Origin of the sequence: Nonomuraea monospora, from assembly GCF_039531895.1 — a bacterium.
Lineage (GTDB): Bacteria > Actinomycetota > Actinomycetes > Streptosporangiales > Streptosporangiaceae > Nonomuraea > Nonomuraea monospora.
Map to the genome: position 1 here is coordinate 78,754 of NZ_BAAAQX010000018.1, position 168,835 is coordinate 247,588.

The window sequence follows — 168,835 nt, forward strand, 5'->3', positions numbered from 1 at the left end:
GGCAGCAAGGCGGCGCACCTGCGCCAGCACATGAGCGACGAGCGGCTGCGGGCCCGCGCGTACACGCGGGACCACGGCGAGGACCCGGCCGACATCAGGTCGTGGACGTGGCCGCACCCCTCTTGAACACCGGTTAGCCGCGCGGTACGGCGGGGACCCAGAACTCCACCGTCGTGCCCGCGCCGGGCGGCCCGTCGATGGTCCACCAGCCGCCGGCCGCCTCCGCCCGCTCCCGCATCTCGGCCAGCCCGTAGTGCATCGCCTCGCCGTCCTTGGCGGCCAGGCCCGTGCCGTCGTCGCGGACGCGGACGTGCACGCCCCGGTCGAGCGAGGCCAGCTCCACGACGACCCGGCTCGCCCCGGCGTGCTTGCGGACGTTGGTCAGCGCCTCCTGGCAGATGCGGTAGACGGTCACCGCCGCCTCATAGGGCGGCTCGGCGTCGAGGCGGCCGTTCAGCTCGAAGGCCAGGCCCTCGCCCGGCATCAGCTCCCGCAGGTAGTCGTTGAGCCCGGCCATCAGCCCGTCGGTCGGCGGGTGCAGCTCGAAGGCCAGTTCGCGCAGGCGGCGCACGGCGCCGTCCACGACGCCGCCGAGCGCCCGCACCATGCCGGCGTGCTCCTCGGGCAGCTCCTGGCCCCACAGGCGCAGCCGCATCCCGACGGTGACCATCGACTGGATGGTGTCGTCGTGCACGTCGGAGGCGATGCGCCGGCGCTCCCGCTCCTGCGCCTGGACGAGGCGGGCCAGCAGCATGCCGCGCTCGTCGAGGGCTCTGGCCATGCTGCGCCGCTCGGTCAGGTCGCAGGTCACCTTGCCGTATCCGCGCAGGCCGCCGCTCTCGTCGTACAGGGCGGTGAGGGTCACGCTGGCCCAGAAGCGGGTGCCGTCCTTGCGCACCCGCCAGCCCTCCTCCTCCCACCGGCCGTCGGCGGCGGCCGCCCGCAGGCCGGCGGCGGGGGTGCCCTGCTCGATCGCCTCGGGCGGGTAGAAAACCGAGAAGTGGGTGCCGATGATCTCGTCGGCGGTGTATCCCTTGATGCGTTCGGCCCCGAGGTTCCAGCTCACGATCACGCCGCGGGGATCGAGCATGAAGATGGCGTAGTCGCGAATGCTCTGGACGAGCAGCCGCATATCGTCCCGCGAGGGATCGTGCTCGGGCATACCGCAGCCTTGCACGACATGAGCGCAGAGCCAAACCCGATCAACGCAGAGCCACCGTCGCGGGCCCTCTCACGCTTCGGACGGCCGCACCTGAATCGGGGCGAGCCGGGCGGCCAGCTCGCACCACACCACCTTGCCGTCCTGGCCGGGCGAGATGCCCCATCCGGTGGACAGCAGCCGGACGACGTGCAGCCCCCAGCCGTTCAGCGGCCCCGGCTCACGGGTCTCGGGCAGCGCGACACCGGTGTCGCCCACCTCGATCCGCACCTGCGACACGCTCGCCCTGACGCGTAACGCCGGCGAGCCGTCACCGTGGACGAGCGCGTTCGTCACCAACTCGGACACGACGAGCAGGACGTCCTCGTGACGCCCCTGGTAGTCGCACTCCTTCAGGACCGTTCCCGCCAGGCGGCGTGCCACCGTGATGCTGCCCATCTCCTCCGGCAACTTGGTGTCCACCTGGTAACGCTCGGCCTCCTCACCTTCCACGCATCTACTCTCGGGGAGCCGCGTGGCTGGTCACGAGACGCAAGCGCCTCAGGACACCTGATGCAGTTGTGGGACCCGGACTAGTACAAATGCGTCAATCCAACAAGCCGTCGCGGCGGGCGAGGGCCACCGCTTCCAGCTTCGAGCGGGCGCCCAGCTTCTCCAGCACGTGCTGGACGTGGTTGCGCGCCGTGTTCCTGGCCACGCCGAGCCGGTCGCTGATCTCGTACGTGCTGGCGCCCTCGGCCAGGAGCAGCAGCGTCTCGCGCTCGCGGGCGGTCAGTGCGGAGCCCACGTGACCAGCGCGGCCGGTCAGCCGGTCGAGCACGCCGGGCAGCAGGCCCGGCGCGAACACCACCCCGCCGGCGGCCACCTCCCGGACCGCCGACTCCAGCTCGCCCAGCCGCGACGACTTGACCACCAGCCCCGCTCCACCGGCCGCCACCACCCTGGCGGCCACGGACGCGGTCGCCTCGCCGGTCAGCACCAGCACCCGCGCCCTCGGCGCCACTGCCGCCAGCCGGCCGATCGCGGCCACGCCGTCGCCGTCGGGGAGCCTGCGGTCGAGCACGACGACGTCGGGCTGGCACCTGCCGGTGTCGGCCAGGGCTCCGGCGATGCTGCCGGACTGCGCGACCACCTCGATGTCGGGCGCCCTGCCCAGCGCCAGGCCGATGGCCTCCGCCACCATGGCGTGATCTTCCACGAGAACCAGCCGGATCGGAGCGGCGGTCGGCATGGTGCGTAGTCCCTGGGGGTCGCTGAGTCGGTGGCGGGTGCCTGTGCTGCCTCGCCGTGGTCCGGGCACCTAGAGCAGTCTTGCACGTGCGGCGCGTCTGCCGCAGGTCGCTGTCACACGCGCGGTGCTGGTGGGACCTCCTGCGCAAAAATGACCCGAAAGTGACGCAAACCCCAACGAGTCCCCTCGCTACGCTCAATTGACCCATAACTAACCGGCCCATGACGTTGGTAGGGTTGTCCGGAAATGTGCGGATCTGGACGGGTGGGTTAGGTGGAGGTCGAACAAACAGCACTGCCGGGAATCGGGCTACGACACGATTTCACCACCCGAAAAGGACAACGGGTTGGCGTCGTGTCCCACCGCACCGGCCGCCGGGACCTGGTCATCTACGACAAGGAAGACCCGGACGCCGTCTGCCAGACGGTCAAGCTCAACGACGAGGAGGCCGACGCCCTGGCCGAGCTGCTGGGCGCGCCACGGATCGTCGCCCGGCTCAACCAGCTACACCAGCAGGTGGAAGGCCTGGTCAGCGTGCAGCTCCCGATCCCGGACGGCTCCCCCTACGCGGGCCGCCCGATGGGGGACGCGCGCGTGCGGACGCGTACCAGCGCCTCCATCGTCGCGGTGGTGCGCGGCGGGCAGGTCTTCGCCAGCCCCGGGCCGGAGTTCCCCTTCGCCGCCGGTGACGTCGTGGTCGTCGTGGGCAGCGAGGAGAGCACCGCAGAGGTCGCCGACATCCTGGCGAACGGGTAGCCGCGGGTGCACCATACCGCGATCGTCTTCCTTGAGTTCGGTGCTGTCCTCCTCGGCCTGGGGATCCTGGGCGCGCTGGCGTTGCGCGCGGGCATCTCGCCCATCCCGCTCTACCTGATAGCCGGTCTCGCCTTCGGCGTCGGCGGCGTGCTGCCGCTGGCCACGAGCACGGACTTCCTCGAGATCGGCTCCGAGCTGGGCGTGGTCCTGCTGCTGCTCACGCTCGGCCTCGAATACAACGCGGACGAGCTGGTCACGAGCCTGACGGGCAACGCCCGCGCCGGCATCGTGGACCTCGTGCTCAACGCCGCCCCCGGCGCCATCTGCGCGCTCCTGCTCGGCTGGGGGCCCGTCGCGGCCGTGGCGATGGCCGGCGTCACCTACGCCACCTCCTCGGGCATCACCGCCAAGGTGCTGTCCGACCTGGGGTGGCTCGGTAACCGTGAGACGCCCACGGTGCTGTCGCTGCTGGTGTTCGAGGACCTGACGATGGCCGTCTACCTGCCGGTCCTCACCACTCTGCTGGCCGGGCTCAGCTTCGTGCAGGGCGCGATCTCCGTGGGCATCGCGCTGCTCACGGTGAGCGTGGTGCTGGTCGTGGCGCTGCGGTTCGGACGCCTCATCGAGGCGTTCGTCTCCAGCCCCAACTCCGAGGTGCTGCTGCTCAAGGTGGTCGGGCTCGCGCTGCTGGTCGCCGGCCTCGCGCAGCAGCTCCAGGTGTCGGCGGCGGTGGGCGCGTTCCTGGTGGGCATCGCACTGTCGGGCCAGCTCGCCGAGGACGCGCACGCGCTGCTGGCGCCGCTGCGCGACCTGTTCGCGGCCGTCTTCTTCGTCTTCTTCGGCCTGCAGACCGACCCGAAGGCGATCCTGCCGGTGGCCGGCCTCGCCGCGCTGCTCGCCCTGGTCAGCATGGTCACCAAGCTGCTGACCGGCATGTACGCGGCCAGACGCGCGGGCATCGCCAAAGCCGGCCAGGCGCGAGCCGGCATCGCGCTCATCCCGCGCGGCGAGTTCAACATCGTCATCGCCGGCCTGGCCGTCGGCGCGGGCGTGCACCCCGACCTGGGCGCGCTGGCCGCCGCGTACGTGCTCATCCTGGCCGCGTTCGGCCCCCTGGCGGCCAAGCTGGTGCAGCCGTTCATCACCGCCATCGCCAAGCGCGCCTGAGCGTGATCCGCTAGTTTGTTCGCATGGCAGAGCGCAGGCACGGCGCCCCGGCGCCGCCCACCGAGACGACGATCAGGTCCGCCGACTGGGACGGCCGCGAGATCTCCGGCGAGATCCATCACAGGGTGCTGTTCCAGGACGTGGACATGACCGAGCTGGTCGACCACGGCTCGTCGTTCGAGGAGTGCCAGTTCAGGAACGTGCGGTTCAACGTGTCCACGCACACCGACGCGCGCTTCCTGAACTGCGTGTTCTCGCGCTGCTCGCTCTTCGACGCGACGTTCGAGAGCTGCAAGCTGACGGGCAGCGTGTTCGAGGGCTGCACGTTCGGGCTGCTCAAGGTGGAGGGTGGCGACTGGTCCTACGTCGGGCTGGCCGGCGCCGACCTGCGCGGCAGCGCCTTTCGCGGCGTACGGCTGCGCGAGGCCGACCTCTCCGGGGTCCGGCTGGAGGGGGCCGAGCTGCGGCGGGCCGATCTTTCCGGGGCGTGGCTGCGCGAGGCCGATCTGACCCGGTGTGACCTGCGCGGCAGCGATCTGAGCACGCTGGATCCGCGTGAGGTGACGCTCGCGGGGGCGATCATCGACCCGTTCCAGGCGACGGTGGTGGCGGGCGCGCTGGGCTTCGACGTACGGGACTGACGACCGCGGCGGTGCGTGCCGTGCAGGAGGATGTCCGTGTGCCGAACGCCGAACTCACCGCCGCCGAACAGGCCGTGGCCACCGCCATCCGCCGCGGCCAGGACGTGGACCTGCGCTCGGGCGACCCCGCCCACGACTCCCCGGCCAACGCCGCCGCCTGGGGCGCCGGACGCGCCGTCCGGGCGGAGGTGCTGGCGGAGCTGCTGCTCGGCGAGTACACCGGCCCGGCGGACAAACCGGCCCTGCGCCTGTCGGGGGCGCGCGTCACCGGCCTGTTACACCTGGCGTTCAGCGAGGTGGACCTGCCGGTCACCTTCCGCGACTGCGTCTTCGACGAGACCCCCGACCTGTACCAGGCCCGCACCCGATTCCTCAGCTTCGCCGGCTGCGCCCTGCCCGGCCTGATCGCCTCCAACCTCCAGGTCGAGGGCGACCTGCGGCTGACCGGCTGCCACGTCACCGGCGAGCTGCGCCTGCGCAGCGCCCGCATCAGCAGCAACTTCTCGCTGAACGGCGCCCACCTGGAGCCCGCCGCCGGCGCAGCGCTCAACGCCGAGCACCTCGACGTCGGCAGCAACCTGCTGGCCCGCGACGGGTTCCGCTGCGACGGCGAGATGATCCTCACCGCCGCCAGGATCGGCGCGGCGGTCAACCTCGAAGGCGCCCGGCTCAGCGCCCCCGGCGGGCTGGCGCTCGGCGGCTCGAACCTGGTCGTCCAGGTGGGCCTGTTCGCGCGGGCGATGACCGTCGAGGGCGAGGTGTCGTTCCGCTTCGCCCGCGTCTGCGGCCCGCTCACCCTGCGCGGCTCCGTGCTGCGCAACCCGGGCGGGCTCGCCCTGCACGGCGGCGGCCTGAACGCCGAGGCCGGCCTGCACCTGTCACGCGTCGAGACCGAGGGCACCGTCTGGCTGGAGGGCGCCGCCGTCGGCCGCGCGCTCACCCTGGACGGCGCGCGCCTGCGCGCCCCCGGCGGCGTGGCCCTGCGCGGCGACCGCCTGACATTGGACGGCGCGCTGCTGGCCCGCGAGGGGATGTCGGCCGAGGGCGAGATCAGCCTGACCGACGCCTCCATCTCCGGCCCCGCCCACTTCAAGGGCGCCACGCTGGTCAACCCGGGCGGCGCCGCCCTGTCGGCGAACGGCATCACGGTCGGCAAGGTGCTCAACCTCTGCGAGGGCTTCTCGGCCCAGGGCCGGATCCGGCTCACGTACGCGCAGATCGGCAGCCGCCTGTGCTTCGACGACGCCACCCTGGAGGCGCCCGGCGGCAAGGCACTCACCTGCCGCCGCCTGGAGGTGCGCGAGCTGGCCATGCGCACGGCCGAGCCGGTGCGGGGCGCGGTGGACCTGCGGCACGCCAGGATCGGCGTGCTCCAGGACGACGCCGCCGTGTGGCCGGACGAGCTGTGCATGGACGGGCTGTCGTACGAGGTGCTGGAGCCCATGCTGCCCGCCGCCGAACGGCTCGCCTGGCTGCGCCGCGACCCAGAAGGGTACCTGCCGAACGCCTACGAGCAGCTCGCCGCCATGTACCGGCGGCTCGGCAGCGAGGCCGACGCCCGCGCCACCCTCCTCGCCGGGCAACAACAACGCCGCGGCACCCTGCCCGGATACGCCCGCTTCTGGGGCCACCTCCAGGACGCCACCGTCGGCTACGGCTTCCGCCCGCTGCGGGCGGCGGCCTGGCTGGTGGCGCTCCTGGCGGTGGGCACCGTGGTGTTCCAGCTCGTCCAGCCGCCGGCGCTGAAACGCGGGGAGGCGCCGGATTTCAACGCGTTCATGTACAGCCTCGACCTGCTGCTGCCGATCATCGACTTCGGGCAGGAGAAGGCGTTCAACCCGGGTGGGGGGACGCAGTGGCTGGCGTACGGGCTGATCGCGGCGGGCTGGGTGCTGGCCACGACGATCGCCGCAGGGCTCACCCGGACGCTGCGCCGTGCCTGAGCGGCATCGCTCAGAGCAGGAGGTTGACGACGATCGTCAGGACCACCGACAGGACCACCGACACGAGAATCATCACCAGGCAGCCCATCCAGCCGCCCAGCGGTCTGACCTCCCAGTTTCCCCGCCTCATGCCGGTCCGCTACCCCGCCGCACGCCCTTCAAGCAGGGCGGTCAGGCGCTGACGGCGCGCAGGGCGCCCGGGTGGCGGCCGGTGAGGCGGTCGAGGGCGGTGGCCGTGGCGGCGTCGGCGGGCAGGTAGACGAGGATCCGCTGGTCGTCAGTCAGCAGGTCGAGCGGTTCGCGGGCCAGCCGCAGCTCACCGGCCCCCGGGTGCGCCATCCGCTGGACGGGCGCCAGGCGCGGCGGCCCCGCCGTGCGGGCCATGCGCTCGGTGAACGCCTCGCCCGCCGCGAACGACAGCATGTCGATCAGCTCGCCCGCCCACGAGTCGTCGGGCCCCGCCTCGTACTTCAGGGCGGCGGCCTGTTCGTCGGCCACCTTGTCCCAGTCGGGGAAGGCGATCCTGGCCCGCACGTCGGTGAAGACGTACCGGGTCAGGTTGGGCGGGTCGTCGTCGAGCAGGCCGATGGGGGCGAAGAGGCGCTCGAAGCCGGTGGTGCGGGCGATCACCTCGCCGAGCCGGTTGAGCAGCGCGGCGGGCGCGGGCTCCAGGCGTTCCAGCAGGGCGCGCACGCTGGGCCGGACGGCGCGGGCGGGCGCCTGGGAGGCGGCAGGGCAGAGCGCGATGCCGCCGCTGGTGACCTTGGCGAGGTGGCGCAGGTGCATGCGTTCGTCGGGGGTCATGCGCAGGGCGTCGGCCAGCGACACGAGCACCTGCACGGACGGGTTGCGGTCGCGGCCCTGCTCCAGCCTGGTCAGGTACTCGACGCTCACCCCCGCCACCGTGGCCAGCTCCGACCTGCGCAGCCCCGGCGTGCGGCGCCGGCCGCCCGGGGGCAGGCCGACGTCGGCGGGCTTGAGTGCCTCGCGGCGCAGGCGCAGGTAGGCGCCCAGCTCGTTCTCGCTCACGGCTCCGATTTTACGGATCCCGCTCCCGCTTAGCGTGGCCCTCCCGGGGCCAGTCTGGGCGCGGTCTCCCTGCGGGCACGGCGGTTCGGCAGGCTGGGGCCCATGACGAAGATGAAGTTGGCGGTGATCTCGGGCAGCGTCCGCGAGGGGCGTTACGGCCCGGGGATCGCCCGATGGTTCACCGGGCAGGCGTCCACGCACGGGCTGTTCGACCTGGACGTGATCGACCCGGCCGACACGGCCCTGCCCGCGGCGCTGCCGCTCGCGCCCGACCTGCTCATGGACGTGTCGGGCCGTTCGGAGGAGATGCGGCTGCTGGCCGGGCGGCTGGCGGCGGCGGACGCGTTCGCGGTGGTGACGCCCGAGTACAACCACAGCTACCCCGCCGCGCTCAAGCACCTCATCGACTGGCACCTGACGCAGTGGCAGGCCAAGCCCGTGGCGCTGATCTCGTACGGCGGGCAGGGCGGCGGGATCCGCGCGGCCGAGCACCTGCGGCAGGTGTTCAACGAGCTGCACGCCGTGACGATCCGCAACTGGATCAGCTTCGACCAGCACTGGACCCGCTTCGAGCCCGACGGCACGCTGACGCGCGACGCCGAGGGCGCGCAGGCCGCGGCCAAGGCACTGCTCGACCAGCTCGGCTGGTGGAGCACCGCGCTGCGGCAGGCCAGGCTCGCCGTCCCCTACCAGGCGGCCTGACGATGCGGTACAGGCTGCTGGGCCGCACCGGGCTGCGGGTGTCGGAGCTGTTCCTGGGCGCGATGACCTACCGCGAGGTCTCGCCCGAGGTGCGGCAGATCTTCGACCTGTACGAGGAGTCCGGCGGCAACGTCGTGGACACGGCCTCCATGTACGGCGAGAGCGAGAACGTGGTCGGCGAGCTGCTGGAAGGCCGCCGCGACCGTTTCGTGCTGGCCACCAAGTACACGCCGACCCGCGACCGCACCGACCTCAACGCCGCCGGCAACCACCGCAAGAACCTCGTCCTGTCGCTGGAGCAGAGCCTGCGGCGGCTGCGCACCGACTACCTCGACCTGCTCTGGGTGCACGTGTGGGACCGGCACACCCCGATCGAGGAGACGATGCGGGCGCTGGACGACGTGGTCCGCTCGGGGAAAGTGCTCTACGTGGGCATCTCCGACGCGCCCGCGTGGGTGGTGAGCCGGGCGAACACGCTGGCGGAGTGGCGGGGGTGGACGCCGTTCGCGGGGCTGCAGGTGCCGTACAGCCTGCTGCGGCGCGACATCGAGCGCGAGCTGCTGCCGATGGCCCAGGGGCTGGGCATCAGCGTGGCGGCGTGGGGAGTGCTGGCGCACGGCGTGCTGTCCGGCCGGTACGCCGAGCCGGGCGCGGCGGCCTCGCGCGTGTCCCCCGAGTCGATCAGCGAGCGGGACCGGGCCGGGGTGCGGGCCGTGCTGGAGGTGGCGGGCGAGCTGGGCGTCACGGCCTCGCAGGTCGCGATCGCGTGGGCGGTGCGGCGCGGGGTGCATCCCCTTCTCGGGACGAGCAGCGCCGCGCAGCTCAAGGACAACCTGGGGGCTTCGGACACGGCGCGGGTTCTGCCCGAGGAGGCGATGCGGCGGCTGGAGGCGGCGGTGCAGTTCGACCTGGGGTTCCCCGGGGATTTCGTCGGGGAGGTGGATCGCAGCCCGGACATCTACGGCGACGCGCTCCCCCGCCTGGACGGCCGCTGAGCGCAACCCGACTCAGCAGAGCGCCATGGCCGTCTGCCACAGCCCCGGCAGTGCCGCGAGGACCCGGTCCCCGCGGCGCCGCCGGGCGGCGAACGTGTCCGCCCCCAGGTCGGCCAGCAGCTCGTGGAACTCCTCCGCGTACTCCGCGGGCAGCCCGGCCGCCGCCCGCTTGGCCAGGCACCGCGCGTACGTGGCCGCCAGCCAGAAGACCGCCTCCCTGTGCAGGCCCCGCTCGATGAGCTCCATGTTCCCGTCGATGGCGGCGGGCCGGGCGGCGGCGGAGATGTCGGAGTCGAACCGGTAGCCGGGCACCCGCACGGAGGCGGTCGCGTCGAACGCCTTGGCCAGCGCCGCCAGGTGCCGCCGCACCTGCCCGGGGCCGAAGTCGGCGCAGCCGAGCAGGCCGAGCAGGCTCTCGTGGAAGTCGAGCCGCCCGTGCTCGGCGAGCAGCTCGCGGACGGCGGCGTACCGGCGGCGGACGGTGGGGTTGCGCAGCCCGGCCACGAGCAGGACGTGCGCGGTCACCCCGGTGCCGAACAGCCAGGCGGTGACCTGTTCGGGCAGCGGCGCGGACCCGTCCATGCCGTTGATCCAGCCGCGCACCCGGTCCATGGCGTTGGTGCAGCGGGCCAGGATCCAGGGCCGTTCGGCGAAGTCGCGGGAGACGATCCGCTGGAGCTCGGTCAGCCGCCCGGACGGGTCGGCCAGCACGCAGGGCAGGTGGAAGCTGCCCGCCAGGTGGTAGTCGCTGAGGATCTCGTGCGGGGAGCCGAGGGGCGCCGTGGAGGACACCTCCAACAGCACCCCCTTATACGGAAATTTCCCGATGTGGGCTATGTGGGTGGACGGTTCCGCGACCACCATGACGTCCACGTCGGAGGTCGGCGCCAGCTCCTCCCCGGGGTCGGCCCACAGCGCCGACCCCGTCAGGAACGCCCCGCCGAACCCGGGCAGCCCCGCGCCCTCTTCCCGCACCCACTCCTGCGCGACCCGTCTGGCCTGCTCAATCCGCATGCACGTCCTCCCGATCGGGCCTCCGGCGCGAGCTCCTGATCAGCACGAACGCGCCCAGCACCACCAGCACCGCCAGCCCGCCCCAGATCCAGCCGGGAACCCCGGCCGAGGCGGCGGCGGGCCGCTCTCCGGCGACCGCCGGGGGCCGGGCCGCCTCCGTGCCGGAGGCCGCTCCCGCGGGCGAAGCGGATGCCGTAGCTGATCCTTTCACGCTGAAGGGGATTTCACCCTCAATGGGATGCCCGTCAGAAGAGACGACACGCCACGCGATGACGTACGAACCGGGCGCGAGCGGCTGCGGCACCTCGGTGGACACCACCGCCCCGGCCAGCCGCGGCTTGCCCAGCGCGACCTCCTTCCCGGCGGCGTCGTGCAGCACGACGAACGGGAACTTGACGCTCGCGCTGTACTCCAGCTCGATCTCCTCGACCGACGTGACCTCGGCGTCCTTGGCGGGCGAGCTGCGCTTGAGCGTGTCGTGGGCGTAGGCGGGCGAAACGGGCAGGGCGAACAGCAGGACGCACGCGAGTGCGGTCATGAGGGCCTTGCGAAATGCCATGACAGGTCTCCGAAATGATCTTCCGGACGACCGCGCCCGTGGCGCCGGACGTCCGGACACAGGCAAGGGCAGGAAAAGGGAAGCGCGGCGTTCAGACCGCGGGTGGCCCTCGCCTGCTGATCGTGCCGGAGACCGTCCGGCCAGGACGCACGAGTACGCCGGGAGCCGAAGGCCGCCACCTGGGCGACGGCGCCCCCACGCCGTCCGCGACGGGGGCGGTGACGAGCAGCCGCACGACCGGGCGCGGCGTCCCGTACAGGCGGATCATCAGCCACAGCGCGCTCTCGCCGCGATGCAGCCACCACGCCGTCAGCCCCGCCACCACGAGGTGGACCAGCACCATGCCGGGCGCGGGATGCCCGTGCCCGGCGTGGTGCTGGTCGAACGCGGTGCCGGGCGCGAGCCGTTCGAAGAGCTGGTGCAGGACGAGCTGGGTGCCGGCGGTCGCGGCGAGCACGGCCGCGGGCCCGCGCTCGCGTCCGTCGATCAGGTACGCCAGCCCGAGCGCGGCCAGCACCCCGGCCAGGTAGACCTCGAACGGCACCGCACCGCCGCCGGCCAGCACGTGCCCGCCCGCCGACACGGCGCCGCAGACCGTCGCGAACACCACGGCCCGCGACAGCCTCAGCACCGCGGACGCCACCGGGGGCGGCGAGGAAGGCGGTGGGGCGGACACAGCCGACATCTTTTCACAGGGTCGCCGGCCCGCCGAGGTTCGAACCGCGCGTGTGAGGGCAGCGGACTTCGATGGACATCGCCACGAGCGCCGGCCAGGACCTGGAACGCACGGTCCGCCGGGAGCTGATGGACGCGGGCTTCACTGTAGAGCCTTCATTGATGTCCGCCGATGGCGGGCTCGGAGTATGGCACGATCCCACGCGCGGGGTCGTCATCACCTGGGGCACCTCAGCGGACCAGCTCGTCCGGCACGCGACCATCCGCTCCGCGGTCCTGCTCGCGCTGCGGACGGTCCTGATCGAGGCGGGTCACCAGGTCAGGGAGGACTTCAACGGCCTGGAGCTCGTCGTCACGGAGTGACCCGGCGCAGCGGCTCGCCGACCTCGTGCAGGTGGCGCAGCGCCTGCCCCCACGACTCCAGCAGCCCGCACTCGACGTATTCGACGCCGAGCGAGGCGCAGTAGTCGCGCACGATGGGCTGCGCCCTGCGCAGGTTCGCGGTGGGCATGCTGGGGAACAGGTGGTGCTCGATCTGGAAGTTCAGACCGCCGAGTGCGGTGTTGACCAGCCGGCCGCCGCGCACGTTGCGTGAGGTCAGCACCTGCTTGCGGAGGAAGTCCAGCTCGTCCTCGGCGGTGAGCACCGGCATGCCCTTGTGGTTGGGCGCGAACGTGCAGCCGAGGTAGACGCCGTAGCAGGCCTGGTGCACGGCCAGGAAGAGCAGCGCCTTGGGCAGCGGCAGCACCAGCAGCAGCGCTCCGAGGTAGGCCAGCACGTGGGCGGCCAGGAGGGCGCCCTCGGTCCCCCGGTTCTTCAGCGACTTCCTGCGCAGCGCGCGGAAGCTCGACACCTTCAGGTTCACGCCTTCGAGGGTGAGCAGGGGGAAGAACAGGAACGCCTGCCACCGTCCGACGAACCGGGGCAGCCCCCGGCTGGCCTCGGCCTGCCGCCGCGACCAGATGAGCACGTCGGGCGCCACGTCCGGGTCGTGCTCCTCGTGGTTGGGGTTGGCGTGGTGGCGGGTGTGCTTGTCCATCCACCAGCCGTAGCTGAGCCCGACGGCCAGGTTGCCGACGATCAGCCCGGCGATCCTGCTGACCCGCCTGGAGCGGGAGATCTGCCCGTGCGCCAAGTCGTGGGCGAGCAGCGTGACCTGGGCGAAGGCCACCGCGAGCAGCGCCGCTACGCCGAGCTGCCACCAGGAGTCGCCGAGCGCGGCGAACGCCGCCCAGGTGCCCGCGAACAGGGCGGCCACCAGGCCGATCCGCATCGCGTAGTAGCCGGGCCGCTTGTCTAGCAGCCCGGCCTCGGCGATGCGCCGCGAGAGCCGCGCGAAGTCGCTCCCCCGCTGTGCAGGGGCCGGGCGGGAGGTCTCTGCCACAGTCACGTTCTCGTCTCCGATGCCGAGGAGGGATGATCTCTCCCCAGCATCGCGAGTGGAGGCGTCCGGCGGACCCCGGCTGTCACCCGGTTTTCCGGTAGTGCACGCCCTACCGTTGGGCGTCCCCGCCGCCTGGGATCGGGCCGGCCCATCGCACTCAGCGTGGCACTGGACGACGACTCTCACCTGGTGGGGAATGGCGGGCGGCGGGGGCGCCGGCTCAGGCGAACTGCAGCTCGGGCAGCGGCTCCGGCGCGGCCGCCTCGCCGTGGACGTGCAGGTCCGGGCGGAAGGCCGCCAGGTACGCCGCACGGTCGCGGAAGGTCGCGGCCAGCGCGTCGCCGTAGTCGATGAGCTGGCGGTGCGCGTGCCTGCGCGGCTCGTACCTGGCGTGCAGCAGCCGGTCGAGCAGCTCGGGGTCGTGCCCCGCCGCGCTGATGACGTCCGCGAGGATCTCGGCGTCGTGCAGCGTGTAGCTCATGCCCATGCCGGTCATCGGGTGGCAGGCGAACGCGGCCGAGCCGAGCAGCGCGGCGTTGCCCTTGTGGTACGCCTCCACCCGCAGCGACGAGACCTTGATGCGCTGCCAGGTGGCGGGCTGCAGCGAGTTGAACGCGTCCGAGCTGTCGGTCACGAACTTCTTCAGCTCGTCGATCAGTGCGGGGATGCCGTCCTGGAAGATCTCCTTGTCGTCCTCGGGTGGCAAGCCGACGAACACGCGGGCCTGGTCCCTGTTGATCGGATAGAGGTAGGTGAGCCAGCCCTCGGAGCTGAAGTACAGCCGGTTGAGCTGGGCGACGCTGGCGCTCAGCGGCACGGTCGCCACCCGCATGAGCAGCCGCTCGTACGGCATCGTGAACTGCTCGATGCCCAGCGCCTGCCGCACGGCGGACTTGGTGCCGTCGGCGCCGATCACCACGCCGGCCCGCAGCCTCCGGCCGTCGCACAGGACGAGCTCCTCGATGCGGTCCTCGCCTACCGCGATGTCGCCGATGCTGGCGTCGAACCAGAACTCGACGCCCTGCATCGCGCATGAGGTGTAGATCAGCTCGACCAGTTCCCTGTAGGGACGGATGAGGAAGCCGCCGTCGGGGAAGCGGCACTCCTGGATGGGGTCGCCATCGTGGTAGTAGCGGATGATGTCGCGTCGCAGGCCATGGCGTTCGACGAGGCCGGCCAGCCCGTGCCGGGCCAGCACACGCAGGCCGGGGGGCTTGAGGAAGTCGGCGCCCGCGCTCGGGACGGAGGGTCCCTGCTCGATGACGACGACGTTCAGGCCGCGGCGACCCAGCAGCAAGGCCAGGAAGCAGCCGCCGAGCCCGGCGCCGACGATGGCTACGTCGCACGATGTGGTTGCCATGACGAGAGCCCTTTCGAATGGTTGAACTAGTGCGTATGCCCGCGGGTACCCGCGAGGGGGCCGGGTTCGGCCGTCCGCGGCCGCGGGACAGGGTCCAGGTGGGGGTCTGCGGAGGGTGTGCGGGTCTCGACTGGCAGCAGCGCGTCGGCCTCCGCCGCAACGGTGGCGAGGGTCATGCGCAGCTCTAGCAGCAGCCTGCGGGGCACCTTGATCATGACGTCGCCCGGATCTGGCCGCAGCCGGGTGATCTTGGTCAGGGCCAGTGCTCCGATCAGCACAGAGATGGCCACGCACAGGGCGAGCGCGCCGGCCAGGCCCGCGAAGGGGCCTGTCATGAACGGGTGGTCGATCACGACGGACACCACCGCGACGCCGACGGCGCCGCCGACCATGCGCGCCATGGTGGCCGCGCCCACGGCGGAGGCGTACTGGTGCGGGCGGGCGGCCAGGGTGGTGGCGACGGAGGTGCCGGGCGCGAGCGCGCCGACCCCCATGCCCACCACGACACTGGCGACCAGGCCCCACACGGTGGGGCCCGCCTGCGTCAGCACGAGCACGCAGGCGCCGCCGCACAGCAGCGAGCCGGCGTAGATGAGGCCGTACGCGCCGACCCGCTTGAGGAGCTTTCCGGCCAGGAAGCTCGTCACGACCACGGCCACCGACGTGGGGGTCAGCCACATCGCCACTTCGAGCATGGGGTAGCCGAGGTGCAGCAGGTACAGCGGCTGCACGGTGAGCAGCCCGTACGACAGGGCGCCGAAGCCCCAGGTGGCCAGCCAGCCCCAGACGAACCGGGGCCGCCGCCACAGGGCCAGGTCGATCGCCGGCAGGCGGTGGTGCCTGGCCTGCGCGAACGCGCCGCCGAGCAGGGCCAGCGCGGCCAGCGCCAGCCACACCACGTCCATCCCCCAGGCCATCGCCTTGGAGATGGCCAGGACCACGACGGCGATCCCGGCGGCCAGCAGCCAGGCGCCGAGCACGTCCGGCACGCCCTTGGCGGTGGTGCGCCGCCCGGAGGGCAGCGCCACGCACGCGATGAGCAGCAGGACGCCGATGACGACGTCGGGGACGAACAGCGCCCGCCAGCCGACGGTGGCGGCCAGCCAGCCGCCGCCCGCCTGCATGAGGAGGCAGCCCAGCCCGGAGGCGGAGCTCCACAGTGCGATCGCGCCGCGGCGCTGCGACTCCGGCAGCTCGCCGAGCAGCAGCCCGAGGCTGGCCGGGATCATCGCCGCCGCTCCCGCGCCCTGGACGGCCCGTGCGGCCAGCACGTACGACCAGGGCTCCACGGTGACGGTGGCGATCCCGCCCAGCACGAACACGACGAGCCCGACCGCCAGCACGCGCCGGCGGCCGAACAGGTCGGCCCAGCGGCCGGCGGTGGCCAGCAGGGCCGCGATCGGGATGAACGCCGCGCTGGTCAGCCACACCAGGTCGCCCAGCGGCATGCCGGCGCCGGCGGGCGTGTAGCGCAGCACTCCCACTGCCAGGGTGGTGGCCGTGGTGTCGGCCATCACCGTCAACATGACACCCGCACCGACCAGGCGCAGCATCACACCGTGACGCCGGTCCGCGCCGGTCGAGCCCGTCCCCCTGACGGCCGCTGGTGACGAACGCACGTGTCCTCCTATGGATGGCCTGCCGCCTCGCACGCTCCGGCGGTGCGAGGGGCGCAGCTGACGTGTCTCGACGATGGGTCAGGCGCCGTACCGGCCGGGCGAGATCATCCCGTCCGGGTCGAGCGCCGTCTTGAGCCTGTGCAGCATGCCGAGGCCGGCGGTGCTGGTCTCCGACCAGACGTCGGCGGCGGCGTGATCGATGTCGGATCGGTAGATGGCGCAGCCGTGGCCACGCAGCAGGCAGCTCCCGTCGTTGCGGAGCTGGTGCGCGCGGTACGGGGCGTCGGGCGCGCCGCGTTCGAAGAAGATCTGGATGACGCCGTTGGCGACGTGCTCGCTGACGAGGTTCCACTCCACCATGAGGGCGGTGGTGTGGCGGTCCACGGCGGTCTGCAGCGCGGCCAGGATCTGGTCGGTCCTGCGGGCGTGCATGGGCATCAGCGGCAGCAGCGCCAGGAAGCCCATCGCGCCCTCGTCGATCCGGTCGCACGACGTCACGCCGAGCGCGTTGTGCACGCCGCGGCAGGTGGGGATGCCCTGCGACATGAGCGCGCGGGGGTAGAGCGGGTCGTCGGCGGCGACCTCGGCGGCGTCCACCACGCGCAGCGCCTCCGCGCCCTCCACCTCGATGAGCGCCTTGCGCAGCAGCTCCTCTGCCAGCTCCACCGTGGCGTCGCTGCCCATGAGCGGCCCGAGGATGGTGAACAGGCCAGGGTCCACGCCGGCGGGCAGCATCCAGTCGCCGCCGCTGGGCACCAGCGACAGCTCGCGGACGCGCAGCAGCCCGTCGGCCGGGTTGCCGCGGCGCAGAAAGCCGGTGACCGCGCCGAGCGCCACCCCGGCCTGGTCGCGGTTCATCCTGCCGTGCACGAGCCCGATGGTCTCCGGACGCGGCACCAGCGACACGGCCATGGCGGTGACGATGCCCAGGTTGTGCTGTACGAACGTCTGCGTCAGGTCGGGCCCGGCAACGCGGCCGTGGTAGCGCCCGGCGGGGTCCAGCCCGCCGGTGGTCACCACGCTTCCGTCCGCCAGCACGGCCTCCAGCCCGGCCACGTCGTGCACGCGGGAGCGGACACAGCCGTCGCCGCGGTCGAGGGCGTTGCCGATGACCGAGGTGTCGGCGCACGAGGCGGTCACGTTCAGCATCCACGGGGTGTCCCGCAGCACCGCGGCGAGCTGCCGCTGGGTGACCCCGGGCTCGATGACCGCGTAGCCGGCCTCCAGGTCGAGGCCGCGGATGCGGTTCATGCCGCCGAGGTCCACGACCACGTTGTCGTCGGTGACCGGAACGGCCGAGCCCATGCCCCAGTTGCGGCCCGTGCTGATCGGGTAGAGGCGGCGCCGGCCGGCCATGGCCTGCCGTACGAGTGCGCGTACCTCGTCCAGGCTGCGGGGCGTCTCGACGCCCGCGACGGTGCGTGGCTGGTGGCCCCCGACGTCACGCGACCTCGACTCCAGCCGCGATAGTCCCTGCATGACTCTCCTCAAGGGGTGAGATTCGCTCTTCCGGCTCCCTGCGTCGGAGCCGCTGTGGGGGCACACGTCAGACGGTGTGCTGGAGCAGGTCGTCGATCGACCCGATGGCCTGGTTGGACAGCTCTCTGATGCCGAGCAGGCGCTGCTCGACGTACACGTCCTCGTCGGGCGGCGTCTGGGGGAAGTCGAGCGTGCCGCGGGGCGCGGTCTGCGCGGGCACGTCGTGCAGGCTGTAGGGGTGGCGCCGGACATGGTCGGCGTGCTCGCGCCGGGATCGGGCGGGCAGGTGCGGGGGGGTTCGCATGACGGGAGCTCTCCTACCGGACTCGAATGGGGTTTTCCGGGCGACCGCTCGCCGTTGAGCGGGTGGTGGGTCAGCGCGCGCCCTCCTCGGTCTCCTCGAAGCCGGGGTAGCCGGCCCGTGGAGCGACGGCCGCGGGGATGTACCGGGGCACGCCGTGGTTGATGACGCTCGCGGCGATGCGGCGCTCCGCCAGCCCCATGTGGGGACGGCCTGCACCGGTCGAGCCCGGCCGGGCGCCGACCGAGCCTCTGATCATGGAGCTGGCGTGCACCCAGCGGCGCGACTCCGCCAGCACCTCACGCTGTGCGCGGCCGAGGTCCGCGTGGGCCGCGTAGTGCTCGCAGACGGCCCGCGCCAGCACCCGCGCCATGACCAGGTGCTCCTGGCATGCCGCGGCGACCTTCGCCTCCAGGCCTGTGACCTGGGCGAGAAGGAGTTGCAGGTGCGGCAGGGCCGAGCTGCGCTCGAACCCGTCGAGCTCCGCCAGCCGCTCGGGCCAGCGCAGCCGCCGCTCGATGGCGGCGCACACGGCGCTCACCAGCGTGGCGGCGGGTTCCTCGTCCGGTGCGCGGCCGTCGAGCTGCACGGCGCGCTGCGCGGTCGGCTCGAAGTCGGTGAGCCTGCGCAGCCCGCTCTGCAGCAGGCGGACGCGGTTGTGCAGGCACGCCGCGCTCCAGCCGAGCACCAGGAGGCGGTCGGCGTCGGCCTCGCAGTGCCAGCCGGCCAGCGCCACCTCGCGGGCCATGCGGTGGTGCAGCACCCATGACTCCTGCTCGTCCACCGGCACCGGCGTGTCGATCCATACCTGTAGCCCGCCGGGGGGCAGCTCGGCGACCCCGACGTCCAGTCCCTCGGGCGCGACCCTGACGCAGATCCGCCGTACGACGCGTAGCTGGGCGACGGTTTCCGGCGCCATGGGCACGGGGCCTGGCAGCACGCGCTCCTGGGCCACCTTCGCCCGTGGCTCGATGCTCATCTGGGCCACCTCCTGACCCGCGGTCTCTCGACCTACGTAAATTGACACTTAATAGTGCCGTCCCGATCGTCGTTAGACCGGCGTTTCCTGTCAACTGTCACTTAACGGATCCAGCATGGGTAGATCGGGCCGCGACGGGGAACATGCGTTAACCCGCGACTTCCCGCAGGTGAATACGGGGTTACGGGGCGTGCATGATCTAGGCTCCGAACGGTGCTGCAGATCGTGGACGACAGCCGGGGAGCGAGCCAGTGCGGGTGCCCAGAGCCGTGGTCGCGGCCATGTCGGTGGCCGCCGGGCTGCCCGCGTACCCCGGTCCGGCGCAGGCCGGAGGCGGTTACTGCGTGCTACCTGATCACCCCATTCAGTCCGGCCCTTACCTCGTCGCCACTGCTTCCTTCCTAGACTGGATTCATCCGAATCCGCCGCCCGCCGACCCGGAGCCCGAAGGCTCCGAACGGCTGGAGTTCGCCGGGTTCCCGAACGTGTCGGCCCTCGACGTGACCGGCCGCCGCGGCCGTCCCGAGACCAAGGTGATCGCCACCTTCACCACGAACGTGGACAAGGTCGTCACCCTCACCAGCTCCGCCGCCGTCTCCGCGGACGGCGGGCGCACCTTCGGCCCCGCCGAGCAGACGCCGCTGCGGGAGTCGCCGATCGAGCTGCACGACGGCCGGTTCTTCGCCACGGAGTACTACCTGGCCAGGACGGGCCCGCACACGGCGCGGCTGGGCGTGCTGACCTCGTCCGCGCTGAACGACGGCGAGAGCTGGGTGCGCTCGGAGGCCGTGCTGACCACGCCAGGCGACCTGCTGCCCGGCGGGGCCGCGCACGGGGCGCCGATCCAGCTCGCCGACGGGACGATCCTGATCACGGCGTACGCCCGCTACAACCCCACCGGCGCGTACCAGGCGGAGCTGTACGCCAGCCGCGACGGCGGGCGCACCTTCGAGCGGCGCGGCGTCATCGCCGCGCCCGAGCCCGGCTTCGCCTACAACGAGGCGGCGATCGAGCAGGCGATGGACGGCAGCCTGGTGGCGGTGCTGCGGCACGACGGCGGCAGGCACTCCATGCTGCACCAGACCCGCTCCACCGACGGCGGGCGCACCTGGGAGCCGGCGCGCGGCCTGAGCCTGGCCGGCTTCGACTGCGCGGTGCGCGGGGTCGCGCCCCGGCTGCTGCTGATGCCCGGCGGGGTGCTGATCCTGAGCGCCGGGCGGCCGGACAACTGGCTCGCGGTCTCGCCCGACGGCCTCGGCCACGAGTGGCGGGAGACGCGGGTCACCTACCACAACCGCGACGGCATCGTGGACACGCGCGGCTCCTCCGGCTACACGGGGCTGGCCGCCGTCGGGCCGCACCGGTTCATCCAGGTGTTCGACAACTGCAAGCTGGCGGGCGTGCGGCCGGACGGGCTGCTCGACGAGACGGCCTGCCCCGCGCACGGGCGCTTCGAGTACGGCGGCCGGTACGCGGTCAAGCGCCTGCTGTTCGACGTCGCCACCCCCGGCACCCGGCTGGACCTGGCCGCGCTGCGCCACCGCGGCGCGCTGCGCGTCTCCACCGACATGCGCTGGACGAGCCGGCGCCGCCCCAGGACACGGCCAGGCGGCGCCCTCGACGGCAGCACGGGCTACTGGTCGAGCGCCGTCGCCCGGGGCCGCGGCACCTACGTGCTGCACCTGGACCGGCCGTACGCGCTGGCCAGGATCGGCCTGAGCCTGCGGCCCGGGCACCCGGCGAGCGCCCGCGTCTACGTGTCGAGGAACGGCCGCTCCTGGGGCGAGCCGGTCGTCACGATCAAGGACAGGATCGACCACGCGTTGCGTTACGACGAGATCGGCAGGACCGCCCGGCACGTCAAGATCGTGACGGAGCCGTCGGCGGGCTGCGACCGGGAAATCGGCCGCAAGTGCGCGGTGCTGAACGAGGTCGAGCTCTATTCGTGAATGGCCGCGCGGCCGAAACCCTGAGGTTTTCCGCCAGTGCGAAAACGGAGAAAGTCCGCGGGGGCGCTCGACGGCGCCCCCGCGCGACTTCTCGCGAACCCTTACCGCTTGGGCGGCCTGTCGCCCCGGCGGCCGAAGGGCATGTCGCCCTCGTCCCTGGTCACACCTTCCTCGTCGATCTCCAGGCGCTCCTTGCGGACCTGGCCCTCGACGGTCTCCTCGTGCTGGACGTCCTGCTTGCGAACGTGGATGCGCTCCACCGGCTTGGTCTCCTTGCCGACGACCGCGCGCTCCTCGTGCAGGATCATCTGCCGGTCCTCGGCCTGGATCTCGCCGGCCGTCTCGCCGTCGCGGATCGGCTCGCGCTCGATCACGACCTCCTCGTGCGAGAGCGGGACCTTCTGCTGGACGTTCTCCGTCTCGACGTACTTGTGCAGGCGTACGCGGCCTGTCTCCCTGGTCTCCTTGCCGATGTGGAGCTGTTCCTCCGACCGGGTCATCTCGATGTCACGGTCGTCCGTGAGGCCGCCACGCATGCCGGCGCGTTCGCCCGGCATGTCGAGGCGCTCCCCCGTGAGACCTGCACGGTCTCCCGCCCGCTCCCCGGCCAGGCCGCCGCGTTCCCGCTCGCCGGTGACGGGGCCGCGGGTGCGGGCCTCGCCGGTGCGCTGACGCGGGATGTCGGTCGGCTGCATGCCGTAGTAGCGGTAGAGGTCGGCCTCCTCGTTCAGGGACAGGCGGTCGTCCACGTCGATGTTGGGCGCGCCCTTGATCATCTCCTTGTCGAAGGGGACCCTGATCTCGTCGCCCGAGCGGCGGGAGTTGGCCAGCGGCACGAAGGTCTGCTTCATCCCGAAGAACCCCGTGCGGACGGTGACCCACTCCGGCTCGCCCGAGTGATCGTTGAGGTAGATCTGGCCCACCTTCCCGACCGATTGTCCGTCCGACCCCACCACATGGCAGTCGAGTAGGTTACGGATCTCTGTTTGCATAGCCACGACGATCCCCCCGATGTGTTCGTCCTGGTTCAAAAGGGACAAATACCCTAAATCGCCACATATCCACACATGGGTGGGGCACGATTCGGCCTATTTCACGAAAACGGCCGCTTGCGCGGACGGCGGGATCAACTCTCCTGGGCCTTCTCCAGCGCGTCCAGATGGTGCTGCAGCGACTGCTGCGCCGTCTGCGCCAGCGCCTTCACCGTCTGGTTGGCGCCCTTGGAGACCTCCGTCTTGGTGGCGGCCAGCGTCTCCCGGTGCGCCTTGATCATGCCGGACAGGAAGTCCTCGTCGAAGTCCTGCCCCGAGCTGTCCCGCAGCCGCTTGACCTCCGCCCGCTGCGCCTTGGACGGTGACGTCGGCAGCTCGACGCCGAGCTGCGTGGCCGCCTGGGTGACCTTGGAGCCCAGCGCGGTGTGGTCGTCGACGAGCAGCTTGCCGACGGCCTTGACCTGCTTGGTCGTGCCCTTGCCCATGGCCAGCCGGCCCGCCTGCACCTCCGACAGGTTGCCCTGGTGGATGGCCCGCATCCACTCCTTGTCCTGCTCGGACGGCTGCGTGTCGGTACGTGCGGGCAAGGCCGCGGTGTTGGGCGCCACGTCGGCGGCACACCCGGTGAACAGGGCCAGCGTCACGGCGGCCAGCGGAAGGGACAGACAGGTGCGCATGAGGATTCCTATGACATAGTGATACGTCTCCGATACAGAGAGTAACCGTCGCGGAGCCGCCGACCTCGGCATTCGCCCTGGTCGGGCGCGTCAGGAGCCGGCTGCTCGCACGGGGCCGCGGTAGCCGGGCGGCGGGCCGTCGCCCTCGTAGGCGTTCAGCCGCCCGTCCGTCAGGAACGTCCGCGCGAGCTGCAGGTAGGCGTCGGTGCGGCCGGGCGGGGTGCCGTCGCCGGCGTAGGCGAGGCGGGCGCTGGGAAGGGCGCGGCGGAACGCGGTGGCGTCCGACCAGGGCTCGGCGTCGCAGGCGCCCTTGACGATCAGCACGGGCACGTCCACCCGCGCCAGGCTGTCGCGCAGCGAGGCGGGCGCGGCGCGCCCGGCCAGCGCGACGTAACCGCCCTGGCCCGGTCCCGGCTGGGGTGCGGGGCACGCCGACGGGTCGTGGGGCAGCAGCGAGAGGTACGCGTCCAGCTCCCGGTCCCCCGCGAACGAGTGCGCCGTGACCGGGTCCACCCGCAGCAGCGCCGAGACGGCGAGCGTGCGCGGATGCGGCAGCCCGGCCGGTCCCAGGGGGATGGCGGCGATGGACGGGCGGGACGACGGGCGGGCCGGGAGGAGGCCGGTGGGCGAGTACAGGACCGCCTTGGAGACGTGGGCGGGGTGGGCGGCCAGGTAGGCGGCGGCGAGCTGCGCCCCGTGGTCGCGGGCCACCAGGTTGAGTCGCTGCGCGCCCAGGGCGCGCCGGATCGCCTCCAGGTCGGCGACGTCCCTCGTCAGGCCGTACTCGCGAGGGTCGGCCAGCCTGGCGGAGCGGCCCGCGCCGAGCTGGTCGTAGACGTACACCTGGAAGCCCGCGGACGCCAGGCGGCCGTAGAAGGCCGAGTCGCCCTCCAGATCGCCGACGCCTGGGCCGCCGTGCAGGAAGATCACCGGTTCCGGGTGGGTGACCTTCCCGGGCGCCGTCCGTACGTAGGCCAGCCTGGAGCCTGTGGGCAGGCGCCACTCGCGTTGCCCCGCCACCTCGGCGGGGGCTCGCGGCGGGGTCGGCGGGTTCAGGGTGATCGCGGAGAGCTGCCAGACCACCGCCGTCTCCACGCCGAGGACCGTGATGGCGCGTAACCAGCGTGCCCATCCCCGCTGCGGTCTGGGGACGCACAGGAGGAGGCCGAGGAAGAGGACCGACGCGAACACCGCCAGGCCCACCACCGTGAACACGTCCGGGCCCGCGCCCACCAGCGCCATGCCCGCCAGTGCGGCCAGGCCCGCGACGGGGGCCAGCGCCACCACCAGCCCGCCCGCCACCACCCGCCCGGCCAGCCGCCTGACCCAGCGCCCCCGCACACTGGCCCGGGTCCCGCCCGAGCGAGCTTGAGGAGGGGACGCGCGACCGCCCGGCGGGTTTCGGCGGGAGGGGCCGGAGGAGGGCTTGGCGCTGGGTGCCACGAAAGGGACGTTAGTGCACGACCCGACCCCGGGTCAGGGAAGTGACCGACCCAGCCGCAGCCGGATCCGATCGCCGCGCCGCACGGACTCGCGCACCGTCCACACCCGTTCGTCGACGACCGTGCCCCTGGCCGTCATGTAGCCGCCCATCCGCAGCACCGGCCGCCCCGTGTCGTCGCTGAGCAACTGCGCCCGCGACTCGGAGTCGTCGCCGAACAGCACCAGGAAGTCGAAGGCGTCGGCGGGGGCGTCGAGGATCAGGCCGGGATACAGGTGCGAGTGGGGGACCTCGATAACATGCTCGCTCACGGGTCAACGTCTACCCAGATTTCATGCTTTCAGCGGAAGCGAGACCTGGGATAGCGCTTTCCGGCGACATGGGATGAAATAACAGCAACCTTTTCTACAGGCTGGAGTACCACTGTGCCACTGTTCGACCTGCCGCTCGAGCAACTCCGCGAGTACCGTCCCGACCGTGACGAGCCCGCCGACTTCGACACGTTCTGGGCCGCCACCCTGGCCGAGGCGAGGGAGTTCGACCTCGCGGCCGAGTACGTCCCGTACGACCTGCCGCTGACCGGCGTGGACGTGTTCGACGTGTCGTTCGCCGGGTGGGGCGGGCACCGGATCAACGGCTGGTTCCTGCTGCCGAGCGGCGCGGACGGCCCGGTCCCTTGCGTGGTGCACTACATCGGCTACAGCGGCGGCCGCGGCTTCCCCAAGGACCACCTGCTCTGGCCGGCCGCCGGGTACGCCGTCCTGGTGATGGAGACGCGCGGCCACGGCGGCGCGAACGTCGGCAGCCCCGGCGCCACGGGCGACCCGCACGGCAGCGCGAACCCGCAGGCCCCCGGCATGATGACCCGCGGCATCATGGACCCGGCCGACTACTACTACCGGCGGGTGTTCACCGACGCCGTGCGCGCGGTGGACGCGGCGCTGGCGCATCCGGCCGTGGACGCGGAGCGCGTGGTGGTCTCGGGCGGCAGCCAGGGCGGCGCGATCGCGCAGGCCACGGCGGCGCTGCACCCGGGTGTCAAGGCGGCGCTGATCGACGTGCCGTTCCTGTCGCACTTCCGGCGGGCCGTCGAGATCACCGGGCGTGACCCGTACCAGGAGCTGGTCAGGTTCCTCGCGACCCGGCGGGACAGCGCCGAGCAGGTGTTCAGGACGCTGGCGTACTTCGACGGGATCAACTTCGCGGCCCGCGCGACGGTGCCCGCGCTGTACTCGGTGGCGCTGATGGACGACGTCTGCCCCCCGTCCACGGTGTTCGCCGCCTACAACCACTGGCAGGGGCCGAAGGAGATCACCGTCTGGCCATGGAACAACCACGAGGGCGGGGGCGGCTACCAGTCGGAGGAGCAGGTGCGTTACCTGCACAAGCTCCTCAGCGAGGGCTAGGGAGGCGGGGCCGCCGCGCCGGAGTGCCCATCGGCTCCGGCGCGGCGGTGCCCGTCAAGCGGATTGCTCGGTGACCAGGAACGACACGCTCCCCTGGTCATCGGCTCCGGCGTCGAGGGACTTGTCCTCCAGCACAGTCGCGGCCACCGGGTCGAGATACACCCGCGCCCCTTCGTTCTCGACCACCGCGTCCGCGGGCTCGGGGGCGGTGGCCAGGGTCAGGGTCAGCGCGCTGGCGCCCTCCCCCTGCGACGAGATGCGGATCCCGCTCTGCTCGGGCTCGGGCGCGTTCGCGGTCAGGTCGCGAATCGCCTGGGCGGCGTTGTCTGTCAGGGTGAGCACTACGGCTCCTCCTCACGGTCGACGTTCAGGAGTTGGCTGCCCTTCCCCCTGCTTTCGGCCTCAACCCTTCCTGGCAGTTTCTTTACCCAGAATTGCGGTGCGGCCCGTGTGGCGTCCGCACGCGGGGACAATGGGGCCCATGGACTTCGCGGCGCAGCGGCACGCCCTGGTGGCGCAGCTCAGGACGTCCCAGGACATCAGCGACCCTGTGGCCGAGGCCATGCTCGCGGTGCCGCGCCACCTGTTCGTGCCCGGCGTCGAGCCGGAGGCGGCCTACCGCGACGAGCCCATCGTGACCAAGCTCGACGACGACGGCCGGCCGATCAGCTCGTCCTCGCAGCCCGCCATCATGGCGACGATGCTCGACCAGCTCGGCGTGGTGCCGGGGCACCGCGTGCTGGAGATCGGCGCGGGCACCGGCTACAACGCGGCGCTCCTGGCCCGCCTGGTGGGCCCCGGCGGGCGGGTGGTCGCCCTCGACCTCGACGAGGACACCGTGGAGCAGGCCAGGGAGCACCTGGCGGCGGCCGGGGTGCCCGGGGTCGAGGTGGTGTGCCGCGACGGCGCCGGCGGGCATCCGGGGCTGGCGCCGTACGACCGGCTGATCGCCACGGTCGGCGTGTGGGACCTCGCGCCCGCCTGGCTCGCGCAGCTCGGCCCCGGCGGGCGGCTCGTGGTGCCGCTCGACCTGCGGGGCGTGCAGGTGTCGGCGGCCATGGAGCGCGACGGCGGGCGGTGGGTGAGCCGGTCGGTGGCGCCGTGCGGGTTCATGCGGATGCGCGGCTCGTTCACCGGGACGGAGGCGGTCGAGGTGGTGCGGCAGGATCCGTTGCTGGCGCTGGTGCTGCCGGAGCAGCGCGAGGTCGGCAACGTGCTCGCGGCACTGAACGCGCCGCCCACCGAGATCACGGTACGGCGTGAGGAGAAGGCGGCGTCGTTCACCGTCGCCATGGGGATGGCGCTGTGGCTGGCGCTGCACGAGCCGCGCTGGTGCGCCGTGAGCGGCGACCTCGGCGGCGGGCCGGGCTTCACGGCGGGGATCGTGCAGCCCGACGGCATCGCGGTGCTCGCCGTGGACGGGTCGCTGGTGGCGCGCGGGCACGGGGCGGGCAGGGCGCGGCTGGCGGCGGAGCTGGCCGCGCACGTCAAGGCGTGGGACGAGGCCGGGCGCCCCGGGGCGAGCGCCCTGCGCATCGCGGCCTACCCGCATACTCCTGGCATGGGCAAGCCCGCCGTCCACGACGCCGCCGGGGCCGGCCGGACGGTGGTCATCGAGAAGCGGCACACCACCCTGGTGCTGGGCTTCGGCTAGACGACCCAGGCCCCGTCACGGATGAGGTCGCGCCCGGCCAGCTCGTCCACCTCCCGCCAGGCCTGCAGCCGCACCGGCGTGACGTGGAAGTAGTGGTACCGGCCGGCCTCCTCGCGCGGGTCGAAGCCCGCCTTGGCGGCGAACGCGTCCCCCAGCTCGTCCGGGATCTCGGTCGCGGGCGTGGCCCGCGCGGTGCCCTCGATGAGCACCACGTCGCGCACCAGCCCGATCGCCACCCGCGTCCGCCCGCCGGCCAGCAGGTTGCGGGCGGTGGGGCTGGCGCTGGCCGTGGAGATGACCAGCGCGTCACCGTCCCACAGGAACGACAGCGGCACCATGTACGGCGTCCCGTCCGCGCCCGCGGTGGCCACCCAGGCGTCCACGTCGTGCTCCAGGCGGTGCAGGGTGTCCCGCTTGCGCTGCTCGGCGGTACGCGGGATGGGCTGGGACATCGGGCCTCGCTCTCTTCGGTCACAGGGGCGCTGATCGCCCTCGTCATTATTGAGGATGATCAGCGTACGGAGGTCCCGATGTCACCGGTCGTCGGGGCGCCCGGCGCCGCAGGAGCCCGCCTTGGCCCCGGCCACCTTCCAGTCCGCGCCGGGGAACGGGCTCATGAAGTGCGTCAGCAGGTCCACGGCGTAGTCGGGCACCTGGCCTCCCGGGTCGAGCAGCGACACCATCTGCGGCCCGTCGGCGCCGCGCAGCGTGATGGCGCCGCGTTCCGACCCGGCGGCGAAGCCCGGCTTGGCGTCCACCGTCACGCAGGCCAGGCTGATCCCGGCCGCCTCGATCTCCTGCTTGGCGCCGATGCGCCGCATCCGCTGGTCGTAGCGGCGCGGGGCGAGCGAGGTGGTGGGGCCGAGCCTGACCGACTCGCGGAAGACGTCCTCGCCGATCTCCCTGCTCAGCCGGACGTCCAGCTTGACGTCCGGCCGCAGGTCGACGCCCTTGGCGGCGAGCTTCACCGTGCCGTAGTCCCCCTCGAAGCCGGGCGTGACGTAGCCGAGCGCGGGCGGCGCCTGCATGCCGAACGGCACCTTGCCCGGCCGGATCCGCAGCCACGACACGCGGGCGATGGACAGCGACAGGCTCTTGATCGAGCTCTTGCCCAGCCCGAACCGGCCGCCGACGTGGTAGGTGAGGAAGCCGTTGGTGTACGGGACCTCCTTGCTCACCGCCAGCCTCTGCGGGGCCACGCCGTCCACCCTGAGCCCTGCGCGCAGGGTGACGCGGCCGGTGGGGACCGGCCGCGAGACCAGGTCGAGCGACTGGTCGGGGTTGAGCCGGATGGTGGTGTCGGCCGCCAGGTCCCTGACCGAGAGCGACACGTCCCCGAGCCGCCCGGACGGGTCCACCAGGCCGCCGTCCACGCCGAGATAACCGTCGAGCGTGCTGACGCCGCCGACCGCCTTGTAGGTGACGGCCGGCACGCTCAGCCCGGCGGCGGAGGCGTCGGCGTCCACGCCGAAGACGGCGGGCACGTCGGAGAAGCGCAGCTCGCCGGTGCCCTTGCCGGGCAGCGTGAGCTTGGCGGTGAGGTGCTTGACGGCCGCGGAGTTGCTGACGCGGATGCGGGTTCTGGCTCCGTACGTGCCCTGGACGGTCACCGCCGCGGGCACCGGGTCGATCGCGACGTGCCCGCGCAGCCCGCCCGCCTCGGCCCGCACGTCGAGCGCGCCCAGCGTGGCGGCCGGTTCGATCCGGTACGAGGCCTGCACCGCGTTCCCCGGCCCCATGCCGAACGGTCCCACCGCCATGCTGGTGATCTTGGAGGGCAGCCCCGTCAGGGTGGCCCTGGCCTTGATCGGCACGGGCGACAGCACGCTGCTCGACAGGTACACGCCGAGGTCGCGGCGCTTCGGCCGGAACCCGGAGAACGCGAACGTCTTGCCTGCCAGGTCCACGGTCACCTGGTCGGGCAGGCCCGTCACGTCCAGGTACCCCTGCAGCCCGAAGCAGCCGCGCTGCGGCACGCAGAAGGGGCCGGGCGCGCAGCCGGGCGACCCGGCCGCGCAACCGCCGTCCACCAGGGACACGCCGCCGGGGATCGCGGGGGCGGCGCGCATGCCGTCCAGGGCGGCGGCCGTGCCGAGCCAGGCGCGGGCGCGCACGTCCAGGCGCGTGCCGGAGTAGGTGAGCCTGCCGCCGTCCGAGGTGACGGCGAGCCTGCCGGGCACGGGCCCGACCGTGCCGGTGATCCCGAAGCGCGTGTCGCCCTGCCGGACGTCGGCGTCCACGGCGAGGGTCTGGGCAGCCGAGCGGAGGTCGGCGGTGAAGCCCCGCGCGGCCGGGGTGAACTCGACGTGCGACAGCCTGTTGACCAGCACGCTCGCGTCCAGGTCGCCGGTGGCCTGGTCGTAGTGCGCCGCCAGGTGCGGGCCCGTGGGGGCCTTGGCGCCGTCGTGGTTGGTGAAGGCCAGCGCCGCCGTACGGACGGGGCCCGACAGGCCGCGGAAGCGGTACGAGGCCGCGTTCCACGAGGCGTCGAACTCGGCGGGCACGCCGGTGACCTCGGCGGCGGCCCTGGCGTAGCGGTCGCCGAGCTTGGCTCTGGCCAGCGCGGACACCCGTTCGACGGGGCCGTCGGAGACCCAGCTCAGAGTTCTGGCCGCGGTGTCGGCGACGAGTTCGGCCTGCTTGCGCACGCCTTCGACGGTGGCGCGCAGGTCCTCGCCGGTCGCCTGGGTGACGTGCGCTTTATTGGCATAAATCCGCACCTCCTTGAGCGTGGAGGAGGTGGCGACCTTGACGGTCGAGCGCTCGCCCAGCTCCCACGACGCCTTCACGTCGTCGTGCACGCCGCGCACGGTGCCGTCCACGGTGGGCCCCGACCTCAGGTTCGTGTAGGCGGCGCGCAGCGTGTCGATCACGCCGCTGGCCTGGTAGACCGCCTTCCTGGCGGCGGGGTCGAGCGTGACGTCCACGGTGGCGGGCGTGTTGGAGATCTCCAGGCGGGCCACGTGGGTGCGGTCGATGCTGGCCGCGCCGACGAACGAGCGGCCGCTGGCGTCCACGGCCAGGTGCACGTGCGGCGCGGCCCCGTACGTGGCGTCGAACCCGGACAGCCCCGACAGCAGCCCGGACACCCCCAGCGCGTCACCGTCCTTGATCATGGTGACGTGGCCGCCGCGCGGCGTGGAGACGGCGCCCTCGCCGCGTTGCAGCACGACGGCGAACCTGCCGATCGGCGAGCTGGTCGTGTGCGTGACGCGGTGCGCCCGCAGGTCGTTGACCAGGCGCACCTTGGCGGGCAGCGAGCTGAGCTCGGCCTTCAGCACGGTCTTGGCCGCCGCCAGGTCGAGGTAGCGCAGGCTCGCCGCGCCCGCGCGGCCTCTGCCGGTCGCGACGGAGAGCGTCTGCTTGCCGTCCGCGGTGCCGTACCTGGCGGTGAAGGACGGCGGCACGCGCCGCAGCTCGACCTCGGTCACCCTGGTCAGGCGGCCGTCGCGGTAGGACAGGTCGTGCACGTGGGCGCGGGCGGCCGAGGACGGCGCGGAGAAGCGCACCTCGCCGCCCGACAGCCGCACCTCGGCGCTGACCGGCATGCGGTCGAGCACGGCCTGGGTGAACCGGCGGCTGGTGACGGCCACGGCCTCGGTCCTGGCGGGGGCGGAGGCGGTGACGTTCAGGGTGGGGGTGTCGAGCGCGGCGTTGACGGTCAGCTCGGCGGTGGCCGGCGTCTGACGGAGGCTGACCGCGCTGCGCCCGGTCAACCCCGCCACGACGGCGGCGCTCTGCCCCGGCTCCTCACGGTCGACGACCGCCTTGACCCGCTTGCCCGCCAGGTCCACGGTGAACGTGCCGCGATCCGAGGCCGACAGCGACGAGCCGCGGCGCAGGCCGTCGAAGCCGACGGACACCTTGTCGTCGTACTCGGCCCAGACCTGCGCCTTGACGCTCTCGCGGGACAGCCTCCTGACGGCGAACGAGATCCCCGCCGCCCCCTCGCCGGGGTCGGCGGTGGGCACCAGGTCGGCGGCCAGGTCGGGCCTGGAGTCGCCGGTCACGTCGGCGGCCACCGGGACGCCGACCGGCTGCCTGATCGAGCAGGAGACCGGCACGGCGGCGCTCTCCACGCACAACCGGTACGTCAGGCCCGGCACCGCCTTGCCCAGCCCCTCGAAGGTCCTGGCGATCGCGGCGAGCGGCTTGCTCAGGTTGAGCGGCTCAGCCTGCGACGTGTCCGGCAGCACGTCCCGCACGTCGGGCGCCTGCCTGCCGAAGCCCTGCGCCTCCTGGACGGCGGTGGCGGCGGAGCTGATCTCGTCGACCAGCTCGGGACCGGCGGGTGTGGTCACCTCGGGCTCGTCCGGCCCGACCCGCTCGTTCCCCGCGGGCTGGAGTGCCAGCGAGGCGCGCTGCGGCAGAGTCACGGTGGCAGCCGGCGGCTCCTGCACGGCCGGCACCTCGGCCGGCGGCTGCCGGACCTGGGCCTGGGTCTGGGCCGCGGGCGGTGCGCCGATGAGGACCGTGCCGGCGATGGCCGTCGAAGTGAGCACGCGCATGAGGGCGTGCGGCATGAAACGTTCTCCCCCGGACCTGTCTATTTCATCCCATCAGAAACATAGGTCACGAGACGACCACATTTGGTCACGGGGAGTCAAACGGGATCCGACATGGGACCCCAATTTTCTGTCAGGACCGATAAGGCCGCAGGCGTGGCCACCACCCGGGGACGTGTGAGCGGTAGGCGGCGTAGTCGGTGCCGAACTTCCTGGTCAGGTGCGGCTCCTCGTACCAGTGGACGAAGGAGTAGACGGGGATCGCCAGGAGGGCGGCGTAGAGCAGCAGCCAGGGGTCGCCGAACAACATGGCCTGGCCGATGACGGCGGCGAAGATCGCCACGTACATGGGGTTGCGGACGTACCGATAGAAACCACCGACCACGAGCCGGTCGGGTGGCGCGACCGGGACGGGCGTCCCGAGGCCTTCCACCACGAACCTGACGAACGCGCTCACGATCACGGCCAGGCCCGCCAGCACCAGAAGCGCGCCCAGCGCCCTGAGCGGGATCATGACCGGGTCCGGGAAGGGGCTGTGGAGCCGCCAGCCGCCGATCCAGTACGGGACCAGGACGGCGACCACTCCTGGGCCGGCGGCGAAGAAGGTGGCGGTGATGGCGGCTGCGGGGGTTCTGCGCATGGCATCGCTCCTAATTCATCCTGCGATGAGTTTAGGTCGCCACCGACAGCCACGTCAACGCTTGTTGGCACCTCGGGTGATCTGGAGTCGGCGCTTCAGGCGACCCGGCGTTGCGCGTCCCTCAGGCGAGCCGGACCACGATCTTTCCCCGCACGCCGCCCGCCTCCAGCGCCCGGTGCGCCTCCGCGATGTCGTCCAGCGCGAACACCCTGTCCACGACCGGGCGGATCTCGCCGCTCTCCACGTACCGGGCCAGGTCCGCGAAGAGGCGGTGGGACGGGTTGCCGCTGAAGGCCCGCACGCGGCGGCGGCCGTGCACCGTGGACGCGGCGATGTACCCCAGGGACGCGGCGGCCCTCTTAAGGTCGAACGCGATCGCCACCATGCGGCCGGACGGCGTCAGAAGGCGGCGGTAGGCGCGGTGCTCGGTGCCGACCGTGTCCATCACCACGTCGAACCTCCCCAGCCCGGCCAGCCCGGTGGTGACGTAGTCGTAGGCCTCGTGGGCGCCCAGGTCACGTACGAGGTCGAGGTTGCGCGCCCCGGCGAGCGCCGTCACATGAGCGCCGAGCGCCCGGCCGAGCTGCACCGCCACCACCCCCACGCCACCGCTGCCGCCCCGCACGAGCAGCCGCTCGCCGGGCCGCAGCGCCGCCTTGTCGCGCAGGGCCGTGATCGCCGTCGTGCCGACGGGCAGCGCCGCGGCCTCCACCAGGTCGAGGCCCTTCGGAGCCAGGGAGAGGTGGCGGGGGCGGACGGCGACGTACTGGGCGAGGCTGCCGAACGTCCGCCCCAGCACACCCCACACCCGATCCCCCACCCGAGGGCCCACCACACCGGCGCCCTCGCTGCCCGCCACGCCGGGGCCGAGGGCGACGACCTCGCCGGTGAAGTCGAGGCCGATCCGCTTGGGCCACCCGCGCTGGGTCAGCCCCGTCACCAGCCGCACCCTGCCCGCCCTGCCGTGCAACTCGCCGCCGTTGACACTGGCGGCGTGCACGCGGACGAGCACCTCGCCGGCCGCCGGGACCGGCCTGGGCACCGTGCCCACGTACAGGACCTCCGGCGGCCCGTACCGGTCGAACAGGACCGCACGCATCTCGTTCTGCTTCATGCGAACGACGCTAACCGGCTAAACGGATAGGCCCATCCACTTACGCTAATGTGAGAAACATGCCTGCTCATCCCACTCACCTGGAGCCCGCCGAGGCACTGCGGTCCGACGCCAGGCACAACCGCGAACGCATCCTCGACGCCGCCCGCGAGGCCTTCGCCACGCGCGGGCTGGACGTGCCCATGGCCGCCATCGCCCGGCGGGCCGGGGTGGGCGTGGCCACGCTCTACCGGCGGTTCCCGTCACGTGAGTCGCTGATCACCGAGGTGTTCGAGGACGAGCTGGCGGCGTGCGCGTCGCTGGTGGACGAGGCGCTGGCCGACCCGGACCCGTGGCGGGGGTTCCGCACGGCGATCGAGAAGGTGTGCGCGATGCAGGTCGCCGACCGCGGCTTCACCGACGCGTTCCTGACGGCCTTCCCGGCCGCGATCGACTACGAGCGGACGCGGGCGCGCGCCGAACAGGGCTTCGCCGAGGTGGTCCGGCGGGCCAAGGCTGCCGGACGGCTGCGTCCCGACTTCGACCTCGCCGACCTGACGCTGCTGCTCAAGGCCAACTGCGGGGTGTCCACCGGTACGGGCGACGTCGCGGCTGCGAGTTCGCGGCGGCTGGTGGCGTACCTGCTGCAGTCCTTCCAGGCCGAGCACGCCGCACCCCTGCCGCCCGCGCCGCCACTCACCCTCAGCCACATACACGCCGCTCCGGCGGCGCGCTGATTTCCTGGCGGCACGCTGACGTTCCCGGCGGCGCGCCGACGTTCCCGGCAGCACGCTGGACGCTTTCGGCGGCACAGTCAACGCTTCCGTGACGCGTCAGCCCGGCAGGCGCGGATCGATGTGGATCTTCGGGGCGCTCCCCCACTCCGGGCGTCGCCGCCCCGCCAGCACCAGCCCCGCCTCCTCCAGCGGGACCGTCGCCGCGATGAGAGGCCGTGGATCGACCAGTCCCGAGGCGTACAGCTCGGTGGCACCCGCCAGGCCACCGGAGGCGCTGAGTATGCCGGTGGCGGTGACGTCCCGGAGCACGAGATCGCGCGTGTCGATACGGCTGGGCTCGGCGGACAGCCCGATGAAGACCACGCGACGCCCCGGCTCGACGGCCTGCACGGCGAGCGCGGGCGAGCCGCTGCCGTTCGAGGCGTCGATGACCGCGTCGAAGGCCTGGTCGGGACGGCTCGTCCAGGCGCGGGTGAAGCCGAGGGAACGGGCGAAGTCCAGCGCGGGACCGGCGAGCCCCAGCAGGTGCACCTCCAGGCCGCGCGCCGCCGCCATCATGGCCGCCAGCAGGCCGATCGTGCCGGGTCCGATGATCAGCAGCCGCTCTCCCGGGTCGAGCGCGGCGGCGTTGACGGCCCTGAGCGCGTTCCCGCCGGGCTCCACCAAAGCGCCCAGCGCGGGATCCAGGGCGCCGGGAAGGGGTTGCAGGGCGCGGACGGGGACGGGGAGCCGTTCGGCGAGCGCGCCGGGCCAGCCGTTGCGGACGCCGATCTCGTACCGGTCGGCACACAGATGTTGCCTGCCGCCGACGCAGCGGGCGCATTCCCCGCAGCCGAGCATGGTGTCGCCGGCGACGCGGCGGCCGAGCCAGGCGGGGTCCACGCCGTCGCCCGCCTCACGCACGATCCCGCACCACTCGTGGCCGATGCGCACGGGGTAGCGGGCCTCGCCGGTGCGCAGGTACGCCATCGCGCCGGACCAGAACTCCATGTCCGTCCCGCACACGCCGGCCCGCTCGACCTCGACGACCACCTCGCCCGGACCAGGCACGGGCGGCTCGGCCTCCTGGACCTCCGCACGTCCCGGACCCGTGATGACGAAGGCTCGCATGATCGCAGACGTTACCCCCGTGCGCGGGCGCGCGCTTCACGGGGAGACCCGTCTGTTGCAAGGTGGAGGTGAACCTCAAAGGTGCCGGAGCACAGCCGAGAGGAACCGCCATGCAGGCGAACGTCGGTGACTTCCTGATCGTTCATGGTCATGTGGTCGGTCATGGGGACAGGAAGGGTGAGATCGTCGAGGTCCGGGGGGCGGGCGGCGCGCCGCCGTACCTGGTGCGGTTCGGCGATGGGCACGAGCAGCTCATGTACCCGGGACCCGACTCGGTCATCGAACCGGCCACACCGGAGTAGCCGTCATCGGGCCAGCGACTGCAGGGCTGCGGCGGCGTCACGGCCGGAGCCGGCCGCGATCTCGTTGCCGTCCTCGTCGCGGGCGATGGCGATGATGCCGTCCACCGGGCCCCGGGCCAGTGTGATGGTGTGGCCGCGCGCGAGCAGTTCGTCCGCGTCGGGACCGCGCCGGGCGGGCGGCCGGTCGAGCAGGCGCGGGGCCGCGATGAGGGCGGCGACCGGGGTGCGGTGGCGGGTCAGCAGCACGGGTCCCTCGTCGTACGGGCCGGCGGTCTGGCGTACCAGGTCGCCGAGCCGTCCGCGGGCCGTCGAGAGCGAGACGACCGGCAGGCCGCTGAGCACCCCGTACACCTCCGACAGCGGGATCAGCGCGGCCCACTCGTAGCGCTCACGGGTGATCAGTGTGGTGGTGCCGCTCCTGGCGGCGCGTACGAGCGAGCCCCACTGGGCACGCGCCTCCTCCACGCCGACGGGGGCGCCGAAGCGGTCCCGCAGCGTTTCGTAGGCGGTCGGATCCGTGTTGATCATGCGAGAATCGTAAGCCGCCTTACAAAACTACCGCAAGTCTCTTCGGTGGCGTACCGGGCGTACCGGGCGGGTCAGGGTGGGCGAGCTGGTCGCCGCCGTCCGGCGGATGGCGCGGCCTCGCGCGGGTGAAAACCGGTCGTAAGTGCCCGCATCGGCGACTAGGGTGCCCCGGTGCACATTTACCTGGAGACCGAACGGCTGACGCTGCGCCGCTTCACCGAGTCCGACGCGGACGACCTGTATCGCCTGCACAACGACCCCGAGGTGATGCGTTACCTCAACGGCGGCAAGCCCACGCCCCGGGAGGTGATCCTCGACAGGACCGTGCCGAGGTTCGTCAGCGGCGGCTTCTTCGCGGCCGTGGAGCGGCGGTCGGGCGAGTTCCTCGGCTGGTTCCACCTGCGCCCGGCGGAGGGCGGCCCGGAGGAGGAGCCCGAGCTGGGTTACCGGCTGCACAAGGAGGCCTGGGGGCGGGGGTTCGCCACCGAGGGGTCGCTGGCGCTGATCGACAAGGCGTTCGTGGAGCTGGGGGCGCGGCGGGTGTTCGCGCAGACGATGGCGGTGAACGTCGGGTCGCGGCGGGTGATGGAGAAGTGCGGGCTCCGGTTCGTGCGGACGTTCCGGATGGACTGGCCTGAGCCCATCGACGGGAGCGAGCACGGCGAGGTCGAGTACGAGCTGCTGCGCGCCGACTGGGAGGCCGCCCGCCGCCGCTGAGCGACACCAAGCTGGTTCGGGTCAGCCTGGTGCACTGGTCGGACCAGTGGTTAGGGTGCGTCGTATGGGATATGACGCGCTGTTCCGCCTGGACGGGCGGCGGGCCGTGGTGATCGGCGCGGGAAGCGGCATCGGCAGGGAGGCCGCGCTGGCGCTGGCCGCGCACGGCGCCTCGGTGGTGTGCGCCGACCGCGACCTGCCCGCCGCGAACGAGACGGCCGAGGGCTGCGGCGGCGCCGCCCGCCTGCTGGACGTGCTGGACACCGAGGCGGTGCGCGCGCTGGCCGCGGACGAGCCTGCCGACGTGCTGGTGTTCACCGCGGCCACGAACGTCCGCAAGCGGCTACTCGACTACTCGGGCGAGGAGTTCGACCGGGTGGTGGGGCTGAACCTGCGGGCCTCCTTCGAGGTGGTGCGGGCGTTCGGCGCGGGCATGGTCGAGCGGGGCCGGGGCTCGATCATCGGGTTCGCCTCCATCAGGGCGTCGGTCACCGAGCCGGGGCAGAGCGTGTACTCGGCCACCAAGGCCGGGCTGGTGCAGTTGCTGCGTACGGCCGCCGCCGAGTTCGGGCCGCACGGGGTGCGGGTGAACGCCATCGCGCCCGGCGTCGTGGAGACGCCGCTGACCAGGCAGATCAAGGACGATCCCAGCTGGTACGCCGCCTACGCCGCCAAGAGCGCGCTCGGCCGATGGGCGACGGCCGACGAGCTGGCCGGGGCGGTGGTCTACCTGGCCGGCGACGCGGCGAGCTTCGTGACCGGCTCCGTGCTCTACGTGGACGGCGGCTGGACCGCCGTGGACGGCCGTTTCGATCCGCCGAATTGAGCCGAATACTTCCGACCGAATAGGGCAGCGGGCACGGGTCCCAGGAAAGGAGGGACTCATGAGAACAGCACGGAACTTAGCACCCGCGGGCCTCGCGGCCGTGCTGGCACTGACCATGACCCCGGCGGCCGCTCAGGCTCAGACGCGAGCGACCGCCCCGACCCTGGCGCAGGGCGTCGTCCAGACGCAGGCCATCACCCATGCGCAAGCCGTCTCAGGGACGCAGAGCGTCTCGCAGGCGCAGAATGTCTCTCAGGCACAGAATGTCTCTCAGGCGCAGAGCGTCTCCCAAGCCCAGGGCATCTCGCAGGCCCAGGGCGTCTCTCAGGCGGTCTGGCGTACCGATGCCGCCGCCGGCACGTCCGCGGCGGTGCACGCCGCACCGCAGGACGTCGCCTACCTGAGGGCGGCGCACCGCGGCCACCTCGCCGAGATCGCGGCGGGCAAGGCGGCGTTGCGCAAGTCGCGTGACCGCGACGTCCGCGGTCTCGCCTGGCGGCTGATCCGCGACCACCGCAAGCTGGACGCCCGGCTGCGCGGGGTCGCCGACCGGCTCGACGTCCGCATCCCCGGCTCCCCCAGCGCCGAGCAGCGCCGTGATCTCAGAGCGGTGCTGTCCAGGTCCGGTCACCGTTTCGACCGCGCCTGGCTGCGGCTCCAGGTGGACGCGCACGAGCACGCGCTCTGGCTGGGGCAGCGGGAGCTGCGCCGCGGGCACTCCAAGTGGGTGAAGGACCTGGCGCGCGACAGCGCACCGGTGATCCGGCACCATCTCCGCGCGGTTCGCGCCGAGTTGTAGCCCACCCCGCATGACCTGACCGGCACGGCCCGGTCAGCAGCCGCGCCCGGGCCCGGCGCCGCCCGTCGGAGGTCTCAGAGTCTCCTTGACCACGGGCGGCCCGGGCTCCGGGCCTGGCGGCAGAAAAACGGTGACTGGGACTGGCGGCCGAACGCGAAGGCCGCCCGCCGAACGCGGTGGCTCGCGACCGAACGCGGGTGACTGCCCGCCGAACGCGACACCCGGAGCAGTCAGGGGCGGATGATCGCCATCCTGGTCACGGTCAGCTCCTCGATCGCGAACCGCGGCCCTTCACGTCCCGCCCCCGAGTCCTTCACCCCGCCGTAAGGCATGTTGTCGGCCCTGAACCCCGGCACATCGTTCACCACCACCCCGCCCGCCTCGATCCGGTCGATGGCCGCGAAGGCGGTGGCCAGCGACCGCGTGAACACCGCCGCGTGCAGCCCGTACCTGGACCGGTTGACAGCGGCGAAGGCGGCGTCGAGGTCGGGCACCTGGCGGACGCACACGACCGGCCCGAAGATCTCCTCGTCCCAGGCGGCGGCCCCGTCGGGCACGCCGGCCAGCACCGTCGGCGCGATGGCGCGCCCGTCGCGGTGCCCGCCCGCGACGACGTGAGCGCCCGAGGCGGCGACCCACTCCAGGACGCGTTCGGCGGCGGCCTGGTCGATCAGCGGGGCGACGCGGGTCTCCGGCAGCCGGGGGTCGCCGACGGTGACGTCCTTGACCCGGTCGGCCAGCAGCGGCAGGAACTCCGCCGCCGCCGGCTCCTCGACGAGCACCCGCTGCACGGAGATGCACGCCTGGCCGGAGGCGTAGTAGCCGCCCCGCACCACCGCGTCGGCGGCGGCCTCGAGGTCGGCGTCGGCGGCGACCACGAGGGCCGCGTTCGAGCCCAGCTCCAGCAGCACCTTGGCCGGGGCGGCGGCGCGGGCGATGGCGTGGCCCGCGGCGGCGGAGCCGGTGAAGGACACCGCGCCGATCCGCCGGTCCTCCACGAGGGTGCGGCCGACCTCCACCCCGCCCGTGACGACCTGGACGGCGGCGGGCGGCAGCGCGTCCCTGAGCAGGTGCGCGAGCCAGAGGGTGGCCAGCGGGGTCGCCGGGGCGGGCTTGACGATCACCGGGCAGCCCGCCGCGACCGCCGGAGCGATCTTGTGCGCGGCCAGGAGGAGGGGATAGTTGAAGCCCGTGATGCCGACGACGACGCCGATGGGCCGGCGCGTCCAGAACCCGATCAGGCCCTCCCCGGACGGCAGCAGGTCGAGCGGGACGGTCTCCCCGTGCAGCCTGGCGACCTCCTCGGCGGCGGTGGCCAGCGTGAGGAGCGTCCTGGCGACCTCGACGCGGCAGTCCACCAGCGGCTTGCCGGTCTCCAGCACGAGCAGCCGCTCGAACTCCGCCCGCCGGTCACGCAGCGCGTCATGGGCGCCCATGAGGGCGGCGCGGCGGGCGTGCGACGGCAGCGCGGCCGTCGCGGGCGCCGCGGCGAGCGCCTCCTCCACGGCCGTGGCGGCGTGCGCGGCCGTGCCGAGCGGGGCGGCGGCCACCGTGGAGCCGTCGAAGGGGAAGATCACGTCGGTGGTGGCGGCGGTGTCCACCCAGCCGGCGCCGATGGGCAGGCCCGCGGGCCAGCTCTGCTCGAAGGTCATGGTCGGCTCCGCAGTGCGCTCGGGAAGACGTCGAGGTAGGCAGGGGCGTCCGCGCGTCCGGTGGCGGTCAGGACGGCGTCGGCCACCGCACGGCTGAACACGTCGGCCGCGGCGGCGAGGACGTCCTGTAACTCGTCCTGGCCCGGGGCCGGGCGGGCGCAGGCGGCCAGGCCGAAGATGGTGTCGCCGTCGGTCATGGTGTGCGCCGGCCGGATGGCCCTGGCCAGGCCGTCGTGGGCGACGGCGGCCAGCTTGCCGCACTGGGCCTTGGTGAGGGTGAGGTCGGTGGCCACGATGCCGATCGTGGTGTTGAAGGACGGGGCGTGCTCGGGGCTCCAGGCCTGCGCCTCGTCCGGGGCCGGGGGGCCGAGGTGGTCGAACTCGCCCGGCAGGCCGTAGCGGGCGCCTGCGAGGGTGGCGTCGTGGGGGTCGAGGACGGAGCCTGCGGCGTTCACGACGGCCAGGGCGGCCACGGTGGCGCCGTCGGGGAGGAGGGCGCTGGCGGTGCCCACCCCTCCGGCCAGGCCGCCCGCCAGGGCTCCGGTTCCTGCGCCGATCGAGCCTCTGGCCGGGCCGTGGTGGCAGGCGATGGCGCCGTCCTGCTTCCCGCCTGCCGCGGCTGCCTCGCCGTCCAGGGCTGGGGCCCTTTCAGGGGGTACGGGGGCAGCGCCGTCCGGAGCTGGGGTCCTTTCAGGGGGTACGGCGGCGGCGTCGTAGGCGGCGGCCCCCAGGGTGTCGTCCGGAACCGCCCGGAAGACACCCCCACGTCCAAGATCGAAGATCACCGCCGCGGGCACGATGGGCACCGCCCCGCCCACGACCGGAAACCCCACCCCCGCGTCCGCCAGCCGCCCCACCACCCCGCAAGCCGCGCTCAGCCCGAAGGCGCTCCCGCCCGACAGCACCACCGCGTGCACCCGCTCCACCAGGTTCCGCGGATCCAGCAGCTCGGTCTCCCTGGTCCCCGGCGCGGCGCCCCGCACGTCCACCCCCGCCACGACACCTCCGGCGGGCGCGAGGACGACGGTGGTCCCGGTGCGGAAGCCGCCGCCGACGCGCCGGGCGTGCCCGACCCGCAGCCCCGCCACGTCCATTAGCGAGTTCGTCTCGCCGGCCCGCATGAGAGGCGACACCATCAGTGGTCCCCGTTGAGAAAGCGTCTGGCGGCCTCGGCGAACACGCGCGTGCACTGGACGATCTCGGCGACCTCCACGTACTCGTCCGCCTGGTGCGCGATCCACTTGCCGCCGGGCCCGTAGACCACGGACGGCACCCCGCCCCAGTGCGTCAGGACGGTCCCGTCTGTGGTCCCGGGCACCCCGCCGTACACGGGCTCCTGGCCGGTGACGGCCCGGTGGGCGGCGGCGAGGGCGGCGACCACCGGGTCGGTGCGCGGCACGTCCACGGGCGGCCGGTCCACGAGGACGGACACCTCGGCGGAGATCCCGTCGCCGGTGGCGAGGGCGGCCACCCGGTCGGCGATCTCCTTGTGGTCGGCGCCGGGCACGGTGCGGACGTCCACGAAGACGGAGGCGACGGCCGGGATGACGTTGACCTGCTCCTCGGACCCGGCCCGCAGGACGGTCGGCGTCACGTACACCTCGCCGAGGTGCTCGTGGGCGGGGTGGCGCCGCTGCAGGTCCTCCTGCAGCGACCGCAGCCCGGCGAGCAGGGTTCCGGCGGCGGCGATGGGGTTGCGGCCGTGCTGGGGCATGGCGCCGTGGGCCATCCGGCCGTGCAGGTCCACGCGCAGCCGCAGGGCGCCCTTGGCGACGGCGCAGATCTCGCCCGCCTCGGGTTCCGCGACGATCGCGCCGTCCACGTCGGCGGCCAGGCCGGAGGAGACGAAGTGGTGGGCGCCGAGCATGAGGCCTTCCTCGTCGGCCAGCGCGCACACCTTGATCCGGCCGGGGAACGTTCCCGCGAGTTGCAGGGCGCGGGTGGCGTAGAGGGTGGCGGCCAGGCCGGACTTCATGTCGGCGCTGCCCCGCCCCCACAGCTTGCCGTCGCGGATCTCGCCGCCGAACGGGTCGACGGTCCAGGAGGACAGGTCGCCCTCGGTGACGACGTCCGTGTGCCCCTCGAACATGAGGGTGGGGCCTGGCCCGCCGCCGCCCTCGACGACGGCGACGACGTTCGGCCGGCCGGGCGCGGCCTCGTACACGACCGGGTTCCAGCCCCAGTCCCGCATCCGCGCCTCGACGAGGTCGGCGGCGGGCTGCTCGCAGCGCCCGCGCGCCGGGTCGTTGGTGCTGGGGACGCGGACCAGCGCCTGCGTGAACTCCACCACTCCATCGGCGTCGACTTCGATCACAGCAGTCCCTCCAGAGTCGGTACGGCCGCAAGCAGCTCCTGCGTGTACGGGTGGGCGGGCGCGGCCCAGACGTCGTCCACGGGCCCGGTCTCCACGATCTCGCCCTTGCTCATGACCGCGACCGTCTCGCACACGTGCCGCACCACGGACAGGTCGTGCGAGACGAACACGAGCGTGAGCCCCAGCTCGTCCACGAGGTCGGCCAGCAGGTTGAGTATCTGCCCTCGGACGGAGACGTCCAGGGCGCTGACGGGCTCGTCGGCGACCAGCACCTTGGGGCGGGGGGCGAGCGCGCGGGCGATGGCGATGCGCTGCCGCTGCCCGCCGGAGAACTGGTGCGGGTACCGGTCGGCGGCGGTGGCGGGCAGGCCGACGGCGTCGAGCAGCTCCGCGACCCGGTCGCCGGCGGGCAGTCCGAGTGCGGCCAGCGGTTCGGCGACGAGGTCGCGGACGCGCATGCGCGGGTCGAGTGAGCTCATCGGGTCCTGGAAGACGATCTGGAGGTTCTCGCGCAGGAAGCGCAGCCGGCGTTCGGGCCTGCCGGTGATCTCCTGGCCGTCGAAGCGGATGGTGCCGCTGGTGGGCTGGTCGAGGGCGCAGAGCAGGCGCAGCAGGGTCGATTTTCCGGAGCCTGACTCGCCGACGATGCCGTAGCGCTCGCCCCGGTGCACGGTGAGGGAGACGTCGCGCAGGGCGTGCACGGCGGCGCCGGGCTTGGTGAGCGAGGTGCGGGGGCGGCGGTAGATCCGGTTCAGGCCGCTCGCCTCAATCAGCGGGGTGCCAGCATGCGTAGGCATGGCCGTCTCCTGTCAGCGCCGGAGTCGTCTCGCAGGTGGGGGTGGCGTGCGGGCAGCGGTTGCGGAAGACGCAGCCGCCGGGGAAGCGGCCGGCCGGTGGCACGCTGCCGGCGATGGTGGGCAGGCGGGTGCCGCGCGGGGTGAGGCGGGAGGCGGCGAGCAGGCCCTGCGTGTAGCGGTGGCGGGGCCGGGTGAAGACCTCGCGCAGCGGGCCCGACTCGACGACGCGGCCGCCGTACATGACCAGGACCCGCTCGCACATGGCGGCGACCACGGCCAGGTCGTGGGTGATGAACAGCAGCGCGGGCGCGACCTCGCCGATCAGGTCGAGCATCTGTTTCTGGACGGTGACGTCGAGCGCGGTGGTGGGCTCGTCGCAGATGAGCAGCTCGGGGCCGTTGGCCAGGGCGATGGCGAGCATGACGCGCTGGCGCTGGCCGCCGGAGAGCTGGTGCGGGTACGCGCGGGCGATCTGCCCCGGTTCGGGCAGCCGTACGCGTTCGAGCAGCTCGGCGGAGCGTTCCCTGGCCTCCTGGCGGGGGCGGCCGTGCAGGGTCATCACCTCGGCGACCTGGGCGCCGATCCGCATGAGCGGGTTGAGCGCGGTCATCGGCTCCTGGAAGACCATGGACAGCGCCCGCCCGCGCAGGCCCTTCACGCGGCTCTCCGGCACGCCGACGAGGTCGCGGTCGCCGAGCCTGGCCAGGCCGGAGGCGGTGACGCCCTCGGGGAGCAGACCCATGAGCGACAGCGCGGTCAGCGACTTGCCCGATCCGGACTCGCCGATCAGCCCGACCCGCTCGCCGGGCGCGATGGCGAACGACACGTCGCGGACCAGCTCGACGGTGTCCGCGCGGACGGTCAGGCCGTCAACCTTCAGCACGGATCCTCCTGAGCTTGGGGTCGAGGTGGTCGCGCAGGCCGTCGCCGAGGAGGTTGAAGCCGAGCACGGCCACGGCGATCGCGATCCCCGGCCACAGCGCCAGGCGGGGCGTGGAGAAGAGCAGTTCCTGCGACTCCTGCAGCATGCGCCCCCACGACGGGATCGGCGGGCGGGTGCCGAAGCCGAGGAACGACAGCGCCGCCTCGGCCAGGATGGCGATCGCGAACGACACCGACGCCTGCACGATGAGCACGGAGGAGATGTTGGGCAGCACGTGCCGTACGGCGATGGCGGGGCGGCGCCGCCCGGCGGCCCTGGCGGCCAGGATGTAGTCGGTCACCATGACCTGGAGGGTGGCGGCGCGGGCCACGCGGGCGAACGCGGGCACGGTGGCCACGCCGATCGCGATCATCGCGGTGAGCGTGCCCGGCCCGTACACGGCGCCGAGCATGACGGCGAGCAGCAGCGCGGGGAAGGCGAAGACGAGGTCGTTGGCCCGCATGATCAGCTCGGACAGCCCGCCGCGCGGCGTCATCCCGGCGATCACGCCGAGCGGGGTGCCGATGAGCGCGGCGATGCCGACGGCGACGATGCCGACGTAGAGGGTGGTGCGGGCGCCGACCATGAGCTGGCTGAAGGTGTCGCGGCCGAACTTGTCGGCGCCGAGCAGGTAGCCGTCGCCTGGCTCGCGCAGCTTGCCCGCGGCGTCCACGAGTGTGGGGTCGTGCGGCGTCCAGAAGAAGGAGACGACGGCGGCGAGCACGACGAGCCCGACCAGTGTGCCGCCCACCAGCAGTGCGACGTTCGTCCTGGCTCTCATCGCAGCCTCGGGTCGAGCAGGTGGTAGGTCACGTCCACCACGAAGTTGATCAGCAGGACGGCTGCCACCAGCACCATCACCACGCCTTGGACGAGCAGCAGGTCGCGCCCGGCGACGCCGTTGAGCAGCAGGTCGCCGAGCCCGGGGATGACGAAGACCCGCTCGACCACGACCGCGCCGATCAGCAGCGTGGCCAGTTGCAGGCCGAGCACGGTGACGACGGGGACGGCGGCGTTGCGCAGGCCGTGCCGCCACAGCGCGCCGGTGCTGCCGCGGCCCTTGGCTCGGGCGGTGCGCAGGTAGTCCTCGCGCATGACGTCGAGGACGGCGCTGCGCACGTAGCGGGTGAGCACGGCGCCCTGGACGAGGCCGAGCGACAGCCACGGCAGCAGCAGGCTGCGCAGCCACTCGCCCGGGTCGTCGGCGATGGGCACGTAGCCGCCGGACGGCAGCGCCTGGGCCTGCACCGCGAAGACGAACACGAGCAGGATCCCGGCCAGGAAGGCGGGGATCGCGATGCCGACCTGGCTGGCGGCGCTGATGGCCGCGCCGAGCGGGTTCCTGTGGTGGACGGCGGCGAACGTGCCCAGCGGCACGGCCAGCGCCAGGGCCACGACCATGCCGCCGAGCACCAGCACGAGCGTGACGCCGAGCCGGTCGGAGATCTGCGGGCCGATGGGGGCGCTGGTCACGTACGAGGTGCCGAAGTCGCCCTGGGCCAGCCCGCCGAACCAGTCGAGGAACTGCACGACGGGCGGCCGGTCGGTGCCGAACTGGCGGCGCAGCTCGGCGACCGCCTCGGGGGTGGCGTTGACGCCGAGCGCGATCTCGGCCGGGTCGCCGGGCAGCAGCGCCATGAACGCGAACACCGCCACGGCGGCCACGACGGTGCTCGCGAGCAGCACCGCCAGCCGTTTGACGAGGTACAGGGTCACTGCTTGGCGAGCGCGGTGAAGTCGAAGGACTCCGAGATGGCGTTCTTCGGCAGCCCGGTGACGCCCTTCTTCGCCACGATCAGGTTGGGGAACAGGAACAGCCAGTCGGCTGCGGCGTCGTCGGACAGCAGCTTGGCGGCCTGCTTGAGGTCGTCGGTCTGCTCCTGCTCGGTGCCCGCGTCGGCGGAGGCGAGCAGCTTGCCGAACTCGGGGTTGTCGTAACGGAAGTAGTACGACTTATCAGCAAATATGCCCATGTCGCGGGGTTCGACGTGGTTGATGATGGACAGGTCGTAGTCGCCCTTCGTGAACACCTGGTCCAGCCAGCGCGCAGGGAACTCCAGCGGCTCGATCTCGGCCGTGATGCCCACCTGGGCGAGCTGCGACTTGACGACCTGCGCGCTGTTGACCGCGTACGGCAGGTTGGGGATGCGCATCTTGACGTTGTACGTCTTGCCGCCGAGCAGCTCCTTGGCCTTGGCCGGGTCGTACGGGTAGTCGCCGGTGCGGTCCTCGTACCAGGGGTCGGTGGGCGGCACCATCGAGCCGATGAGCTGCCCGCGCCCGGCCCAGGCGGTGTCGAGCAGCGCCTTGTGGTCGATGGCGTGCCGCACGGCCTGCCTGACCCGCTTGTCGTCGAACGGCGGGCGGCCGTTGTTCATCGACAGCACGACCTCGCCGTTGGTGGTGCCCTCGATGGTCTCGAACCGGTTGGGGTCGGCGAACTGCTGCAGCGACTCGGGCGCCTGCACGCTGGAGATGACGTCGATGCCGCCGGTCAGCAGCGCGTTGTTCATCGCCGTGGCGTCCTTGAAGTACTTCAGCGTGACCGACGACAGCGCCGGCTTGGCGCCCCAGTAGGAGGGGTTGGCGTCCAGCTTGAGCGAGTCGCCGCGCCGCCAGGAGCCCAGCACGTACGGGCCGGTGCCGACGGGCTTGTTGGCCAGGTCGGCGACGCCGGTGCGGCTGAACATGGCGCCGAGCCTGCTGGTCATCGAGTAGAGGAAGCCGTTGCTGGGCTGCTTGAGCGTGACGACGGCGGTGGTGTCGTCCTTCTTCTCGGCCTTGGCGATGACGTCGAGCTGCGTCTTGATCTTGAGCTTCCAGTCGGAGGCGACCCGGTTGAGCGAGAAGACCACGTCGTCGGCGGTGAACGGCGCGCCGCTGCTGAACTTCACGTTCTTGCGCAGGGTGAAGGTGTAGGTCTTCCTGTCTTCCGAGACGTCCCACTTCTCGGCGAGCAGCGGCACGATCTCGCCCTCCTGGTCGAGCTTGACCAGGCCCTCGTAGACGTTGACCAGCAGCGCCTGCGGGATGGCGGCGCCCTCGGTGGAGGTGAAGTCGAGGTTGGCGGGCTCGGCCACCGCGCCGACCGACAGCGTCTGGCTCTTCGGGGTCCCGCCGCCCGCACCATCGCCGCCCGAACCGCCTCCGCAGGCCGCCGTGACCAGCAGGAGACCGCCCGCGGCGATCCAGATCCCGATTCGCCTCATGTCCTACAGCCTCCTGGCTAGTGCACTGGTCTGACCAGTAGGCTACGCACATTGCCAGCCGGTGACGGCTCGGGTCAAGGGGGCTTGCATGGGTGGTCCGCGCTTCGAGCCGGTGCGTGCCGTGCGCGCCTACGAGCGGGTCGTGGAGCAGGTCGAGGAGGCCATCGAGAGCGGTGCTCTCGCACCGGGCGGGCGGCTGCCGAGTGAGCGCGAGCTGATGGTGCAGTTCTCGGTCAGCCGGTCCACCGTGCGGGAGGCGCTGCGGGTGCTGCAGGCGCGCGGGCTGGTGCGCTCGCGGCCCGGCGACCCGAACGGGGCGGAGGTGCTGCCGTTCTCCCCCGCCGCATTACACCAGTCGATGACCACCCTCGCCCGGGTGGCGGAGCTGTCGCTGGGCGAGCTGGTGCAGTTCAGGATGGTGCTGGACGGCTCCGCCGTGCTGCTGGCCGCGCGGCTGCGCACCGAGGGGCAGCTCGCCGAGATGGACGCGGCCGTCGCCGCCATGCGGGCCGCCGTGGGCCAGGACGAGGAGGCGTTCGGGGCGGCGGACGTGGCCTTCCACGACGCGGTGGCGCGGGCGTGCGGCAACAAGCTCATCCAGGTCTGCACGGACGTGGTGCGTTCCATCGTGGTCAAGCTCATCGCGAAGCGGATCGCGGCGGCGCCGGACCGGGAGGAGCTGATGCGGCGCAGCATCCGCCACCACGAGGAGGTGATCGCCGCCGTCCGGGCCGGCGACGGCCCCCTGGCCGCGCGATTGTCGAGAAAAGCGATGTATGACTACTACGCCGGGTATGTAGATGAAGGAGAGCGGAGTGCCCTGAGGGCACTGTTGGAGTGATCTGGCCCACAGGGTGTTATGTTGCCGAGGTGGCGGGCGTGGACGGGGACGGGCTGGCTGAGGCCTTTCTGCGTGAGCCGCGGCGATACACCAGTCACCAGGTCGCCGAGATGGCGGGGGTGCCGGTTTATCGCGCGCGGCGCTTCTGGCGTGCCCTGGGGTTCGCCAACGTGCCCGACGACGCCGTCGAGTTCACCGCCTCCGACGTCGAGGCGCTCAAGACGCTGCTCGGCATGGTGACCTCGGGCGTCTACGACGAGGAGCACGTCCTGCTCATCGCCCGCTCCCTGGGCCGCGCCACCACCAGGCTGGCCGAGTCGCAGGCCGAGCTGGGCGCCGAGGCGCTCGACAACGCCGGCGTGCCGCTCGCCGAGCGGCCCCGCGCCTGGCGCAGGCGGGCCGAGCGGGTGGTGCCCGACCTGGCCAAACTGCTGGTCTACGCCTGGCAGCGCCAGCTCGCCGCCGCCGCCGGGCGCATCGCCGACCAGGACATGAGCGCCGTACGGCTCGCCGTCGGCTTCGCCGACCTCGTCGCGTTCACCCGGCTGAGCAGGCAGATCACCGGCGGGGAACTGGCCAGGCTGATCGACAGGTTCGAGGGGCGCTCCGCCGACATCGTGACGTCGTCCGGCGGGCGGGTGGTCAAGACCCTCGGCGACTCCGTGCTGTTCGTCAGCGACAAGGCGCACGTGGCCACCGAGATCGCGCTGCGGCTGGTCGAGACGCACGCCCGCGGCAAGGACATGCCCGAGCTTCGGGTGGGGCTGGCGTCCGGGCCGGTGATCTGGCGGATGGGCGACGTGTTCGGCACCACCGTCAACCTGGCCAGCAGGCTCACCGCGTTGTCGCTGCCGGGAACGATCCTGGCCGATCCGCAGCTCGCCGAGGAGCTGGAGGGGGATCGGGCGTTCCGGCTGCGGGAGGTCAACCGGCTGTCGGTGCGGGGGCTGGGGGAGCTGGCGCCGTACACGGTGATGCGCGCCGGGAGCGCCTGAGCTCTCACCCCCGTAAAGTAGATCATCGTGACGGGACGTACCGCCGTGGACGGCGAGCCTGTGGGTGACGAGGCTCGGCTCATGCTGGACGCCCGCTACGGGCACTTCACCGCCATGCAGGTCAGGGATCGGCGGGTGCGCGGCCTCGACCGGCACCTCGATCGGCTCGACGCGGCCAACAGGGAGCTGTTCGGGGCGGGGATCGACCGGGCGGCGGTACTGGCCTCGATCAGGGCCGTGCTGGGCCCCGGCGGGCGCGACGCCGGTCTGCGGGTGAACGTGGTGGAGCACGGCGGCCGGCCGCGCGTGGTGGCCGCCGCCTACCCGCCGCACCCGCCGCTCCCTGGCCTCCTGCACGTCAGGCCGGTCGTCTACCAGCGCTACCTGCCGCACATCAAGCAGGCCTTCGGCTTCCAGCAGGCCCACATCGTCCGCGAGGCCACCGCGGCGGGGTTCGACGAGGCGCTGCTCACCACTGAGGACGGCCTGATCAGCGAGGGCGCGATCACGAACCTGGGCGCCTTCGCCGACGGCCGCCTGATCTGGCCGGACGCGCCGATGCTGACCGGGATCACGATGAGCCTGCTCATGGACCTGGACGTGCCGCAGGAGCGCCGGCCGATCAAGGTGGCCGACCTGACGGGCTTCGACCAGGTGTTCCTCTGCAACTCCTGGGGAGTGATGCCGGTCGGCAGGGTGGACGGCGTTCCGCTGCGCCAGGACGCCGGGCTGGTGGCGCGGCTGGCCGGGCACTACGAGAGCGTCCCCGCCGACCCGGTGGATTGATCCGGGGTGCGGGTGTGTTGCACCCGTACATGACCGCCTACTCGATTCTCGACCGTTCGCTCGTCCGCCGCGGCTCGACCCCGGGCGCCGCGCTGCGCGAGACCGTGGCGTTCGCGCGGCAGGCCGAGGAGCTGGGATATCACCGGTTCTGGGTGTCGGAGCACCACAGCGTGCCCGGCGTGGCGGGGTCGGCGCCGACCGTGCTGGCGGCGGCGGTGGCGGCGGCGACGTCGCGGATCCGGGTGGGCACCGGCGGCGTGATGCTGCCCAATCACCGGCCGCTGGTGGTGGCCGAGCAGTTCGGCGTGCTGGAGTCGCTGTTCCCCGGCCGCGTGGACATGGGGCTGGGGCGTTCCGTGGGTTTCACCGGGGGCATCCGCAAGGCGCTCGGGCACGGCAAGGACGACGCGGACCGGTTCGGCGACCAGCTCGCCGAGCTGCTCGGGTTCTTCACCGGCACGCAGGACGCCTATCCCGGCGTGCACGCGCTGCCCGCCGAGGGGTTGCGGCCGGAGGTGTTCGTGCTGGCCATGGGGGCGGGGGCGGACCTCGCGGCCGGGCACGGGCTGCCGATGGTGATCGGCGCCGGGGCGCGGATGCACGACGCCGTGGCGCGCTACCGGGCCGCGTTCCGGCCGTCCGGGTGGGCGGCGCGGCCGTACGTGATGGTCGCGGCAGACGTGGCGGTCGGCGCGAGCGCCGAGGAGGCGGCGCTGCTGCAGCTTCCCGAGGCGTGGGCCACGGTGCGCTCGCGCACCGGCGGCTCCTTCCCGCCGCTCGTGCCCGCCGGGGAGATCGCGCGCATGGAGCTGGGCGCGCGGGAGCGGGCCTATCTGGACGAGGCGCTCAAGGGACGGATCCACGGCACGCAGAGCGAGGTGGCGGTGGCGCTCGGCACGCTGGTCGAGACGAGCGGAGCCGACGAGGTGCTGGTCACGATGAACACCTACGACCTGGACCGGCGCCTGGACTCCTACCGGCGGCTGGCGCGGCTGCTGACGGGTTAAGATCGCCCGAACATCGTTCTGAAGGGTGTTCGCATGATCCGTCAGCACGCCATCGGTGACCTCCTGCGGCGCACCGCCGCCCGGCACCCCGCCAAGACCGCCGTCGTCTTCGGCGACCTGCGGCAGAGCTACGCCGATCTCGACCTGGCCGTGAACAGGACGGCCAACGCGCTGGCCGCCAGGGGCGTGGGCAAGGGCGACCGGTTCGCCGTCCTCAGCCACAACAACCACGCCTACGTGGTGGCCTACTTCGCGCTGGCGCGGCTGGGGGCGATCTCCGTCCCGATCAACTTCATGCTGGGGGCCGAGGAGGTGGCGTACATCCTGCGGCATTGCGGCGCCACCGGGATGCTGGCCGAGGAGGCGCTGCTGCCGGTGGCGGCCGTGGCGGTCACGCCCGAGGTCGCGGTGCGCGGCGTGATCGGCGCGGGACGGGACGGGTGGGAGCCGTTCACGGCGTGGTCGTCCTTCGAGGACGGCTCGGAGCCGCAGGTGGAGATCGCGGACGACGACCCGATCCAGCTCATGTACACCAGCGGCACCGAGTCCCGCCCCAAGGGGGCCACGCTGTCGAGCAGGAGCCTGATCGCGCAGTACGTGACGTGCGTGGTGGACGGCGAGATGAGCGCCGACGACGTCGAGGTGCACGCCCTGCCCCTCTACCACTGCGCGCAACTGCACTGCTTCCTGACGCCCGGCGTCTACCTGGGCGCCACCAACATCATCCTGCCGGGGCCGAGCCCGGCGGCGATCCTGGCGACCATCGAGGGCGAGCGGGCCACCAAGCTGTTCTGCCCGCCGACGGTCTGGATCTCGCTGCTGCGCCACCCCGACTTCGACCGCCGCGACCTGTCGTCGCTGCGCAAGGGGTACTACGGCGCGTCCATCATGCCGGTGGAGGTGCTGAAGGAGATCGCCACGCGGCTGCCGGACGTGCGCCTGTTCAACTTCTACGGCCAGACCGAGATGGCGCCCGTCGCCACCATCCTCGGCCCCGACGAGCAGCTCACCCGGCTGGGCTCGGCGGGGCGGCCCGCGCTGAACGTCGAGACCAGGATCGTGGACGACGCCGACCGGCCGGTGCCGCCCGGCGTCGTCGGCGAGATCGTGCACCGCAGCCCGCACGCCATGCTCGGCTACTGGAACGACCCTGACAAGACCGCCGAGGCGTTCCGCGGCGGCTGGTTCCACAGCGGCGACCTGGGGGTCATGGACGAGGACGGCTACCTGTCGGTGGTCGACAGGAAGAAGGACATGATCAAGACGGGTGGCGAGAACGTGGCCAGCCGCGAGGTCGAGGAGGCCGTCTACCAGCATCCCGCCGTGGCGGAGGCGGCGGTGTTCGGGATCCCGGACGAGAAGTGGATCGAGGCGGTGACGGCGGCCGTCGTGCTGCGCGAGGGCGCCGGGGTGACGGAGCAGGAGCTGATCACGTTCCTGCGGGAGCGGCTCGCGCCGTTCAAAACCCCCAAACGCATTGTTTTTCTGGAATCACTTCCTAAAAACGCCTCCGGAAAAGTGCTGAAGCGGGAGCTGCGCAGCGGCATTTCGTAAATCCCTTTCGGGAAACGGGCACCATCGGGCATCGCCCGCTCGTTGAGCGGGCATTCCCTTTCGACGACGACTGCACCTCACGTCCCGGACGACCCCCTTGTCCCCGACCGAGAGAGGCCGCCCGTGCCCAGCCTTCCTGAGCTCGCGCATCGTACGTTCTTCCGGACGCTCTCCCTGCTGTCCCCCAAGGGGCAGGGCATGATCCTGCGCCGTTACTTCGACTGGTGGCACCGCACCCCCGACCCCTGGAAACTGTCCACCGACGATTACGAGCAACACAAGTACCGGTCCACGCTGAAACACGTGCCGCCCCGGCCGTACCGGCGCATCATCGAAGTCGGCTGCGCGGAAGGCGTCTTCACGCACGCGCTCGCCGCCACCTATCCGGAAGCCGAGATCACCGGGATGGACGTGTCGGGGCGGGCGCTGGCGCGGGCCAGGGCGCGGGTGCCGGAACGGAACGGGCGGGTGCGGTTCGTCCAGGCCGACCTCCTCACCCACCCCGCCGAGCCTGGCTTCGACCTGGCGTTCTGCTCGGAGACGTTGTACTACCTGGGGCGGCACGAGCGGCTGCAGCGGGCTTCCGCGCAACTCAGCGGGTTGTTGAAGCCTGACGGGGTGCTGGTGGCGGTGCATCCGTGGCCCGAGGCCGATCGGCTGCACGGGTACCTGGACGCGCACGGGACGCTGAAGCGGCTGGGTGAAGAGGTCTACACGGCTCCGCCGCGCCCGTTCGCGGTCACCGTCTACGGCGCCAGGCACTCCTAGGTGCGGTCAGCCCTTGTCCAGGCGGTCGGCGGCGAGCCGGCGGACCACCACGCGCTGGATCTTGCCGGTCGCCGTCTTGGGCAGCTCGTCCAGCACCAGCACCTCGCGGGGCCGCTTGAACGACGCCAGCCCGTCCCGGCAGAACCCGATCAGCTCCCCGGGGTCCACCGTCCGCCCGGGGGCGGCCACCACGCACGCCACCGGCTTCTCCAGGCCCTCCCCGTCGAGGTAGGCCACCACCGCGCACTCCCCCACCGACTCGTGCTGCAGCAACCGCGCCTCCACCTCCATCGGCGACACCCAGATCCCGCCCGCCTTGATCATGTCGTTGGAGCGGCCGAGGCACCGGTAGGAGCCGTCCTCCTCCCGCACGTACGTGTCGCCCGTGCGCAGCCACTCCCCCTGGAACACCTGCCGGGTGGTGGCCGTCCGGCACCAGTAGCCGGTGGCTATCGAGTCGCCCCGCACGTACAGGTGGCCGGGCTCGCCCGCCCCGGCGGGCTCGCCGCGCTCGTCGAGGAGGCGGGCCTCGTAGCCGGGGACCACGGTTCCGGAGGTGCCGGGGCGGACCTGGCCGGGGCGGTTGGAGATGAAGATGTGCAGCGCCTCGGTCGAGCCGAGGCCGTCGATGATGTCGACGCCGAAGCGGCCGGTGAAGCGGCGGTAGATCTCGGCGGGCAGCGCCTCGCCCGCCGAGACGGCCAGCCGTACGGACGAGAACGCGTCGGCGGCGGCGGTGGTTTCGGCGGCGTCGGCGGCTCTGGCGGCTTTGGCTGCTTCGGTGGCTTCGGTGGCTTCGGCGGCTTCGGCGGCTTCGGCGGCGAGCAGGGCCGCGAAGAACGTGGGGCCCGCGAAGAACAGGGTGGGCCGTTCCTCCGCCACCCGCGCGATCACCCCGCCAGGCGTGGGCCTGGCCGGGTCGAGGATCGCGGTCGCCCCCGCCGCCAGCGGGAAGAACATCGAATTGCCGATCCCGTACGCGAAGAACAGCCGCGCCACCGACAGGCACCGGTCGTCCGGCCGGATGCCGAGCACCTGCCGCCCGTACGTCTCGTAGACGTCCCTGATCGCGCCGTGCCGGTGCATGGCGGCCTTGGGGGCGCCGGTGGTGCCGGAGGTGTAGAGCCACAGGGCGGGCGAGTCGCGCCAGGTGTCGTACGGCGGATCGACCGGCCCGCCCGGCGCCGCCACCTCGCCCCAGTCGCGGTCCGTGACCAGCAGGCGGGTCACCTCGGGAGCGCCGGCCAGCGCCTCTCGCACAGCAGGCTCGAACTCGGGGGTGGCCACCACCAGCCGCGCCCGCGAGTCCCTGACGAGATCCCCCAGCTCAGCACCGTTGTACATGGTGGACACCGGCACCGCGACCGCCCCCATCCGCATCACGGCCAGGATGGTGACCACGGTCTCGGGGCGGTCGGACATGACGAGCAGCACCCGCTCCTCCGGCCTGACGCCCAGCTTCCGTAAGCCGGTGGCCAGCTCCGCGGCCCGGGTGGCCAGCTGGGCGTAGGTGAGCGTGCCGGCGGGGCCGGTGACCGCGACGTGGTCGCCCCGGCCCGCCGCGACTTGGCGGTCGGTGAGATAGACGCTGGCGTTGAACGACTCGGACGTCATGGCCGTCCCCATCCGCAGGCGGGCAATCGTTGCCAAATCTTCTACACAGAATGGGAAGCCCGTCAATGACTTGTAGACCTTATGGATGGGGGCTGGGGCGGCGGTCGAGGGCCTGGGTCCACTTGACGGCCACGGCCGCGACCTGGATCAGCTCAGCCCTGAGCCGGGCCGGGTCCGACTCGGCGAACGCCTCCATGACCTCCTCGGCCAGGATGTGCCGCCAGGTCAGCGCCCCTCCCTGCGCCGCCGTGTCCGTCGCGTCCCTGGCCTGGTCGGAGGCGGCCACCCTCCCCTCGCCGCCGGTGCCGTCGGGCAGAAGCTGCATGCCGAACCGCACGTCCTGCGCCGCCCTCTCGGCCGCCACCTCCGCCAGGACCCGCGCCAGCGAGCCCGGCACCCCCGCATCCCCGTCATGTGTCATGGAGCCCAGTCTCTCAAGCGTTCACGCACCGGCCGCAGGGCGGAAGGCGAGACCCAGGTCGGTGGGGTGCGAGCAGACGTGGTCGCGGAAGGCGCGCACCGCGGGCGTCATCCGCTCCCCCGCCGGCCAGCTCACCCCGACCGTCCTGAACAGGGCGGGCGACAGCGGGATCTCCACCACCCCGCCCGCCGGCGCCTGATCCGACCGCGGCAGAACGGCCACCCCCAGCCCGGTGGCCACCAGCCCCCGCACGGTCTCCGACTCCTGCCCCTCGAACGCGATCCGCGGCTCGAACCCCGAAGCCGCGCACAGGTCATCGGTGATCTGCCGCAGCCCGTACCCGTGCTCCAGCGTCACCCACTCCTCCCGCGCCAGCTCGGCCGCCCGCACCCGCGCCCTGGCGGCCAGGCGGTGGGACGGCGGCACGCACAGCACCAGCTCCTGGTCGGCGAGCGGGCGGCTGACGAGGCCGGGGTCGTCGAGCGGCATTGGCGCGACGAACACCAGGTCGATCTCGCCTTCGCGCAGGGCGTCCAGCATGTCCTGCCGCGAGCCCTGCGCCAGGCTGAAGCGGATGCCCGGGTTGCGCTCGCGGAAGCCGCCGATGAGGGACGGCACCAGCGTGCGCCCGAGCAGGTGCAGGAAGCCGAGGACGATGCGGCCGCTGCCGGGGTCGATCTCCTCGCGCACCTCGCGGGCGGCGGCGGTCATGGCGGCCAGCGCGCGGGTGGAGGCGGCGGCCAGCGTACGTCCTGCCCTGGTCAGGCGGATGCCGCGGCCCGAGGGAAGGACGAGCGGGGCGCCGACGAGCTCGCCCAGGGCGGCGAGCCGGCGGCTGGCGGTGGGCTGCGGGATGCCGAGCAGCTCGGCGGCGCGCGTCACGTGCCCGGTCTCGCCCACGGCGGCCAGCAGCGCGAGGGCCGGGGCCAGGCGGGCGGCCAGCCGGTCGTCGGAATCATCCATCATTGTATGGATTATTGCATGGAGATGTATTAGACGTATTTATTAGCCATGCTTAGCGTTTGGGGGGTGGTGGTTCTTCAAGCTTCCGAACCGGTCGTCGACACCCGGCGGGTGAGCGCGGCCGTGGCGGCGGCGGGGCTGTCGTCGTTCGCCCTGCTGTACGCGCCCCAGCCGGTGCTCCCCCAGCTCGCCGCCGCCTACCGGCTCGACCCGGGCAGCGCCTCGCTCGCCATCGGGGTGGCGACCGCCTCCCTGGCCGTCGCGGTGCTGCCCCTGGCGTGGCTGGCGGGGGTGCTCGGGCGGCGGCGGGTGATCCTCTGGTCGGTGGTGGTGTCGGCGGTGATCGGGCTGCTGCTGCCGCTCGCGCCGTCCTTTCCTGCGTTCCTGGTGATGCGCGGGGTGCAGGGGGTGGCCATCGCCGGCTTCGCGGGGGTCGCGGCGGCGTACCTGGCAGACCAGGTCGGCACGGCCCGCCTCGCGGGGGCGGTGGGGGCGATGATCGCGGGCAACTCGGTCGGGGGCATGCTGGGACGCCTCGGCGCCGGGTTTGCCGCCGGGCCGCTGGGGTGGCACGGGTCGCTGGTGGCGGTGGCAGGAGTCTCGCTGGTGTGCGCGCTGTTCACGGCGGTCACCCTGCCGCGCGGAGAGACGCGGAGGGACGGCGCGTCTCGCAGGGACGGTGCGCGGCTCGGGTTTGGGCTGGTGGCGCCGTTCGCGGTCGGGGCACTCGCGATGGGCGCGTTCGTGGCGCTCTACAACGCGGCCGGTTTCCGCCTGGCCGCGCCGCCGATCTCGCTGAGCCCCGCCGCCGCCTCGCTGGTGTTCCTCTCCTACGCGATGGGCACCGCCTCCTCGGCCGCCGCGGGCAGGCTGGCCGCACGCCTGGGCCGGACGTCGGCGCTGGTGGCGGCGCTGGCGGTGACGGTGGTGGGTTCGGCGCTGACCGCGCACCCGTCGCTGCCCGTGATCGCGCTCGGGTTCGCCGTGCTGACCGCCGGTTTCTTCGCCGCGCACGCCATCGCGAACGCCTGGGTGACCGCCGACGCGCCCCCGCCCGCCCGGGGCAGGGCGGCGGGCGTCTACACGCTCTGCTACTACCTCGGCAGCGGCGCGGGCGGCACCCTGGGCGCCGTCGTCTACGGCGAGGCGGGGTGGACGTGGCTGATCGTCATGACGTCGGCCTGGCTGCTGCTGGCCGCCGCCGCCGTGCTCGTGACCCGGCGCTCGCACCGGCCGACCGCCGCCCCGCGCGTCAGCGGGTGAGGGAACGTTCGAGTGAGTCGGTCAGCCAGGCGACCAGCGCGCCGATCGTGGCCCGCTCACCGCTCACCTCACCCACGAGCCGCCAATAACGGCGTACGCGCGGATCGCGGTCGGACGCCACGATGCCCATCAGCTCACGGCGGAAGGCCGGGGTGTCGTCGCGCCCGCGAACGGTGGCGTGGGCGGCGACGAAGCGGTCCAGCTCCGGCCCCGGGCGCGGCTGCTCGCCCGCGACCACGCACGGCTGGGCCAGCGTGACCGCCTCGCCGACGCCGTGCATCAGGGCGTCCTCGTCGCCGATCGTGCGGGCGTTGGCGAGGGCCCTGGCGCGCAGGCCGCTCGTCAGCGCCCGGTCGCCGACGAGATGGACGAGTTCGGCGTACGCGACCACCTGCAGCGGAGTGGGGTCGGCGGGCGGCTGGGGCGCGGCCATGGACAGGAACGAGGCGTAGATCCCGTCGGAGACGGGCGAGACCAGTTGCCGCCGCCAGAAGCCGACCAGCCGCTCGCGTGCGGCGGCGGCGTCCTGCACGGCGGCCAGCAGTTCGAGCCTGGACGCCCGCTGGTCGGGGACGGCCTCCTCGACGGCGCGCAGCGCGGCGCGGCGCCAGGCCAGCTCGGCCAGCCGCGCGTCCAGCGCGGCCCGTTCCGCGGACACCTCGTCGGCCATCGAACGTTCGCCGCTGAGCACCCGCGCGATCGCGTTCAGCCCGAGGCCGAGCGCGCGCAGCCGCCTGATCAGGACGAGCCGATCGACGGCGTCGCGGCCGAACCTGCGGTGGTTCCCCGTGCTGCGCGCCGACGCGACGATGCCCTCGTCGCAGTAGAAGCGGATGGTACGCACCGGGACGCCCGTCAGCCGGGCCAGCTCTCCGATCCCGAGCGTCTCATCGCGTAAGAGCACTTGAACCTCCACCCGACTGGAGTTCCTACGGTAGCGGCGTACCCGAGGAAGAGGAGTGACGCCGATGCCGGCTCTGGACTACGCGCGGCTCGCGGAGGGGCTGCGGGAGCAGACGGAAGGGTTCGCCGAGGCGGTCGCCGGGGGCGATCCGGAGGCTGTGGTGCCGACCTGTCCCGAGTGGCGGTTGCGGACTCTGGTCTCGCATGTCGGGCAGGCCGACCGGTGGGGGGCCGCGTTGGTGCGCGAGGGCGTGGCGGTGCCCTATCCCGACGAGGCCGATCCGGGGGCTCCGGACGAGTGGGGGGCGTGGTTGCGGGCGGGGGCCGGGGAGCTGGTCGAGGCGGTGCGCGAGGTGGGGGCGGACGCCGAGGTGTGGTCGTTCGTGGGGCCGGTGCCGGCGGCGTTCTGGCTGCGCAGGATGTTGTGCGAGACCGTCATCCATCGTTACGACGCGGCGCTGACGACCGGCACCGGGTACGAGGTCGCCGATGACCTGGCCGCCGACGTCATCACCGAGGGGGCCGAGTTGATGTCGCATCCGAGGGGGGAGACGTTCAAGCCGGAGCTGGCGCTGATGCGGGGGGCGGGCCAGCGGCTGGCGTTCCGGGCGCGGGGGATGGCGGGCTGGGTGATCCATCGGCTGCCGGAGGGGCTTCGGTGGGAGCGCGGGAACGGGCCCGGTGACGTGGTGGTGTCGGGGACGGTGACCGAGATCATGCTGGTGCTGTCGCGGCGGACGCCGCCCGCCGACGTCAGCGGGGACAGCGCGCTGCTGGAGCACTGGCTGGCCCACAGCGCGTTCTAGCGCAGCGCGTACGGTGCTGGTGCTGGTGCTCAGCGGAAGGCGGGCGCCGTGGGAGGCAGCCCCATGAGGACGGCCCCCGCGGCGTCGTACATCGCCGGGCTCAGGAAGGCGTGCTCCTGCGGCACCATCGCATCCCCCAGCAACCCCTGCAATGGATGATCGCGGTAGATCGCCGCGGTCCCCGCCAGCGACACGACCTTGGCCACCACCTCCGCCGCCGTCCTGGCCAGGTGCGCGGCGGACAGGCGCAGGTGCGCGTTCTGCTCGTCGCTGACCACCCCGGCTCCGTCGAGCGCCTGCCACGCCTCCTCAGCCGCCTCGTAGAAGTAGGCGCGCGCGGACCGGAGCATGGCCTCCGCCTCCGCGATGCCGGAACGGTAGTAGGGCCGGTCGGCCAGGCGCGGCGCGCCGGTGATGCCGGCGCGCCCGCTCCCCTCCCCCTCCGCGTGGTCGAGGGCGGCGCGGGCGACGCCGGCGGAGACGACGGACAGCGACTGGGCGGCGTAGGTGATGGCGGGATAGCGGTAGAGCGGCTCGTCGATCACCGGGGCGCCGCCGCGGATGAAGGTCCATGAGCGGTCGACCTCGACGTCGTGGGCGACGAGGTCGAAGGAGCCGGTGCCCTGCATGCCGACGACGTCCCACTCGCGGACGATCTCCAGGTGTTCCGGTCGGACGAGGGCGCCGCGCGGCTTGCCGGAGGTGGAGTCGTCGCCCGGGATGCCGACGACGAGCACGTCGGCGGCCATGCAGCCGCTGGCGAACTTCCACCGGCCGTTGAGCAGGAAGCCGCGTCCGGTGGGGGTGGCCCGCTGGACGGGGAACAGGCCGCCGGCGAGGACCACGTCGGGGCCGTCGGCGTACAGCCTGGCCTGGGTCTCCAGCGGGAGCGAGCCGAGGTAGACGAGCTGGGAGCCGAAGCTCGCCACCCAGCCGGTGGAGCCGTCCACGGCCGAGATGCGTTCGATCAGGCGCAGGAACCGGGCCGGCGGCATCGGCTCGCCGCCGAAGCGGCGCGGCGTGGACACCCGGTAGAGGCCGAGCCGTTTGAGCCGGTCGACGAAGTCCTTGGGTACGTAGCGCAGCTCGCGGAACTCCTCGCGGCGGCGGGCCAGCTCCGCCAGCATTTCTTCGAACGTGTCCTCGTCACGCATCCTCGCCGCTCCTCGGTTGGCAGGAAGGGGGGCGTTCCCGTCATGGCGAACCGTTCACCCTCCAGGCTAAGGCGAGAAGCGGCGGGCGGTCAGAGCTCGACGTGGGTGTCCGGGTCGCCGCCGAGCCGGCCGCCGGTGTCGAGGGTGGCGAGGCGGGTCAGGTCCTCGGGCGAGAGGCTGAAGTCGAACACCTCGAGGTTCTGCCGCATCCGCTCGGGGTCGGCCGACTTGGGGATGGGCACCGCGCCGAGCTGCACGTGCCAGCGCAGCACCACCTGCGCCGGCGTACGGCCGAGTGCGGCGGCCAGGTCGGTGACGGCGGGCTCGTCGAGCAGTTTGGAGCCGGCGCCGAGCGGGCTCCACGACTCGGTGACGATGTCGTGCTCGGCGTGCCAGTCGCGCAGCTCGCGCTGGGGGAAGCCGGGGTGCAGCTCGACCTGGTTCACGGACGGCCGGACGCCGGTCTCGTCCACGAGCCGCTGGATCTGCGCCGGGGTGAAGTTGGACACGCCGATCGAGCGCGCCAGCCCCTGCTCGCGCAGGTGGACGAAGGCCCGCCAGGTGTCGGCGTAGAGGCCGCGCTCGGGCAGCGGCCAGTGGATGAGGAAGAGATCGACGTAGTCGAGGCCGAGCCGGGACCTGCTCTCCTCGAAACCGCGCATGGCCGCGTCGTAGCCGTGGTGGGAGCCGCGCAGCTTGGTGGTGACGAACAGCTCCTCGCGCGCCACCGGCGCGTCGGCCACGGCTGCGCCGACGCCGGCCTCGTTGCCGTAGGAGGCGGCGGTGTCGATGAGCCGGTAGCCGAGCGAGACGGCGTGGGTGACGGCCTGGCGGGCCTCCTCGTCGTTCATCGGCCAGGTGCCCAGCCCCAGGCGCGGCATCGGACGGCCGTCGGCGAGCATGACGGTCATGATCATTCCCCCTTGGGTGACGCTGACACTCCCCCTTACCCCCGGGCCACACGGGTCAATCCGCCGCAATCTGTCACACTCACGCGCAGGTTTCCGACTAGTACGGTAGACAACTCGTGGAGGTGCGATTGTGCTGACCGTGATCGGCGCGGGATTCCCGCGCACCGGAACCAGCTCCATGAAGGCCGCGCTGGAGCGGCTCGGATTCGGCCCCTGTTTTCACATGTTCAACATCCTGACCGAGCCGGCTCGCGTCGACGACTGGCTGCCGCTGGCGGAGGGCGAGGAGGTCGACTGGGAGAAGCTGTTCGACGGGTTCGGCTCGACGCAGGACTGGCCGGCGTCCTTCTTCTGGCGGGAGCTGGCGCGGGCGTACCCGGAGGCGAAGGTCGTGCTCACCGTACGCGACCCGCGCGCCTGGTACGCCAGCATGCTGACGCTGATCGACAACGGGCCCAGGACCATCATGTCGCAGGGCGCCGAGCGTGACCTGCCCCCGGCGGCCAAGGCGGTCTTCGGCGGGATGCAGCGGCTGCAGCCCGTGCTCAACCGCATGACCGCCGCCACGTTCGGCCCCGGCAGGACGATGGCCGACGGGCCGGTGGACGAGGAGAGCGCCGTCGCGGCGTTCGAGCGGCACACGGCCACCGTGAAGGCGAGCCTGCCGGCCGACCGGCTGCTCGTCTTCGACGTGCGGGAAGGCTGGGAGCCGCTGTGCCGGTTCCTGGGCGCGGACGTGCCGGACGAGCCGTTCCCGCATCTCAACGACGGCAAGTCGATGCGGGAGTTCCTCGGCCGGCTGATGTCGGGCGACCTGTCGCACCCGTCGTTCACCGAGAGCGGCGCCTAGCTCTCCAAGTAGCGGCCTAGCTCTCCAGGTAGCGCAGGATCGCCAGCACGCGCCTGCTGTAGCCGGGGTCGCGGGGCAGGTCGAGCTTGTCCACGATGGCGTTGACGTGCTTCTCGACGGTGCTGAGCGACACGTGCAGCCGCTCCGCGATGGCGGCGTTCACCAGCCCCTGGGCGAGGTGCCGCAGCACCTCGCCCTCGCGGGGGCTGAGCCTGCTCAGCGGGTCGGTACGGGTGGTGCGGGCCAGGAGCTGGCGCACCACCTCGGGGTCGAACGCCGTGCCGCCCGCCCGCACCCGCTCCAGCGACTCCAGGAACTCGGCCACCTCCGATACCCGGTCCTTGAGCAGGTAGCCGAGCCCCTCCGTGGACCCGGCCAGCAGCCTGGCGGCGTAGTGCTGCTCGACGTACTGCGACAGGACGAGCACCCCGACGCCGGGCAGCCGCTCGCGGATCTCCAGCGCGGCCCGCAGCCCGTCGTCCTTGTGCTCGGGCGGCATGCGCACGTCGATGACCGCCACGTCGGGGCGGTGCAGCGCGACCGCGTCGAGCAGCGCGGGCGCGTCGCCGACCGCTGCCACGACCTCGTGGCCGGCGTCGGCGAGCAGCCGGGTCAGGCCCTCGCGCAGCAGCACGGAATCGTCGGCCAGGATCACCCGCACGGCGGCGCCTTGGGCAGGGTGGCGGCGATCCTGGTGGGGCCGCCCGGCGGGCTGTCGACGGTGAACCTGCCGTCGAGGGCCAGCACGCGCCTGGCCAGCCCGGACAGGCCGCCGCCCGACGGGTCGGCGCCGCCCTCGCCGTCGTCCGATATCGCCACGCTCACCGTCCGTTCGTCCTCGGTCAGGACCACCAGGATGTCATGGGCGCCGGCGTGCTTGACCGCGTTGGTGATGGCCTCACGGGCCACGAAGTACAGGGCGGTCTCGATCTCGGAGGCGGGGCGGCCGGTCAGGTTGTGGTGCACGGTGACGGGCACGCCCGCGCGTTCCGCGACGCCGGCCAGCGCTGCGCGCAGGCCCAGCTCGTCGAGCGCGGTCGGGTAGATGCGCCAGGCCACGCTGCGCAGCTCGTCGAGGAGCTGCCGTGACTCGCCATACGCCTGCGCGACCAGCTCGGCGACCGCAGCACTGGTATCGGGCCTGCCGTCGAGGGTGTGGCGGGCGCGGCCGAGCAGCATGGCCAGCGCGACCCCGCGCTGCTGCACCCCGTCGTGCAGGTCCCGCTCGATCCTGCGCCGCTCGTCGTCCACCGCCTTGACGATCCCGGACCGGGTCTCGGTCAGCTCGGCGATCCGCCGGCGCATCAGCTCCTCCCCGGTCGGCCCGAGGAAGTGCGCGGCCAGCCGCCGGTCGAGCGCGACGGCGGCCCAGACGAGCAGCACCAGCACCGCGAGCACCGCCAGTCCCGCCGTGACGCCGAGCGCGCCCCCGCTGGTGACGAGCTTCACGCCGGGCAGCTCCAGGGGCACCGGCTCGGAGTCGCCCCAGATCAGGTCCCACGTGCCACCGGCCAGCAGCAGCACGGCGAGGAACAGGACGCTCGCCAGGACGTACCCGCCGAGGGCCCCCAGGGCGGCGCGGGCGGCGAGGTAGCCGTACCCGCCGTCGTGCCGCGCCGCCTCGTGCCCGAGCCACCTGGACAGGCGGGCGCGTTCCAGCGCGGTCAGCCGGGCCAGCCCGCGCGCGGCGGCGGGCCGCAGGGCGGGGACCAGCGCGGCGGGCGCCGCGGCGGCCAGGAAGAGCAGCTCGGCCACGCCGAGGATCGTGCCCAGGACTGTGCCCAGGAGGACTCCTGTCACGAGGCGGGCGATGCGGTTGCCTGACACGGGCGTGAAGTCTAGGCGTCGCGGCGGCGCAGGACGGCGTGGCCTGCTGCCACGGCCGCCGCCACCCAGGCCAGCAGCCACGCCAGCCCCTCCCCCGCCGAGTACGGCATGGGCCCGCCGGTGAGGTTGTCCGTGCTGCCCATGAACGCCAGACCGGCGAACATCGGCATCCGCAGCGACGCGTCGAGCAGCGCCGGGACCCCGGTCATGAGGATCACCAGCGGCAGGCCCATGAGCAGCATGAACATGACGGTCAGCGTCCCGGCGGCACTGCGCATGGCCGCCGCGACGCCCAGCGTCAGCACGGACACCAGCGCGTAGAACACCCCTGCCCCGAGCAGGTCGGTCACCACCTCGCCGGGCGGCAGCACGACGAGCCCGCCGAACACGTCGGCCGACAGCACCGCGTACACGAACGCCGTGGCGACCGCCCCCGTGAGCACGCCCGTCGCGAACATCACCGGCCCCACCACCAGCGCCTTGGCCGCCAGCACCACCCCGCGCACCGGCGTGGCCTGCAGCGTGGCCCGGATGCCGCCGGAGGCGTACTCCGAGGTGATCACCAGCATGGCGGGCGCGACCAGTGCGAACTGCACGAACGACGTGGCCGAGACCACGGCCTCGCTGGCGACGATCCGCACATCCGTCCGGCCGTCGCGCAGCGCTTCGGTGGCCGTCGCGCCGCCCAGGGTGACGGAGATCAGCACGGTGAGGGCGAACGCGCAGGCCAGGCCCCACCACGTGGCCCTGACCGACCACAGCTTCGCCCACTCGGCCCCGATCACCTGACGCAGGACCCTCATCTGCTCACCCCGTACTCGACGCTGCCCGAGGTCAGCTCCTGGTAGGCCTGTTCCAGCGAGGCCTCCTTGGCGCGCAGCTCGTGCAGCCGGATCCCGGCCTCGTGGGCCAGGTCGCCGACCCGTTCGATCGCGGCGCCGGTGACCTCCAGCTCGTTCTCCCCGTACCGGTCCACCGTGATCCCCGCTCCGCGCAGCAGGGCCGCGAGGTCGCCGGCGTGCGGGGTCCTGACCAGCACCGCCGTGAGCGAGCTGTTCGCGAGCACGTCCGCGAGCGGCGCGTCCATGATGAGCCGGCCCTTCCCGATCACCACGAGGTGGTCGGCGGTGAGCTGCATCTCGCTCATCAGGTGGCTGGAGACGAACACCGTGCGCCCCTCGGCGGCCAGCGACCGCATGAAGCCGCGCACCCAGCGCACGCCGTCCGGGTCGAGCCCGTTGACGGGCTCGTCGAACATCAGCACCTCGGGGTCGCCGAGCAGCGCCGCCGCGATGCCGAGCCGCTGGCTCATGCCGAGCGACAGGGTCCCGGCCCGCTTGCGCGCCGCCGCCGCCATGCCGACGGTCTCCAGCACCTCCTCCACCCGCCGCCGGGGGATGCCGTTGCTGCGGGCCAGCGCCACCAGGTGGGCCCGGCCGCTGCGGCCGGGGTGCAGGGCGCGCGCGTCGAGGAGCGCGCCGACGGTGCGCAGCGGGTCCGGGATGCGGTGGTACGGCACGCCGCCGACGAGCGCGGTGCCGGAGGTGGGGCGGTCGAGGCCGAGGATGAGGCGCATCGTGGTCGACTTGCCCGCGCCGTTCGGGCCGAGGAAGCCGGTGACGGTGCCCGGTCTCAGCTCCAGTGTCAGGTCGTCGACCGCGAGCCGGTCGCCGTACCGTTTGGTCAAACCCTTGAGACTGATCACGCTCCCTCACGCTAGGAGCCGGCGGGGCGGGCGGCCATGGGGGCAGCCCGCCGACCTCGATGGCGGGAAACCGGAATACGGCAGGGCGTCGGTGCTCGTTCTGCGCGGGCCGTTCCGTGAGCAGGAGGCCGCGCCGGCTGCACGACCGGTGACCGCGTGAAAGGGGTGGGGGGCTTCGGGCAACAAGAGGTGTTCAGCGTCGAGCCGACCACAGGGGAGTTGCCTGCATGGCCGTCCCACCCGGTCTCACCGGCCCGCCCGATCCCGGGGCGGACTGGGAGGAGATCTTCACCACGCACTTCGCCGAGATCCACCGCTACCTCGCCAGGCGGCTCTCGGCGGACCTCGCCGACGACCTGGCGGCCGAGGTGTTCCTGGCCGCGTACCGGCGGGGTCACGACGCCTCGCGCGGCGCGGTGCGGCCCTATCTGTACGGCATCGCCACGCACCTCGTCGCCCGGCACCACCGCGGCGAGCTGCGCAGGTGGAAGGCGCTCGGCCGGGCGGCGGAGCGGCAGGAGCACAGCCACGAGGACGCGACCATCGAGCGGGTGGCGGCGGGCGAGCTGACCGGCAGGCTGGCGGGGGCGCTGGCCGCGCTCAACCGCAGGGACCGCGACGTCGTCCTGCTCAGCGCGCTGGGCGGGCTCAGCCACGCCGAGGTGGCCGCCGCGCTCGGCATCCCGGCCGGAACGGTCGCCTCCCGCCTCAACCGGGCCCGCAAGCAGCTTCGCGCGGCGCTCGGCGACGTCAACCCTCTGGAGGTCAACCATGGATGAGCTGGAACTGCTGGCCAGGTCCCTCCCGGACGCGCCGCCGCCCTCGCGGGAGGTGGTCGGGCGGGCCCACGCCCGGCTGACGGCGGCCATGGAAGGGCCCGCCCGCCGCCGCCGGGGCGCGTTCTGGGGGTGGACGGCCACGGCGACCGTCGCCGTCGTCACGGCGGTCGTCTCCGCGGTGACGATCCTGGCGCCGGCGCCCGCCCCGGTGATCACGCCTCCGGGCGGCAACGACGCCCTGCTGCGGCTCGCGGACGACGTCGCCCGGCTGCCGGAGGCGACGGGCCCGTACTGGCTCAGGCCGCTGATCAACGGCAGCCTGCTCAGGGTCGAGGCGGGCGGCGAGGCGTTCAACGTGCTGTCCGCATCCAGCGCGTACCTGTGGCAGCCGCGCGATCCGGACGACCCGGTGCAGGCGCGGCAGCGGCAGGAGTACGTGCGGCCCGCCACGCCCGCCGACGAGCGCGTGTGGAAGGCGGCCGGGTCGCCGCAGGAGGTGCGGCGCGTGTGCACGCCGGGCACGCCCGCCAAGCGCTGCGGGAAGCTGCGGATGGGCGACCGGCCCGCGTCGTGCGTGTACACGCGCGTCCGGGAGCCGGGGGTCCTCGGCGACCGGCGGCTGGGCGAGCTGACGCTGGCCGACCTCGCGGCGCTGCCCGCCGACGTGAACGGGCTGCGCGAGAGGCTGCGCCGCCAGTGGCAGGCGGGCGGGCGGCACGAGAGCTTCGAGGAGTTCCTGCCGAGCGCGTCGTGGCTGCTGGAGATGCCGATCGGCCCGCGGGTGCGGGCGGCCGTCCTGCGCCTGCTGGCCGGGCTGCCGACGACCAGGGTGGGCGGGACGGTCGAGGACCCGCTCGGGCGGCGGGGGCTGGCGGTCGCGTTCGTCAGGAGCGAGGGCTTCACCACGCAGTTCGGCGCGGACGACGAGGTGGCCGAGCGGTACACCAACATCCTCGACCCGAGGACCGGCGCGATCCTGGTGGCGAACGCGAGCATCGCCGCCGAGAGCGCGGAGGGGCTCGCCGAGGGCACGTACCTGTCCTACCAGGCGTGGACGGACGAGGCGGGCTGGACCTCCGACCGGCCGGAGCGTCCGCGCGGCTGCCGCCTCAGCACCAAGCGACTCCCGTAAGGGGGGCGGACGTCAGAGGCGCAGGAGGAGGACGGCGGTGTCGTCCGCGCGCTGGTGCTGGGACGCCGGCTGGACGAGGGCGTCGGCGAGGTCGTGCAGGGGCCGGTCGCGATCGGGGACGAAGCGGGCGGCCAGATCGGCGATGGCCTCGCCGATGTCCAGGCCCGGCTGCTCGACGAGGCCGTCGGTGTAGAGGGCCAGCACCGAGCCCGGTGGCAGGGGCAGCTCGACGGTGGCGTACTCGGCGCACGGGTCGATGCCGAGGAGCAGCCCCTGCGCCTCGTCGAGAATCCTGGCCGGCGCGCCGGGGCTGCTGAGCAGCGGCGGCGGGTGGCCGGCGCTGGCCAGGCACAAGGTGCGCGCGTGGAGGTCGAGCTTGAGGTAGAGGCAGCTCGTGAACCGGTCGGGGGCCAGCTCGGCCATCAGCCGGTTGGCGTGCGCGAGCACCTCGCCGCAGGTGGCGGTGGTGGTGGCGGTGGCGCGGATGGCGGTGCGCACCTGCCCCATGAGGGCGGCGGCGGTCATGTCGTGGCCCTGCACGTCGCCGATGACGGCGGCGGCGGTGGTGTCGCCGAGGCGGATCACGTCGTAGAAGTCGCCGCCGATGTCCATGCCGGGCGTGGTGGGCACGTACCTGGCGGCCAGTTCCAGGCCGGGGATCTCGGGCAGATCGCGCGGCAGCAGGCGGGCCTGGAGGGACTCGGCGAGCTGGTGCTTGTTGTCGTAGAGCCAGGCCCGCTCGAACGCCTGCGCGATCAGCCCGCCGAGCGCGTTGTACATGGCGCGCTCCTCGTCCCCGAACCGGTGGGGGTGCTCGTAGCCGAGCACGCAGGTGCCGATGGACTGCCCGGCGGCGGACAGCGGCAGCAGCGCGAAGGCGCTCATGCCGTCCACGCGGACGGCGGTGGGGAAAGTGCGCCGGAACTCCTGCCACGTGCCGTAGAACGACGGCCGGTCCCACTGGTAGCCGGGCACCCAGGGCACCGCGTGCACCACGGGGCGGCCGTTGAAGGTGTCGATGCCCTCCTGGGTGTAGCCGCGCGAGGCGACCACCCGCATGCGGCCGCTCTCCCAGCTCAGGATGGCCAGCGCCTGCGCCCCTGTGACGGGCAGGACGTGGTCGGCGACCAGGTCGACGACGTCCTGCGCGGTGACGGCCTGCGCCAGGCAGGTGGCCAGGTGCAGCATCTCGTGCAGCCCGATCAGCGACGGCCGCTCGCCGGTCTCCCCCGCCGGGGTCTCGCGGGCGGCGGCGGGCGTGATGCGCAGGGTGACGCCGGGCACGCTGGGGAAGCACTCCAGCGCCAGGTACCGGCCGTCGGGATGGCGGGCGGTGAACCGGGTGACCCGGTGGCTGACGATCGCGGCCCGGTAGTAGTCCTCGTAGAGGGGGTCGTCCAGCCAGGGCAGCGCCTTGCACAGGCGCTCGCCCAGCATCTCGGACGGGTCCACGGCGAGGATCTCCGCGGCCCGCGCGGTGACCAGCGTGACGCGGGCCTGCGCGTCGAGGTGGCAGTAGCCCTCGGGCAGGCAGTTGAGGCACGTCAGCGCCGTCAGCCCGGCGGGCTGTCCCGGCCCGGCGGCGTGCACCTGGTCGAGGATGCGGGGCATCGGCCCGGGGACGACCGGTCTGCCCTGCTCGCCGGCCCGGCGCAGCAGGCGGCCCATCCTGGCGCAGACGTCGTCGATCACGCGGGCCCTGCCGGGGGTGAGCTCGGCCTCGCCGCCGGTGGGCCAGCCCAGCACGAACCCGCCCCACACGGCGCCGCCCGAGCGGAGCGGGGCGAACGCCATCGCGAAGTCGTACGGCAGCGCCAGCGCCGCCGCGGGGAAGTCGCGGGCCAGCGCGACCCGGTCCCTGAGCCAGATGAGCCGCCGCTCGCGCACCGCCATCGAGATGGGCGCGCACTCGGTGGTCCTGACCCTGGCCCAGGTGCGGGCGATCGAGGCGGGCAGGCCCATGGTGGCCTCCATCTGGAGGACCTGGCGGGTGTCGTCCAGGACGTACACGGTGCCGATGTGGGCGCCCGCGCTGAACACGGCCTCGATCAGGAGATCGTCCAGGCCGGACGGCTCCGTCCACCCCATACGGGCAGAATACGGATCCGCACGTATCGTGCACGCCAAGAGCGCGGCAAGTGCCGGGATCAGGGCTCGAAGGCGGTCCTGGCGAGGTCGTGGGAGCGGCCCGCGACGTCCTCCTCGGCCTGCCTGAACGCCTCCGTGATGGCCTCGATCAGCGCTTGGGAGCCCAGCCGCAGGGCGCGGGGGTCGATGTGCAGGCCCGCCAGCGAGCCGGTGGCCGTCAGCTCGACGGCGACCTGGCCGCCCAGGCTCTCGCCGCGCCCGGTCGTCTCCCGCAGCAGGCGGCTCACCTCCTCCAGGCGGGCGGTGCTGGCGGCCATCTCGGCGAGTGCGCGGTCGAGCTCGGGGTCGCCGGTGCGCGGCGGTGTCATCATGGCGGGCTCCTGGGTGCTCAGCGTTTGAAGAGGAACGCCCTGGGCGCGTGGGCCAGCGCGGAGCGCAGTGCGCCCTCGTCGGACAGGCCCCCGCTGGCGACCAGGGGGTAGATGGTGGCGGCCGACAGGGTGCGGCGGAAGAACTTGCCCGCCGGGCCGGTGCCGAGCACGGTCTCGGTGACCCGCGTCGCGGGGAAGAACTTCCTGGCGTCGCTGAGGCCCTTGATGCCGCCGTTGTAGGCCATCTCGGCGACGAAGTGCTTGCCCGCGTACTCCCAGAGGTTGCCCATGGGCTGCCCGGTGGCGGCGGAGCTGGCCGCGTGCACGCCGGTCTTGAGGCCGGTCCACAGGACGGAGTCGGCCAGCGCGTCGAGGCCCTCGCGCACCACGTACGAGCCGACCCTGCGCTTGCCGATCCGCGCCTCCAGGATCGCCTTGGTGATCTTCTGGAAGATGGTGCGTTCCAGTCTGGCCCTGGCAACGAGCCATTTGAACGCCTGCTCGGCGGCGATCCTGGCGGCCGGGTAGACGAAGCCGAACAGCATGGTGAAGGCCATCGCGGCGAGCTGGGTGCCGATGATGAGGAGCTGCTCGCGGTGCTCCTCGACGGCCTTGGCGTAGTCGTCGCAGCCGGCGGCCAGGTCTTCCAGCTCGTCCTGGAGCGCGGCGTAGCGGGGGGCCAGCTCGTACGGCCACACGTCGGCGAAGCGCGAGACCGTGCGGCTGTGGTTGGCCTGGCGGGCCTCGGTGACGCCCGTGCCGGTCTCGCGGGCGAGCGTGCCGATGTCCGCGGCGAGTTCACGCAGGGCCGTGGCCCTGGCGCGGAGGTTGGAGACGTCGGCCACCGGCACGCGCACGTCGGCGAACCAGGCCAGCGCCTGGAAGGGGTCGAACATCAGGCACCTTCCCGCCGGGGCGGGGCCTGCGGGACCACGAGCTGGGGGACGTCGGGGATCGCGGGCATGGTGGCGATGATCCGCAGTTCCAGGTAGTCCCACAGGGCGTCGAAGTCGCGCAGCCCGGCCGCCGAGGTGAAGCTCTTGCCCGCGATGCGGCGCATGGCGTCGGCGAGCGAGTCGTAGCCGTCGGCGTACCACTCGGCGAACGTGTGACCCTGCTCGTCGCCGCCGACCAGGTCGGAGGTGGTGGCCAGCGGGGAGGAGGTGCGGAGCAGGGCGGTGACGTCGTCGCCGGTCTGGTCGAAGAGCCGGGCGAGCTTGCGGATCGACGTCCAGTCGATGAGGACCCCGTCGCCGTCCGCTTCGCCGGACAAATCAGCCATTAGTCTTCCAATCCAGGAAAAATCATCTTCTTTGCGCACGCTAGTGGAGCAAAATGTCCGTGGTGTTAACCGGTGTGTCAACTCAGGAATAAGCGGCGTTCATCCACTCGGGCGCGGCGCTGAGCAGGCCGTCCAGCTCCTCCAGGAGGTCGCCGTCCACGGCGTTCCCCGCCCTGGCCAGCTCCTCGATCCGCTCGCACAGCTCGGCCTCGCGGGCCGCGCCGACCGTCGCGCAGGCGCCCTTGAGCCGGTGCGCGAGCCCCGCCGCCGTGGCCAGGTCGCCGCCCGACACGGCCTGCCTCAGCTCCTCGAACGTGCGGGTCGCGGTCGCCTGGTAGGCCCGCGCCACGTCCGCCAGCGCCTCCTGCGACAGCCCGGCCAGCTCGGGCGGCAGCCCGGCGGAGGCCGTCCACTCCGGGATCCTGGCCAGCACGCGCGGCCAGTCGACCGGCTTGGCCAGGTGGTCGTCCATGCCCGCCTCCAGGCACCTGATCCGGTCGCCCGGCATGGCGGCGGCGGTCATCGCGATGATCGGGGTGTGCGTCTCCTCGCTCTCCCTGATCTCCTCGGTCGCGGCCAGGCCGTCGAGCACGGGGAGCTGGCAGTCCATGAACACCAGGTCGTAGCGCCCGGCCAGCACGGCCCGCACCGCCTGGCGGCCGTTGTCGACCGCCTGGACCTCGTGCCCGGCCTGGCTGAGCACCAGCATCGCCACCTGGCGGCTCACCTCGTCGTCCTCGGCCACCAGGATGCGCGCGCCCCCGGTCCGGCCGGCGGCCTGCGCGCCCTCGCGCGGCTCGCCGTCGCACTCCGCCGTGCCCAGCGCGTTCTCCACGGCGGCGAGCAGGCGGCGGCGGCTGAGCGGCCGGGTGATCGACTGCACGGCCCGCTCTCCCGCCGCGCCCGGCCAGGCGAACCCCGCGCGGCCGGGGGTGACGACCACGATGACGCTGGTGGCCTGGAGCGACGGGTCGTTGAGTATCGCGTCGGCCAGCGAGCGCGGCGCGTCAGGATCGGCGGGATCCTGGCTCAGCACGGGACCCATGCCGGGGCTCGCGCCCAGGTCCAGGGCGACGACGGCCAGCTCGTACGGCCGGCCTTCCGCGGCGGCGGCCCGCAGCCGCGCCAGCGCCGTCTCCTCGTCCCTGGTCTCCTCCACCTCGGCCCCGGCCTGCTCCAGGCAGCGCGCGGCCAGCGTGCGGTCCTCGGGGCGCGGGTCGGCGACCAGCGCGCGCCTCCCCTCCAGCACTCCCGCGCCCGGCTCCGACCAGGTGAGGACGTCCACCGGCAGGGTGGCCCAGAACCGGCTGCCGACGCCTTCGACGCTGTCGAGCCCGATCTGGCCGCCCATGAGCTCGACGAGCTGCCTGCTGATGGCCAGCCCGAGCCCGCTGCCGCCGGTCCTGCGCGTGATCGGCGAGTCCACCTGGCGGAAGACGCCGAACACGCGCTCCCTGTCCCGCTCCCCGACCCCGACGCCGGTGTCGGCCACCGCGAACCTGAGCACCACCCGTTCCTGGCCGGGCTCGCCCTCGTCGAGCGCGACGTGCAGGTCCACGCCGCCCTGGACGGTGAACTTCAGCGCGTTGCCGACCAGGTTCGTCAGCACCTGGCGCAGCCGGACCGGGTCGCCCGACACCTGGCGGGGCACGTTCTCGTCGAGCCGCAGCGTCAGCCACAGGCCCTGCTCGTAGGCGTGCGGTGCGAACGGCGCCACCACCTCGTCGCACAGGCGCGGCAGGTCAAACGGCACGGCCTCGACCTGGAGGTGGCCGGCCTCGATCCTGGACAGGTCGAGGAAGTCGTCGAGCAGGCGCAGCACGTTGTGCGCCGACTCCTGGGCGGTGCTGGCGTAGTAACGCTGCTCCTCGTCCAGGCGGGTGCCCATGAGCAGGGAGTTCATGCCGAGCACGCCGTTGATGGGGGTGCGGATCTCGTGGCTGATCTTGGCCACGAACTCCGACTTGGCGCTGGACGCGCTGATCGCCTCGTCCCTGGCGGCGGCCAGCTCGACGGCCGACCTGGACAGCTCGGCGGCGTACTCCGACAGCGTGGCCTGCGCCCGCCGGCGGCCCCTGGTGGAGTGGATCTGCAGGCCGAGGCCGATGAGGATGAGCAGGGCGAGCAGCAGCGCGACGGTGAGCACGTTGGTGCGCAGCTTCTCGGTGGAGGCCAGCGCCTCGGCGACGGAGACCTCGGCGGTGACCGTCCAGCCGATGCCGGGGATGGGCTCGGAGGCCGACAGGACGGGCCCGTCGATGCCGTGGAACTCACCGCTCCACGCCCGCCCGGCCAGCGCGGAGTCCACGCGCGGGTCCTCGCGCAGCGAGGTGAGCGCGAACAGCTTCCTGCCGGGGTCGGCGACCAGCACGCCGGCCTTGTCGGTGATGAGCAGCCGGATGTCCTGCGCCTCGGCGGCTTCCTCGGCGAACTCCTGGATGGCGTCGAGGCTGTAGACGACGGTGAGCATGCCGAGCATGCGGGTGCCGTCGCTGCTGGGGATGGGCGCGGCCACCGCGACCGCCCTCGACACGCCTACCATGGTAGGTGTGTACGCCTGCGAGACGTGCGCCTGGCGCCCATCGCGCACCGCGCGATACCAGTCGGTGGTGCTGATGTCCTGCGGGAGCACGGTCGGCGGCTCCGCGCCTCTGATCTTGCCCTCGGGCGAGTTGACGATCAGGCCGCTGACGCCGTCGCGCAGCCGCTCCAGCTCGCCGAGCCAGTCGCGCATGGTGGCGGTGGTGACCTCGTTGACCGCGCCGCGCACCTGGGGCCGCTGGGCGAAGGCGGTGACGAGCTGCTTGAGCGAGTTCATCTGCTGTTCCACCACGACCCTGCTGACGGACGCGGTGGTCCTGACGCGCTCGCGCACCTCGTCGCTCATCGCGTTCTCCGACAGCGAGATGCTGGACGAGGTGAGCAGCGCCAGGGGCAGCAGGCCGAGTAACGTCCACAGGGCAGTCACCGCGAGCAACCATCGCACGGGCGTCCGTCCCTCCCCCCACTCGCTCGGGTACAGATTAGGAGGAAACTGGCTTGCGCGCCGGTTCCCCGTGAGCAGAAAGAGCAAAAGGTGATCTTTTTTATTAAAACCCGCTTAAGCTGCAGTGATCTACCTGAATGACGAGGAGCGTGGCGGTGCCTGAGCTCAGGGACATCACCGTTCTCATCGTGGACGACGACCCGGTCGTCACGGCGGCCCTGCACGCGCAGGTCAACCGGGTGCTCGGGTTCAGGGTCGTGGGCATTGCGCACACCGGCCACGCGGCGCTGGCCGCGGCCGGGCGGTTCGCGCCCCGGCTGGTGCTGCTCGATCTGCACCTCCCTGATATGCCCGGTCTGGAGGTCGCGCACCGGCTGCGCCGCCCCGACCAGCCGCCCGCCGACGTCATCGTGATCTCCGGGCGCAAGGAGTCGGCGACGGTACGCGCCGCCATCCAGCGCGGCGCGCTCAACTACCTGGTCAAGCCGACCAGGGCGGGCACGCTGGAGCAGGCCCTGCTGCGTTACGCCGCCACGGTCAAGCAGCTGGAGTCCGAGGCCCGCTTCACCGACCAGCAGGAGATCGACAACCTCTTCCGCTCGCTCCACCTCGACGTGGGCACCCGCCCCAAGAGCATCTCCGCCTCCACCGAGCAGGCGGTGCTGGACGCGCTGTCGGACGTCGAGGACGCCTCGGCCGACGAGCTGGCGGCCAAGGTCGGCGTCAGCCGGGCCACCGCCCGCCGCTACCTGGAGCACCTGGCCGAGCGGGGGCTGGTGGAGGGCCGGCCGAAGTACGGGACGACGGGGCGGCCACAGCACCGGTACCGCATCCGATGAGGGCGTTACGGGCGCTGCTGGTGGCCGTGCTGGTCGGCGTGCTGCCCGCCGCCTGCGGCGAGGCGAACGCCTTCCCCGAGGACACCACGATGGCCCGCATCAGGGAGCGCGGCATCCTGACCGTGGGCATCAAGTTCGACCAGCCCGTCTTCGGCTACAAGGACCCCGCCAGCGGGCGGATCACCGGCTTCGACGCCGAGGTGGCCCGGCTGGTGGCCAGAGACCTGACCGGCAGCGAGCGCAACATCCGCTTCGTCGAGACGGTGTCGAGCGAGCGCGAGAACTTCATCGAGCAGGGCGTCGTGGACCTCGTCATCGCCACCTACTCGATCACCGAGACCCGCGCCCAGCGGGTCACCTTCTCCGACCCGTACTACTACGCCGGGCAGGACCTGCTGGTGCGGGTCGGCGACTCCACCATCAACGGGGTCACCGACCTGAAGGGCAAGACCGTGTGCACCGCGCGCGGCTCCACCTCGGTCGAGCGGGTGCGCGCCATGGTGCCCGGCATCGACCTGGAGGTCGTGGACGCGTACAGCATCTGCGTGCCCGCGCTGGTGGCCGGGCGGGTGGACGCGGTCAGCACCGACGACACCATCCTGCTCGGGCTCTACGCCCAGCATCCCGACTCGCTGCGGCTGGTCGGCAAGCCGTTCGGGCGCGAGCCGTACGGGATGGGCATCAAGAAGCAGGACACCGCCTTCCGCGACTACCTCAACGGGCTGATCGCGCGCTGGCTGTGCAACGGCGAGTGGGACCGCGCCTACGTGGCCACCGTCGGGGTCTCCGGCACCACCTCCGAATCGGCCAAGCCGGCGCCTCGCCCGGCCAATTGCTGAGCAGAACGATCACAAGCCTTTCCGCGACACATGCGGCTCCTACGGTTACGCCAACGCTGACCGAGACAAGGAGCGTGACGCATGAGCCAGGCGGATTTGATCGTCCTGGACCAGGTCAACAAGCGCTACGGCGATCATCACGTGCTCAAGGACGTGAACCTGACCGTACGGCAGGGCGAGGTCGTGGTGATCATCGGCCCGTCCGGGGCGGGCAAGTCCACCTTGTGCCGCGCGATCAACCGGCTGGAGACGATCGACTCCGGCACGATCAGCCTCGACGGGACCCCGCTGCCCGCCGAGGGCAAGGAGCTGGCCCGGCTGCGCGCCGAGGTCGGCATGGTCTTCCAGTCCTTCAACCTCTTCGCGCACAAGACCGTCCTGGACAACGTCGTCCTCGGGCAGGTCCACGTGCTGAAGCGGCCCAGGGCTGAGGCCGAGCGCAAGGCCCGCGAGCTGCTCGACCGGGTGGGCATCGGCGGCCAGGCCGCCAAGTTCCCCGCGCAGCTCTCCGGCGGGCAGCAGCAGCGGGTGGCCATCGCCAGGGCGCTGGCCATGGACCCGAAGGCGATCCTGTTCGACGAGCCCACCTCGGCGCTGGACCCGGAGATGGTCAACGAGGTGCTGGACGTCATGACGGGCCTGGCCCGCGAGGGCATGACCATGGTCGTCGTCACCCACGAGATGGGCTTCGCCCGCCGTGCGGCCGACCGGGTCGTCTTCATGGCCGACGGCGAGATCGTCGAGCAGAACACCCCGGACACCTTCTTCGGCGCGCCCAGCAGCGACCGCGCCCAGTCCTTCCTCGCCAAGATCCTGACTCACTGAGGAGTTGTCATGTTCGGCAGATCCCTTTTCGCCGTGTTCGCCGTTGTCGCCGTCGCCTCCGGGTGCGGGGGCGGCTCGGAGAGCTACGCCTCCGTGGTGGACAAGGCCAAGAACGACAAGAAGCTGGTGATCGGCGTCAAGGCCGACCAGCCCGGCCTGGGCCTGCGCACGCCTGACGGCAGCTTCACCGGCTTCGACATCGAGGTCGCCAAGTACGTGGCCAAGCAGCTCGGGGTCGAGCCGAGCGGCATCACGTTCAAGGAGACCGTGTCGGCCAACCGGGAGGCGTTCATCGAGCAGGGCCAGGTGGACCTGGTCGTGGCCACGTACTCGATCACCGACGCGCGCAAGCAGAAGGTGTCGTTCGCGGGGCCGTACTTCGTGGCCGGGCAGGACCTGCTGGTCCGCGCCGACGACGCGGCGCTGACCGGGCCCGAGGCGCTCAACGGCAAGAAGCTGTGCTCCGTCGCCGGCTCGACGCCCGCCCAGAAGGTCAAGTCGGAGTACGCCAAGGAGGTGCAGCTCCAGGAGGAGCGCACCTACTCGGCCTGTGTGGACCGCGTGCTCGGCGGCCAGCTCGACGCCATCACCACCGACAACGTCATCCTGGCCGGCTACGCCGCGCAGCACTCCGGCAAGCTCAAGGTCGTCGGCAAGACGTTCAGCACCGAGAAGTACGGCATCGGCCTGAAGAAGGACGACACCGCCGGGCGCAAGGCCGTCAACGACGCGCTGGAGAAGATGTTCTCCGACGGGAGCTGGACCAAGGCGCTGCAGGTCAGCGTGGGCGCCTCCGGCTTCACCCTGCCGCAGGTCCCGCAGCTCGAGCGGTACTGATGGACGCTCTGCTGACCGAAGGCGGCACCATCTTCGCCGCCTTCTGGATGACGGTGCGGCTGACGGCGGTCAGCGCGCTCGGCTCGCTGGTGCTGGGCACGCTGCTGACCGCCATGCGGGTGGCCCCGCTGGCGTCCCTGCGGGCCACCGCCACCGTGTACGTGACCGTGGCCCGCAACACGCCGCTGACCCTGGTGCTGCTGTTCACCGGCCTGGGCATCGGCGCGAACCTGGGCCTGGAGCTGTCCGACGACATCGCGACCAACAACTTCTGGCTCGCCGTCATCGGGCTGACCGCCTACACCTCGGCGTTCGTCTGCGAGGCGCTGCGCTCCGGGCTCAACACGGTGCCCGTGGGGCAGGCGGAGGCGGCCCGCTCGCTGGGGCTCGGCTTCGTCAAGACGCTGGCGCTGATCACGCTGCCGCAGGCGTTCCGCGCGGTGGTGGCGCCGCTGGGCAGCATCCTCATCGCGCTGACCAAGAACACCACGATCGCCCTGGTGGTGGGCGTCGCGGAGGCGTCGGTGCGGATGCGGGAGCTGATCGAGACCTACGGTGACCAGGTCATCGAGATCTTCCTCGGCTTCGCCGCCGGGTTCGTGATCCTGTGCCTGCCGATGGGGTTGTTGTTCGGCTGGTTGTCCAAGCGGATGGCGGTGGCGCGATGACGTACGCGAACCTGTACGAGAGGCCAGGACCGCGCGGGGTGCGCCGCAACAGGATGCTGACCGCGCTCGTCGCGGTGCTGCTGCTGGCGGTGGCGTACTTCGTCTACGTGCGCTTCGACGAGAAGGACCAGTGGGCGGCGGAGAAGTGGACGCCGCTGCTGCGGGGCGACGTGTGGGCCACGTTCATCCTGCCCGGCCTGGCCGGCACGCTCGCGGCGGCCGTCGCCGGAGTGGTGCTGGCCGCGCTGTTCGGGCTGGTGTTCGCCGTCGCCCGGCTGTCGGAGCACCGGTGGATCCGGGTGCCGGCGGCCATGGTGGTGGAGTTCTTCCGCTCCGTGCCGCTGCTGCTGCTCATCTTCTTCGCCTTCTTCGGCTCGTTCGTGCTCATCGGCGTGAACATCTCGGCGTTCGCCGCCGTCGTGTTCGGCCTCACCCTCTACAACGGGTCGGTGATCGCGGAGATCCTCCGGGCCGGGGTGCAGAGCCTGCCGAAGGGGCAGCGGGAGGCCGCGTACGCGGTGGGCATGCGCAAGGGCCAGGTGATGCGGCTCGTCCTGCTGCCGCAGGCCGTCAAGGCCATGCTGCCCGCGCTGATCAGCCAGTTCGTGGTGCTGCTGAAGGACTCCGCGCTGGGCCTGATCGTGGGCTACGACGAGCTGGTGGACAGGGGGCTGAACGGGATCGCGGCCAACTTCTCCAACGTCATCCCGGCGGCCATCCTGATCGCCGCGATCTTCATCGTGATCAACATGGCGCTGGACCGGCTGGCGAACCGCCTCGGCGCCTCCTCAGCGCGGGCGCCCAGGGTGCGATCCCGATGAGGGCCAGCAGGACCAGCAGCGGCGTCCGCCACCACCACGAGACGGTGGCGGGCGGTGAGGCGGCCCGCTCCGACACCCAGGGGCGGGCCGTCTTCGACCAGGCGAGGAACGCGTCACCGACGGGCATCAGCCCGAAGGCGTAACGCTTGGTCCACGGGGTGCCGACCGGCAGCCCGGCCAGCTCGCCGTAGTTCGCCAGCGCGGCGGCGAGCGCCGCGTCCCCCCGCACCTGGGCGGCGCCCAGGGTGACCGCGGTCGCCGACAGGCTCACCCCCAGCGGCAGCGGCCCCGAGTCGACGTCGCCCGGCCCCTCCATGCCGGACGGGTACTCCAGGACGGCCGGGCCGAGGCCCAGCGGGGTGACCACGTAGCGGTCGCGGAACCGGGCGTACTGCTCGGCGGCGAAGGCCGGGTCGATGTCCACCAGGAAGCGCTGGATGATGCTCTGTGAGCTGCCCCTGGCCACCTCGGCTGGCTCGCCGGTGCCCGGCTCCGCGCGGTGCGGGAGCAGGCCGGTGCGCGGGTCGAGCCGCTCGCGGGCCTGGCGCACCCAGCGGGCCACGGTGCCCGCATAGAGAGGTGGCCGCAGGGTGTCGTGCAGGCGCAGCGAGGCCATCGCCACCGTGGAGTCCACCGGCCAGGCCTGCCCCGGGTACGCCTCCAGGAACGGCGACCCCGACCCGTCGAACGCCCTGGCCAGGGCGGCCGAGTCGGCGGCGAGGCGGCCCAGCTCGGCCGGGTCGCGGCGGCCCTCCGGCTGCAGGGCGAGCACGCCGCCGCGCAGCCAGTTGGTCCAGCCCCGGTAGAAGACGCCGTGCGGCGGGTCGAGGTCCGGGCTGAACGGCTCGCGGCCCGCGGGCGCGTCGAGCCGCCCGAGTGCCCAGCGCGACTCGCGCAGCGCCTCGGGTCTGGACGCCGGGTCCCGCTGGCCGAGCTCGACCCAGCTCAGGCCGTACAGGACGTGCAGGAAGAAGTAGCCCTCGGGGAAGAGCGTCTGCGCCTGCTCGCCCGCGCCCGCGTCCAGGGCCGGGCGGAGAAAGGCGAGCTGGCGGCGCACGCCGGGCGGCTCGCCGTCCGGGCCCGCGGTGGCCGGGACGATCAGGCGGACGGCGCCGATCAGCGCGCACAGACTGATCGCGACGGCGGCGACGCGGCGGGCGACGGACAGTGCGTGGGGCATCTCGGTGATCGTAGTGGGGTGACATGCCCGTCATGATGAGTTCATGCCGATCTCCCCTGGCCCCTTCGCCGGCCGCACCCTCACCGACCTCGCCAAGGACCTGCGTGACGGGCGCGTCACCGCCGTCGAGCTGACCGAGCAGGCCCTGCACGCCGCAGGCACGCTCGGCCGCGAGCTGAACGCGTTCGTCACCGTGGACGCCGCCGGAGCGCTCAAGGCGGCGCGCCGGGCGGACGAGGAGCTGGCCGCGGGCGCCGGCAGGGGGCCGCTGCACGGGCTGCCCGTCGCGGTGAAGGACCTCATCGAGGTGGCGGGGCTGCCCGCGACCATGGGCTCGCGGCACTTCGCCGGGCACGTCCCGGACACCGACGCCGCCTGCGTGACGCGGCTGCGCGAGGCGGGGGCGGTCATCGTGGGCAAGACGACGACGCACGAGTTCGCGTACGGGCCGACCGGCGACCGCTCCGCCAACGGCCCCTCGCGCAACCCGCGGGACCCGGCGCGCATGTCGGGCGGCTCCAGCGGCGGCAGCGCGGCGGCCGTGGGGGCGGGTGTGGTCCCGCTGGCGATCGGCACCGACACGGGCGGGTCCGTGCGCATCCCGGCGGCTCTGTGCGGGATCGCCGGGTTCAAGCCCGCTTACGGGGTTCTTTCCGCGGACGGCGTGTTCCCCCTGTCGCGCAGTTACGACCACGTGGGGGTGCTGGCGGGCGGCGCGGCGGACTGTCTGATCGCCTACCGGTGCCTCGGCGGCGGGGAGGTGGCCGGGCTGGACGTTCCCGCGCGGGTGGGGTGGGTGGATCCGGGCGGGCTGTTCGACGGTGATCCGCGGGTGACTCGGGTCGTGCGGGCCGCCGTGGAGGCTCTGGGGCCGGGCGAGGCGGGGCTGCCGGTGGGGTTCGCGGAGGAGGTGCGGGAGACGTACGTGGTGGTGCAGAGCTGCGAGACGGTGGCCGTGCACGCCGAGCGGCTGGAGCGGGCGCCCGAGTTGTTCGACCCTGAGGTGCTGGAGCGGCTGCGCGTCGCGGCGCAGGTGCCCGGCTGGCGGCACGTGCGCGCCCTGGAGTCGAGGGAGCGGCTGGCGGAGGCGGGCGAGGCGCTGTTCGGCGGGCAGGCGGCAGCGGCGTCCGGCGGAGACTCCGGGGCGTCCGGCGGGGGCTCCGGGGCGGCGTCCGGCCGCTTCGACGTGCTCGCGTTGCCCGCCGTGCCGATCGTCGCGCCGCCGATCGACCGGCGCGAGGTCGAGGTGGACGGCCGGGCGGTCGCGGTGCGTCCCGCGCTGCTCGCCCTGACCAGCCCGTGGAACGTGCTCGGCCTGCCCGCCCTGACCGTGCCCGCCGGGACGGTGGACGGCCTGCCGGTGGGCCTGCAGCTCATGTGCCGCCCCGGCGACGAGCACCACCTCTTCGCGACGGCCGCCCGGATCGCCCCGGCGGCCTGAGCCGCTCAGCGTTCGCCGGCCGGGTGGGCGGGGTTGGGGTCGAGGGCGAGCAGGATGCCGGTGTCCAGCCCGGTGTCGTAACCGGCGCTGAACGCCGTCTGGTACGCGCTGTCGCCGATCGCCTCCCTGGCCTCCCGCTCGCACGTCTCCCGGGCGGCGACCCACTCCTGGATGCCGATCTGCGCCCGCCCGACCGTGTCCCACACCTGCTGGGCCAGGCCGAGCCGCCGGGCGGCCGGCTCGCCGTGGCCGGAGGCGGACGCGGCGCAGGCCAGCACGTCGAGGGCGAGGGCGATGCCGATGCTGTCGTGCAGCCGGTGCTTGATCTCCAGCGCGGAGCGGGCGTAGGCCTGGGCGGCGTCGTTGCGGCCGAGCGACAGCTCCGCCTGGGCGCGGAAGAGGTCGGCGTAGGCCCGCATCCAGCGTTCGCCGTGCTTGTCGCAGTCGGCGCACATCTCCTCGAGCGCCTTGATCGCGTCCTCGACGCGGCCGTGCGCCGTGTGCACGTGGCTCTGCCCGAGCCGGGCCAGCATGGTGGGCAGGGTGAGGCCGTGCTCGGGCCGGTGCACGGCGAGCAGGCTGTCGGCCAGCGCGAGCGCGAGCGCCAGGTCGCCCCTGATGGTGGCGGCGGCCATGACCATGGCCTGGGCCGCGAGCGCGGCGGCGGTGTCGCCGAGTTGTTCGGCGACTCCGGCGCACTCGGCGGCCCAGGCCATGCCGGCGTCGGGGTCGCCCTGAACCATGAGGGTCAGGCTGCACACCCACAACGCCCGGTTGCGCACCACACTGGGCTCGGTGTCCAGAGCCAGGGCGCGCTCCAGGTAATGCTGACCTTCCCGCAGGAAGCCGCAGGGATACCAGAAGAACCACAGCGCGGCGGCCATCTCCAGCGCGGTGTGGTCACGGGGGTTGGCCAGGCAGAAGTCGAGGGCCGTGCGCAGGTTGTCGTGCTCGGCGGTGGTGCGGTCGTTCCAGGAGACCTGCTCGGGCCCGAGCCAGGCGGCGTCGCCGCGGCGGGCCAGCTTGAGGTAGAAGTTGCGGTGGCGGCGGCGCATCCCGTCCTGCTCGCCGAGGGCGCGCAGCCAGATGGCGCCGTACTCGCGGATGGTGTCGAGCATCCGGTAGCGCTCGCCGCCGCCGGTGGGCGCCCAGATCAGGATGGACTTGTCGACCAGGCCCGACAGCAGGTCGGGGATGGCGTGGGCGGGCAGCAGGTCGTCGGCGCAGATCTCGATGACGGCCGTGTCGTCGAAGCTGCCGGCGAAGACCGAGGCGCGCGCCCACAGCAGCCGCTCCTCCGGCGTGCAGAGCTGGTGGCTCCAGCCGATGGCCGTGCGCAGTGCCTGGTGCCAGGGCGGGTCGGCCTCGTTGACCTCGGCGTCGGTGTCGCCGAGCAGCTCGAAGCGGTCGTCGAGGCGCTCGCACAGCTCGCCCGCGGGCAGGTCGCGCAGCCGGGCGGCGGCCAGCTCGATGGCCAGCGGCAGCCCTTCCAGGCGACGGCACAGGCGGGCCAGGTCGGCGCGGTTGTCGTCGGTGACGGTGAAGCCAGGCACGGATCGGGCGGTGCGGTCGGCGAGCAGCATGACGGCGTCCTGCCGCCCGCCGCCGCCCGAGTCGGGGACGGGCAGCGGGTCGATGATGAGCACCTGCTCGTCAGGGACGCCGAGCGGGCGGCGGCTGGTGGCCAGGATCGACAGCCGGGGGGCGGCGACGAGCAGGTCGCGGGCGGTGACGGCGCACTCGTCGACGAGGTGTTCGCAGGTGTCGAGCACCAGCAGGAGGTGCCGGTCCTCCAGGTATTCGGTCAGGACCTCCATCATGGGGCGGGTGGTGCGGTCGGCCAGCGGGAGCGCCTCGGCGATGGTGTACGGCACCAGCGCCCCCTGGTCGAGCGCCGAGAGCGGGACGAGCCAGGCGCCGTCGCCGTAGCCGGGCTGCATGAGGGCGGCGGCCCGCAGCGCGAGCCGGGTCTTGCCGACCCCGCCCACGCCGGTCAGCGTCACCATGCGGTATTCCCCGCACAACCGGCGGATCCGGGCGAGTTCTCCGCGGCGGCCCACCAGACTGGTCATTTCCGGCGGCAGATTCCCGGCATGCCGCCCACCCATGTTCATGATCCTCACCTGTCCGGCTTGGTCCGCCGCCTTCGGTGACAGCAGCTTGCCGGACGCGGCCAGGTTCCGCCACGAAAAGTGAGAAAGTGACTACGCAACAGACCGGGTTGCGGGCGTTTCTTATTGCCTTACCACTTTGCGGGGTTATGCCATGTTAGTCCGCGGCTCCGGCCCGACCACGGGAAACACGGGCCTTCCCACTTAACCAAGCGCTTGCTACGCTCCGCCCATGGTGTCCACGATCGTCTGGGGTACCGGCAACATCGGCCGCGCCGCCATCCGCGCCGTCGAGGCCCACCCGGGGCTGGAACTGACCGCCGTCCTCGTCCACGACCCCGCCAAGATCGGCCGCGACGCGGGCGAGCTGGCCGGGCTCGGCCACCGCCTGGGCGTCGCGGCGACCGCCGACGCCGAGGCGGCCCTGGCCGCCGGCCCGGAGGCCGTCGTCTACGCGGCCTCCGGCGACATCCGCCCGTCCGAGGCGCTGGCCGACGTCGTCAGCGCCCTGCGCGCGGGCGCCGTCGTCGTCACCCCCTCCCTCTACGCGCTGTACGACCACCGCAGCGCCCCGCCCGAGGTCCGCGATCCGGTGCTGGCCGCCATCGAGGCGGGCGGCGGCTCCCTGTTCGTCTCCGGCGTCGATCCCGGCTGGGCCAACGACGTGCTGCCGCTGCTGGTCAGCGGGCTGGCCGCGACCGTGGACGCCGTACGCTGCCAGGAGATCTTCGACTACTCCACCTACGACCAGCCCGACGCGGTCCGCTACCTGGTCGGCATGGGCCAGCCGATGGACTACGAGCCGCCGATGCTCGCGCCCACCGTGCCCACCATGGTGTGGGGCGGCCAGGTGCGGCTGATCGCCAGGGCGCTCGGCGCCGACCTCGACGACGTGCGCGAGCACGTGGAGCGCCGCCCGCTGAAGTCCACGGTCACGACCGCGTCGATGGGCGCGTTCGAGGCGGGCACGCAGGGCGCGGTGCGCTTCGAGGTGCAGGGCATCGTCGGCGGGCGGCCCAGGATCGTGCTGGAGCACGTCACCCGCATCCACCCGTCCTGCGCCCCCGACTGGCCCGTGCCGCCCGGCGGCGTGGGCGCGCACCGGGTGATCGTCGAGGGCCGGCCGCACATCGAGGTCACGGTGCAGGCCACCGACGAGGGCGGCAACCACTCGGCGGGCGGCAACGCCACGGCCGTGGGCCGGCTGGTCAACGCCGTCGAGTGGCTCGTGGAGGCGGGGCCAGGGCTGTACGACGCGCTCGACGTGCCGCTGCGGCCCGCCATCGGCAAGCTCGGAAGGAGGAGCGGGTGAGGATCGACATCCCGGAGGGCAAGGACCCGATCGAGTACGTGTGGGGTGAGATGGTGCCCGGCATCGGGCCCGCCGCCTCGCGCTACTCGATGGCGGTGTACGCGCACACGACGCTCGGGCTGCGCGAGTTCGAGGCCGCCAGGCTGCGGGTGGCGCAGCTCAACGGCTGCGCGTTCTGCCTCGACTGGCGGACGGAACGCGACGGGCGAACCGTCGAGGACGGCTTCGCCGACGCGGTCGCCGACTGGCGCACCACCACCGCCTTCGACCCGCGCACCCGGCTGGCCGCCGAGTACGCCGAGCGCTACACCGTCGATCACCACGGGCTGGACGAGGACTTCTGGAGCCGGATGGGCGCGCACTACAGCCAGCTCCAGATCGTGGAGCTGAGCATGTGCATCGGCTCGTGGCTAGCGTTCGGCCGGCTCAACCACGTGCTCGGCCTGGACACCACCTGCCGCCTCCCGAACGCCCCGTCACCGGGAGCCCCGTCACCGAAAGTCTCGTCACCGAAAGCGAGCCCGGCCCCATGAGCAAGCAGGACGACTTCTCCCGCCGCGGCTTCCTCACCGCCACCGGCGCGCTGCTCGGCACCGCCGCCCTCGGCGCGCACTCCCCCGCCGCCCGCGCCGCCGCCCCCATCTCCTCGGGCGCGCACGTCGCGGCCCTGGTCGTCGGCACCGGGTACGGCGGCTCGGTGGCCGCCCTGCGCCTGGCGGAGGCGGGCGTGAACGTGCACCTCATCGAGATGGGCCAGGCCTGGGACACCCCGGGCCCCGACGGCAAGATCTTCTGCAACACGCGCGAGCCCGACTACCGCTCCTACTGGCTGCGCACCCGCACCAAGGCCCCGCTCAACTACTTCCTCGGCTTCCCCATCGACCGCGACATCCCCCGCCACGCGGGCATCCTGGACGCCGAGGAGTTCGGCGGCATCACCGTCTACCAGGGCCGCGGCGTCGGCGGCGGCTCGCTCGTCAACGGCGGCATGGCGGTCACCCCGAGACGCGAGAACTTCGCCGCCGTCCTGCCCTCGGTCAACCCCGACGAGATGTACGCCACCTACTACCCGCGCGCCAACGCCGCCCTCGGCGTCGGCACCGTGGACCCGGCCTGGTTCGACACCACGGCCTGCTACCAGTACGCCCGCGTCGGCCGCAAGCACGCGCAGCGCTCCGGCTTCCCGTTCGTGTTCGTGCCGGACGTCTACGACTGGAACTACATGAAGCAGGAGGCCGCCGGCACCGTCCCCCAGTCGGCGCTGGCCGGCGAGATCCTCTACGGCAACAACCACGGCAAGAAGTCGCTGCAGAAGACCTACCTCGCCCGCGCCACCGCCACCGGCCGCGTCACCGTCTCGCCCCTGCACAGGGTCACCTCGGTCGCGCCCGCCCCGGGCGGCGCCTACACGGTCGTCATCGAGCAGCTCAACACGACCGGCGACACCGTCGCCACCAAGACCGTCACCGCCGACCGCGTCTTCTTCGCCGCGGGCAGCGTCGGCACCAGCAAGCTCCTCGTCAAGCTGAAGGCCACCGGCGCGCTGCCGGCGCTCAACGGCGAGATCGGCAAGGGCTGGGGCGACAACGGCAACGTCATGTGCGGCCGGGCGAACCACCTGTGGGACCCGACGGGGGCGCTCCAGTCGGCCATCCCGTGCTGCGGCATCGACAACTGGGCGGCCGGTGGGGCGTTCGCCGAGGTGGCCCCGCTGCCCACCGGGATCGAGACGTTCGCCTCGTTCTATCTGTCCATCACCAACAACCCGCACCGGGCGCAGTTCTCCTGGAACGGCGCCGCCGGGAAGGTGGAGCTGAACTGGCAGACCGCGTGGAAGCAGCCGTCGATCGAGATGGCCAAGAGCATCTTCGACAAGATCAACTCGAAGGAGGGGACGATCTACCGGACGGACCTGTTCGGGGTCTACAAGATCTGGGGCGACCACCTGACCTACCATCCGCTCGGCGGAGCCGTCCTGAACAAGGCCACCGACAACTACGGGCGGCTGACCGCCTATCCCGGGCTGTACGTCATCGACGGGGCGCTGATCCCGGGGAACACGACCGTCAACCCGTTCGTGACGATCACGGCGCTGGCGGAGCGGAACATCGAGCGGATCATCGCCGCCGACCTGTGAACCCCTGGGGGCGGCTCGCGGGCCGCCCCCCTCACGGGGTCACGACGCCCAGTCGACGATGCGGGCGTCGGCGCGGAAACGCAGGGCGGGGTCGGCGTAGCGGGCCTCGGGGACGGCGTACAGGGCGTCCATGCCGGCGCGCTGGAGCGGGTAGCCGGCGGCGATCACCTCGATCTCGTCCTCGGGCACGGTCAGCCCGGCGGCGGCGAGCAGTCGTCCGACTACGGCGGTGTGGGTCATGCGGGGGTTCTCCTTGTCGCGGGGAGGTCAGGCTGGTCGCGGAAGGGTCAGCCGGCCAGGGCCGGGACGCGCAGGTGCCAGTCGGTGAGCCGCTGGTAGGCGTCGCCGGCGCGCAGGATCGTGGCCTCCTCGAAGGGACGGCCGGCGAGCTGCAGCGAGAGCGGCAGGCCCGCCCCGGTGAAGCCCATGGGGACGACCAGCACCGGGTTGCCGACGCAGTCCCAGTACTGCGTGAAGATCTGCGCGAACAGGGCCTCCACGTCGATACGGCCCTCAGCGTCGGTGAGCGACTCGTAGGTGGGGGCGCCCGTGGAGGCGGTCGGGGTGACGATGACGTCCACGTCGTCGAAGAGGCGGGCGACGGCGTCCTGGGCGACCCGGCGTACGCGCTGGGCCTGCACGTAGTCGGCGCCGCTGATCAGGGCGCCGCGGGCGAGCATGGCGCGGGTGGCGGCGAAGTAGTCGCCCCAGCGGGTGGCGGCGTCGTTGCGGTGGTAGGCGAGGGCCTCGGCGCAGGCGGTGACGAGGTTCGCGGTGAGCATCTCGTTCCAGTACGGGAGCGTCACCTCGGTCAGGGTGGCGCCGAGGCCGGTCAGCGTGGACAGCGCGGCCTCGAACGCGGGCGCGGCGGCGGGGTCGGCGTCGCCGGGGAAGTGATGCTCGCGCACCACACCGATGCGCAGTCCCTCCAGCGACCCGCCCGTCCCGGCCCCCGCCAGAGGCCCGGCTCCCGTCAGAGGCCCGGCCCCCGTCACGGGTTCGCTTCCCCAGGCGAGGTCGAGGGGCAGGTCCACGCAGTCGGGGTCGCTCGGGTGGTACCCGGCGATCACCTCCAGCACGGCCGCGCAGTCGCGGGCGCTGCGGGCGAGCGGGCCGACGTGGTCGAGCGAGTACCCGAGCGGCGCCACACCCGACTTGGGCACCCGTCCGAACGTCGGCATCAGCCCGCTGACGCCGCAGAACGCGGCCGGGATGCGGATGCTGCCCGCCGTGTCTGTGCCGAGCCCCGCCAGGAACAGCCCGGCGGCGACGCCGTTGCCGGTGCCCGAGCTGGAGCCGCCCGGCCAGGTGCCCGGGTCCCACGGGTTGCGCGGCACGGGGAACGGCTTCGACGGGTCCACCATGCCGCACGCGAACTCCATCGTCGTCACCTTGCCGGTGATCACCGCGCCGGCCGCCCGCAGCCGGGCGACGACGGGCGCGTCCTTGCCGGCGCCCCAGGCGGGGTCGAGGACGAGGCTCTGCGCGGTGGTGGGGCCCTCGGCGGCGGCGATGATGTCCTTCACCCCGAACGGGATCCCGTGCAGCGGCCCCTTGTCCACGCCCGCGGCCAGCTCCTCGTCGGCCCGCTTCGCCGCCTGCAGCGCGCTGTCGTCGAACCGGGCCAGGTACGTGCCCAGCCCGGCGTCCAGCCGGTCGGCGCGGGCGATGGCCTCCTCGGTCAGCGCCACGCTCGTCACCTCGCCGCTGCGCAGCGCGTCCGCGGCATCACTCAACGTCAGGGGGAAGGTCAAGGTCAACTCCGTTCAAGGGGATGGAAGAGGGCTCGCTACGGGTGGCGGCGGGCCGCGTTGGAGACGAACAGGAAGCGGTCGCCGCGGACGTGGATGAACGCCAGGTTGAACGGCCGCCCGTCGCCGTCCCTGATGAGCTGCTCCATGGTGATCAGCGGCGAGCCCTCGGCGATGCCGAGCCTGGCGGCCGTGGCGGCGTCGGCGGGGGCGCAGCCGTAGATGAACTCCGACTCCTCGTAGCCGACGCCCGCCTCGTGCAGCAGCGTGTACCAGTCGTGCACGAACGGCTTGTCACGCAGCCGATCGGCCTCAGGGGCGAGCACGTAGTTGGTGGCCATGCCGTGCGGCTCGTCGCCGAACAGCGACACGTACTCCAGGCGCAGGCACGGCGTCCCCGCGGGCACGCCGAGCCGGGCGGCGGCCAGTTCGGGCAGCGGGATCGTCGAGCGGTCGAGCACGTGCGGGCGCAGCCGCCGGTTCAGCAGGCTCTCCTGGCCGGGCGGCTCCACCCCGTGGGCCTCGACGAGCTGCGTCACCACGGCCTTGACGACGGCGTGCGTGCCGACGCCCTGGCGGCGGTCGATCAGGCCCTCGCGGCGCAGCACGGCCAGCGTCTCCCGCACGGTCGCGCGGGTGGCGCCGTAGGAGGCCATCAGCTCGGCCTCGGTGGGCAGCAGCCCGTCGGGGAAGGCGCCGCGCAGGACGGCGGAGCGCAGCAGGTCGCGCAGGCGGCGCAGGTCGCCCTCGCGTTCCCGGCCGGACTGGTGCGGCCTGGAGGATCTGCCCGCCATGCATCCGGAGGGTACGGGATGGCTCGCCAGCTCCATGCCACCGCCTCCTGTCCAGCGCCTTCTTCCTTGGAGCAGGAGGCTACGAACGGCGTATTGCCCGGTGATGTCCGGGTGGTTGCGCCGGGTTACGCCGAATCAGGGGGCTTACGGACCGGCGTCTGCCTGCGGAAACGGGAAGGGGACGCGTCGATCCGCCGAAACGGCCCGCCCATTCGCCGCAGGCACCGTCCCATCTTGTCCGCCCCGTCCCGACCGTCCCCGTGTGCCCGTCCGTAACTCGCGGTCCACCTTCGAGGTCTACGGTGCGCGCATGACGATGCGCAGGTTACTCGCGAGCATGCTGTCCACGGTCCTGGTCGGCGGTACGGTCACCGTCGTGCTGACCCAGACCCCCACCGCCACGGCCGAGCGCCGCGCCCAGGATCCCATCGTGATCGCCCACCGCGGCGCCTCCGCGCACCGCCCCGAGCACACGCTGCTGTCGTACGAGGCCGCCATCGCCATGGGCGCCGACTACATCGAGCCCGACCTCGTCTCCACCCAGGACCACGTCCTGGTGGCCAGGCACGAGAACGAGATCTCCGGCACCACCGACGTGGCCGCGCGCCCCGAGTTCGCCGGCCGCCGTACCACCAAGACCGTGGACGGCCGGCCGGTCACCGGCTGGTTCACCGAGGACTTCACGCTGGCGGAGCTGAAGACGCTGCGCGCCAAGGAGCGGGTGCCGGACCTGCGGCCCGACAACACCGCGTTCGACGGGCTGGCCGAGATCCCGACGTTCGAGGAGGTCGTGAAGCTGGCGCTGGCGCACGGCGTCGGCGTCTACCCCGAGACCAAGCACCCCACCTACTTCGACTCCATCGGCCTGTCGCTGGAGGAGCCGCTGCTCGACGTGCTCAACCGGTACCGGGTGCGCAAGGCGTACATCCAGTCGTTCGAGACGGCGAACCTGCGTGAGCTGCGCGGCAGGACGCGGCTGCCGCTGATCCAGCTCATCACGTTCGGCGGCGCGCCCTACGACTGGGTGGCGGCCGGCAGCACGCGCACCTACGACGACATGGTCAAGCCGGAGGGGCTGCGCGAGGTCGCCGCGTACGCGAGCGGGATCGGCGTGGACACCAGGCGCGTCGTGCCGGTGGACGCCTCAGGCGCGACGACGGCGCCCACCACGCTCGTGGCGGACGCGCATGGCGCCTGGACGTGCACGTGTGGACGATCCGGAACGAGAACTCGCAGCTTCCCGCCGACTACCGGCTCGGCAACCCGGCCAGCCCCGTCTACCCGCGTGCGACGGGGAACGTGATGGGCTGGCTGTCGCGGCTGCTCGAGCTCGGCGTCGACGGCGCGTTCTGCGACGACCCGTCGATGGGACGGGCCGTCGTGTCGAAGCGTTCGGCCTAGTTCTCAGGTACGGCGCCAGCGCGACTCGCCGAAGCAGTACCCGGCGAACAGCAGCACTCCCAGCGCCACGACCACGAGCAGCGGTCGCCCGGCCGGGGTCTCGGCGAACTGCCGCAGCGTGGCGTCGATGCCGCCCGCCTTGTCCGCGTCATGGGTGATCGCCGCGTAGCCGACGAGGATGCCGGCCATCCCGGCGATCGCCCCGCGGGCGATGTACCCGCCGACCCCGAGCCGGTCCATGACCTTCCTGGCCTTGGGCGACATCCGCCCCTGGTCGAGCTCCTCCCTGAAGCCCTTGGTGACGCCCCGGTGCGCCCAGTACACGCCGAGCGCGATGAGGCCGAGCCCGACCGCGCCCACGATCCACTGCCCGGCGGGCAGGGAGAGCAGCTTGGCCGTCGCGTCCTGCGACTTCTGGTCGTCGGAGCCGGCCTTGCCCGAGGTGATCACACTCCACAGCGTGTAGACGACCAGGCCGTAGACGACGACCCGGGCGACCGCCTCGGCCCGCTCGAACGGCTCGCCGCCGCCGAACAGCGCCTCGGAGGCCTGCCACAGGGCCAGCGCCACGAACCCGGCGACCATGATCCACAACAGCACCTCGCTGAAGGGCAGCCGAGCTAACGTGCTGATCGCCCCGGCCTTGTCCGCCTCTTCGCCGGATCCCTGGCCGAGCCCGACCTGCAGGGCCACCACGCCGATCAGTGCGTACAGCACGCCACGGCACGCCAGGCCGACCCGGGTCAGCACGGCCATCGGCCGGCTGCGCGTCGCGCGCTGCGTGGCTGCCCTGGCCTCGCGTCCCGCCTGTTGCGCGGTATTCACCGTTTCCTCCAAAAAAAGGTATTGCTGGAGCAACCCGAGTGCCCGGGATTCCCGGATCTACGCATCGGGGTGGGCCTGCCAGGGACGACGCGGCTGGTTACAGTGGTGCGGTGAGCCACGACCAGCACGGCCTCGCGATGACGGGGGCGAGTGCCGCGGCGGTGCGGCACTACGACCGCGCGATCGACGAGTTGCTGCACTTCAGGGCCGAGGTGGACGCCGAGGCGAACGCCGCACTGGCGGAGTCGCCCGACTTCGCGATGGGCAACGTCCTGGCGGCGTACCTGGGGCTGCTGACCACCGAGGTCGAGGACGCGCGCACGGCGCGGGTCCGGTTCGGAGCGTTCCTGCGCAGGATCGACGAGGGCGCGCTGCTCCCCCGCGAGCGGGCGCACCTCGCCGCCGTGTCCGCGCTGCTCGGCGGCGACTTCCTGACCTGCGGGGCGCTGCTCGCCGAGATCACCGCCGAGCATCCGCGCGACGCGCTCGCGCTGGCCGCCGGGCACCAGATCGACTTCTTCACCGGCGACGCGCGCATGCTGCGCGACCGCGTCGGCGGCGCGCTGACCGCCTGGCGCGAGGACGACCCGCACTTCGGGCACGTGCTCGGCATGTACGCGTTCGGCCTGGAGGAGGCCGGGCACTACGACCGGTCGGAGGAGGTCGGGCTGCGGGCCGTCGAGCTGAACCGCCGCGACGTGTGGGGCATCCACGCGGTGGTGCACACCTACGAGATGCAGGGCCGCTTCGGCGACGGCCTGCGCTACCTCGACGCGCGGGTGCCCGACTGGTCGTCGGGGACGTTCTTCAACATCCACAACTGGTGGCACTGGTGCCTGTACGCGCTGGAGACCGGCGACGTGCCGCGCGTGCTGGCCGTCTACGACGCCGTGCTGGCCGACGGGCAGGCGTGCATGGAGCTGCTCGACGCGGCGGCGCTGCTGTGGCGGCTGTACCTGGAGGGCTCCGACCAGCACGAACGGTGGCGGGCGCTGGCCGACGCGTGGCCGGCGCGGGTGGCGGAGCCGTACTACGCCTTCAACGACATGCACGCGGTGATGTCGTACGTCGGATGCGGGCGCATCGGTGAGGCGGAGAAGCTGATCGCGGTCAGGGAGGCGTACGTCGCCGAGCCGCGTCCGGGAGTCACCAACCACGACATGACGCTCAGAGTGGGGCTGCCGGTGTGCCGGGCGCTCGTCGCGTTCGGGCGCGGCGACTACGCGGCCGTGGTGGATCTGCTGCATCCGATCAGGCACCGGGTCAACGAGTTCGGCGGCAGCCACGCGCAGCGCGACGCCGTGCAGCGCACGCTGCTGGAGGCCGCGCTGCGGGCCGGGCGGCGGGAGGTGGCCAGGGTGCTGGTGAGCGAGCGGATCAGCGTGCGGCCGTGCAGCCCGTACAACTGGCTCAAGCAGGCGGCGCTGGCCGACGCGCTGGGCGACGGCGCGGCGGCGGCCGTGTCCCGCGGCCGGGCGGGCGAGCTGGCCCGCTCCGCAATCGCCGGAGCCCGGCCGGGCGGGTGAGCCGGCGCGGCCCGGAATTGCCGGAGCCCGGCCGGGCGGGTGAGCGGGCGCGGCCCGGAATTGTCGGAGCCGCCGAGTAGTTTCTGCTCTCATGGACCCGCAACTCACCCTGATGGTCGTGCACGCCCACCCCGACGACGAGTGTCTGAGCACCGGCGGCCTCCTCGCCCGCTACACCGAGGAGGGCATCCGCACCGTCCTGGTCACCTGCACCAACGGCGAGCAGGGCGACGGCGACGGCGGCGTCAAGCCCGGCGACCCCGGTCACGACGACGAGGCGGTGGCCCAGCGGCGGCTCGGCGAGCTGCGCGAGTCGGTCGCCCACCTGGGCATCGACCATCTGGAGCTGCTCGGCTACCGCGACTCCGGCATGGACGGCTGGGAGACCAACGCCCACCCCGACGCGTTCGCCAACGTGCCCGTCGAGACGGCCGCCGCCCGGCTGGCCGCGCTGATGGAGCAGTACCGGCCGCAGGTCGTGGTCACCTACGACGAGACGGGCGGCGGCGGTTACGGCCACCCCGACCACGTGCAGACGCACCGCGTCACGGTGGCGGCCGTCGAGCGCAGCGGCATCCCCGACAAGCTCTACTACACGGCCATCCCGCGCGCCTCGATCAAGCGGATGTTCGAGCTGATGCGCGACAGCGGCGTCGACCTCGGCGACTTCACGCCCTCCGACGACTTCGGCACCCCCGACGAGCGGGTGACCAGCATCGTCGACGTCTCCGCCTACGTCGAGCGCAAGCTCAAGGCGCTGCGCGCGCACGAGAGCCAGGGGGAGAACATCTTCCTGCTGCGCATGCCGGAGCAGGCGCAGCAGCAGGCGTTCTCGCACGAGGCGTTCGAACGGGTGCTGAGCAAGGTGGCCGCGCCCGAGCACGAGGACGATCTGTTCGCGGGCCTGCGCGACTCCTCCAGGTGAAAGTTTCACCACTGCGCCCCAGCTTGCCGGATCACCGCCCGCGCACCGGTTGAGATCGGGCGGCGCGGGTCTTACGGTGCTCGTACCGATCCGGTCAAGGAGCCCGTCATGCGCGCCCGTGTGATCCTGACCCTGCTCGTCTCTCTCCTCGCCTTCGGCCTTGGCGTCCCACCGGCGCAGGCCCAGGTGGTCGGCGGGTTCGACTTCGGCAGGGCGGAGGTGTCGGTCACCGGCCTGCAGGTGCCGTGGGCGCTGGCGTTCCTGCCGGACGGCAGCGCGCTGGCCTCCGAGCGGAACACCGGCCGCGTCATGCAGGTCCGGCCCGGCCAGGCACCCGTCCAGGTCGCCACGGTGAGCGGGGTGAGCGCGTCGGGCGAGAGCGGGCTGCTGGGCCTCGCCGTGTCGCCGTCGTACGCGCAGGACGGGTGGGTGTACGCGTACTTCACCAGCACGAGCGGCGACAACCGGCTGGTCAGGTTCCAGCTCAGCGCGCCGCAGACCCAGACGGTGCTCTTCTCCGGGGTGCCGAGCGCAACCATCCACGACGGCGGCCGGATCGCGTTCGGCCCCGACGGCATGCTCTACGTCGCCACCGGCGACGCGAACAACAGCGCCAACGCCCAGAACCTCAACAGCCCCGCCGGCAAGATCCTGCGCATGACGCCGACCGGCGGCGTCCCCTCCGGCAACCCGTTCGCCGGCTCCCGCGTGTGGAGCTACGGCCACCGCAACGTGCAGGGCCTGGCCTGGGACGCGCAGGGCCGCATGTACGCCACCGAGTTCGGCCAGAACACCTGGGACGAGGTCAACCAGATCGTCGCGGGCGGCAACTACGGCTGGCCCACCTGCGAAGGCACCTGCTCGAACACCTCCTTCCGCAACCCGATCGTCACCTGGACCACCGCCGAGGCCTCCCCCAGCGGCCTGGCCTACGCCAACGGCACGCTCTTCGCCGCCGCGCTGCGCGGCCAGCGAGTCTGGGCGGTCCCGCTGACGTCGAGCGGCGGCGCGGGCACGCCCGTACCCGAACTTCAGGGAGCCTACGGACGCCTGCGCGCGGTCGCGGTCGGTCCGGACGGCTGGCTCTGGCTCGGCACCAGCAACCGCGACGGCCGCGGCACCCCGGTGGCGCAGGACGACCGCATCATCCGCGTCCCACCGGCCACCAGCGGCACCGACACCGCCCCGCCCACCGCCCCCGGCCTCCCCTCCGCCTCGGGCACGACCACCGCCACCACCACCCTGACCTGGGCCGCCTCCACCGACAACGTGGGCGTCACCGGCTACGACATCCTGCGCGCGCCGGGCGCGTCCGGCGGCTCCTTCACGCAGGCCGGCACGTCCGCCACCACCACGTTCACCGACTCGGGCCTGAGCGCGGGCACCACCTACCGCTACCAGGTGCGCGCCCGCGACGCGGCCGGCAACCTCTCCCCCGTGTCCGGCACCGTCACGGTCACCACCACGACCGGCGGCACGCCGGGCGGCTGCACGGCCACGGCCACCACGCAGACGCAGTGGAGCACCGGGTACGTCATCCAGCCCGTCACCGTCGCCAACACGGGCACCTCTGCCCGTAACGGGTGGACGGTGACCTTCGCGCTGCCTGCCGGGCACGCGATCACCGGCTCCTGGAACGTGGTGCTGACCGTGTCCGGCGGGACCGTCACCGCGCGGAACGCGGCGCACAACGGGGCTTTGGGGGCGGGGCAGAGCACCACGTTCGGCTTCCAGGCGAGCCGGGCCGGCGGCAACACCCAGCTTCCGTCCGGCTACGACTGCACCTGACCCCCCACCGCCCAGCACTCCTCAGCCTGCACGCGGCACGGCACCCCGCCCATCTCGCCCATCCCGCCTGCGGTGGTGTCCGGTATCGGCCACTGCTGAGGTATGGCTTCTGCCGGTGATGTGCCGGAGGGTGAGACTGAACAACCCACGTCAAAATCAGTCATGACAGGAGGTGGGATTGGTCGGCCGGTTCAGCGCAATCCGACACGAGGAAAGGCGAGGGCCATGCCAGATGTTCTCCAGTCACCGGTGTACCTCTCCGGTGGTGCGCAACCCACGCAGATCGCTGTGATGTGGGGCTCGGAACGGTTCGAGTCCAGCGTGACCGGCAAGTGGCAGGAACTGCCAGGCGCGAAGATCACATGGAAGGTCGGCCCCGGATCGAGCGCGCCACGGTGCATCCTGGTGGCCACCTTCACCGCCGAGGTGCTCGTCGGCAGACCCGTGAGCGGCGGCGACGCCCTCGGAATGCTCGACATCACGTTCGGCGGCGAGAACGGGCACCCGCAGAGCGACAACCACCGCTACGCCACCGCCCAGAGCGCCGAGGAGTGGGGAAGCGTCACCACCTTGCGGGCGATGAACTACCTGACCGGCGTCGACAGCATGCGTGACGCGAGCCCTCAGGTCATCTTCAACCTCGCCCAGGGCAGCAACTTCGGCTTCCAGAACTGGCTGCTGAAGCTGGAGGCCTACCCCCAGACGGCCTCCCAGTCCGGGTGATCCCGGGCCTCAGGCCGCCATCCGCGAACCAGCAAGCAAGCGTCCGGCCCCGCTCGGGGCGTTCCGTTCAGGTCGCGAGCGGGGCTGACTTCCGGATGCTCAGGCGTGGGGGTGGCGAGCGTCGGCGTCAGGGCTGACGTCCATAACCGCGGCGATCCGTCCCACATCGCGTTAGCCGCCACATCCGTCCCCTCCTGAAGACGCGTGCCTCCTCGCAACTCTCTGGGCCGATGTGCCTCAGGCTGCACTTGGCACGACGCTCCGAGCCAGCGCGTTGTGCTCAATGCGCCCCGGCCCGAACCGTGCGTCAACACCCTGCCCACCACGCCCTGCCCACCACGGTGTGCCTTACGGCGTTCGTGGGGGCAGTTCGCCGGAGCCCCGCACGATCAGCCGCGTCGGCACCGTCGTGCGGCGGGCCTTGGAGCGGTCGCCGTCCAGGCGGGCCAGCACCAGCCCCGCCGCCGCGGCCCCCACCGCCGCCGGGTCCTGGGCGACGGCGGTGAGCGGCGGGTCGAGCGCCTCGGCCAGCGGCAGGTCGTCGAACCCGACCAGCGCCACGTCCTTGCGCCCCGCCCGCGACAGCGCCACCACCACCCCCATGGAGGCCAGGTTGTTGCCCGCGAACACCGCCGTCGGCGGGTCGGGCAGCGCGAGCAGGCGCATGGTGGCGCGGGCCGCCGCCTCCAGGTCGTGCCCCGTCTCCACCAGCGCGCGTTCGAACGGCAGCCCCGCGCCGTCGAGCGCGTCCCGGTAGCCCTGGAGTCGTTCGCGGCGCGTGTAGAGGGTGGCGGGCAGGTCGCCGACGAAGCCGATCCTGCGGTGCCCGTACGCGATGAGGTGCGCCACGCCGGCCCGCGCGCCCTCCCGGTTGGCGCTCACCACGCAGTCGGCGGTCAGCCCGACGGCGGGGCGGTCGAGGAAGACGATCGGCAGCCCGGCCGCCCGTTCGGCGCGCAGGCGGCGGTGGTCGCTCGCGGCGGCGGGCACCACGATGAGCGCGCTGACGCGGCGGGCCAGGAACGTGGCGATGAGCGACTGCTCGTGGCCGGCCGTCTCGTCGGAGGAGCCGACGATGAGCGTCAGCCCCCGGGCCCGCACCGCGCCCTCGACGCCGCCCGCCACGGTGCCGAAGAACGGGTTGCCCAGTTCGGGGACGACGAGGCCGATCGCGGCGTCCCTGGCGCCGACCCGCATGTTGCGGGCCATGAGGTTGGGCTGGTAGCCGAGCTTCCTGACCGCTTCCATGACGCGTTCGCGCGTTTCGACGGCGACCGGGCCCTCGTCGTTGAGGACGCGGGAGACGGTTTTGGCGGTCACCCCGACCTCACGGGCCACATCTGTCATCGTCGGACGCCGCATCCCAGACATTTTGTCAGAGGCCGATCTGTAGTCAGGAGCTGATCTCGCTGTCAGGAACGATCGGCGGGCGGGGGCGGAGTGGGGGTTAGAGGCCGATGGCCTTGGCGGCGTCGTGGTCCGCTACCACCGACTTGCCGTCCGAGACCTGGATCGCGCCGGTCATGATGGCCACCACCTCCGCCATGCTGTGCTCCCGAGGGCTGAGCTCAGCGACCCGCCGCCCGAGCCGCTGCACGTGCACCCGGTCGGCGATCTCGAACACGTGCGGCATGTTGTGGCTGATGAGCACCACCGGCGTGCCGCGATCGCGGACCTGCCGGATGAGGTCGAGCACCTGGCCGGACTCCTTGACGCCGAGCGCCGCCGTGGGCTCGTCCATGACGACGACGTGCCGCGCCCACGCCACCGCCCTGGCCACCGCCACGCCTTGCCGCTGCCCGCCCGAGAGGGACTCGACCGGCTGGGTGAGCGAGCCGAGCCCGATCTTGAGTTCGGCCATGTGCCGGGCCGACTCCTCGCGCATGCGTTTCTTGTCGAGCATCCGGAAGACCTTGCCGAGCAGGCCGGGTTTGCGTAGTTCGCGGCCGAGGAACATGTTGGTGGCGATGTCGAGGGAGGCGGCGACCGCGAGGTCCTGGTAGACGGTCTCGATGCCGTGCCGCCGGGCGTCGAGGGGGTCGCGGAAGCGTACGGGCTCGCCGTCGAGCTTGATCTCGCCCGCGTCGGGCTGCAGCGCGCCGGTCAGGGCCTTGATGAGGCTGGTCTTGCCGGCGCCGTTGTCGCCGATGACGGCGAGCACCTCGCCGGGCATGAGGTCGAAGTCGGCGCCGTCGAGGGCGGTCACGTGTCCGTACTTCTTGACCAGGCCGCGCGCCTGGAGCACGGGGGTGCTCATCGGGTCCTCCTGCGGGAGAGCTGGTCGACGGCGACCGCGAGGATCACCAGGACGCCGGTGATGAGCGTCTGGTAGATGGACGGCACGCCCATGAGCTGCAGCCCGTTGCGGAACACTCCGACGATGAGCGCCCCGACGAGCGTGCCGAGCACCAGGCCCCGGCCGCCGAACAGGCTGGTGCCGCCGAGCACGACCGCGGTGATGCTGTCGAGGTTGTCGGTCTGGCCGGCCTGCGGGTCGCCGACGCCGGTGCGGGAGACCAGGAGCAGGGCGGCGACGCCGTAGACGAGGCCGGCCAGCGTGTAGACGCCGATGGTCAGCCGGCCGGTCCTGATGCCGGTGAGGCGGGCGACCTCGGGGTTGTTGCCGAGGGCGTACACGTGGCGGCCCCACGCGGTGGAGCCGAGCAGGTACGCGAACAGCAGGAACAGCAGGATCGTCAGCAGCGAGCCGTAGGTGACGTTGGTCTGCCCGAGCTGGAACGTCTGCCCGAGGAACGTGAGCGGCGCGGGCAGCCCGGTCACCGTCTGCTCGTCGGAGTAGATGTGCGTCAGGGCGAAGACGACGTTCAGCATGCCCAGCGTCACGATGAACGGCGGCAGCGAGATCCGCGTCACGAGCAGGCCGTTGACCAGCCCGAACGCGGCGCAGACGGCGAGGCCGGCGGCGACGGCGAGCAGCGGCGGCAGGCCGGACTCGACGGCCAGCTTGGTCATCACGATCCCGCCGAACGCCATGATGGCGCCGCACGCGAGGTCGATGCCCGCGGTCAGGATGATCAGGGTCTGCCCGATGGCCAGCGTGCCGACGACCATGACCTGCTGGATGATGAGGGAGAAGTTCGGCCCGGTGAAGAACTGGCCGGTGTTGAGGCCGAAGAACAGGCAGGCCAGCAGCAGCGCGGCGAGGGGGCCTGCGACGGGGGTGCTGATCAGGCGGCGCGGCAGCGGCGCTTGCATCACGGCCATGGTCAGCCCCAGCAGTTGGCCAGGCCGAAGGCGGTGTCCTTGGCCTCGACCCCGGAGACGGCCTTGTCGGTGATGAGGGTGACGCCGGTGTCGGTGTAGCCGGTGGCCTTCTGGCCGTTCTTGGCGAACGCGGCGACGGCCTTGACGCCCTCCTCGGCCATCTTGATCGGGTACTGCTGGCTGGTGGCGGCGATCTGCCCGCTCTGCACGGCCTTGGTGCCGGCGCAGCCGCCGTCCACGGAGACGATCAGCACGTCCTTGTCGCGGCCCTTGGCCTTGAGCGCCGTGTGCGCGCCGAGCGCGGCGGGCTCGTTGATGGTGTAGACGAGGTTGATGTCGGGGGCCTTCTGCAGGCAGTTCTCCATGGCGGTCTGGCCTTTGGCCTGGTCGCCGCGGGTGTCCTGGGAGCAGACGATGGACGGGTCGCCCTCCTGGACGCCGAAGCCCTTCAGGAAGCCGTCGTGCCTGAGCGTGCCGACCGTGATGCCGGGGGCCAGGTCCAGCGTGGCGATCTTGGCGGGTTTGCCGGCCATGGCGGCCTTGGCGTACTGGCCGATCAGCTCGCCGGCCTTGAAGTTGTCGGTGGCGAACAGCGCGTCGGTGGCGTCCTGCGGCTCGGTGGGGGTGTCGAGGGCGATGACGAGCACGCCCGCGTCGCGGGCTTTCTTGATCGCGGGGACGATGGCCTTGGTGTCGCTCGGCGTGATGAGGATGCCTTTGACGCCGGCGGCGACCATGTTCTCGATGGCCGTGATCTGGGCGGCGTTGTCGCCGTCGAACTTGCCCGCGGCGCTCATCAGTTCCAGGCCGCCGGCTTGGGCGGCCTTCTGCGCGCCTTGCTTCATCTTGACGAAGAACGGGTTCGTCTCGGTCTTGGTGATCAGGCCGACCTTGGTGGTGGCGGTGGAGGCGCTCTGCCCGTTGCCTCCGCAGGCGGTGAGCACGAGGGCGGTGACGAGGAGTCCGGCCGGAAGCTTCGCATTCATGGCGGTTCCTATCAGGGGGGACATGATGTCATCGTTGACATATGTCAACGTTGACATCGGCCGTGCTGTGATGATGAACTCCGATCCGGAAAACGTCAATGCCCCCAGAGAGGCCCCCGCCTGATGATCGCTGTGCTGGGCGAGTGCGTCGCCGACACCTTCACCGGCCGGCCCCCGGCGGGCTCCGCCGAGCTGGTGCTGCGGGCGCTGCCAGGCGGCGGCCCGGCCAACACGGCGGTGGCGCTGGCGCGGCTCGGCACGCGGGCCCGCTTCCTCGGCCGGCTCTCGCACGACGTCTTCGGCGCGCTGTTCCGCGAGCACCTGTCGTCCTCGGGCGTGGACCTGTCCGCCTGCGTCGAGGCCGCCGAGCCCAGCACGCTCGCGGTCGCCGCCCTCGACGAGCAGGGCAGGGCCGACTACACCTTCTACGCCTCGGGGACGGCCGACTGGCAGTGGACGCCCGGCGAGCTGGGCCCGGCCCTGCTGAGCGGCGCGTCCTGCCTGCACACCGGCTCGCTCGCGCTGGTCAAGGAGCCGGGCGGGGAGGCGGTGGAGGAGTTCGCCAGGGCGGCGTCGGCGCACGCCACGATCTCGATCGACCCCAACGTGCGCCCCAGCCTGGCCGCGAAGGACGACTACCAGGTGGAGCGGTGGTGCGGGTTCGCCGACGTGCTCAAGCTGAGCGACGACGACCTCGCCTTCCTGCTGCCGGGCGTGCCGCCCGAGCAGGCGTGCGACCGCTGGCACGAGGCCGGCGCCCGGCTCGTCGTCGTCACGATGGGCGCGGCGGGGGCGCTGGTGTCGCTGGACGGCGAGCGGGCCACGGTCGCCGCGCCGCCGGTGCGGGTCGCGGACACGGTGGGGGCGGGCGACGCGTTCACGGCCGGGCTGCTGCACGACCTGGAGGCGCGGGGTCTGCTCGGGGGGCGGCTGGACGGGCTCGGCCTGGAGGCGGTGGTGGCGGCGGCCGAGTACGCGGTCCGGGTGTCGGCGCTGACCTGCTCAGTACCGGGCGCGGACCCGCCCTGGGCGCACCAGCTCTGAGCCGGACTCCCCGCGCGTCGGGCGCACCAGCTCTGCATCAAGGTGCCCCCGCCCCGGGCGCGCCAGGACTGCGCCCAGGGCGGAGGCCGCCGGTCAGAAGTCGAAGTCGTCGATGTTGTCCTTGGTGAACTCGAACGGGTCGCCGAGCAGCACGGTGCCGTCCTTGCCGACGGTGTACTCGCCCAGCTTGCCCGCCGTGAACTTGTCGCCCTCCTTACCCGCGATCATGCCGGAGGCCAGCGCGCCGCCGGTGTAGGCGGCGAGGTAGCCCAGGTCGGACGGGTTCCACAGGGCGAACGACTTGACCGTGTCGTTCTTGACGTACTCGCGCATCTGGTTCGGCGTGCCGAGCCCGGTGAGCTGAACCTTGCCCTTGTACTCGGAGGTGGACAGGTAGCGGGCCGCCGCGGCGACGCCGACCGTGGTCGGCGAGATGATGCCCTTGAGGTTGGGGTGCTTGGCGAGCAGGCCCTGCGTCTCCTGGAAGGACTTCTGGTCGTCGTCGTCGCCGTAGACGGTGTCGACCAGCTTGAGCTTGGCGTTCTCGGGCTTGGCCAGCTCGGTCTTCATCATCTCGATCCAGGCGTTCTGGTTGGTCGCGTTCGCCGTCGCCGACAGGATCGCGATCTCGCCGCCGTCCGGCCCGACCGCCTCGGAGATCAGCTTGATCTGGGAGGCGGCGATGCCCTCGGCGCTGGCCTGGTTGATGAACACGTCACGGCAGGACGGGTTGGTGTCGGAGTCGTAGGTGACGACCTTGGCGCCGGCCGTGCGGGCCTCCTGGAGGGCGCCGCAGATGGCGTCCTTGTCGTTGGCCGAGACCACGATCACGTCGGTGCCCTGCTGCGACAGCGTGTTGATGTAGGACACCTGCGCCGACGGGCTGGCCTCCGACGGGCCGGTCTGGCTGTAGACGCCCTTGAACTCCTCCACCGCGACCTTGCCGCCCTTGTTGTCGGAGGCGTCGAAGTACGGGTTGTTGACCTGCTTGGGGAGGAAGGCGACCTTCAGCCCCTCCTTGATGGTCTTGGCCCCGCCGCTCGCGGCCGGCTGACCGGTGGGGGCGGCGGCCTCCTGACCGGCGCAACCGGAGACGGCCAGGGTGAACGCGGTGAGCATCGCCAGGGCGGCGGCCCGGCCTCCTCGAATTCTTGACATGGTGTGTCCTCACTCCTGGGGCAGGGGGGTGGCGGGTCGTCGCCTGCGCCATCGTTCGCGCAGCATGCCGGCGACGTTGGGTCCCACGACGGAGACGATCAGCAGCGATCCGGTGATGATGGTGAGGGTGTTGGCCGGGACGTAGGCCAGTTGCAACGCGTTGCGCAGGGTGCCGAGCAGCACGACCGCGGCGATCACGCCGATCAGGCCGCCCCGCCCGCCGAAGATGGACACCCCGCCGAGCAGGACGGCGGCCACCACGGCCAGCTCCAGGCCGTTGCCGTTGTCGGCGCGGGCGCTGGCGTAACGCAACGTCCAGAAGACCCCGGCCAGCGCCGACATGGCGCCGGTGGCGACGAACAGCCAGAACTTCGTGCGGGCCACGGAGATGCCGGTGAAGCGGGCGGCCTCGGCGTTGTTGCCCATCGCGTACAGGCCGCGGCCGATCGGGGTGGCGTGCAGCACCAGGCCGAAGACAACGGCGAGCACCGCCACCACGATGATCATCCAGGGGATGGTCAGGCCGGGGATCGCGCCGATCGCGCCCGTCGTCCACTCCGGCGGGTAGTCGGCCACCGCGCGGTCGCCGAGCACCACGTACGCCAGGCCCCGGTAGAGGGCGAGCGTGCCGATCGTGACGGCCAGCGACGGCAGCCCGAACGCGGTCACGAACACCCCGTTGACCGCGCCCAGCAGCGCGCCGAGCAGCAGCGCGACGGCGATCAGCACCGGCAGCGACGAGATGCCCCACAGCCACAGCTGGCCCATGACCGTGCAGGTCAGGCCGAGGATGCTGGCCACCGACAGGTCGATCTCGCCGGTGATCACCACCAGGGTCATGGGCAGCGCGATGAGCGCGATCGGGATGACCTCCAGGGTGACGAACCGCCAGAAGCGCGGGCTGGCCACGCCCTCGACGGTGATCGCGCCCACCGCCACGACCAGGACCAGCGCCACCAGCAGGGCGGCGTCCCAGGTGCCGACGACGGAGCGGACCCGGGCCGCGCGCTCAGCCATGACCATGCCCTCCGCCCAAGGATCGCTCAGCCATGGCCGTTCCTTTCTCTCAGGGATCGGGCGAGCCGGACCGCCAGCGCCCGGTCGATGCCGATCGCGGCCAGGATCAGCGCCCCCACGGCGGCCCGCTGCCAGAACGGGCTCACCCCGAGCACCGGCAGCGCGCTGCTGATCGTGGTGAGCAGCACCGCGCCGAGCGCCGCGCCGTAGACCGAGCCGCTGCCGCCGAAGATGGCCACCCCGCCGACCACGACGGCCGCGACCACGTTCAGCTCGAAGCCGTTGCCCGCGTTGGCGTCGAGCGTGCCGAAGCGGGCCGCGTACAACACCCCGGCCAGCCCGGCCAGGGCGCCGCTGGCGACGAACGCGGCGAACACCCGCCTGCCGACCGGGATGCCGGCCAGGCGCGCGGCGGCCGGGCTGGAGCCGATCGCGTACAGCTCGCGCCCGCTGCGGTAGCCGCGCAGGTAGTAGCCCGCCAGGGCCAGCACGACCACGGCGAACAGCGCGAGCACCGGCACGCCGAGCACCGTGGCGCTGCCCATCCGCAGGAAGCCGGGCGGCATGTCGGCGGCGTTGATCTGCCTGCCGGTGGCCCAGGTGTAGTCGATGCCGCGGAAGACGTACAGCGTGCCGAGTGTCACGACGAGCGCGGGGACGCGGGCGGCGGCGATCAGCGAGCCGTTCACGGCGCCGCAGGCGGCGCCGAGCAGCACCCCGAGCACCAGCACGACCGGGACGGGCAGGCCGGGGTTCGCCACGAACAGGCTGCCGGTCGCGAACGCCGACAGGCCCAGCACCGACCCGACCGACAGGTCCACGTTGCGGGTGATGACCACGATGCTCTGGCCGACCGCGAGCACGGCCAGGATGGTCGAGCCGAGCAGCAGGTCCTTGACGCCCTGCGCGGTCAGGAAACGCGGGTTGACCAGCACCGTCACGCCGACGAGCAGCACCAGGGCGAGGACGATGCCCAGCTCCCTGATCACGAACAGGCGGTGCACCAGCCGGGTGCCCTCCTTGGCCCCGTCGAGCACGCCGACCGCCGTCATCCGGCACCGCCGCTCTGGCCGGTGGCGGCGAGCATCACCGACTCCTCGTCCGCGCGCGTGCGCGGGAGGTCGGCGGCCAGCCTGCCCTCGTGCATGACGAGGACGCGGTCGGCCATGCCGAGCACCTCGGGCAGCTCACTGGAGATCATCAGCACCGCGACGCCCTGCCCGGCCAGCTCCGACAGCAGCCGGTGCACCTCGGCCTTGGTGCCGACGTCGATGCCGCGCGTCGGCTCGTCCACGATGAGCACGCGCGGCTGCGTCGAGAGCCACTTGGCCAGCACCACCTTCTGCTGGTTGCCGCCCGACAGGGTCGAGACGGGGTCGGTCAGCCGGGCGGACTTCACCTGGAGCCGCTCGCTCCACTCGCGGGCCGCCGCGCGCTCGCCGCCGCCGAACAGCAGCCCGAGCCTGCTCAGCGACCAGCGCCGGGTGAGGGTGGCGTTGCGCTCGACGGACAGCTCCATGACCAGGCCCTGCTGGCGCCGGTCTTCAGGGACGAGTGCCAGCCCGGCGGCGATGGCCGCGGCCGTGTCGCCCTTCGTCAGCCGTTCGCCGTCGACCAGCACCTCGCCCTCGTCGTAGCGGTCGACGCCGAACACGGCTCGGGCCACCTCGCTGCGCCCTGCTCCGACCAGCCCGGCCAGCGCCACGATCTCGCCACCGCGCACCTTGAAGGAAACATCTTCGAAGACTCCGCGCCGGGTCAGCCCCCTGACCTCCAGCCGCGGCTCTCCCGCCGTCGTGCCCGCCTTCGGATACAGGGACGACACCTCGCGGCCGACCATCCTCCTGACCAGCTCGTCCACCGTCAGATCGGCGGCGGGATCGGTGGAGACCCAGCGGCCGTCCCGCATGACCGTGACGCGCCGGCACAGCGCGAAGATCTCGTCGAAGCGATGCGAGATGAACAGCACCGCCGCGCCCGACTCGCGCAACGAGGCGACCACCGAGAACAACCGCTCGACCTCCACCCCCGACAGCGCGGCGGTCGGCTCGTCCATGATCAGGATGCGCGCGTCGAACGCCAGCGCCTTCGCGATCTCCACGAGCTGCTGGTCGGCGATGGACAACCCGCGGGCCGGGCGGTCGGGGTCGAGGTGGATGCCGAGCCTGCCGAACAACTCGGCCGTGGCCTCGCGCATGGCCCTGGCGTCGATGCGGCGCAGGGCGCGCAGGGGCTGGCGGCTCATGAAGATGTTCTCGGCCACGGACAGGTCGGGAAACAGGGTGGGCTCCTGATAGATGACCGCGATGCCGGCGGCCTGGGCGTCGCCTGGGCCGGTGGGTCTCAGCTCCTTTCCGTCCACCGTCAAGGTGCCGGCGTCCGCGGGATGGGCGCCCGCCAGGATCTTCACCAAGGTCGACTTGCCGGCGCCGTTCTCGCCCACCAGGCCGTGGGCCTCGCCGGGCCAGAGGTCCAGCCGCACGTCCTGGAGTGCTCGTACGGCGCCGAAAGACTTGCTCACGTCACGTAGCGAAAGGACGGGAGGTGGTTCACTCATGTGCCCTCCGACAAACGTTTCGGCAAAACGTTTTAAGGTGTCCAGAACGTAAAACGGGGGCGTGTAACGTGTCAATGATGGCAAGCGCTTACCGGGCAGGCGAAATCCACCCTTGACGCCCTGACCGGGCAGCGCATAAGTTGGCGACTTGGGGGAAATTCTTAAATCGATTTATCTCCCGGCCGTCATGCTCACTCGGCGGGAACCGTCCGGTAACCGTTCCACACGAACCGGGCCGTCGTCACCGCCTCATCCCCGTCACCCGTGATGAGCTGGTGGATCGCGATCCCGTCCAGCTCGCGGTACTCGCACCACTCGTGGTCCGACGTCAGCACCAGATCCAGCCCCAGATCCACCAGCAGGTCGAACACCTGGCCCCGGTTGGTCCTGTCCACCCCCACGAACACCTCGTCGAGCAGGATGAACCGCGGGCAGCCCGGATCGGTCTGATAGTGCGCGGCCACCGCGGCGAACAGCGGCAGGTGCAGCGCGATCGCCTTCTCCCCGCCCGACAGCGCCCCGTGCAGCTTCCTCGTCAGGTCCTGCCAGCCCTGCCCGTCGCCCCGGTCCAGCCTGACCGTGAACCGGTGCCAGGAGGTGTAGTCGAGCACCTTCATGAGCTGGTCCTCCCAGCTCGCCGAGGAGTTGCCGGCCCGCGCCTCCTCCACCCGGTCCCTGAAGAACGCGTACAGCGCCTCCCTGTCGGCGTCCGTCAGCCCGGCCGGATCGCGCAGCAGCAGGTCACGGGCCGCGCGGGTGCCGGGCGACTGCGTCGGATCGACCTGCCACACCAGCCGCACCGCCACCCTCGACGCGGTGCGGACCCGCTCCAGGCGCTGGTTCATGCCCTCCACCAGGGCCGCCGCCTGCTTGATCCGGTCGGCCAGATGCCGCCGCGTATCGCCGGCCAGCGTCCGGTCGAACAGGTCCCGCTCCGCCTCCGTGATGTCGCAGCGCCGCTCGTCCCGCTCCCTGCGCAGCGCCTCGCCGAGCGCCGCCGCCCCCGCCCGCACGCCGTTCACGGTGGCGGTCAGCACCTGGACGTCGTCGTCCGGCGCCAGCTCCAGGTCCGCCCGGCCCGCCAGCACCTCCCTGGCGTGGTGGAAGGCGTCCTGCAGCCGCGCCTCCGCCTCCCTGACGCTCTTGTGCTCGTACGGGACGGACGCGAGCTGCCCCGCCACCGAACCGGCCGCCTCCAGCACGGCCCGCACCCCGGCCTCGGCGGGCAGTTCGACGGTCACCTCCGCGTCCGCCGGCAGATGGCCGGCCGCCAGGCGGCGGAACCTGTCGGACATCTCATCGCGCGTCCGGCCCGCCTCCGCGTGCTTGTCCTGGGCGGTGTTCAGCTCGCCGCGGAGCTGGCCGAGCCTGGCGTTGAGGCGGGCCAGGTCGGTGTTGACCGATTTGATGAGGCGGCGGCAGGCTCGGTAGGCGTGCTGGGTGCGCTGGAGCCGGTCCAGGACGTCCTGCTGCCCGGCCCCGCCCGCCGCCGTCTCCGCCGCCGCCCCGCTGCCCGATTCGCCTGCCGACCCACCCGCCGACTCGCCCACAGGTCTGCCCGCCGTCTTGATCGCGGATTCGACCGCTGCCAGGCGTTCCGCCAGCACCACGGCGGCGGACGCGGCCTCCTCGGCGCGCTCGACGGCGTCGATGGCGACCTGCTCGTACCCGGCGGCGGACTCGGCCGCCAGGGCGGCGCGCTCGCGGGCGGCGCGGGCGTCGGCGCGGCGGTCGTGCCAGACGGTGCCGGTCGTCTCGGCCGTGCGCAGCGCCTCCTCCAGGTTGTCCAGCGCGGACGGCGACGCGGGCAGCGCGTGACGGTCGGCCAGCTCAGTGAGGCGGCGCAACGACCTGGCGACGTCCTGCTCCCGCTCGTGCAGCCGCTCCTCGCCCGCCCTGAGCCGATCCTCCAGCAGCGCGACCCGCTTCACGGCCCCGTCGAACGCCTCGACCGCCTCCGCGTACGGCCTCCTGTCGGGCCTGCGCCGCAGCTCGGCCGCCAGCGTGTCGCGCCCGGCGTCCACCACGGCGAGCAGGTGGTCGCACTCGGCGATCCGTCCCGCCAGCTCGCCCAGCCGGTCGTCCAGCTCGGCGACGCGGCGGCGGCGGGCCCGTTCCCGCGCGGTCGCGCCGATGTACGACGGCTCCGGCTTCACCCACCGTCCGGCCGCCGGGCCCAGCCGCCAGGTGCCGTCGGCGCCGATGACGGCCGGATGGTCGACCCCGGTCGCCGTCGGCGCGAACGCGATCCCGGCCAGGATGTGGTCGGCCACCACCGGCGAGTCGGTCTCGGTCAGCAACACGTGCGCCAGGCTGTAGCCGGGCGCGGGCCTGGACAGCGCCTCCATCGCGAACGCGTCGTGCTCCCCCGGATCGCACCCTCCGTCGGGCCGCAGCCACAGGTCCAGCAGCCCGGACGCCTCCAGTGCCGCCTCCACCCCGGCCTGCGCCACCGGGTCCAGCCCGGACCTGAACGACACGGCCCGCCACAACGGCGTCCCCGGGCGTCCCTGCCTGGCGGCGGTGCCGCGGGTGTGGGGGGCGGGCGGCTCCAGCACCGTCCGGTCGTCCAGGCTCTCCCGCTGCCCGGCCAGCTCGGACCGCTCCCCTGCCAGCCGCTCCCGCAGCGCCGTCACGTGCTGCTCGCGGGACGTCAGCTCGACGGCGGCCATCGTACGGGCCGTGCCGACCAGCTCGTCCGCCCGCTCGAAGTCGTCGGCCAGGCCTGCCAGCGCGGCGGGGACCAGTTGGAGCTGCGTGCAGCCCGCCGCCCAGTCGGCCAGCCCCGCGGCCAGGTCGCGGGCCCGGTCGTCGCGCAGGCGGGCCGCCCGGGTGGTCGTGTCCTGGGCTGTGACCAGGTCTTCCCTGGCCTGGTCGCGGTCCTGTTCTGCGGTGGTGCGGCGGGCGATCGTCTCGGCGTGGTGGGTGGTGAGGGCTCTGAGGTCCTTGATCTGGGCGGCCCGGCTCGTCACCGCGGCTCTCAGGAGGTCGCGCGATCTTCGCACGGCGTGCTCGCTGTCCCGCGCGTCGCCCTCCCCCGTGCCGGTGCCCGCTCGTTCCGTCTCTTCGTGCACGGTGAGCAGCCCCGCCCGTTCGGCCGCGTGACGGGCGTCGGCGCGGGCGCGTTCGGCGAGCGCCTCCGCCGTCCGGGCCCCGGCGGCGGCGAGGGCGGCCGGCTCCTGCCTGCCCGTCACGGCCCGCGCCGCCTGCCCCGCCTGATCGCGCATGCGGCCCGCCACCTCGTGCGCCGCCTGAGCCTCGGCCCGGAGCCGATGCAGCTCACCCCCCGCCCGATAAGCCCCGCTCTCCTTCAGCCCGTCGATCTGCGCGGCCAGGGCCAGCTCCTGCGCCTCCTCCTCCCCCAGCCGCGCGGTCGTCGCGTCGAGCTCCCGTTCGGCCTCCTTGAGCGCCTCCCGCTTGCCCTTGACCTCGGCCGCCAGCGACTCCACCGCCTGCCCGGCACGGACCACGGCCTCGGCGGCGGCGCGCAGCACCCGCCGGGCGTACCCGCGCTGCCGCCCCGCGAGCCGACCGGCCTCCTCCACGTCGCGGTCGAGCAGCCGCAGCTCCTCCCGCCGCCGGTCGAGCCGCTCGAACCCTTCCGCGATCTCGTGGATCTCGCCCTCCCCGAGCGGCGGCAACGCGCTCGACAGCAGCTCCGACAGCAGCCCGGGATCGAGCCGTTCGGACAGCTTGGGCGTGCGAAGCTGCCGCAGCGCGGTCAGCAGCGAGTCGTAGCGCTGCTCGTTGAGCTTGCGGTAGAGCGTCCGCCGCACGACGGCGCGGTAGGACTCGGCCGTCTCGTGCACCTCACCGGACGTGCCGAGCTCGTCCACGAGCTGCGCCCTGGTGAGCGGCTGCCCGGCCTCGCCGGTGAGCCGGATGCCGTCGGGCGTGTCGACGCGCGCCTCGGTGGTGAAGTAGGCGGCGGTGACGTTCTTGGTGTGGACGGTGGCCTGCAGCCGCGCGCCGCACGTGAACCACCGGCCGTCGGAATGCCGGAACTCCAGCCACACGTAGCCGACGCGGGTGGTGCCGGAGGCGCCGTCGCCCATGAGGTTCCAGTGCATGGTGCGCTCGGTGCCGCCGAACGTGGACAGCCTGCTCGGCTTGAGGCTGGCGTCCAGCACGTACGGGAGCAGCAGCTCCAGCACCTTGGACTTGCCGCTGCCGTTGGGCCCGCGCAGCAGCAGCCTGCCCCGATGGAACTCGAACACCTCGTCGTAGTAGCGCCACACGTTCAGGATCCCCGCCCGTACCGGGGTCCAGCGGGCGTCCACTCCCTGCGCGGCGCGCGGCACGGCGAGCTCGGTGACTGTCACGAATCCTCCTGTACGGCGCGCTCGACCCGATAACGGGCCGCGGCGGGCAGGGCGGCGACCTGTTCGCCGCTCCGGCGGGCCAGCCCGAACTGCGTGAGCACCTCCAGCGCGTCGGCGGCCAGCCTGGGGCCGCCCCCGTCCGACTGGTACGCCTTGGCCCACTGCGGGAACTGCCGCAGCAGCCTGGCCGCCTCGGCGTCGAGCCGCTCCGCGGTGACGGGGCCGGAGGTGACGAGCAGGTCGAGCATGAGCAGGGCGGCCACCTTGGCGTGGCTGCCGTCGTCGGGGAACCTCGTGTCGGTGGCGATGGCGTCGGGGTCCACCAGCAGGAACCCCTCCCCCCGCTCCTCCAGCACGAACCCGGCCTCCTCGGCCGCCCGCCGCAACAACTGGCGGCCGGTCAGCGAGGCGGCGTAGGCGGACTGGGCGGGGGTGAGGTCGGCGGCGTAGACGACGGGCTCGTCGAGGAGGCGGCGGATGAGGGAGTGGCGGGTCCACAGGGTGCGCTGGGTGTCGGTCGGCTCGTCGCCGCCGTACCTGGCCTCGGTGGTCAGCTCCTCCAGCACACCCGCGCCGCCGCCGCCCCGTACCCCGTCACTGCCTCGCACCTCACCGCCGCCCCGCACCTCGCCGCCGCTTCGCACCCCGCCGCCGCTTCGCATCCCGCCGCCGCCCTGCACCTCGCCGTCATCATGTCTTGCACCGGACGGGGAAGCTTCCGCGGACACCCTGGACGGCGGGACCGGCGCGGCCAGCAGCCGGATCACCCGCACCGTGTCCACCCGGTAGAGCACCTTGGCCTCCCCGTCCCCCAGGTAGGCGTCGGTGTCCCCGTCCATCGCGGTCAGCGCCCCGTAGTGCTCCAGCAGTTTCAAAGCGTCCACGAAGGCGGCCCGCTCCTCGTTCCTGACCGGGTCGAACGCGGGCACGTCCGGCTCCACGGCGGCCGCCTGGGCGACCCGCTGGGCCAGCATCCCGATCGTCGTCACCGGCGAGGTGAGCAGTTCGGCCGCGCACAGGCACAGCAGCGTGTAACGGCGGCGGTCGAACGGCGCACGGGTGGTGCGGCGGCGCCGCGCGGGCCTGGTCGCCGTCGCCGTGCGCGCGCCCGGCGGGCCGATCTTGACCAGCCGCGCGTACCCCTGGCGCGGCTCCACGACCAGCCGCCAGCCGCAGAAGTAGTCGAACCACTGGATCAGCGGGCCGCGCCGCTTCCTGATGAGGTCGAACGCGGCGGGGTCGTCGTGCGCTGAGATCAGCGGGCGGCCGAGGAGTGTCCTGATCGCGCGGGCGATCTCCTCCTTCTCGGCTCGGACGAGCTGGTTCGCCAGACTACTCATGCGCCCGCCGCCCGCCCACGCAGCCCGGCCTCGCCAGCCGCCGCCGGTCCGCGCAGGCTTGATTCGCCGCCCACCACCCGGCCACGCAGCCCCGGCCCGTCGAGCGTCACCCGTCCACGCAGCGCGGCCTCGCCATCCGCCACTCGCCCGCGCAGCCCTGATTGGTCGAGGGTCAGCCGCCCGCCGACCTCAGGTTCGCCGAGCGGCGCCCGTCCTCGAAACCCGAGTTCGCCGACCACAGCCCGTCCCCGGACGCCGGGGTCGCCGAGGGTTCGCACGTCGATGAGGTAGTCGGCCGCCCGGAACCACCCCTCCGGCGTACGCAGCACGGCCACCGCACCGTCGTCCGGTGCCCGCAGCACGATCTCCACCCGCCCGTCCGAGGTGACCGCCCGCCGGAACCCGGTCGAGTCGGGCCGCTCGGCCAGCGCCCGCCCGAGCAGGTCGAGCAGCCGCCCGAACGTGTCATGATCCAGCTTGCCGAGCTGCGACAACCGCATCGCGCCCGTCGTGGCCAGCGCCGACCAGGCGGCCTCCAGCTCGGCCCGCTCCTTCTCCGCCCGCTCCCTGCGTTCCGCCTTCAGCGCGGCCACGTCCCGCACCTTGCCCGTGCGCCCCATCCGTTCCGTACGCCCGCGCGAGCGCAGCAGCGCCGACACCTCGACCGGCTCGGCCTCCGCCCACGGCACCCCGGTCGGGATGAGTTCGGCGTCGGCGTGCCCCAGATGCGCGTGCCTGGCCGAGCCGAGCCCGAACGCCGCGTCCCACAACCGGTGCGCGTCGTCCTCGCCGGGCGCGGTGGCGAACCAGCGGGCCAGCGTACGGAAGTCGGCGGCGGCGCTGGACGAACGGCGGCGCGAGTCGGTGATCCGGTCGAGCACCTGCAGCAACGACACGATGGCCCGCCGCGCCACGTCATGCAGCCGCCGCACCCTCGGCACGCTCCCGTCCTCGGGCGCGAACCACGCCCGCAGCGCCTCCCACCGTTCGGCGCGCACCGCCAGCCAGGGCGTGGCGCGGTCGGCGCCGGGCACCTTCGGCAGGTCGGCGCCGTCGAGGGCGCGGGCGTGCAGCACGGCGGCCCCGTGGCAGGACACGGTTTCCAGCGCGGCGGCGATCGTCTCGGCCCGCTGCTCCAGGTTCGTCACGAACTCCTGAAGGTAAGCCACGGTCGCGGCCTTGACCTCATGAAACGTCACCAGCCCCGGCCCTTCGGCCCTCCCCACGCCCTCGCGAAACCCCGGCCCTTCGACCCTGCCCGCACCTTCGCGAAGGCCAGCCCTTTCGGCCTCGCCCACCCCCTCGCGAAAGCCCAACCCCTCGCGAAAGCCCAGCCCCTCGCCCTCGCCCCTGTCCGCGCCCTCGCCCCTGCCCTGGCTCACGCCTCGGCCCGCGATCTGGCCCTCACCTCTGCTCGCGGCCTCCTCAAACGACGCCAAGTCCGCGCCCTCGACCCTCAGCAGCCGCTGCAACTCCCCGTTGAACCGCCCTGTCCCGGCCCGCAGCCCGTCGAGATGCCCTTCCAGCTCCCCCAAACAGGTGAAGATCCGCCGGTTCCGCCCGGGATCCGGGTCACGCAGCAGCCCGTCCAGCTCCCCCAGCCGATCCCCGATCGCGTCCAGCACCGCCGTCTGCAACGCTCCAGACGACGACAAAGCCGCCACCGCATGCCGAACCCCGGCATACGCCGCCTGCCCCCGCCGGGTCAGCGCGTACTGCAAATTCCTGCGCTCGTACTCCTCAGCGGTGGCGAAGCTCCCCGCGTGATTGAAGATCACGTCCAGCAGCCCCCAGCCCGCGAGCTGCCTGAGCGTCCCGGCCAGATCCTGCTCCGAGACCGGCGCGTACCATCCGGCCGAGCGCAGCCGCTCGCGCACCTCGTCCACCGTCAGCGCCGTCTCGAACCGCTCGTCGGCCTCCCCGAACGCGTGGAGGACCGCGGTGTGCAGGTCTGCCCGCTCGGTGCTGGTGAACCGGAACATCTCCGGCGGCATCCGTGGCGGCTCCGCCATCGCCCCGCTCTCCCTCCGCCACACGACGATTACCCTGCGCACGCAACCGTAGCGGGAGACACCCGCGGGGCGACCGCTGTTTGCGAGCAGATCACAGGGGTACGGCGCTGGCATTGGAACTCAGGTGCCTGTTGGGGGACGGTATGGCGGAGTTCGAGGCGACACGCGGGATGCCGGCGGAGAGCACGGTGGTGTTCGGAGTCGCGTCCGATGTGGACATCATGGATCGGTGGCTCCCGCAGGGGCTGTCGGTCCACGACAGCGGCCCCGGTACGGTGGAGGCCGACGGCGCCCTGGTGCCGGGAAGCGGGAAACACGAAGGGCTGTTCCGGGCTTCGGAGGAGCAGCTCCGGGTGGAGTGGGGCGGGCGGGATCATCCCGACTACTCCGGGTGGCTGCAGGTGGCGGATTCGGCCGCTGGGACCAGTGAGGTGACCGTGCACATCAGCCTGCTGGACGAGTCCCAGTCCGGGGCTCGGGCCGAGGAGGTGCGGGAGCTGCTGGATCGGTCGTTGGATCAGCTGGCGGACGAGGTGGGGCGCCGGGTGTCCGACGCGGGCTGACGCGATACGAAGAGAGATGCCCACGGAGTCGTGGGCATCTCTCACCGTTGTCAGTCCAGCTCGTGAAACAGGTTGTCAGAGGTCTTGGCGGTCGCTGCACGCCGGATCCAGGCTTCGAGCAGAGCGAGGTCTGTGCAAGCGGTGAGCTCGGCGCGAAGGTCGTCGGTGATGAGGAAGCCGCGGGCCTCCAGCACGAGAAGCAGCGCTCTGGAGGCCTCGTTCGCGTTGCCTTCTTGGACGCCGCGGCCGAAGTGCTCGCGAGCGAACGGGCTGTAGACCGGCCAGTCAGTCGACGCCATGATCTCCTCCAAGAGACGCCGGACCTCGGGACCAGCGATGCTGTAGGCGTATTCATTGTACTTCGTAGCGTGTTCATCGTCCGCGTGTCGCAGCGCTGACGTGAAGGCCTCTACCACCTTGCGATCCCGCCCGTGAGCCATGACTGACATGGCTGCGAGGTCCAGGCGGGTGGCGGCTTCTTGCGGATTCGTGAAGGCCGGAACATCGTCCGGCCCCAGCACATAGGGCTGTGGCCGGTAGCCGGGCAAGTCGGTGTCGATGGGCTGCGCGTAGAAGGCCGCGTCCGCGCGATCGGGGCAGATCACCAGCACAGAGACCGGGCAGTCCAGCATCAGCCACAACGCGGCGGCGTAACGGGCCAGTTGCCGGGGGTTCTTGCCCTTACCCTGCTGGACCTCCACGATGATGGCATGCTCCGCCTCACCGTGCGGAGGCCCCATCGTGAGGACCAGGTCGGCTTCGATGTCGTCCGACTTGCGCGTGTTGGACGTGCGCTCCTCCTGCTGGACCCATGGGGTGTCGTGTCGGGGGGACGGCATGACACAGATGGTAGCGCTACATTTACCTAACGTGACGACACTTCGTTTACTCAGTACTGCGTCAAGTTCCCGTGCCCGCCCACGACCGGGAGAGCGCGAGAGGGCTGGAAAGCCCTCTCGCCCCGGGGCTTGTGGCGAAGCCACGAGCCCCGATGAACACAGCCCGAGCCGAAGACGAGGCCACTCGGGGCGGGCTCTCAACGGCCAACCCGGTAAATGGGCAACGGGCGGGCCGGGTTTGGAAGAACGCCCGAGCGATCAGCGAGGACCTCGCTTTCAGGCGTCTTCCCGATCAGGGTTCTCGAGCCGGAAGAAGTTGCTCGGATTCCCGTCCTTGCGGTGCTCCTGGTAGATGAAGTTCAGCCCCCGCTCGTCGAAGGTTCTGAACCAGTCGTCCCAGGAGATCTCCTCGAGGTCTCCCCCGCCGTATCCGGGAAAGTCGAAGCGGAGCACCCCGGCCCGTCCGTCGTGTTCTGTTCCCGGCACTGTGGAGGGGCGGGCCTGGCGTTCTTCGGCCCATTGGCGGATGACGTCGTGGTCGGTGGTGATGAGGCTGCGGCCGGCGCGTTCTTCGTGCTGGTCCGTCGAGGTGACTTTCTGTTCGTACGGATGGTCCCCGCGCACCGGGCGATTCTGTTGCGACATGAGATCTCGACTCCCCCTGGGTCGGCGTACAACGTCCCCCACGTCGCTACCCTCTGGGAAACGCTTCTCGCGGTGGATCTGTTCCGGTTTGCATCGGGCAGGGAACAGCGTCTATAAAGAACGGCGCAAGTATCGTCAACGAATGTTCTTTTATGCGACGTCTTAGCAAAATCCTTGCGCCTGTTCTCGCAGGCTTGGTCGCCGCCACGGGTCTCACTGGGGCGGCCGGGGCCGATGCGTCGGTCCGATCCGGGGTGGCCGGCGCCGATGCGCCGGTGCGGCTCGATTCCTTCTACGGTCAGCGGCCGGCCTGGGCCGGGTGCGGCAACGGGTACGAGTGCGCGAAATTGTCGGTGCCGCTGGACTACGCGAAGCCCGGTGGCAGGAAGATCAAGATCAGCATGGTCCGGCTCCCCGCTACGGGGAAGAAGATCGGCTCGATCGTGCTCAATTTCGGCGGTCCCGGCGGGTCCGGCGTGGATGCGCTCAAGGCGAGCAAGGATGCCGTCTCGGCGGATGTCCGCGAGCGGTTCGACGTCGTGAGTTTCGATCCGCGCGGCGTCGGTGATTCGTCGCCGGTGCGGTGTTTCGATACCCTGGATCTGGACGCGTATTTCGCGATCGATCCGACGCCCGACACCAAGGCCGAGGTCAAGAAAGCCGAAAACTGGGACAAAGTTTTCGCAAAGTATTGCACTGAGAACAGCGGCAAGGAACTGCTGGCTCATGTGGGCACGGAGGATTCCGCACGCGACATGGACGTGATGCGTAACGCGCTGGGCGACGCCCGGCTGACGTATCTGGGTTTCTCCTACGGCACGTATCTGGGCGCCGTTTACGCGGACCTGTTCCCGAAGCGGATCCGGGCGATGGTGCTCGACGGCGCGGAAGACCCTTCGGAGAACGCCGGGGATCTCGGGGCCGCTCAGGACGAGGGTTTCGACGTGGCGACGAAGTCGTTCATGAAGGACTGCTTCAAGCGTTCGGGCTGCCCGTTCCGTAAGCACACCGTGGAGGGCGCGCAGGAGCAGCTCGACGAGCTGTACGCGCGGGCCGACAGGTCGCCGCTGCGCAACGAGTACGACGGCCGCCAGGTCACCGAGGCGGTCGTGAGCGCCGCCGTGGACTACTCGATGTACGACGTCCGCAACTGGGCGAGGCTGCGCCAGGCGCTGACGGAGGCGTACCGGGGCGACGGCACGAAGCTGCTGCTGCTGGCCGACGAGAGCAACGGGCGCCGGCCGGACGGCCGCTACGACAACAGCTTCGAGGCGCTCATGGCCATCAACTGCGTGGACCATCCCGAGGACCCGTGCCCGAACTGGCCGGTCAAGGGCACCCGCTACCCGAAGAAGGTGGAGGCCAAGGGCTCGCCGCCGATCGTGGTGGTGGGCACGACGCGGGACCCGGCGACGCCGTACAAGCTGGCCCAGGCGCTGGCCGGGCAGCTCGCGCACGGCGTGCTGCTGACGAACGACGCCGACGGGCACACCGGGTACGGCCGTGGGTCGGCCTGTCTGGACCGGAAGGTGGACCAGTACCTGATCACGGCGACCGCGCCCAAGGCGGGGACCTGCCGCGATCCCCACCCCAAGGCCTGACGATCCCTAAGGACGACCGCGCACATCGAGTCTGACGGTTCCGAGAACCACCAGTCCCGCACCTCGCCGAGGTGTGGGACTGGTGGTTTTCGGGTCAACTCCGGCCCTGCCTGCGTGGCGAGCGGAGCGCCCTCGGGAGAGATTGGGCGGACGTAGCCGGAGCCCGCCCGAGGAGCCCATGGAGTCGCTGCTGGTCCTGCACGCGATCGCGGCTGCCTGCGCCCCCTGGCTGGCCGCCCGTCTGGGCCGCGCCTGCTTCGCCGTGCTGGCCGTCCCGCCGGCGGCGGCGTTCTGCTACACCGGCTGGCTGGCGGCGCGCGGGCTGCCCGTGCGGGAGAGCACCCCGTGGGCGCTGGGCATGGAGCTGTCCTTCCGCGCCGACCCGCTCTCCGTGCTGATGATGTCGCTGGTCACCGGGGTCGGCGTGCTGGTGCTGTGTTACAGCGCCCGCTACTTCCCCGCGGGCGACGACGGGCTCGGCCGCTACGGCGGCGCGATGGTGGCGTTCGCCGGCTCGATGCTGGGCCTGGTCACGGCCGACGACCTGCTGCTCCTGTACGTCTTCTGGGAGCTGACCACCGTCTTCTCCTACCTGCTCATCGGGTACGACCCGCAGAGCCGTATGAGCCGCCAGGCCGCGATGAAGGCGCTGACGGTCACCACGTTCGGCGGGCTGGCGATGCTGGCCGGGTTCGTGCTGGTGGGCCAGCAGGCGGGCACGTACCAGATCTCGCAGATCCGCCCGCAGGACTGGGCGCCGGCCGCGGTGCTGCTGGTGCTGGCGGGGGCGCTGTCGAAGTCGGCCATTTTCCCGTTCAGCACCTGGCTGCCCGCCGCGATGGCCGCGCCCACGCCCGTGTCGGCGTACCTGCACGCGGCGGCCATGGTGAAGGCGGGCGTGTATCTGCTGGCCCGGCTGGGGCCCGCGTTCGGCGAGCTGACGCTGTGGCGGGCGGTGGTGGTGCCGCTGGGCGTGCTGACGATGCTGCTGGGCGGGTGGCGGGCGCTGCGGGAGACGGATCTGAAGCGGCTGCTGGCGTACGGCACGGTGGGGCAGCTCGGGTTCCTGGTGGTGCTGTTCGGGGCGGGGACCGAGGGGGCGGCGCTGGCCGGGGTGGGCATGCTGCTGGCGCACGCGCTGTTCAAGGCGGCGTTGTTCCTGGTGGTGGGGATCGTCGATCACGCTGCGGGGACGCGGGACCTGCGGGAGCTGAGCGGGCTGGGGCGGGCGATGCCGTGGGTGTGCGGGGTGGCGGTGCTGGCCGGGGCGTCGATGGCGGGGTTGCCGCCGCTGGTGGGGTTCGCGGGGAAGGAGGCGGCGCTGGAGGCGCTGCTGGACGCGCCGATCGTGCTGGCGGGGGTGGTGGCGGGGTCGGCGCTGACGGCGGCGTACACGCTGAGGTTCCTCTGGGGCGCCTTTTCGAGCAAGGGACGAAAGGCGGCAAGGCAGGTGCATGGGGTTCCGGCGGCGATGTTCGTGCCCGCCGCGCTCCTGTCCGTCCTGGGGCTGGCGCTGGCGCCGCTGGCCTCCTGGTACGAGTCCGCCATGTCCCCCTACACCAGCACGTTCCGCGACCCGGGCCACCACTCCCACCTGGCGGTCTGGAGCGGCCTGTCGTTCCCGCTGCTGCTGTCGGCGGCGGCGCTGGCGGCCGGGGTGGCGCTGTTCCTGGCGCGGGATCCGGTGGCGCGGGCGGGCGCGGCGCTGCACCTGGTGGACTCCGGCCAGGTCTTCTGGACGATCATCCGGCGCCTGGACCGTTTCGCCATTCAGCTCACCGGACTCATCCAGCGCGGCTCCGTGCCCGATTACCTCATGCTGACACTCCTCGCGACGGTCGGAGTGGGGCTGTTCTCCATCGTCTACGGGGGCGAGCCCCACCTGGACGTGCCGGTCGTCGCCTGGCAGCGGCCCGAGCAGCCGGTCATCGTCGCGCTGCTCGCGGCCGCGGCAATTCTGGCGCTGTTCTCCCGCGCGTACGTGCTGCTCGCCCTGGTGATCGGCCTGACCGGGTACGGCACGGCGCTGCTGTTCCTCGTGCACGGCTCCCCCGACCTGGCGCTGACCCAGTTCCTGGCGGAGACGCTGAGCCTGGTGGTGTTCGCGCTGGTGCTGCGGCGGCTGCCGATCCAGCCGGAGGAGGGGCGGCTGGCGTTCCCGTTCCGGCTGGCGCTGGGGCTGGCGGTCGGGGTGGTGGCCGCGGGGGCGGGCATGCTGGCGATGGCGGCGCGCGGCACCGAGCCGGTCGGCGCGTTCATGGCCGGGGCGGCGGAGGAGGCCGGCGCCCGCAACATGGTCAGCGCCATCATCCTCGACGTGCGCGCCTGGGACACGCTGGGCGAGAGCGCCGTGCTCATCGTGCTGACGCTGGGCGTGACGAGCTTGGTGTTCCTGCGGCGCAGGTCGTACGCGATCGAGCGGGCCGAGGGCGGGCACCGGGCGGAGGAGCGCACGCACTGGCTGGCGGCGACGCTGCCGCGCGGGCAGCGGGCGCTGGCGTTCGAGGTGGCGGCGCGGCTGACGTTCCACACGGTGCTGGCGTTGTCGGTGTTCCTGCTGTTCATCGGGCACAGCGGGGTCGGGGGCGGGTTCGCGGGCGGCATCGTGGCGGGGCTGGCGATCACGGTGCGGTTCCTGGCGGGTGGCCGCAACGAGCTGGCCGCGGCCGTGCCGGTGCACGCCGGTGTGCTGATGGGCGTCGGGCTGACGCTGTCGGCGGGCACGGCGCTGACGGGGCTGCTGTTCGGGCGGGCGGCGCTGGACATGCTGGCCACGGAGGTGAGCGTGCCGCTGGTGGGGCATGTGCACCTGTCCACGGGGCTGCTGTTCGATCTGGGCGTGTACGTGTCGGTGATCGGCATGGTGCAGGACGTGTTGCGCGCGCTCGGGGCCGAGCTGGACCGGCAGATCGACACCGAGGACGACGCCGGGGACGGGGACCGAACTTGGGAGGGCGCGTGAACAGCGTCTCGGTGCTGCCGTTCGCCGCCTGCTGCGTCATGATCACCTGCGGGGTGACGCTGCTGCTCGAACGGAGCCTGGTGCGCGTGCTGGCCGGCGTCATCGTGCTGAGCAACGGGGTGAACCTGCTGATCGTCACCGCGGGCGGCGACACGGGCGGCCCGCCCTTCACCGACGAACCGGGCGCGGCCGACCCGCTCCCCCAGGCGATGGTGCTCACCGCGATCGTGATCACCCTGGGGGTGACGGCGTTCCTGCTGGCCCTGGTGCACCGCTCGTGGCAGCTCACGGGCAGCGACGAGGTCCAGGACGACACCGAGGACCGCCGGGTGCGGCTGCGCTCGCGGCGCGGCGAGCTGGGCGACGCCGTACGGGCCAGGCAGGACGCCTACCGGCGGCTGGTCATCGAGCAGCGGGCCGAGCTGGCGAAGCTGGAGGCCGAGCAGGCCGAGCGGGAGCGGCTGGAGGAGGCGGACCTGGAGCGGCGCATCTCCCGGGTGCACGACGAGCTGGGCCAGTGGATGCGCGAGATGCGGTACGAGGGGCTGCCGGAGGAGGCGTTGCAGGAGCGCCTGGAGGAGGCGGGGCTGCGTGAGGACCCCGGCGCCACGTCGAACCTGGAGCGGATCGAGCAGCTTCGCGAGGAGCACGAGCGGGGGCGGGCGCAGCAGGCGGCCAGGGAGAAGGAGCTGCGCAAGAAGCTCAAGGCGAGGCAGCGGGAGGCGCGCAGGCAGATGCGGACGGCCATCAGGGAGGAGCGCGAGCGGCAGGCCCTCGCGCAGGACCCCGAGCTGGAGGGCGACGACGCATGACCGGCCCCTTGCTGGAAGCCGCGCTCGTGGACGGGCCGCTGGAGAGCCTGGTCTGCGTGCCCGTCCTGCTGCCGCTGCTGGCCGCCGGCGTGAAGCTGGCCATCGGCGGCCGGCTGCGGCAACTGCAGTCGCTGATCAGCCTGGTCACGCTGGGCATCTCGCTGGCCGTCTCCGTCGTGCTGATGATCGCGGCCGACACGAACGGCCCGCTGGTGACCGAGCTGGGCGGCTGGCCGTCGCCGATCGGCATCTGCCTGGTGGCCGACAGGCTCTCGACGCTGGTGCTGGTCGTGTCGTCGGCGGTGACGTTCTGCGTGATGGTGTACTCGGTCGTCAGCGCGTACGACGAGCAGGAGCACGACGCGCCGATGGCGATCTTCCATCCGGCGTTCCTGGTGATGGTGGCCGGGGTGGCGGACGCGTTCCTGTCCGGCGACCTGTTCAACCTGTACGTGGCGTTCGAGCTGCTGCTGAGCGGCTCGTACGTGCTGCTCACCTTCGGCGGCACGGAGTCGAGGATCCGGGCGGGCGCCACGTACACGCTGATGGCGCTGGCCTCGTCGATGCTGTTCCTGATCGCGCTGGCCATCACGTACGGCGCCACAGGCACCCTGTCGATGGCGCAGCTCGCCGAGCGCTTCGCCACGCTGCCGGAGCAGGTCAAGGTGCTGGTGGAGCTGACGCTGCTGCTGGCGTTCGCCATCAAGGCGGCGATCTTCCCCATGTCGGCGTGGCTGCCCGACTCCTATCCCACCGCGCCCGCCCCGGCGACGGCGGTGTTCGCGGGGCTGCTCACGAAGGTCGGCGTGTACTCGATCATCCGGCTGGAGGCGCTGCTGTTCCCCGGCGGGCCGGTGTCGACGCTGCTGATGTGGGTGGCGCTGGCGACGATGCTGGCCGGGGTGCTGGGCGCGGTGGCGCAGACGGATCTGAAGCGGATGTTGTCCTTCACCCTGGTCAGCCACATCGGGTACATGGTGTTCGGGGTGGCGCTGTCCACGGTGGCGGGGCTGGCGGGGGCGATCTTCTACGTGGTGCACCACATCACCGTGCAGACGAGCCTGTTCCTGGTGACGGGGATGGTGGAGCGGCGCACCGGCACGACGTCGGTGACGCGGCTGGGCGGGCTGATGAAGGCGTCGCCGCTGATCGCGGTGCTGTTCTTCATCCCGGCCATGAACCTGTCGGGCATCCCGCCGATGTCGGGCTTCCTGGGCAAGCTGATGCTGGTGCAGGCGGGGCTGGCGCAGGGCGGGTGGCTGCCGGTGACGCTGGTGGCGGCGGGGCTGGTGACGAGCCTGCTCACCTTGTACGCGGTGGCCAAGACGTGGGGGAAGGCGTTCTGGCGGGGGCCGCGGGCCGACCGGGTGGGGCGGGTGGTGGAGAGCGAGGAGCACACCGGTGAGGATCCGACGGTGACCACCACCACCCTGCCGGCGGCGCTGCCGGTGTCTGTGGCGGCGCTGGTCGGGCTGGGGCTGTCGTTCACGGTGCTGGCGGGGCCGCTGTCGGCGCTGGCGCATCGGGCGGCGGGGGAGCTGATGGCGCGCGAGCCGTACATCACGGCCGTTCTGGGGAGACAGCCGTGAAGCGGGAAGACAGCCATGAAGCGGGGAGGCGGCCGTGAGCCGGTATGTGATGGCGCCGCGACTGCTGGGCAGGCGGGTGCCGCTGCCGCTGGTCGCCTGGCTGGCGCTGGTGTGGGTGACGCTGTGGGGCGACCTGTCGGTGGGCAACGTGCTGGGCGGCCTGCTGACCGGCCTGGTCGTGACGTGGCTGCTGCCCCTGCCCATCCTCGATCCCGGCATCAGGGTGCACCCGGGCCCGCTGGTGAGGTTCCTGCTGTGGTTCGCCTGGGACATGGTGACCTCGACGGTCCGGGTGGTGTTCTGGGTGGCCCATCCGGGGCCGCCGCCGACGCGCATCGTCAGGGTGCCGCTGCGCACCTCGTCGGAGTCCATGACGGTGCTGCTGATGATCGCGCTGTCCACGGTGCCCGGCACGCTGATCGTGGAGGCGTACAGGAAGGAGCTGGTCGTGCACGTCCTGGGCCTGACCGGCGACGTCGCCGGCGCCGTGCGGGCGGACGTGGCGGGGCTGGAGTCGCGCATCGTGCGCGCGTTCGGCACCGCGGCGGACCGGGAGGAGCTGGGATGACGGCGGTGTACCTGGCGACGGTCGCGCTGCTGTTCTGCGGCGCGGCGGCCTCGCTCTACCGGGTGGCGCGCGGCCCCTCGATGCTGGACCGGGCCGTGGCGCTGGACGTGCTGACGTCGCTGTCGATGTGCGGGGTCGGGGCGTTCGCGGTGGCCAGGGACGACTACTCGGACCTGCCGATCCTGCTGGTGCTGTCGCTGCTGGGGTTCGTGGGGTCGGTGTCCCTGGCCCGGTTCTTCTCTGGGAGATCGCGATGAACGTGGCCGCGGCCGTCTGCCTGCTGGTCGGCTCGACGCTGGCGCTGTCGGCCGGGGTGGGGCTGATGCGGTTCCGCACCACGCTGGACCGCATGCACGCCGGCACCAAACCGCAGGTGCTCGGCGTGCTGCTGGTGCTGCTGGCGATGTGGCTGCACCGGCCCAGCTGGTCGTACGCGGGGCCGCTGCTGCTGGTCGGGATCTCCCAGGTGATCACCGTGTCGGTGGCGGCCTACATGGTGGCGCGGGCCGCCTACACGCGTCAGTCCTGCGAGGACGACACCGAGCTGCCCTCGTCCGAGGACTGACCGTTGCGGGTGAGGCCCGGCTGGCCGAACCACGTCCACAGGGCCAGCGCGGCCAGCAGGCCCGCGGTGATCCAGGCGAGCGGCGCCTGGAACAGGTAGTCGATGACGAACATCGTGGACGTGGTCATCGACACGGCCAGGGCGAGCGCGCCCCAGATGCCGTACTGGTTGGAGCGGCGTACCAGCGTCTCCTTGCGGCCCTGCCGGAACAGCACGCGGTGCTGCGCGGTCGGCGCGATGTAGCAGATGGACGCGACGGCGGCGCTGACCAGCGCCGCGTAGTACAGCCACCGGTCCGCCTGGTCCAGCCGGGAGAACCCGGAGGAGAAGGGCACCGTGAGCAGGAACGCGAACAGCACCTGCACCCCGGTGACCGCGACACGCGCGCCCTGCAGCAGCTCGACGAAGTTGCGATCCGCCCGCTCCTGCTCCGACTCGTTGCGCTGCTGCGCCATCTCGCTCTTCACGCCGCCTCCCGCCAATCAAACCCGAGAGACTTCCTCTTCCATGCAAAGCGCGGTCAAAACCTCGCCGTCAGGATCTTCGCCGGGGTGATGGGCAGGTCGCGGAAGCGGTGGCCGGTGGCGTGGTGCACGGCGTTGCCGATGGCGGCGGCGGTGCCGACGATGCCGATCTCGCCGATGCCCTTGCTGCCCATCGGGTTGAGCTGATCGTCCTCCTCGTCCAGCCAGTGCGCCTCCACGTGCTGGGCGTCGGCGCAGGCCGGGATGTGGTACTGGGCCAGGTCGCGGTGCAGGAAGCCGCCGAACTCCTCGTCGGTGACGGTCTCCTCCATCAGCGCCATGCCCATGCCCATCGTCATGCCGCCGAGGAACTGGGACCTGGCCAGCTTGGCGTCCACGATGTGCCCGGCGGCGAACACGCCGAGCAGCCGCGACACGCGGATCTCGCCGGTCACCGCGCTGACCCGCACCTCGGCGAACTGGGCGCCGAAGGCGTGCCTGGCCAGCTTGGCGTCCGCCTTGACCTCGTCGGTGGTGTCGGCGCGGCCCTCCTTGCCGTCGCGCCGCAGCTCCTCGCAGGCGCGGACGACGGCGGTGCCCCAGGAGGCGGTGCCCATGGAGCCGCCCGCCACCGGCGCCTGCGGCAGGTCGCTGTCGCCGAGCTCGATGTGCACCCGCTCGGGGTCCACGCCGAGCGTGGCCGCCGCGATCTTCCTGAGCGCCGTGCGGGCGCCGGTGCCGATGTCGGCGGCGGCCACCTGGACGAGCACGTCGCCGTTCCTGGTCGTGGCCACGGCCTTGCACGGCGATCTCCTGGCCGGGTAGGTCGAGGACGCCACGCCGGTGCCGATCAGCCACTCCCCCTCCCGCCTGATGCCGGGCCGCGGGTCGCGGTGCTGCCAGCCGAAGCGGTGTGCGCCCTCGCGCAGGCAGCCGACGAGGTTGCGCGAGCTGAACGGCAGGCCGCTGTCCGGCTCGGTCTCGGGGTCGTTGCGGACGCGCAGCTCGACGGGGTCCAGGCCGGCGGCGTAGGCCAGCTCGTCCATCGCGGACTCCAGCGCGTACATGCCGGGGCACTCGCCGGGGGCGCGCATCCACGACGGGGTGGCCACGTCCAGCCGGACCAGCCGGTGCCCGGTGCGCAGCGCGGGCGTGCCGTACATGACCCGGGTCGGGACGGTGGTCTGCTCGGCGAACTCGATCAGCGTGGAGCTCTGCTCGTACGCCAGGTGCTCGACGGCGGTGAGGCGGCCGTCGGCGTCCACGCCGAGGCGCAGCCGCTGGATCGTCGGCGTGCGGTAGCCGGTGACGTCGAACATCTGCTGCCGGGTCAGCGCGATCTTGACGGGGCGGCCCACCATGCGGGCGGCCAGCGCGGCCAGGATCGCCTGCGGCCTGGTCGTGCCCTTGGAGCCGAACCCGCCGCCCACGTGCCTGGACACCACGCGCACCTGGTCCTCCGGCAGGCCCAGCGTCTTGGCGATGAGGCTGCGGCTGCCGCTGGTGCCCTGCGCGGTGTCGTACACCAGCAGCCGGCCCTCGGTGTCCCACAGGGCCAGCGCCGCGTGCGGCTCCATCGGGTTGTTGTGCAGGACGGGCGTCTCGTAGGTGACGTCCACGCTCGCCGCGGCGGCCGACAGCCCCGCCTCCACGTCGCCCTTCTCGGAGTCGGACGGGAAGTTCGGGTTGACCACCTCCGGCTGGTAGAGGCCGGGGTGGTCGCTGCTCAGCCGCACGTCGTGGTCGTCGGCGTCGTAGTCGACGCGGACGTGCGCGGCGGCGTCGCGGGCGATCTCGTAGGTCTCGGCCACGACGGCGGCGACGATCTGGCCCCGGTAGGCCACCTCGCGGCTCTGGAACAGGGCCAGCTCGGGGTCGGCGTCCCCGGCCAGGCGGGGCGCGGCCTCGCAGGACAGCACGGCCAGCACGCCCGGCAGCTCCAGCGCGGGCGCGGCGTCCACGCGCTTGACGCGGCCCTTGGCGATCTGCGCCTGCACGGCGTAGGCGTAGGCGACGTTCTCGGCGGGGTACTCGGCCGCGTACGTGGCCAGCCCCGTGACCTTGACGCGCCCTTCGATGCGGTTCATGCCGCGAGCTCCTCAAGCGTGGCGACGATCAGGTTGCGGGCCAGCGGCACCTTGAAGGCGTTGCGCGGCAACGGGCGGGCCTGCTCCAGCTCGGCCTCCGCCGCCTGGAGGAACGCCTCGCCGGTCGCCGGGCCGCCGATGAGGGCCTGTTCGGCGCGTTCGGCCCGCCAGGGGGCGTGGGCGACCCCGCCGAGCGCGATGCGGCAGCCGGCCACGTCGCCGTCCGGCCCGACGTCGAGCACGGCGGCGATGGACACCAGGGCGAACGCGAACGACGCCCGCTCGCGCACCTTGCGGTAGAGCGAGGCGCCGGGCGGCGGTGGCGGCAGCTCGACGGCGGTGATCAGGTCGCCCGGGCTCAGCACGGTGTCGCGCTCGGGCTCCTCGCCGGGCAGGCGGTGCAGGCCGGGCATGGGCACGATGCGGTCGCCGCCGGGGCCTGTGACGTGCACCTGGGCGTCCAGCGCGGCCAGGGCCACCGCCATGTCGGAGGGGTGGGTGGCCACGCAGGCGTCGGAGGTGCCGAGGATCGCCAGCCCGGCGTGGTCGCCGGCGATGGCCGGGCAGCCGGAGCCGGGGCGGCGCTTGTTGCAGGGCCTGGTGACGTCCTGGAAGTAGGTGCAGCGGGTGCGCTGCAGCAGGTTGCCCGCGACGGTGGCGACGTTGCGCACCTGGCCGGACGCGCCGGCCAGCACGGCGCGCGCCAGCATCGGGTAGCGGCTGCGGATCAGCGGGTGGACGGCCAGATCGGTGTTGCGGACGGTGGCGCCGACGCGGACGCGGTCGCCCTGCGGCTCGATGGTGTCGAGCGGCAGGCGGCTGACGTCCACCAGGCGCTCGGGCTCGGCCACGCCCAGCCGCATCAGGTCCACCAGGTTGGTGCCGCCGCCCAGGTACATGGTGCCGGGGCCGAAGTCGCGCACGGCCTCGGCGGTGCTGCCCGCGCGGGCGTACTCGAAGGGTTTCACCTGGCCACCTCCTCGATCGCGCTGACGATGTTGACGTAGGCGCCGCAGCGGCACAGGTTGCCGCTCATGCGCTCGCTGATCTCCTCGGGGGTCAGGTCGGGGTCGACGAGGATGTCGTCGGTGACGGCGCTGGGGCCGGGCTCGCCGAGCATGCCCGCGGCCGAGCAGAGCTGGCCCGGCGTGCAGTAGCCGCACTGGAAGGCGTCGTGCTCCATGAACGCGCTCTGCAGCGGGTGCAGCTCCTCGCCCGTGGCCAGGCCCTCGACGGTGGTGATCTCGCGGCCCTCCACCGCCACCGCCAGCGCCAGGCAGGCGTTGGCCCGCCGCCCGTCGATGAGGACCGTGCAGGCGCCGCACTGGCCGTGGTCGCAGCCCTTCTTGGCGCCGATGAGCCCGAGTCTTTCGCGCAGCAGGTCGAGCAGCGACATCCGCGGGTCCACGTCCACCGTGCGCGGCACGCCGTTCACCTGCAAGGTGATAGTCATTTCGCACGACTACCCGAGCTCTCGGAGAGACAACCCCTGACCGCGGCAAAGAGCATCCGTCCGTTTTGCCGGAATCACGAGGGGTAGCCGGGCCGCATGGACGAGCAGGTGGAGCCGGCGGCGATACTCACCGTCAACGCGGGGTCGTCGAGTCTGCGCCTCGATCTCGTACAAGGGGGCAGCGTGCTCGACAGCGCGCACTCCGAGCGCGCCGTCGATCCCGGCTCGGCCAGGGAGGAGCTGTCGGCGTTCCTCGGCGGCCACTTCGACCGCGACGTCAGGGCGGTCGCGCACCGGCTGGTGCACGGCGGCGACGTGGTGCGCTCGCCTGCGGTGGCCGACGACGAGACGGCCGAGGCGCTGCGCGCGCTCACCGACCTGGCGCCGCTGCACCTGCCGCCCGCGCTGGCGCTGCTGGAGGCGGCGCGCGAGCAGCTCCCCGCCGTGCCGCACGTGCTCTGCCCCGACACGGCCTTCCACGCGGGGCTGCCGGACGAGGCCGCCGTGTACGCCCTTCCCGCCGAGTGGCGCGACCGGTACGGCCTGCGCCGCTACGGCTTCCACGGCCTGTCGTACGCCTGGGCCGCGGACCGCGCCTGCGAGCTGCTCGGCCGCCCGGCGAACGAGCTGGAGCTGGTGCTGGCGCACCTGGGCGGCGGGTCTTCGGTGGCCGCCGTGTCGGGCGGGCGCAGCGTGGACACCTCGATGGGCTTCACGCCGCTGGAGGGGCTGCCCATGAGCAAGCGCTCGGGCAGCGTGGATCCCGGCATGCTGGTCTGGTTGCTCGGTCCTGGCCGCCTGACGCTCAAGGAGCTGGCCGAGGGGCTGGAGCGCCGTTCTGGGCTGCTGGGGCTGTCGGGGGGACGTTCTGGGGACACGCGGGAGCTGGTGGCGGCCGAGCGGGACGGCGACGAGGCGGCGCGGCTGGCGCTGGGCGTGTTCGCGCACCGCGTCAGCCGGGAGATCGCCGCCGCGGCCACCTCGCTGCGGCGGGTGGACGCGCTGGTGTTCACCGGGGAGATCGGCTGGGACCAGCCCGAGGTGCGCGAGGCCGTCTGCCGCCGCCTCGGCCTGCTCGGCGTCGAGCCGCCCGCCGTGGGCAACCGCCACGACGACGGGCCGGTCAGCGCGGGCGGAGCCGCCGTGCCCGTGCTGGTGGTGCAGGTGCGCGAGGAGCTGCAGCTCGCCAGGGAGTGCCTGTCGGCGCTGGCCGAGGAGGAGTCATGACGAACCTCTGGCTTCCGGCGCTCACGGAGGAGGTGCTCTGGTGACGAATCTCGACGAGGTGCGCCGCTCGGCGCTGCCGCTCGCCGGCCCCGGCGACCTCACCCCGCTGCTGGAGCGCGTCGGCGAGGCCAGGTTCGTGCTGATCGGCGAGGCCACCCACGGCACCCACGAGTTCTACGCCTGGCGCGCGGAGCTGACCCGCCGGCTGATCACCGAGAAGGGCTTCGGCTTCGTCGCCGTCGAGGGCGACTGGCCCGACTGCGAGCGGGTGGACCGCGCCGTCACCACCGGCGCCGACCCGTACGAGGCGCTGTACTCCTTCGAGCGCTGGCCCACCTTCATGTGGGCCAACGAGGAGGTCGTCGCCTTCTGCCGCCGGCTGCGCGACTGGAACGCCGGCCGCCCGCCCGGCGAGCGCTGCGGCTTCCACGGCCTGGACGTCTACAGCCTGTGGGACTCCCTGCGCGCCATCCGCCGCTACGCCGCCGCCCACCTGCCGGAGCGGATGGGCACGGTGATGGAGGCCCTGTACTGCTTCGAGTCCTACGGCCACGACCCGCAGCAGTACGGCCTGGCCACCCGCCTGGTCCCCGACACGTGTGAGGACGAGGTGGTGCGCCTGCTGTCCGAGCTGGGCGGCGACGCGTTCGGGGTGCGGCAGAACGCCGAGGTCGTGGCCGGCGCGGAACGCTACTACCGGGCCATGGTGCGCGGCGGCCCCGACTCCTGGAACATCAGGGACGTGCACATGGCCGACACCCTGGACCGGCTGGCCGGGCACCACCAGGCGAAAGGCGTGGTGTGGGCGCACAACACGCACGTCGGCGACGCCCGCGCCACCGACATGGCCGCCGCCGGGATGACGAACCTCGGGCAGCTCGTACGCGAACGCCACCGCGAGGACGCCGTCCTCGTCGGCTTCGGCACGCACCGCGGCACGGTCGTCGCGGCCGGCCGGTGGGGCGACCGGCATCACGTCATGCGAGTGCCGCCGGCCCGGCCCGCGTCGCTGGAGGCGTTCCTGCACGAGGCGCTCCCCGGGCAGGACGCGCTGTTCCTGGTGCCGCCGCCCGGCCTGCGGGCCGGCTGGTACGACGAGCCGATGGGGCACCGGGCGATCGGCGTCGTCTACCACCCCGAGCGGGAGCGCTGGGGCAACTACGTGCCCACGGTCGTCGGCCGCCGCTACGACGCCTTCCTGTGGCTGGACGAGACCAGGGCGGTGCATCCGCTGCACGGCGAGCCGTGGGGCGACGTGGAGCCGGAGACGTATCCGACGGCCATGTGAGGCGTTTGTCGGTCGCGGATGGTTTGATCTCCCGTGTGGAGGCCTCCGTCGAGCAGCTCGTCTACGTCCGCGACGACGAGTACACCGTCGCGCGCATGAGCGCGGAAGGCGTGCCCGACTTCGTGGCCACCGGCCGGGCGCTGGCGGGCATCCAGCCGGGCGAGACGCTGCGGCTGCTCGGCGACTGGAGCCGCCACCCGCGCTACGGCCGCCGTTACGCGGTCACCGGGTGCGAGCGGGTGACGCCGTCGTCGGTCCGGGCCATCCGCGTCTACCTCGGGTCGGGGCTGATCAGGGGGATCGGGCCGCGGCTCGCGTACGCGATCGTCGACCACTTCGGCGAGGCCACGCTGAAGGTCATCGACGGCGAGCCCGAGCGGCTCACCGAGGTCGTCAACATCGGGCCGCAGCGGCAGGGCCAGATCGTGCTGGCGTGGCAGGAGCAGAAGGCCATCGCCGCGCTCATGGTGACGTTGCAGGGGCTCGGGGTCAGCCCGCTGCTGGCCGCCAAGATCTACCAGGTGTTCGGCAAGGACGCCGACGAGGTGCTCGCCACCGACCCGTACCGGCTGATCGGGCGGGTCAGGGGCATCGCGTTCCGGATCGCCGACCGGATCGCCCTGCAGTCGGGGGTGCCCGAGCGCAGCCCGCAGCGGATCAAGGCGGCGCTGCTCGACCGGCTGGAGGCGGCGGGCAGCCGCGACGGCCACTGCTTCCTGCCGGTGTCCACCCTGGTCAGGGAGGCCGCGGAGATGATCGAGCTGGATCAGGAGGCGGTGCGGCCGATGATCGACGCGCTGGCGGCCGACCGGCGGCTCGTCGTGGAGGCCTCGCCCGACCAGCCGGGGCAGGTGGTCGCGTTCGCCAAGCACGTGCACAGCCGCGAGGTGGCGCTCACCGCCCAGCTCACGGCGCTGCTGCGGGCCCGCTCCACGCTGCCGCTGCGCGCCTACCGCGAGGACCCGGACCTGCACGACGACCAGCGCGCCGCCGTCACCATGGCGCTGACCAGCACTGTCTCGATCATCACCGGCGGCCCCGGGTGCGGCAAGAGCCACACGGTCAGGTCCATCGCCACCACGGTGCGGGCCGCGGGCGGCTCGGTGACGCTGACCGCCCCCACCGGCAAGGCCGCCAAACGGCTGTCGGAGCTGACCGGGCTGCCCGCGATGACCGTGCACCGCATGCTCGCCCAGCAGCCCGACCCCGACCCCGAGACGCTGTTCGACGAGCGTCCCGCGCAGGCCGACCTGATCGTGGTGGACGAGGCGTCCATGCTCGACCTGCACCTGGCCACCCGGCTCACCTCGGCGGTCCGGCCCGGCAGCCACCTGCTGCTCATCGGCGACGGCGACCAGCTCCCCAGCATCGGGCCCGGCGACGTCCTGGCCGACCTGCTGCGCGTGACGTCCATCCCGCGCGTCCAGCTCACGCACGTCTTCCGGCAGGCGGGCGGCAGCGGCATCATCGACGCCGCCCACCGCATCCGCGCGGGCCGCCTGCCCGCCGTGCCGGGCGGCGGCGGGTTCTGGTTCGAGGAGCTCGACGACCCCGAGCAGGTGGCGCGGCGCGTGGCCCACCTGGCGATGGTCGCCATCCCCCGCAAACAGGACGTCGAGCCCGCCCAGGTGCAGGTGCTGTGCCCTATGCGCAAGGGCGACACGGGCGCCACGGCGCTCGGGCGGCTCATCCAGGACCAGCTCAACCCGGCCGCCGACGACAAGCCCGAGCACTGGTCGGGAGCGACGGTGTTCCGGGTGGGCGACCGGGTGATGCCGATCCGCAACAACTACGACAAAGGGGTCTTCAACGGGGAGACGGGCACGGTGACGGCGGTGGTGCGGGAGGAGCGCGTGATCGACATCCGCACGGACGACGGGGAGAGCGTGCGCTACGGCTTCGACGAGCTCGACGACCTGACCCACGCGTACGCGATCAGCGTGCACCGGTCGCAGGGCAGCGAGTACCCGTTCGTGGTGGCGCCGATCGTGGCCGAGTCCGGCGGCATCATGCTGCGCCGCAAGCTGCTGTACACGCTGGTGACGCGGGCCAAGGCGTGGGTGGTGCTGGTGGGGCAGCGGGAGGCGCTGGAGCTGGCGGTGCACCGGCTGGGGCACCGCAGGAACACGGGCCTGGCGCGGCGGCTCTCCCTGAGCCTGGACGGGTGAGCGCCGGCTCGGGTGCGGGTGATCACGGTAGGGTCAGGCATGCCGGAAAACGTGACAGGGCAGGCGGCGGGCGCCTCAGTGTCTGCCGCAGGGGTTTCCGGGCCCGCCGCAGGGGTTTCCGGGCCTGCCGGAGGGGTTTCCGGGCCTGCCGCGGGTGACGCCGCGTCAACGCCCGCCTTACCGGCGCTCCTCCGGACGCTGGCCCGCCCGCCGGGGTGGTGGCTGCTGGGCTTCGTCGCCGCCGTCTGGCTGGTCCTGGTCAACAGCCTGAGCCTGCCGGGCGGAGGCCCGTTCAGGCTGCTGGCACTCACCATCCCCCTGGCGCTCGGCACGATCATCGTCTGGACGGTCCGCCTCGCCGTCGCCCTCGCGCGCCGTGACGGCCGGGCGGGGCTGCGCCGGCACTGGGTCCGGTGGGCGGCGGCCCCGATCCTGGGGGTCAGTGTCATCGCGATGGCGTACACGGACCTGCCGTTCAGCGCCCGGTTCGCGCTCTCGGAGTCGAGCCTGGAACGCTACGCCCGGACGGTGGCGAGCCAGCCTGACGGCGTCCGCGAGAGCCAGTGGGTGGGGTTGTTCCCGCTGCAGAACGCCGAGGCGATCGAGGGGGGCGGGGCCCAGTTCCTGGTGCGGGACAGCGGGTTCCTCGACCGGTTCGGGTTCGCGTGGAGCCCGGCGGGGATGCCGCCCGACGAGAGCCACACTGGCTACGAGCGCATCGGCGGGGCCTGGTACAAGTGGACGAGCCGGTTCTGAGTACACGCCGAACAGCCCTGCCGCACCACCCCGCGCGAGGCGGGCTCAGTGGGGGCGGGTGAGGGCGGCGGCCAGGATCTCGGCGAGGTGGCGGCCCTCGCGGCCGCTCCGCGAGGCCCCGATCTGGGTCCGGCACGAGAAGCCGTCGGCGAGGATGGCCTCCGTCTCGCCGGCCGCCCGCACGGCAGGCCACAGCCCCTCCTCGGCGCAGGCCACCGACACGTCGTAGTGCTCCCGTTCGAACCCGAAGTTCCCGGCCTGCCCGCAGCACCCCGAGTCGAGCACCCGTGTACGGAAGCCGAACCGGGCGAGGACGGCGCGGTCGGCGTCGTACCCCATGACGGCGCTCTGGTGGCAGTGCACCTGGGCCAGCACCGACCCGCCGGAGGAGGACGGCCGCCAGTCGGGCGCCCGCTGCTCCAGCAGCTCCGACAGCGTCAGCGTGCGCTCGGACACGAGCCGCGTCTGCGCCGTGTTGAGCAGTTCGGGCGCGTCGGAGCGGAACACGGCGGTGCAGCTCGGCTCCAGCCCCACCACCGGCACGCCCGCCTCGGCCCACGGCAGCAGCGCGTTGACGCTGCGTGCCAGCACCTTGCGGGCGATGCCGAGCTGCCCGGTGCTGATCCAGGTCAGCCCGCAGCACAGCGTCACGGGCGGCACGTGCACCTCGAACCCGGCGGCCTCCAGCACCTCCACCGCGGAGCGGGCGACGCGGGGGTCGAAGTTGTTGGAGAAGGTGTCGGCCCACAGCACGACGCGTCCGCGCGTGCCGGGCCCGACGACGCCGCGTCCCTTGAACCAATCGGTGAACCGCTCCCCCGCGAAGCGCGGCAGCGCCCGCCGTCCGGAGACCCCGGCGAGGAGCTTGACCAGCCGCGCCAGGCCGGGTGTCTGGGTGACGGCGTTCACGACGTGCGGGGCGGCCGAGGCGAGCGCCGCCCACAGCGGCAGCCACCCCATCGAGTAGTGGGCGGCAGGGCGCAGCCGGTGCCGGTAGTGGTGGGCGAGGAACTCGGCCTTGTACGTCGCCATGTCCACGTTCACCGGGCATTCGGCCCGGCAGGCCTTGCAGGACAGGCAGAGGTCGAGCGCGTCGCGTACGGCCTCCGACCGCCAGCCGTCGGCGATCAGCTCGCCGCGCACCATCTCCTCCAGCAGCCTGGCCCGCCCGCGCGTGGAGTGCTCCTCCTCGCGGGTGACCCGGTAGCTGGGGCACATGACGCCGCCCTCGAAGGTGTGCTTGCGGCATTTGCCGGTGCCGACGCAGCGGGTGGCGGCGTGCCCGAAACGTCCGTGGTCGTTGGGGTAGTCGAAGAACGTCTCCCTGGGTTCCAGGGGGTAGAAGTGCCGCTGGGCGAGGTTCTGGTCGAGGCGGTGCGGGTGGACGACCTTGCCGGGGTTCATCCGGTCGCGGGGGTCGAAGACGGCCTTGAACCGGCCGAACGCCTCCACCACGGCCTCGCCGAACATCCGGGGCAGCAGCTCGGCCAGCGCCTGCCCGTCGCCGTGCTCGCCGGACAACGATCCGCCGTAGGAGGCGACCAGGTCGGCGCTCTCCTCTGCGAACCTGCGGTAGGTGGCGATCCCGTCGTCGGTGTGCAGGTCGAGCGGGAGCCTGCCGTGCACGCAGCCCTGCCCGAAGTGGCCGTACAGGGCGGAGTGGGCGTAGCCGTGGCGGTGCCGCAGCCGGTCGTAGTCGCGCAGGTAGGCGCCCAGCCGCTCGGGCGGGACGGCCGCGTCGGACCAGCCCTCGTAGGTCTGCCGCCCGGTCGGCGGGTACGCCTCCACGCCCAGCCCTGACTCGCGCAGCCGCCACAGCTCGTCCTCCCTGGCCGGGTCGCCCAGGAAGGCGTGCGACGGCGGCGGCCTGCCGTCGCCGCGGCACAGGTCGCGCATCATGTCCTCGGCCCGCTGCCGCGACTCGTCGGCAGTCTCGCCGCCGAACTGCACCAGCAGCCATCCGGCGCCCGGCGGCAGGTCGCGCAGCGCGGGGTCGCCGGGGCGTTCGGCGCGGGCGAGCCGGTACATCGTGTCGTCCATGGCCTCCAGCGCCAGCGGCCGGTGGGCGGCCACGGAGGGGACGGCGTCGGCGGCGGCGAAGATGTCCTGGAAGCCGAGGACGGCCAGCGCCCTGGTGGCGGGGCGCGGCACCACGGACAGCTCGGCGCGCAGCACGGTCACGAGCGTGCCCTCGCTGCCGACGAGGGCGCGGGCCAGGTTGAAGCCGTTCTCGGGCAGGAGCTGGTCCAGATTGTAGCCGGACACGCGCCGCTCCAGCCGGGGGAAGCGGGTGCGGACCAGCTCCATGGTGTCGTCGCGCAGGTCGCGAAGCTGCCGGTAGATCTCGGCCAGGCGGCCGCCCTCGGCCTGGATGCGGGCGTACTCGTCGGCGCCGGTCGGCCCCACCCAGGCGCGCACGCCGTCGTAGGTGAGGATCTCCAGCCGCAGCACGGAGTCGGCCATCTTCCCGTACGCCTGCGCGGACGCCCCGCACGAGTCGTTGCCGACCATGCCGCCGATGGTGCAGGCGCGGTGGCTGGACGGCTTGGGCCCGACCATCAGCCCGTCGGGCTCCAGCACGTGGTTGACCTGGTCGAGCACCGCCCCGGCCTGCACGACGATCCGCCGGCCCGGCACGTCCACGGACTCCACCTGGCCGCAGTGCTTGGACCAGTCGATGACCACGGCCGCGTTGCAGCACTGACCCGCCAGGCTGGTGCCGCCGCCGCGCGACAGCACGGGCACGTCCCTGGACCGGCACACGGCCACCGCCGCCACCCCGGCGTCGAGATGACGCGGCACCACCACGCCGATCGGGACCTGCCGGTAGTTGGAGGCGTCGGTGGAGTAGGCGGCGCGGCTGCCCGTGTCGAAGCGGACCTCCCCGTCCACGGCTTCCTCCAGCCGCCGGCGCAGCGTCTCGACGTCGATCTCGCGCGGCGCGGGCGGATGGGTGACGGGCGTGCTGACCTGGGTGTCCATGCCCGGCCCTTACCCGAGCCGGCTCCCCGGAGCCCCAATGAAACGCCAAGTGTGTCCTGAATGTCCGCTATGGCGGAGTCGCGAAGCGACGTCACAAACGGCACCATGACCCTTGATGGACGAACGTCGCATGATTCGCGTTTCCAAGTACCTCTCCAGGCACCTGCGGCACGACCCGCAACGCATCGGCCTCACCCTCGACGCGGGCGGCTGGGTGGAGGTGGAGGAGCTGCTGCGGGCCGCCGCCGCGCACGGGTTCCCGATCACCTCCGAGGAGCTGCGCGAGGTGGTCGCGGCCAACGACAAGCGCCGGTACGCGATCGAGGCCGGCCGGATCAGGGCCAGCCAGGGGCACTCGGTGCCGGTGGACCTGGGGCTGCCCGCCGTGCAGCCGCCCGAGGTGCTCTACCACGGCACGGTCGGGCGGTTCCTGGTGGCGATCAGGCGGGAGGGGCTGCGGCCGATGAACCGCCACCACGTGCACCTGTCGCCCGACCGGGAGACCGCCACCCGGGTGGGGTCCCGGCGGGGCGTGCCCGTGGTGCTGGTGGTGGCGGCGGGGGTGATGCACGCCGACGGGCACGCGTTCATGCGCAGTGAGAACGGGGTGTGGCTGGTGGACAGCGTGCCGCCCGGCTACCTGCGTTTCCCGTCCTGAAGGGCCTGAAGAGCCTGCCGGGCTACCCGTCCTGAAGGACCTGAAGAGGTCGCCGGGCTACCCGTCCCGAAGGGCCGCTCTGGCGGCCATCAGAGCGAAGCCGAGCAGGTTGAGGCCCTGCCACCGCTGCGGCGAGGCGGCGCGGTCGTCGTCGGCGGCCAGGCCGATGCCCCACACCCGGTCCACGGGGCTGGCCTCCACCAGGATCCGCGCGCCGGTGCCCAGCAGGTAGCCCGCCAGCTCGGCGTGCTGGCCGAACTTGGCCACGTTGCCGCGTACGACGATGTCGAAGCGGCGCTTCTCCCACGTCGCCTGGTCGAAGCCGCGTACGGCGCGGCCCAGCTCCTTGGCCTGCTTCGGATGCCGCACGGCGAGCACCTTGGCCGCGTTCTCCTCGTCGCCGAACAGCCACGCCTTGTGCGCCATCATGTAGTGCTCGGCCGAGGCGAACGTGTGCCCGTCCTCGGTGAACGGGACCGGCCACCACTGGCTCAGGCAGCCCTTGCCGACCTCGCCGTCACCGGCGGGCTGATGTCCCCAGAAGTACAGGTATTTCAGGCGCCGCCCCCGCCGTTCGGCGGCGATCAGCTCGTCCAGGGTCATGGGCAGGTCAGCGGGCATGGCGTTCAGTATGCCCGGCCGCCCTCTCCATCCGCGCTGCGATTTCCCGCAGGTGCGGCACCAGCTCGGGCGGGTCGAGCACCTCGAAGTCGAAGCCCTTGACCGCGACGTGCACGGCCAGCTCGTCGAGCGAGTTGGAGCCGGCCAGGAACAGGCAGGTCCGCTCGTCCAGGGCTTCCAGCCGCCCGGCGCCCGGCGAGGTGCGCGGCGCGACCGCCTCCAGCGGCGCGTGGAACAGGACGCGGGCCTGGTAGCGGTACGGGGCCGAGGTGATGGAGCGCGACACGTACGCCGCCGCGTCCTGCTCGGGCAGCGGCCGGGGCGTGAAGCGCGCGCCCGGCAGCCCGAGCGGCCCCTCGACGCGGTCCACCCGGAACGTCCGCCAGCCGTCCTTGCCCACGTCCCAGGCCAGCAGGTACCACCGGCGCGGCGTGTGCACCAGCCGGTGCGGCTCCACCTCCCGCTCCGAGACGCCGTCGCGCCCCCGGTAGCGCAGCCGCAGCCGCCGGTGGTCGCGGCAGGCGGCGGCGACGGCGGTCAGCAGGTCGGCGTTCACCTCGGGCGCGGCGGCTCCCGTGAGCGCCACGGTGGCGTCCTGGAACGCGCCGACCCGGTGCCGCAGCCGCGACGGGAGGAGCTGCTGCATCTTGGCCAGCGCCCGCAGCGCGTCCTCCCCCAGGCCGGCGACGCTGCCGGTGGCGGCGGTGCGCAGGCTGATGGCCACGGCCACCGCCTCCTCGTCGTCCAGCAGCAGCGGCGGCAGCGCGGCGCCGACGCCGAGCCGGTAGCCGCCGGCGACTCCCGGGGTGGCGTCCACGGGGTAGCCGAGCTCGCGCAGCCGCTCGACGTCGCGCCGCACCGTGCGCAGGCCGACCCGCAGCCGCCCGGCCAGCTCGGCGCCGGTCCAGTCCCTGCGCGACTGGAGCAGCGACAGCAGGCGGAGCAGCCGGGCCGAGGTCTCCAACATGGCACCATTCTGGCCTGGAATCGGTGCCGGAACCTGTCACCATTCACTTCTACTGTCGCGGACATGACGAACAGCCCGCAGATCCGGCCGTACCGTATCGACATCCCGCAGGAGCAGCTCGACGACCTGCGCGACCGGCTCCGGCGTACGCGCTGGGCCCCCGACCTGCCCGGCACCGGCTGGGAGCGCGGCGTCCCCACCAGCTACCTGCGGCCGCTGGCCGAGTACTGGTCCGACGGCTTCGACTGGCGCGCCCAGGAGGCGGCGCTGAACGCGTACCCGCAGTTCACCACCACCGTGGACGGCGCGGACGTGCACTTCCTGCACGTCCGCTCGGCCGCGCGGGACGCCGTCCCGCTGCTGCTCCTGCACGGCTGGCCCGGCGGGGTGATCGAGTTCCTCGACCTGATCGGCCCGCTCACGGACCCGGGCCAGGACGGCGGCCCCGCCTTCCACCTGGTGATCCCGTCGCTGCCCGGCTACGGCTTCTCCGGGCCGCTGCCCGGCGCCGGGTGGACCGACGGGCGCACGGCCGCCGCGATGGCGGAGCTGATGGCCCGGCTCGGGTACGAGCGGTACGGCGTCCAGGGCGGCGACGTGTCGGCGTTCATCGCCCCGCTGGTCGGCAGGGCCGCGCCAGGCCGGGTGCTCGGGGTGCACGTCAACGCGCTGCTCACGTTCCCGCACCCCGAGGTGATGGGGTCGCTGACCGAGGCGGAGCGCGCCCGGCTGGCCGGGATGGCGGAATGGCAGGAGAAGCTGGGCGCCTACCTGCGGCTGCACGGCACCCGCCCGCAGACCATCGCCGCCTCGCTGCACGACTCCCCCGCCGGTCAGCTCGCGTGGATCGTGGAGCGGTTCAAGGACTGGACGGACCCGGCCGCCGAGCTGCCCGAGGACGCCGTGGACCGCGACCGCATCCTCGCCGACGTGAGCGTCTACTGGTTCACACAGACGGCCGGGTCGTCGGCGCACACGTACTTCGAGCGGTTCAACGACGCGGCCATGTGGCGGCCGGTGGAGCGCGGGACCGTGCCGACGGCGGTGGCGGTGTTCCCGACGGACTTCTCGGTGCGTCCGCTGGCCGAGCGCACGCACCACGTGGTGCGCTGGACGGAGTTCGGCCGCGGCGGTCACTTCGCGGCGCTGGAGACGCCGGACGTGCTGGTCACGGAGCTGCGCGAGTTCTTCGGCTCGCTGCGGTAAAGAATCGGCGGCCGGCGGCTGCCGGGCGGCGCGGCGGGTAGCGCGGCTCGACATGACCAAGAAGAAGAACGACAAGGACCTCTCGCCTGGCGACGAGGTCTCCTGGAAGAGCCACGGCTCCACCGCCAAGGGCAGGGTCGAGAAGAAGGTCACCAAGCGGCAGAAGGAGGGCGGGCGCACGGTCGCCGCCTCCCCGGAGGATCCGCAGTACGTGGTGCGCAGCGACAAGAGCGGCGGCAAGGCCGTGCACAAGCCGTCCGCGCTCCGCAAGGGCGGCAAATGACCTCCTCCGACAACGAGAAGAAGACCATCGCGGACGAGTTCGGCAAGGCCGTGAACATGACCGCGAAGGAGCTCGAACACTGGCTGGCCACCGACGAGTCGAAGTCCGTCGGGCAGAAGGACGACGGCGGCGAGTCGGTGGGCCACGAGTCCGGCCGTAAGATCATCAAGCTGCTGCAGGGCAAGAAGTCCGACCGGTCGGACGGCGACTACGCGCACATGCACAAGGTCGTCGGCTACGTCCACCGCCACCTCGCCCAGCGTCCCTCCGGGGACGTGACCGACACCCGGTGGCGCTACTCGCTCATGAACTGGGGTCACGACCCGCTCAAGTAACCGCCGCCATCAGGTAGCTTGCCCGTCAAGAAGGCGTAGGTACGCCGGCGGCCACGCTGCCTGTTACGGTAGTGCGCCGGGAAGTCCGGTCGGCGAGGACCGCCGGTCGGATGGTCGGGGGAGGCGTTCGCGGATGCGTGGCCGAGCTGGCGGGTGTCGGCGCCGCCGCCGCGAGGTGCGGTGATGGGGGTGCTGACGCCGCTCACCTCGCGCTTGCGGCACCCGGCGCAGGTCGTGGTCGCCGCGTTCGGGCTGACCGTCGCCGTCGGCACGGGCCTGCTCGCGCTGCCGATCGCCACCACCACCGGCGAGTCGGCGGGCTGGGTGGCCGCGCTGTTCACCGCGACGTCCGCCGTCTGCGTGACGGGGCTGGCCCTCGTCGACACCGAGTCGCACTGGTCGGTGTTCGGCGAGCTGGTGATCGCCGGGCTGGTCCAGGTGGGCGGCCTGGGGATCATGACGATGGCGACCATCTTCACGCTGCTCGTCTCCGGCCGGTTAGGCCTGCGCGCCAAGATCGTGGTGCAGGCCGAGACCAAGACGCTCAGCATGAGCGACGTGCGGCACGTCCTGCGCAAGGTGGTCCTGTTCAGCCTGGCGTGCGAGGCGGTCGCCGCCGCCGTGCTCACCACCCGCTTCTTCACCGGGTACGACGAGCCGTTCGGCCGCGCACTCTACCTGGGCGTCTTCCACGCGATCAGCGCGTTCAACGACGCCGGGTTCGCGCTGTGGCCCGACAGCCTCATGCGGTTCGTGTCCGACGGGTGGATCTGCCTGACCGTGGCGATCGCCAGCATCGTCAGCGGGCTCGGCTTCCCCGTGGTCTTCGAGCTGGCCCGCTCCTGGCGGCACCCCCGCAGGTGGACCGTCCTGACGAAGATCACGGTGTGGGTGACGGCCGTCCTGCTGCTGCTCGGCACCCTGGCCTTCCTCATGATCGAATGGCGCAACCCCAGGACGCTCGGGCCGCTCGACGAGGGCGGCAAGGTGCTGGCCGCCTTCTTCGCCGCCGTCATGCCGCGCTCGGCCGGGTTCAACACCCTCGACATCTCCCAGATGCAGCCGTCGAGCTGGCTCACCACCGACCTGCTGATGTTCATCGGCGGCGGCAGCGCGAGCACCGCCGGCGGCATCAAGGTCACCACCGTCGGGCTGCTGGCCTTCGTCGTGTGGGCCGAGCTGCGCGGCGAGGGACGGGTGAACATCGGGCACCGCAGCCTCCCCGACACCGCGCAGCGGCAGGCCGTCACGATCACCGCCCTGGGGGTGACGATCGTGGGGCTGGCCACGTACACGCTGCTCGCGCTCACCCCGTACAGTCTCGACCAGGTCCTGTTCGAAGTGGTCGCGGCGTTCGGCACGGCGGGCCTGTCCACCGGCATCACCGCGAACGTCGGCACGGCCGGCCACCTGCTGCTGGTCGTCCTCATGTTCATCGGCCGGATCGGCCCACTCACCCTGGGCTCCGCCCTCGCACTCAACAGGCGCGCCCGGCACTACGAGCTACCCGAGGAGCGTGTCATCGTTGGTTGAGTACAAGGGCGATCCGGTCGTCGTCATCGGCCTGGGCCGGTTCGGCACCTCGCTGGCGCTGGAGCTCACCCGGCGCGGCGCCGAGGTCCTGGCCATCGACCACCGTCCCAAGATCACCCAGAGCCTGGCGGGCCAGATCACCCAGATCGCCACCGCCGACGCCACCGACATGGAGGCGCTGCGCCAGCTCGGCGTGCCCGACTTCTACCAGGCGGTGGTGGCCGTCGGCAGCGACGTCGAAGCCAGCATCCTGGCCACCTCGCTGCTGGTCGAGCTGGAGATCAACGACATCTGGGCCAAGGCCGTCAGCACCCAGCACGGCCGCATCCTCAGCCGCATCGGGGCCCACCACGTGGTCTTTCCCGAGCACGACATGGGCGAGCGGGTCGCGCACCTGGTGTCGGGGCGGATGCTCGACTACATGCAGGTGGACGAGGACTTCGCCATCGCCAAGACCAGCCCGCCGAAGGAGTACGTGGGGGTTCCGCTCGGGAGGTCCAATCTGCGGCGTAAGTACGGGGTGACGATCGTGGCCGTGAAGCCGCCTGGGGAGGAGTTCACCTATGCCACGGCGGAGACCGAGCTGACGTACGGGGACATCGTGCTGGTGTCGGGGCGGACGGAACAGGTGGAACGCTTCGCCGAACTGCCGTAGGCGCCGGCTCCCCAACGGGCGGCGGGCGCTCGCCGGGGCCTGGTGACGGCTACGCTGGTGATCGGAGGCGATCGATGCGCGCACGCGACCTGGCCGTCGACTTCCCGACGGTCACCCTCGACACCCCCGCGCTGGAGGCGGCCAGGCTGCTGGCCGACCGCGACCTGCCGGGGCTCATCCTGGTCGACGACGACGGCCGTCCGCTCAGCATCCTGCCCGGCACGCAGGTGCTGCGGCTGGCGGTGCCGCCGTACTGCCAGGACGATCCCGCGCTGGCCCGGGTGGTGGACGAGGCCCACGCGGACCGGTTCCTGCACCGGCTCGGCGGCAAGACGGTGCGGGAGTGCCTGCCGGAGCAGCCGCGCGAGCTGCCGGTGACCGACTCGAAGGCGACGGTGCTGGAGCTGGCGGCGCTGATGGCCCGTACGCGCAGCCCGCTGGTGGCGGTGATGGACGCGGACGGGCTGGTGGGGGCCGTCACGTTGCAGTCGCTGCTCGACCACGCCCTCCAGCTCTGACCTCCCGCATGGACGAGGAGATCGTCCGGGTGCTCGGCGGCCCGGCCACCGCGGTGGAGCCGCTGACCCACAACGCCATGAACGCCGTCACCGGCGGCATCTGGCGGGTGCGCACGGAGCGCCGCTCCGCCGTCCTCAAGGTGCTGACCAGGCGCAAGGACGGCCAGGAGGGGTGGGAGAGCGCGACCGACCCGCGGCACTGGAACTACTGGCGCAGGGAGGCCGACGTCTACGCCACCGGCCTGCCGTCGGTGTGGTCGGGCTCCGGCGTGCGCGCCCCGCGCCTGCTGGAGCTGGTCGAGCGGGACGACGGCGACCTCGCCCTGTGGCTGGAGGACGTGCCCGGGCAGTTCGCCACCGCCTGGACGATCGAGCGCCACGGCCTGCTCGGAGGACGACGCCACCTGGCGGCACCCCCTGCTCGCCGAGCACTTCCCGCCCGGCCTGCGCGCCGAGCTACTGCGCCTGCACCGCGACCGGGAGTGGTTCCTGTCCGTCCTGGAGTCGCTGCCCCGGGCGCTGTGCCATCTCGACCTGTGGCCCAGCAACGCGGTGCAGGACGCGGACGGCGGGATCGTGCTGCTCGACTGGGCGTTCGCGGGCGACGGGGCGCTCGGGGAGGACGTCGGCAACTACGTCCCCGACAGCGTCTTCGACCTGTACGTGCCGGCCGCGCGGCTGCCCGAGCTGGACGCGGCCGTGTGCGGCGGGTACCTGCGCGGGCTGCGCGAGGCCGGGTGGCGGGGACACGAGCGGCTGGTGCGGCTGGCCGTCTGCGCCTCTGCGGTCAAGTACGACTGGCTGGTGCCGCGCATGTTGCGGCACCTCGATCGGCAGCCTGTGGGGTACGGCGGCCAGGCGACCGTGGAGGCCGCCCGCCTCTTCGGGGAACGCGGCGCCACCATGATGTTCCTCGCCGGGTGGGCCGACGAAGCGCGCCGGTTGTCGGACGCGCACGGCTGACCCCGCCCGGGCGACGCTGACCACCCGCATCCCGCTCACCTCCCGGCGCACGGGTGGCACGGATCCGCCATCACACCAGCAAAAACCGGGATATCGCCGACGACTCCGGCGGTCTATCCTTCATTGATGGTCAAGTTCCGCCGGCGGGCGCGGTGAATCCGCAGATGCCGCCATTGACGCTGGCGCACCAGCACCTGCCCGGGGTCACGGTGATCGCTGTGACCGGTGAGATGGACGCCACCAACCGAGCTGACCTTGAGACCTACCTCCAGGAGGCCAGGGCGGCGCCCGCGGAGCGGCTGGTGTTCGACCTGTCCGGGGTGCCGTTCATGGACAGCTCGGGCCTGCACGTCCTGCTGAAGTGCGCCACCGACTGCCTGCGGGCGGGCGGCGTCGTGCATCTCGCGGGCGTGCAGCCGCTGCCGGCCCGCCTGTTCGAGATCACGGGCGTGGTGGCGCACCTCCCGGTGCACGAGCGGGTCGAGGACGCCGTCGCCGCCGCCCTCGACTCGTCGGAACGCTCCATTTAGCGACCGCGCGACCACACAGCGCTCCGCTGTCACTCCGGTCACTCGCGGGGCGGGCTGACTCCCCTGACGGCCAGGCCGAGCAGCCGCTGCGCCTCGGCGGCGGCCCGCGGGTGGTGTTCGGAGGCCAGGGCGATGCCGGTGATCAGGGTGAGCAGGTCGGTGATGGTCACGCCTGGCGTCAGCGTGCCCGCGTCGGCGGCGCGGCGTACCAGGGGGGCGCCGGCCTCGGTGAGCTGCGCGGTGCAGCAGGGCTCGCCCGCGTCGGGGTCGCCCGCCTGCTCGCGGGTCAGCGCGATGGCCAGCCCCCTGATGGTGGCGGTGGCCGCGGTGACGGCGCTCAGCCATTCCAGCAGCGCGGCCCTGGTGTCGGGCCCGGCGGTCAGGTCGCGGGCGAGGGCGCACAGGCTGTCGACCTGCTCGCGGAAGACCGCCTCCAGCAGCGCCTGACGGCTGGGGAAGTGCCGGCGCAGGGTCGCGGATCCGACTCCCGCCGTGCGGGCCATCTGCTCCAGGGACGCGTCGGGGCCGTACTCGGCGATCGCCTCCTTGGCGACGGCGAGCAGCAGCGCGTAGTTGCGCCGTGCGTCCGCGCGCTGGACGGGCATCGCATCACCTCACGTTTGCTAAGTGGCGGGGTCCGCCGTATCTTACCGGAAGATAAACGGCGGGCCCCGCCGTTTACGACGCTTGGAGATCCCCATGCCCCTTGACAACGCCCCCGTCCTGGTCACCGGCGCCACCGGGCGGCAGGGCGGCGCCACCGCCCGCGCCCTGCTCGCGTCCGGCATCCCCGTCCGGGCCCTGGTCCGCGACCCCGGCAGCGACCGCGCGAAGGCGGTCGAGGCCCTCGGCGCGGAGCTGGCCGTCGGCGACCTGAACGACCCCGGCTCCCTGACCGGCCCCGTGTCGGGAGCCCGGGCCGTCTTCTCCGTGCAGATGCCGCCGATCATCGACGGCGCCTACAGCTTCGAGGGCGAGCTGGCCCAGGCCGTCAACCTCATCGAAGCCGCCCGGGCGGCCGGCGTGCCGCAGTTCGTGCACACCTCCGTCTCCGGCGCGGGCCGGCACACCGAGGCCCCCGGCTGGGCCGAGGGCCGGTGGGCGCCGATGGAGCGCGTCTACGCCCCGAAGACCGGCGCCCAGGACCGGGTGCGCGCGGCCGGCTTCACCCACTGGACGATCATCAAGCCGGGCTTCTTCATGGAGAACTTCCTCCCGTCCCTGGCCTACCTGCTCCCCCGCGGAGTCGAGGGCGGCCTGGCGACCGTGCTGAAGCCCGGCACCCACCTCTCCCTCATCGCGTCCGACGACATCGGCGCGGCGGCCGCCGCGGCCATCGCCGCCCCGGAGCGCTTCCACGAGGTCGAGCTGGAACTGGCCGGCGACCACCTGCCGATGACGCGGATCGCCGAGATCCTGTCCAGCGCCTTCGGCACCCCGCTGACCGCCCCGGACATGACCGTGGAGGAGGCCACCGCCGCCGGGATGCCGCTGTACGCCGTCACCTCCCACGAGTTCCTCAACGTGGTCGGCCAGCCGGCCCGGCCGGAGTACGCCCGGGCGCTCGGCATCCCGCTCACCTCGTTCGAGGAGTGGGCGCACAGGTATCTCAAGCCCTGAACCGTCGTGGCCCGCCTTCCGGACCGCTGATGCGGTTCAGAAGGCCCGGTTCGTGACCTGGTTGTAAAAGTATTCGCATGCGGCGCTCTCCGTCTTGAACCGCTCGAGATGAAACTTGCGGCCTCTTTCCATCCAGAACGTCAACCACACCTTGCCTTGTCTACGCAGGACCCACTGGCAGTCATCCGGCTTCTCCAGAACGCAGTACATGCACGGATCGACATCCGTGGCCGCGAGCGCCGCCCGCAGCTCATCGACATTCATCTATGTGATACGCGCCGAACAAGCCGTGGGGTTCCGATCTATACCCCCGGTGTATAGTCGGCCGTCATGAGCGTTCCTCTCGCGCTGCTAGGCCTGCTCGAACGCGAGCCCAGCCACGGCTACGACCTCAAGCGCGACTACGACACCTTCTTCGGCCAGGGCAAACCCCTCCCCTTCGGCCAGGTGTACTCCACCCTCGGCCGCCTGGCCAGGGACGGCAAGGTCACGGCCGGGCAGAGCGAGCCGGGTGACGGCCCCGACCGCAAGCGGTACGCCATCACCCCGCTGGGCACGCGGGAGGTGGAGGTGTGGCTGGCGGAGCCGGTGGCGGCGGAGCCGTACCTGCAGACGGTGCTGTTCACGAAGGTCGTGCTGGCGCTGATGCTGGGGCGGGACGCGGCGGGTTACCTGGATCTGCAGCGGGCCACGCATCTGCGGCGGATGCGGGAGTTCACGCAGATCAAGCGGACGGGCTCGCTGACCGACGCGTTGCTGGCCGACCACGGCATGTTCCATCTGGAGGCGGATCTGCGGTGGATCGATGTCACGCAGGCGCGGCTGGGGGCGCTGGCGGCCATGGTGCGTGAGCAGTGATCATCGAAGCGCGCGGGCTCAGCCGCTCCTACGGGCGCACTCCGGCGTTGCGTGAGGCCGATCTGGCGGTGGGGGCCGGGGAGATCGTCGCGGTCATGGGTCCCAGTGGGGCGGGGAAGTCGACGCTGCTGCACTGCCTGGCCGGGATCTTCACGCCCGACAGCGGCGAGGTGTGGTTCCGGGGCGATCGGCTGGACACGATGAGCGACGCCCGGCGCACCGAGCTGCGGCGGACCGCGTTCGGGTTCGTGTTCCAGTTCGGGCAGCTCGTGCCGGAGCTGACCGTGGCCGACAACGTCGCCCTGCCGATGTTGCTGGGGCGGACCAGGCGCAAGGAGGCCTACGGGCGGGCCGGTGAGTGGCTGGAGCGGCTGGGGCTGGGAGAGCTGGGCGGGCGGCGTACCAGTGAGTTGTCGGGAGGGCAGGCGCAGCGGGTGGCGGTCGCCAGGGCGCTGGTGACGGGGCCGCGGGTGCTGTTCGCTGACGAGCCGACGGGGGCGCTCGATTCGCTGGCCGGTGAGCAGGTCATGGAGCTGCTGGTCGGGCTGGCGCGGGAGGAGGGCACGACGGTGATCGTGGTGACCCACGACGCCAGGGTGGCCGCCTTCGCCGACCGGGAGGTGATCGTACGGGACGGCCGCCTCACCGACCCCTACGCGGAGCGGAACAGCGCCTGTGCCGGTGAGGTCGTTCGATGATCCTGCTGGGGCTGCGGCTGTCGTTGCGCGGCGGCAGGGAGGCGGCGGCCAGGCTGGCGCTGATCGTGACCGGCGTGGCGATCGGCGTCACGGTGCTGCTCACCACGCTGTCGCTGTTCAACGCCTTCGAGTCCACCACGGCCCGCCCCTGCTGGGAGTGCACCACCGGCACCGCCCCCAGCGGCTGGGTCCTCGACGCGACCGCCACCGGCGCGCTGTGGAACTACCACGAGGACTACTACGCGGGCCGCACGATCAAGCGCCTGGACGCCGCCGCGCTGGGCGCGCAGGCTCCGGTCGTCCCCGGCCTGGCGCGCATGCCCGCCCCGGGTCAGCTCTACGTCTCGCCCGCGCTGGGCGAGCTGCTGGACGCGGTGCCGCGCGGGCAGCTCGCCGATCGTTTCCCCGGCGCCCGCGCGGGGACCATCGGCCAGGCGGCGCTGTCCGGCCCCGACGAGCTGGTCGTCGTGGTGGGCAGGACGCCGGAGGAGGTCGCCGCCCTGGTCGGCACGCGGCAGGTGGACGCAGTGGAGACGGCGCCGGAGGCGTCCCTGCGCGACGACGACAGCGGCCTCTACCGCTTCGGTTTCGCCGTCGCCGCGATCGGCCTGCTCGTCCCGCTGCTGGTGCTGGTGAACACCGCGACCCGGCTGGCCGCGGCCAGGCGGGAGGCGCGGTTCGCCGCGATCCGGCTGGCGGGCGGGACGTCCCGGCAGGTCGGCGTGCTGGCCGCGGTGGAGGCCGCGCTCGGCGCGCTGCTGGGGGCGCTGCTCGGCGCCGCGCTGTTCCAGCTCGTCCGCCCGGCCGTGGCGCTGATCGAGGTCACCGGCTCCCGCTTCTTCCCCGGCCTGGTCACGCCCGCGCCCTGGCAGTACGCGGCCGTGCTCGCGGGGGTCCCGCTGCTGGCGGGCGGCTCGGCCCTGTGGTCGCTGCGCCGCGTGCGGATCTCCCCGCTCGGCGTCGCGAGGAAGGCCGCCGCCCGCCCGCCGAGGGCCTGGCGGGTGATCCCGCTGCTGGCGGGGCCGGCCCTGTTCGCCGGCCCGGCGTTCCAGGGCGGCGGGCGCGAGCCGGATCCCGTTCTGGCGGGGGCGGCCCTGGCGCTGGTCATGGCCGGGCTGGTCCTGGCGGGCCCCTGGCTGACGATGCTGGCGGCCCGGCTCGCCGCCCGGCTGACGGGCGGCGCGGCGACCCTGCTGGCCGCGCAGCGGCTGGCGGCCGATTCGCGGGCCGCGTTCCGGTCGGTGAGCGGGCTCGTGCTGGCGGTGTTCATGGGGACGGCGATCGCGGGCATCGTCCCGGCCGTGGTCTCGGGCCAGCGGGCGGTGGCGGGCGGCGCGCTCACCGACGTGCTGCGCGCGCCCCTCGCCCCGGATCCCGGGCGCGGCGGGCTGTCGCCGCAGGCGGGGGCGGAGCTGCTCGCGCGGTTGCGGGCGCATCGGGGCTTGGAGGTGCTGCCGATCTACGCGCTGCCGCGCGGCGCGGAGGAGCACCTGGCCGGCGACGGCCCGCCGCCGCCCAGCACGGCCGTGGACTGCGCGAGCCTGGCCCGCTACCCCGCGCTCGGGCGGTGCCCGGCGGGCGCGCAGGCGGTGTCGGGCGCCTTCGACCGGGTCGTCGAGGCCGACAATCCGCTAACCATCGACAAGCTGCTTCCCCTTGTCGGCACGTCCGTCTCCACCGAGGGGCTCGGCCTGGCGGCGGTCCTGGTGAGCATGGACGACAAGGACGGGCTGGAGGAGATCCGCACCCTGCTGGCGCGCTACAGCGCGGGCGCGCCGATGACCTTCGCCGAGGTCGCCCAGGCCAGGGCGACGATCTTCACGCAGGTCGAGAACATCGCGCTGGCCATGGTCGCGCTGACCCTGCTCGCCGGCGGGTGCAGTCTCGTGGTGGCGGTCGGCGGCGGGCTGATGGAGCGCAGGCAGCCGTTCACGCTGCTGCGGCTGACCGGCGCGCCGTCCCGCACCCTGGCCACGGTGGTGCTGCTGGAGTCGGCGCTGCCGCTGGTCCTGGCCGCCGCCGTCGCCGCCCTGGCGGGGTTCGGGGTGGCGGGGCCGTTCATCGACCGGCTCGCGATGAAGGGCGCGTCCCTGGCCGTGCCGGGGCCCGGCTACTTCGTGTCCGTGGGGGGCGGCCTGGCCGCGTCCCTGCTGGTGATCCTCATGGCGCTGCCGCTGCTGCGGCACATGACCGCGCCCGACAACGCACGTTTCGAGTAGGAGCTCCGTGAAGCTGCTGTCAGCGGTGGAGGCGTCAGGTCAGGCGACGGGAGCGTAGCGGGAGGGCGGGCGCGGCAGGCCGTAGTTGGCGCGCAGGGTGCGGCCCTCGTACTCGTGCCGGAACAGCCCGCGCGCCCGCAGCTCCGGCACGACGAGGTCCACGAACGCCTCCAGGCCGCTGGGCAGCAGCGGCGGCATGATGTTGAAGCCGTCCGCCGCCCCTTCGGTGAACCACTCCTGGAGCTGGTCGGCGATCTGCTCGGGCGTGCCCGCGACGACCCGGTGCCCGCGCCCGCCCGCCAGCCGCGACAGGAGCTGCCTGACGGTGAGCCGCTCGCGCCTGGCGAGGTCGACGACGAGCTTGCGGCGGCTCTGCGCGCCCTCGGTCTCGGCGGGCACGTCGGGCAGCGGGCCGTCGAGGTGCTGCTCGGTCAGGTCGAGGCCGGTCAGGTGGGAGAGCTGGGCCAGCCCGTACGCGGGGATGACGAGCTCGTCGAGCTCCCGTTCCAGGGCGCGCGCCTCCCGCTCGGTCGAGCCGATGATCGGCGAGATGCCGGGCAGGACGAGCACGTCTTCGGGGCGCCGCCCGTGAGCGGGGAGCCTGCGCTTGAGGTCGGCGTAGAACTCCCGCGCCTCCTGGAGGGTCTGCTGGGCGGTGAAGACGGCCTCGGCGTGGCGGGCGGCGAACTCCTTGCCGTCCTCCGACGACCCGGCCTGGACGAGCAGCGGGTGTCCCTGGGGCGGGCGGGAGGTGTTCAGCGGGCCCTTGACGGTGAAGTGCTCGCCCGCGTGGTCGATCTCGTGGATCCTGCGCAGGTCGGCGTACTCGCCGGCGGCTCTGTCGGCGCGGATCGCGTCGTCCTCCCAGCTGTCCCACAGCTTGGTGACCACCTCCAGGAACTCGGTGGCCCTGGCGTAGCGGGTGGCGTGCGGGGGGCGTTCCACGCCGAAGTTGGCCGCTTCCGCCTCGCCCGCGGAGGTGACGATGTTCCAGCCCGCGCGCCCGCCGCTGATGTGGTCGAGCGAGGCGAACTTGCGTGCCACGTGGAAGGGCTCGTTGTACGTGGTCGACACGGTGGCGATGAGCCCGATGTGCTCGGTGACGGCGGCCAGGGCGACCAGCAGGGTCAGCGGTTCGAGGCCGCCGAGGGCGTTGTGCCGGACCTTGCCTGCCAGGGCGAGGCCGTCGGCGAGGAAGACGGAGTCCAGCCTGCCGCGCTCGGCGATCCTGGCCAGCTCCTGGTAGTGGCGGACGTCGGCGATCCTGGCGGGCTGGCTGCGGGGGTGGCGCCAGGCGGCCTCGTGGTGGCCGACGCCCATGAGGAAGGCGTTGAGGTGCAGCGTTCTCATCACATGGGACAGCGTAATTGAACTTAACCTACATGAATAGTAGGTTTTTGTCGTATGAGCCTCCAGTTCCTCTGGTACATCCCGAACCAGGCCCAGCCGGGGCATCGCGGCGACGACACCGTCGCCGGCCACAACAGCCTGCCGACCCTCAGCGGCCACGCCGAAGCCCTCGAACGGCACGGCTGGGCCGGGGCGCTCATCGGCACCGGCTGGGGACGGCCCGACACGTTCACCGTGGCCACCGCGCTGGCCGCGCGGACGACCACGTTCCAGCCGCTCATCGCGGTGCGGCCCGGCTACTGGCGTCCGGCCCACTTCGCCTCGGCCGCCGCGACCCTGGACCACCTCACCGGCGGGCGGGTGCTGGTCAACGTCGTGTCGGGCAAGGACGACCTGGCGGCGTACGGTGACAGCGAGGGCGACCAGGCCCACCGCTACAGCCGTACCAAGGAGTTCATGCGGCTCGTACGCAGGCTGTGGACCGAGGAGGACGTCACCCACCGCGGCGAGCACTTCAGCGTCACCGGCTCGACCGTCGTGCCGCGGCCCGTGGTGCGGGGCGAGCGCAGGCACCCCCGGCTCTACTTCGGCGGCGCCTCGCAGGCCGCGGAGCGGGTGGCCGCCACCGAGGCCGACGTGCAGCTCTTCTGGGGCGAGCCGCTCGACGGCATCGCGGCGCGCATCGCACGGCTCAAGCAGCTCGGCGAGCGGCTCGGCCGTGAGCTGCCGCCGCTGGAGTTCGGCCTGCGGGTCACCACGGTCGTGCGCGACACCACCGAGCAGGCCTGGGCCGACGCCGAGGCCAGGGTCGCCAGGATGGCGGCGGGCGCCGTCGCGGGCGACGTGAACTGGCACGCCGCCGTCGGCCAGCGCCGCCTGCTCGACCTGGCCGCCAGGGGCGAGGTGCTCGACCGCAACCTCTACACCGCCCCCGGCCGGTACGGCGGCGGCGGCGCGGGCACCACCTGGCTGGTGGGGTCCGCCGAGGACGTGGCCAAGTCGCTGCGCGACTACCAGGCCCTCGGCGTCAGCCACTTCGTGCTCTCCGACACCCCGTACCTGGCGGAGCTCAAGCGCCAGGGCGACGAGCTGCTCCCCCTCCTGCGCGACTGACCCACGCGGCAGCCGAAAACGCCGGAGACACCGGGCGTCGCGCCCCTTGCCCTCGCGCCTGCTCCTGTTAGCGTCGAAGCATGTCAGAGGGTGCGGAGCGCGACGCGACACCCCCGCCGCGGCGGTCGGTATGGCGGCGGGCGCTGCTCGTCGCCGGCGTCGTCCTGCTGTACGCGGCCCTGCTGGCGACCGGTGTGCTGTCGTTCCTGCTGACCGACGCGAGCGTCAGGTGAGCCTCACCTGTTCGCCTCCTCCCTGCGGCGGGCGAACCAGGTGACCGCCCACAGGATCAGGCCGATCGCCAGCAGCACGCCGGCGATCTCGTACTGACCGGCCGGTCGCCCCGACGACCAGGGCAGCACCAGGTACAGGCAGGTGATCGTGCCCAGCACGGGCAGCACGCGGCCCGCGTTGAAGTGCTTGACCTCGGCCCGGTCCCTGCGCAGGACCAGGACGGACACGTTGACGGCGGCGAAGACGGCGAGCAGGAGCAGCGAGGTCGTCCCGCCGAGCAGCGCCACGACGGGGCTCTTCGGGTCGAGCGAGACGAACGTGATGAGCCCCATGGCGATGACGGTGGTGAACAGGATCGCCGCCTCCGGCGTGCGCCGCCTGGGGTGCACCTTCGACAGGAAGAACGGCAGCACGCTCTGCTTGCTCATGCCGTACAGGAGCCGGCTGGCCATCAGCATGTTGATCAGCGCGGAGTTCGCGACGGCGAACATCGAGATGAACGGCAGCAGGTCGGCGATCGGGAAGCCGGGGGTGGCGGTCTGCACCACGGTCGCCAGCGGCGTCTCGCTCTCGGCGAGCACGCCGACGGGCACCACGGCGACGGCGCAGATGGACACCAGGATGTAGATCACCCCGGTGATGCCGAGCCCGGTCAGCATGATGCGGGGGAAGATCCGCGACGGGTCGCGGGTCTCCTCGGCCATGTTGACCGAGTCCTCGAAGCCGACCATGGCGAAGAACGCGAGCGACGTCGCGGTGCTCACGGCCAGGAACACGCTCTTGTCGGCGGCGGTCTCGAAGGCGACGACGCGGGAGAAGTCGGCGTTGCCGCCCGCGATGAACCACGCGCTGAGCAGGATGACGAGCAGCAGGCCGGAGAGCTCGATCGAGGTGAGCACCACGTTGATCTTGACGCTCTCGCCGACGCCGCGCAGGTTGACGGCCAGGACCAGGAGCATGAAGCCCAGCGCGATCGCCAGGATGACGCCGTTGCCGACGTCGAGGCCGAAGCCGGTGGCGAGGTTGGCGGCGAAGGCGCGCGAGGCGGCGGAGGCGGAGGTGATGCCGGAGCACATCACGGTGAAGCAGACGAGGAAGGACACGATGTTCAGGCGGAACGCCTTGTGCACGTAGAGCGCGGCGCCCGCCGCCTGCGGGTACTTCGTGACCAGTTCGAGGTAGGAGCAGGCGGTGATCGCGGCGACCACGAACGCGATGGCGAACGGCAGCCACGCCGCTCCGCCGACCTCGCCGGCGACCTGGCCCGTGAGGGCGTAGATCCCGGTGCCGAGGATGTCGCCGACGATGAAGAGCAGCAGCAGGCCTGGGCCCATGACCCGCTTGAGGCTGGGCTGGTCTTCGGCGTGCGCTTGAGGAGGACTGGAAGGGGGGGCGGCCATCTGATCATCCCGGTCCGTCATCCCGCCAGCCTATGCTTTCCCGGGCTTTCACGCAGTCAGTACTGGTTCATCTTGGCGTCCATGGCCAGGCCCGCGTCGATCACCTTCGCCGGGACGCCCTTGATGCCGATGTGGTCCTTGGCGATCCGCCCGAGCGTGGGCAGGCTCTTACGGTCGGGCCAGGTCTCGGGCTGCCACAGCGACGAGCGCAGGAACGCCTTGGCGCAGTGCATGTAGAGCTCCTGGACCTCGACGAGGAGCGCCAGCCTGGGCCGCTTGCCCTTGACGGTGAGGTCGTCGAAGAACGGCGCGTCCGACACGAGCGTCGCCCGGCCGTTGACGCGCAGCGTCTCGTTCATGCCCGGCACGATGAACAGCAGGCCGACGTGCGGGTTGAGCAGCACGTTGCGCAGGCTGTCGAGGCGCTGGTTGCCGGGCCGGTCGGCGAGCGCCAGCCGCTGGTCGTCGAGCACCAGCACCGAGCCGGCGGGGTCGCCGCGGGGCGAGACGTCGCAGGTGCCGTCGGGGTTGGAGGTGGCGAGCAGGACGAACGGCGAGTGGGCGATGATCGTGCGGGCGTGCTCGTCGATCCGGGCGATGTCCTTGTCCCAGATGGTCTGCGGCGGCTCCTTGACGATCTCGCGGAGCTCGTCCTCGGTCGTGACCAGGCGTATGTCGGAAGAGTGCACCACCCGAGCATAGGCAAGCCTAACCTTCATCGTCGAGATGTGATCTGCGGCACTTCACATCCTGAAACATTGCAGATTGTGAAATTTTTCCCGTAATCTTGGGCATTGTGACCATCGTGGACAGCGCAGAGGAGCTCAGCCGCAGGGATCGAAAGAAGCTCGAGACCCGCGCGGCCCTGGAGCACGCTGCCCTCACCCTGGTCGCCGAGCGCGGCCTGGCGGCGGTCACGGTGGAGGACATCGCGGAGGCGGTGGACGTCTCCTCCCGCACGTTCTTCAACTACTTCCCGTCCAAGGAGGACGCGCTCATCGGCTCGCGGCAGGCCTCCGCCGGCGAGCTGTGCAGGCGCCTGGACGCCGTGCCCGCCCAGGTGCCCGTCCTGGAGGCGCTGCGGCTGATGTCGCGGGCCGAGGCAGAAGCCGTGCAGGAGCAGCGCGAGCAGTGGCTGCTGCGGCTGAAGGTGTTCGAACAGAACCCGTCGCTGCTCCCCCGGCTCGTCGCCAGCGGCAGCGAGACCGAGCGGGCCGTGACGGACGCCGTCGCCCACCGCGCCGGCGTCGCACCGAACACCAGCGGCTATCCCGAGCTCGTCACCGCGGCCGCCATGGCGGCCTTCCGGGTGGCGATGCTGCGCTGGAGCGCCGCCGGCGGCCGGCCCTCACTGGCCGGTCTGGTGGACGAGGCCTTCGACCAGCTCGCCGCGGGCCTGCCCAACCCGTGACCGGCCCGGTCACCCGTCCCCCTTCGACCGTCCCGCGGACGTGAACGTTCCCGTACTGCCGGTGCCCGCAGGAGCCCCGCCGAACGCGGGGCCCGCCCTGCCCCCGGAAAACGCCCGAGAAAACGAGGAAAGATGACAACCACCAGCGCGCAGCCCGAGCCCGCGGCCGCGACGCCCACGTCCAGACGGAAGGTCCTGCAAGCACTGTCAGGGCTGATGGTGGGCATGTTCGTGTCCATCCTGGCCTCGACCGTCGTGGCCAACGCCCTGCCCCGCATCATCACCGACCTGCAGGGCACGCAGACCGTCTACACCTGGATCGTCACCACGGAGCTGCTGGCCATGACGGCCACGGTGCCGCTCTGGGGCAAGATGGCCGACCTCTACAACAAGAAGCTGCTGATCCAGCTCTCCCTCGGGCTGTTCGTGGCCGGCTCGCTGATCGCGGGCCTGACGCCGAACGTGGAGATCCTCATCGTCAGCCGCGCTGTCCAGGGCATCGGCGCCGGCGGCATGACCGCGCTGTCGATGGTCGTCATGGCGGCCATGATCCCGCCGCGTGAGCTGGGCCGCTACTCCGGCATCTTCGGCGCCGTCTTCGGCATCGGCACCGTCGCGGGGCCGCTCATCGGCGGTGTGCTCGTGGACACCTCCTGGCTCGGCTGGCGCTGGTGCTTCCTGCTCGGCGTGCCGTTCACCATCGTCGCCATCATCCTGCTGCAGCGCACCCTCGACCTGCCGGTGGTGCGCAAGGAAGTCAAGATCGACTATCTGGGCGCGCTGCTCATCACGGCGGGCGTGTCCACGCTGCTGATCTGGTCGTCGCTGGCGGGCAACCAGTTCGAGTGGGGCTCCTGGTGGACCGCCGGCCTCGTCGGCGGCGGCGTGATCATCCTCGCGCTGGCCGTCCGGGTCGAGTCGCGGGCCGCCGAGCCGATCATCCCGCTCACCATCTTCAGGAACCGCACCGTCGCCCTCGCCACCGTGGCCAGCGCGCTCGTCGGCGTCGCCATGTTCGGCGGCACCGTCTTCCTGTCGCAGTACTTCCAGGTGGCGCTCGGCAAGTCGCCGACGGTCGCCGGCCTGATGAGCCTGCCGATGGTGTTCGGCCTGCTCATCTCCTCGACCGTGGCGGGCCAGCTCATCACCAAGACCGGCCGCTGGAAGGGCTTCCTGGTGGCCGGCGGCATCGTCATGCTCGCCGGGATGGGCCTGCTCAGCACCATCGACGGGCAGACCGGCACGGTCATGCTCGGCGCCTACATGGCGGTGCTCGGCGTCGGCGTCGGCATGCTCATGCAGAACCTGGTGCTCGCCGCCCAGAACGACGTGCCCGCCGCCGACCTGGGCTCCACCACCTCGGCGCTGACCTTCTTCCGCAGCATGGGCGGCACGATCGGCGTCAGCGCCCTCGGCGCGGTGCTGGCCAACCGGGTCACCACGCTGCTCACGGAGAAGCTCGGGCCGATGGCCGCCGCCGGTGGCGGCGGCGGCGACGCGCACGCCGTGCCCGACATCTCCAAGCTGCCCGCGCCCGTCGTGCGGATCATCCAGGACGTGTACGCGACCGCGACGGCCGAGCTGTTCCTCATCGGGGTGCCGCTCACGGTGCTGGCCCTGGTGGCGGTGCTGTTCATCAAGGAGAAGCCGCTGGCGACGCTGTCCGGCGAGGAGCGGCTGGCTCGCGAGCGCGCGGCGGCCTCTGGCCACTGAGCCGCGAACGCGCGGGAACTCGCTCTATTGCAAGGAAGTCGCAATAGAGCGAGTTTTGCGAGTGGGCCAATCGCCTTCCGCTCAGGCCGAAAATGTTCACACCCCCCGTGCACGTCCTGTGATAGATAGATGACAACTTGGGGTTAGCACGCACCGAGGGCAGATCCGGCTAATGTCTCCGCTACCTGAGGAAGCCCGGGCGAGCACGGAGGACCGGTCATGGGCGAGTCCACTGTCGGCACATCCCATTCGTCCGCGCGTAACAAGCGCGCCCGCGGCCCGGGAGAGGCCAGTGAGGAGCCGGAGCTCCGGCGGCTGCTCGCGGGGCTCACGGCCGTCAGGGACGGCGACTTCCGCACCAGGCTTCCCGACGACGCCGACGGGCTGCTCGGCGAGATCGCGTCCGTCTTCAACGGCATGGTCGACCAGCTCTCCCTGTTCACCTCCGAGGTCACCCGGGTGGCCCGCGAGGTCGGCACCGAGGGGCGGCTGGGCGGCCAGGCCGAGGTGCCGGCCGTCTCCGGCACCTGGAAGGACCTCACGGAGTCCGTCAACGCGATGGCGGGCAACCTCACCGACCAGGTACGCAGCATCGCCCAGGTCACCACGGCCGTGGCGCGCGGCGACCTGTCGCAGAAGATCACCGTGCACGCGCGCGGCGAGATCCTGGAGCTGAAGAACACCGTCAACACGATGGTCGACCAGCTCTCCTCCTTCGCCGCCGAGGTCACCCGCGTGGCCCGCGAGGTCGGCACCGACGGCAGGCTGGGCGGCCAGGCCGACGTCAAGGGCGTGGCCGGCACCTGGCGGGCACTGACCGACTCGGTGAACTTCATGGCGGGCAACCTCACCGACCAGGTGCGCAACATCTCCCAGGTGGCCACCGCCGTGGCGCGCGGCGACCTGTCGCAGCGGATCACCGTCTCGGCGCGCGGCGAGATCCTGGAGCTGAAGAACACCCTGAACACGATGGTCGACCAGCTCTCCTCCTTCGCCGACGAGGTGACCAGGGTGGCGGGCGAGGTGGGCACCGAGGGCAACCTGGGCGGCCAGGCCACGGTGCGGGGCGTCTCCGGCACCTGGAAGGACCTGACGGAGAACGTCAACGTCATGGCGTCCAACCTGACCAACCAGGTGCGCAGCATCGCCCAGGTGGCCACCGCGGTGGCGCGCGGCGACCTGTCGCAGAAGATCACCGTCGAGGCCAAGGGCGAGGTCGCGGCCCTGGCCCAGACGATCAACACGATGGTCGACACGCTCAGCGCGTTCGCCGACGAGGTCACCCGGGTGGCCCGCGAGGTCGGCACGGAGGGCCAGCTCGGCGGCCAGGCCCGCGTCCCGAACGTCGCGGGCACCTGGAAGAACCTCACCGACAACGTCAACTCGATGGCCGACAACCTGACCAACCAGGTGCGCAGCATCGCCCAGGTCACCACCGCCGTCGCGCGCGGCGACCTGACCCGCAAGATCGACGTGGACGCGCGGGGCGAGATCCTGGAGCTGAAGACCACCATCAACACGATGGTCGACCAGCTCTCCTCCTTCGCCGCCGAGGTCACGCGCGTGGCCCGCGAGGTCGGCAGCGAGGGGCGGCTGGGCGGGCAGGCCGAGGTCGAGGGCGTGTCCGGCACGTGGAAGCGGCTGACGGAGAACGTCAACGAGCTGGCCGGCAACCTGACCCGGCAGGTCCGCGCGATCGCCGAGGTGACCAGCGCCGTGACGTCCGGCGACCTGACCAGGTCGATCACCGTGGACGCCGAGGGCGAGCTGGCCGACCTGAAGGACAACATCAACTCGATGGTGAAGTCGCTGCGCGAGACGACCAGCGCCAACGAGCAGCAGGACTGGCTGAAGTCCAACCTGGCCCGCATGTCGGGCCTCATGCAGGGGCACCGCGACCTGGCCACGGTCGCCGAGCTGGTGATGAACGAGCTGGCGCCGCTCGTCTCCGCCCAGTACGGCGCGTTCTTCCTGGCCGAGGAGAGCGAGCTGCAGCTCATCAGCGCCTACGGCTACCCGGTGGACCCGGAGCGGCCGAGCCGGTTCAGGATCGGCGAGGCGCTCGTCGGGCAGGCGGCCCGCAGCCGCAGGACGATCTCGATGACCGACCTGCCGCCCGGCTACATCACGATCTCCTCAGGGCTGGGCAGGACCGACCCGACGTCGGTGATCGTGCTGCCCGTCGTGGTCGAGGAGCAGGTGCTGGGCGTGATCGAGCTGGCCTCGGTGCAGCCGTTCACGCCGGTGCACCGGGCCTTCCTCGACCAGCTCATGGAGACCGTCGGCGTCAACCTCAACACGATCGTGGCCAACGCGCGCACCGACGAGCTGCTGGAGGAGTCGCAGCGGCTGGCCTCGGAGCTGCAGGCGCGCTCGGAGGAGCTGCAGAGCCAGCAGGAGGAGTTGCAGCGCTCCAACGCCGAGCTGGAGGAGAAGGCGACGCTGCTGGCCCGTCAGAACCAGGACATCGAGACCAAGAACCTGGAGATCGAGCAGGCCAGGCAGGAGCTGGAGGCGCGGGCGCACCAGCTCTCGCTGGCCTCCACCTACAAGAGCGAGTTCCTGGCGAACATGAGCCACGAGCTGCGCACCCCGCTCAACTCGCTGCTCATCCTGGCGCAGCTCCTCGCCCAGAACCACACGCGCAACCTGACGCCCAAGCAGGTCGAGTACGCCGGGATCATCCACTCGGCCGGCTCCGACCTGCTGCAGCTCATCAACGACATCCTCGACCTGTCCAAGGTCGAGGCGGGCAAGATGGACATCAACCCCGAATGGGTGCAGCTACGCAAGCTGCTCGACTACGTCGAGGCGACCTTCCGGCCCATGACCGGGCAGAAGAGCCTCGCCTTCCGCGTCACCACCGCGCCGGGCGTGCCCGCCGAGCTGCTCACCGACGACTCGCGGCTGCGGCAGGTGCTGCGCAACCTGCTCTCGAACGCGGTCAAGTTCACCGAGAGCGGCAGCGTGGAGCTGCGCATCGAGCCGGCCGCGCCGTCCGAGCTGCCTCCCTCCGTACGCCCGAACGGCCCCGCCATCGCGCTGCGCGTCGTCGACACCGGCGTGGGCATCCCCGAGCAGCAGCTCGAAGTCATCTTCGGCGCGTTCCAGCAGGCCGACGGCACCACCAGCCGCAAGTACGGCGGCACCGGGCTCGGCCTGTCGATCTGCCGCGAGATCGCCTACCTGCTGGGCGGCGCCATCACGGTGCAGAGCACGCCCGGCCAGGGCAGCGTCTTCACGCTGTTCCTGCCGGTGGCGCGGCCCGGGTTCGAGGTCGTGCCGGCGGAGGGCGGCGAGCCCGCGCAGCCCGCCGAGCGGGCGCCGGTGGCCGCTCGGCGGCTGCTCGTCATCGAGGAGCGCCGCAACGGGCTGCTGTCGCTGGTGTCGGAGAGCGTCGTGGGCGACCTGGCCGGCGCGCGCGACCACGACGGGACGATGGAGGTCGTCGCGGCGGCGGGCGTGGAGGAGGCGGCCGTCATGCTCGCCGGCGAGCCCTGCCACTGCATCGTGCTGGACCTCAGCATGCCGGACATGTCGGCCTATCACCTGCTGGAGATCATGGACCGCGACCCGCGCCTGCACGGGGTGCCGGTGCTGGCGTACAACAACTGGCGCTCGCACGCGCAGCAGGAGGTGAGCCTCGCGCACCAGCCGCTGGAGCTGCTGTCCAGCCTGGACGAGCTGCGCGAGCGCATCGCCCTGCACCTCACCGCCAACCAGCCCGGCGACGTGCTGCCCCTGGTCAGGACCGGCACCGTGGGCGAGGCCGCGGCCCGCGAGATCGACAACACCCTCGCCGGGCGCACCGTCCTGGTGGTGGACGACGACGCCCGCAACCTGTACGCGCTCACCAGCATGCTGGAGATCCACGGCATCAACGTGCTGCACGCCGAGAACGGCCGCAAGGGCATCGACACGCTCACCGCCCACACCGAGACCGACCTGATCCTGATGGACGTCATGATGCCGGAGATGGACGGCTACACGGCGACCGAGACGATCAGGGCCATGCCGCAGTACGCCGACCTGCCCATCATCGCGGTGACCGCCAAGGCCATGCCGGGCGACCAGGAGAAGAGCCTGGCGGCGGGGGCCAGCGACTACGTGACCAAGCCGGTGGACGCCGACCATCTCATCGAACGCATCCAGCATTGGATGGACCCGTCCTGACGATCTCGCGAGGAGCGGCGACGTGCACGCAGACGACCAGGCGACTCCTCTCCCCGACCCGCCCGGTGCGCGTGACGACGGTGGTGCGGAGGCGAGGGACGCCGTCGCGCCCGAAGCGCGTGACGACGGCCCGTCCAGGGCAAGGGACGACTGCCCGGCCGACGCGCGTGACGACAGCCCGGCCTCAGCGCGTGACATGCCCGCACCCGAGGCGCCAGGCGGCGGCCCGGCCGAAGCGCGTGACGACAGCCCGGCCGAGGCGAGGGGCGGCGACCCGGCCGAAGCGCGTGACGACAGCCCGGCCGAGGCGAGGGGCGGCGACCCGGCCGAAGCGGGGGGTGGCGACCCGGCCGAGGCGCGGAGTGGCGGTGGTGGGGAGGCCGTGTCCGAGGATCGGCTGGACGCGCTGGCCGCGACCGTCGAGCGGTTGCGGCGGGAGGCCGAGCGGGCGCGGCGCGAGGCCGACGACCGCGCCCTGATCGAGCTGGCCAAGGGCGTCCTGCTGGAACGCCTGCGCTGCGGCCCGGCCCACGCGGCCGAGCAGCTCGCCACGCTGGCGGCCAAGGCCGGCGTGTCCCGCCTGGAGGTGGCCGCCGACATCGTCAACGAGGTGGCCAGGGACCGCATCGGCGCGGCGGCAGGCTCCGACCCGGAGGTCTCGGTCCGGCTGCGCGCCGCGGAGAGCGCGGCGCTGGACGCGGGCGACACCCAGGTGGTGGCCGTGGCGCTGCTGGAGCACGCGCTGGGCCCGCTGGGCGCCACGGCGGTGGCGGTGTGGGCGGCCGAGCCGGGCGCCGCGCTCAGCCTGGTCGGCTTCGCCGGGTTCGGCGCCGAGGAGGCCAGGCGGTGGCGGCACGTCCCGCCGGGCGTGGTCACCCCGGCCGGGCGGTCGCTGACGGAGCGGCGGATGATCTGGCACGGCGACGCGGGCCTGCCCGCCATCGGCCGGCTGGTGGCCGGCGGCGGCCGGGTCACGGTGCCGATGACGACGGGCGGCCGGGTGCTGGGCGTGCTGGAGATCTGCTGGCCGCACGCGCTGCCCCCGCACCCGCCGAGGCTCGAACGGCAGATCGAGGCCATGGCCGAGCTGTGCGCGCACACGCTGGACGCGCCGTTCGCGGCGCTGGCGCCGTCCACGCCCGCGCTGGCGGAGGTCGTGGACCTGGCCGACGCGCTGCCCGACCCCGCCCTGGTGCTGCAGGCGCACCTGGACTCCAACGGCGAGCCGGCCGACTTCCGGATCAGGCACGTCAACGACCGCATCTCGGGCGGCGACCGGCTGCTGCTCGACGCGTACCCGCTGGCGCCGGGCTGCCTGCTGCTGGAGGCCTACCCCCGGGCGGCGGGCGGGCTGCTGACGCGGCTGATCCAGGTGCACGCGACGGGCAGGCCGTTCCGCGCCGAACGGATGACGCTCGGCCTGAGCACCACCGGGGTAGCGGACGTGAGCCTGACCCGGCACGGCGACACCGTGCTGATGGTCTGGCGCGACCACGACGAGGGCTCGCGGCTGGCCGGGCTCCTGGAGCACGCGCAGCGGCTGGGCCGCATCGGCGGTTTCGAGGAGAGCGCGGTGACCGGCCAGATCACCTGGAACGCGCAGCTCTACTCGCTGTACGGGATGACGCCCGGCGACCGCCCGATCCCCCTCGAACGGCTGCGCGCCCACGCCCATCCCGACGACGAGATCGCGATCGGCCGGTTCCTTCGGACGGTGCTGCACCACCGGCGGTTCGCGGCCGTGGCGTTCCGGCTGGTGCGCCCCGACGGGGTCACCCGCCACATGCGGGTGGTGGCCGAGCCGGTCTTCGGGCCGGAGGGGCGGCTGATGGCGATCCGGGGGGCGTACCAGGACATCTCCTCACAACACTGGACGGAGGTGGCGCTGTCGGTCACCCGCGACCAGCTCGCCCACACCGAGGAGCGCTCCGCCGCGAGCAACCGCCTGGCCCTGCAGCTCCAGCAGGCGATCATGCCGCCCTCGCACGGCGCGATGGACTCCTTCGGCCTGCACATCGCCGTCCGCTACCGGCCGGCGCAGAAGGAGGACCTGGTCGGCGGCGACTGGTACGACGCGGTCGCGCTGCCGTCCCATCAGGTGCTGCTGTCGGTCGGCGACGTGGCGGGGCACGGCGTGCAGGCGGCCACCGGCATGGTGATCCTGCGCAACGCGCTGCGCGGCCTGGCCACCACCGGCGCGGGCCCCGCGCAGATCATGAGCTGGCTGAACCAGGTCGCCCACCACCTGGCCGACCGGATGACCGCGACCGCCGTGTGCGCCCTGTACGATCCGCCCACCCGCGTCCTGCGCTGGGCCAGGGCCGGCCACCTGCCGCCCATCCTGCTGCGCGACGGCCACGGCGTGGAGCTGCCCATGGTCAAGGGGCCGCTGCTGGGGGCGTTCACCGACGCCCAGTACGAGGAGGGGGAGCTCCAGCTCCAGGCCGAGGACACGCTGCTCATGTACACCGACGGCCTGATCGAGCGGCGCGACCACAACCTGCGCCACGGCCAGGACCAGCTCCTGACCATCGCCGGACGCACGGCCGACTCGCTCGACCACCGCCTCGACGCCCTGCTCACCCACTGCAACTCCGACACCGACGACGACACCTGCCTCATCGGCGTGCACCTGAGGTGACCGCCCCCGTTGTCTGCCGGGCGTCCTCGTGGGCATCCTTGGTCCGGTGAACTTCAGTAACGCCGACCTGCTTCTCGCCGACGCGCGCACCCTCCTGGACGAGCACGCCGCCGTCCGCGCGCAGGCCGTGCACGCCCTCGACGCGCTGCGCCGCGACGTGGCCAGGGCCGGGCTGGAGTCGGTGCCGGTCTCGCGGCTGAAGGACGTCACCGACGGGCGGCTGCGCATCGCGACGCTGGAGAAGGCCGGGTTCGCCACGGTGCGGCAGGTGCTGGACGCCACGCCGTACGAGCTGCAGTTGCTGCCCGGGATCGGGGCGCGGACCGCGGGACAGATCCACGCGGCCGCCCGGCAGATCGAGCAGGCCGCCGCCGAGGCCGCCAGCCTGCGGCTCGACGTGGACGTGCCCGACCACCACACCACGGAGCTGGTGGTCGCCCTGCACCGCCTGGTGGTCGCGGGCCCCGACCTGCCGCGCGCGCTGCACGCCGCCGGGGACCTGGCGGGGCGGCTGGCGCCGCTGCTCGCGCAGGCGCGGCCCGCGCGCAGCCGGCTGCGGATGATGCTCACCCTGCCGTCGCGGCGGCGGCAGGCCCGGGAGGCGGTCGAGGCGATCGAACGCCTGCTGGCCGACACCGGCGCCGGCGACCCGCTGGACCGCACCAGCGCCGGCGAGCCGCTGGACGGCACCGGCACCGGCACCGGCACTGAGGGCCCGCCGTCCGGCGCCGCCGGGACGCGGCTGCTGATCGCCCAGGCCACGACGGACCTGCTGCGTCCCCCGGCCCGCGACTTCGAGGCGTGGGCGGACTTCGAGTCCCGCTCGCCCGAGTACTTCGCCCTGCTGGCCGAGCTGGCAGGCGAGCCGCTCGGCAGGGAGCAGGGGCTGCTGCCGGACGACCTGGCCGCCAAGGTCGCCGCGCAGCCCCTGGACGACACGCACCGGCGGGTGTCCCTGCGCGGCTACCAGGCGTTCGGCGCGCGCTTCGCACTCGTCCAGGAGCGGGTGATCATCGGTGACGAGATGGGGCTGGGCAAGTCCATCGAGGCGATCGCCGCGCTGGCGCACCTGCGGGCGTCCGGCGAGACGCACTTCCTGGTGGCCTGCCCGGCGAGCGTCCTGATCAACTGGGTGCGGGAGATCGGCGCGCGCAGCACCCTGCCCGCCTACCCGCTGCACGGCCCCGACCGGCTCGCCGCCCAGCATGAGTGGCTGCGGCGGGGCGGCGTCGCGGTGGCCACCCTGGACGGGCTGCACCGGGTCGAGCCCGCGGACCTCGGCATGCTCGTCGTGGACGAGGCCCACTACGTCAAGAACCCGGAGACGAAACGCTCACGGGCGGTCGCCGGCTGGTGCGGGCGGGCGCGGCGGGTGCTGTTCCTGACCGGCACGCCGATGGAGAACCGGGTGGAGGAGTTCAGGACGCTGATCGCGTACCTGCGGCCCGGCCTCGCCGCCGAGCTGCGCAGCAGCGACGTGGTGGCGGGGGCGCAGGCCTTCCGCAAGGCGGTCGCGCCCGTCTACCTGCGGCGCAACCAGCAGGACGTGCTGGCGGAGCTGCCCGACCGGGTGGAGGCCGACGAGTGGGTGGAGTTCAGCGGGGCCGACCTGGAGGTGTACAGGGAGGCGGTGGCCAAGGGGAACTTCATGGCCATGCGGCGCGCCGCCTACGCCGAACCGGCCACCTCCGCGAAGCTCAAGCGGCTGCTGGAGCTCATCGACGACGCCGAGGCCAACGGGCTGAAGGTGGTGGTGTTCTCCTACTTCCGCGCGGTGCTCGCCGCCGTCGGCGCGGCGCTGGACGGGCGGGCGCACGGCCCGCTGTCCGGCGACGTCAGCGCGGAGCGGCGGCAGCAGGTCGTGGACGAGTTCTCCGCCGCCGCCGGGCACGCCGTGCTGCTCAGCCAGGTGCAGGCGGGCGGGGTCGGGCTGAACCTGCAGGCGGCGTCCGTGGTGATCCTGTGCGAGCCGCAGGTCAAGCCGAGCATGGAGACGCAGGCGGTCGGACGTGCGCACCGGATGGGGCAGGTGCGCCGCGTCCAGGTGCACCGGCTCCTCACCGTGGACTCCGTGGACCAGCGCATGCTGGACATCCTGCGGCGCAAGTCGCGGCTGTTCGACGCCTACGCCAGGCGCAGCGACCTGGCCGAGTCCACGGGCGACGCGGTGGACGTGTCGGAGCAGTCGCTGGCGCGGCTGGTCGTCGAGGAGGAACAGCGCCGCCTGCTGCCCTGACGGGGCCTATCCGGCCCCGAAGCAGACGAACGTGCACGCCGGCTCCCCCTCGGCGGCCGAGGCCAGCGCGTCCGCCGGGGACGCGCCGAGCGCCACACCCCGGTGGTAGGCCATCATGACCTGCTCGGCGACGGCGTCGGGCACACGGGTGAGACTGGAGATCACCGTGGACGTGCCCAGGTAGAGCAGCGCCGCGGTGAACCCGAGCAGCTCGTCCCCCGCCCTGACCACCGCCTGGCCCACGTCGCACGCCGACAGCACCACGTGCCCCGGCGTCCTGTCCAGGCGTTGCAGGTCGTGGGCCATGAGAGGCCCGTCGGCCAGGTCGAGGCGGGAGAAGAGCACGTTCTCGCGCTCGTGGTGGCCGTGGGTGGCGAAGTGCGCGAACGACGCGCCGTCCAGCGCGGACAGCGTGGCCGACACGGTGGCGGATCCGCCCCTCAGCGTGCGCGCCTTCGGATGCACCGCGCCCAGCCGCTCGATCTCCCGCTCGGCGTGCTCCAGATCCGGCCCGGCCACCAGGACGGAGGAGCTGCCGTCCCTGACGAACGGCTCGGCGGCGCGCCTGGCCGCCAGCCACACCAGCGCGGACGGCGCCACCGCCAGCGGCCTGCCCCGCAGCTCGGGCAGCAGCCCCCAGGGCACCGCCGACAGCCCCATCGTCGGGATCAGCACGATCCCCCTCGCCCCGGACAACGCCTGCCGCAAGGGCGCACCCAGCGCGTCCGCGATCACCCCGACCTGGCGCCGCACGGACGCCTCGATCACCGCCTTCATCGCCGGCCGCAGATTCCGGCCGGCCTGCGCGTTCAGGTCCCCCGCCAGGCGTCGCGCCGCCTCCGCCACCGGCTCGTACGCGCTGAGCCTGTGCAGGTGGCAGCGGCCGTTCACGAGCACCAGGGCGAGCAGGCCGCCGTCCACGTTCAGCAGGCTCACCAGCGCGAATCCGTCCTCGTCCAGCGCCTCCCGCACGGCCGCCACCGAGGCGGGCGCCAGCCGCTCGCCGACGCCGGGGAGCTGCCAGCCGCGCTCCCTGATCACCTGCTCCAGCTCCAGGCAGCGCCTCCGCAGCGCCGGGCGGCGGCGGCCCGCGGCCTCGTCGGCGTGCATCTGCTGGGCCAGCTGGCGCAGCTCCGCCAGTGCCTCCGCGGTCTGCTCGTCCTCGGGGGCGCGGGTCGGGCGGAACCTGAACGCCTGCGCCCTGCAACGCTCGGACCAGGCGAACACCTGGCGTGGTGAGCCGCCCTCCAGGGCGGCACGCAGGCCGTGCACCGCCAGGTCGGCGCCCAGGGCTGTTACGCCGGTGAGCATGTCCAGGCTGCCCAGGGTGCCGCGGTGGGAGTCGATCAGCGCCAGGCCCGAGCGGACCTTGCGCAGTGCCTGGCCGCGCAGGCCCTGGGCGTCGGCCAGCTCGGCTTCCGCCAGGTGGCGCATCAGGCGCACGTCGAGCGGCTCGCCCCGGCGGCGGGCAGCGGGCGGCGGCGCCTCGCCCGAAAGGGGCTGCGCGTCCGAAGGCACCCCGGGCTGTGACGTGGCCGCAGCCGCGCCTGCGCCAGGAGGCGGCGCGGGCGGCGCGGGCGGCACGGCCTGCACGGGCGGCACGGCCTGCACGGGCGGCACGGCCTGCACGGGCGGCACGGCCTGCACGGGCGGCACGG

153 protein-coding genes and 1 pseudogene (1 of these 154 cut by a window edge) are annotated in these 168,835 nt (G+C 72.6%); 75 read left to right on the forward strand and 79 right to left on the reverse strand.

All coding sequences use genetic code 11. The annotated features are described in order from the left end of the window. On the forward strand, positions 1-126 hold the 3' end of the coding sequence (locus ABD331_RS31155; protein WP_344482303.1) for a phosphoketolase family protein. 2,172 nt of this gene lie to the left of the window's left edge; the window shows 126 of its 2,298 coding nt (coding positions 2,173-2,298); its start codon lies off the left edge, out of view; it ends in the stop codon at positions 124-126. A gap of 7 nt (positions 127-133) precedes the next feature. Here the strand turns inward: ABD331_RS31155 and ABD331_RS31160 are convergent, their stop codons facing one another. The 3 genes from ABD331_RS31160 to ABD331_RS31170 form a co-directional block, all read right to left on the reverse strand. Next, on the reverse strand, positions 134-1,162 hold the full coding sequence (locus ABD331_RS31160; protein WP_344482306.1) for a PAS domain-containing sensor histidine kinase: 1,029 nt from the start codon (positions 1,160-1,162) through the stop codon (positions 134-136). Between the two features lie 69 nt (positions 1,163-1,231). Continuing rightward, complete coding sequence (locus ABD331_RS31165; protein WP_344482309.1) at positions 1,232-1,651, reverse strand: ATP-binding protein; 420 nt, start codon at positions 1,649-1,651, stop codon at positions 1,232-1,234. A 94-nt stretch (positions 1,652-1,745) separates the two neighbouring features. Next, on the reverse strand, positions 1,746-2,390 hold the full coding sequence (locus tag ABD331_RS31170) for a response regulator transcription factor (RefSeq protein ID WP_148435837.1): 645 nt from the start codon (positions 2,388-2,390) through the stop codon (positions 1,746-1,748). 273 nt (positions 2,391-2,663) lie between these two features. Here ABD331_RS31170 and ABD331_RS31175 point away from each other — a divergent pair, with 273 nt between their 5' ends. From ABD331_RS31175 to ABD331_RS31190, 4 genes are read left to right on the forward strand one after another with little or no spacing between them, the layout of a single operon-like run. After that, complete coding sequence (locus tag ABD331_RS31175) at positions 2,664-3,146, forward strand: cation:proton antiporter regulatory subunit (RefSeq protein WP_344482316.1); 483 nt, start codon at positions 2,664-2,666, stop codon at positions 3,144-3,146. Positions 3,147-3,152: 6 nt separating this feature from the next. Then, positions 3,153-4,313, forward strand: a complete 1,161-nt coding sequence (locus ABD331_RS31180; RefSeq protein WP_344482319.1) for a cation:proton antiporter — start codon at positions 3,153-3,155, stop codon at positions 4,311-4,313. A gap of 23 nt (positions 4,314-4,336) precedes the next feature. Further along, positions 4,337-4,954: a pentapeptide repeat-containing protein gene (locus ABD331_RS31185; RefSeq protein WP_344482322.1), complete on the forward strand. Its 618-nt coding sequence runs from the start codon at positions 4,337-4,339 to the stop codon at positions 4,952-4,954. 38 nt (positions 4,955-4,992) lie between these two features. Then, complete coding sequence (locus ABD331_RS31190; protein WP_344482325.1) at positions 4,993-6,897, forward strand: hypothetical protein; 1,905 nt, start codon at positions 4,993-4,995, stop codon at positions 6,895-6,897. Positions 6,898-7,068: 171 nt separating this feature from the next. Here the strand turns inward: ABD331_RS31190 and ABD331_RS31195 are convergent, their stop codons facing one another. Further along, positions 7,069-7,926 carry a helix-turn-helix domain-containing protein gene (locus ABD331_RS31195; protein WP_344482328.1) on the reverse strand — a complete coding sequence of 286 codons (858 nt, stop codon included), beginning with the start codon at positions 7,924-7,926 and terminating at the stop codon, positions 7,069-7,071. Positions 7,927-8,028: 102 nt separating this feature from the next. Between ABD331_RS31195 and ABD331_RS31200 the strand changes: the two genes are divergently transcribed. Both ABD331_RS31200 and ABD331_RS31205 read left to right on the forward strand, forming a co-directional pair. Next, entirely contained in the window at positions 8,029-8,628 is a 600-nt protein-coding gene (locus ABD331_RS31200; RefSeq protein WP_344482331.1) for an NADPH-dependent FMN reductase, read from the forward strand. Between the two features lie 2 nt (positions 8,629-8,630). Next, a complete protein-coding gene (locus tag ABD331_RS31205) occupies positions 8,631-9,623 on the forward strand; it encodes an aldo/keto reductase (RefSeq protein ID WP_344482334.1) in 993 nt (330 codons plus the stop codon). A gap of 12 nt (positions 9,624-9,635) precedes the next feature. Here ABD331_RS31205 and ABD331_RS31210 read toward each other — a convergent pair whose 3' ends face one another. The 3 genes from ABD331_RS31210 to ABD331_RS31220 form a co-directional block, all read right to left on the reverse strand. Further along, on the reverse strand, positions 9,636-10,637 hold the full coding sequence (locus ABD331_RS31210) for a hypothetical protein (RefSeq protein ID WP_344482336.1): 1,002 nt from the start codon (positions 10,635-10,637) through the stop codon (positions 9,636-9,638). Beyond that, entirely contained in the window at positions 10,627-11,196 is a 570-nt protein-coding gene (locus ABD331_RS31215) for a copper resistance CopC family protein (RefSeq protein ID WP_344482339.1), read from the reverse strand. Before ABD331_RS31215 ends, ABD331_RS31210 begins: the two co-directional genes overlap by 11 nt. A 91-nt stretch (positions 11,197-11,287) precedes the next feature. Further along, positions 11,288-11,872, reverse strand: coding sequence for a hypothetical protein (locus ABD331_RS31220; RefSeq protein WP_344482342.1), 585 nt, complete (start codon positions 11,870-11,872; stop codon positions 11,288-11,290). A gap of 71 nt (positions 11,873-11,943) precedes the next feature. Here ABD331_RS31220 and ABD331_RS31225 point away from each other — a divergent pair, with 71 nt between their 5' ends. Further along, complete coding sequence (locus ABD331_RS31225; protein WP_344482345.1) at positions 11,944-12,234, forward strand: hypothetical protein; 291 nt, start codon at positions 11,944-11,946, stop codon at positions 12,232-12,234. On the opposite strand, the gene ABD331_RS31230 is transcribed toward ABD331_RS31225, so the two are convergent. From ABD331_RS31230 to ABD331_RS31255, 6 genes are all read right to left on the reverse strand, one after another. Beyond that, the gene (locus ABD331_RS31230; RefSeq protein WP_344482348.1) at positions 12,224-13,261 is read right to left on the reverse strand and encodes a fatty acid desaturase family protein; all 1,038 of its coding nucleotides are present in this window, start codon (positions 13,259-13,261) and stop codon (positions 12,224-12,226) included. The two genes, ABD331_RS31225 and ABD331_RS31230, sit on opposite strands and share 11 nt — an antisense overlap. 214 nt (positions 13,262-13,475) lie before the next feature. Continuing rightward, positions 13,476-14,615, reverse strand: coding sequence for an FAD-dependent monooxygenase (locus tag ABD331_RS31235; protein ID WP_344482351.1), 1,140 nt, complete (start codon positions 14,613-14,615; stop codon positions 13,476-13,478). 26 nt (positions 14,616-14,641) lie between these two features. Further along, positions 14,642-16,234 carry an MFS transporter gene (locus ABD331_RS31240; RefSeq protein ID WP_344482354.1) on the reverse strand — a complete coding sequence of 531 codons (1,593 nt, stop codon included), beginning with the start codon at positions 16,232-16,234 and terminating at the stop codon, positions 14,642-14,644. 78 nt (positions 16,235-16,312) lie between these two features. After that, entirely contained in the window at positions 16,313-17,713 is a 1,401-nt protein-coding gene (locus ABD331_RS31245) for an FAD-binding oxidoreductase (protein WP_344482356.1), read from the reverse strand. Positions 17,714-17,780: 67 nt separating this feature from the next. Continuing rightward, positions 17,781-18,017 carry a hypothetical protein gene (locus tag ABD331_RS31250; protein ID WP_344482359.1) on the reverse strand — a complete coding sequence of 79 codons (237 nt, stop codon included), beginning with the start codon at positions 18,015-18,017 and terminating at the stop codon, positions 17,781-17,783. 70 nt (positions 18,018-18,087) lie between these two features. Then, complete coding sequence (locus ABD331_RS31255; RefSeq protein ID WP_344482361.1) at positions 18,088-18,993, reverse strand: hypothetical protein; 906 nt, start codon at positions 18,991-18,993, stop codon at positions 18,088-18,090. Between the two features lie 251 nt (positions 18,994-19,244). Between ABD331_RS31255 and ABD331_RS31260 the strand changes: the two genes are divergently transcribed. Then, positions 19,245-20,942, forward strand: coding sequence for an exo-alpha-sialidase (locus ABD331_RS31260; protein ID WP_344482363.1), 1,698 nt, complete (start codon positions 19,245-19,247; stop codon positions 20,940-20,942). Positions 20,943-21,043: 101 nt separating this feature from the next. Here ABD331_RS31260 and ABD331_RS31265 read toward each other — a convergent pair whose 3' ends face one another. The 4 genes from ABD331_RS31265 to ABD331_RS31280 all read right to left on the reverse strand — a co-directional run bounded on the left by ABD331_RS31265 (position 21,044) and on the right by ABD331_RS31280 (position 24,363). Further along, a complete protein-coding gene (locus tag ABD331_RS31265; RefSeq protein WP_344482366.1) occupies positions 21,044-21,934 on the reverse strand; it encodes a DUF2382 domain-containing protein in 891 nt (296 codons plus the stop codon). A gap of 134 nt (positions 21,935-22,068) precedes the next feature. Beyond that, a complete protein-coding gene (locus tag ABD331_RS31270; protein WP_344482368.1) occupies positions 22,069-22,611 on the reverse strand; it encodes a DUF4142 domain-containing protein in 543 nt (180 codons plus the stop codon). A 90-nt stretch (positions 22,612-22,701) separates the two neighbouring features. Next, complete coding sequence (locus ABD331_RS31275; protein WP_344482371.1) at positions 22,702-23,952, reverse strand: alpha/beta fold hydrolase; 1,251 nt, start codon at positions 23,950-23,952, stop codon at positions 22,702-22,704. 135 nt (positions 23,953-24,087) lie between these two features. Continuing rightward, complete coding sequence (locus ABD331_RS31280) at positions 24,088-24,363, reverse strand: hypothetical protein (protein ID WP_344482374.1); 276 nt, start codon at positions 24,361-24,363, stop codon at positions 24,088-24,090. Between the two features lie 114 nt (positions 24,364-24,477). Between ABD331_RS31280 and ABD331_RS31285 the strand changes: the two genes are divergently transcribed. Continuing rightward, on the forward strand, positions 24,478-25,458 hold the full coding sequence (locus ABD331_RS31285) for an acetylxylan esterase (protein ID WP_344482377.1): 981 nt from the start codon (positions 24,478-24,480) through the stop codon (positions 25,456-25,458). Between the two features lie 54 nt (positions 25,459-25,512). Here ABD331_RS31285 and ABD331_RS31290 read toward each other — a convergent pair whose 3' ends face one another. After that, positions 25,513-25,800, reverse strand: a complete 288-nt coding sequence (locus ABD331_RS31290) for a HesB/IscA family protein (protein WP_344482380.1) — start codon at positions 25,798-25,800, stop codon at positions 25,513-25,515. Positions 25,801-25,939: 139 nt separating this feature from the next. Between ABD331_RS31290 and ABD331_RS31295 the strand changes: the two genes are divergently transcribed. Next, positions 25,940-27,112 carry a methyltransferase domain-containing protein gene (locus tag ABD331_RS31295; protein ID WP_344482383.1) on the forward strand — a complete coding sequence of 391 codons (1,173 nt, stop codon included), beginning with the start codon at positions 25,940-25,942 and terminating at the stop codon, positions 27,110-27,112. Here ABD331_RS31295 and ABD331_RS31300 read toward each other — a convergent pair. The 4 genes from ABD331_RS31300 to ABD331_RS31315 form a co-directional block, all read right to left on the reverse strand. Beyond that, a complete protein-coding gene (locus ABD331_RS31300) occupies positions 27,109-27,564 on the reverse strand; it encodes a pyridoxamine 5'-phosphate oxidase family protein (RefSeq protein ID WP_344482386.1) in 456 nt (151 codons plus the stop codon). The two genes, ABD331_RS31295 and ABD331_RS31300, sit on opposite strands and share 4 nt — an antisense overlap. An 81-nt stretch (positions 27,565-27,645) precedes the next feature. Then, on the reverse strand, positions 27,646-31,635 hold the full coding sequence (locus ABD331_RS31305) for a hypothetical protein (protein WP_344482389.1): 3,990 nt from the start codon (positions 31,633-31,635) through the stop codon (positions 27,646-27,648). A 115-nt stretch (positions 31,636-31,750) separates the two neighbouring features. Further along, entirely contained in the window at positions 31,751-32,257 is a 507-nt protein-coding gene (locus tag ABD331_RS31310; protein WP_344482392.1) for a methyltransferase family protein, read from the reverse strand. Positions 32,258-32,378: 121 nt separating this feature from the next. After that, positions 32,379-33,371, reverse strand: a complete 993-nt coding sequence (locus ABD331_RS31315) for an NAD(P)-dependent alcohol dehydrogenase (RefSeq protein ID WP_425566082.1) — start codon at positions 33,369-33,371, stop codon at positions 32,379-32,381. Positions 33,372-33,430: 59 nt separating this feature from the next. Here ABD331_RS31315 and ABD331_RS31320 point away from each other — a divergent pair, with 59 nt between their 5' ends. Beyond that, positions 33,431-34,087: a TetR/AcrR family transcriptional regulator gene (locus tag ABD331_RS31320; protein ID WP_344482395.1), complete on the forward strand. Its 657-nt coding sequence runs from the start codon at positions 33,431-33,433 to the stop codon at positions 34,085-34,087. 96 nt (positions 34,088-34,183) lie between these two features. Here ABD331_RS31320 and ABD331_RS31325 read toward each other — a convergent pair whose 3' ends face one another. Next, entirely contained in the window at positions 34,184-35,197 is a 1,014-nt protein-coding gene (locus tag ABD331_RS31325) for a zinc-dependent alcohol dehydrogenase (RefSeq protein WP_344482398.1), read from the reverse strand. A 110-nt stretch (positions 35,198-35,307) separates the two neighbouring features. Here ABD331_RS31325 and ABD331_RS31330 point away from each other — a divergent pair, with 110 nt between their 5' ends. Then, positions 35,308-35,499 (forward strand): DUF1918 domain-containing protein, encoded by a 192-nt coding sequence (locus ABD331_RS31330; RefSeq protein WP_344482401.1) that lies wholly within the window; start codon positions 35,308-35,310, stop codon positions 35,497-35,499. A 3-nt stretch (positions 35,500-35,502) separates the two neighbouring features. Here the strand turns inward: ABD331_RS31330 and ABD331_RS31335 are convergent, their stop codons facing one another. Further along, positions 35,503-36,027 (reverse strand): type II toxin-antitoxin system prevent-host-death family antitoxin, encoded by a 525-nt coding sequence (locus tag ABD331_RS31335; protein WP_344482404.1) that lies wholly within the window; start codon positions 36,025-36,027, stop codon positions 35,503-35,505. Between the two features lie 171 nt (positions 36,028-36,198). On the opposite strand from ABD331_RS31335, the gene ABD331_RS31340 reads away from it, so the two are divergent. The 3 genes from ABD331_RS31340 to ABD331_RS31350 all read left to right on the forward strand — a co-directional run bounded on the left by ABD331_RS31340 (position 36,199) and on the right by ABD331_RS31350 (position 38,369). Continuing rightward, entirely contained in the window at positions 36,199-36,744 is a 546-nt protein-coding gene (locus ABD331_RS31340; protein ID WP_344482406.1) for a GNAT family N-acetyltransferase, read from the forward strand. A 64-nt stretch (positions 36,745-36,808) separates the two neighbouring features. Further along, positions 36,809-37,570 carry an SDR family NAD(P)-dependent oxidoreductase gene (locus tag ABD331_RS31345; RefSeq protein WP_344482409.1) on the forward strand — a complete coding sequence of 254 codons (762 nt, stop codon included), beginning with the start codon at positions 36,809-36,811 and terminating at the stop codon, positions 37,568-37,570. Positions 37,571-37,628: 58 nt separating this feature from the next. Further along, on the forward strand, positions 37,629-38,369 hold the full coding sequence (locus tag ABD331_RS31350) for a DUF4142 domain-containing protein (RefSeq protein ID WP_344482411.1): 741 nt from the start codon (positions 37,629-37,631) through the stop codon (positions 38,367-38,369). Between the two features lie 230 nt (positions 38,370-38,599). On the opposite strand, the gene ABD331_RS31355 is transcribed toward ABD331_RS31350, so the two are convergent. The 8 genes from ABD331_RS31355 to ABD331_RS31390 are packed head-to-tail and all read right to left on the reverse strand — an operon-like array spanning position 38,600 to position 47,263. Then, positions 38,600-40,021 (reverse strand): aldehyde dehydrogenase family protein, encoded by a 1,422-nt coding sequence (locus ABD331_RS31355; RefSeq protein WP_344482414.1) that lies wholly within the window; start codon positions 40,019-40,021, stop codon positions 38,600-38,602. Further along, entirely contained in the window at positions 40,018-41,157 is a 1,140-nt protein-coding gene (locus ABD331_RS31360) for a P1 family peptidase (protein ID WP_344482417.1), read from the reverse strand. Before ABD331_RS31360 ends, ABD331_RS31355 begins: the two co-directional genes overlap by 4 nt. Beyond that, a complete protein-coding gene (locus tag ABD331_RS31365) occupies positions 41,157-42,335 on the reverse strand; it encodes a M20 family metallopeptidase (RefSeq protein ID WP_344482420.1) in 1,179 nt (392 codons plus the stop codon). Before ABD331_RS31365 ends, ABD331_RS31360 begins: the two co-directional genes overlap by 1 nt. Next, positions 42,332-43,132 carry an ATP-binding cassette domain-containing protein gene (locus ABD331_RS31370; protein ID WP_344482423.1) on the reverse strand — a complete coding sequence of 267 codons (801 nt, stop codon included), beginning with the start codon at positions 43,130-43,132 and terminating at the stop codon, positions 42,332-42,334. Before ABD331_RS31370 ends, ABD331_RS31365 begins: the two co-directional genes overlap by 4 nt. Beyond that, entirely contained in the window at positions 43,101-44,015 is a 915-nt protein-coding gene (locus ABD331_RS31375) for an ABC transporter ATP-binding protein (protein WP_344482426.1), read from the reverse strand. Before ABD331_RS31375 ends, ABD331_RS31370 begins: the two co-directional genes overlap by 32 nt. Continuing rightward, on the reverse strand, positions 44,002-44,835 hold the full coding sequence (locus tag ABD331_RS31380) for an ABC transporter permease (RefSeq protein WP_344482429.1): 834 nt from the start codon (positions 44,833-44,835) through the stop codon (positions 44,002-44,004). Before ABD331_RS31380 ends, ABD331_RS31375 begins: the two co-directional genes overlap by 14 nt. Continuing rightward, the gene (locus ABD331_RS31385; protein ID WP_344482432.1) at positions 44,832-45,770 is read right to left on the reverse strand and encodes an ABC transporter permease; all 939 of its coding nucleotides are present in this window, start codon (positions 45,768-45,770) and stop codon (positions 44,832-44,834) included. The genes ABD331_RS31380 and ABD331_RS31385 overlap by 4 nt, the downstream gene beginning before the upstream one ends. Further along, positions 45,767-47,263, reverse strand: coding sequence for an ABC transporter substrate-binding protein (locus tag ABD331_RS31390; RefSeq protein WP_344482435.1), 1,497 nt, complete (start codon positions 47,261-47,263; stop codon positions 45,767-45,769). Before ABD331_RS31390 ends, ABD331_RS31385 begins: the two co-directional genes overlap by 4 nt. Before the next feature lie 88 nt (positions 47,264-47,351). On the opposite strand from ABD331_RS31390, the gene ABD331_RS31395 reads away from it, so the two are divergent. The 6 genes from ABD331_RS31395 (at position 47,352) to ABD331_RS31420 (ending at position 53,214) form a co-directional block, all read left to right on the forward strand. Further along, the gene (locus tag ABD331_RS31395) at positions 47,352-48,104 is read left to right on the forward strand and encodes a FadR/GntR family transcriptional regulator (protein WP_344482438.1); all 753 of its coding nucleotides are present in this window, start codon (positions 47,352-47,354) and stop codon (positions 48,102-48,104) included. Positions 48,105-48,142: 38 nt separating this feature from the next. After that, positions 48,143-49,099 (forward strand): adenylate/guanylate cyclase domain-containing protein, encoded by a 957-nt coding sequence (locus tag ABD331_RS31400; protein WP_344482441.1) that lies wholly within the window; start codon positions 48,143-48,145, stop codon positions 49,097-49,099. 27 nt (positions 49,100-49,126) lie between these two features. Continuing rightward, entirely contained in the window at positions 49,127-49,885 is a 759-nt protein-coding gene (locus ABD331_RS31405; RefSeq protein WP_344482444.1) for an aminotransferase class IV, read from the forward strand. A gap of 14 nt (positions 49,886-49,899) precedes the next feature. Beyond that, positions 49,900-50,892, forward strand: coding sequence for an LLM class flavin-dependent oxidoreductase (locus ABD331_RS31410; protein WP_344482447.1), 993 nt, complete (start codon positions 49,900-49,902; stop codon positions 50,890-50,892). A gap of 33 nt (positions 50,893-50,925) precedes the next feature. Further along, the gene (locus tag ABD331_RS31415; protein ID WP_344482451.1) at positions 50,926-52,446 is read left to right on the forward strand and encodes an acyl-CoA synthetase; all 1,521 of its coding nucleotides are present in this window, start codon (positions 50,926-50,928) and stop codon (positions 52,444-52,446) included. 123 nt (positions 52,447-52,569) lie between these two features. Continuing rightward, positions 52,570-53,214, forward strand: a complete 645-nt coding sequence (locus ABD331_RS31420; RefSeq protein WP_344482454.1) for a class I SAM-dependent methyltransferase — start codon at positions 52,570-52,572, stop codon at positions 53,212-53,214. A 6-nt stretch (positions 53,215-53,220) separates the two neighbouring features. Here ABD331_RS31420 and ABD331_RS31425 read toward each other — a convergent pair whose 3' ends face one another. The 3 genes from ABD331_RS31425 to ABD331_RS31435 all read right to left on the reverse strand — a co-directional run bounded on the left by ABD331_RS31425 (position 53,221) and on the right by ABD331_RS31435 (position 56,215). After that, positions 53,221-54,828 carry an AMP-binding protein gene (locus tag ABD331_RS31425; RefSeq protein WP_344482459.1) on the reverse strand — a complete coding sequence of 536 codons (1,608 nt, stop codon included), beginning with the start codon at positions 54,826-54,828 and terminating at the stop codon, positions 53,221-53,223. A gap of 79 nt (positions 54,829-54,907) precedes the next feature. After that, positions 54,908-55,249: a hypothetical protein gene (locus ABD331_RS31430; protein ID WP_344482462.1), complete on the reverse strand. Its 342-nt coding sequence runs from the start codon at positions 55,247-55,249 to the stop codon at positions 54,908-54,910. A gap of 21 nt (positions 55,250-55,270) precedes the next feature. After that, a complete protein-coding gene (locus ABD331_RS31435) occupies positions 55,271-56,215 on the reverse strand; it encodes a LysR family transcriptional regulator (RefSeq protein ID WP_344482465.1) in 945 nt (314 codons plus the stop codon). 63 nt (positions 56,216-56,278) lie between these two features. Here ABD331_RS31435 and ABD331_RS31440 point away from each other — a divergent pair, with 63 nt between their 5' ends. Further along, entirely contained in the window at positions 56,279-57,475 is a 1,197-nt protein-coding gene (locus ABD331_RS31440; protein WP_344482468.1) for an MFS transporter, read from the forward strand. Here ABD331_RS31440 and ABD331_RS31445 read toward each other — a convergent pair. Next, on the reverse strand, positions 57,465-58,379 hold the full coding sequence (locus ABD331_RS31445) for a helix-turn-helix domain-containing protein (RefSeq protein ID WP_344482471.1): 915 nt from the start codon (positions 58,377-58,379) through the stop codon (positions 57,465-57,467). The genes ABD331_RS31440 and ABD331_RS31445 overlap by 11 nt on opposite strands. A 64-nt stretch (positions 58,380-58,443) precedes the next feature. Between ABD331_RS31445 and ABD331_RS31450 the strand changes: the two genes are divergently transcribed. Beyond that, positions 58,444-59,184 carry a maleylpyruvate isomerase family mycothiol-dependent enzyme gene (locus ABD331_RS31450; protein ID WP_344482474.1) on the forward strand — a complete coding sequence of 247 codons (741 nt, stop codon included), beginning with the start codon at positions 58,444-58,446 and terminating at the stop codon, positions 59,182-59,184. A gap of 29 nt (positions 59,185-59,213) precedes the next feature. Here ABD331_RS31450 and ABD331_RS31455 read toward each other — a convergent pair whose 3' ends face one another. Beyond that, positions 59,214-60,338, reverse strand: coding sequence for an acyl-CoA dehydrogenase family protein (locus ABD331_RS31455; protein WP_344482477.1), 1,125 nt, complete (start codon positions 60,336-60,338; stop codon positions 59,214-59,216). A gap of 89 nt (positions 60,339-60,427) precedes the next feature. Further along, entirely contained in the window at positions 60,428-61,249 is an 822-nt protein-coding gene (locus ABD331_RS31460; protein WP_344482480.1) for an aldo/keto reductase, read from the reverse strand. A 130-nt stretch (positions 61,250-61,379) separates the two neighbouring features. On the opposite strand from ABD331_RS31460, the gene ABD331_RS31465 reads away from it, so the two are divergent. After that, on the forward strand, positions 61,380-62,099 hold the full coding sequence (locus ABD331_RS31465) for a sulfotransferase family protein (RefSeq protein ID WP_344482483.1): 720 nt from the start codon (positions 61,380-61,382) through the stop codon (positions 62,097-62,099). Between the two features lie 16 nt (positions 62,100-62,115). Here ABD331_RS31465 and ABD331_RS31470 read toward each other — a convergent pair whose 3' ends face one another. From ABD331_RS31470 to ABD331_RS31485, 4 genes are read right to left on the reverse strand one after another with little or no spacing between them, the layout of a single operon-like run. After that, positions 62,116-62,760: a response regulator gene (locus tag ABD331_RS31470; protein WP_344482486.1), complete on the reverse strand. Its 645-nt coding sequence runs from the start codon at positions 62,758-62,760 to the stop codon at positions 62,116-62,118. Continuing rightward, the gene (locus ABD331_RS31475) at positions 62,751-63,926 is read right to left on the reverse strand and encodes a sensor histidine kinase (RefSeq protein ID WP_344482489.1); all 1,176 of its coding nucleotides are present in this window, start codon (positions 63,924-63,926) and stop codon (positions 62,751-62,753) included. Before ABD331_RS31475 ends, ABD331_RS31470 begins: the two co-directional genes overlap by 10 nt. An 11-nt stretch (positions 63,927-63,937) precedes the next feature. Then, positions 63,938-64,729 carry an ABC transporter permease gene (locus tag ABD331_RS31480; protein WP_344482492.1) on the reverse strand — a complete coding sequence of 264 codons (792 nt, stop codon included), beginning with the start codon at positions 64,727-64,729 and terminating at the stop codon, positions 63,938-63,940. Further along, positions 64,726-65,631 (reverse strand): ATP-binding cassette domain-containing protein, encoded by a 906-nt coding sequence (locus ABD331_RS31485; protein ID WP_344482495.1) that lies wholly within the window; start codon positions 65,629-65,631, stop codon positions 64,726-64,728. Before ABD331_RS31485 ends, ABD331_RS31480 begins: the two co-directional genes overlap by 4 nt. A gap of 227 nt (positions 65,632-65,858) precedes the next feature. On the opposite strand from ABD331_RS31485, the gene ABD331_RS31490 reads away from it, so the two are divergent. Together ABD331_RS31490 and ABD331_RS31495 are read left to right on the forward strand one after the other, a co-directional pair. Further along, positions 65,859-66,410, forward strand: coding sequence for an RNA polymerase sigma factor (locus ABD331_RS31490; RefSeq protein WP_344482498.1), 552 nt, complete (start codon positions 65,859-65,861; stop codon positions 66,408-66,410). Further along, positions 66,403-67,542: a CU044_5270 family protein gene (locus ABD331_RS31495; RefSeq protein ID WP_344482501.1), complete on the forward strand. Its 1,140-nt coding sequence runs from the start codon at positions 66,403-66,405 to the stop codon at positions 67,540-67,542. Before ABD331_RS31490 ends, ABD331_RS31495 begins: the two co-directional genes overlap by 8 nt. A gap of 12 nt (positions 67,543-67,554) precedes the next feature. Here the strand turns inward: ABD331_RS31495 and ABD331_RS31500 are convergent, their stop codons facing one another. From ABD331_RS31500 to ABD331_RS31520, 5 genes are all read right to left on the reverse strand, one after another. After that, positions 67,555-69,630 carry a SpoIIE family protein phosphatase gene (locus ABD331_RS31500; RefSeq protein ID WP_344482504.1) on the reverse strand — a complete coding sequence of 692 codons (2,076 nt, stop codon included), beginning with the start codon at positions 69,628-69,630 and terminating at the stop codon, positions 67,555-67,557. Between the two features lie 59 nt (positions 69,631-69,689). Beyond that, a complete protein-coding gene (locus ABD331_RS31505; protein ID WP_344482507.1) occupies positions 69,690-70,001 on the reverse strand; it encodes a YbaB/EbfC family nucleoid-associated protein in 312 nt (103 codons plus the stop codon). Positions 70,002-70,018: 17 nt separating this feature from the next. Beyond that, positions 70,019-70,897, reverse strand: a complete 879-nt coding sequence (locus ABD331_RS31510) for a WXG100-like domain-containing protein (RefSeq protein ID WP_344482510.1) — start codon at positions 70,895-70,897, stop codon at positions 70,019-70,021. Beyond that, a complete protein-coding gene (locus tag ABD331_RS31515) occupies positions 70,897-71,283 on the reverse strand; it encodes a hypothetical protein (RefSeq protein ID WP_344482513.1) in 387 nt (128 codons plus the stop codon). The genes ABD331_RS31510 and ABD331_RS31515 overlap by 1 nt, the downstream gene beginning before the upstream one ends. An 82-nt stretch (positions 71,284-71,365) precedes the next feature. Next, complete coding sequence (locus ABD331_RS31520; RefSeq protein ID WP_344482516.1) at positions 71,366-74,269, reverse strand: hybrid sensor histidine kinase/response regulator; 2,904 nt, start codon at positions 74,267-74,269, stop codon at positions 71,366-71,368. A 155-nt stretch (positions 74,270-74,424) separates the two neighbouring features. Here ABD331_RS31520 and ABD331_RS31525 point away from each other — a divergent pair, with 155 nt between their 5' ends. From ABD331_RS31525 to ABD331_RS31550, 6 genes are all read left to right on the forward strand, one after another. Next, entirely contained in the window at positions 74,425-75,108 is a 684-nt protein-coding gene (locus ABD331_RS31525) for a response regulator (RefSeq protein WP_344482519.1), read from the forward strand. Further along, a complete protein-coding gene (locus ABD331_RS31530; RefSeq protein ID WP_344482522.1) occupies positions 75,105-75,947 on the forward strand; it encodes a glutamate ABC transporter substrate-binding protein in 843 nt (280 codons plus the stop codon). Before ABD331_RS31525 ends, ABD331_RS31530 begins: the two co-directional genes overlap by 4 nt. Positions 75,948-76,028: 81 nt before the next feature. Beyond that, positions 76,029-76,772, forward strand: coding sequence for an amino acid ABC transporter ATP-binding protein (locus ABD331_RS31535; RefSeq protein WP_344482525.1), 744 nt, complete (start codon positions 76,029-76,031; stop codon positions 76,770-76,772). A gap of 9 nt (positions 76,773-76,781) precedes the next feature. Beyond that, a complete protein-coding gene (locus tag ABD331_RS31540) occupies positions 76,782-77,609 on the forward strand; it encodes a glutamate ABC transporter substrate-binding protein (RefSeq protein WP_344482528.1) in 828 nt (275 codons plus the stop codon). Next, positions 77,609-78,277 (forward strand): amino acid ABC transporter permease, encoded by a 669-nt coding sequence (locus tag ABD331_RS31545; protein WP_344482531.1) that lies wholly within the window; start codon positions 77,609-77,611, stop codon positions 78,275-78,277. The genes ABD331_RS31540 and ABD331_RS31545 overlap by 1 nt, the downstream gene beginning before the upstream one ends. Beyond that, on the forward strand, positions 78,274-79,098 hold the full coding sequence (locus tag ABD331_RS31550) for an amino acid ABC transporter permease (protein WP_344482534.1): 825 nt from the start codon (positions 78,274-78,276) through the stop codon (positions 79,096-79,098). Before ABD331_RS31545 ends, ABD331_RS31550 begins: the two co-directional genes overlap by 4 nt. Here the strand turns inward: ABD331_RS31550 and ABD331_RS31555 are convergent. Beyond that, positions 79,022-80,278, reverse strand: coding sequence for a hypothetical protein (locus ABD331_RS31555; protein ID WP_344482536.1), 1,257 nt, complete (start codon positions 80,276-80,278; stop codon positions 79,022-79,024). The genes ABD331_RS31550 and ABD331_RS31555 overlap by 77 nt on opposite strands. Before the next feature lie 43 nt (positions 80,279-80,321). Between ABD331_RS31555 and ABD331_RS31560 the strand changes: the two genes are divergently transcribed. Further along, positions 80,322-81,719, forward strand: a complete 1,398-nt coding sequence (locus tag ABD331_RS31560) for an amidase (protein WP_344482538.1) — start codon at positions 80,322-80,324, stop codon at positions 81,717-81,719. A 5-nt stretch (positions 81,720-81,724) separates the two neighbouring features. Here the strand turns inward: ABD331_RS31560 and ABD331_RS31565 are convergent, their stop codons facing one another. Further along, the gene (locus ABD331_RS31565; RefSeq protein WP_344482541.1) at positions 81,725-83,791 is read right to left on the reverse strand and encodes an ATP-binding protein; all 2,067 of its coding nucleotides are present in this window, start codon (positions 83,789-83,791) and stop codon (positions 81,725-81,727) included. Between the two features lie 271 nt (positions 83,792-84,062). Between ABD331_RS31565 and ABD331_RS31570 the strand changes: the two genes are divergently transcribed. Genes ABD331_RS31570 through ABD331_RS31580 form a run of 3 tightly spaced genes read left to right on the forward strand, consistent with a single transcriptional unit; the run spans position 84,063 to position 87,279 of the window. After that, positions 84,063-85,142, forward strand: coding sequence for an NAD(P)H-dependent amine dehydrogenase family protein (locus ABD331_RS31570; protein WP_344482544.1), 1,080 nt, complete (start codon positions 84,063-84,065; stop codon positions 85,140-85,142). Then, positions 85,139-85,675 carry a carboxymuconolactone decarboxylase family protein gene (locus ABD331_RS31575; RefSeq protein ID WP_344482547.1) on the forward strand — a complete coding sequence of 179 codons (537 nt, stop codon included), beginning with the start codon at positions 85,139-85,141 and terminating at the stop codon, positions 85,673-85,675. Before ABD331_RS31570 ends, ABD331_RS31575 begins: the two co-directional genes overlap by 4 nt. Then, a complete protein-coding gene (locus ABD331_RS31580; protein WP_344482550.1) occupies positions 85,672-87,279 on the forward strand; it encodes a GMC oxidoreductase in 1,608 nt (535 codons plus the stop codon). Before ABD331_RS31575 ends, ABD331_RS31580 begins: the two co-directional genes overlap by 4 nt. Before the next feature lie 39 nt (positions 87,280-87,318). Here the strand turns inward: ABD331_RS31580 and ABD331_RS31585 are convergent, their stop codons facing one another. The 3 genes from ABD331_RS31585 to ABD331_RS31595 are packed head-to-tail and all read right to left on the reverse strand — an operon-like array spanning position 87,319 to position 89,824. Further along, a complete protein-coding gene (locus ABD331_RS31585; RefSeq protein ID WP_344482553.1) occupies positions 87,319-87,519 on the reverse strand; it encodes a hypothetical protein in 201 nt (66 codons plus the stop codon). A gap of 47 nt (positions 87,520-87,566) precedes the next feature. Beyond that, the gene (locus ABD331_RS31590) at positions 87,567-89,033 is read right to left on the reverse strand and encodes an amidase (protein ID WP_344482556.1); all 1,467 of its coding nucleotides are present in this window, start codon (positions 89,031-89,033) and stop codon (positions 87,567-87,569) included. Positions 89,034-89,068: 35 nt separating this feature from the next. After that, on the reverse strand, positions 89,069-89,824 hold the full coding sequence (locus ABD331_RS31595; RefSeq protein ID WP_344482559.1) for a GntR family transcriptional regulator: 756 nt from the start codon (positions 89,822-89,824) through the stop codon (positions 89,069-89,071). Positions 89,825-90,134: 310 nt separating this feature from the next. Between ABD331_RS31595 and ABD331_RS31600 the strand changes: the two genes are divergently transcribed. After that, a complete protein-coding gene (locus ABD331_RS31600) occupies positions 90,135-91,127 on the forward strand; it encodes a glycerophosphodiester phosphodiesterase family protein (RefSeq protein ID WP_344482562.1) in 993 nt (330 codons plus the stop codon). Positions 91,128-91,228: 101 nt separating this feature from the next. Here ABD331_RS31600 and ABD331_RS31605 read toward each other — a convergent pair whose 3' ends face one another. After that, the gene (locus ABD331_RS31605) at positions 91,229-92,050 is read right to left on the reverse strand and encodes a DUF1206 domain-containing protein (protein ID WP_344482565.1); all 822 of its coding nucleotides are present in this window, start codon (positions 92,048-92,050) and stop codon (positions 91,229-91,231) included. A 110-nt stretch (positions 92,051-92,160) separates the two neighbouring features. Between ABD331_RS31605 and ABD331_RS31610 the strand changes: the two genes are divergently transcribed. The 4 genes from ABD331_RS31610 to ABD331_RS31625 all read left to right on the forward strand — a co-directional run bounded on the left by ABD331_RS31610 (position 92,161) and on the right by ABD331_RS31625 (position 97,012). Beyond that, on the forward strand, positions 92,161-93,576 hold the full coding sequence (locus ABD331_RS31610; protein WP_344482568.1) for a tetratricopeptide repeat protein: 1,416 nt from the start codon (positions 92,161-92,163) through the stop codon (positions 93,574-93,576). A 91-nt stretch (positions 93,577-93,667) separates the two neighbouring features. Continuing rightward, on the forward strand, positions 93,668-94,501 hold the full coding sequence (locus ABD331_RS31615) for a PIG-L family deacetylase (protein WP_344482570.1): 834 nt from the start codon (positions 93,668-93,670) through the stop codon (positions 94,499-94,501). 108 nt (positions 94,502-94,609) lie between these two features. Continuing rightward, positions 94,610-96,289: a PQQ-dependent sugar dehydrogenase gene (locus tag ABD331_RS31620; protein WP_344482573.1), complete on the forward strand. Its 1,680-nt coding sequence runs from the start codon at positions 94,610-94,612 to the stop codon at positions 96,287-96,289. A gap of 225 nt (positions 96,290-96,514) precedes the next feature. Next, a complete protein-coding gene (locus tag ABD331_RS31625; protein ID WP_344482576.1) occupies positions 96,515-97,012 on the forward strand; it encodes a hypothetical protein in 498 nt (165 codons plus the stop codon). 348 nt (positions 97,013-97,360) lie between these two features. On the opposite strand, the gene ABD331_RS31630 is transcribed toward ABD331_RS31625, so the two are convergent. The 4 genes from ABD331_RS31630 to ABD331_RS31645 all read right to left on the reverse strand — a co-directional run bounded on the left by ABD331_RS31630 (position 97,361) and on the right by ABD331_RS31645 (position 101,223). Next, complete coding sequence (locus ABD331_RS31630) at positions 97,361-98,359, reverse strand: LacI family DNA-binding transcriptional regulator (protein WP_344482750.1); 999 nt, start codon at positions 98,357-98,359, stop codon at positions 97,361-97,363. A gap of 100 nt (positions 98,360-98,459) precedes the next feature. Continuing rightward, positions 98,460-99,269, reverse strand: coding sequence for an ATP-binding cassette domain-containing protein (locus tag ABD331_RS31635; protein WP_344482579.1), 810 nt, complete (start codon positions 99,267-99,269; stop codon positions 98,460-98,462). Continuing rightward, positions 99,266-100,237: an ABC transporter permease gene (locus ABD331_RS31640; protein WP_344482582.1), complete on the reverse strand. Its 972-nt coding sequence runs from the start codon at positions 100,235-100,237 to the stop codon at positions 99,266-99,268. The genes ABD331_RS31635 and ABD331_RS31640 overlap by 4 nt, the downstream gene beginning before the upstream one ends. 2 nt (positions 100,238-100,239) lie before the next feature. Next, positions 100,240-101,223: a sugar ABC transporter substrate-binding protein gene (locus ABD331_RS31645; protein WP_344482585.1), complete on the reverse strand. Its 984-nt coding sequence runs from the start codon at positions 101,221-101,223 to the stop codon at positions 100,240-100,242. A 123-nt stretch (positions 101,224-101,346) separates the two neighbouring features. Here ABD331_RS31645 and ABD331_RS31650 point away from each other — a divergent pair, with 123 nt between their 5' ends. Further along, complete coding sequence (locus ABD331_RS31650) at positions 101,347-102,267, forward strand: carbohydrate kinase family protein (RefSeq protein ID WP_344482588.1); 921 nt, start codon at positions 101,347-101,349, stop codon at positions 102,265-102,267. A 93-nt stretch (positions 102,268-102,360) separates the two neighbouring features. On the opposite strand, the gene rhaS is transcribed toward ABD331_RS31650, so the two are convergent. The 7 genes from rhaS to ABD331_RS31685 form a co-directional block, all read right to left on the reverse strand. Then, entirely contained in the window at positions 102,361-103,425 is a 1,065-nt protein-coding gene (gene rhaS / locus ABD331_RS31655) for a rhamnose ABC transporter substrate-binding protein (RefSeq protein ID WP_344482591.1), read from the reverse strand. 9 nt (positions 103,426-103,434) lie between these two features. Then, the gene (locus ABD331_RS31660; RefSeq protein WP_344482594.1) at positions 103,435-104,442 is read right to left on the reverse strand and encodes an ABC transporter permease; all 1,008 of its coding nucleotides are present in this window, start codon (positions 104,440-104,442) and stop codon (positions 103,435-103,437) included. A gap of 26 nt (positions 104,443-104,468) precedes the next feature. Next, positions 104,469-105,494, reverse strand: coding sequence for an ABC transporter permease (locus ABD331_RS31665; RefSeq protein ID WP_344482597.1), 1,026 nt, complete (start codon positions 105,492-105,494; stop codon positions 104,469-104,471). Continuing rightward, a complete protein-coding gene (locus ABD331_RS31670) occupies positions 105,491-106,999 on the reverse strand; it encodes a sugar ABC transporter ATP-binding protein (protein ID WP_344482600.1) in 1,509 nt (502 codons plus the stop codon). The genes ABD331_RS31665 and ABD331_RS31670 overlap by 4 nt, the downstream gene beginning before the upstream one ends. 191 nt (positions 107,000-107,190) lie before the next feature. Further along, the gene (locus tag ABD331_RS31675; protein WP_344482603.1) at positions 107,191-111,321 is read right to left on the reverse strand and encodes a TIGR02680 family protein; all 4,131 of its coding nucleotides are present in this window, start codon (positions 111,319-111,321) and stop codon (positions 107,191-107,193) included. Further along, a complete protein-coding gene (locus tag ABD331_RS31680; RefSeq protein WP_344482606.1) occupies positions 111,318-112,661 on the reverse strand; it encodes a TIGR02678 family protein in 1,344 nt (447 codons plus the stop codon). Before ABD331_RS31680 ends, ABD331_RS31675 begins: the two co-directional genes overlap by 4 nt. Next, entirely contained in the window at positions 112,658-114,673 is a 2,016-nt protein-coding gene (locus ABD331_RS31685; protein WP_344482609.1) for a TIGR02677 family protein, read from the reverse strand. The genes ABD331_RS31680 and ABD331_RS31685 overlap by 4 nt, the downstream gene beginning before the upstream one ends. A gap of 143 nt (positions 114,674-114,816) precedes the next feature. Between ABD331_RS31685 and ABD331_RS31690 the strand changes: the two genes are divergently transcribed. Beyond that, on the forward strand, positions 114,817-115,236 hold the full coding sequence (locus ABD331_RS31690; RefSeq protein ID WP_344482612.1) for an SRPBCC family protein: 420 nt from the start codon (positions 114,817-114,819) through the stop codon (positions 115,234-115,236). A gap of 50 nt (positions 115,237-115,286) precedes the next feature. Here the strand turns inward: ABD331_RS31690 and ABD331_RS31695 are convergent, their stop codons facing one another. Both ABD331_RS31695 and ABD331_RS31700 read right to left on the reverse strand, forming a co-directional pair. Further along, a complete protein-coding gene (locus ABD331_RS31695; protein ID WP_344482616.1) occupies positions 115,287-116,075 on the reverse strand; it encodes a hypothetical protein in 789 nt (262 codons plus the stop codon). A gap of 276 nt (positions 116,076-116,351) precedes the next feature. Then, complete coding sequence (locus ABD331_RS31700; RefSeq protein ID WP_344482619.1) at positions 116,352-116,699, reverse strand: hypothetical protein; 348 nt, start codon at positions 116,697-116,699, stop codon at positions 116,352-116,354. Between the two features lie 215 nt (positions 116,700-116,914). Here ABD331_RS31700 and ABD331_RS31705 point away from each other — a divergent pair, with 215 nt between their 5' ends. From ABD331_RS31705 to mnhG, 7 genes are all read left to right on the forward strand, one after another. Next, positions 116,915-118,321, forward strand: coding sequence for an alpha/beta hydrolase (locus ABD331_RS31705; protein ID WP_344482622.1), 1,407 nt, complete (start codon positions 116,915-116,917; stop codon positions 118,319-118,321). Between the two features lie 178 nt (positions 118,322-118,499). Then, positions 118,500-121,283, forward strand: a complete 2,784-nt coding sequence (locus ABD331_RS31710; protein WP_344482625.1) for a Na+/H+ antiporter subunit A — start codon at positions 118,500-118,502, stop codon at positions 121,281-121,283. Continuing rightward, positions 121,280-122,095 (forward strand): Na(+)/H(+) antiporter subunit C, encoded by an 816-nt coding sequence (locus ABD331_RS31715; protein WP_344482628.1) that lies wholly within the window; start codon positions 121,280-121,282, stop codon positions 122,093-122,095. Before ABD331_RS31710 ends, ABD331_RS31715 begins: the two co-directional genes overlap by 4 nt. Continuing rightward, entirely contained in the window at positions 122,092-123,684 is a 1,593-nt protein-coding gene (locus ABD331_RS31720) for a Na+/H+ antiporter subunit D (RefSeq protein ID WP_344482631.1), read from the forward strand. The genes ABD331_RS31715 and ABD331_RS31720 overlap by 4 nt, the downstream gene beginning before the upstream one ends. Positions 123,685-123,718: 34 nt before the next feature. After that, positions 123,719-124,252, forward strand: coding sequence for a Na+/H+ antiporter subunit E (locus ABD331_RS31725; RefSeq protein ID WP_344482634.1), 534 nt, complete (start codon positions 123,719-123,721; stop codon positions 124,250-124,252). Then, on the forward strand, positions 124,249-124,509 hold the full coding sequence (locus ABD331_RS31730; RefSeq protein WP_344482637.1) for an MrpF/PhaF family protein: 261 nt from the start codon (positions 124,249-124,251) through the stop codon (positions 124,507-124,509). Before ABD331_RS31725 ends, ABD331_RS31730 begins: the two co-directional genes overlap by 4 nt. Next, positions 124,506-124,817, forward strand: coding sequence for a monovalent cation/H(+) antiporter subunit G (mnhG, locus tag ABD331_RS31735; RefSeq protein WP_344482640.1), 312 nt, complete (start codon positions 124,506-124,508; stop codon positions 124,815-124,817). The genes ABD331_RS31730 and mnhG overlap by 4 nt, the downstream gene beginning before the upstream one ends. On the opposite strand, the gene ABD331_RS31740 is transcribed toward mnhG, so the two are convergent. Genes ABD331_RS31740 through ABD331_RS31755 form a run of 4 tightly spaced genes read right to left on the reverse strand, consistent with a single transcriptional unit; the run spans position 124,772 to position 128,821 of the window. Next, positions 124,772-125,284: a DUF6328 family protein gene (locus ABD331_RS31740; RefSeq protein WP_344482643.1), complete on the reverse strand. Its 513-nt coding sequence runs from the start codon at positions 125,282-125,284 to the stop codon at positions 124,772-124,774. The genes mnhG and ABD331_RS31740 overlap by 46 nt on opposite strands. 53 nt (positions 125,285-125,337) lie before the next feature. Beyond that, positions 125,338-127,368, reverse strand: coding sequence for a xanthine dehydrogenase family protein molybdopterin-binding subunit (locus ABD331_RS31745; protein WP_344482646.1), 2,031 nt, complete (start codon positions 127,366-127,368; stop codon positions 125,338-125,340). Beyond that, positions 127,365-128,336 (reverse strand): FAD binding domain-containing protein, encoded by a 972-nt coding sequence (locus ABD331_RS31750; RefSeq protein ID WP_344482649.1) that lies wholly within the window; start codon positions 128,334-128,336, stop codon positions 127,365-127,367. The genes ABD331_RS31745 and ABD331_RS31750 overlap by 4 nt, the downstream gene beginning before the upstream one ends. Beyond that, positions 128,333-128,821 (reverse strand): (2Fe-2S)-binding protein, encoded by a 489-nt coding sequence (locus tag ABD331_RS31755; protein WP_344482652.1) that lies wholly within the window; start codon positions 128,819-128,821, stop codon positions 128,333-128,335. The genes ABD331_RS31750 and ABD331_RS31755 overlap by 4 nt, the downstream gene beginning before the upstream one ends. A gap of 96 nt (positions 128,822-128,917) precedes the next feature. Here ABD331_RS31755 and ABD331_RS31760 point away from each other — a divergent pair, with 96 nt between their 5' ends. Genes ABD331_RS31760 through ABD331_RS31775 form a run of 4 tightly spaced genes read left to right on the forward strand, consistent with a single transcriptional unit; the run spans position 128,918 to position 134,260 of the window. Then, positions 128,918-130,048 (forward strand): acetate/propionate family kinase, encoded by a 1,131-nt coding sequence (locus ABD331_RS31760; protein ID WP_344482655.1) that lies wholly within the window; start codon positions 128,918-128,920, stop codon positions 130,046-130,048. A 40-nt stretch (positions 130,049-130,088) separates the two neighbouring features. Next, positions 130,089-131,336 (forward strand): erythromycin esterase family protein, encoded by a 1,248-nt coding sequence (locus ABD331_RS31765; protein WP_344482658.1) that lies wholly within the window; start codon positions 130,089-130,091, stop codon positions 131,334-131,336. Between the two features lie 35 nt (positions 131,337-131,371). After that, positions 131,372-133,504, forward strand: a complete 2,133-nt coding sequence (gene recD2, locus ABD331_RS31770; RefSeq protein WP_344482661.1) for an SF1B family DNA helicase RecD2 — start codon at positions 131,372-131,374, stop codon at positions 133,502-133,504. Positions 133,505-133,543: 39 nt separating this feature from the next. Next, a complete protein-coding gene (locus tag ABD331_RS31775; protein ID WP_344482664.1) occupies positions 133,544-134,260 on the forward strand; it encodes a hypothetical protein in 717 nt (238 codons plus the stop codon). A 45-nt stretch (positions 134,261-134,305) separates the two neighbouring features. On the opposite strand, the gene ABD331_RS31780 is transcribed toward ABD331_RS31775, so the two are convergent. Further along, on the reverse strand, positions 134,306-137,242 hold the full coding sequence (locus ABD331_RS31780; RefSeq protein ID WP_344482667.1) for an FAD-binding and (Fe-S)-binding domain-containing protein: 2,937 nt from the start codon (positions 137,240-137,242) through the stop codon (positions 134,306-134,308). A 115-nt stretch (positions 137,243-137,357) separates the two neighbouring features. Here ABD331_RS31780 and ABD331_RS31785 point away from each other — a divergent pair, with 115 nt between their 5' ends. Beyond that, positions 137,358-137,900 carry an RNA 2'-phosphotransferase gene (locus ABD331_RS31785; protein WP_344482670.1) on the forward strand — a complete coding sequence of 181 codons (543 nt, stop codon included), beginning with the start codon at positions 137,358-137,360 and terminating at the stop codon, positions 137,898-137,900. A 57-nt stretch (positions 137,901-137,957) separates the two neighbouring features. On the opposite strand, the gene ybiA is transcribed toward ABD331_RS31785, so the two are convergent. Further along, on the reverse strand, positions 137,958-138,521 hold the full coding sequence (gene ybiA, locus ABD331_RS31790) for a riboflavin biosynthesis intermediates N-glycosidase (RefSeq protein ID WP_344482673.1): 564 nt from the start codon (positions 138,519-138,521) through the stop codon (positions 137,958-137,960). Next, positions 138,511-139,488, reverse strand: a complete 978-nt coding sequence (locus tag ABD331_RS31795) for a helix-turn-helix transcriptional regulator (RefSeq protein ID WP_344482676.1) — start codon at positions 139,486-139,488, stop codon at positions 138,511-138,513. Before ABD331_RS31795 ends, ybiA begins: the two co-directional genes overlap by 11 nt. A gap of 63 nt (positions 139,489-139,551) precedes the next feature. Between ABD331_RS31795 and ABD331_RS31800 the strand changes: the two genes are divergently transcribed. From ABD331_RS31800 to ABD331_RS31835, 8 genes and pseudogenes are all read left to right on the forward strand, one after another. Then, positions 139,552-140,694, forward strand: coding sequence for an epoxide hydrolase family protein (locus tag ABD331_RS31800; RefSeq protein ID WP_344482679.1), 1,143 nt, complete (start codon positions 139,552-139,554; stop codon positions 140,692-140,694). A 52-nt stretch (positions 140,695-140,746) separates the two neighbouring features. Beyond that, positions 140,747-140,977 (forward strand): hypervirulence associated TUDOR domain-containing protein, encoded by a 231-nt coding sequence (locus ABD331_RS31805; RefSeq protein ID WP_344482682.1) that lies wholly within the window; start codon positions 140,747-140,749, stop codon positions 140,975-140,977. Then, positions 140,974-141,312 carry a DUF3140 domain-containing protein gene (locus ABD331_RS31810; RefSeq protein WP_344482685.1) on the forward strand — a complete coding sequence of 113 codons (339 nt, stop codon included), beginning with the start codon at positions 140,974-140,976 and terminating at the stop codon, positions 141,310-141,312. Before ABD331_RS31805 ends, ABD331_RS31810 begins: the two co-directional genes overlap by 4 nt. Before the next feature lie 183 nt (positions 141,313-141,495). Beyond that, positions 141,496-142,845 (forward strand): TrkH family potassium uptake protein, encoded by a 1,350-nt coding sequence (locus ABD331_RS31815; protein ID WP_344482688.1) that lies wholly within the window; start codon positions 141,496-141,498, stop codon positions 142,843-142,845. Beyond that, entirely contained in the window at positions 142,829-143,500 is a 672-nt protein-coding gene (locus tag ABD331_RS31820) for a potassium channel family protein (RefSeq protein ID WP_425566084.1), read from the forward strand. Before ABD331_RS31815 ends, ABD331_RS31820 begins: the two co-directional genes overlap by 17 nt. Positions 143,501-143,574: 74 nt before the next feature. Then, a complete protein-coding gene (locus ABD331_RS31825; protein WP_344482691.1) occupies positions 143,575-144,018 on the forward strand; it encodes a CBS domain-containing protein in 444 nt (147 codons plus the stop codon). 369 nt (positions 144,019-144,387) lie between these two features. Further along, positions 144,388-144,981: pseudogene (locus ABD331_RS31830) on the forward strand (phosphotransferase family protein); the annotation flags it as partial. 164 nt (positions 144,982-145,145) lie between these two features. Next, positions 145,146-145,511, forward strand: a complete 366-nt coding sequence (locus ABD331_RS31835) for an STAS domain-containing protein (RefSeq protein ID WP_344482694.1) — start codon at positions 145,146-145,148, stop codon at positions 145,509-145,511. A 38-nt stretch (positions 145,512-145,549) separates the two neighbouring features. Here the strand turns inward: ABD331_RS31835 and ABD331_RS31840 are convergent, their stop codons facing one another. After that, positions 145,550-146,116, reverse strand: coding sequence for a TetR/AcrR family transcriptional regulator (locus ABD331_RS31840; protein ID WP_344482697.1), 567 nt, complete (start codon positions 146,114-146,116; stop codon positions 145,550-145,552). 94 nt (positions 146,117-146,210) lie between these two features. Between ABD331_RS31840 and ABD331_RS31845 the strand changes: the two genes are divergently transcribed. Then, on the forward strand, positions 146,211-147,131 hold the full coding sequence (locus ABD331_RS31845; protein ID WP_344482700.1) for an NmrA family NAD(P)-binding protein: 921 nt from the start codon (positions 146,211-146,213) through the stop codon (positions 147,129-147,131). Between the two features lie 36 nt (positions 147,132-147,167). On the opposite strand, the gene ABD331_RS31850 is transcribed toward ABD331_RS31845, so the two are convergent. Next, on the reverse strand, positions 147,168-147,395 hold the full coding sequence (locus ABD331_RS31850) for a hypothetical protein (protein WP_344482703.1): 228 nt from the start codon (positions 147,393-147,395) through the stop codon (positions 147,168-147,170). Positions 147,396-147,461: 66 nt separating this feature from the next. Here ABD331_RS31850 and ABD331_RS31855 point away from each other — a divergent pair, with 66 nt between their 5' ends. The 3 genes from ABD331_RS31855 to ABD331_RS31865 are packed head-to-tail and all read left to right on the forward strand — an operon-like array spanning position 147,462 to position 150,906. Then, the gene (locus tag ABD331_RS31855; protein ID WP_344482706.1) at positions 147,462-147,989 is read left to right on the forward strand and encodes a PadR family transcriptional regulator; all 528 of its coding nucleotides are present in this window, start codon (positions 147,462-147,464) and stop codon (positions 147,987-147,989) included. After that, positions 147,986-148,687 carry an ABC transporter ATP-binding protein gene (locus ABD331_RS31860; RefSeq protein WP_344482709.1) on the forward strand — a complete coding sequence of 234 codons (702 nt, stop codon included), beginning with the start codon at positions 147,986-147,988 and terminating at the stop codon, positions 148,685-148,687. The genes ABD331_RS31855 and ABD331_RS31860 overlap by 4 nt, the downstream gene beginning before the upstream one ends. Beyond that, positions 148,684-150,906 (forward strand): ABC transporter permease, encoded by a 2,223-nt coding sequence (locus tag ABD331_RS31865; RefSeq protein WP_344482712.1) that lies wholly within the window; start codon positions 148,684-148,686, stop codon positions 150,904-150,906. Before ABD331_RS31860 ends, ABD331_RS31865 begins: the two co-directional genes overlap by 4 nt. A gap of 39 nt (positions 150,907-150,945) precedes the next feature. Here the strand turns inward: ABD331_RS31865 and ABD331_RS31870 are convergent, their stop codons facing one another. Next, positions 150,946-152,256 (reverse strand): LLM class flavin-dependent oxidoreductase, encoded by a 1,311-nt coding sequence (locus ABD331_RS31870; protein ID WP_344482715.1) that lies wholly within the window; start codon positions 152,254-152,256, stop codon positions 150,946-150,948. 54 nt (positions 152,257-152,310) lie between these two features. On the opposite strand from ABD331_RS31870, the gene ABD331_RS31875 reads away from it, so the two are divergent. Continuing rightward, a complete protein-coding gene (locus ABD331_RS31875; RefSeq protein ID WP_344482718.1) occupies positions 152,311-153,369 on the forward strand; it encodes an LLM class flavin-dependent oxidoreductase in 1,059 nt (352 codons plus the stop codon). 80 nt (positions 153,370-153,449) lie between these two features. Then, positions 153,450-153,602, forward strand: coding sequence for a hypothetical protein (locus ABD331_RS31880; protein ID WP_344482721.1), 153 nt, complete (start codon positions 153,450-153,452; stop codon positions 153,600-153,602). Between the two features lie 3 nt (positions 153,603-153,605). Here the strand turns inward: ABD331_RS31880 and ABD331_RS31885 are convergent, their stop codons facing one another. Next, positions 153,606-154,937, reverse strand: a complete 1,332-nt coding sequence (locus ABD331_RS31885; protein WP_344482724.1) for an APC family permease — start codon at positions 154,935-154,937, stop codon at positions 153,606-153,608. Between the two features lie 122 nt (positions 154,938-155,059). Next, the gene (locus ABD331_RS31890; protein ID WP_344482727.1) at positions 155,060-155,692 is read right to left on the reverse strand and encodes a pyridoxamine 5'-phosphate oxidase family protein; all 633 of its coding nucleotides are present in this window, start codon (positions 155,690-155,692) and stop codon (positions 155,060-155,062) included. Positions 155,693-155,808: 116 nt separating this feature from the next. On the opposite strand from ABD331_RS31890, the gene ABD331_RS31895 reads away from it, so the two are divergent. The 5 genes from ABD331_RS31895 to ABD331_RS31915 all read left to right on the forward strand — a co-directional run bounded on the left by ABD331_RS31895 (position 155,809) and on the right by ABD331_RS31915 (position 167,177). Next, complete coding sequence (locus tag ABD331_RS31895; RefSeq protein ID WP_344482730.1) at positions 155,809-156,414, forward strand: acyl-CoA-like ligand-binding transcription factor; 606 nt, start codon at positions 155,809-155,811, stop codon at positions 156,412-156,414. Positions 156,415-156,546: 132 nt separating this feature from the next. Then, positions 156,547-158,127 (forward strand): MDR family MFS transporter, encoded by a 1,581-nt coding sequence (locus ABD331_RS31900; protein ID WP_344482733.1) that lies wholly within the window; start codon positions 156,547-156,549, stop codon positions 158,125-158,127. Between the two features lie 219 nt (positions 158,128-158,346). Further along, a complete protein-coding gene (locus ABD331_RS31905; protein ID WP_344482736.1) occupies positions 158,347-162,300 on the forward strand; it encodes a HAMP domain-containing protein in 3,954 nt (1,317 codons plus the stop codon). A 22-nt stretch (positions 162,301-162,322) separates the two neighbouring features. Then, a complete protein-coding gene (locus tag ABD331_RS31910) occupies positions 162,323-164,941 on the forward strand; it encodes a SpoIIE family protein phosphatase (protein ID WP_344482739.1) in 2,619 nt (872 codons plus the stop codon). A gap of 46 nt (positions 164,942-164,987) precedes the next feature. Further along, a complete protein-coding gene (locus ABD331_RS31915; RefSeq protein ID WP_344482742.1) occupies positions 164,988-167,177 on the forward strand; it encodes a DEAD/DEAH box helicase in 2,190 nt (729 codons plus the stop codon). 6 nt (positions 167,178-167,183) lie between these two features. On the opposite strand, the gene ABD331_RS31920 is transcribed toward ABD331_RS31915, so the two are convergent. After that, positions 167,184-168,835: CHAT domain-containing protein (locus tag ABD331_RS31920; protein ID WP_344482745.1), on the reverse strand; the 1,652-nt coding region annotated here is incomplete at its 5' end.

Excerpts from the sequence above, each read along its gene's own strand:
- ABD331_RS31160 (WP_344482306.1), bottom strand. The coding sequence starts at position 1,162 with ATGCCCGAGCACGATCCCTCGCGGGACGATATGCGGCTGCTCGTCCAG.
- ABD331_RS31170 (WP_148435837.1), bottom strand. The coding sequence starts at position 2,390 with ATGCCGACCGCCGCTCCGATCCGGCTGGTTCTCGTGGAAGATCACGCC.
- ABD331_RS31185 (WP_344482322.1), top strand. The coding sequence starts at position 4,337 with ATGGCAGAGCGCAGGCACGGCGCCCCGGCGCCGCCCACCGAGACGACG.
- ABD331_RS31200 (WP_344482331.1), top strand. The coding sequence starts at position 8,029 with ATGACGAAGATGAAGTTGGCGGTGATCTCGGGCAGCGTCCGCGAGGGG.
- ABD331_RS31205 (WP_344482334.1), top strand. The coding sequence starts at position 8,631 with ATGCGGTACAGGCTGCTGGGCCGCACCGGGCTGCGGGTGTCGGAGCTG.
- ABD331_RS31210 (WP_344482336.1), bottom strand. The coding sequence starts at position 10,637 with ATGCGGATTGAGCAGGCCAGACGGGTCGCGCAGGAGTGGGTGCGGGAA.
- ABD331_RS31215 (WP_344482339.1), bottom strand. The coding sequence starts at position 11,196 with ATGGCATTTCGCAAGGCCCTCATGACCGCACTCGCGTGCGTCCTGCTG.
- ABD331_RS31225 (WP_344482345.1), top strand. The coding sequence starts at position 11,944 with ATGGACATCGCCACGAGCGCCGGCCAGGACCTGGAACGCACGGTCCGC.
- ABD331_RS31235 (WP_344482351.1), bottom strand. The coding sequence starts at position 14,615 with ATGGCAACCACATCGTGCGACGTAGCCATCGTCGGCGCCGGGCTCGGC.
- ABD331_RS31245 (WP_344482356.1), bottom strand. The coding sequence starts at position 17,713 with ATGCAGGGACTATCGCGGCTGGAGTCGAGGTCGCGTGACGTCGGGGGC.
- ABD331_RS31250 (WP_344482359.1), bottom strand. The coding sequence starts at position 18,017 with ATGCGAACCCCCCCGCACCTGCCCGCCCGATCCCGGCGCGAGCACGCC.
- ABD331_RS31255 (WP_344482361.1), bottom strand. The coding sequence starts at position 18,993 with ATGAGCATCGAGCCACGGGCGAAGGTGGCCCAGGAGCGCGTGCTGCCA.
- ABD331_RS31265 (WP_344482366.1), bottom strand. The coding sequence starts at position 21,934 with ATGCAAACAGAGATCCGTAACCTACTCGACTGCCATGTGGTGGGGTCG.
- ABD331_RS31270 (WP_344482368.1), bottom strand. The coding sequence starts at position 22,611 with ATGCGCACCTGTCTGTCCCTTCCGCTGGCCGCCGTGACGCTGGCCCTG.
- ABD331_RS31295 (WP_344482383.1), top strand. The coding sequence starts at position 25,940 with ATGGACTTCGCGGCGCAGCGGCACGCCCTGGTGGCGCAGCTCAGGACG.
- ABD331_RS31300 (WP_344482386.1), bottom strand. The coding sequence starts at position 27,564 with ATGTCCCAGCCCATCCCGCGTACCGCCGAGCAGCGCAAGCGGGACACC.
- ABD331_RS31305 (WP_344482389.1), bottom strand. The coding sequence starts at position 31,635 with ATGCCGCACGCCCTCATGCGCGTGCTCACTTCGACGGCCATCGCCGGC.
- ABD331_RS31310 (WP_344482392.1), bottom strand. The coding sequence starts at position 32,257 with ATGCGCAGAACCCCCGCAGCCGCCATCACCGCCACCTTCTTCGCCGCC.
- ABD331_RS31315 (WP_425566082.1), bottom strand. The coding sequence starts at position 33,371 with ATGAAGCAGAACGAGATGCGTGCGGTCCTGTTCGACCGGTACGGGCCG.
- ABD331_RS31320 (WP_344482395.1), top strand. The coding sequence starts at position 33,431 with ATGCCTGCTCATCCCACTCACCTGGAGCCCGCCGAGGCACTGCGGTCC.
- ABD331_RS31325 (WP_344482398.1), bottom strand. The coding sequence starts at position 35,197 with ATGCGAGCCTTCGTCATCACGGGTCCGGGACGTGCGGAGGTCCAGGAG.
- ABD331_RS31330 (WP_344482401.1), top strand. The coding sequence starts at position 35,308 with ATGCAGGCGAACGTCGGTGACTTCCTGATCGTTCATGGTCATGTGGTC.
- ABD331_RS31335 (WP_344482404.1), bottom strand. The coding sequence starts at position 36,027 with ATGATCAACACGGATCCGACCGCCTACGAAACGCTGCGGGACCGCTTC.
- ABD331_RS31345 (WP_344482409.1), top strand. The coding sequence starts at position 36,809 with ATGGGATATGACGCGCTGTTCCGCCTGGACGGGCGGCGGGCCGTGGTG.
- ABD331_RS31350 (WP_344482411.1), top strand. The coding sequence starts at position 37,629 with ATGAGAACAGCACGGAACTTAGCACCCGCGGGCCTCGCGGCCGTGCTG.
- ABD331_RS31355 (WP_344482414.1), bottom strand. The coding sequence starts at position 40,021 with ATGACCTTCGAGCAGAGCTGGCCCGCGGGCCTGCCCATCGGCGCCGGC.
- ABD331_RS31360 (WP_344482417.1), bottom strand. The coding sequence starts at position 41,157 with ATGGTGTCGCCTCTCATGCGGGCCGGCGAGACGAACTCGCTAATGGAC.
- ABD331_RS31370 (WP_344482423.1), bottom strand. The coding sequence starts at position 43,132 with ATGCCTACGCATGCTGGCACCCCGCTGATTGAGGCGAGCGGCCTGAAC.
- ABD331_RS31380 (WP_344482429.1), bottom strand. The coding sequence starts at position 44,835 with ATGAGAGCCAGGACGAACGTCGCACTGCTGGTGGGCGGCACACTGGTC.
- ABD331_RS31390 (WP_344482435.1), bottom strand. The coding sequence starts at position 47,263 with ATGAGGCGAATCGGGATCTGGATCGCCGCGGGCGGTCTCCTGCTGGTC.
- ABD331_RS31395 (WP_344482438.1), top strand. The coding sequence starts at position 47,352 with ATGGGTGGTCCGCGCTTCGAGCCGGTGCGTGCCGTGCGCGCCTACGAG.
- ABD331_RS31415 (WP_344482451.1), top strand. The coding sequence starts at position 50,926 with ATGATCCGTCAGCACGCCATCGGTGACCTCCTGCGGCGCACCGCCGCC.
- ABD331_RS31425 (WP_344482459.1), bottom strand. The coding sequence starts at position 54,828 with ATGACGTCCGAGTCGTTCAACGCCAGCGTCTATCTCACCGACCGCCAA.
- ABD331_RS31430 (WP_344482462.1), bottom strand. The coding sequence starts at position 55,249 with ATGACACATGACGGGGATGCGGGGGTGCCGGGCTCGCTGGCGCGGGTC.
- ABD331_RS31435 (WP_344482465.1), bottom strand. The coding sequence starts at position 56,215 with ATGATGGATGATTCCGACGACCGGCTGGCCGCCCGCCTGGCCCCGGCC.
- ABD331_RS31450 (WP_344482474.1), top strand. The coding sequence starts at position 58,444 with ATGCCGGCTCTGGACTACGCGCGGCTCGCGGAGGGGCTGCGGGAGCAG.
- ABD331_RS31455 (WP_344482477.1), bottom strand. The coding sequence starts at position 60,338 with ATGCGTGACGAGGACACGTTCGAAGAAATGCTGGCGGAGCTGGCCCGC.
- ABD331_RS31460 (WP_344482480.1), bottom strand. The coding sequence starts at position 61,249 with ATGACCGTCATGCTCGCCGACGGCCGTCCGATGCCGCGCCTGGGGCTG.
- ABD331_RS31480 (WP_344482492.1), bottom strand. The coding sequence starts at position 64,729 with ATGAGGGTCCTGCGTCAGGTGATCGGGGCCGAGTGGGCGAAGCTGTGG.
- ABD331_RS31490 (WP_344482498.1), top strand. The coding sequence starts at position 65,859 with ATGGCCGTCCCACCCGGTCTCACCGGCCCGCCCGATCCCGGGGCGGAC.
- ABD331_RS31495 (WP_344482501.1), top strand. The coding sequence starts at position 66,403 with ATGGATGAGCTGGAACTGCTGGCCAGGTCCCTCCCGGACGCGCCGCCG.
- ABD331_RS31500 (WP_344482504.1), bottom strand. The coding sequence starts at position 69,630 with ATGGGGTGGACGGAGCCGTCCGGCCTGGACGATCTCCTGATCGAGGCC.
- ABD331_RS31505 (WP_344482507.1), bottom strand. The coding sequence starts at position 70,001 with ATGATGACACCGCCGCGCACCGGCGACCCCGAGCTCGACCGCGCACTC.
- ABD331_RS31510 (WP_344482510.1), bottom strand. The coding sequence starts at position 70,897 with ATGTTCGACCCCTTCCAGGCGCTGGCCTGGTTCGCCGACGTGCGCGTG.
- ABD331_RS31515 (WP_344482513.1), bottom strand. The coding sequence starts at position 71,283 with ATGGCTGATTTGTCCGGCGAAGCGGACGGCGACGGGGTCCTCATCGAC.
- ABD331_RS31530 (WP_344482522.1), top strand. The coding sequence starts at position 75,105 with ATGAGGGCGTTACGGGCGCTGCTGGTGGCCGTGCTGGTCGGCGTGCTG.
- ABD331_RS31535 (WP_344482525.1), top strand. The coding sequence starts at position 76,029 with ATGAGCCAGGCGGATTTGATCGTCCTGGACCAGGTCAACAAGCGCTAC.
- ABD331_RS31540 (WP_344482528.1), top strand. The coding sequence starts at position 76,782 with ATGTTCGGCAGATCCCTTTTCGCCGTGTTCGCCGTTGTCGCCGTCGCC.
- ABD331_RS31545 (WP_344482531.1), top strand. The coding sequence starts at position 77,609 with ATGGACGCTCTGCTGACCGAAGGCGGCACCATCTTCGCCGCCTTCTGG.
- ABD331_RS31550 (WP_344482534.1), top strand. The coding sequence starts at position 78,274 with ATGACGTACGCGAACCTGTACGAGAGGCCAGGACCGCGCGGGGTGCGC.
- ABD331_RS31555 (WP_344482536.1), bottom strand. The coding sequence starts at position 80,278 with ATGCCCCACGCACTGTCCGTCGCCCGCCGCGTCGCCGCCGTCGCGATC.
- ABD331_RS31560 (WP_344482538.1), top strand. The coding sequence starts at position 80,322 with ATGCCGATCTCCCCTGGCCCCTTCGCCGGCCGCACCCTCACCGACCTC.
- ABD331_RS31565 (WP_344482541.1), bottom strand. The coding sequence starts at position 83,791 with ATGACCAGTCTGGTGGGCCGCCGCGGAGAACTCGCCCGGATCCGCCGG.
- ABD331_RS31570 (WP_344482544.1), top strand. The coding sequence starts at position 84,063 with ATGGTGTCCACGATCGTCTGGGGTACCGGCAACATCGGCCGCGCCGCC.
- ABD331_RS31580 (WP_344482550.1), top strand. The coding sequence starts at position 85,672 with ATGAGCAAGCAGGACGACTTCTCCCGCCGCGGCTTCCTCACCGCCACC.
- ABD331_RS31585 (WP_344482553.1), bottom strand. The coding sequence starts at position 87,519 with ATGACCCACACCGCCGTAGTCGGACGACTGCTCGCCGCCGCCGGGCTG.
- ABD331_RS31595 (WP_344482559.1), bottom strand. The coding sequence starts at position 89,824 with ATGGCGGGCAGATCCTCCAGGCCGCACCAGTCCGGCCGGGAACGCGAG.
- ABD331_RS31600 (WP_344482562.1), top strand. The coding sequence starts at position 90,135 with ATGACGATGCGCAGGTTACTCGCGAGCATGCTGTCCACGGTCCTGGTC.
- ABD331_RS31615 (WP_344482570.1), top strand. The coding sequence starts at position 93,668 with ATGGACCCGCAACTCACCCTGATGGTCGTGCACGCCCACCCCGACGAC.
- ABD331_RS31620 (WP_344482573.1), top strand. The coding sequence starts at position 94,610 with ATGCGCGCCCGTGTGATCCTGACCCTGCTCGTCTCTCTCCTCGCCTTC.
- ABD331_RS31625 (WP_344482576.1), top strand. The coding sequence starts at position 96,515 with ATGCCAGATGTTCTCCAGTCACCGGTGTACCTCTCCGGTGGTGCGCAA.
- ABD331_RS31630 (WP_344482750.1), bottom strand. The coding sequence starts at position 98,359 with ATGACAGATGTGGCCCGTGAGGTCGGGGTGACCGCCAAAACCGTCTCC.
- ABD331_RS31635 (WP_344482579.1), bottom strand. The coding sequence starts at position 99,269 with ATGAGCACCCCCGTGCTCCAGGCGCGCGGCCTGGTCAAGAAGTACGGA.
- ABD331_RS31640 (WP_344482582.1), bottom strand. The coding sequence starts at position 100,237 with ATGGCCGTGATGCAAGCGCCGCTGCCGCGCCGCCTGATCAGCACCCCC.
- ABD331_RS31645 (WP_344482585.1), bottom strand. The coding sequence starts at position 101,223 with ATGAATGCGAAGCTTCCGGCCGGACTCCTCGTCACCGCCCTCGTGCTC.
- ABD331_RS31650 (WP_344482588.1), top strand. The coding sequence starts at position 101,347 with ATGATCGCTGTGCTGGGCGAGTGCGTCGCCGACACCTTCACCGGCCGG.
- rhaS (WP_344482591.1), bottom strand. The coding sequence starts at position 103,425 with ATGTCAAGAATTCGAGGAGGCCGGGCCGCCGCCCTGGCGATGCTCACC.
- ABD331_RS31660 (WP_344482594.1), bottom strand. The coding sequence starts at position 104,442 with ATGGCTGAGCGCGCGGCCCGGGTCCGCTCCGTCGTCGGCACCTGGGAC.
- ABD331_RS31665 (WP_344482597.1), bottom strand. The coding sequence starts at position 105,494 with ATGACGGCGGTCGGCGTGCTCGACGGGGCCAAGGAGGGCACCCGGCTG.
- ABD331_RS31670 (WP_344482600.1), bottom strand. The coding sequence starts at position 106,999 with ATGAGTGAACCACCTCCCGTCCTTTCGCTACGTGACGTGAGCAAGTCT.
- ABD331_RS31680 (WP_344482606.1), bottom strand. The coding sequence starts at position 112,661 with ATGAGTAGTCTGGCGAACCAGCTCGTCCGAGCCGAGAAGGAGGAGATC.
- ABD331_RS31685 (WP_344482609.1), bottom strand. The coding sequence starts at position 114,673 with ATGGCGGAGCCGCCACGGATGCCGCCGGAGATGTTCCGGTTCACCAGC.
- ABD331_RS31690 (WP_344482612.1), top strand. The coding sequence starts at position 114,817 with ATGGCGGAGTTCGAGGCGACACGCGGGATGCCGGCGGAGAGCACGGTG.
- ABD331_RS31695 (WP_344482616.1), bottom strand. The coding sequence starts at position 116,075 with ATGCCGTCCCCCCGACACGACACCCCATGGGTCCAGCAGGAGGAGCGC.
- ABD331_RS31710 (WP_344482625.1), top strand. The coding sequence starts at position 118,500 with ATGGAGTCGCTGCTGGTCCTGCACGCGATCGCGGCTGCCTGCGCCCCC.
- ABD331_RS31720 (WP_344482631.1), top strand. The coding sequence starts at position 122,092 with ATGACCGGCCCCTTGCTGGAAGCCGCGCTCGTGGACGGGCCGCTGGAG.
- ABD331_RS31730 (WP_344482637.1), top strand. The coding sequence starts at position 124,249 with ATGACGGCGGTGTACCTGGCGACGGTCGCGCTGCTGTTCTGCGGCGCG.
- mnhG (WP_344482640.1), top strand. The coding sequence starts at position 124,506 with ATGAACGTGGCCGCGGCCGTCTGCCTGCTGGTCGGCTCGACGCTGGCG.
- ABD331_RS31745 (WP_344482646.1), bottom strand. The coding sequence starts at position 127,368 with ATGAACCGCATCGAAGGGCGCGTCAAGGTCACGGGGCTGGCCACGTAC.
- ABD331_RS31755 (WP_344482652.1), bottom strand. The coding sequence starts at position 128,821 with ATGACTATCACCTTGCAGGTGAACGGCGTGCCGCGCACGGTGGACGTG.
- ABD331_RS31760 (WP_344482655.1), top strand. The coding sequence starts at position 128,918 with ATGGACGAGCAGGTGGAGCCGGCGGCGATACTCACCGTCAACGCGGGG.
- ABD331_RS31775 (WP_344482664.1), top strand. The coding sequence starts at position 133,544 with ATGCCGGAAAACGTGACAGGGCAGGCGGCGGGCGCCTCAGTGTCTGCC.
- ABD331_RS31780 (WP_344482667.1), bottom strand. The coding sequence starts at position 137,242 with ATGGACACCCAGGTCAGCACGCCCGTCACCCATCCGCCCGCGCCGCGC.
- ABD331_RS31785 (WP_344482670.1), top strand. The coding sequence starts at position 137,358 with ATGGACGAACGTCGCATGATTCGCGTTTCCAAGTACCTCTCCAGGCAC.
- ybiA (WP_344482673.1), bottom strand. The coding sequence starts at position 138,521 with ATGCCCGCTGACCTGCCCATGACCCTGGACGAGCTGATCGCCGCCGAA.
- ABD331_RS31795 (WP_344482676.1), bottom strand. The coding sequence starts at position 139,488 with ATGTTGGAGACCTCGGCCCGGCTGCTCCGCCTGCTGTCGCTGCTCCAG.
- ABD331_RS31800 (WP_344482679.1), top strand. The coding sequence starts at position 139,552 with ATGACGAACAGCCCGCAGATCCGGCCGTACCGTATCGACATCCCGCAG.
- ABD331_RS31805 (WP_344482682.1), top strand. The coding sequence starts at position 140,747 with ATGACCAAGAAGAAGAACGACAAGGACCTCTCGCCTGGCGACGAGGTC.
- ABD331_RS31810 (WP_344482685.1), top strand. The coding sequence starts at position 140,974 with ATGACCTCCTCCGACAACGAGAAGAAGACCATCGCGGACGAGTTCGGC.
- ABD331_RS31815 (WP_344482688.1), top strand. The coding sequence starts at position 141,496 with ATGGGGGTGCTGACGCCGCTCACCTCGCGCTTGCGGCACCCGGCGCAG.
- ABD331_RS31825 (WP_344482691.1), top strand. The coding sequence starts at position 143,575 with ATGCGCGCACGCGACCTGGCCGTCGACTTCCCGACGGTCACCCTCGAC.
- ABD331_RS31835 (WP_344482694.1), top strand. The coding sequence starts at position 145,146 with ATGCCGCCATTGACGCTGGCGCACCAGCACCTGCCCGGGGTCACGGTG.
- ABD331_RS31840 (WP_344482697.1), bottom strand. The coding sequence starts at position 146,116 with ATGCCCGTCCAGCGCGCGGACGCACGGCGCAACTACGCGCTGCTGCTC.
- ABD331_RS31845 (WP_344482700.1), top strand. The coding sequence starts at position 146,211 with ATGCCCCTTGACAACGCCCCCGTCCTGGTCACCGGCGCCACCGGGCGG.
- ABD331_RS31850 (WP_344482703.1), bottom strand. The coding sequence starts at position 147,395 with ATGAATGTCGATGAGCTGCGGGCGGCGCTCGCGGCCACGGATGTCGAT.
- ABD331_RS31855 (WP_344482706.1), top strand. The coding sequence starts at position 147,462 with ATGAGCGTTCCTCTCGCGCTGCTAGGCCTGCTCGAACGCGAGCCCAGC.
- ABD331_RS31865 (WP_344482712.1), top strand. The coding sequence starts at position 148,684 with ATGATCCTGCTGGGGCTGCGGCTGTCGTTGCGCGGCGGCAGGGAGGCG.
- ABD331_RS31870 (WP_344482715.1), bottom strand. The coding sequence starts at position 152,256 with ATGAGAACGCTGCACCTCAACGCCTTCCTCATGGGCGTCGGCCACCAC.
- ABD331_RS31875 (WP_344482718.1), top strand. The coding sequence starts at position 152,311 with ATGAGCCTCCAGTTCCTCTGGTACATCCCGAACCAGGCCCAGCCGGGG.
- ABD331_RS31880 (WP_344482721.1), top strand. The coding sequence starts at position 153,450 with ATGTCAGAGGGTGCGGAGCGCGACGCGACACCCCCGCCGCGGCGGTCG.
- ABD331_RS31885 (WP_344482724.1), bottom strand. The coding sequence starts at position 154,937 with ATGGGCCCAGGCCTGCTGCTGCTCTTCATCGTCGGCGACATCCTCGGC.
- ABD331_RS31900 (WP_344482733.1), top strand. The coding sequence starts at position 156,547 with ATGACAACCACCAGCGCGCAGCCCGAGCCCGCGGCCGCGACGCCCACG.
- ABD331_RS31905 (WP_344482736.1), top strand. The coding sequence starts at position 158,347 with ATGGGCGAGTCCACTGTCGGCACATCCCATTCGTCCGCGCGTAACAAG.